Source organism: Enterobacter cloacae complex sp. HYC003_NIDB (assembly GCF_056673375.1).
In genome coordinates this window covers 173,015-403,700 of sequence record NZ_CP114220.1, presented here as the reverse complement: position 1 = coordinate 403,700, position 230,686 = coordinate 173,015, and the positions used below count along the sequence as shown (strand labels likewise).

At 57.0% G+C, this 230,686-nt stretch carries 198 protein-coding genes, 2 tRNA genes, 3 rRNA genes and 1 pseudogene (2 of these 204 cut by a window edge); 92 read left to right on the top strand and 112 right to left on the bottom strand.

Annotated elements, in window-relative coordinates:
- From argD to ppiA, 4 genes are all read right to left on the bottom strand, one after another.
- Nucleotides 1-1,138 carry the 5' portion of a bifunctional acetylornithine/succinyldiaminopimelate transaminase gene (argD, locus tag O1722_RS01805; RefSeq protein WP_023295528.1) on the bottom strand. Its footprint begins 83 nt before the window's first position, so only the first 1,138 of its 1,221 coding nucleotides appear in the window; its start codon is at nt 1,136-1,138; its stop codon lies beyond the left edge, outside the window.
- 87 nt (nt 1,139-1,225) lie between these two features.
- Complete coding sequence (gene pabA / locus O1722_RS01800) at nt 1,226-1,789, bottom strand: aminodeoxychorismate synthase component 2 (RefSeq protein ID WP_033488050.1); 564 nt, start codon at nt 1,787-1,789, stop codon at nt 1,226-1,228.
- Between the two features lie 30 nt (nt 1,790-1,819).
- Complete coding sequence (locus tag O1722_RS01795; RefSeq protein WP_033488051.1) at nt 1,820-2,404, bottom strand: putative adenosine monophosphate-protein transferase Fic; 585 nt, start codon at nt 2,402-2,404, stop codon at nt 1,820-1,822.
- Nucleotides 2,405-2,509: 105 nt separating this feature from the next.
- On the bottom strand, nt 2,510-3,082 hold the full coding sequence (gene ppiA, locus O1722_RS01790; RefSeq protein ID WP_000920483.1) for a peptidylprolyl isomerase A: 573 nt from the start codon (nt 3,080-3,082) through the stop codon (nt 2,510-2,512).
- 278 nt (nt 3,083-3,360) lie between these two features.
- Between ppiA and tsgA the strand changes: the two genes are divergently transcribed.
- The 5 genes from tsgA (at nt 3,361) to O1722_RS01765 (ending at nt 9,493) form a co-directional block, all read left to right on the top strand.
- Complete coding sequence (gene tsgA, locus O1722_RS01785; protein ID WP_058686516.1) at nt 3,361-4,545, top strand: MFS transporter TsgA; 1,185 nt, start codon at nt 3,361-3,363, stop codon at nt 4,543-4,545.
- A gap of 260 nt (nt 4,546-4,805) precedes the next feature.
- Nucleotides 4,806-7,349 carry a nitrite reductase large subunit NirB gene (gene nirB / locus O1722_RS01780; protein ID WP_032104008.1) on the top strand — a complete coding sequence of 848 codons (2,544 nt, stop codon included), beginning with the start codon at nt 4,806-4,808 and terminating at the stop codon, nt 7,347-7,349.
- Nucleotides 7,346-7,672 carry a nitrite reductase small subunit NirD gene (nirD, locus tag O1722_RS01775; RefSeq protein WP_015571429.1) on the top strand — a complete coding sequence of 109 codons (327 nt, stop codon included), beginning with the start codon at nt 7,346-7,348 and terminating at the stop codon, nt 7,670-7,672. The genes nirB and nirD overlap by 4 nt, the downstream gene beginning before the upstream one ends.
- Before the next feature lie 134 nt (nt 7,673-7,806).
- Complete coding sequence (gene cysG / locus O1722_RS01770) at nt 7,807-9,180, top strand: siroheme synthase CysG (RefSeq protein WP_033488053.1); 1,374 nt, start codon at nt 7,807-7,809, stop codon at nt 9,178-9,180.
- 142 nt (nt 9,181-9,322) lie between these two features.
- A complete protein-coding gene (locus O1722_RS01765; RefSeq protein WP_008503029.1) occupies nt 9,323-9,493 on the top strand; it encodes a YhfL family protein in 171 nt (56 codons plus the stop codon).
- Between the two features lie 137 nt (nt 9,494-9,630).
- Here O1722_RS01765 and trpS read toward each other — a convergent pair whose 3' ends face one another.
- From trpS to O1722_RS01705, 12 genes are all read right to left on the bottom strand, one after another.
- Nucleotides 9,631-10,635, bottom strand: a complete 1,005-nt coding sequence (gene trpS, locus O1722_RS01760; RefSeq protein ID WP_015571430.1) for a tryptophan--tRNA ligase — start codon at nt 10,633-10,635, stop codon at nt 9,631-9,633.
- The gene (gene gph, locus O1722_RS01755; protein ID WP_017384158.1) at nt 10,628-11,389 is read right to left on the bottom strand and encodes a phosphoglycolate phosphatase; all 762 of its coding nucleotides are present in this window, start codon (nt 11,387-11,389) and stop codon (nt 10,628-10,630) included. The genes trpS and gph overlap by 8 nt, the downstream gene beginning before the upstream one ends.
- Complete coding sequence (rpe, locus tag O1722_RS01750; protein ID WP_003861634.1) at nt 11,382-12,059, bottom strand: ribulose-phosphate 3-epimerase; 678 nt, start codon at nt 12,057-12,059, stop codon at nt 11,382-11,384. Before rpe ends, gph begins: the two co-directional genes overlap by 8 nt.
- Before the next feature lie 39 nt (nt 12,060-12,098).
- On the bottom strand, nt 12,099-12,911 hold the full coding sequence (gene dam / locus O1722_RS01745; RefSeq protein WP_033488054.1) for an adenine-specific DNA-methyltransferase: 813 nt from the start codon (nt 12,909-12,911) through the stop codon (nt 12,099-12,101).
- 67 nt (nt 12,912-12,978) lie between these two features.
- The gene (damX, locus tag O1722_RS01740; RefSeq protein WP_033488055.1) at nt 12,979-14,253 is read right to left on the bottom strand and encodes a cell division protein DamX; all 1,275 of its coding nucleotides are present in this window, start codon (nt 14,251-14,253) and stop codon (nt 12,979-12,981) included.
- Nucleotides 14,254-14,345: 92 nt separating this feature from the next.
- Nucleotides 14,346-15,434, bottom strand: a complete 1,089-nt coding sequence (aroB, locus tag O1722_RS01735; RefSeq protein WP_033488056.1) for a 3-dehydroquinate synthase — start codon at nt 15,432-15,434, stop codon at nt 14,346-14,348.
- Nucleotides 15,435-15,491: 57 nt separating this feature from the next.
- Nucleotides 15,492-16,013, bottom strand: coding sequence for a shikimate kinase AroK (gene aroK / locus O1722_RS01730; protein ID WP_003861630.1), 522 nt, complete (start codon nt 16,011-16,013; stop codon nt 15,492-15,494).
- A 286-nt stretch (nt 16,014-16,299) separates the two neighbouring features.
- Entirely contained in the window at nt 16,300-17,538 is a 1,239-nt protein-coding gene (hofQ, locus tag O1722_RS01725; protein ID WP_023295533.1) for a DNA uptake porin HofQ, read from the bottom strand.
- A complete protein-coding gene (locus tag O1722_RS01720) occupies nt 17,450-17,854 on the bottom strand; it encodes a HofP DNA utilization family protein (protein WP_033488057.1) in 405 nt (134 codons plus the stop codon). The genes hofQ and O1722_RS01720 overlap by 89 nt, the downstream gene beginning before the upstream one ends.
- Nucleotides 17,844-18,296, bottom strand: coding sequence for a HofO family protein (locus O1722_RS01715; RefSeq protein WP_033488058.1), 453 nt, complete (start codon nt 18,294-18,296; stop codon nt 17,844-17,846). The genes O1722_RS01720 and O1722_RS01715 overlap by 11 nt, the downstream gene beginning before the upstream one ends.
- Nucleotides 18,297-18,299: 3 nt before the next feature.
- Nucleotides 18,300-18,791 (bottom strand): PilN domain-containing protein, encoded by a 492-nt coding sequence (locus O1722_RS01710; RefSeq protein ID WP_033488059.1) that lies wholly within the window; start codon nt 18,789-18,791, stop codon nt 18,300-18,302.
- Entirely contained in the window at nt 18,791-19,564 is a 774-nt protein-coding gene (locus tag O1722_RS01705) for a type IV pilus biogenesis protein PilM (RefSeq protein WP_033488060.1), read from the bottom strand. The genes O1722_RS01710 and O1722_RS01705 overlap by 1 nt, the downstream gene beginning before the upstream one ends.
- Before the next feature lie 120 nt (nt 19,565-19,684).
- On the opposite strand from O1722_RS01705, the gene mrcA reads away from it, so the two are divergent.
- Complete coding sequence (gene mrcA / locus O1722_RS01700; protein WP_017693864.1) at nt 19,685-22,237, top strand: peptidoglycan glycosyltransferase/peptidoglycan DD-transpeptidase MrcA; 2,553 nt, start codon at nt 19,685-19,687, stop codon at nt 22,235-22,237.
- A gap of 94 nt (nt 22,238-22,331) precedes the next feature.
- Here mrcA and nudE read toward each other — a convergent pair whose 3' ends face one another.
- Entirely contained in the window at nt 22,332-22,892 is a 561-nt protein-coding gene (gene nudE / locus O1722_RS01695) for an ADP compounds hydrolase NudE (RefSeq protein ID WP_003861622.1), read from the bottom strand.
- 327 nt (nt 22,893-23,219) lie between these two features.
- On the opposite strand from nudE, the gene O1722_RS01690 reads away from it, so the two are divergent.
- The 5 genes from O1722_RS01690 to pckA all read left to right on the top strand — a co-directional run bounded on the left by O1722_RS01690 (nt 23,220) and on the right by pckA (nt 29,409).
- On the top strand, nt 23,220-25,358 hold the full coding sequence (locus O1722_RS01690; RefSeq protein WP_017384151.1) for an intracellular growth attenuator family protein: 2,139 nt from the start codon (nt 23,220-23,222) through the stop codon (nt 25,356-25,358).
- A gap of 64 nt (nt 25,359-25,422) precedes the next feature.
- Complete coding sequence (gene yrfG / locus O1722_RS01685; protein ID WP_000550486.1) at nt 25,423-26,106, top strand: GMP/IMP nucleotidase; 684 nt, start codon at nt 25,423-25,425, stop codon at nt 26,104-26,106.
- Nucleotides 26,103-26,504 (top strand): ribosome-associated heat shock protein Hsp15, encoded by a 402-nt coding sequence (hslR, locus tag O1722_RS01680; protein WP_003861618.1) that lies wholly within the window; start codon nt 26,103-26,105, stop codon nt 26,502-26,504. Before yrfG ends, hslR begins: the two co-directional genes overlap by 4 nt.
- Before the next feature lie 24 nt (nt 26,505-26,528).
- Complete coding sequence (gene hslO / locus O1722_RS01675; protein WP_023304550.1) at nt 26,529-27,407, top strand: Hsp33 family molecular chaperone HslO; 879 nt, start codon at nt 26,529-26,531, stop codon at nt 27,405-27,407.
- Nucleotides 27,408-27,792: 385 nt separating this feature from the next.
- Nucleotides 27,793-29,409 (top strand): phosphoenolpyruvate carboxykinase (ATP), encoded by a 1,617-nt coding sequence (gene pckA, locus O1722_RS01670; RefSeq protein ID WP_017693860.1) that lies wholly within the window; start codon nt 27,793-27,795, stop codon nt 29,407-29,409.
- Nucleotides 29,410-29,501: 92 nt separating this feature from the next.
- On the opposite strand, the gene envZ is transcribed toward pckA, so the two are convergent.
- Nucleotides 29,502-30,848: a two-component system sensor histidine kinase EnvZ gene (gene envZ, locus O1722_RS01665; RefSeq protein WP_003861615.1), complete on the bottom strand. Its 1,347-nt coding sequence runs from the start codon at nt 30,846-30,848 to the stop codon at nt 29,502-29,504.
- The gene (gene ompR / locus O1722_RS01660) at nt 30,845-31,564 is read right to left on the bottom strand and encodes an osmolarity response regulator transcription factor OmpR (RefSeq protein WP_001157751.1); all 720 of its coding nucleotides are present in this window, start codon (nt 31,562-31,564) and stop codon (nt 30,845-30,847) included. Before ompR ends, envZ begins: the two co-directional genes overlap by 4 nt.
- 228 nt (nt 31,565-31,792) lie before the next feature.
- Here ompR and greB point away from each other — a divergent pair, with 228 nt between their 5' ends.
- The 5 genes from greB (at nt 31,793) to feoC (ending at nt 37,828) form a co-directional block, all read left to right on the top strand.
- Nucleotides 31,793-32,266 carry a transcription elongation factor GreB gene (gene greB / locus O1722_RS01655; RefSeq protein WP_017384149.1) on the top strand — a complete coding sequence of 158 codons (474 nt, stop codon included), beginning with the start codon at nt 31,793-31,795 and terminating at the stop codon, nt 32,264-32,266.
- Between the two features lie 87 nt (nt 32,267-32,353).
- Nucleotides 32,354-34,684: a Tex family protein gene (locus O1722_RS01650; RefSeq protein ID WP_015571440.1), complete on the top strand. Its 2,331-nt coding sequence runs from the start codon at nt 32,354-32,356 to the stop codon at nt 34,682-34,684.
- A gap of 319 nt (nt 34,685-35,003) precedes the next feature.
- Complete coding sequence (gene feoA / locus O1722_RS01645) at nt 35,004-35,231, top strand: ferrous iron transporter A (RefSeq protein ID WP_015571441.1); 228 nt, start codon at nt 35,004-35,006, stop codon at nt 35,229-35,231.
- A 30-nt stretch (nt 35,232-35,261) separates the two neighbouring features.
- Entirely contained in the window at nt 35,262-37,580 is a 2,319-nt protein-coding gene (gene feoB / locus O1722_RS01640; RefSeq protein ID WP_033488061.1) for a Fe(2+) transporter permease subunit FeoB, read from the top strand.
- An 11-nt stretch (nt 37,581-37,591) separates the two neighbouring features.
- Nucleotides 37,592-37,828 (top strand): [Fe-S]-dependent transcriptional repressor FeoC, encoded by a 237-nt coding sequence (gene feoC, locus O1722_RS01635; RefSeq protein WP_017384148.1) that lies wholly within the window; start codon nt 37,592-37,594, stop codon nt 37,826-37,828.
- Here feoC and bioH read toward each other — a convergent pair.
- Nucleotides 37,803-38,585: a pimeloyl-ACP methyl ester esterase BioH gene (gene bioH / locus O1722_RS01630; RefSeq protein ID WP_033488062.1), complete on the bottom strand. Its 783-nt coding sequence runs from the start codon at nt 38,583-38,585 to the stop codon at nt 37,803-37,805. The two genes, feoC and bioH, sit on opposite strands and share 26 nt — an antisense overlap.
- A 36-nt stretch (nt 38,586-38,621) precedes the next feature.
- Between bioH and gntX the strand changes: the two genes are divergently transcribed.
- The 3 genes from gntX (at nt 38,622) to gntT (ending at nt 41,561) form a co-directional block, all read left to right on the top strand.
- A complete protein-coding gene (gntX, locus tag O1722_RS01625; RefSeq protein ID WP_033488063.1) occupies nt 38,622-39,302 on the top strand; it encodes a DNA utilization protein GntX in 681 nt (226 codons plus the stop codon).
- 61 nt (nt 39,303-39,363) lie between these two features.
- The gene (gene nfuA / locus O1722_RS01620; protein ID WP_003861601.1) at nt 39,364-39,939 is read left to right on the top strand and encodes a Fe-S biogenesis protein NfuA; all 576 of its coding nucleotides are present in this window, start codon (nt 39,364-39,366) and stop codon (nt 39,937-39,939) included.
- Nucleotides 39,940-40,244: 305 nt separating this feature from the next.
- Complete coding sequence (gene gntT / locus O1722_RS01615; RefSeq protein ID WP_017384145.1) at nt 40,245-41,561, top strand: gluconate transporter; 1,317 nt, start codon at nt 40,245-40,247, stop codon at nt 41,559-41,561.
- A gap of 111 nt (nt 41,562-41,672) precedes the next feature.
- Here gntT and malQ read toward each other — a convergent pair whose 3' ends face one another.
- Both malQ and malP read right to left on the bottom strand, forming a co-directional pair.
- Nucleotides 41,673-43,751 carry a 4-alpha-glucanotransferase gene (gene malQ / locus O1722_RS01610; protein WP_033488064.1) on the bottom strand — a complete coding sequence of 693 codons (2,079 nt, stop codon included), beginning with the start codon at nt 43,749-43,751 and terminating at the stop codon, nt 41,673-41,675.
- A 9-nt stretch (nt 43,752-43,760) separates the two neighbouring features.
- Nucleotides 43,761-46,154, bottom strand: coding sequence for a maltodextrin phosphorylase (malP, locus tag O1722_RS01605; RefSeq protein ID WP_033488065.1), 2,394 nt, complete (start codon nt 46,152-46,154; stop codon nt 43,761-43,763).
- 572 nt (nt 46,155-46,726) lie between these two features.
- Between malP and malT the strand changes: the two genes are divergently transcribed.
- Nucleotides 46,727-49,432: an HTH-type transcriptional regulator MalT gene (gene malT, locus O1722_RS01600; RefSeq protein WP_100151293.1), complete on the top strand. Its 2,706-nt coding sequence runs from the start codon at nt 46,727-46,729 to the stop codon at nt 49,430-49,432.
- 98 nt (nt 49,433-49,530) lie between these two features.
- On the opposite strand, the gene O1722_RS01595 is transcribed toward malT, so the two are convergent.
- The 3 genes from O1722_RS01595 to glpE are packed head-to-tail and all read right to left on the bottom strand — an operon-like array spanning nt 49,531 to nt 51,516.
- A complete protein-coding gene (locus O1722_RS01595; protein WP_017384141.1) occupies nt 49,531-50,289 on the bottom strand; it encodes a DeoR/GlpR family transcriptional regulator in 759 nt (252 codons plus the stop codon).
- 16 nt (nt 50,290-50,305) lie between these two features.
- Nucleotides 50,306-51,136, bottom strand: a complete 831-nt coding sequence (glpG, locus tag O1722_RS01590; RefSeq protein WP_015571451.1) for a rhomboid family intramembrane serine protease GlpG — start codon at nt 51,134-51,136, stop codon at nt 50,306-50,308.
- Between the two features lie 47 nt (nt 51,137-51,183).
- On the bottom strand, nt 51,184-51,516 hold the full coding sequence (glpE, locus tag O1722_RS01585) for a thiosulfate sulfurtransferase GlpE (protein ID WP_015571452.1): 333 nt from the start codon (nt 51,514-51,516) through the stop codon (nt 51,184-51,186).
- Between the two features lie 285 nt (nt 51,517-51,801).
- Between glpE and glpD the strand changes: the two genes are divergently transcribed.
- Nucleotides 51,802-53,310 carry a glycerol-3-phosphate dehydrogenase gene (gene glpD, locus O1722_RS01580; protein ID WP_015571453.1) on the top strand — a complete coding sequence of 503 codons (1,509 nt, stop codon included), beginning with the start codon at nt 51,802-51,804 and terminating at the stop codon, nt 53,308-53,310.
- 88 nt (nt 53,311-53,398) lie between these two features.
- On the opposite strand, the gene glgP is transcribed toward glpD, so the two are convergent.
- The 6 genes from glgP to asd all read right to left on the bottom strand — a co-directional run bounded on the left by glgP (nt 53,399) and on the right by asd (nt 64,110).
- Nucleotides 53,399-55,846 carry a glycogen phosphorylase gene (glgP, locus tag O1722_RS01575; protein WP_032103634.1) on the bottom strand — a complete coding sequence of 816 codons (2,448 nt, stop codon included), beginning with the start codon at nt 55,844-55,846 and terminating at the stop codon, nt 53,399-53,401.
- Between the two features lie 18 nt (nt 55,847-55,864).
- Nucleotides 55,865-57,298, bottom strand: coding sequence for a glycogen synthase GlgA (glgA, locus tag O1722_RS01570; RefSeq protein WP_479954416.1), 1,434 nt, complete (start codon nt 57,296-57,298; stop codon nt 55,865-55,867).
- The gene (gene glgC / locus O1722_RS01565; protein WP_017384139.1) at nt 57,298-58,593 is read right to left on the bottom strand and encodes a glucose-1-phosphate adenylyltransferase; all 1,296 of its coding nucleotides are present in this window, start codon (nt 58,591-58,593) and stop codon (nt 57,298-57,300) included. The genes glgA and glgC overlap by 1 nt, the downstream gene beginning before the upstream one ends.
- Nucleotides 58,594-58,610: 17 nt before the next feature.
- Nucleotides 58,611-60,584, bottom strand: coding sequence for a glycogen debranching protein GlgX (gene glgX, locus O1722_RS01560; RefSeq protein WP_033488066.1), 1,974 nt, complete (start codon nt 60,582-60,584; stop codon nt 58,611-58,613).
- On the bottom strand, nt 60,581-62,767 hold the full coding sequence (gene glgB / locus O1722_RS01555) for a 1,4-alpha-glucan branching enzyme (RefSeq protein WP_033488067.1): 2,187 nt from the start codon (nt 62,765-62,767) through the stop codon (nt 60,581-60,583). The genes glgX and glgB overlap by 4 nt, the downstream gene beginning before the upstream one ends.
- A 239-nt stretch (nt 62,768-63,006) precedes the next feature.
- Nucleotides 63,007-64,110: an aspartate-semialdehyde dehydrogenase gene (gene asd, locus O1722_RS01550; RefSeq protein WP_003861575.1), complete on the bottom strand. Its 1,104-nt coding sequence runs from the start codon at nt 64,108-64,110 to the stop codon at nt 63,007-63,009.
- Between the two features lie 178 nt (nt 64,111-64,288).
- Here asd and yhgN point away from each other — a divergent pair, with 178 nt between their 5' ends.
- Nucleotides 64,289-64,882, top strand: a complete 594-nt coding sequence (gene yhgN / locus O1722_RS01545) for an NAAT family transporter YhgN (protein WP_003861574.1) — start codon at nt 64,289-64,291, stop codon at nt 64,880-64,882.
- A 186-nt stretch (nt 64,883-65,068) separates the two neighbouring features.
- Here the strand turns inward: yhgN and O1722_RS01540 are convergent, their stop codons facing one another.
- The 6 genes from O1722_RS01540 to O1722_RS01515 form a co-directional block, all read right to left on the bottom strand.
- Entirely contained in the window at nt 65,069-65,515 is a 447-nt protein-coding gene (locus O1722_RS01540; RefSeq protein ID WP_033488068.1) for a hypothetical protein, read from the bottom strand.
- 365 nt (nt 65,516-65,880) lie between these two features.
- On the bottom strand, nt 65,881-67,221 hold the full coding sequence (gene gntU / locus O1722_RS01535) for a gluconate transporter (protein WP_100151294.1): 1,341 nt from the start codon (nt 67,219-67,221) through the stop codon (nt 65,881-65,883).
- Between the two features lie 3 nt (nt 67,222-67,224).
- Nucleotides 67,225-67,752 (bottom strand): gluconokinase, encoded by a 528-nt coding sequence (gene gntK / locus O1722_RS01530; protein WP_003861569.1) that lies wholly within the window; start codon nt 67,750-67,752, stop codon nt 67,225-67,227.
- Nucleotides 67,753-67,878: 126 nt separating this feature from the next.
- Entirely contained in the window at nt 67,879-68,874 is a 996-nt protein-coding gene (gene gntR / locus O1722_RS01525) for a gluconate operon transcriptional repressor GntR (protein ID WP_033488070.1), read from the bottom strand.
- Between the two features lie 91 nt (nt 68,875-68,965).
- A complete protein-coding gene (locus O1722_RS01520) occupies nt 68,966-69,661 on the bottom strand; it encodes a pirin family protein (protein WP_003861565.1) in 696 nt (231 codons plus the stop codon).
- Nucleotides 69,662-69,784: 123 nt separating this feature from the next.
- A complete protein-coding gene (locus O1722_RS01515; RefSeq protein ID WP_032655374.1) occupies nt 69,785-70,822 on the bottom strand; it encodes an oxidoreductase in 1,038 nt (345 codons plus the stop codon).
- Between the two features lie 310 nt (nt 70,823-71,132).
- Between O1722_RS01515 and yhhY the strand changes: the two genes are divergently transcribed.
- Nucleotides 71,133-71,621 carry an N-acetyltransferase gene (yhhY, locus tag O1722_RS01510; RefSeq protein WP_015571463.1) on the top strand — a complete coding sequence of 163 codons (489 nt, stop codon included), beginning with the start codon at nt 71,133-71,135 and terminating at the stop codon, nt 71,619-71,621.
- Between the two features lie 87 nt (nt 71,622-71,708).
- On the opposite strand, the gene ggt is transcribed toward yhhY, so the two are convergent.
- The gene (gene ggt / locus O1722_RS01505; protein WP_072134592.1) at nt 71,709-73,454 is read right to left on the bottom strand and encodes a gamma-glutamyltransferase; all 1,746 of its coding nucleotides are present in this window, start codon (nt 73,452-73,454) and stop codon (nt 71,709-71,711) included.
- A gap of 122 nt (nt 73,455-73,576) precedes the next feature.
- Between ggt and O1722_RS01500 the strand changes: the two genes are divergently transcribed.
- Nucleotides 73,577-73,948: a DUF2756 family protein gene (locus O1722_RS01500; RefSeq protein WP_017384131.1), complete on the top strand. Its 372-nt coding sequence runs from the start codon at nt 73,577-73,579 to the stop codon at nt 73,946-73,948.
- Here the strand turns inward: O1722_RS01500 and ugpQ are convergent.
- The 10 genes from ugpQ to livK form a co-directional block, all read right to left on the bottom strand.
- Nucleotides 73,938-74,678, bottom strand: a complete 741-nt coding sequence (gene ugpQ / locus O1722_RS01495) for a glycerophosphodiester phosphodiesterase (RefSeq protein ID WP_033488071.1) — start codon at nt 74,676-74,678, stop codon at nt 73,938-73,940. The two genes, O1722_RS01500 and ugpQ, sit on opposite strands and share 11 nt — an antisense overlap.
- On the bottom strand, nt 74,675-75,745 hold the full coding sequence (locus O1722_RS01490) for a sn-glycerol-3-phosphate import ATP-binding protein UgpC (protein ID WP_033488072.1): 1,071 nt from the start codon (nt 75,743-75,745) through the stop codon (nt 74,675-74,677). The genes ugpQ and O1722_RS01490 overlap by 4 nt, the downstream gene beginning before the upstream one ends.
- Before the next feature lies 1 nt (nt 75,746).
- Nucleotides 75,747-76,592 (bottom strand): sn-glycerol-3-phosphate ABC transporter permease UgpE, encoded by an 846-nt coding sequence (gene ugpE, locus O1722_RS01485; RefSeq protein WP_033488073.1) that lies wholly within the window; start codon nt 76,590-76,592, stop codon nt 75,747-75,749.
- Nucleotides 76,589-77,476 (bottom strand): sn-glycerol-3-phosphate ABC transporter permease UgpA, encoded by an 888-nt coding sequence (gene ugpA / locus O1722_RS01480; protein WP_003861551.1) that lies wholly within the window; start codon nt 77,474-77,476, stop codon nt 76,589-76,591. The genes ugpE and ugpA overlap by 4 nt, the downstream gene beginning before the upstream one ends.
- Before the next feature lie 153 nt (nt 77,477-77,629).
- On the bottom strand, nt 77,630-78,946 hold the full coding sequence (ugpB, locus tag O1722_RS01475; protein WP_023295545.1) for a sn-glycerol-3-phosphate ABC transporter substrate-binding protein UgpB: 1,317 nt from the start codon (nt 78,944-78,946) through the stop codon (nt 77,630-77,632).
- A gap of 260 nt (nt 78,947-79,206) precedes the next feature.
- On the bottom strand, nt 79,207-79,920 hold the full coding sequence (gene livF / locus O1722_RS01470; RefSeq protein ID WP_033488074.1) for a high-affinity branched-chain amino acid ABC transporter ATP-binding protein LivF: 714 nt from the start codon (nt 79,918-79,920) through the stop codon (nt 79,207-79,209).
- A gap of 1 nt (nt 79,921) precedes the next feature.
- Nucleotides 79,922-80,686: a high-affinity branched-chain amino acid ABC transporter ATP-binding protein LivG gene (gene livG / locus O1722_RS01465; protein ID WP_003861544.1), complete on the bottom strand. Its 765-nt coding sequence runs from the start codon at nt 80,684-80,686 to the stop codon at nt 79,922-79,924.
- On the bottom strand, nt 80,683-81,960 hold the full coding sequence (locus O1722_RS01460; RefSeq protein WP_003861542.1) for a high-affinity branched-chain amino acid ABC transporter permease LivM: 1,278 nt from the start codon (nt 81,958-81,960) through the stop codon (nt 80,683-80,685). Before O1722_RS01460 ends, livG begins: the two co-directional genes overlap by 4 nt.
- Nucleotides 81,957-82,883, bottom strand: coding sequence for a high-affinity branched-chain amino acid ABC transporter permease LivH (gene livH, locus O1722_RS01455; RefSeq protein WP_015571470.1), 927 nt, complete (start codon nt 82,881-82,883; stop codon nt 81,957-81,959). Before livH ends, O1722_RS01460 begins: the two co-directional genes overlap by 4 nt.
- A gap of 46 nt (nt 82,884-82,929) precedes the next feature.
- Entirely contained in the window at nt 82,930-84,039 is a 1,110-nt protein-coding gene (gene livK, locus O1722_RS01450) for a high-affinity branched-chain amino acid ABC transporter substrate-binding protein LivK (RefSeq protein ID WP_023295547.1), read from the bottom strand.
- A gap of 424 nt (nt 84,040-84,463) precedes the next feature.
- Here livK and panM point away from each other — a divergent pair, with 424 nt between their 5' ends.
- Entirely contained in the window at nt 84,464-84,847 is a 384-nt protein-coding gene (gene panM, locus O1722_RS01445; protein ID WP_015571473.1) for an aspartate 1-decarboxylase autocleavage activator PanM, read from the top strand.
- Between the two features lie 162 nt (nt 84,848-85,009).
- Here the strand turns inward: panM and livJ are convergent, their stop codons facing one another.
- The 6 genes from livJ to ftsY all read right to left on the bottom strand — a co-directional run bounded on the left by livJ (nt 85,010) and on the right by ftsY (nt 91,994).
- Nucleotides 85,010-86,110, bottom strand: coding sequence for a branched chain amino acid ABC transporter substrate-binding protein LivJ (gene livJ, locus O1722_RS01440; protein WP_015571474.1), 1,101 nt, complete (start codon nt 86,108-86,110; stop codon nt 85,010-85,012).
- A gap of 197 nt (nt 86,111-86,307) precedes the next feature.
- Nucleotides 86,308-87,573 carry a 4-aminobutyrate--2-oxoglutarate transaminase gene (locus tag O1722_RS01435; protein WP_017384127.1) on the bottom strand — a complete coding sequence of 422 codons (1,266 nt, stop codon included), beginning with the start codon at nt 87,571-87,573 and terminating at the stop codon, nt 86,308-86,310.
- A gap of 136 nt (nt 87,574-87,709) precedes the next feature.
- A complete protein-coding gene (gene rpoH / locus O1722_RS01430; protein WP_000159624.1) occupies nt 87,710-88,567 on the bottom strand; it encodes an RNA polymerase sigma factor RpoH in 858 nt (285 codons plus the stop codon).
- Between the two features lie 250 nt (nt 88,568-88,817).
- On the bottom strand, nt 88,818-89,873 hold the full coding sequence (gene ftsX, locus O1722_RS01425) for a permease-like cell division protein FtsX (RefSeq protein WP_017384126.1): 1,056 nt from the start codon (nt 89,871-89,873) through the stop codon (nt 88,818-88,820).
- Nucleotides 89,866-90,531, bottom strand: a complete 666-nt coding sequence (gene ftsE / locus O1722_RS01420) for a cell division ATP-binding protein FtsE (protein WP_006812284.1) — start codon at nt 90,529-90,531, stop codon at nt 89,866-89,868. Before ftsE ends, ftsX begins: the two co-directional genes overlap by 8 nt.
- Nucleotides 90,532-90,533: 2 nt before the next feature.
- Entirely contained in the window at nt 90,534-91,994 is a 1,461-nt protein-coding gene (gene ftsY, locus O1722_RS01415) for a signal recognition particle-docking protein FtsY (protein ID WP_015571476.1), read from the bottom strand.
- Between the two features lie 127 nt (nt 91,995-92,121).
- Here ftsY and rsmD point away from each other — a divergent pair, with 127 nt between their 5' ends.
- Nucleotides 92,122-92,724 carry a 16S rRNA (guanine(966)-N(2))-methyltransferase gene (gene rsmD, locus O1722_RS01410; protein ID WP_015571477.1) on the top strand — a complete coding sequence of 201 codons (603 nt, stop codon included), beginning with the start codon at nt 92,122-92,124 and terminating at the stop codon, nt 92,722-92,724.
- Nucleotides 92,708-92,989: a DUF1145 family protein gene (locus O1722_RS01405; RefSeq protein ID WP_033488075.1), complete on the top strand. Its 282-nt coding sequence runs from the start codon at nt 92,708-92,710 to the stop codon at nt 92,987-92,989. The genes rsmD and O1722_RS01405 overlap by 17 nt, the downstream gene beginning before the upstream one ends.
- An 83-nt stretch (nt 92,990-93,072) precedes the next feature.
- On the opposite strand, the gene O1722_RS01400 is transcribed toward O1722_RS01405, so the two are convergent.
- Nucleotides 93,073-93,432: a DUF2500 domain-containing protein gene (locus O1722_RS01400; protein WP_017384123.1), complete on the bottom strand. Its 360-nt coding sequence runs from the start codon at nt 93,430-93,432 to the stop codon at nt 93,073-93,075.
- Between the two features lie 129 nt (nt 93,433-93,561).
- Here O1722_RS01400 and O1722_RS01395 point away from each other — a divergent pair, with 129 nt between their 5' ends.
- Nucleotides 93,562-94,188, top strand: a complete 627-nt coding sequence (locus O1722_RS01395) for a lysoplasmalogenase (protein ID WP_003861515.1) — start codon at nt 93,562-93,564, stop codon at nt 94,186-94,188.
- Nucleotides 94,189-94,264: 76 nt separating this feature from the next.
- On the top strand, nt 94,265-96,436 hold the full coding sequence (gene zntA, locus O1722_RS01390; protein WP_033488076.1) for a Zn(II)/Cd(II)/Pb(II) translocating P-type ATPase ZntA: 2,172 nt from the start codon (nt 94,265-94,267) through the stop codon (nt 96,434-96,436).
- Nucleotides 96,437-96,535: 99 nt separating this feature from the next.
- On the opposite strand, the gene O1722_RS01385 is transcribed toward zntA, so the two are convergent.
- The 4 genes from O1722_RS01385 to tusA all read right to left on the bottom strand — a co-directional run bounded on the left by O1722_RS01385 (nt 96,536) and on the right by tusA (nt 99,802).
- Nucleotides 96,536-97,822, bottom strand: a complete 1,287-nt coding sequence (locus tag O1722_RS01385; protein WP_033488077.1) for a TRAP transporter large permease — start codon at nt 97,820-97,822, stop codon at nt 96,536-96,538.
- 10 nt (nt 97,823-97,832) lie between these two features.
- Nucleotides 97,833-98,342, bottom strand: a complete 510-nt coding sequence (locus O1722_RS01380) for a TRAP transporter small permease (protein ID WP_015571482.1) — start codon at nt 98,340-98,342, stop codon at nt 97,833-97,835.
- Nucleotides 98,343-98,354: 12 nt separating this feature from the next.
- Complete coding sequence (locus O1722_RS01375) at nt 98,355-99,326, bottom strand: TRAP transporter substrate-binding protein (RefSeq protein ID WP_015571483.1); 972 nt, start codon at nt 99,324-99,326, stop codon at nt 98,355-98,357.
- A gap of 233 nt (nt 99,327-99,559) precedes the next feature.
- Nucleotides 99,560-99,802, bottom strand: coding sequence for a sulfurtransferase TusA (gene tusA / locus O1722_RS01370; protein ID WP_017693840.1), 243 nt, complete (start codon nt 99,800-99,802; stop codon nt 99,560-99,562).
- Between the two features lie 169 nt (nt 99,803-99,971).
- Here tusA and O1722_RS01365 point away from each other — a divergent pair, with 169 nt between their 5' ends.
- The 20 genes from O1722_RS01365 to acpT all read left to right on the top strand — a co-directional run bounded on the left by O1722_RS01365 (nt 99,972) and on the right by acpT (nt 116,623).
- On the top strand, nt 99,972-100,637 hold the full coding sequence (locus O1722_RS01365; protein ID WP_003861274.1) for a 7-cyano-7-deazaguanine/7-aminomethyl-7-deazaguanine transporter: 666 nt from the start codon (nt 99,972-99,974) through the stop codon (nt 100,635-100,637).
- Between the two features lie 72 nt (nt 100,638-100,709).
- Nucleotides 100,710-101,267 carry a DcrB family lipoprotein gene (locus O1722_RS01360; protein ID WP_003861272.1) on the top strand — a complete coding sequence of 186 codons (558 nt, stop codon included), beginning with the start codon at nt 100,710-100,712 and terminating at the stop codon, nt 101,265-101,267.
- A gap of 135 nt (nt 101,268-101,402) precedes the next feature.
- Nucleotides 101,403-102,452, top strand: coding sequence for an AI-2E family transporter (locus tag O1722_RS01355; protein ID WP_003861270.1), 1,050 nt, complete (start codon nt 101,403-101,405; stop codon nt 102,450-102,452).
- Nucleotides 102,453-102,577: 125 nt separating this feature from the next.
- Entirely contained in the window at nt 102,578-103,300 is a 723-nt protein-coding gene (locus O1722_RS01350; RefSeq protein ID WP_015571484.1) for a beta-ketoacyl synthase chain length factor, read from the top strand.
- Complete coding sequence (locus tag O1722_RS01345) at nt 103,297-104,112, top strand: lysophospholipid acyltransferase family protein (RefSeq protein ID WP_023304568.1); 816 nt, start codon at nt 103,297-103,299, stop codon at nt 104,110-104,112. The genes O1722_RS01350 and O1722_RS01345 overlap by 4 nt, the downstream gene beginning before the upstream one ends.
- The gene (locus tag O1722_RS01340; RefSeq protein WP_003861263.1) at nt 104,093-104,350 is read left to right on the top strand and encodes a phosphopantetheine-binding protein; all 258 of its coding nucleotides are present in this window, start codon (nt 104,093-104,095) and stop codon (nt 104,348-104,350) included. Before O1722_RS01345 ends, O1722_RS01340 begins: the two co-directional genes overlap by 20 nt.
- An 11-nt stretch (nt 104,351-104,361) precedes the next feature.
- On the top strand, nt 104,362-104,613 hold the full coding sequence (locus O1722_RS01335; protein ID WP_003861262.1) for an acyl carrier protein: 252 nt from the start codon (nt 104,362-104,364) through the stop codon (nt 104,611-104,613).
- Nucleotides 104,585-105,184, top strand: coding sequence for a COG4648 family protein (locus O1722_RS01330; RefSeq protein WP_045907611.1), 600 nt, complete (start codon nt 104,585-104,587; stop codon nt 105,182-105,184). The genes O1722_RS01335 and O1722_RS01330 overlap by 29 nt, the downstream gene beginning before the upstream one ends.
- Nucleotides 105,177-106,523 carry a class I adenylate-forming enzyme family protein gene (locus O1722_RS01325; protein ID WP_033488079.1) on the top strand — a complete coding sequence of 449 codons (1,347 nt, stop codon included), beginning with the start codon at nt 105,177-105,179 and terminating at the stop codon, nt 106,521-106,523. Before O1722_RS01330 ends, O1722_RS01325 begins: the two co-directional genes overlap by 8 nt.
- Entirely contained in the window at nt 106,510-106,860 is a 351-nt protein-coding gene (locus O1722_RS01320; RefSeq protein ID WP_033488080.1) for an ApeI family dehydratase, read from the top strand. Before O1722_RS01325 ends, O1722_RS01320 begins: the two co-directional genes overlap by 14 nt.
- Nucleotides 106,851-108,542: a glycosyltransferase family 2 protein gene (locus O1722_RS01315; protein WP_033488081.1), complete on the top strand. Its 1,692-nt coding sequence runs from the start codon at nt 106,851-106,853 to the stop codon at nt 108,540-108,542. The genes O1722_RS01320 and O1722_RS01315 overlap by 10 nt, the downstream gene beginning before the upstream one ends.
- Before the next feature lie 3 nt (nt 108,543-108,545).
- Nucleotides 108,546-108,968, top strand: a complete 423-nt coding sequence (locus tag O1722_RS01310) for an acyl-CoA thioesterase (RefSeq protein WP_033488082.1) — start codon at nt 108,546-108,548, stop codon at nt 108,966-108,968.
- Entirely contained in the window at nt 108,965-109,570 is a 606-nt protein-coding gene (locus O1722_RS01305) for an outer membrane lipoprotein carrier protein LolA (protein WP_023295558.1), read from the top strand. Before O1722_RS01310 ends, O1722_RS01305 begins: the two co-directional genes overlap by 4 nt.
- Entirely contained in the window at nt 109,539-111,860 is a 2,322-nt protein-coding gene (locus tag O1722_RS01300; RefSeq protein ID WP_033488083.1) for an MMPL family transporter, read from the top strand. Before O1722_RS01305 ends, O1722_RS01300 begins: the two co-directional genes overlap by 32 nt.
- Nucleotides 111,857-112,435, top strand: a complete 579-nt coding sequence (locus tag O1722_RS01295; protein WP_033488084.1) for a DUF3261 domain-containing protein — start codon at nt 111,857-111,859, stop codon at nt 112,433-112,435. Before O1722_RS01300 ends, O1722_RS01295 begins: the two co-directional genes overlap by 4 nt.
- Before the next feature lies 1 nt (nt 112,436).
- Nucleotides 112,437-113,603 (top strand): beta-ketoacyl-[acyl-carrier-protein] synthase family protein, encoded by a 1,167-nt coding sequence (locus O1722_RS01290; RefSeq protein ID WP_033488085.1) that lies wholly within the window; start codon nt 112,437-112,439, stop codon nt 113,601-113,603.
- Nucleotides 113,603-114,076: a hotdog family protein gene (locus O1722_RS01285; RefSeq protein ID WP_072202447.1), complete on the top strand. Its 474-nt coding sequence runs from the start codon at nt 113,603-113,605 to the stop codon at nt 114,074-114,076. Before O1722_RS01290 ends, O1722_RS01285 begins: the two co-directional genes overlap by 1 nt.
- Nucleotides 114,070-114,801 (top strand): 3-ketoacyl-ACP reductase FabG2, encoded by a 732-nt coding sequence (locus O1722_RS01280; protein ID WP_032655429.1) that lies wholly within the window; start codon nt 114,070-114,072, stop codon nt 114,799-114,801. The genes O1722_RS01285 and O1722_RS01280 overlap by 7 nt, the downstream gene beginning before the upstream one ends.
- Nucleotides 114,798-116,027, top strand: coding sequence for a beta-ketoacyl-ACP synthase (locus O1722_RS01275; RefSeq protein ID WP_017384107.1), 1,230 nt, complete (start codon nt 114,798-114,800; stop codon nt 116,025-116,027). Before O1722_RS01280 ends, O1722_RS01275 begins: the two co-directional genes overlap by 4 nt.
- Before the next feature lie 2 nt (nt 116,028-116,029).
- The gene (gene acpT, locus O1722_RS01270; RefSeq protein ID WP_017384106.1) at nt 116,030-116,623 is read left to right on the top strand and encodes a 4'-phosphopantetheinyl transferase AcpT; all 594 of its coding nucleotides are present in this window, start codon (nt 116,030-116,032) and stop codon (nt 116,621-116,623) included.
- On the opposite strand, the gene arnF is transcribed toward acpT, so the two are convergent.
- From arnF to O1722_RS01230, 8 genes are all read right to left on the bottom strand, one after another.
- Nucleotides 116,595-116,978 (bottom strand): 4-amino-4-deoxy-L-arabinose-phosphoundecaprenol flippase subunit ArnF, encoded by a 384-nt coding sequence (gene arnF, locus O1722_RS01265; RefSeq protein WP_017693827.1) that lies wholly within the window; start codon nt 116,976-116,978, stop codon nt 116,595-116,597. The genes acpT and arnF overlap by 29 nt on opposite strands.
- A complete protein-coding gene (arnE, locus tag O1722_RS01260; RefSeq protein WP_015571497.1) occupies nt 116,975-117,298 on the bottom strand; it encodes a 4-amino-4-deoxy-L-arabinose-phosphoundecaprenol flippase subunit ArnE in 324 nt (107 codons plus the stop codon). Before arnE ends, arnF begins: the two co-directional genes overlap by 4 nt.
- Nucleotides 117,298-118,941 (bottom strand): lipid IV(A) 4-amino-4-deoxy-L-arabinosyltransferase, encoded by a 1,644-nt coding sequence (gene arnT, locus O1722_RS01255; RefSeq protein ID WP_015571498.1) that lies wholly within the window; start codon nt 118,939-118,941, stop codon nt 117,298-117,300. The genes arnE and arnT overlap by 1 nt, the downstream gene beginning before the upstream one ends.
- The gene (arnD, locus tag O1722_RS01250; protein WP_032104187.1) at nt 118,938-119,840 is read right to left on the bottom strand and encodes a 4-deoxy-4-formamido-L-arabinose-phosphoundecaprenol deformylase; all 903 of its coding nucleotides are present in this window, start codon (nt 119,838-119,840) and stop codon (nt 118,938-118,940) included. The genes arnT and arnD overlap by 4 nt, the downstream gene beginning before the upstream one ends.
- On the bottom strand, nt 119,837-121,819 hold the full coding sequence (arnA, locus tag O1722_RS01245) for a bifunctional UDP-4-amino-4-deoxy-L-arabinose formyltransferase/UDP-glucuronic acid oxidase ArnA (RefSeq protein ID WP_033488086.1): 1,983 nt from the start codon (nt 121,817-121,819) through the stop codon (nt 119,837-119,839). Before arnA ends, arnD begins: the two co-directional genes overlap by 4 nt.
- The gene (gene arnC / locus O1722_RS01240) at nt 121,816-122,799 is read right to left on the bottom strand and encodes an undecaprenyl-phosphate 4-deoxy-4-formamido-L-arabinose transferase (protein ID WP_017384101.1); all 984 of its coding nucleotides are present in this window, start codon (nt 122,797-122,799) and stop codon (nt 121,816-121,818) included. The genes arnA and arnC overlap by 4 nt, the downstream gene beginning before the upstream one ends.
- Before the next feature lies 1 nt (nt 122,800).
- A complete protein-coding gene (arnB, locus tag O1722_RS01235; protein WP_033488087.1) occupies nt 122,801-123,940 on the bottom strand; it encodes a UDP-4-amino-4-deoxy-L-arabinose aminotransferase in 1,140 nt (379 codons plus the stop codon).
- A gap of 324 nt (nt 123,941-124,264) precedes the next feature.
- Nucleotides 124,265-124,771: a phenolic acid decarboxylase gene (locus tag O1722_RS01230; protein ID WP_017384099.1), complete on the bottom strand. Its 507-nt coding sequence runs from the start codon at nt 124,769-124,771 to the stop codon at nt 124,265-124,267.
- Nucleotides 124,772-124,870: 99 nt separating this feature from the next.
- On the opposite strand from O1722_RS01230, the gene O1722_RS01225 reads away from it, so the two are divergent.
- The 3 genes from O1722_RS01225 (at nt 124,871) to O1722_RS01215 (ending at nt 127,348) form a co-directional block, all read left to right on the top strand.
- Nucleotides 124,871-125,752: a LysR family transcriptional regulator gene (locus O1722_RS01225; protein ID WP_032669019.1), complete on the top strand. Its 882-nt coding sequence runs from the start codon at nt 124,871-124,873 to the stop codon at nt 125,750-125,752.
- A gap of 32 nt (nt 125,753-125,784) precedes the next feature.
- Complete coding sequence (locus tag O1722_RS01220; RefSeq protein ID WP_032649780.1) at nt 125,785-126,579, top strand: SDR family NAD(P)-dependent oxidoreductase; 795 nt, start codon at nt 125,785-125,787, stop codon at nt 126,577-126,579.
- Between the two features lie 106 nt (nt 126,580-126,685).
- Nucleotides 126,686-127,348 carry an HAD family hydrolase gene (locus O1722_RS01215; RefSeq protein ID WP_003861228.1) on the top strand — a complete coding sequence of 221 codons (663 nt, stop codon included), beginning with the start codon at nt 126,686-126,688 and terminating at the stop codon, nt 127,346-127,348.
- A 60-nt stretch (nt 127,349-127,408) separates the two neighbouring features.
- On the opposite strand, the gene O1722_RS01210 is transcribed toward O1722_RS01215, so the two are convergent.
- Nucleotides 127,409-128,434, bottom strand: coding sequence for a TerC/Alx family metal homeostasis membrane protein (locus tag O1722_RS01210; RefSeq protein WP_015571505.1), 1,026 nt, complete (start codon nt 128,432-128,434; stop codon nt 127,409-127,411).
- A 328-nt stretch (nt 128,435-128,762) separates the two neighbouring features.
- Between O1722_RS01210 and O1722_RS01205 the strand changes: the two genes are divergently transcribed.
- Nucleotides 128,763-130,097 carry an MFS transporter gene (locus O1722_RS01205; RefSeq protein WP_033488088.1) on the top strand — a complete coding sequence of 445 codons (1,335 nt, stop codon included), beginning with the start codon at nt 128,763-128,765 and terminating at the stop codon, nt 130,095-130,097.
- Nucleotides 130,098-130,133: 36 nt separating this feature from the next.
- On the opposite strand, the gene O1722_RS01200 is transcribed toward O1722_RS01205, so the two are convergent.
- Nucleotides 130,134-130,871 (bottom strand): IclR family transcriptional regulator, encoded by a 738-nt coding sequence (locus O1722_RS01200; RefSeq protein WP_032674096.1) that lies wholly within the window; start codon nt 130,869-130,871, stop codon nt 130,134-130,136.
- Nucleotides 130,872-131,040: 169 nt separating this feature from the next.
- Between O1722_RS01200 and O1722_RS01195 the strand changes: the two genes are divergently transcribed.
- Together O1722_RS01195 and O1722_RS01190 are read left to right on the top strand one after the other, a co-directional pair.
- The gene (locus tag O1722_RS01195; RefSeq protein WP_022649701.1) at nt 131,041-131,733 is read left to right on the top strand and encodes an RraA family protein; all 693 of its coding nucleotides are present in this window, start codon (nt 131,041-131,043) and stop codon (nt 131,731-131,733) included.
- Complete coding sequence (locus O1722_RS01190) at nt 131,733-132,677, top strand: hydroxyacid dehydrogenase (RefSeq protein ID WP_033488089.1); 945 nt, start codon at nt 131,733-131,735, stop codon at nt 132,675-132,677. The genes O1722_RS01195 and O1722_RS01190 overlap by 1 nt, the downstream gene beginning before the upstream one ends.
- A 30-nt stretch (nt 132,678-132,707) precedes the next feature.
- Here the strand turns inward: O1722_RS01190 and O1722_RS01185 are convergent, their stop codons facing one another.
- A complete protein-coding gene (locus O1722_RS01185) occupies nt 132,708-133,904 on the bottom strand; it encodes a BaiN/RdsA family NAD(P)/FAD-dependent oxidoreductase (protein WP_058686512.1) in 1,197 nt (398 codons plus the stop codon).
- A gap of 228 nt (nt 133,905-134,132) precedes the next feature.
- On the opposite strand from O1722_RS01185, the gene pitA reads away from it, so the two are divergent.
- The 3 genes from pitA (at nt 134,133) to O1722_RS01170 (ending at nt 136,582) form a co-directional block, all read left to right on the top strand.
- Nucleotides 134,133-135,632 carry an inorganic phosphate transporter PitA gene (pitA, locus tag O1722_RS01180; protein ID WP_003861225.1) on the top strand — a complete coding sequence of 500 codons (1,500 nt, stop codon included), beginning with the start codon at nt 134,133-134,135 and terminating at the stop codon, nt 135,630-135,632.
- Between the two features lie 175 nt (nt 135,633-135,807).
- The gene (locus tag O1722_RS01175) at nt 135,808-136,197 is read left to right on the top strand and encodes a polymorphic toxin type 44 domain-containing protein (RefSeq protein WP_033488096.1); all 390 of its coding nucleotides are present in this window, start codon (nt 135,808-135,810) and stop codon (nt 136,195-136,197) included.
- Nucleotides 136,175-136,582 (top strand): hypothetical protein, encoded by a 408-nt coding sequence (locus tag O1722_RS01170; RefSeq protein WP_033488097.1) that lies wholly within the window; start codon nt 136,175-136,177, stop codon nt 136,580-136,582. The genes O1722_RS01175 and O1722_RS01170 overlap by 23 nt, the downstream gene beginning before the upstream one ends.
- A gap of 43 nt (nt 136,583-136,625) precedes the next feature.
- On the opposite strand, the gene uspB is transcribed toward O1722_RS01170, so the two are convergent.
- Nucleotides 136,626-136,961 carry a universal stress protein UspB gene (uspB, locus tag O1722_RS01165; protein WP_003861224.1) on the bottom strand — a complete coding sequence of 112 codons (336 nt, stop codon included), beginning with the start codon at nt 136,959-136,961 and terminating at the stop codon, nt 136,626-136,628.
- A 283-nt stretch (nt 136,962-137,244) separates the two neighbouring features.
- Between uspB and uspA the strand changes: the two genes are divergently transcribed.
- Entirely contained in the window at nt 137,245-137,682 is a 438-nt protein-coding gene (uspA, locus tag O1722_RS01160) for a universal stress protein UspA (protein WP_003861223.1), read from the top strand.
- A gap of 91 nt (nt 137,683-137,773) precedes the next feature.
- Here uspA and rsmJ read toward each other — a convergent pair whose 3' ends face one another.
- Nucleotides 137,774-138,526 carry a 16S rRNA (guanine(1516)-N(2))-methyltransferase RsmJ gene (gene rsmJ / locus O1722_RS01155; protein WP_017693818.1) on the bottom strand — a complete coding sequence of 251 codons (753 nt, stop codon included), beginning with the start codon at nt 138,524-138,526 and terminating at the stop codon, nt 137,774-137,776.
- A gap of 7 nt (nt 138,527-138,533) precedes the next feature.
- Entirely contained in the window at nt 138,534-140,576 is a 2,043-nt protein-coding gene (gene prlC / locus O1722_RS01150) for an oligopeptidase A (protein ID WP_033488098.1), read from the bottom strand.
- Nucleotides 140,577-140,784: 208 nt separating this feature from the next.
- Between prlC and O1722_RS01145 the strand changes: the two genes are divergently transcribed.
- The 4 genes from O1722_RS01145 (at nt 140,785) to O1722_RS01130 (ending at nt 145,400) form a co-directional block, all read left to right on the top strand.
- Entirely contained in the window at nt 140,785-141,627 is an 843-nt protein-coding gene (locus O1722_RS01145) for a 23S rRNA (adenine(2030)-N(6))-methyltransferase RlmJ (protein WP_033488099.1), read from the top strand.
- A gap of 70 nt (nt 141,628-141,697) precedes the next feature.
- Nucleotides 141,698-143,050 (top strand): glutathione-disulfide reductase, encoded by a 1,353-nt coding sequence (gene gorA / locus O1722_RS01140; RefSeq protein ID WP_017384179.1) that lies wholly within the window; start codon nt 141,698-141,700, stop codon nt 143,048-143,050.
- A gap of 171 nt (nt 143,051-143,221) precedes the next feature.
- Complete coding sequence (locus O1722_RS01135; protein WP_003861213.1) at nt 143,222-143,509, top strand: hypothetical protein; 288 nt, start codon at nt 143,222-143,224, stop codon at nt 143,507-143,509.
- A gap of 241 nt (nt 143,510-143,750) precedes the next feature.
- Nucleotides 143,751-145,400 carry an alpha,alpha-trehalase gene (locus O1722_RS01130; RefSeq protein WP_015571511.1) on the top strand — a complete coding sequence of 550 codons (1,650 nt, stop codon included), beginning with the start codon at nt 143,751-143,753 and terminating at the stop codon, nt 145,398-145,400.
- 57 nt (nt 145,401-145,457) lie between these two features.
- On the opposite strand, the gene O1722_RS01125 is transcribed toward O1722_RS01130, so the two are convergent.
- Complete coding sequence (locus O1722_RS01125; RefSeq protein WP_017384180.1) at nt 145,458-147,044, bottom strand: STY4199 family HEPN domain-containing protein; 1,587 nt, start codon at nt 147,042-147,044, stop codon at nt 145,458-145,460.
- A 146-nt stretch (nt 147,045-147,190) separates the two neighbouring features.
- Between O1722_RS01125 and O1722_RS01120 the strand changes: the two genes are divergently transcribed.
- Nucleotides 147,191-147,724, top strand: coding sequence for a GNAT family N-acetyltransferase (locus tag O1722_RS01120; protein WP_017693814.1), 534 nt, complete (start codon nt 147,191-147,193; stop codon nt 147,722-147,724).
- Nucleotides 147,725-147,801: 77 nt separating this feature from the next.
- Complete coding sequence (locus O1722_RS01115) at nt 147,802-148,140, top strand: lysozyme (RefSeq protein WP_015571514.1); 339 nt, start codon at nt 147,802-147,804, stop codon at nt 148,138-148,140.
- Here the strand turns inward: O1722_RS01115 and O1722_RS01110 are convergent.
- Nucleotides 148,119-148,721, bottom strand: coding sequence for a response regulator transcription factor (locus tag O1722_RS01110; protein WP_032104620.1), 603 nt, complete (start codon nt 148,719-148,721; stop codon nt 148,119-148,121). The two genes, O1722_RS01115 and O1722_RS01110, sit on opposite strands and share 22 nt — an antisense overlap.
- Before the next feature lie 174 nt (nt 148,722-148,895).
- Nucleotides 148,896-149,654 (bottom strand): SDR family NAD(P)-dependent oxidoreductase, encoded by a 759-nt coding sequence (locus O1722_RS01105; protein ID WP_032104619.1) that lies wholly within the window; start codon nt 149,652-149,654, stop codon nt 148,896-148,898.
- Nucleotides 149,655-149,773: 119 nt separating this feature from the next.
- On the opposite strand from O1722_RS01105, the gene O1722_RS01100 reads away from it, so the two are divergent.
- From O1722_RS01100 to O1722_RS01090, 3 genes are all read left to right on the top strand, one after another.
- Nucleotides 149,774-150,673 (top strand): LysR family transcriptional regulator, encoded by a 900-nt coding sequence (locus tag O1722_RS01100; RefSeq protein ID WP_033488100.1) that lies wholly within the window; start codon nt 149,774-149,776, stop codon nt 150,671-150,673.
- Nucleotides 150,674-150,723: 50 nt separating this feature from the next.
- Nucleotides 150,724-151,749, top strand: a complete 1,026-nt coding sequence (yhjD, locus tag O1722_RS01095; RefSeq protein WP_023295574.1) for an inner membrane protein YhjD — start codon at nt 150,724-150,726, stop codon at nt 151,747-151,749.
- 260 nt (nt 151,750-152,009) lie between these two features.
- Nucleotides 152,010-153,332 (top strand): MFS transporter, encoded by a 1,323-nt coding sequence (locus tag O1722_RS01090; RefSeq protein WP_033488101.1) that lies wholly within the window; start codon nt 152,010-152,012, stop codon nt 153,330-153,332.
- Nucleotides 153,333-153,842: 510 nt separating this feature from the next.
- On the opposite strand, the gene O1722_RS01085 is transcribed toward O1722_RS01090, so the two are convergent.
- Nucleotides 153,843-155,885 carry an AsmA family protein gene (locus O1722_RS01085; protein WP_015571520.1) on the bottom strand — a complete coding sequence of 681 codons (2,043 nt, stop codon included), beginning with the start codon at nt 155,883-155,885 and terminating at the stop codon, nt 153,843-153,845.
- A 65-nt stretch (nt 155,886-155,950) separates the two neighbouring features.
- A complete protein-coding gene (gene pdeH, locus O1722_RS01080; RefSeq protein WP_015571521.1) occupies nt 155,951-156,724 on the bottom strand; it encodes a cyclic-guanylate-specific phosphodiesterase in 774 nt (257 codons plus the stop codon).
- A gap of 230 nt (nt 156,725-156,954) precedes the next feature.
- Between pdeH and kdgK the strand changes: the two genes are divergently transcribed.
- Nucleotides 156,955-157,884 (top strand): 2-dehydro-3-deoxygluconokinase, encoded by a 930-nt coding sequence (gene kdgK / locus O1722_RS01075; protein WP_017384186.1) that lies wholly within the window; start codon nt 156,955-156,957, stop codon nt 157,882-157,884.
- A gap of 62 nt (nt 157,885-157,946) precedes the next feature.
- On the opposite strand, the gene O1722_RS01070 is transcribed toward kdgK, so the two are convergent.
- From O1722_RS01070 to bcsR, 9 genes are all read right to left on the bottom strand, one after another.
- A complete protein-coding gene (locus tag O1722_RS01070) occupies nt 157,947-159,437 on the bottom strand; it encodes a M16 family metallopeptidase (protein WP_033488102.1) in 1,491 nt (496 codons plus the stop codon).
- A gap of 222 nt (nt 159,438-159,659) precedes the next feature.
- Nucleotides 159,660-160,946, bottom strand: coding sequence for a C4-dicarboxylate transporter DctC (gene dctA, locus O1722_RS01065; RefSeq protein WP_015571524.1), 1,287 nt, complete (start codon nt 160,944-160,946; stop codon nt 159,660-159,662).
- 159 nt (nt 160,947-161,105) lie between these two features.
- Nucleotides 161,106-163,112 carry a biofilm formation regulator HmsP gene (gene hmsP, locus O1722_RS01060; protein ID WP_017693810.1) on the bottom strand — a complete coding sequence of 669 codons (2,007 nt, stop codon included), beginning with the start codon at nt 163,110-163,112 and terminating at the stop codon, nt 161,106-161,108.
- A 120-nt stretch (nt 163,113-163,232) separates the two neighbouring features.
- Entirely contained in the window at nt 163,233-166,715 is a 3,483-nt protein-coding gene (bcsC, locus tag O1722_RS01055) for a cellulose synthase complex outer membrane protein BcsC (RefSeq protein ID WP_033488103.1), read from the bottom strand.
- Nucleotides 166,697-167,803 (bottom strand): cellulose synthase complex periplasmic endoglucanase BcsZ, encoded by a 1,107-nt coding sequence (gene bcsZ, locus O1722_RS01050; RefSeq protein ID WP_033488104.1) that lies wholly within the window; start codon nt 167,801-167,803, stop codon nt 166,697-166,699. Before bcsZ ends, bcsC begins: the two co-directional genes overlap by 19 nt.
- A 6-nt stretch (nt 167,804-167,809) precedes the next feature.
- On the bottom strand, nt 167,810-170,233 hold the full coding sequence (gene bcsB, locus O1722_RS01045; protein WP_071964000.1) for a cellulose biosynthesis cyclic di-GMP-binding regulatory protein BcsB: 2,424 nt from the start codon (nt 170,231-170,233) through the stop codon (nt 167,810-167,812).
- Between the two features lie 10 nt (nt 170,234-170,243).
- A complete protein-coding gene (bcsA, locus tag O1722_RS01040) occupies nt 170,244-172,859 on the bottom strand; it encodes a UDP-forming cellulose synthase catalytic subunit (RefSeq protein WP_023295581.1) in 2,616 nt (871 codons plus the stop codon).
- Complete coding sequence (gene bcsQ / locus O1722_RS01035) at nt 172,856-173,608, bottom strand: cellulose biosynthesis protein BcsQ (RefSeq protein ID WP_003861177.1); 753 nt, start codon at nt 173,606-173,608, stop codon at nt 172,856-172,858. Before bcsQ ends, bcsA begins: the two co-directional genes overlap by 4 nt.
- A gap of 11 nt (nt 173,609-173,619) precedes the next feature.
- Nucleotides 173,620-173,808: a cellulose biosynthesis protein BcsR gene (bcsR, locus tag O1722_RS01030; RefSeq protein WP_003861175.1), complete on the bottom strand. Its 189-nt coding sequence runs from the start codon at nt 173,806-173,808 to the stop codon at nt 173,620-173,622.
- A gap of 173 nt (nt 173,809-173,981) precedes the next feature.
- On the opposite strand from bcsR, the gene bcsE reads away from it, so the two are divergent.
- From bcsE to bcsG, 3 genes are read left to right on the top strand one after another with little or no spacing between them, the layout of a single operon-like run.
- Nucleotides 173,982-175,544, top strand: coding sequence for a cellulose biosynthesis c-di-GMP-binding protein BcsE (gene bcsE, locus O1722_RS01025; RefSeq protein ID WP_032669013.1), 1,563 nt, complete (start codon nt 173,982-173,984; stop codon nt 175,542-175,544).
- Nucleotides 175,541-175,735 carry a cellulose biosynthesis protein BcsF gene (gene bcsF / locus O1722_RS01020; RefSeq protein ID WP_017384193.1) on the top strand — a complete coding sequence of 65 codons (195 nt, stop codon included), beginning with the start codon at nt 175,541-175,543 and terminating at the stop codon, nt 175,733-175,735. Before bcsE ends, bcsF begins: the two co-directional genes overlap by 4 nt.
- Nucleotides 175,728-177,407, top strand: a complete 1,680-nt coding sequence (gene bcsG, locus O1722_RS01015) for a cellulose biosynthesis protein BcsG (protein ID WP_032672219.1) — start codon at nt 175,728-175,730, stop codon at nt 177,405-177,407. The genes bcsF and bcsG overlap by 8 nt, the downstream gene beginning before the upstream one ends.
- Before the next feature lie 35 nt (nt 177,408-177,442).
- Here bcsG and birA read toward each other — a convergent pair whose 3' ends face one another.
- The 11 genes from birA to pepQ form a co-directional block, all read right to left on the bottom strand.
- Nucleotides 177,443-178,405 carry a bifunctional biotin--[acetyl-CoA-carboxylase] ligase/biotin operon repressor BirA gene (gene birA, locus O1722_RS01010; RefSeq protein ID WP_017384195.1) on the bottom strand — a complete coding sequence of 321 codons (963 nt, stop codon included), beginning with the start codon at nt 178,403-178,405 and terminating at the stop codon, nt 177,443-177,445.
- Nucleotides 178,402-179,430 carry a UDP-N-acetylmuramate dehydrogenase gene (gene murB / locus O1722_RS01005; protein WP_033488106.1) on the bottom strand — a complete coding sequence of 343 codons (1,029 nt, stop codon included), beginning with the start codon at nt 179,428-179,430 and terminating at the stop codon, nt 178,402-178,404. The genes birA and murB overlap by 4 nt, the downstream gene beginning before the upstream one ends.
- A gap of 134 nt (nt 179,431-179,564) precedes the next feature.
- A 5S ribosomal RNA gene (gene rrf / locus O1722_RS01000) occupies nt 179,565-179,680 on the bottom strand.
- Nucleotides 179,681-179,752: 72 nt separating this feature from the next.
- Nucleotides 179,753-182,657, bottom strand: a 23S ribosomal RNA gene (locus O1722_RS00995).
- A 170-nt stretch (nt 182,658-182,827) separates the two neighbouring features.
- Nucleotides 182,828-182,903: transfer RNA gene (locus tag O1722_RS00990), tRNA-Ala, on the bottom strand.
- A 38-nt stretch (nt 182,904-182,941) separates the two neighbouring features.
- Nucleotides 182,942-183,018 (bottom strand) — tRNA-Ile (locus O1722_RS00985).
- 70 nt (nt 183,019-183,088) lie between these two features.
- A 16S ribosomal RNA gene (locus O1722_RS00980) occupies nt 183,089-184,630 on the bottom strand.
- The 16S, 23S and 5S rRNA genes sit together here with 2 tRNA genes alongside, the layout of an rRNA operon.
- 355 nt (nt 184,631-184,985) lie before the next feature.
- Nucleotides 184,986-185,531 carry a menaquinone-dependent protoporphyrinogen IX dehydrogenase gene (hemG, locus tag O1722_RS00975; RefSeq protein WP_017382603.1) on the bottom strand — a complete coding sequence of 182 codons (546 nt, stop codon included), beginning with the start codon at nt 185,529-185,531 and terminating at the stop codon, nt 184,986-184,988.
- Between the two features lie 10 nt (nt 185,532-185,541).
- Entirely contained in the window at nt 185,542-186,993 is a 1,452-nt protein-coding gene (gene trkH, locus O1722_RS00970) for a Trk system potassium transporter TrkH (protein ID WP_006808591.1), read from the bottom strand.
- A 41-nt stretch (nt 186,994-187,034) separates the two neighbouring features.
- On the bottom strand, nt 187,035-187,649 hold the full coding sequence (locus O1722_RS00965) for an IMPACT family protein (protein WP_015572737.1): 615 nt from the start codon (nt 187,647-187,649) through the stop codon (nt 187,035-187,037).
- Nucleotides 187,649-188,980 (bottom strand): Xaa-Pro dipeptidase, encoded by a 1,332-nt coding sequence (gene pepQ, locus O1722_RS00960; RefSeq protein ID WP_017382602.1) that lies wholly within the window; start codon nt 188,978-188,980, stop codon nt 187,649-187,651. The genes O1722_RS00965 and pepQ overlap by 1 nt, the downstream gene beginning before the upstream one ends.
- A gap of 190 nt (nt 188,981-189,170) precedes the next feature.
- Between pepQ and fadB the strand changes: the two genes are divergently transcribed.
- Complete coding sequence (gene fadB, locus O1722_RS00955; RefSeq protein WP_033488038.1) at nt 189,171-191,360, top strand: fatty acid oxidation complex subunit alpha FadB; 2,190 nt, start codon at nt 189,171-189,173, stop codon at nt 191,358-191,360.
- 9 nt (nt 191,361-191,369) lie between these two features.
- Complete coding sequence (fadA, locus tag O1722_RS00950; RefSeq protein WP_000416981.1) at nt 191,370-192,533, top strand: acetyl-CoA C-acyltransferase FadA; 1,164 nt, start codon at nt 191,370-191,372, stop codon at nt 192,531-192,533.
- A 142-nt stretch (nt 192,534-192,675) separates the two neighbouring features.
- Here fadA and glyS read toward each other — a convergent pair whose 3' ends face one another.
- The 3 genes from glyS to O1722_RS00935 form a co-directional block, all read right to left on the bottom strand.
- Nucleotides 192,676-194,745 carry a glycine--tRNA ligase subunit beta gene (glyS, locus tag O1722_RS00945; RefSeq protein WP_006808596.1) on the bottom strand — a complete coding sequence of 690 codons (2,070 nt, stop codon included), beginning with the start codon at nt 194,743-194,745 and terminating at the stop codon, nt 192,676-192,678.
- A gap of 9 nt (nt 194,746-194,754) precedes the next feature.
- Entirely contained in the window at nt 194,755-195,666 is a 912-nt protein-coding gene (glyQ, locus tag O1722_RS00940) for a glycine--tRNA ligase subunit alpha (RefSeq protein ID WP_003860141.1), read from the bottom strand.
- Between the two features lie 160 nt (nt 195,667-195,826).
- A complete protein-coding gene (locus O1722_RS00935; RefSeq protein ID WP_017693801.1) occupies nt 195,827-196,132 on the bottom strand; it encodes a YsaB family lipoprotein in 306 nt (101 codons plus the stop codon).
- A gap of 184 nt (nt 196,133-196,316) precedes the next feature.
- Here O1722_RS00935 and O1722_RS00930 point away from each other — a divergent pair, with 184 nt between their 5' ends.
- Nucleotides 196,317-197,312, top strand: a complete 996-nt coding sequence (locus O1722_RS00930; RefSeq protein WP_033488036.1) for an acyltransferase — start codon at nt 196,317-196,319, stop codon at nt 197,310-197,312.
- 52 nt (nt 197,313-197,364) lie between these two features.
- Here the strand turns inward: O1722_RS00930 and xylB are convergent, their stop codons facing one another.
- Together xylB and xylA are read right to left on the bottom strand one after the other, a co-directional pair.
- Nucleotides 197,365-198,819, bottom strand: a complete 1,455-nt coding sequence (gene xylB / locus O1722_RS00925; protein ID WP_032669007.1) for a xylulokinase — start codon at nt 198,817-198,819, stop codon at nt 197,365-197,367.
- A 59-nt stretch (nt 198,820-198,878) separates the two neighbouring features.
- Entirely contained in the window at nt 198,879-200,201 is a 1,323-nt protein-coding gene (xylA, locus tag O1722_RS00920) for a xylose isomerase (protein WP_026080557.1), read from the bottom strand.
- Nucleotides 200,202-200,572: 371 nt separating this feature from the next.
- On the opposite strand from xylA, the gene xylF reads away from it, so the two are divergent.
- The 4 genes from xylF (at nt 200,573) to xylR (ending at nt 205,550) form a co-directional block, all read left to right on the top strand.
- The gene (gene xylF / locus O1722_RS00915; protein ID WP_006808602.1) at nt 200,573-201,565 is read left to right on the top strand and encodes a D-xylose ABC transporter substrate-binding protein; all 993 of its coding nucleotides are present in this window, start codon (nt 200,573-200,575) and stop codon (nt 201,563-201,565) included.
- Between the two features lie 72 nt (nt 201,566-201,637).
- Nucleotides 201,638-203,179, top strand: coding sequence for a xylose ABC transporter ATP-binding protein (locus tag O1722_RS00910; RefSeq protein ID WP_033488035.1), 1,542 nt, complete (start codon nt 201,638-201,640; stop codon nt 203,177-203,179).
- On the top strand, nt 203,157-204,338 hold the full coding sequence (gene xylH, locus O1722_RS00905; protein WP_003860151.1) for a xylose ABC transporter permease XylH: 1,182 nt from the start codon (nt 203,157-203,159) through the stop codon (nt 204,336-204,338). The genes O1722_RS00910 and xylH overlap by 23 nt, the downstream gene beginning before the upstream one ends.
- Nucleotides 204,339-204,371: 33 nt before the next feature.
- The gene (gene xylR / locus O1722_RS00900) at nt 204,372-205,550 is read left to right on the top strand and encodes a D-xylose utilization transcriptional activator XylR (protein ID WP_032620462.1); all 1,179 of its coding nucleotides are present in this window, start codon (nt 204,372-204,374) and stop codon (nt 205,548-205,550) included.
- Nucleotides 205,551-205,585: 35 nt separating this feature from the next.
- Here xylR and O1722_RS00895 read toward each other — a convergent pair whose 3' ends face one another.
- Nucleotides 205,586-206,410 carry a protein bax gene (locus tag O1722_RS00895; protein WP_071964006.1) on the bottom strand — a complete coding sequence of 275 codons (825 nt, stop codon included), beginning with the start codon at nt 206,408-206,410 and terminating at the stop codon, nt 205,586-205,588.
- 314 nt (nt 206,411-206,724) lie between these two features.
- On the opposite strand from O1722_RS00895, the gene O1722_RS00890 reads away from it, so the two are divergent.
- Entirely contained in the window at nt 206,725-208,755 is a 2,031-nt protein-coding gene (locus tag O1722_RS00890) for an alpha-amylase (protein WP_033488034.1), read from the top strand.
- 624 nt (nt 208,756-209,379) lie between these two features.
- Complete coding sequence (avtA, locus tag O1722_RS00885; RefSeq protein ID WP_015572749.1) at nt 209,380-210,633, top strand: valine--pyruvate transaminase; 1,254 nt, start codon at nt 209,380-209,382, stop codon at nt 210,631-210,633.
- A gap of 7 nt (nt 210,634-210,640) precedes the next feature.
- Here avtA and O1722_RS00880 read toward each other — a convergent pair whose 3' ends face one another.
- Both O1722_RS00880 and yiaJ read right to left on the bottom strand, forming a co-directional pair.
- Nucleotides 210,641-211,096: a 4Fe-4S dicluster domain-containing protein gene (locus tag O1722_RS00880; protein WP_023295598.1), complete on the bottom strand. Its 456-nt coding sequence runs from the start codon at nt 211,094-211,096 to the stop codon at nt 210,641-210,643.
- Nucleotides 211,097-211,099: 3 nt separating this feature from the next.
- Nucleotides 211,100-211,918 (bottom strand): IclR family transcriptional regulator YiaJ, encoded by an 819-nt coding sequence (gene yiaJ, locus O1722_RS00875; protein ID WP_479954412.1) that lies wholly within the window; start codon nt 211,916-211,918, stop codon nt 211,100-211,102.
- A 224-nt stretch (nt 211,919-212,142) separates the two neighbouring features.
- Here yiaJ and yiaK point away from each other — a divergent pair, with 224 nt between their 5' ends.
- From yiaK to araD, 8 genes are all read left to right on the top strand, one after another.
- Nucleotides 212,143-213,141, top strand: coding sequence for a 3-dehydro-L-gulonate 2-dehydrogenase (gene yiaK / locus O1722_RS00870; RefSeq protein ID WP_015572752.1), 999 nt, complete (start codon nt 212,143-212,145; stop codon nt 213,139-213,141).
- A gap of 10 nt (nt 213,142-213,151) precedes the next feature.
- Entirely contained in the window at nt 213,152-213,619 is a 468-nt protein-coding gene (locus O1722_RS00865; protein ID WP_015572753.1) for a YhcH/YjgK/YiaL family protein, read from the top strand.
- A 26-nt stretch (nt 213,620-213,645) separates the two neighbouring features.
- Entirely contained in the window at nt 213,646-214,572 is a 927-nt protein-coding gene (locus O1722_RS00860) for a DUF4862 family protein (protein ID WP_015572754.1), read from the top strand.
- Between the two features lie 45 nt (nt 214,573-214,617).
- The gene (locus tag O1722_RS00855) at nt 214,618-215,937 is read left to right on the top strand and encodes an MFS transporter (protein WP_017693796.1); all 1,320 of its coding nucleotides are present in this window, start codon (nt 214,618-214,620) and stop codon (nt 215,935-215,937) included.
- 76 nt (nt 215,938-216,013) lie between these two features.
- Nucleotides 216,014-217,519: an FGGY-family carbohydrate kinase gene (locus O1722_RS00850; protein WP_033488033.1), complete on the top strand. Its 1,506-nt coding sequence runs from the start codon at nt 216,014-216,016 to the stop codon at nt 217,517-217,519.
- On the top strand, nt 217,516-218,169 hold the full coding sequence (gene ulaD / locus O1722_RS00845) for a 3-keto-L-gulonate-6-phosphate decarboxylase UlaD (RefSeq protein ID WP_023295601.1): 654 nt from the start codon (nt 217,516-217,518) through the stop codon (nt 218,167-218,169). The genes O1722_RS00850 and ulaD overlap by 4 nt, the downstream gene beginning before the upstream one ends.
- Before the next feature lie 2 nt (nt 218,170-218,171).
- Nucleotides 218,172-219,032, top strand: a complete 861-nt coding sequence (locus tag O1722_RS00840) for an L-ribulose-5-phosphate 3-epimerase (RefSeq protein ID WP_033488032.1) — start codon at nt 218,172-218,174, stop codon at nt 219,030-219,032.
- Nucleotides 219,026-219,721 (top strand): L-ribulose-5-phosphate 4-epimerase, encoded by a 696-nt coding sequence (araD, locus tag O1722_RS00835; protein ID WP_015572759.1) that lies wholly within the window; start codon nt 219,026-219,028, stop codon nt 219,719-219,721. The genes O1722_RS00840 and araD overlap by 7 nt, the downstream gene beginning before the upstream one ends.
- Here araD and O1722_RS00830 read toward each other — a convergent pair whose 3' ends face one another.
- Nucleotides 219,722-220,540, bottom strand: coding sequence for an AraC family transcriptional regulator (locus O1722_RS00830; RefSeq protein WP_033488031.1), 819 nt, complete (start codon nt 220,538-220,540; stop codon nt 219,722-219,724). It lies immediately after the preceding gene.
- Between the two features lie 225 nt (nt 220,541-220,765).
- Here O1722_RS00830 and O1722_RS00825 point away from each other — a divergent pair, with 225 nt between their 5' ends.
- Together O1722_RS00825 and O1722_RS00820 are read left to right on the top strand one after the other, a co-directional pair.
- Nucleotides 220,766-222,166, top strand: coding sequence for an MFS transporter (locus O1722_RS00825; RefSeq protein WP_033488030.1), 1,401 nt, complete (start codon nt 220,766-220,768; stop codon nt 222,164-222,166).
- A gap of 10 nt (nt 222,167-222,176) precedes the next feature.
- On the top strand, nt 222,177-224,126 hold the full coding sequence (locus tag O1722_RS00820) for a glycoside hydrolase family 127 protein (protein ID WP_033488029.1): 1,950 nt from the start codon (nt 222,177-222,179) through the stop codon (nt 224,124-224,126).
- Between the two features lie 55 nt (nt 224,127-224,181).
- Here O1722_RS00820 and O1722_RS00815 read toward each other — a convergent pair whose 3' ends face one another.
- The 3 genes and pseudogenes from O1722_RS00815 to aldB all read right to left on the bottom strand — a co-directional run bounded on the left by O1722_RS00815 (nt 224,182) and on the right by aldB (nt 226,573).
- Complete coding sequence (locus O1722_RS00815) at nt 224,182-224,586, bottom strand: type II toxin-antitoxin system HicB family antitoxin (RefSeq protein WP_023295606.1); 405 nt, start codon at nt 224,584-224,586, stop codon at nt 224,182-224,184.
- 14 nt (nt 224,587-224,600) lie between these two features.
- A complete protein-coding gene (locus O1722_RS00810; protein ID WP_071788668.1) occupies nt 224,601-224,786 on the bottom strand; it encodes a type II toxin-antitoxin system HicA family toxin in 186 nt (61 codons plus the stop codon).
- 249 nt (nt 224,787-225,035) lie between these two features.
- A pseudogene (aldB, locus tag O1722_RS00805) lies at nt 225,036-226,573 on the bottom strand (aldehyde dehydrogenase AldB).
- A 166-nt stretch (nt 226,574-226,739) separates the two neighbouring features.
- Between aldB and O1722_RS00800 the strand changes: the two are divergent.
- A complete protein-coding gene (locus O1722_RS00800) occupies nt 226,740-227,624 on the top strand; it encodes an ROK family protein (RefSeq protein WP_003860164.1) in 885 nt (294 codons plus the stop codon).
- A gap of 3 nt (nt 227,625-227,627) precedes the next feature.
- Here the strand turns inward: O1722_RS00800 and selB are convergent, their stop codons facing one another.
- Both selB and selA read right to left on the bottom strand, forming a co-directional pair.
- Nucleotides 227,628-229,466, bottom strand: a complete 1,839-nt coding sequence (gene selB, locus O1722_RS00795; protein ID WP_058686522.1) for a selenocysteine-specific translation elongation factor — start codon at nt 229,464-229,466, stop codon at nt 227,628-227,630.
- Nucleotides 229,463-230,686, bottom strand: partial view of an L-seryl-tRNA(Sec) selenium transferase gene (gene selA, locus O1722_RS00790; protein ID WP_033488025.1) — the 3' portion only. Its footprint extends 162 nt past the window's final position; only the last 1,224 of its 1,386 coding nucleotides appear in the window; its start codon lies off the right edge, out of view — the gene reads right to left on this strand; it ends in the stop codon at nt 229,463-229,465. The genes selB and selA overlap by 4 nt, the downstream gene beginning before the upstream one ends.

Below are 230,686 nucleotides of genomic sequence, written 5' to 3'. Positions count from 1 at the left end.
GCGCAAAGCGCATCACGTCCGGCCCGGCGTTGAGCACCATGACGCCTTCGTGCGCGGCGGCGTGCAGGAAATCGCGCGCGCGGCCTTTGTACTGCGGCTTCAGTTCGGCGCCGATCAGCAGCCCCATCCCGCGGATGTCGCTGAAGACATCAAACTGTTGGTCAATCTGCTGGAGATGTTTCACAAACAGGTCGCGTTTCGCATTCACGCCATTCAGGACGTCCGGCGTATTAATGATGTCGAACGCCGCACCCGCCACGGCGCACGCCAGCGGATTACCGCCGTAGGTGGAGCCGTGTGAGCCCACATGAAATGCGGAAGCGATATCCTGGGTGGTGAGCACCGCACTGACCGGGAAACCGCCGCCGAGCGCTTTCGCGCTGGTCAGAATATCCGGCGTTACGCCGTAGTGCATATAAGCAAACAGGTCTCCGGTACGCCCCATCCCACACTGCACTTCATCAAACACCAGCAGCGCCTGGTGCTCGTCGCACAGCTCGCGCAGCCCTTGCAGAAATTCCGGGGTGGCCGCCGTGACGCCGCCTTCCCCCTGAATGGGCTCGACCACCACGGCACAGGTGTGATCGTCCATCACCGCTTTAACGGCGTGGAGATCGTTAAACGGCACGTGGATGATATCCGCAGGTTTCGGACCAAAGCCGTCGGAATACTTCGGCTGGCCGCCAACGGAAACGGTAAAGAAGGAGCGTCCGTGGAAGGCGTTATGGAAGGCGATGATTTTGGTTTTGTACGGGCTATGACGCGTGGTTGCGTAGTAGCGCGCCAGCTTAAAGGCGGTTTCGTTGGCTTCGGTGCCGGAGTTCATAAACAGCACGCGTTCGGCGAAGGTGGCATCGATGATCTTACGCCCCAGACGCAGCGCCGGTTCGTTGGTGAACACGTTGCTCGTGTGCCACAGCGTTTCGCCCTGCGTTTTCAGCGCGTCCACCAGCGCAGGATGGCAATGGCCCAGCGCCGTCACCGCAATACCGCCTGCGAAATCAACATACTCGTTGCCCTGCTGATCCCAGACGCGGCTGCCTCTCCCTTTCACCGGGATAAACTCAGCCGGTGCATAAATCGGCAGGATCACTTCATCGAATGTCGCGCGGGTAATTGCTGGTTGTTCAGTTGCCATGTCATGACCATCCATTTTTATGTCACATTGATTGTGAAAATATAATCACAAAATATGCATAAAAAATCACAACAAGGCAACAGATATTCAGCGATTAAGGAAATTGGCCAGCAGCGCGTGCCCCTGTTCGCTGAGAATGCTTTCCGGGTGGAACTGCACGCCTTCCAGATCGTACTCACGGTGACGAATGCCCATGATCTCCTGCGTCTCGCTCCAGGCGGTGACCTCAAAGCAGGCCGGCAGGGTCGGCGGATCAATGATCAGAGAATGGTAGCGCGTCACGGTTAACGGATTGTTTAGCCCCAGAAATACGCCGGTACCGGTGTGCGTGACCGGAGAGGTTTTGCCGTGCATGACTTTCGCGGCACGGACAATGGAGGCGCCAAAGACCTGCGCAATGGCCTGATGACCCAGGCAGACGCCCAGAATCGGCAGTTTGCCCGCATAATGGCGGATCGCCTCCAGCGAGATACCGGACTCCGAAGGGGTACACGGCCCCGGCGAAATCACGATTTTCTGGGGTGCCAGCGCGTCAATGTCAGCCAGCGCGATCTCATCGTTACGGCGGACAACCACCTCTGCCCCCAGCTCACAAAAATACTGGTAAAGGTTCCAGGTAAAGGAATCGTAGTTATCAATCAGCAGAATCATGGCGGCTCCTGAAAAAATGGCCGCCCTATTTTACGCAGATTCCCGCGCTTCGCTCACAACTTTGGCAAAGATGGCGTTCAGGGCTGTCAAATCCCCCATTGCCCCGCTCTGATTGGCGGCTGCCCAGTCGTTCGGGTCGATCCCCTGCCAGTTCAGCACATAGCCCGCATGAATAGCCAGTTGTTCAAAGAAGATCCGCTGGGCCACGCCATTACCGCTCATAAACGGATGTAGCATGTTGATTTCACAGTAGTAATGACTGATTCTGTCTGTAAGCTCTTCTTTCTGAAGGCCCACCAGATATTTATCACTTTCCAGCGAAGCCATCAGCTCATTACCCACTTTCTCGATGTACTCGAAATGGCAAAAAGGAATGTCGCCCTTAGAAATATCGGCGGTGCGCAGCTCGCCCGCGCCTTTCATTTCGTTGCGGAATAAATGGCGGTGAATAAGACACAGATGGGGTAAACCCGGTGCGGAAGGCCCCAGTTCCAGCGTCTCGATATCGGGTTCAGCGGGACCCTTACCTTTTTCAAGGAGGCAGCTGGCCTGAAAATTGACCTTACGTTGTTGCTCCCAGAGACGGGATTTTTGCTTGTCGGTGAGTTTTTTCACTACGCCTCCCTGAATAGTCCGTTTGCCACAAGTATAAGCAGCAAAACGCGCTTTCGCAGGGAGGGTGGAAAGACACGGGCAAGATGTGCCCGTGTGGGGGAACGATTACGGTAGCACTTTCGCGGAGAGAATGACGACTGGCTTAGACGGCACATTCTGGTATGGACCGACATCGTGAGTCTGAACCTGAGAGATCTTATCCGCAACGTCCATGCCTTTCACCACTTTGCCAAACACCGCGTAGCCAAAGTCGCGCTGACCGTGGTCCAGGAAGGCGTTATCAGCCACGTTGAGGAAGAACTGGCTGGTGGCGCTGTCTTTGTCCGCCGTACGCGCCATGGAGATGGTGCCGCGCTTGTTCAGCAGGCCGTTGTCTGCTTCATTTTTGATGGGCGGGTTGGGCTGTTTCTGCTGCATCTGCTCGTTAAAACCGCCACCCTGAATCATAAAGCCCGGGATCACGCGGTGGAACGTGGTGTTGTTATAAAAACCACTGTTCACGTAGTCGAGGAAGTTTTTCACCGAAACAGGGGCTTTCTGGCTATCCAGCTCCAGCTCAATATTCCCCGCAGAGGTAGTCAGCAGGACGTGGGGGTCTCCTTTGGCTGCCAGCGCAGCAGGGGAAACGGCAGAAAGAGCAAACACAGCTGCGACAGCCGCCAGTGTTGATTTGAGCATGAGAATTCCTTAACAAAGCGCAGTATAAAAAGCGAATGGCTTGATTCTAAAGAGCAGTATGAACCCAGACCAGTCTTTTACCTAATTTTACCAAATTGAAACAATTATTACCGCGCAAACGATTGTTCACCCCACAACGTAATGTGATCTGCATCACGTTAAAACCTGCAATTGTGCTCAAAATTTTCTGAAAAGATTTAATTAGATCACTTTCGCGACTAAAATCTGCCCGCTCAAACGCAGTCATTGCGTTTTTCTTTACTTTTAACAGGCCAGACATGACTAACAGCAATCGCATCAAGCTCACATGGATCAGCTTCTTCTCTTACGCCCTGACCGGCGCGTTGGTGATCGTCACCGGGATGGTGATGGGAAATATCGCAGACTACTTCCAGCTGCCCGTTTCCAGCATGAGTAACACCTTCACCTTCCTGAACGCGGGGATCCTGATCTCTATTTTCCTTAATGCCTGGCTGATGGAAATCGTGCCGCTGAAAACGCAGCTGCGTTTCGGCTTCGTGCTGATGGTTGCCGCCGTGGCGGGCCTGATGCTGAGCCACAGCATCGCCCTCTTCTCTGCCGCCATGTTCGTGCTGGGCCTGGTGAGCGGGATCACCATGTCGATCGGTACGTTCCTGGTTACGCACATGTATGAAGGCCGCCAGCGCGGCGCGCGTCTGCTGTTCACCGACTCCTTCTTCAGCATGGCCGGGATGATTTTCCCGATGGTCGCCGCGTATCTTCTGGCGCGCAGCATTGAGTGGTACTGGGTGTACGCCTGCATTGGTCTGGTTTATGTCGCGATCTTTGTTCTCACCTTCGGCTGCGAGTTCCCGGTGCTGGGCAAAAAAGCGCAGACTACGTCCGAGCCGGTTGCGAAAGAAAAATGGGGTATCGGCGTACTGTTCCTCTCCATCGCCGCGCTGTGTTACATCCTCGGCCAGCTGGGCTTTATCTCCTGGGTTCCTGAATACGCGAAAGGTCTGGGCATGAGCCTGAACGATGCGGGTAAACTGGTGAGCGATTTCTGGATGTCTTACATGTTCGGCATGTGGGCGTTTAGCTTTATCCTGCGCTTCTTCGACCTGCAACGGATCCTGACCGTTCTGGCGGGTCTGGCAACCGTGCTGATGTATCTGTTCATCAACGGTTCCCCCGAGCATATGCCGTGGTTCATCCTGACCCTGGGCTTCTTCTCCAGCGCGATTTATACCTCGATCATCACCCTTGGTTCTCTTCAGACCAAAGTGGCCTCACCGAAGCTGGTGAACTTCGTGCTGACCTGCGGCACCATCGGCACCATGCTGACCTTCGTGGTCACGGGCCCGATTGTTGCGCACAGCGGCCCGCTGGCGGCGCTGCATACCGCTAACGGTCTGTACGCCGTGGTGTTCATCATGTGCTTCGTGCTGGGCTTTGTGACCCGTCACCGTCAACACAACCCGGCAACAGCTACCCACTAATCGCCATAACCCCTTTGCGTACTGCAAAGGGGTTTTCCCCTACTTACCCGCCCTGCCCGCCGATGGGTAAAAAACCCCACTACATTTGTGCAAAAAATAAGCAAGCACAAAAATCAAACAATATCCGTCACTTATAAAAATCCTGACAAATCATAGATATACCCACTAAGGGGTAGGTGAAGGCGTATTTGATTTGCATCAATAAGTGCCCCTGCTGAATCGTTAAGGTAGGCAGTAATAGAAAAGAAATCGAGGCAAAAATGAGCAAAGTCAGACTCGCTATCATCGGTAACGGCATGGTCGGCCACCGCTTTATTGAGGATCTTCTCGATAAAGCCGATGCTGAGCAGTTCGATATTACCGTGTTCTGTGAAGAACCCCGCAAGGCGTACGACCGTGTGCACTTGTCTTCCTACTTCTCTCACCATACCGCCGAAGAGCTCTCTCTGGTGCGTGAAGGGTTCTACGAGAAACATGGCGTAAAAGTGCTGGTGGGCGAACGCGCTATCACCATCAACCGTCAGGAGAAAGTGATCCACTCCAGCGCCGGACGTACGGTTTTTTACGATAAGCTGATCATGGCGACGGGCTCGTATCCGTGGATCCCGCCTATTAAAGGGTCGGAAACCCAGGATTGCTTCGTTTACCGTACCATTGAAGACCTCAACGCCATTGAATCCTGCGCACGTCGAAGCAAACGCGGCGCGGTTGTCGGCGGTGGTCTGCTGGGTCTGGAAGCGGCAGGCGCACTGAAAAACCTCGGCGTTGAAACCCACGTCATCGAATTTGCCCCGATGCTGATGGCGGAACAACTGGACCATATGGGTGGCGACCAGCTACGCCGTAAAATCGAAAGCATGGGCGTGAAGGTTCACACCAGCAAGAACACCAAAGAGATCGTGCAGGAAGGCACCGAAGCGCGTAAAACCATGCGCTTTGCCGACGGCAGCGAGCTGGAAGTGGATTTCATCGTCTTCTCCACCGGTATTCGCCCGCGCGACAAGCTGGCCACCCAGTGCGGTCTGGCCGTTGCGCAACGCGGCGGGATCATGATCAACGATACCTGCCAGACCTCGGATCCGGATATCTACGCCATCGGCGAATGCGCCAGCTGGAATAACCGCGTATACGGTCTGGTTGCACCAGGGTACAAAATGGCGCAGGTCGCCGTTGACCATATCCTCGGCAGCGAAAACGCCTTCACCGGCGCAGACATGAGCGCCAAGCTGAAACTGCTGGGCGTGGACGTGGGCGGTATTGGTGATGCGCATGGCCGCACCCCGAACTCCCGCAGCTATGTTTATCTGGACGAAAGCAAAGAAGTCTACAAACGTCTCATCGTCAGCCCGGACAACAAAACCCTGCTCGGGGCGGTGCTGGTGGGTGATACCAGCGACTTCGGTAACCTGCTCCAGCTGGTGCTGAACGCCATTGAGCTGCCGGAGAACCCGGACGCGCTAATCCTCCCGGCGCACGCCTCCAGCGGTAAGCCGTCCATCGGCGTGGATAAACTGCCGGACAGCGCGCAGATTTGCTCCTGCTTCGACGTGACCAAAGGCATGCTGATCTCCGCCATTAACAAAGGCTGCCACACCGTTGCGGCGCTGAAGGCGGAAACCAAAGCCGGGACCGGCTGCGGCGGCTGTATTCCTCTGGTCACTCAGGTGCTGAACGCCGAGCTGGCAAAACAGGGCATTGAAGTGAACAACAACCTGTGCGAGCACTTCGCTTACTCTCGCCAGGAGCTGTATCACTTAATCCGCGTGGAAGGCATTAAGTCCTTCGACGAACTGCTGGAGAAACACGGCCAGGGCTATGGCTGTGAAGTATGTAAGCCTACCGTCGGTTCCCTGCTGGCGTCCTGCTGGAACGAATATGTGCTCAAACCAGAACACACTCCGCTTCAGGACACCAACGATAACTTCCTGGCCAATATTCAGAAAGACGGGACTTACTCGGTGATCCCGCGTTCTGCCGGAGGGGAGATTACCCCGGAAGGGCTGGTCGCCGTGGGCCGTATCGCCCGTGAGTTTAACCTGTACACCAAAATCACCGGCTCCCAGCGTATCGGCCTGTTCGGTGCGCAGAAAGATGACCTGCCGGAAATCTGGCGTCAGCTGATTGAAGCGGGCTTTGAAACCGGTCACGCGTACGCCAAGGCGCTGCGCATGGCGAAAACCTGCGTGGGCAGCACCTGGTGCCGCTACGGCGTGGGCGACAGCGTGGGCTTCGGCGTAGAGCTGGAAAATCGCTACAAAGGCATCCGTACGCCGCACAAAATGAAGTTCGGCGTGTCAGGATGTACCCGTGAATGTGCGGAAGCCCAGGGGAAAGACGTGGGTATCATCGCCACCGAGAAAGGCTGGAACCTGTACGTGTGCGGTAACGGCGGGATGAAACCTCGCCACGCGGATCTGCTGGCCGCCGATCTCGATCGCGATACGCTGATCAAATACCTCGACCGCTTCATGATGTTCTACATTCGTACCGCCGATAAGCTGACCCGTACCGCGTCCTGGCTGGATAATCTCGAAGGCGGCATCGACTACCTGAAGTCGGTCATTATCGACGACAAGCTGGGTCTGAATGAACAGCTGGAATCCGAGATGACTCGCCTGCGCGAGGCGGTGATCTGCGAGTGGACCGAAACCGTGAACACGCCAGCGGCGCAGACGCGCTTCAAACACTTTATCAACAGCACCCAGCGCGACCCGAACGTGCAGGTGGTGCCGGAGCGCGAACAGCACCGTCCAGCGACCCCGTATGAACGTATTCCGGTGATGCTGGTGGAGGAAAACGCATGAGCCAGTGGGTAAACATCTGCAACATTAACGACATTCTGCCAGCAACCGGCGTCTGTGCCCTGCTGGGCAACGAGCAGGTGGCGATTTTCCGCCCTCGCCACGATGAACAGGTCTATGCCATCAGCAATATCGACCCGTTCTTCGAGGCCAGCGTGCTCTCCCGCGGTCTGATTGCGGAGCACCAGGGCGAGCTGTGGGTTGCCAGCCCGCTGAAAAAGCAGCGCTTCCGCTTAACCGACGGACTCTGCATGGAAGATGAAAGCTTCTCGGTCAAACACTACGACGTCCGCGTGAAGGACGGCGAGGTGCAGCTGAAAGCGTAACCCCTCGCCTTTTCAATAGGAAAGGCTTATGACCCCTTATGGGTAACGGCAGGAAAAACCGTATGTTCTGTACGATTCCTGCTGTTATCCTGACGTCAATTCTTCCCCCGCCATGAATGCTGTGAGGTAACGTCGTGGATCACCTGCCGATTTTTTGTCAATTACGCAACCGCGACTGCCTGCTCGTGGGCGGCGGCGATGTGGCTGAACGCAAGGCACGCCTGCTGTTAGAGGCGGGTGCCCGGCTGACCGTCAACGCCCTCACCTTTGCCCCACAGTTTGACGTCTGGGCGCAGGAAGGGATGCTCACCCAGGTGCAGGGCGAATTTGATGAATCCCTTCTGGATACCTGCTGGCTGACCATCGCCGCAACGGATAACGATGACGTTAACCAGCGCGTCAGCGACGCCTGCGAAGCGCGCCGCATCTTCTGTAACGTTGTGGATGCGCCGAAAGAGGCGAGCTTTATCATGCCGTCGATTATTGACCGTTCACCGCTGATGATTGCGGTGTCGTCCGGCGGGCGCTCGCCCGTTCTTGCCCGTCTGCTGCGGGAAAAACTGGAAGCCGTGCTGCCGCAGCATCTTGGTCAGATTGCCCACTACGCCGGGGAGCTGCGTTCCCGCGTGAAGCAAACCTTCGCAACCGTGGGCGAACGCCGTCGCTTCTGGGAGAAGTTCTTTGTCAACGACAGGCTGGCGCAGTCCCTTGCCAATCAGGACACCAAAGCCGTTGAAGAGACGACCGAACAGCTCCTGAGCGAGCCGCTGGACCATCGCGGTGAAGTGGTGCTGGTGGGCGCAGGTCCCGGCGATGCGGGCCTGCTGACGCTGAAGGGTCTCCAGCAGATCCAGCAGGCGGACATCGTGGTGTATGACCGTCTGGTCTCTGATGACATCATGAATCTGGTGCGCCGGGATGCTGACCGCGTGTTCGTAGGCAAACGGGCAGGTTATCACTGCGTGCCGCAGGAGGAGATCAATCAGATCCTGCTGCGGGAAGCGCAAAAAGGAAAGCGCGTGGTGCGCCTGAAGGGTGGCGATCCGTTTATCTTTGGTCGTGGCGGCGAAGAGCTGGAAACCCTGTGCAACGCGGGTATTCCGTTCTCCGTGGTGCCGGGCATTACGGCGGCGTCCGGCTGTTCTGCCTATTCCGGCATTCCGTTAACCCATCGCGACTATGCCCAGAGCGTGCGCCTGGTGACGGGCCACCTGAAAACCGGCAGCGAACTGGACTGGCATAATCTGGCCGCTGAAAAGCAGACGCTGGTGTTCTATATGGGGCTAAATCAGGCAGCCACGATCCAGGCGAAACTGCTGGAGCACGGCATGGAAGCAGATATGCCGGTCGCGCTGGTGGAAAACGGCACCGCCATTACGCAGCGCGTGGTCGATGGCGTGCTGACGCAGCTGGGCGAGCTGGCGCAGCAGGTTGAAAGCCCGGCGCTGATCGTGGTGGGTCGCGTGGTAGCCCTGCGCGAAAAACTGAACTGGTTCTCCAGCCACTAACGCATAATCTCTCCCGGGAGTAGTCTTTAAGCGGACTACTCCCTTCTTACCTCAGTCGATAACATACCGCCCGCATAATGGAACTTTTCCATTTATTCCCTCGTGTTACATCCAATTTTCGATTTATTGACAAGGAATGCGTATGTTCAAACTGGCAAAAGCTGCCGTTCTGGTCGGCCTGTTATCAACTCTGACGGCCTGCACCGGTCACGTTCAAAATACTAAAAATAATTGCAGCTACGATTACCTGCTTCACCCGGCGATCTCCATTTCGAAGATCATCGGCGGTTGCGGCCCGGCGGCACAGCAGTAAGCGTTTTTCAGGCGTAAAAAAACCGGGGATGTCCCGGTTTTTTTGTTTCGTCAGTTTTGTCGGGTGGCGGCTCCGCCTTACCCGACCTGCACGGTCCCGTAGGCCGGGTAAGCGTAAGCGCCACCCGACAAAGCGGCTTAAGGTTTCGCCACAAACCCAATCGCGTCGTACACCGCTTTCAGAGTTTCGGAGGCGCGCGCGCTGGCTTTTTCCGCGCCCTCTTTCATCACTTTTTGCAGGAAAGCTTCGTCGTTACGGTAACGGTGATAGCGCTCCTGCAACTCGGTCAGCATGCCGGAAACGGCGTCTGCCACTTCGCCTTTCAGGTGGCCGTACATCTTGCCTTCAAAGTGTTTTTCCAGCTCAGGGATGCTCTGTCCGGTCACACCGGAGAGAATGTCCAGCAGGTTAGACACGCCCGCTTTGTTCTGCACGTCGTAGCGCACCACTGGCGGCTCGTCGGAGTCGGTCACCGCACGCTTGAGCTTTTTCACCACCGATTTCGGATCTTCCAGCAGGCCGATAACGTTGTTGCGGTTATCGTCAGACTTGGACATCTTTTTGGTCGGCTCCAGCAGCGACATCACGCGCGCACCGGATTTCGGAATAAACGGCTCAGGCACTTTGAACACGTCACCGTAAAGCGCATTGAAGCGCTGGGCAATATCGCGGCTCAGCTCCAGGTGCTGCTTCTGGTCTTCACCCACCGGCACCTGGTTGGTCTGGTACAGCAGAATGTCGGCCGCCATCAGCACCGGATAGTCAAACAGACCGGCGTTGATGTTTTCAGAGTAGCGGGCAGACTTATCCTTGAACTGGGTCATGCGGCTCAGCTCGCCGAAATAGGTGTAGCAGTTCAGCGCCCAGCCCAGCTGCGCGTGCTCTGGCACGTGAGACTGAACGAAAATGGTGCTCTTCTCTGGATCGATACCGCACGCCAGGTACAGCGCCAGCGTATCAAGTGTTGCTTTGCGCAGCTTCTCGGGATCCTGACGCGCGGTGATAGCATGCAAATCCACGATGCAGTAAATGCAGTGGTAGTCATCCTGCATGCTCACCCACTGACGTAACGCACCCATGTAGTTACCAATGGTCAGTTCACCTGAAGGCTGTGCGCCACTAAAAACGATGGGCTTAGTCATTATTCAATTCCTGATGTTCACTGTGCGAGAGCCCGAGTGCGGGCAACAAATCTTTGAAGTGGTCGAACACAACGTCCGGCTCACTCAGCGTAATGGCTTCACCGTAGTTGTAGCCGTAGGTCAACCCAACCGACGGGCAACCTGCCGCTCTGGCAGCCAGAATATCATTGCGGGAATCCCCGACAAAGAGCAGCTCCGCAGGCGCTAAGGATAATTTTCCTGCCACCAGCAATAGCGGTTCCGGATGCGGCTTTTTATTCTGCACGTCATCGCCGCCCACAATTACGGAGAAGTATTTCGCGATATCCAGCGCTTCCAGCAGAGGCGCAACGAACGGTGTCGGCTTGTTAGTCACCAGTCCCAGCGGGATGCCTTTGGCATGTAGCGCGCTCAGCGTTTCAGCGACATCCGGGAACAGGAAGCTGCCCTCTTCGACGGTCTCTTCGTAGAAACGGTCGAACAGTTTGCGCAGAATACGCTGCTGCTCATCCTGGGGAATATCCGCGTGGTCAACACTCGGTTTACCTTGCGCGGAACGCTGAGAGGCACGCTCCTGACGAGCCCAGGTCAGCGCGCGCTCCATCAGCACGTCTGCACCGTTACCAATCCACGTCACCACGCGCTCTTCGCCTGCAACGGGGAGTTCAAGGGCATATAGCGCCTGATCGACGGCGCGGGTTAATCCTGGCGCGCTGTCGACCAGCGTGCCGTCGAGGTCAAATGCTACACCCCGAATAGCCTGCAATTTATCCATGACTTACCTTCGCCAGTTCACGGCGCATTTCATCAATGACTTTTTTGTAATCCGGTTGATCGAAGATGGCGGAGCCTGCGACGAACATATCCGCTCCTGCCGCCGCAATCTCACCGATGTTATTGACCTTAACGCCGCCGTCCACTTCCAGACGAATATCATAGCCAGACTCATCAATACGGCGGCGCACTTCACGCAGTTTGTCGAGGGTCTGAGGGATAAATGACTGACCACCAAAGCCTGGGTTGACGGACATCAGCAGGATCACGTCCAGCTTGTCCATCACGTAGTCGAGATAGCTCAGCGGGGTCGCCGGGTTAAAGACCAGTCCCGCCTTACAGCCGTTCTCTTTGATCAGCTGTAGCGTGCGGTCAACGTGTTCGGAGGCTTCCGGGTGGAAAGTGATGATGCTGGCACCCGCCGCGGCGAAATCAGGCACGATGCGGTCAACCGGTTTCACCATCAGATGCACGTCAATGGGCGCGGTGATCCCGTAGTTACGCAGTGCTTTAAGCACCATCGGACCGATGGTCAGGTTGGGAACGTAGTGGTTATCCATAACGTCGAAATGGACGACATCCGCGCCAGCCGCGAGAGCTTTGGCAGTGTCTTCACCCAGGCGGGCAAAATCGGCCGACAGAATTGAGGGGGCAATCAAAAACTGTTTCATCCGCATCTCCTTGAAATGTGTTTACCGGCGGGCAAAGGCTCAGGGTCGATAAAGCGCCAGAAGTTCGTCCACCTTTTTACGTGTGCCGCCGTTGCTGCTAATGCTACGCCGCACTTTTACCTGAAAATGCTTCGCGGCTTTGTACCATTCGCGCGTATCAGGCGTGTCGTGATTCGAAATTAACACCGGAATTCTTTTGCTGACCAGCTTTTCCGCCATCTCAGCCAGACGAGCCTGCTCGGCCGGGCTGAAGCTATTAGTGTGGTAGGCGGTGAAATTTGCCGTGGCAGACAGCGGCGCGTAAGGCGGGTCGCAGTAGACCACCGAGTTTACGCCAGCCAGCTCCATGCACTCCTCATAGGAGAGACAGTGGAATTCTGCATTCTGCGCTTTTTCAGCAAAGTGGTACAACTCATCCTGCGGGAAGTAAGGGCGCTTGTAGCGACCAAACGGCACGTTAAATTCACCACGCAGATTATACCGGCACAGGCCGTTGTAGCCATGGCGGTTGAGGTAGAGGAACAACAGTGCGCGACGGAACGGATCCTGGCTTTGATTAAACTCAGCGCGGAACTGATAGTAGACGTCCGGGTTGTTGTTCTCTGGCGTAAACAGCTTCCGCGCCTCTTCCACATACTCATCGGTACGCAGTTTGACGATGTTATAGAGGCTGATAAGGTCGCTGTTGATATCCGCCAGGATATAACGAGAAAAATCGGTATTCAGGAACACCGATCCAGCACCCACGAAGGGCTCGATAAGACACTCGCCTTTCGGCAGGTGCTTTTTAATATCGTCGAGCAGGGGGTATTTCCCCCCTGCCCATTTCAGAAAAGCGCGATTTTTTTTCATGCTGACTAACTGATTACACCTTCTCCGGCTGTGGAGAAAGCTCCGACAGCATCCTGCGCTTTAAACATTACTTCAGATCGGCCTGCACCTGATGAATCGGCTTCGCCCACGGGTTTTTCGCCTGCACGTCGGCTGGCAGCGTGGAAACGGCACGTTTTGCTTCATCTTTGGAAGCATAAATACCACTCACCAGCACATACCACGGTTGACCGTTACGGGTCGTCTGATAAACCACGTAGTTTTTCAGATTCGATTTCTTCGCCCAGGCGTTGAGGTTGTCATAGTTAGACGAACTGCTCAGCTGAAGGGTGTAGTTGCTGGAAGAGGCCGACTGCAAAGAACCCACGTTGCCCGTCGTTTTACCTGATGCAGCGCCCGTTTTGGCTGCGGGAGCCGCAGGTGTTGTTGCAGCAGGCGCGGTTGTGGTCGCCGTTGCTTTCGGTGCAGTGGTTGCCGCAGGCGTTGGCGCTTTAACCGGCTGAGTCGCCGCAGGTTTTGTCTGCGCTGGCGCTTTTGCCACGGTTTGCGGTTTCGTCTCACGCTTCGGCTCAATCACAGCCTGCTTACGCTCCTGGCGTGGCGCAGTCTGCGTCTGGCGCGGTTTGGTTTCCGTTGTCGCCGTTTGCTGCTGGGCATTGCTGCCATGAACTGGCGCAACGGTGGCTGGTTCAGTTGGCAGCGTGGAGTTCACCACGGCAGCGTTAACCTGCTCCTGATTCTGCGGCTGCATCAGCGCGTTATTCAGATCGCCCTGAACTTCAACACGCTGCTGGCCTTCAGGCGTCGCAGGCGCCTGGCCCTGAGTCGGGGTCGCAGAGACAGGCGGCAGAGAGATATCCTGGCCAGCGCTGGTGTTACCTGCGGTCTGCTCTGCGGAAGTGGTGCCCGGCGCAGGCTGAGCGCCATTCGCCTGGTTGCTCGCATCGTTACCAGACAGGTCGATGCTCTTCTCGGCAGACGCCGTCTGCTCGGTAGAATTGGTAGAAGGTGCTTTTAGCGCGGACCCAATGCCGACAATCAGCAAGACCAGCACCAGAACGCCAAGGCCCATCATGATGTACTGACGGGAGGCCGGTTTTGCCGCTACCGCTTTTTTACGTTTGCGCGGACGACGTTCAACAGGCTGTTCATCCATTAACTCTTCTTCGGATTCATACTCCTCGTCTTCTCGCTCATTTCGCGCGTTACGGCTACGCGAAGGGCGACGATCGTCTGCATCCAGTTCGACATCGTCAAAATTGATCTGCGGCTCGTTATCACGTTCTGAAGATTGACGAGAACGACCAGTACGACGATCGCTGGGATCGGGTTTCAGCTCGTCTTCTGGTTTGAATTCATCCATTTAACACCCCACTCAAAGGCTTCTGCCAACGACTCTGCATTTACCTGAAGCTAAAACGACCACCTGTTACAGCGGTCTGACCTTTCTAGTTGTTACGCCTGCTGACAATCAGCAATAGCGCCAAGTACGACTTCGCGCGGCACTCCGCCGCGCACTTCACTTTTCCCTATTGCAAGCGGGAGTACCAGACGCATCTCACCTGCCAATACTTTTTTATCGCGCATCATGTGGGGAAGGTACGCCTGCGCAGACATTTCCTGCGGACCACTCACCGGCAAGCCAGCACGTTTAAGCAACGCGATGATACGTGCTGTCTCTTCCGGCCTGAACTGCCCCAGACGTTCAGAGGCTCGCGCCGCCATAACCATTCCGGCAGCGACAGCTTCACCGTGAAGCCAGTTACCGTAGCCCATTTCGGCTTCGATCGCATGACCAAACGTATGCCCCAGATTCAGTAAAGCACGTAAGCCGGTTTCACGCTCATCTGCGGCAACGACTTCTGCTTTCAGCTCACAACAACGGCGAATACAGTAGGCCATTGCCTGCCCGTCAAGGCGCAGCAGCGCATCCATATTCTCTTCCAGCCAGGTGAAGAATTCCCCGTCAAGAATAATGCCGTATTTGATCACTTCTGCAAGGCCGGACGCCAGTTCGCGCGCTGGCAAGGTTTTCAGACAGTCGAGATCCACTACCACCGAGGCAGGCTGGTAGAACGCGCCAATCATGTTTTTGCCGAGCGGATGGTTAACCGCCGTTTTACCGCCCACAGAAGAATCGACCTGTGAGAGCAACGTGGTTGGAATTTGAATAAAGCGCACGCCGCGCTGATAGCTGGCGGCTGCAAAACCGGTCAGATCGCCCACAACGCCGCCGCCCAGGGCAAGCAGTGTTGTATCACGACCATGCGGTTTTTGCAGAAGTGCGGTAAAGACGGTATCCAGTACCGTCAGGCTTTTGTACTGCTCGCCATCGGGCAGAATCACACTGTCGACCTTCACGCCCGCCTGCTCAAGCAGGTGACGTACACGGTCGAGATAAAGCGGAGCCAGCGTCTCGTTGGTGACCAGCATCGCCTGATCACCCGCTTTCAGTGGTAAGAAGGAAGCTGGGTCGTTAAACAAACCAGCCGCGATGGTGATAGGGTAACTACGTTCCCCGAGAGTAACTGTAATCCTCTCCATGACGCGACATCCACCTTAAATGCTTTTACCCGCAGGCGAGTGTATATAAAGCCAGAATCAGTTGCTTTCCAGCATATGAATAATCTGGTTTGCAACCACTTTAGCGCTTTGATCGTCAGTACGAATGGTCACATCAGCAATCTCTTCGTACAGAGGATTGCGTTCATCGGCCAAAGCTTCCAGAACTTCACGTGGCGGTGTTTCAACCTGCAACAACGGGCGCTTTTTATCACGCTGCGTGCGTGCCAGCTGTTTTTCGATGGTCGTCTCAAGATAGACCACTACGCCACGGGCGGAGAGACGGTTGCGGGTTTCGCGAGATTTTACAGAGCCGCCGCCAGTTGCCAGCACAATGCCCTGTTTTTCCGTGAGTTCGTTGATCACTTTTTCTTCTCGGTCACGGAAACCTTCTTCGCCTTCTACGTCGAAGACCCAGCCCACATCCGCTCCGGTTCGTTTCTCAATCTCTTGATCAGAATCGTAAAATTCCATATTGAGTTGTTGAGCTAACTGACGCCCAATAGTGCTTTTGCCGGCACCCATAGGCCCAACCAGAAAGATATTGCGTTTCTCTGCCATTTTTTCGGTACTACTAAGACTATTCGTTAATGGTAATCCCCGCTGCGCAGACACCCGGCGTAGCAGGACATGAACTGAAACCTCATTTGCAATAGAGCGAGAGTCAGACGAAAAATTATCTCAATACTCCGGCTTGTTTGGCAACTGATTAAATCACCGTTCCCGGCGCATAAGGAAATAAGACGTAAGTCCAACTCAAATCGGTACTCCTTGTATGCTAATTCATGCCCCACGTCAAACATCTGCAACAAACTGAATGCAAAATCATTGCGGGGATCGTTACCCATTACTGAATACTGACCAGACGTGGCGTGATAAACACCACTAACTCGCGCCGTTCATTATCTTTTCCGTCATGGCGGAACAGCTGACCCAGCCACGGAATGTTGCCCAGCACGGGCACGCTGTCGCGTCCGGTTTTATTCTTTTGCGAAAAGATCCCGCCCAGCGCGAGCGTTTCCCCACTTTTTACCTCAACCTGCGTTTCGATCTCCTGCTTATCGATCGCCAGCGTTTCGCCGTCTGCCTGTTGCAGCACCTGGCCGGGCATATTTTCACTGATATGCAGTTTCAGGCGCACGCGACCACCCGGCAGGACCACCGGCGTGACCTCCATGCCTAATACCGCCTCTTTAAATTCAACGGATGTCGCCCCGCTCTCGCCGCTGGAAACCTGATACGGAATTTCGCTGCCCTGCTTGATGCTGGCCGGCTGCATGTGTGACGCCAGCAGCCGCGGGCTGGCGATGATATCCACCTGCTGCTTTTGCTCAAGCGCCGACAACTCAAGATCCAGCATCCTGCCGTTGATGCGCCCGATGTTAAACCCTGCGTGGGTGGTTGCACTGGCCACCGACAGGTCCGCCCCCAGCGTCGTGACCTGACCCACCTTACCGGCCTCCGTTGCGTCAGCGAGGTTCCATTTCACCCCCAGTTCACGCAGGCTTTTTTCACTGATGGTCACAATCTGCGCCGCCAGTTCCACCTGCTCGACGGGCAGATCCATCTGCACAGCCCAGCGCTGGAGCATATCCACCACCGTCTGGTTATCCCTGACCAGAAAACGGTTGGTGCGCTTGTCGACGGAGAGACTGCCTTTCGGGCTTAAGAGCTTTTCTGCCGCTTTTTGCAATTCGGCCGCATCCGCATAAGCAAACGGAATGCTGTGAGAGTGCAGCGGGGCGTCAAGCAGACGCTGGGCCCGCTCCTGCTCTTTACGCGTCTGTTGCTCCCGTTGCCAGGCCGCCGTATGCACATAAAAAATGCCGCCCTCTTCCCTCAATACCAGCCCGGCGCTGTTCACTACCGTCTGAAGCGCCTGTCTCCAGGGCACCCGCGTTAAATTCAGCGAAAGCGAACCGCTGACATCCGGCGACACCACCAGATTGCGATCCTCCTGCGCCACCAGCGCCTGTAATATCTGCACCACCGGGACATCATCCACCAGCAGGGTGACTGGTTTTGGCGTCGCGGCCCACAGGGGCTGGCTGAGTGCCGCCAGTAACAGCCCTATCCTTATCTTCACTTTTTTTCGTTCCTTCTCGTTGCCATGTCCATCGCTTCGGCTCGCACATGTCGCCGACATCAACGGTCAGTTGTAGTTTATCTATCGCGCTCACCCGCCAGCCTGTCGGTAACCGCACCTGCGTTTTTACCCGGTACCAGCGTTTCTGCCCGTCCTGCATAAGGCCGATATCCCTGCTGCCGCTGACTACCCCCTGATACCGCCACTGGCTGAGCTGCCCGGCTGCGCAACGCTCTTCCGGCACAGAGAAGGGATCCCGCATCCCGGTCAGGAAAAGCGGAGAAAGCAGGATCAGCAAACGGGCTTTACTGCGCATGACCGATCTCCAGTTGCAGGCTGAGGCGTAACTGTTTGCCCTGTGGGGTGATGGAAAACGCACTCACCCGCGCGTTCTCAAGCGCCAGCCGGGAAAAGAGCGCCGGGACCGCGCCCCAGGAGGCATCCAGCGCCAGCTCTCCCCCACTCTGCTGCGGCTTCCAGTACACCAGCCTTGCGCCCTCATGCTGAAAAGCCAGGGGAGAAAAGAGCCGCGAGGGCATCACTTGCGTAACCACTGCTCTCCGTCCGGCCTCTGGCCACAGCGAGGCGTTGATTCGCTTCGCACTGATGGCCTGCGCCTGAATATCGGCGTAACGCAGAGCAGCGGGCCTGAGCAGCAGTCCCCAAATTGCCCACGCAACAAGCCCCGATGCGATCAACCAGCAAAGGACGCGCCGGGAAGGACGTGCATCAGTCCAGCGTTGATACCAGATACCCACGGGCTACCTCCGGCTATGTAGTTGAAAAGAGAACATCCATCGCCCCTGGCTATCCTGTTGCATTTCGCCTGCCGGTCCGGGGTTAAATCCCTTCACCCCTTTCAGGGCATCGGTCATGGCGGAGAGCGCTGGCAGTGAGGTGGTATAGCCGGTCAGGGTCAGCGAGGGTGGCTGATAACGCAGCGCCGTCAGCCACGCCTGCCGGGGCATTGCGCTGGCAAGGGACTCCAGCGCCGGTTGCCAGGCCGGATCAGACGGCGGCGAAGGGGTTTTCTGTCCCGCTGACTGCGGCTGACGGGCTCTCAATACTTTCTGCACCGCACGTGTCCCGGCCAGTTCGCTCTGCAACGCCTGTAACGCGAGAGTCTGCGTCGCCCGCAGGCTGATACTCCCCGCCAGCATCACCAGCCATGAGCCAGCAAACAGCAGCCCCCAGAAACGCAGGCGCTGATTACGTTGCTGCCGACGCCAGGGTAAAAGATTGGGCATGCTCATTACGGCGCCTCGCTCATGGCCAGCGCCAGGGCGACGGTGTAATCAGCACCGCATTCCGGCAACGGCGGCTGGCACAGCGTCACCGCTTCCCAGGGATCGCGGGCAGCATCAAACACGGCGATATCAGAAGGAGAAAGCGCAAGCAGCGCCGCCAGTTCATTCACCGTCGCCGCTTCTGTGGTGTAGCGCCGCCCCCACTGGTGACGCATCGCCCATAGCCACTGGTGTTGATCTCTCCAGGCGACGCACCGGGCGGGGGCAACAGCAGAGAGAAGATTAGCCAGCGCGCCGGCATCCGGGGCGATTGCTGCCAGACGCAAACGCAGCGCGTTCGCCAGCGTCAACAGGGTATCGACCTCTCTGTTTTGCGCTGCGGTAACCTGAAAAGTGTTGCTGAACGTATCCTGCGCGTAGTCAAAACAGAGCGTATCGGCGGGCATCTCCAGCTCACGCGCTAATGCGGCGCCTACCCAGGTGAGCTGTTCGCTGTCACGCAAGGTAACGGATGGACGGGGCAACGCGCGTTGCAGAACGCGCGTCGCCGGAAATGAGAGAAATACCCGATGCGAGTGCGGCAATGTTTTCCGCCAGCCACGTAATGCGTTAACCAGCTGTTCTGGCTTAAGTATTTTGCCTTCCCCGATAACGCTGTCCGACAGCGGCACCGCCCACCAGCGCCGTAAACGCCATCCGGCCCGCTCTCTGGTCAGCGCTACCGCAACCACCTTATCCTGTTGAATATGAACGCCTGTTTGCCACGTTTTAAAAGCCATGCTTCACGATCTCCTTATCGCCCGTCGGAGTGACGGCTATATCAATGAATCAGGCTTGCCTTTATACTACCGCGCGATTGTTTAGAAACTGCCCAGGCTAAACCAAATGGGAAATCTCCGGTGAAGTTCGTAAAGTATTTATTGATCCTTGCAGTCTGTTGCATTCTGCTGGGAGCAGGCTCGATTATTGGTTTGTACAAATATGTCGAGCCGCAACTCCCTGATGTCGCCACGCTTCGTGATGTGCGGCTTCAGATCCCTATGCAGGTCTATAGCGCTGATGGTGAACTGATGGCGCAATACGGCGAGAAACGTCGTATCCCTCTGACCTTAAATCAAATTCCACCCGTGATGGTGAAGGCTTTTATCGCCACCGAGGACAGCCGTTTTTACGAGCACCACGGTGTCGATCCGGTCGGTATTTTCCGTGCGGCAAGCGTGGCGCTGTTCTCCGGTCATGCCTCTCAGGGCGCAAGTACCATTACCCAGCAGCTGGCGCGTAACTTCTTCCTCAGCCCGGAAAAGACGCTGATGCGTAAGATCAAAGAGGTGTTCCTCGCGATCCGCATTGAGCAACTGCTGAGCAAAGACGAGATCCTTGAGCTTTACCTCAACAAGATCTATCTGGGCTACCGCGCCTATGGCGTAGGGGCTGCGGCTCAGGTCTATTTTGGTAAGCCGATCGATCAGCTCACGCTGAGCGAAATGGCGACCATTGCCGGCCTGCCAAAAGCGCCATCCACGTTTAACCCGCTCTACTCGCTGGACCGCGCCACCGCGCGCCGTAACGTGGTGCTGTCGCGTATGTTGAGCGAAGGCTATATCAGCCAGTCTGAGTACGATAAGGCGCGCAGCGACGTTATTGACGCCAATTACCATGCGCCGGAAATTGCTTTCTCTGCACCGTATCTCACTGAAATGGTTCGCCAGGAGATGGTGAGTCGCTACGGTGATAAAGCGTATGAAGATGGTTATCGCGTCTATACCACCGTGACCCGCAAGGTGCAGCAGGCTGCCCAGCAGGCGGTGCGTAATAACGTGATGGATTACGATATGCGTCACGGCTATCGCGGCCCGTCCAACGTGCTGTGGAAAGTGGGTGAAGGCGCATGGGACAGTAAAAAAATCACGGATTCCCTGAAAGCGCTGCCGACCTATGGCCCGCTGCGTCCGGCGGTCGTCACCCAGGCCGATCCACAGGAAGCAGTGGCGATGATGGCCGATGGCACATCCGTTTCGCTGCGCATGGAGGGTGTCCGCTGGGCGCGTCCATACCGCTCTGACACCCTTCAGGGGCCTACGCCACGTAAAGTGACCGATGTCGTACAAACCGGACAACAAATCTGGGTGCGTCAGGTCGGCGATGCCTGGTGGCTGGCGCAGGTGCCGGACGTAAACTCTGCGCTGGTCTCCATCAATCCGCAGAACGGCGCCGTGATGGCGCTGGTTGGCGGGTTCGATTTCAACCAGAGCAAATTTAACCGCGCGACCCAGGCGCTGCGTCAGGTTGGTTCGAACATCAAACCGTTCCTGTATACCGCGGCGATGGATAAGGGGCTGACTCTCGCCAGCATTCTCAACGACGTGCCAATTTCCCGCTGGGATGCCGGTGCGGGCTCTGACTGGCAGCCGAAGAACTCTCCGGCGCAATACGCTGGCCCTATCCGTCTGCGCCAGGGCCTTGGCCAGTCGAAGAACGTGGTCATGGTTCGCGCGATGCGTGCGATGGGCGTGGATTATGCGGCAGAGTATCTGCAACGCTTTGGCTTCCCGGCGCAAAACATCGTTCATACTGAATCTCTGGCGCTCGGCTCCGCGTCCTTTACGCCGCTCCAGGTTGCGCGAGGCTACTCGGTGATGGCGAACGGCGGCTTCCTGGTCGATCCGTATTTCATCAGCAAAATCGAGAACGATCAGGGCGGCGTACTGTTTGAAGCGAAACCGAAAATTGCCTGCCCTGAATGCGATATTCCGGTGATTTACGGCGACACGCCAAAATCCAATGTCCTGGAAAACAAGGATATGGAAGATGTGGCGATCTCTCAGGAACGTCAGAATCTGGCGGTGCCGCAGCCGCAGCTGGAACAGGCCAATCAGGCGCTGGTCGCCCAGAGTGGCGCGCAGGAGTATGCCCCGCACGTGATCAGCACGCCGCTGTCGTTCCTGATTAAGAGCGCACTGAACACCAACATCTTTGGTGAACCGGGCTGGCAAGGCACCGGCTGGCGAGCGGGCCGCGATTTGCAGCGCCACGACATCGGCGGCAAAACCGGGACAACCAACAGTTCAAAAGATGCCTGGTTCTCAGGTTATGGCCCGGGGGTTGTCACCTCCGTCTGGATTGGTTTTGACGATCACCGCCGCGATCTGGGGCGCACGACCGCCTCTGGCGCGATTAAAGATCAGATTTCCGGTTACGAAGGCGGCGCGAAGAGTGCGCAACCTGCCTGGGATGCATACATGAAGGCCGTTCTCGAGGGCGTACCAGAGCAGCCGCTAACGCCTCCGCCGGGCGTGGTGACGGTGAATATCGACCGCAGTACCGGACAGCTCGCGAATGGCGGTAACAGCCGTGCCGAGTATTTCATCGAGGGCACTCAGCCAACCACGCAGGCAGTGCATGAGGTGGGTACGGAATTGATTGATAACGGCGAAACGCACGAGCTGTTCTGACGCCAACAAAAAAGCCGGGTGGCGACTACGCCTGACCCGGCCTACAACGTCAATGCAAAACGGCAACCTTCGGTTGCCGTTTTTAATGGTGGCGCTACAAACGTCCCTGTCCCTTCAGCCACTCCCGCACCAGGAACAGTGCGCTCACGTTGCGCGCCTCGTTAAAGTCAGGATCTTCCAGCAAATCCATCAGATGAGCCAGCGGCCAGCGAACCTGCGGTAGCGGTTCCGGCTCGTCTCCTTCCAGCGATTCAGGATAGAGATCTTCCGCGACAACGATGTTCATTTTGCTGGAGAAATAGGACGGTGCCATGCTCAGCTTTTTCAGGAACGTCAGCTCTTTCGCGCCAAAACCGACCTCTTCTTTCAGCTCCCGGTTTGCCGCTTCAAACACCGTTTCGCCCGGGTCGATCAGTCCTTTGGAGAAGCCCAGTTCGTAGGATTCTGTGCCCACGGCGTATTCACGAATGAGGATCAGGTGCTCGTCGACGATGGGCACAATCATCACCGCTTCACGCGAGGAGGGGCGCATACGCTCATAAACACGACGCACACCGTTGCTGAACTCCAGATCCACGCTTTCGACATTAAACAGACGCGATTTCGCGACGGTTTCAACATTCAGAATGGTGGGCTTTTGTAAGGGTTTGGTCATCTTGACGGGTCTTTGCTGGGTGAACTGGCTTTATTGTGCGATACGCCGCACGGTTTCGGCAATGTCAATTGCTCTTTATTTACATTTATGCAACGTAACTGTAGGCGATTCTCATTTCAAAACAAATGTCAAGAGGTTGAAATGTTTCCAGGAATTTGCTGATATCGCGCCGGAACAGGCTTTGTTATCATTACCGGTCACTGGGATGCGCGTCAACATGCTCAAGTTAGACTCCATACTTGCCGATAGCCGACCACAGAATCTCATTCATTGTACAAAAGGTGCGACTGACAACACCTGTAAGAAGATAAGTAAGATGGGGAAAGCATGAGCACCATTTTGATTTTTCTCGCTGCTGTGCTGGCCTGCGCGTCGATTGCGGTGTGGGTATTCAGGCGCCGCGTACATCGCCGTTATCGGCTGCCCTTTTTGAACGCGTTTGCCGGGGCAAACACGCGCAAGCTTTCGCCAGAGGAACGCAGCACCGTTGAGCAGTATCTCGACACGCTGAACCGATCCCGGCTTTCGCCTGGCCCTACCGGTGCCAGCGCCGCCCCCGTATCGCTCAACCTGAACGCCCAAAGTGACACCGTTCTGTGCGTAACGCGCTCCATTACCCGCTACGGTATTACAACCGACGATCCCAACAAGTGGCGTTACTATCTCGACTCTGTTGAAGTGCACCTGCCTCCCTTCTGGGAGCAGTATATTAACGACGAAAACAGCGTCGAGCTCATCCATACCGATACGCTGCCGCTGGTTATCTCCCTCAATGGTCATACTCTGAGCGAATATGTTCAGGAAGCGCCACGCTTTGCGCTGGAACGCGCAAGCGGAACGCAGGCCTCTATTCGCGGTGAAGAGACTGAGCAGATCGAACTGCTGAACATCCGCCAGGAGACGCATGAAGAGTACGTCCTGAGCCGCCCGGATGGCATTCGCGAAGCGGTGTTGATTGTCGCCTCGTTCCTGCTCTTTTTCATCTGCCTGCTGACGCCGGACGTGTTTGTTCCGTGGCTCGCGGGTGGCGCAGTACTGCTTCTGGCCGCCGGGCTGTGGGGCATATTTGCTCCGCCGGCAAAAACGTCATTACGCGAAATTCACTGCCTGCGCGGAACCCCAAAACGCTGGGGACTGTTCGGTGAGAACGATCAGGAACATATCAACAATATCTCGCTCGGGATCATCGATCTTATCTATCCGCGCCACTGGCAGCCGTGGATAGCGCAGGACCTTGGCCACAAAACGGATATTGATATCTATCTCGACCGCCACGTTGTACGCCAGGGGCGCTACTTATCCCTGCACGACGAAGTGAAAAACTTCCCGCTTCAGCACTGGCTCCGCAGCGCGGTGATTGCCGGTGGTGCCGCGTTAATCTTCGTCATGCTGCTGCTCTTCGTGCCGCTGGATATGCCGATTAAATTTACCCTGTCGTGGATCAAAGGGGCGCAAACTGTGGAAGCCACCAGCGTACAGCAGCTCGAAGAAGCGGGTGTACGCGTGGGAGATACGTTGCGCCTCAAAGGCACCGGGATGTGTAATATCCACACGCCGGGCGCCTGGAACACGCGCCAGAACTCGCCGTTCGCGCCGTTCGACTGCTCTCAGATCATCTGGAATGACGCCTCTCCGCTGCCGCTGCCGGAATCAGATGTGGTCAACAAGGCCACTGCGCTCACCCAGACGATTAATCGCCAGCTCCATCCAAAACCGGATGATGATTCTCGCGTCAGCCCTGCCCTGCGTTCGGCTATTCAGAAGTCGGGCATGGTACTGCTGGATGACTTTGGCGAAATCGTCCTGAAAACAGAGGATCTCTGTTCCGCCCAGGATGACTGTATCCGGCTCAAGAACGCGCTGGTCAATCTCGGCAACAGCAAAGACTGGGACGCGCTGGTGAAACGGGCCGAAGCGGGACGCCTGGACGGTGTGAACGTGCTTCTGCGTCCGGTCAGCGCCGAGTCGCTGGATAACCTGGTGGCGACCTCTACCGCCCCCTTCGTGATGCGTGAAACCACCCGTGCCGCCCAGGCGCTTAACAGCCCGGCGCCCGGCGGTTTTGTGATTGCCAGCGATGAAGGCAGCGACCTGGTAGATCAACCTTATCCGCAGGTTTCGCTGTATGACTATCCTGCCCAGGAGCAGTGGAGCGAATTCCAGCGTCTGGCGCAGATGCTGATGCAGACGCCATTCAGCGCGGAAGGGATCGTCACCACCCTCTTTACCGACGCCAACGGCACGCGTCATATTGGCCTGCACCGTATGCCGGATAGCGCTGGCCTGTGGCGCTATATAGGGACATCCCTGCTGCTGATTGCAATGCTGGCGTGCATTGTCTGGAACGGTTATCAGGCCGTACGCCGCTATCAGCGTTCCCGCACGCGGCTGGCAGAAATCCAGGCCTACTACGAAAATTGCCTGAACCCGAAACTGATCTCCTCTTCCGAGAGCCTGATCGGATAACGTCCCTGCGCGACAAGTTGTGCTACCCTGTCGCGCACGTTTCTTCTGGCTGGAGTTCCCCCTTATGCATCTTAATATCGACTGGCAGGCGGTCGATACCGTCCTGCTTGATATGGACGGCACGCTGCTTGATCTCGCCTTTGATAACTATTTCTGGCAAAAGCTGGTCCCGGAAACATACGGTGAACAGCAGGGGATCTCCCCGGCGGAAGCGCAGGAATTCATTCGTTCGCAATATAGCGCGGTGCAGCATACGCTAAACTGGTACTGTCTTGACTACTGGAGCGAGCGACTCGGTTTGGATATTTGTGCCATGACCACCGCCCAGGGCGCACGCGCTGTACTGCGCGACGATACGGTCCCGTTCCTGGATGCGCTGAAAGCCTGCGGTAAGCGCCGCATTTTGCTGACGAATGCGCATCCCCATAACCTGGCCGTGAAGCTGGAACATACCGGTCTTGCTTCACACCTTGATTTATTGCTTTCCACCCACACATTTGGTTATCCGAAAGAGGATCAGCGGTTGTGGCATGCCGTGGTGGAAGAGACCGGTTTACAGCCTGAACGCACGCTGTTTATTGACGACAGCGAGCCGATTCTGGATTCTGCGGCCGCTTTTGGCATTCGCTATTGTCTGGGCGTGACCAATCCGGATTCCGGCCTGGCTGAAAAAAGCTATCTGCGACATCCGGGGCTGAACGACTATCGCCGGATGATCCCCTCACTCACCGTGAAGGAGACGCCATGAAAGAAAAACCCTCTGATGGGGTAAGACTGGATAAATGGCTGTGGGCCGCCCGTTTTTACAAAACGCGCGCCCTTGCCCGTGAAATGGTTGATGGCGGAAAGGTGCATTACAACGGTCAGCGCAGCAAACCGAGCAAGCTGGTTGAACTGAATGCCACGCTAACGCTTCGCCAGGGCAACGATGAGAAAACGGTGGTGGTGAAAGCCATTACCGAGCAGCGGCGGCCCGCAACCGAAGCCGTTTTGCTGTATGAAGAGACGGCCGAAAGCATAGAGAAGCGCGAGAAAACCGCGCTGGCGCGCAAGATGAATGCGCTGACCATGCCTCACCCGGACCGGCGACCGGATAAAAAAGAGCGCCGCGATCTGATGAAATTTAAACACGGTGAGAGCGAGTAACCCTCACCTGCACGAGAGATGAAAATGGCCCAACACGACCAATTACACCGCTATCTGTTTGAACAATTCGCCGTGCGCGGCGAGCTGGTCACCGTATCCGAAACCTGGAAACAGATTCTGGAAAACCACAACTACCCGCTGCCGGTGAAAACCCTGTTGGGCGAACTGCTGGTTGCCACCAGCCTGCTGACCGCCACGCTGAAGTTCGCTGGCGATATTACCGTTCAGTTGCAGGGTGATGGCCCGATGTCGCTGGCGGTGATCAACGGCAATAACCAGCAGCAGATGCGCGGCGTGGCGCGCGTTCAGGGCGATATCCCTGAAAATGCGGATCTGAAAACGCTGGTCGGAAATGGCTACCTGGTTATCACGATCTCGCCTGAAGAGGGTGAGCGCTATCAGGGCGTTGTCGGTCTGGAAGGCGACACGCTTGCCGCCTGCCTGGAAGATTACTTCATGCGTTCCGAACAGCTGCCAACCCGCCTGTTCATCCGCACCGGTGAAGTGGATGGTCAGCCTGCTGCCGGTGGTATGCTGCTTCAGGTTCTGCCTGCGCAGGATGCGCAGACCAATGATTTCGAGCATCTGGCAACGTTGACGGAAACCATCAAAGCGGAAGAGTTGTTCACCCTGTCGGCGACCGACGTGCTGTGGCGTCTGTACCACGAAGAAGAAGTGACGGTTTACGATCCGCAGGATGTGGAATTTAAGTGCACCTGCTCTCGCGAGCGTTGTGCTGGCGCCCTGAAAACGCTGCCGGATGAAGAGATCGACAGCATCATGGCGGAAGACGGTGAGATCGATATGCACTGTGATTACTGCGGTACGCACTACGTGTTCAATTCCATGGATATCGCGGAGATCCGCAATAACGCCTCTCCAGCGGACCCGCAGGTTCACTAAACCTCTTTCCCCTCACCCTAACCCTAACCCTCTCCCCAACGGGGAGAGGGAACTTGAACACCCTCACCCCTTTGGGTGAGGGGTAAAAAACGCCACCCAAGCTGAATCGTTTTCCCAATGTAACCCTTACGTAATTTTCTTACATGTATGCGATTACATTCACATTCTTCTGGATAAATTCACCAGAGATTAACCTTTTAAGAACATTTTCCCCATCCAAAAAGCGATTCCTGCGATAATCTGCCCGCCCTGTGACTGGAGTCGCAGCGTTTTCCGTTAGTAAGGGTTTTGACCAGATACGTAAATCTATGAGCCCCGTCGCGGTTAACATCCCCAGAAAAACCCTACAATTTCAGGCAGTACATATTGGCTAAGGAGCAGTGATATGCGTGTTAATGGTTTAACCCCGCAAGATCTCAAGGCTTATGGTATTCACGACGTCCAGGAAGTGGTCTACAACCCCGATTACGATACGCTGTATCAGGAAGAGCTCAATCCGGCACTGGAAGGATACGAGCGCGGTGTGTTGACGAACCTGGGTGCTATCGCCGTCGATACGGGTATTTTTACCGGTCGTTCGCCTAAAGATAAGTATATCGTCCGAGACGACACCACCCGCGATACGCTGTGGTGGGCTGATAAGGGCAAAGGGAAGAACGATAACAAACCGCTCTCCCCGGAAACCTGGCAGCATCTGAAAGGACTTGTCACCCATCAGCTTTCCGGCAAGCGTCTGTTTATTATTGATGCGTTCTGCGGCGCTAACGCCGACACCCGTCTCTCCGTACGGTTCATTACTGAAGTGGCCTGGCAGGCGCATTTCGTGAAGAACATGTTCATTCGTCCGACTGATGAAGAACTGCAAGACTTCACCCCTGACTTTATCGTGATGAACGGCGCGAAATGCACCAACCCGCAGTGGAAAGAGCAGGGTCTGAACTCCGAAAACTTCATCGCCTTCAACCTGACCGAGCGTATCCAGCTGATCGGCGGTACCTGGTACGGCGGCGAAATGAAGAAAGGGATGTTCTCGGTCATGAACTACCTGCTGCCGCTGCGCGGTATCGCCTCCATGCACTGCTCGGCGAACGTCGGGGAAAAAGGCGATGTAGCAGTGTTCTTCGGCCTTTCCGGCACCGGTAAAACAACGCTGTCCACCGATCCAAAACGTCGTCTGATTGGCGACGATGAACACGGCTGGGATGATGACGGCGTGTTTAACTTTGAAGGCGGCTGCTACGCGAAGACCATTCGCCTGTCGGAAGAGGCAGAGCCGGATATCTACCACGCGATTCGCCGCGATGCGCTGCTGGAAAACGTCACCGTGCGTGCCGATGGTTCTATCGACTTCGACGATGCCTCGAAAACGGAAAACACCCGCGTCTCTTACCCGATCTACCACATCGAGAACATCGTCAAGCCGGTATCGAAGGCGGGTCATGCCACGAAGGTGATTTTCCTGACCGCGGATGCGTTCGGCGTGCTGCCACCGGTTTCCCGCCTGACCGCCAGCCAGACGCAGTACCATTTCCTCTCCGGCTTTACCGCTAAACTGGCGGGTACCGAGCGCGGTGTGACCGAGCCAACCCCAACCTTCTCCGCCTGCTTCGGCGCGGCGTTCCTGTCGCTGCACCCAACGCAGTACGCGGAAGTGCTGGTGAAACGCATGCAGGCATCCGGCGCCCAGGCGTACCTGGTGAACACCGGCTGGAACGGTACGGGCAAACGTATCTCCATCAAAGATACACGCGCCATCATCGACGCGATTCTGGATGGTTCGCTGGATAACGCTGAGACCTTTACGCTGCCGATGTTCGATCTGGCGATCCCAACAGAGCTGCCGGGCGTGGATACGCGTATCCTGGATCCGCGTAACACCTACGGTTCACCGGAACAGTGGCGTGAGAAGGCTGAATCGCTGGCGAAACTGTTTATCGAAAACTTCGAGAAGTATACCGACACCCCGGCCGGTGCTGCGCTGGTGAGTGCGGGACCAAGGTAAAAGCAAAAAGGCAACGAAAGTTGCCTTTTTTAATGTTTTCTCCCTCTCCCCGTGGGAGAGGGCCGGGGTGAGGGCATCAGGCCCCCCCTTTTTTAACTCTCTTTCACCTGCCCCCGTAAAACCGGCACCGGTAACCACGCACGAATGCTCAAACCGCCCCGCTCGCTGGTGCCAATTTCCAGCAGTCCGTTATGGTTATCAACAATACGCTGCACAATCGCCAGGCCTAAGCCGGTTCCGCTGGTGCTGCGCGCGCTGTCGCCGCGCACGAACGGCTGGAACAGGTGCTTACGCTGCTCAGGCTTGATGCCCGGGCCATCGTCTTCCACCTGGAACCAGGCGCGGTTGAGTTCCGTACCGCTGCTGACTTTGATCCAGCCGTTGCCGTACCGCGCCGCGTTAACCACCATATTCGCCACCGCGCGTTTAATGGAGAGCGGATGCATACGTACCTGAATCTCACCTGCCTGAAGGTCGGTCGCAATTTCACGTTCGTAGCCGCTTTCGGCGGCAACCACTTCGCCCAGAACCGCGTTCAGATCCGCCATCTCCATCGGCATCTCCTGCCCGGTGCGCAGGTAGTCGATAAACTGCTCGATGATGGCGTTACACTCTTCGATATCCTTGTTGATGGACTCTGCAAGATAACCATCCTGCTCGCCCATCATCTCTGTTGCCAGCCGGATACGCGTCAGCGGGGTGCGAAGGTCATGGCTGACCCCCGCCATCAGCAGCGTACGGTCGTCCGCCAGCTGTTTAACGCCTGCCGCCATGTGGTTAAACGCACGCGTTACCGAGCGCACTTCCGATGCGCCATACTCACGCAGCGGCGGTGGGATAATACCTTTACCGACCTGCAATGCCGCATGCTCCAGATCGACCAGCGGTCGGTTCTGGATACGAATAAACAGCCATGCGCCGCCGATGGCCAGCAGCATGATCGCCAGGGTGTATCGGAACAGCGGCGAGAAGTCGCCCTGATGAATCTCGGTGAGCGGAACGCGCACCCAGATGTTGGGTGACAGCCAGGTTTTCAGCCAGACAACCGGCGAGCTTTTATTGACCTCAACGCGCACTTCCGTCGGGCCGCCAAGCTGCTGCGCCATCTGCTGGCTAAGGAATTCATAGTGCTGCGCCCAGCGCAGGCCGGCATCTTCCGCCGCTTCGTTCGAGTAGAGAGAAATGCCCAGCTCACGGTAGATTTCCCGACGGAACGCCGGGGGAACAACCAACTGCGTGCCGTCCTCCAGTTGCAGTTTGTCGGTCATCAGCATACGCACTTCGTATGCCAGCACCTTATTAAACTGCTGAAGGCTCGGCAGGATTGCAAAGTTCAGCACCACCAGGTAAGTCGTCACCAGGCTGACAAACAGCAGGGTGACGATCAATAACAGCGTGCGGGCAAACGAACTTCGCGGCGAGAAGCGCATTCGCCTCATGCTTTAGAGCCGTCCGGGACAAACACGTAGCCCAGACCCCACACGGTCTGTATATAACGAGGATGCGCCGGATCTTCTTCCACCATACGGCGCAGACGAGAGATCTGCACGTCGATAGAACGCTCCATCGCGGAGTATTCACGACCACGCGCCAGGTTCATCAGCTTGTCACGGGAGAGCGGCTCACGCGGGTGACTGACCAGCGCTTTCAGCACCGCGAACTCACCGCTGGTGAGCGGCATTGGCTCATCTTCACGGAACATTTCACGGGTGCCGAGGTTCAGCTTGAACTTACCGAATGCAATGACGGCCTCTTCCTGAGATGGCGCGCCCGGCAGCTCGTTCGCCTGACGACGCAGCACGGCGCGAATACGCGCCAGCAGTTCACGCGGGTTGAACGGCTTTGGAATGTAGTCATCAGCGCCGATCTCAAGGCCGACAATGCGGTCAACTTCTTCACCCTTCGCCGTCACCATGATGATCGGCATCGGGTTGCTCTGGCTGCGCAGACGGCGGCAAATAGAGAGCCCGTCTTCGCCAGGCAGCATCAGGTCCAACACCATCAGGTGGAAGGATTCACGCGTCAGCAGACGATCCATCTGTTCCGCGTTCGCGACGCTACGAACCTGGAAGCCCTGCTCGGTCAGATAACGTTCCAGCAGCGCACGCAGGCGCATGTCGTCATCTACGACCAGAATTTTGTAGTTCTCTTGCATTGTGTGTACTCCCAAAGGTTCGGATAAGCCTGGAACAGCGTATTCTAAAAAAGTGCACGGGTTCGACCAGCAAATTCTGGTATAAATTCTAGACGAAATTGTTACAAAGCATATTTAACAGCAGCTTATCTGTTCATTTCATCACATAAATCATTATTAATCTTGTCTGTTACACTGTGCGCTACGTATTGTGCGCAAAGACAGTTAACCGGCATTAAAGGCTGCACCATGAAAACGCCTCTGATCACCCGTGAAGGGTACGAGAAACTCAAAAAAGAGATGGATTACCTGTGGCGCGAAGAGCGTCCGGAAGTGACCAAAAAAGTCACCTGGGCAGCAAGCCTGGGCGACCGCAGCGAGAATGCGGACTACCAGTACAATAAAAAGCGGCTGCGCGAAATCGATCGCCGGGTACGCTACCTGACGAAGTGCCTCGAGAATCTCAAAATTGTCGATTACTCCCCGCAGCAGGAAGGTAAAGTCTTCTTCGGCGCGTGGGTCGAAATTGAAAACGACAGCGGCGACACCCTGCGTTTTCGTATCGTCGGCTACGATGAAATTTTCGGTCGTAAGGATTACATTTCTATCGACTCACCCATGGCCCGCGCCCTGCTGAAAAAAGAGGTAGGCGATTTAGCCGTTGTCCAGACGCCTGCGGGTGAAGCAAGCTGGTACGTCAACGAAATCGAGTATGTTAAATAGTCCGAGAGCGCCCTCCCCGGCTGGCATTTTTTGGTGTCAGCCCGTATAACTATCCCCCTGATTTTCGATCCACAAGATGAACTGACCATGATGAAAGAGTCGCTCTGCCGCATTATTGCGGGTGAACTTCAGGCCAGAGCCGAACAGGTAGAAGCTGCCGTTCGCCTGCTTGATGAAGGGAACACCGTGCCGTTTATTGCACGTTATCGTAAGGAAGTCACCGGCGGTCTGGATGACACGCAGCTGCGAAACCTGGAGACCCGTCTGGGCTATCTTCGCGAGCTGGAAGACCGACGTCAGGCGATCCTCAAATCTATCGGCGAGCAGGGCAAGCTGACCAGTGACCTGGAAAAAGCCATTAACGGTACCCTGAGTAAAACCGAGCTCGAAGACCTCTATCTGCCGTACAAACCGAAGCGCCGCACGCGCGGGCAGATTGCGATCGAAGCCGGCCTTGAGCCACTGGCCGATCTGCTGTGGAACGAACCGTCCCACGATCCGGAAACCGAAGCCGCCAAATTTATCGACGCCGATAAAGGCGTAGCAGACACCAAAGCCGCGCTGGACGGCGCGCGCTACATTCTGATGGAGCGCTTCGCCGAAGACGCGGCGCTGCTGGCCAAAGTGCGTGATTACCTGTGGAAGAACGCGCATATCGTCTCCACCGTGGTGTCCGGCAAAGAGGAAGAAGGCGCGAAATTCCGCGACTACTTTGATCACCACGAACCCATTTCTACCGCGCCGTCTCACCGCGCGCTGGCGATGTTCCGCGGCCGTAACGAAGGCGTGCTGCAACTCTCCCTGAATGCCGATCCACAGTTTGACGAGCCGCCAAAAGAGAGCCACTGCGAGCAGATCATTATCGACCATCTGGGCCTGCGCCTGAACAACGCCCCGGCGGACAGCTGGCGCAAAGGCGTGGTGAGCTGGACCTGGCGCATCAAGGTGCTGATGCACCTCGAAACCGAGCTGATGGGCACCGTGCGCGAGCGCGCCGAAGACGAAGCGATCAACGTCTTCGCCCGTAACCTGCACGACCTGCTGATGGCGGCGCCAGCTGGCCTGCGCGCCACCATGGGTCTCGATCCGGGTCTGCGTACCGGCGTGAAGGTGGCCGTGGTTGACGGCACCGGCAAGCTGGTTGCCACCGACACCATTTACCCGCACACCGGTCAGGCAGCGAAAGCGGCTGTCGTCGTCGCCGCGCTGTGCGAGAAGTACAACGTTGAGCTGGTTGCCATCGGTAACGGTACGGCGTCCCGAGAAACTGAACGTTTCTATCTCGACGTGCAGAAGCAGTTCCCGAAAGTGACGGCGCAGAAAGTGATCGTCAGTGAAGCGGGGGCATCTGTCTATTCCGCCTCGGAACTGGCAGCGCAGGAGTTCCCGGATCTGGACGTTTCCCTGCGCGGTGCGGTCTCTATCGCCCGTCGTTTGCAGGATCCGCTGGCGGAGCTGGTGAAGATTGACCCGAAATCCATCGGCGTGGGCCAGTATCAGCACGACGTGAGCCAGACGCAGCTGGCGCGTAAGCTGGATGCGGTAGTGGAAGACTGTGTTAACGCCGTCGGCGTGGACCTGAACACCGCTTCCGTGCCCCTGCTGACCCGCGTGGCGGGCCTGACCCGTATGATGGCGCAGAATATCGTCGCCTGGCGTGATGAAAACGGTCAGTTCCAGAACCGCCAGCAGCTGCTGAAGGTGAGCCGTCTGGGGCCAAAAGCATTTGAGCAGTGCGCGGGCTTCCTGCGCATCAATCACGGCGATAACCCGCTGGATGCCTCTACCGTTCACCCGGAAGCCTATCCGGTTGTCGAGCGTATCCTGGCCGCCACCCGGCAGGCGCTGAAAGACTTGATGGGCGACAGCAGCGCGCTGCGTAACCTGAAAGCGGTGGATTTCACCGACGAACAGTTCGGCGTGCCGACGGTCACCGACATCATCAAAGAGCTGGAAAAACCGGGCCGCGATCCGCGTCCTGAGTTTAAAACCGCGACCTTTGCTGAGGGCGTAGAAACCATGAACGACCTGCTGCCGGGCATGGTGCTGGAGGGGGCGGTAACCAACGTCACCAACTTTGGCGCGTTTGTGGATATCGGCGTGCATCAGGATGGTCTGGTGCATATCTCTTCCCTCGCCGACAAGTTCGTTGAAGATCCGCACACCGTGGTCAAAGCGGGCGACATCGTGAAGGTGAAAGTGCTCGAAGTGGATCTCCAGCGCAAGCGTATTGCCCTGACCATGCGTCTGGACGAGCAGCCGGGCGACACTAACGCGCGCCGTGGCGGTAATGGCGGTGGCCGTGAACAGCAGCGTCCGGCAGCGAAAGCCGCGAAGCCACGCGGACGTGACGCACAGCCAGCGGGCAACAGCGCGATGATGGATGCGCTGGCAGCGGCGATGGGTAAGAAACGCTAATGCTGTAAATGCCCGGTGGCGCGACGCTTACCGGGCCTACGGTTTTGTAGGCCGGGCAAACGCAGTGCCGCCCGGCAAGCAGGCCGCAGGGAATTAAAATAAATATGTTGTATCCATATTTAAACCACGAATTATCACCTCATTAACAAATAGCCCTCTTTTTATTTTCACCTCAATTTCGAAAATATTGAGCAAGGTCAAGCAGACCGCAAATTAATACGATTAACAACATCCCGTCACATTTTTATTATTGCTGATAAAAACTATTCTCATTATCATCGCAGTGTAGATTATTTAACCTATCGTGGAATCAGGCGCTATGCAATTCACTCCAGACAGTGCGTGGAAAATTATCGGTTTTACCCGTGAGATAAGCCCGGCCTATCGGCAGAAGCTCCTGTCACTGGGCATGCTACCCGGCTCATCATTCCAGGTTGTGCGCGTTGCACCGTTGGGCGATCCAGTTCATATCGAAACCCGACGCGTTAATCTGGTTCTGCGTAAAAAAGATCTCGCATTAATTGAAATTGAATCTTTATCCCGTTAACAAGCCAGCGGTTTCAGTGAGTCTACTACAATGAAAAAATTAACTATTGGCTTAATTGGCAATCCTAATTCCGGCAAGACAACCTTATTTAATCAGTTAACTGGCGCACGCCAGCGTGTGGGAAATTGGGCAGGCGTGACGGTTGAACGCAAAGAAGGCCAGTTCACCACGACAGATAATCAGGTCACGCTGGTTGATTTACCGGGGACCTATTCCCTCACCACGATTTCATCCCAGACCTCTCTCGATGAGCAAATTGCCTGCCACTATATTCTGAGCGGCGACGCGGATCTGCTTATCAACGTGGTGGATGCCTCTAACCTCGAACGAAATCTGTATCTCACGTTACAGCTGCTGGAGCTGGGTATTCCCTGCATCGTGGCGCTTAACATGCTCGACATCGCGGAGAAGCAAAAGCTGCGCATCGACGTCGATGCCCTCTCCGCCCGTCTGGGCTGCCCGGTGGTTCCGCTGGTTTCCACCCGCGCTCGCGGCATTGACGCCCTGAAGCTGGCGATTGACCGCCACACGGGCAATGCCGACGTCGAACTGGTGCACTACGCCCAGCCGCTGCTGCGCGAAGCCGGGCAGCTGGCGCAGGAGATGGATAACAGCATGCCCGCCAGACAACGTCTGTGGCTTGGCCTGCAAATGCTGGAAGGCGATATCTACAGCCGCGCCTACGCAGGCGATGCGGCGGATAAGCTGGATGTCGCACAGGCTCGCCTTAGCGACGAGCTGGATGACCCGGCCCTGCACATTGCGGATGCGCGCTATCAGGCCATCGCCGCTATCTGTGACGTGGTCAGCAATGCATTAACCGCTGAACCCAGCCGCTTCACCGCCGCCGTGGATAAAATTGTGCTCAACCGCTTCCTCGGTTTACCGATCTTTTTACTGGTGATGTATGTGATGTTCCTGCTCGCCATTAACATCGGCGGTGCATTACAACCTATCTTTGATGGCGGCTCTGTCGCTATCTTCGTGCACGGTATTCAGTGGCTGGGCTACACCCTCCACTTCCCGGAATGGTTGACCATCTTCCTTGCGCAGGGGATCGGCGGCGGGATCAATACCGTCCTGCCGCTGGTGCCGCAGATCGGCATGATGTACCTGTTCCTCTCCTTCCTTGAGGATTCCGGTTACATGGCGCGCGCCGCCTTCGTGATGGACCGCCTGATGCAGGCGCTGGGGCTGCCGGGCAAATCCTTCGTGCCGCTGATTGTCGGCTTTGGCTGTAACGTGCCGTCAGTCATGGGCGCGCGTACGCTGGATGCCCCGCGCGAACGCCTGATGACCATCATGATGGCGCCGTTCATGTCCTGCGGCGCGCGGCTGGCGATCTTCACGGTCTTTGCCGCGGCGTTCTTTGGTCAGGAAGGAGCGCTGGCCGTCTTCTCCCTGTATGTGCTGGGTATCGTGATGGCTATTCTCACCGGCCTGATGCTGAAGCACACCATCATGCGTGGCGAAGCGTCGCCGTTCGTGATGGAACTGCCGGTTTATCACGTTCCGCATCTGAAAAGCCTGATTATTCAGACATGGCAGCGCCTGAAGGGCTTCGTTCTGCGCGCCGGTAAGGTGATTGTGGTGGTCAGCATTTTCCTGAGCGCCCTGAACAGCTTCACTCTGAGCGGCCAGGCCGCGGACAACATTAATGACTCTGCCCTGGCCTCCGTCAGCCGGATCATTACGCCGGTCTTCAAACCGATTGGCGTTCAGGAAGACAACTGGCAGGCAACCGTGGGCCTGTTCACCGGCGCGATGGCAAAAGAGGTGGTTGTCGGTACCCTGAACACGCTTTACACCGCGGAAAACATCCAGGAAGAGGAGTTTAATCCGGCAGCGTTCAACCTCGGCGATGAACTGCTTGGCGCGGTGGAAGAAACCTGGCAGAGCCTGAAAGACACCTTCAGCCTGAGCGTACTGGCGAACCCGATTGAAGCCAGCAAAGGCGACGGCGAAATGGCGACCGGAGCAATGGGCGTGATGGGCCAGAAATTTGGCAGCGCGTCGGCGGCCTACAGCTACCTGATCTTCGTCCTGCTCTATATTCCGTGCATCTCGGTCATGGGCGCCATTGCCCGTGAGTCCAGCCGCGGCTGGATGGGCTTCTCCATTCTGTGGGGGCTGAACATTGCCTACTCGCTGGCGACCGTGTTTTATCAGGCCGTCAATTACAGCCAGCATCCGCGCTACAGCCTGGTCTGTATCCTCGCGGTGATCCTGTTTAACGTGATGGTGATTGGCCTGCTACGCCGGGCGCGTAGCCGCGTTGACGTTAACCTGCTGGCAACGCGCAAAACCCCGACGACCTGCTGTAGCAGCCCTGCGGGCGACTGTCACTAAGGGGAAGAAAGATGGCATCGTTGATTCAGGTTCGTGACTTACTGGCGTTACAGGGGCGAATGGAGGCGAAGCAGCTCAGCCTCAGCCTGCATACGCCGCAGCCGATGATCGATGCCATGCTGGAAAGGCTGGAGGCCATGGGGAAAGCCGTGCGCATTCAGGAAGAGCCGGACGGTTGTCTGTCCGGCAGTTGTAAGAGTTGTCCTGAAGGTAAAGCCTGTCTCAGGGAGTGGTGGACGCTTCGCTGATAAAACCGGACAGCGCCGAACAAAACTCAGCAGGATGAGAGATGAACGGCGCATGTGCCGCTTTGGCAACCACCATTGATTTACTCTCCGGCCACAGCGCATCCAGCAGCGGAACCACCTTGCGCGGAACCAGTCCATCCAGATAGCCATAAATACGCAGATGCGGCACCGTTAACGACGCCAGCGGCTCGCGCAGATCGGCCGTTTTCAGGATTTCCAGCCCTCCGTTCAGCACCTCAACCTCCGGCATCGGCAGAGAAAGCACCGTCTGCTTCAGCGTCCGCGCATCCTGACGGGCGGTTTCTGTTCCCATCGTCTGTAATGCCAGGAAACGCTCCACTGTCCGCTGGAAGTCTTCGCTCAGCTGATGCTGGAACCCGGCCAGCACCTCAGGTTTGATGCCCGGCCACGCCTCGCGGGCGCTGAAACAGGGTGATGAGGCCACGGTCACCAGCGCCTGGACCCGTTCAGGATGGCGCAGCGCAATCTGGCTTGCCACCAGCCCGCCCAGGCTCCAGCCGAGCCAGACGGCTTTTTGCGGCGCCGCTTCCAGAACCTGCTCCGCCATGTCGCCGAGCGTCATCGCGCCGTAGCCGTGGCTGCGGCCATAGCCCGGTAGATCCACCAGGTGTACCGTGAATTGCGAGGCCAGTTCCTCACTTATGCAACGCCACACTTCGGCGTTCAGTCCCCATCCGTGCAGCAGCACAAGATGACAATTTCCCGTCCCAACGGTCTGCCACCACAGCGTCTTCATCAGTTAACGTTCTCTTTTTTCACATGGAGGTTGCGTATGCTAACAGTGCCCGGCTTGTGCTGGCTATGCCGAATGCCACTTGCGATGAGCGCGTGGGGCGTCTGTTCCGTTTGCACGCGAGCGCTGGGTTACCTGAAGGGCTGTCCGCAATGCGGCTTGCCTGCCGTAAGCCAGACGCTCCCCTGCGGCCGTTGCCTGAAAAAAGCGCCGCCGTGGAGCGCGCTGGTGGCGGTGGATGATTACGTTTTGCCGCTGAGTCGTCTGGTTCATCAGTTTAAGTTTTCCAGCCAGACTGCACTGGCGCAGCCCCTGGCACGCCTGTTGTTACTGGCGGTATTACAGGCGCGAAGAACGCGCGGGCTGCCGCCGGTCGACACGCTTGTGAACGTGCCACTGTTTCAGCGTCGGCACTGGCGGCGGGGATACAATCAGAGCGACCTGCTGTGCCGTCCGCTCGCCCACTGGCTGGGTTGCCGGTACCCAGCCTCTACGCTGAAACGTACTCATGCCACTGCCGTTCAGCACCGGCTCAACGCCCGGTCGCGCAAAAGGAACCTGAAAAACGCCTTTCGCCTTGAATTGCCGGTCAACGGCCTCCATATCGCGATTGTGGATGATGTCGTCACCACGGGCAGTACCGTGGCTGAACTTTCCCGACTGCTTTTGCAAAGCGGCGCCGCGTCAGTTCAGGTATGGTGTCTGTGCCGTACCTTGTAGCCCTTCTTCAATGGGCGTATGATTATACCCAGGTAATTTAGTCAACTATTAGGCCAAAGCTATGATCCGTATTTCCGATTCTGCACAAGCGCACTTTGCCAAACTGCTGGCAAATCAGGAAGAAGGGACGCAGATCCGCGTGTTTGTGATCAATCCAGGCACTCCGAATGCAGAATGTGGTGTCTCTTATTGTCCTCCGGATGCTGTGGAAGCAACTGACACTGCCCTTAAATTTGAACAGCTCACCGCGTACGTTGATGAGCTGAGCGCGCCGTATCTTGAAGATGCGGAGATTGATTTCGTCACTGACCAACTGGGTTCTCAGCTGACGCTGAAGGCGCCAAACGCGAAGATGCGTAAAGTTTCTGACGATGCCCCGCTGATGGAGCGTGTGGAATATCTGCTGCAATCGCAGATCAACCCGCAGCTGGCCGGCCACGGGGGACGTGTTTCCCTGATGGAAATCACCGAAGATGGTCTGGCGATCCTGCAATTCGGCGGCGGCTGTAACGGCTGCTCCATGGTTGATGTAACCCTGAAAGAAGGGATCGAGAAGCAGCTGCTGAACGAATTTCCGGAACTGAAAGGCGTGCGCGATCTGACCGAGCACCAGCGCGGCGAGCACTCTTACTACTGATTCAGTCCCCGTCTGTATTGCCCGGTGGCGCTGCGCTTACCGGGCCTACTTTTTCTTGCCTCCCCCTCTGTATGTTGACCTGCGTCTCATAATTCAAATTTTGCCTCCCTGGGTGATTCTCAATCACCGCATGTTACCCGTATCATTCTCGTGGGCACTCAACACCCTTATAACAGCCGACTAAACTTAACGTTTTCGCAGGCATCAGTATGAGTGCCGTTAACACTCTGTTCCCAGTTGGGACAACCGGAATTTGTCGTTGAAACAATGACGTTACCCATAACAATTCAAAGGCCAGGTCAATCATGCCATTAGTCATCGTCGCTATCGGTGTTGTGTTATTACTGCTCTTGATGATCCGCTTCAAAATGAACGGATTTATCGCTCTGGTTCTGGTGGCACTTGCAGTCGGTCTGATGCAGGGAATGCCGCTGGTTAAAGTTATCAGCTCCATTAAAGCCGGTGTCGGCGGTACGCTCGGCAGCCTGGCGCTGATCATGGGCTTCGGCGCCATGCTCGGTAAAATGCTCGCGGACTGCGGTGGCGCACAGCGTATTGCCACCACGCTGATCGACAAATTTGGTAAGAAGAACATTCAATGGGCGGTGGTGTTAACCGGTTTTACCGTCGGTTTCGCGCTGTTCTATGAAGTGGGCTTCGTGCTGATGCTGCCGCTGGTGTTCACCATCGCCGCTGCCGCCAACATCCCGCTGCTGTTCGTGGGTGTGCCGATGGCTGCGGCGCTGTCCGTCACCCACGGTTTCCTGCCGCCGCATCCGGGCCCAACGGCTATCGCCACCATCTTCCATGCCGATATGGGTAAAACCCTGCTGTTTGGTACGATTCTGGCGATCCCGACGGTGATTCTGGCAGGCCCGGTGTATGCGCGCTTCCTGAAAGGCATTGATAAGCCTATCCCGGAAGGGCTGTACAGCGCCAAAACCTTTACTGAAGAAGAGATGCCAGGCTTTGGCGTCAGCGTCTGGACCTCACTGGTACCGGTGATCCTGATGGCGATGCGTGCCATAGCAGAGATGGTTCTGCCGAAAGGTCACGCGTTCCTGTCCGTTGCGGAGTTCCTGGGCGACCCGGTGATGGCGACGCTGATTGCGGTCCTGATCGCCATGTTCACCTTCGGTCTTAACCGTGGCCGTTCCATGGATCAGATCAACGACACGCTGACTTCTTCCATCAAAATCATTGCCATGATGCTGCTGATCATCGGCGGTGGCGGCGCGTTCAAGCAGGTGCTGGTCGACAGCGGCGTGGATAAATACATCGCGGCCATGATGCATGAAACCAACGTCTCCCCGCTGCTGATGGCATGGTCTATTGCCGCGGTGTTGCGTATCGCGCTGGGCTCTGCGACCGTTGCGGCGATTACCGCGGGCGGTATCGTTGCGCCGCTGATTGCGACCACGGGCGTCAGCCCTGAGCTGATGGTTATCGCGGTTGGTTCCGGGAGCGTGATTTTCTCCCACGTGAACGATCCGGGCTTCTGGCTGTTCAAGGAGTACTTCAACCTGACCATCGGTGAAACCATCAAGTCCTGGTCCGCGCTGGAAACCATTATTTCGGTGTGCGGTCTGGTCGGGGTGCTGCTGTTGAATATGGTGGTTTGATGTATTAAGTCGGGTGGCGGCTATGCCTTACCCGACCTACTTAATGCACGTAGGCCCGGTAAGCGTTAGCGCCACCGGGCAATAAAAAACCCGCCACTGGCGGGTTTTTTATCACTTCTTCGCGGCTGCTTTTCGCCGTTTATCCAAATCCTTAATCAACCTGTTCACCCCGTCATCGGCAAACATCGCTTCAAGCGTTGTGGACAGCTTGCGGCGCCAGTTTTTGTACTGATAGCTGGTGCCGGGGATGTTTACCGGCTCCGCCATATCAATCCAGTCTTCCGGTTGCAGACCGAGCAACGCGCTGTTGCTGTCGGCAATATAGCGCTGTAAGCCACGGTTAAGCGTTGGCGTCATCGACATCAGCGACGCCTTATGCCCGGCGCGCTTCGGCAGACAGCCATGCTTATGCAGCGCATCCAGCAACCCCTGCTTCGCCAGCTCGCGATCCTGATACAGCCCACGCAGAACCTCTTCATCCGGGTAGAGACCCAGCGTTTTGCCGAGCGTTAGGTCGCCGCTTTCCCAGTAGCCTCTGAGCGTAGGAAGATCATGCGTCGTCGCGACTGCCATTGACTGTTCAGGGTACGCTTTCGGCGCGCGGAAGGTTTTCTCATGGTCGTTTTCAAAATAGAGCACTTTGTAGGAGTAAACCCCGCTGTCGCGGAGCTTGCTGACAATTTCCACCGGCACGGTACCGAGATCTTCGCCAATCACCATGCACTGATGACGTTTACTCTCCAGCGCGAGAATTGAGAGCAGGTCGTCCACCGGATACTGCACGTACGCCCCGTGGTCAGCCGTTTCACCGTACGGGATCCACCACAGGCGCAGCACGGACATCACGTGGTCGATACGCAACGCGCCGCAGTTCTGCATGTTAGCGCGCAGCAGGTCGATAAACGGCTCGTAGGCACGCGCCGTCATCACGTGCGGATCCATCGGCGGTAAGCCCCAGTTCTGACCGAGCGGGCCCAGAATATCCGGCGGCGCCCCCACAGAAGCTTTCAGGCAGTAAAGTTCACGGTCACACCAGGTTTCCGCCCCGCCTTCCGCCACGCCGACAGCCAGATCGCGATACAACCCGATCGGCATGTTATAGCCCTGGCTCACCTGCCAGCAGGCGGCAAACTGGCTGTACGCCAGCCACTGCAACCAGAGATAGAAATCCACCTCGTCGGCATGCGTCTCACAGAATGCCTTCACTTCCGGGGTATCAACGGACTGATAGGCTTCCGGCCACACCGGCCAGCCCCAGCGCATCTCGTCCTCCTGAACCTGATACGCATGCAGCGCATCAAACGCTGCCTGCCAGTAAAGGCTCTCACCTTCCTGCATCACAAACTGGCGGAAGGCTGCCATGTGCTCGTCGTCACGCTTCGCAAAGCCCTTCCAGGCCAGACGCAGAGCCGCCATTTTCAGCGCGGTAACGGAGGCGTAATCAACCCAGTCCGCATCGCGGGCCTGTTTCAGCAGCTGTTGCGTGGTCTCAAGCTTCCACCACGCCTGCGCCTCTTTGCTGTTTTTGAAATCGTCTAACGCGTTAACGTCGATGTAAATCACGTTCAGCCAGCGACGGGAAGACGGGCTGTACGGGCTGGCGCTTTCCGGATTCGCCGGATAGAGGGCGTGGATCGGGTTGAGGCCGATGAACGCGCCGCCGCGCTCACCAACAGATGCCAGCATCTTTTTCAGGTCGCCGAAATCGCCAATGCCCCAGTTGCTGTCCGAACGCAGGGTATAGAGCTGCACGCAGGCGCCCCACAGCTTTTTGCCTTCACGCAGCGCCTGCGGCTCATAGCAGCGCTTTGGCGCCACAATCACTCGACAGTGAAAACGCTGGTCGTCCCGGGTCAGCGTAAGCGTGTGGTAGCCCTCCGGCAGCTTCGCCGGAAGGTTAAGGGTTTTGCCGCCGGTGACATGGCCTTTGTGCTGATGCCCCTCTTCGGTGGTGAGCAGCCAGCTGAACTCGCCGCGCCCTTCCACCGCCAGCGGCATCTTTTTGCCCGCGGTAAAGACCTTGACGTTCGGCACCGGCGCACCCGACGCTTTCGCGTCGGTTTTGTGCATGGCATCCAGCAAACGTCTTTTGGTGTCCGCACCAATAGACTGCGGTTTGCCGTGCGCATTGATGTAACTGAGGCTAATTCCCGCCGCCTGCGCGGCACTGTCCAGACGTTTACTCTCCATCGCGCTTCCTTAGCGTTTTGCCTGCCAGATACGAGCCTGATAATCACGGATTGAGCGGTCAGAGCTGAACATACCGCAGCGCGCGGTGTTCAGGATACACGCGCGGGTCCAGGCATCCTGGTCGCGATACAGCACGTCGACCTGCTTCTGCGCTTCAACGTAAGCCGAGAAGTCAGCCATCACCAGGTACGGGTCGCCGCCCTGTTTGTCCATGCTGTGCAGCATCTGGTCAAACGCGTGCTTGTCGCCGTCGCTGTACTTCCCGCTTTCCAGCTCTTTGAGCACCGCATCCAGCACTTTATCTTTTTTACGCCATTTCACCGGGTCGTACCCTTTGGCTTTGATGGCTTTCACTTCTTCAACAGTATGGCCGAAGATAAAGATGTTCTCTTCGCCGACCTTCTCGGCGATTTCGACGTTCGCACCGTCCAGCGTGCCGACGGTCAGCGCGCCGTTCAGGGCCAGCTTCATGTTGCCGGTACCGGACGCTTCTTTACCGGCGGTAGAGATCTGCTCGGAAATATCCGCCGCCGGGATCAGCATTTCAGCCGCAGAAACGCAGTAGTCCGGCAGGAACACCACCTTCAGCTTGTCGCCCACTTTCGGATCGCTGTTGATCGCCGCCGCCACTTTATTAATGGCAAGGATAATGTTTTTCGCCAGGTAGTAGCCCGGCGCCGCTTTCGCACCGAACAGGAACACGCGCGGGACGCGGTCGGCCTGCGGGTTCTCGCGGATCTCTTTGTACAGCGCCAGAATGTGCAGCAGGTTCAGGTGCTGACGTTTGTACTCGTGCAGTCGTTTGATCTGGATATCGAAAATCGCATTCGGGTTGATCTCAATTCCGGTGCGCATTTTCACAAACTCGGCCAGACGAACCTTGTTCTCCAGCTTAATGGCGCGGTACTGCTCGCGGAACTTCGCGTTGTCGGCCTGTTTTTCCAGGTTGATGAGCTGGTCCAGGTCGTTGGCCCACTCTTTCTTCAGGGACTTGTCCAGCAGGCCGGCCAGCAGCGGGTTGCACTGCTTAATCCAGCGACGCGGCGTGATGCCGTTGGTCACGTTATGGAATTTGGTCGGCCACAGCTGGTGGTATTCCGGGAAGAGATCTTTCACCACCAGATCCGAGTGCAGCGCGGCAACGCCGTTCACCGCAAAGCCGCTGACCACGCACATGTTCGCCATGCGCACCTGCTTGTCGTGCACAACGGCCAGCTTCGCCCAGACGGCCTTATCGCCCGGCCAGGTTTTCTCCACCAGCGTTTTGAACTGGTCGTTAATCTTGTTGATGATCTGCATATGGCGCGGCAGCAGCGTTTTCACCAGCTTCTCATCCCAGCACTCGAGCGCTTCCGGCATCAGGGTGTGGTTGGTGTAGGCGAAGGTGCGGCTGGTGATGGCCCAGGCGTCGTCCCAGCTCAGCTGATGCTCGTCGATCAGCACGCGCAGCAGTTCCGGGATGGCAATGGTCGGATGCGTGTCGTTAAGCTGAATAACTTCGAAGTCCGGCAGCTGAGCCAGCTTGCGGCCCGCCAGGTGGTGGCGACGCAGAATATCCGCCACGGAACAGGCGCACTGGAAGTACTGCTGCATCAGACGCAGCTTTTTACCCGCCAGATGATTATCGTTCGGGTAGAGGACTTTGGTCAGCTTCTCGGCGTCGATCCCCTGCTGCTCGGCGCGCAGGAAATCACCGTCGTTGAATTTGGTCAGGTTAAACGGATGCGCGTGCTTCGCCTGCCACAGGCGCAGCGGCTGCGCCACGCCGTTACGGTAGCCGAGTACCGGCAGGTCCCAGGCTTCACCGGTAATGGTGAACGCCGGTTCCCAGAGTCCCTGCTTCGTGACTTTCCCGCCAATCCCGACCTGCACATCCAGCTGCGCGTTGTGGCGGAACCACGGATAGGTATTGCGGTGCCAGTCGTCTGGCGCTTCCATCTGATGGCCGTCGGCAAATGACTGACGAAACAGGCCGTACTGATAGTTCAGGCCATAGCCAATCGCCGACTGGCCCACGGTTGCCATGGAATCCAGGAAGCAGGCTGCCAGACGTCCCAGACCGCCGTTACCCAGCGCCGGATCAATCTCTTCTTCCAGCAGATCGGTCAGGTTGATGTCGTGTTCTTTCAGCACGTCACCGACCTCCTGATACCAGCCAAGGTTCAGCAGATTGTTACCCGTCAGACGGCCAATCAGGAACTCCATTGAAATGTAGTTGACGTGACGCTGGCCTTTCACGGGCTTCGTCACAGGCTGAGCGTCCAGCTGCTCTGCGAGCGCCCCGCTCACCGCCTGCCACCACTGGTGAGGCGTCATTTCGTTTGCAGCATGAAGACCAAAACGCTGCCACTGACGCGTCAGGGCAGCCTGAAATTGAGCTTTGTTGAAAGTAGGCTGTGACATAGGGAATCGGCATCCTGTAGAGAGTAAAAACATTTAACGCTAGTGTGCCTGGCTCATTGTGCCTCTTCCTCCTCCTGTCGGGGATTAGACAGGGAGGAGTAGCGGGGATGAGCATAAAAGTGTGATCGAGGCCACTGTGTGAGTGTGCGCTTCGCGGAAAAAGCGATCCCGGAAGAGCGTCAAAGAAATGAAATGCAGTTTCGGAGGAAATTAATCATCGCTGAAATGATTACTTACGTAGAATAATATTTCCGCGCGTCGGGATTATTCAGCACCCCTATTAAGCCGATGCAACTTTCCCCGAAGTTAATTAACTTCAGCGTCATTATCTCTTTCTGAAACCAGTTTCAGCGCAACCGCGACTTATGCACACAAGCCAGAAGCAGCGCGGCATCCAGCCATTTACGGAAAGTTCAATCAGTGATGAGAATGTTTTGTGACAGAGTGCAAATTCAGAGCCTCCAAACCCAGACATAACTTGCAATAGTTCCTCTATTGGCCGAACTTATAGATATTAATTACGAAGCGCAAAAAAAATAAATTCTCTCGTTCCCCACAGTGAAGTGAAAACTATGTTGATTCCGTCCAAATTAAGTCGCCCGGTTCGTCTTGACCATACTGTGGTCCGCGAGCGCCTGCTGGCTAAACTTTCCGGTGCGCATAATTTCCGACTGGCGCTGGTTACGAGTCCTGCGGGTTATGGAAAAACAACGCTCATTTCGCAATGGGCGGCAGGTAAAAGCGATCTTGGCTGGTACTCCCTGGATGAAGGGGATAACCAGCAGGAGCGTTTTGCCAGCTATTTAATTGCCGCGATTCAGCAGGCAACCAACGGACACTGCGTCACCAGCGAGGTGATGGTGCAAAAGCGCCAGTACGCCAGCCTGTCCTCTCTTTTCTCCCAGCTGTTTATAGAGCTGGCCGAATGGCATCGCCCGCTGTATGTGGTGATTGATGATTATCATCTGATCACCAACCCGGTTATTCACGAGTCCATGCGTTTCTTCCTGCGCCATCAGCCGGAAAACCTGACGCTGGTTGTCCTGTCGCGTAACCTTCCGCAGTTGGGCATTGCCAACCTGCGCGTGCGCGATCAGCTGCTGGAAATCGGCAGTCAGCAGCTGGCCTTTACCCATCAGGAAGCGAAGCAGTTCTTTGACTGCCGCCTGACGTCTCCGATTGAGGCGTCGGAAAGCAGCCGCCTGTGCGATGACGTTGCCGGCTGGGCCACGGCGCTTCAGCTGATTGCCCTCTCCGCGCGGCAAAACAACAGCCCGACGCATCAGTCCGCACGCCGCCTGGCGGGCATCAACGCCAGCCACCTGTCGGATTATCTGGTGGATGAGGTACTCGACAGCGTTGACCTCTCCACCCGCCATTTCCTGCTGAAAAGCTCCCTGCTGCGTTCCATGAACGATGCGCTGATTGTACGCGTCACCGGCATTGAAAACGGGCAGCTTCAGCTCGAAGAGATTGAACGTCAGGGTCTGTTCCTGACGCGCATGGACGATCCCGGCGAATGGTTTAGCTACCATCCGCTGTTTGGCAGCTTCCTGCGCCAGCGTTGCCAGTGGGAACTGGCCGCAGAGCTGCCTGACATTCACCGCGCCGCCGCCGAAAGCTGGATGGCGCAAGGTTTTCCGAGCGAGGCTATCCACCATGCGCTGGCCGCCGGGGATGCCGGTATGCTGCGCGATATTCTGCTCAACCACGCGTGGGGACTGTTCAACCACAGTGAACTGACGCTGCTGGAAGAGTCGTTAAAAGCGCTGCCGTGGGAAAGCCTGCTGGAGAATCCGCGTCTGGTGCTGCTCCAGGCCTGGCTGATGCAGAGCCAGCATCGCTACAGCGAAGTGAACACCCTGCTGGCGCGCGCCGAGCAGGAGATGGAAAGCGAGATGGATACCACCCTGCATGGCGAATTTAACGCCCTGCGTGCGCAGGTGGCGATTAACGACGGTGACCCTGAGGAAGCCGAACGGCTGGCGATGGTCGCGCTGGATGAGCTGCCGCTGGCGAATTTTTACAGCCGTATTGTGGCCACCTCGGTACACGGCGAAGTGCTGCACTGTAAGGGCGATCTCACGCGTTCGCTTTCACTCATGCAGCAAACCGAACAGATGGCGCGCCGCCACGATGTCTGGCATTACGCCCTCTGGAACCTGATCCAGCAAAGCGAGATTTTATTTGCTCAGGGATTCCTGCAAGCCGCCTGGGAAAACCAGGAGAAAGCGTTCCAGCTGATCCGTGAACAGCATCTGGAACAGCTGCCGATGCACGAGTTCCTGTTGCGTATTCGCGCTCAGCTGCTGTGGGCATGGTCGCGTCTGGATGAAGCAGAAAGCTGCGCCCGCCAGGGTCTGAATGTCCTTTCGAGCTTCCAGCCGCAGCAGCAGCTCCAGTGTCTGGCTCTGCTGGTGCAGTGCTCGCTGGCGCGCGGCGACCTGGATAATGCCCGCAACCATCTTAACCGCCTGGAAAACCTGCTCGGCAACGGGCAGTACCATAGCGACTGGGTGTCCAACGCCGATAAGGTGCGGGTGATTTACTGGCAGATGACCGGCGATAAAAAGTCCGCCGCCAACTGGCTGCGTCATACGCCCAAACCGGAATTTGCCAATAACCACTTCCTGCAAAGCCAGTGGCGCAACATCGCTCGCGTGCAGATCCTGCTGGGTGACTTTGAGCCTGCCGAGATTGTGCTGGAAGAGTTAAACGAAAACGCCCGCAGCCTGCGCCTGATGAGCGATTTAAACCGCAACCTGCTGCTGTTAAACCAGCTTTACTGGCAGGCGGGACGTAAAAACGATGCCCAGCGCGTACTGCTGGAAGCGTTGCAGCTGGCGAACCGCACCGGGTTTATCAGCCACTTTGTGATTGAGGGTGAAGTGATGGCCCAGCAGCTGCGCCAGCTGATTCAGCTCAACACACTGCCAGAACTCGATCAGCATCGCGCCCAGCGCATTCTGCGCGAGATTAACCAGCACCACCGCCACAAGTTTGCGCACTTCGATGAGAACTTTGTTGAACGTCTGCTGAACCATCCGGAAGTGCCGGAGCTTATCCGCACCAGCCCGCTCACCCAGCGTGAATGGCAGGTGCTGGGGCTGATCTATTCCGGCTACAGCAACGAGCAGATTGCCGGTGAGCTGGCGGTGGCGGCGACCACCATCAAAACGCACATTCGCAATCTGTATCAGAAGCTGGGCGTAGCGCACCGACAGGATGCAGTGCAGCATGCACAGCAGCTGTTGAAGATGATGGGATATGGAGTGTAGATCCTCTGCGGTCTGATGCCCTCACCCCGGCCCTCTCCCACAGGGAGAGGGAGAAAATTTTGTAGGTCGGGTAAGCGCAGCGCCATCCGACACAATTGCTAGCACAATTCCAGCTGCAAATTGTTATCCTTAATTACCTGCATCACGCCCGCCGGCGGCATTACGTCGGTGTAAACCGCATCCACCATGCTGATACTGCCCATGTTGACCATCGCGTTACGGCCAAATTTGGAGTGGTCCACCACCAGCATCACGTGACGTGAGTTTTCAATGATCGCGCGCTTGGTGCGCACCTCGTGGTAATCAAACTCCAGCAGCGAGCCGTCGCTGTCGATGCCGCTGATCCCCAGAATGCCGAAGTCGAGGCGGAACTGAGAGATAAAATCGAGCGTCGCTTCGCCGATAATGCCCCCGTCGCGGCTGCGCAGTTCGCCGCCCGCGAGGATGATGCGGAAATCGTCTTTCTGCATCAACGTGTTGGCCACGTTCAGGTTGTTGGTCACCACGCGCAGGTTCTCGTGGTTCAGCAGCGCATGGGCGACCGCTTCCGGCGTGGTGCCGATATCAATAAACAGCGTCGCGCCGTTCGGGATCTGGCTCGCCACTTTACGGGCGATACGCTCTTTCTCTGCCGTTTGCGTCGCCTTACGGTCATGCCATGAGGTGTTCACCGAGCTGGACGGCAGCGCGGCGCCGCCGTGGTGACGCAGAATACGGTTCTGATCGGCCAGGTCGTTGAGGTCACGACGGATGGTTTGCGGGCTGACGGCAAACTGCTCCACCAGCTCTTCAGTACTGACGTATCCCTGTTTTTTTACCAGTTCGATAATGGCGTCATGACGTTGTGTTTGTTTCATGAAATATCCCTGGGTATTATGTTCGTTTTCGCGCATGGAGCGTATCGGCCAGCGCCATCGCCAGCCCAACCGCCAGGCCGGTAACGTGCGCACCATTGGCGATAGACATACCAAACAGATCAAACCATCCGGCAATAAGCCATATTAACGCAAAGGTTATTAATCCACGTTGTAAATAGATGCCGCTATCCGGGTCGCGCTCGCCTCTGAGCCAGGCGTAACCCATCAGGGCGTACACCACGCCGGATAACCCGCCAAACCATGGACCGCTGAATTTGTGCTGCACGTAGCCGCTTAACAGGGCGCTGATAAGGGTGATCACAATCAGCTTGCCGCTGCCGAGCCGCTTCTCCACCGCCCCGCCGAGATACCACCACCACAGCAGGTTAAAGAGGATATGCATCACCGAGAAGTGCATCAGCGCATGCGTGAAGTAGCGCCAGACGTCAAATTGCAGGGAGGGATCGTACGGCCATGCGAGGGCAATCATCACGCTCTGGTCGCCCACCACGCTCATAATAATGAAGACGATGATGCAGGCTGCCATCAAAAGCAGCGTAAACGGCCCTGCGCGCTCGCGGAGGGTGGCGAGAAACGGAAAACGTTGATAGTGCAGGCCACTGCCGGTCTGGCCGGATTGCCAGCTTGCCGCCAGATAACGCGGGTCGCCCGGGTTTTCCAGAAAACGCGCCAGCTCGTCATTCACGCGGCCGGCCTGGCTTTCGTCTGCCAGCCAGACATCCGTCTGTGTATGCTGCTGAATAGTCAGGATAATGCCCTGCGTCGCCATATAGTCGACAAACGCCTGGGCGACGCGCGGGTTGCTAAAAGAGGTGATCATCAACATGGGCAGCGGTCGCTTATTTCCACACAAAAGGGGACAGTATAGCGGGATCAGCGCTCAAACGCGTATTCAACTTCTGCCGGGAAATGACGATGCCAGGCATCGAAGCCGCCATCGACGCTGTACACCGCGTCGTAACCCTGCTGGAGCAGATACTGCGCCGCGCCTTTACTACTGTTGCCGTGATAGCACATCACCATCACCGGGGTATCGAAGTCGTTATCGCGCATAAACGCGCCCAGCGTGTCGTTGGTGAGATGGAACGCGCCCGGCGTGTGGCCCATCGCAAAGCTCTGCGGATCGCGGATATCCACCAGCACCGCTTGTCCCTGGTGCATCTTCTGATGGGCTTCTTCTACGTTAATACATTCAAACTGATCCATGGTGTTCTCATCTTATATTCAGGTGTGGTGCGGTTTTCCCCTCACCTTACCCTCTCCCTCCGGGAGAGGGAAACGGATCCCCCTCTCCCCGTGGGAGAGGGCTGGGGTGAGGGCATCAGACCGCACTATTTTACCCCGTAGTGTACGTCCTGGCGGCGGGTAAACGCCATTATGTTATCCATATCACTCTAAATTGTTTTTTTGATGTTACCAAAAGCGCGTTCCTTTGCTATTATGAGCGATATCGAACATTTTTGAGCTTTAACGAAAGTGCATGAGGGTGTTATGGAAACCAAAGATCTGATTGTGATAGGCGGTGGCATCAACGGTGCCGGTATTGCGGTTGATGCCGCAGGACGCGGTTTATCCGTGCTGATGCTGGAAGCTAACGATCTCGCCTGTGCGACGTCGTCCGCCAGCTCCAAGCTGATCCACGGTGGCCTGCGCTACCTGGAACACTACGAATTTCGCCTGGTCAGCGAAGCGCTGGCTGAACGCGAAGTACTGCTGAAAATGGCTCCGCATCTGGCGATCCCGATGCGTTTCCGTCTGCCTCATCGCCCGCATCTGCGTCCGGCGTGGATGATCCGCATTGGTCTGTTTATGTACGATCATCTGGGTAAACGCACCAGCCTGCCGGGTTCGACTGGTTTGCGTTTTGGCTCAGAGTCGGTCCTTAAGCCTGAAATCGTGCGCGGTTTCGAATATTCCGACTGCTGGGTGGACGATGCGCGTCTGGTGCTGGCTAACGCGCAGATGGTCGAGAAGAAAGGCGGCGAGGTGAAAACCCGTACCCGCGCGACCGCCGCACGCCGCGAAAACGGCCTGTGGATTGTGGAAGCGGAAGACGTGGATACCGGCGAGAAGTTCAGCTGGAAAGCGCGCGGCCTGGTGAACGCTACCGGCCCGTGGGTAAAACAGTTCTTCGATGACGGTATGCACCTGCCTTCTCCGTACGGCATCCGCCTGATCAAGGGCAGCCACATTGTGGTGCCGCGCGTGCATACCCAGAAACAGGCTTATATCCTGCAAAATGAAGACAAGCGCATTGTGTTTGTGATCCCGTGGATGGACGAGTTCTCCATCATCGGCACCACCGACGTAGAGTACAAAGGCGATCCGAAAAACGTTGAGATCGACGAGAGTGAAGTCAGCTATCTGTTGAAAGTGTACAACGCGCACTTTAAGAAACAGCTGGCGCGCGATGACGTGGTCTGGACCTACTCCGGCGTGCGTCCGCTGTGTGATGACGAGTCTGACTCACCGCAGGCCATCACCCGTGACTATACGCTTGATATTCATGACGTGGACGGTCAGGCGCCCCTGCTGTCGGTATTTGGCGGTAAGCTCACCACCTACCGTAAACTGGCGGAGCACGCGCTGGAGAAACTGGCGCCGTATTACAAAGGCATCGGCCCGGCGTGGACGAAAGGCGCCGTGCTGCCTGGCGGCGATATCGGCGATAACCGCGACGATTACGCCGCGAAGCTGCGTCGCCGCTTCCCGTTCATTACCGAAGGAATGGCGCGCCACTATGCCCGCACCTACGGCAGCAACACCGAACTGTTCCTCGGCGAGGCGAAAGAGATTGCCGATCTGGGCGAGCATTTTGGCCATGAGCTGTACGAAGCGGAACTGCGCTACCTGGTGGAACACGAGTGGGTGCGCCGTCTGGACGATGCTATCTGGCGTCGTACTAAAGAAGGGATGTGGCTGAATGCCGAGCAGCAGTCTCGCGTGGCGCAATGGTTGCAACAGCATGCGGGAAAGCGTGAATTGTCGTTGGCGTCGTAATTGAAAAAAAGCCGGGTGGCGGCTCCGCCTTACCCGGCCTACTCGATCCCGTAGGCCCGGTAAGCGCAGCGCCACCGGGCTTTTTTTTTTACAACCGCACCGGATCAATATGCCAGATATTCTCGGCATACTCTTTGATGGTCCTGTCCGACGAGAAGTATCCCATGTTGGCGATGTTATGCATCGCGGCGCTGGTCCACTTCTCCTGCTGACGGTACAGTTCGTCCACCTTATCCTGACAATCCACGTAGCTGCGGTAATCCGCCAGCACCTGATAGTGATCGCCAAAGTTAATCAGCGAGTCCACCAGATCGCGATAGCGTCCGGGCTCCTCAGGGTTAAACACGCCGGTGGCGATTTGCGTCAGCACCTGGCGTAACTCTTCATCCTCTTCATAATACTCACGCGGCGAGTAGCCCTGCTTGCGCAGCGCCTCCACCTCTTCCGCCGTATTCCCGAAAATAAAGATATTCTCCGCGCCCACATGCTCCAGCATTTCGACATTTGCGCCGTCCAGCGTGCCGATAGTCAGCGCGCCGTTCAGGGCAAACTTCATGTTACTGGTGCCGGATGCTTCCGTCCCCGCCGTGGAAATCTGCTCAGAGAGATCCGCCGCCGGAATAATCAGCTGCGCCAGGCTTACGCTGTAGTTCGGGATAAACACGACCTTCAGCTTATCGCCAATGTCCGGATCGTGGTTCACCACCTTCGCCACATCGTTGATGAGATGAATGATGTGCTTCGCCATGTAGTACGCGGACGCCGCCTTACCGGCAAAGATTTTCACGCGCGGCACCCACTCCGCCGTCGGGTCAGCCTTAATGCGGTTGTAGTGGGTAATAACGTGCAGGACATTCATCAGCTGACGCTTGTACTCGTGGATACGTTTGATTTGCACGTCGAACAGCGCTTTCGGGTTCGCCACCACGTTCAGATGCATCGCCAGCCAGACCGCCAGACGCTTCTTGTTCAGCAGCTTGGCTTCCCGTACCGCTTTATTCACCGTCGGGAAATCAATGTGCTGCTCCAGCTCGCTCAGCTGGCTCAAATCGGTGCGCCAGGTGCGGCCAATGTTCTCATCCAGAACATCGGAGAGCGGCTGGTTCGCCAGCGCCAGCCAGCGGCGCGGGGTGACGCCGTTGGTCACGTTGCAGAAACGCGTCGGGAAGATCTTCGCAAAGTCCGCAAACAGGGACTGCACCATCAGGTTCGAGTGCAGCTCTGACACGCCGTTCACCTTGTGGCTGATCACCACCGCCAGCCAGGCCATGCGTACGCGACGCCCGTTGGATTCATCAATGATCGAGGCGCGGCTCAGCAGACCGGTATCGTTCGGGTACTGCTCCTGCAAGGTCTTGAGGAAGTAGTCGTTGATCTCGAAGATGATTTGCAGATGGCGCGGCAGAATTTTGCCGAGCATATCCACCGGCCACGTCTCCAGCGCTTCACTCATCAGCGTATGGTTGGTGTACGAGAACACCTGGCAGGTTACTTCAAACGCGTCATCCCAGCTGAACTTATGCTCGTCAATCAGCAGGCGCATCAGCTCAGGGATCGACAGCACCGGATGGGTATCGTTGAGGTGAATGGCGGTTTTTTCCGCCAGATTCGCATAGGTTTTGTGCAGCTGATAGTGACGGCTAAGGATATCCTGAATCGTTGCCGAGACGAGGAAATACTCCTGACGCAGGCGCAGCTCGCGGCCTGAGTAGGTCGAGTCATCCGGATACAGGACGCGTGACACATTCTCGGAGTGGTTTTTATCTTCCACCGCCGCGAAGTAGTCACCCTGGTTGAATTTACCCAGGTTGATCTCGCTACTGGCCTGCGCGTTCCACAGGCGCAGCGTATTGGTCGCATCGGTGTCGTAGCCGGGGATGATCTGGTCATAGGCCACGGCGAGGATCTCCTCGGTTTCCACCCAGCGGGATTTTTTCCCTTCCTGCTGAATACGCCCGCCAAAACGCACCTTGTAGCGCGTGTTGTGGCGCTTGAACTCCCACGGGTTACCGTACTCCAGCCAGTAGTCTGGAGACTCTTTCTGACGACCATCCACGATGTTCTGCTTGAACATACCGTAGTCGTAGCGAATACCGTAGCCGCGCCCGGGCAGCGCCAGCGTCGCCAGTGAATCGAGGAAACAGGCGGCAAGACGCCCGAGACCACCGTTACCCAGCCCCGGGTCGTTCTCTTCGTCAATCAGCTCTTCTAAATCCAGCCCCATCTCTTCCAGTGCGTTTTTGACGTCGTCATAAATCCCGAGCGATAACAGCGCATTGGAGAGGGTGCGACCAATCAGAAACTCCATCGACAGGTAATACACCTGTCGCGTCTCCTGCGAAAGCTGGGCGCGGTTGGAGCGCAGCCAGCGTTCGACCATACGGTCACGCACCGCAAACAGCGTGGCGTTCAGCCACTCATGTTTGTTGGCAATAACGGGATCTTTCCCAATGGTAAACATCAGCTTATAGGCGATGGAGTGTTTCAACGCCTCAACGCTGAGCGTGGGGGAAGAGTAGCTAAATGGAGCATTCATATCAGTAACTTCGCCTCGTTACATCAAGCGTTGATAAAGGTCGCGGTAGGACTGCGCCGCAACGTGCCAGCCAAAGTCCATGGACATCGCCTGACGTTGTACGTAACGCCACAGGGATGGACGGGACCACAAGACGAAAGCACGCCGGATCGCCCGAAGCAGCGACCAGGCATTACTGTCCTCGAAAACAAACCCGCTGGCGATACCGTCCGCCAGGTTTTCCAGGGAGCTGTCAGACACCGTATCCGCCAGCCCGCCCGTGCGGCGTACCAGCGGCAACGTGCCGTATTTCAGACCATAGAGCTGCGTCAGGCCGCAGGGCTCGAAGCGGCTCGGCACCAGAATCACGTCCGCGCCGCCCATGATGCGGTGCGAGAACGCTTCGTGATAGCCAATCTGCACGCCCACCTGCCCCGGATGTTCCGCCGCGGCCGCAAGGAAACCTTCCTGCAATACCGGGTCGCCCGCGCCGAGCAGCGCCAGCTGGCCGCCCTGCTCCAGTAATCCCGGCAGCGCTTCCAGCACCAGATCCAGCCCTTTCTGGCTGGTCAGGCGGCTGACCACCGCAAACAGCGGCACCTTGTCGTTGACCTTCAGCCCCATCGCAATCTGTAGCTGGCGCTTGTTCTCCGCTTTGTCCTCCACGGAGTCGCGACCATAGCGCGCCGCCAGCAGGAGGTCCGTTTCCGGATTCCAGATCTGTTCATCCACGCCGTTCAGAATGCCCGACAGGCGACCTTCACGGTGGCGCTGTTGCAGTAGCCCTTCCATACCGTAACCGAACTCCGGCTGGGTAATTTGCCGCGCGTAGGTTGGGCTGACCGCCGTGATGTGGTCGGCGTAGTACAGACCGGCCTTCAGGAACGAAATCTGTCCGTTAAACTCCAGTCCGTGCATGTTAAAGAACGACCATGGCAGATCGATGTCATTCATATGATGCGCGTAATACATGCCCTGATACGCCAGGTTGTGCACCGTAAACACCGATTTGGCCGGGTGCCCCTTCGCCGCCAGATACGCAGGAGCCAGCCCCGCATGCCAGTCATGCGCGTGCACCACGTTCGGACGCCAGAACGGATCCAGTCCGACAGCCATTTCCGCCCCCACCCAGCCGAGCAGGGCAAAGCGCATCACGTTATCGGTATAGGCGTACAGGTTGGTATCGTGATACGGGCTGCCGGGTCGATCGTATAAATGCGGGGCATCAATCAGGTAAATCCCTACGCCATTGTAATGTCCAAACAGCAGGGTGATACGTCCCGCGAAGGTCTCGCGACGGGTAACAACCTTTGCATCGGGAATACCGCGCCGGATATCCGGAAAAGCGGGCAACAACACGCGGGTATCCACCCCTCCGGCGATTTGCGCCGCTGGTAATGCACCAAGAACATCCGCCAGGCCGCCCGTTTTTAACAACGGGAACATCTCAGAACATACGTGTAAAACCTGCATCATCGCTCCTGTTTGATTTGCAGCTTCCGCAACATTTCCCGTGTTACTAACACGATCCCCTCTTCCGAACGGTAGAAACGACGCGCATCTTCTTCCGCGTTTTCCCCAATCACCATCCCTTCGGGAATGATGCAGGCACGATCGATAACGCAGCGACGCAGACGACATGAGCGTCCTACCCAGACATCCGGCAGCAGAACTGCCGAATCGATATTACAGAATGAGTTTATACGCACGCGCGGGAACAGCACGGACTGCACCACCACCGAACCGGAGATAATGCAACCGCCAGAGACCAGCGAGTTGAGCGTCATGCCGTGGCTGCCGGAGCGATCCTGAACGAACTTCGCCGGCGGCAACGATTCCATATGCGTGCGAATCGGCCAGTTCTGGTCGTACATATCCAGCTCAGGCGTGACGGACGCCAGATCGAGGTTGGCTTTCCAGTACGCTTCCAGCGTTCCCACATCGCGCCAGTAAGGCTCCGCATTCGGATCGGACTGCACGCAGGACAGCGGGAAGGGATGTGCATACGCCATGCCAGCTTTGGTAATTTTCGGGATGATGTCTTTACCGAAGTCGTGGCTGGAGTTTTCGTCTTTGTCGTCCTCTTCCAGCAGTTCATAAAGATAATCGGCATCAAAGACATAGATCCCCATGCTGGCGAGCGATTTGGTGTCGTCGCCCGGCATGGTTGGCGGGTTCGCCGGTTTTTCGACAAAGTCGATAATCTTGTCATCGCCATCTACATGCATCACGCCAAACGCGGTTGCTTCCGCAACAGGCACTGGCAGACACGCCACGGTGCAGCGCGCCCCTTTTTCGACGTGGTCGATCAGCATGTGGGAGTAATCTTGCTTGTAGATGTGGTCCCCGGCGAGGATAACGATGTATTCCGCGCTGTAGCGACGAATGATGTCGAGGTTCTGGGTCACGGCATCCGCCGTGCCGCGGTACCAGTTCTCCCCATGAACGCGCTGCTGCGCCGGGAGCAGATCGACAAATTCGTTCATCTCTTCGCTGAAGAATGACCAGCCGCGCTGAATGTGCTGCACCAGCGTGTGCGACTGATACTGGGTAATGACGCCAATACGGCGAATGCCTGAGTTCAGGCAGTTGGAAAGTGCAAAATCGATAATACGGAACTTACCACCAAAGTGAACGGCCGGTTTGGCGCGCTTGATGGTCAAATCTTTCAGACGGGTACCACGCCCGCCCGCGAGTATCAGGGCAACTGTTTTTAATGGTAGCTGGCGCGCCAACATTAACGGATCGTTCTTCTCTAATCTAACCATGACTAACTCCTTTTTTATCATCTTTGGAATACGCACACTCCGTGCGCAGGCCCGTGCCAGACAGCCATAACAACCGGATTATCCGCTCCGGCAAAGGGAGGAATGGCTCGCCATTCCCCGTCAGGTAAAACAATCTCTGCGACGTCATCCGTCGCGTTCAGCGTCACCAGCCACGCATCCGAAAGCAGGATTTGCAGACAGGGTATGCCGTGTTGCCACTCTTGCGCGCTTAACGGTTGCGCGTCTTTATTCAGCCAGCGAACGTTTCCGTCGCCCTCTTCCCACCAGCGGTCGGCGGTGAGCGCGGGGATGCGCTGGCGAAGATGGATCAGCGCCGCGGTGAAATGGGTCAGCCCGCTGTTCGCTTCTCCCCAGTCGAGCCAGGTCAGGGTGTTGTCCTGGCAATAGGCGTTGTTGTTGCCGTGCTGGCTGTGGCCGTGCTCATCGCCCGCCAGCAGCATCGGCGTGCCCTGCGACAACAAAAGCGTCGTCAGCAGCGCATGAACGCTGGCGCGTCGCCGCTCGATCACATCCAGACTTCCACCTAACCCTTCTATACCATGGTTGAAGCTATGGTTATTGTTAGTCCCATCGCGATTCTCCTCGCCGTTTGCCTCATTGTGTTTCTGATTGAAACAAACGCAGTCGCGCAGCGTAAAACCGTCGTGTGCCGTCAGCAGGTTAATGGTGGCCGACGGACGTTTGCCGTCACGCTTGAAGAGATCGCTGGAGCCGGCAAAGCGACCGGCAAACTCCCCCAGCGACAGATCGCGCGTCAGCCAGAAGCGGCGGATGGCATCGCGGAAGTGGTCGTTCCACTCGGCAAACAGCGGCGGGAAATTCCCCACCTGATAACCGCCCTCTCCGATATCCCAGGGCTCCGCGATCAGCTTAACCTTTGAAAGCACCGGGCAGTTTTTGATGGCCTCAAACAGCGGCGCCTGCTGGCTGAACGCCGGGGTGCGCCCCATCACCGGCGCCAGGTCGAAGCGAAAACCGTCCACGTGGAACGTCTCAACCCAGTATTTCAGGCACTCGTACGCGTAATGCGTAACGGCCGGATGACTGAGGTTGAGGGTGTTACCGCACCCGGTCCAGTTCTCGTAATCGCCGTCGTCCCTGATCCAATAATAGCTACGGTTATCGATTCCGCGCTGTGAGAGCGTCGAGCCGTCAAGATCGCTTTCCGCACTGTGGTTCAGCACCACGTCCAGAATGACCTCGATACCCGCCGCGTGAAGCGCCTTCACCGCATCGCGAAACTCATCCCGTGCCTTCTCCGGCTGCACCGCGTAGCGCGGGTCGAGGGCGAACATCGCCAGCGGGTTGTAGCCCCAGTAGTTGCTTAACCCAAGACGCTGTAGCCGCGGCTCGCTGGCGAAATGCGCCACGGGCAACAGCTCCAGCGCGGTGATCCCTAAGTGCTTCAGGTACGCGACCATCGTCGGATGCCCAAGCGCTTTGTAGGTGCCGCGCATCTCTTTAGGGATCGACGGATGCAGATATGTCAGCCCTTTGACGTGGGCTTCATAAATAACGGTGTTACCCCACGGCGTGCGCGGCGGGGCATCGTCTTCCCAGTCATAGAGATCGTGCACCACCACGCTTTTGGGCGCGATGGGCGCGCTGTCGCGGTGGTCAGGTTCGCCGTAGCCAACGTGGAACAGCGAGTCATCTTTAAACTCACCGTCCACGCGGTGCGCGCACGGGTCAATCAGCAGCTTCGCCGGGTTAAACCAGTTCCCCTGAGAGGGCTCCCAGGGGCCGTGTACGCGAAAACCGTAGTGCATCCCCGGCCGTCCTCCGGCCAGGTAGCCATGCCAGGTATCCCCCGTGCGCGCCGGTAAATCGTAACGGTGCTCGTTACCTTCCCCGTCAAACACACAGAGTTCCACCCGCTCCGCATGGGCGGAAAAGAGCGTGAAGTTCACCCCCTTTCCGTCAAAACTCGCCCCGAGCGGTTCGGGTTTACCTGCCGTAAGCTGCGTCATTCACCCTCCCGCACCAGCCAGATTGTGCCAAGCGGCGGCAGCGTCAGGCTCAGGGAGTTCGGACGGCCGTGGCTTTCAATGGCATCGCTCTGCACCAGGCCACCGTTACCCGCGTTGCTGCCGTGGTAGTGCATGGAGTCGGTATTGAGAATTTCGCGCCATTTGCCCGGCTGGTTAATGCCGAAGCGGTAGTGTTCGCGCGGCACCGGCGTGAAGTTGCTGGCGACAATGATCTCGTTACCCGCCTTGTCGCGGCGCACAAAGACAAACACCGAGCGCTCGTGGTCGTCCACCACCAGCCACTCAAAGCCGTACGGATCGAAGTCCAGCTCGTGCAGCGCTTTGTGGTGGCGATAGGTCAGGTTCAGGTCACGGACCAGACGCTGTACGCCGTGGTGCCAGTTGTCCGCGCCTTCCAGCAGATGCCAGTCAAGGCTGGTATCGTGGTTCCATTCGCGCCCCTGCGCAAATTCGTTGCCCATAAACAGCAGTTTTTTGCCCGGGAAAGCAAACAGCCAGCCGTAGTAAGCGCGCAGGTTGGCAAACTTCTGCCACGCGTCCCCCGGCATGCGGTCGAGAATGGATTTCTTGCCGTGCACCACTTCATCGTGCGACAGCGGCAGCATGAAGTTTTCGGTGTAGTTGTAGAGCAGCCCGAAGGTGAGCTTATCGTGGTGATACTGACGATAAACCGGGTCGAGCTTCATGTAGTCGAGCGTGTCGTGCATCCAGCCGAGGTTCCATTTGTACCAGAAGCCCAGACCACCCATTGCCGGTGGACGGGAAACGCCCGGGAAGTCGGTGGACTCTTCTGCCATGGTCACGGCGCCTTCCACCTGCTCGCCGATAATGCGGTTGGTGTTGCGCAGAAACTCAATCGCTTCGAGGTTTTCACGGCCACCATACTCGTTCGGGATCCACTCCCCCTCTTTGCGGCTGTAGTCGCGGTAGATCATCGACGCCACCGCATCCACGCGCAGGGCATCAATGCCGAAGCGTTCGATCCAGTACAGCGCGTTCCCGACCAGGTAGTTCGATACTTCACGGCGACCGTAGTTGTAGATCAGCGTGTTCCAGTCCTGGTGATAGCCTTCGCGCGGGTCGCTGTGCTCGTACAGCTTTGTGCCGTCGAACTCTGCCAGCGCAAAATCATCCGACGGGAAGTGGCCCGGCACCCAGTCGAGGATCACGTTCAGCCCGGCGGCGTGCGCGGCATCGATGAAATAGCGGAAGTCATCGCGCGTGCCGAAGCGGCGCGTGGGCGCATACAGCCCGGTTGGCTGATAGCCCCAGCTGCCGTCAAATGGGTGTTCGTTGATCGGCAGCAGCTCCAGATGGGTAAAGCCCATCCATTTGGCGTACGGCACCAGCTGGTCCGCCAGCTCGCGATAGCTCAGCCAGAAGTTGTTATCGGTGTGGCGACGCCACGAGCCGAGATGCACTTCATAGACGGAGATTGGCGCATCAAAGCGGTTGGCCTGCTTGCGCTCCTCACTCTGGACAACCTTCTCCGGCAGGCCGCAAATCAGCGAGGCGGTATTCGGGCGTAGTTCTGCCTCAAAGGCGTACGGGTCGGATTTAATGCGCAGCTTGCCGTTGGCATCGATCATCTCGAATTTGTAGAGCTGACCGTTGTGCGCGCCGGGGATAAACAGCTCCCAGATGCCGGTTTCCCGGCGCAGGCGCATGGGGTGACGACGACCGTCCCAGTAGTTGAACTGCCCGACGACGGAGACGCGCTGGGCGTTTGGCGCCCATACGGCAAAACGCGTGCCGGTGATACCGTCCATGGTATCCGCATGGGCACCCAGCGTTTCGTAGGGGCGTAAATGGGTCCCTTCGGACAGCAGCCAGGCGTCCATCTCTTTTAAGAGCGGGCCGAAGCTATAGGGATCGTCAATCAGGTTTTGCTGACCGTGCCAGATAACGGCAAGCTGATAACGAAAAGGATTTTTACGGCGGGGCATGACGCCCGAGAAGAAGCCACGCGAGTCGAGGCATTCCAGATTACCCACCTTGCGGCCGGTTTTGGGTTCGATAACCCACACTTCTGTTGCATCCGGTAACAGCGCCCGAACTTCCAGTCCGGCCTCTGTACGGTGCATCCCTAGCACAGAAAAGGGGTCGGCAAAGTGACCCGCAATAAGCGCATTAATCACGTCTCTCGAAATACGATCGGACATGGTGTTCATCCTGTTTTTTTATGTCGCCCTTTTTACGCGCTCCGGGACGACTTTTAATGTGACCTAAACGGTGCAGTTAATCCTCTCTGCTCCGCCCTACCCTCAGGTGAGAAATAAATCTTCCTTAAAGCATAGCCAACGTCGTGGGTCCTCCTGATAAAAAATAAGACATCTGCGTTTTACTCCATGTAGTACGCAAAAAAAGGGGGTGACAATCACCCCCCGTGTTTAACAAATTATTACGCCAGCTGGCGCAGCATGCGGCGCAGCGGCTCGGCTGCACCCCACAGCAGCTGATCGCCAACGGTGAACGCGGAGAGGTACTCCGGCCCCATGTTCAGCTTGCGCAGACGACCAACCGGGGTGGTCAGCGTGCCGGTAACGGCTGCCGGGGTCAGTTCTCGCATGGTGATATCGCGATCGTTTGGCACCACTTTCGCCCACGGGTTGTGTGCGGCCAGCAGCTCTTCCACGGTCGGAATAGACACATCTTTTTTCAGTTTAATGGTAAAGGCCTGGCTGTGGCAGCGCAGCGCGCCGATACGCACGCACAGACCGTCAACCGGAATGGTGTTCGCGGTGCCGAGGATTTTGTTGGTCTCAGCCTGGCCCTTCCACTCTTCGCGGGTCTGGCCGTTATCCAGCTGTTTGTCGATCCACGGGATCAGGCCACCGGCCAGCGGTACGCCAAAGTTATCCACCGGCAGCTCGCCGCTGCGGGTGAGCTGAGTGACTTTACGCTCGATGTCGAGGATGGCGGACGCCGGGTCTGCCAGCTCGGCAGCGACGCTCTGGTGCAGCTGGCCCATCTGGGTCAGCAGCTCACGCATATGACGCGCGCCGCCGCCGGACGCCGCCTGGTAGGTCGCCACGGAGACCCACTCCACCAGATCCTGTGCGAACAGGCCGCCGAGGGACATCAGCATCAGGCTGACGGTGCAGTTACCGCCAACAAAGGTTTTCACGCCGTTGTTCAGGCCGTCGGTGATGACGCCCTGGTTAACCGGGTCAAGAATAATGATGGCATCGTCTTTCATGCGAAGCGAAGAGGCCGCATCAATCCAGTAGCCCTGCCAGCCGCTTTCACGCAGCTTCGGATAGATTTCGTTGGTATAATCGCCGCCCTGGCAGGTCACAATAATGTCGAGTGCCTTCAGCGCTTCCAGATCGTAAGCATCCTGCAACGTGCCTGTGGTACCCCCAAAGGACGGTGCAGCCTGGCCGAGCTGGGAAGTGGAGAAGAAGACCGGGCGGATGGCGTCGAAATCGCGCTCTTCAACCATGCGTTGCATGAGTACAGAGCCGACCATACCGCGCCAGCCGATAAAACCAACGTTTTTCATAGCATTTTTTTCCTGCAAGGGGTGTGTGCTGATTGTGCAAGCCAGTATTGAACTGGGATATGCTTCACATTACAAAATGCTGCCAAAGTCGCAAGCGAAATTAATCGATGATTGCCCGGCAATCAGAAAAAGTGCTAATCATCGCAATGACCACAATAAGTATCAGGGATAATTTAAGATGAGTGAAATCATTTCCGCAGCGGTTTTATTGATCCTGATTATGGATCCGCTCGGTAATCTGCCGATCTTCATGTCAGTGCTGAAGCATACCGAGCCGAAGCGCCGCCGGGCGATCATGATCCGCGAGCTGCTCATCGCCCTGCTGGTGATGTTTATCTTCCTGTTCGCCGGTGAAAAAATCCTCGCTTTCCTGAACTTACGCGCCGAAACGGTCTCCATTTCCGGCGGGATCATTTTGTTCCTGATTGCTATTAAGATGATTTTCCCGAGCGCGGAGGGCAGCAGCAGCGGCCTGCCTGCGGGTGAAGAGCCGTTTATCGTGCCGCTGGCAATTCCGCTGGTCGCCGGGCCAACGATTCTGGCGACGCTGATGCTGCTGTCGCATCAGTATCCGAATCAGATGAGCCATCTGGTGATTGCCCTGCTGATCGCCTGGGGCGGGACGTTTATTATCCTGTTGCAGTCGTCGCTGTTCCTGCGCCTGCTGGGTGAGAAAGGGGTAAACGCCCTGGAGCGCCTGATGGGGCTGATTCTGGTGATGATGGCGACGCAGATGTTCCTGGACGGGATCCGGGCGTGGATGAAAGGGTAGGTAAAAGCAAAACGGCAATTTTGATTGCCGTTTTTAGTGTTTGCCCCCTCTCCCTGTGGGAGAGGGCCGGGGTGAGGGCATCAGGCCGCAGAGGTCTTATTTTGTCGGGTGGCGGCTTCGCCTTACCCGACCTACAACAAACTCTGGTCCCGTAGGCCGGGTAAGCGTAAGCGCCACCCGGTTTTTTTACAGCGGCATGATGCCTTCCTTTGTGAGCAACCAGCGCGGCGCTTTCAGCGTATCACTGTAAAACCCCACTAAATCCTGCAACAAATCTCCTGCGACTCTTTCATCGCTTTCTGACAGCGAATGCGCTAACAGCATTTGCGTTAACAGCTGGCAATATCGCCCTAACTGATCCACTTCCGGTTCGAAGACCGGCACGTCCAGCGGCAGGTCATCTACCGTCAGGCTGGCTTTTAAATATTCCGGAACAGGTTCAAGCAGCGTAGGCTGAAGCAGTGCGAGGCAGGCTGAGAGCCGTCCGCACAGCGCCATCTTCTGGGTTGGATCGTCACATTCAACCAGCACGTCGACAAACCGCGAGCAATTATCTGCCAGTTCGGTGAAATCAGTGGTGTGATCAAATGGGGTAGTAAATAAAGTGTGAGAAAAGTTAGGGGTAGTAGTCATAAGACAGCCTCTGATGAGTAATGTGTATCCACCACTGGAGAGGCTAATCTCACGGGTGGTGGAACCAGACAGGGTTAGCCTTACCGGCCTCATCAGCTACCGGCGCGTCTTGCGACGCCCCCGCCTGGCCCACCATTGGAGTGTAGCCAAGCGCACGACACGATAACACTCGTGTCGCTGATGAGGTAGTTCAGGAGGCTAATCCTGACGCCTGATTTTGCAGGCGCGGCAAGAAGATACTGCGTTGGGGGCGGGGTGACAAGAGAGGCTCTGGAAGGTGGCTCGCAAAACGAAATTTTATTTTAGGGTGTGGCCTGATGCCCTCACCCCAGCCCTCTCCCACGGGGAGAGGGAGAAAACAGGGATTAGCTCAGCAGCGTAAACGCAATCATCCCGACAACCGCACCCGTCGTGCCGAGGATGGTTTCCATCAGCGTCCAGGTTTTCAGGGTTTGCGCTTCGGTTGCGCCGGTAAATTTACCGAACAGCCAGAAGCCCGCGTCGTTCACGTGAGAAACCACAATCGAGCCACCCGCGATACTGATAGAGAGCGCCGCCATCTGCGCACCGGAGTAGTTCAGCTGTTCAATCACCGGCATCACCAGACCCACGGCGGTTAAGCACGCTACGGTCGCGGAGCCCTGAATGATACGTACCGCCGCGGCCAGCACGAAACAGGTGACTGCAATCGGCAGCCCCATCCCGGTCAGCGCTTCGCCCAGCGCCGGACCAACGCCGGAATCCACCAGCACCTGCTTAAACACGCCGCCCGCCCCGATCACCAGCAGGATAATCCCCGCCGGTTGCAGCGCGGCACCACAGATCTCCATCACGCGGTCTTTCGGCATGCCCTGACGCATCGCCAGGCCGTAAATTGCTACCAGACACGCCACCAGGATCGCGGTGAACGGATGACCAATAAATTCGAACCATTCGTAAGCGGTTGACCCCACCGGCACAAAGCGCGCAGCGATGGTTTTCAGGCCCACCAGCACCAGCGGCAGCAGGATCAGCGACAGGCTGAAGCCGAAGGACGGCATTTTTCCCTCGCCCAGGTGCGGCTCGGAGATGTCATCCGGAATGTGCAGCTCAACGTAACGGCTGATGAAGTTGCCCCACAGCGGACCGGCGATAATCATCCCCGGAATTGCCGCGCACAGGCCAATCAGGATCATCCAGCCAAAGTCAGCATGCATCTGGGAGGCCAGCAGCATCGGCGCAGGCCCCGGCAGCAGGAACGCCGCCGCCGCCGCCACGCCCGCAAACAGCGGAATGACCAGCTTCACGAGGTTGGTACCAGTATGCCGCGCCATGGAGAACGCCACGCTAATCAGGAGCACAACGGCCACTTCAAAGAACAGCGGCAGCGCGCAAATCAGACCGGCCAGACCAATCGCGTAGTGCGCACGGCTGTGCCCGAAGGATTTCAGCATCTTGACCGCAATCTGATCGACCGCGCCCGTCTCGTGCAAAATCTTGCCAAACTTCGCGCCCAGCGCCACCACAATGGCCAGGAAGCCGAGCGTGCCGCCCATCCCTTTTTCCATCGTCGCCGCGATTTTGTCGAGCGGCATGCCGGAAAAGAGACCGGCACCAATAGAAACCACCATCAAAGCCACAAAGGCGTGCATACGCGCCTTCATCACTAAAAACAGCAGCAGCAATACGGAGCCCACTGCTGTCAAAACTAGCGTTAATGTACTCAAAACTTACTGCCTTTTATTAATAACCTCGATGGTGCTGGCAACAACACCTTCCAGCGGCTGATCGATATCAACCACTAAGACATCCTGTTCGTCAGCTCCCGGCTCCTGCAACGCTTCGAACTGCGTTACCAGCATCTGGGTTTTGAAGAAGTGGCCTTTACGCGCCTTCAGGCGGCTTTCAATCACCCCGAAATCACCTTTCAGGTAGATGAAAGAGAGGTTCGGGTTGCCGTCGCGCAACAGGTCGCGATAGGTTTTTTTCAGTGCGGAACAGACGATCAGGGAGACTTTATTGGTGCGCTGCATCGCGAACGCGGCGTCATTCAGCGCCTGCAACCATGGTTTGCGGTCGTCGTCGTTCAGCGGCTCGCCGGAAGCCATTTTCATGATGTTGCTGCGCGGATGGAGGAAGTCACCATCAAGAAACGCAGCCTGGAGTTGATGCGCCACTTCGCTCGCCACGGCAGATTTACCGCTACCGGACACGCCCATCAGGACGTAAACGTGGTGATCGTGATTAGTCGTGCTCAAAGGGTGTCCCTCAGTCAATTGTTACGGGTAACAGTTATCGGTAACATTGTCCTGCCGGGGCATAAGAGAAGCAATATCCAAACGTGCGCGAAGTGAATAAGTGTGAGCTACTTCAAATTTGTCGGATTAAATAGATCCACCCGGTGACAAGGTGAAACCTAAATCTAACATTTTCGGGGTAACTGACTCACCACGAATGCGCGCCAGCAGGCGCTCTGCGCCAATGCGGCCCATGCGTTCACGCGGGGTCAGGACGCTCGCCAGACGCGGCTCCATCACCTGGCCAATGTCGTGGCCGTGGAAGCCGGCAATCGCCATATCATCCGGGATTTTTAAACCCAGACGCTGGCACTCAAACGCGGCGCCGACCGCAAGGTCATCGTTGGTGCAGAAAATACCGTCCAGTTGCGGATACTCGCGTCGCGCCTGACGCATCAGCTCAATACCCGACGTGTAAGAAGAAGATTGCTCCACCATCACGCTGTACGGGGTTAAACCGGCGTCGAGCATCGCCTGCTCGTATCCCTTCTGTTTGATGATAGTACGTTCATCCAGACGCGCACCCAGATAGGCCACATGGCGATGACCGCGGGCGATGATCGCCGCCGTCATCTGACGCGCCGCTTCAAAGTTATCGAACCCCACGGCGATGTCGAGGCACGGCGACTGGCTGTCCATCAGTTCCACCACCGGAATGCCTGCCACTTCAATCATTTTCAGCGTGCGCGGGGTGTGAGTACGTTCCGTTAAAATCAGGCCGTCGATGTTCCAGGAAAGCATCGATTCAAGACGTTCCTCTTCCAGTTCCGGCTTGTACCCGTAGTGGGCGAGCATGGTCTGATAGCCAAACGCATCGGTGACGCTTTCAATGCCACGCAGCACTTCGGCGAATACCTGGTTGGTTAAGGAAGGAAGCAGGACGCCCACCGCACGGCTGGTTGCATTGGAGAGAATATCGGGCGCGCGGTTGGGGATATAACTCAGTTCATCAAGGGCGGCGGCAATCTTGCCACGCAACGCCACGGAAACCTGTTCCGGGTTACGTAAAAAACGGCTGACCGTCATTTTGGTCACACCGACGCGATCGGCGACATCCTGAAGTACGGGGCGTTTCTTTTTCATCGTCCTGAGAAATCTTGAAGTGAGAGATTTGCTCAGTTTATCACGGACAAAGCTCAACCTTCCCCGTTTAAAGGGAAGGTTGAGAAATTATTTAGACCGGCGGCAGGTCAAACAGCAGAATTTCACTTTCGCTGTCGGCATGCACGGAGAGCGCCTGCTCATCCCAGACTGCCAGGCCATCGGCGGTTGTCGCTTTGGTGCCGTTGATGGACACTTCACCTTTCACCACCTGGATCCACACGCGGCGGTTAGCGGCAATCTGGTGTACAGACTGTTCATCTTTCGCCAGCGCCCAGCGGTACAGCTCCATATCCTGATGCACTTTCAGGGAGCCTTCACGCGCATCCGGGGACAGCACCAGCTGTTTGCCCTGTTTCGCGTCGAAGCGGCGCTGCTCGTAGCGTGGCGTGATGCCGGTCTCTTCTGGAATGATCCAGATTTGATACAGGTGCAGTTTTTCCGTTTTGCTCGGGTTGTACTCAGAGTGACGCACCCCGGTACCCGCGCTCATAATCTGGAACTCGCCCGCCGGAACCTGCTCTTTGTTGCCCATGCTGTCCTGGTGCTCAACCGCCCCTTCCAGCACATAGGTCAGGATTTCCATGTCTTTGTGCGGGTGGGTACCGAAGCCCTGGCCTGCATCAATCACGTCGTCGTTAATCACGCGCAGTGCGGAGAAGCCCATAAAGTTCGGGTCGTAGTAGTCGGCAAACGAGAATGAATGCCATGAGTCCAGCCAGCCATGATTCGCGTGACCACGTTCGTTTGCTTTGCGTAAGTAGATCATTGTTTTCACCCTCAGTTCGTTTCGATGGAGTAAGTGTGGACGCAAACGCCCTGGGATCATAGAGGGTGAAAATTGACTCCTCTGTTCAAAAATTTAGAACAAGCGAAGAGGAGCCATTTTTGCTTATCTGGCGAGGGTTACCGTGGCAGGAGAAGCCTGTTCGAAGGCCCGTTCGAGGATTTCCAGGTTGGTCAGAACGTCAGATTCCTTGACATAATTCGGCGCGCCGGTGGCGAGGGTGTCATACAGCGCATCGTAGACGCGTCCATAGTCGCCCGTTTCCGGCTTTAGCTCTTCCCTGACCGTCAGGCCCTCGTCGTTCACGTACTCCAGCACGCCCACGGAATCATCTGCCGCAAAGCCCGGTTCACCCGGCATGATATTGGCCTTCAGGCTGGTCTCCTGTTGGTCAATACCGTACTTAATAAAGGAGCCTTTCTTGCCGTGAACGATAAATTTCGGGTAGTCGATTTTCACCAGATGGCTGGTTTTTACGATGGCTTTCAGGTCGCCGTAGAACAGCTGCGCTTCAAAGGTATCGTCCGGGTTGGCCTTATTGCGCAGGCTGCGGATGTCATACGCCACGTGGTCCGGGCGGCCAAACAAGGAGATGATCTGGTCCATGGTGTGCACACCGAGACCGTAGAAAGATCCGTCCTGCGGCAGTCCGGGCTGGGTTTCCGCCACCGGGCGGTAGTAATCGAAGTGGCTTTCGATTTCCACGATCTCGCCGAGTTTGCCGCTTTCAATTGCCTTTTTTGCCGTCAGGAAGCAGCTGTCAAAGCGACGGTTCTGGTACGGCGTGACGGTCAGCCCTTTGCTTTTCGCCAGCGCGAACAGCTCCTTCGCTTCGGCGATGGTCGGGGTGAACGGCTTTTCCACCAGCACGTTTTTACCTGCTTCCAGCGCGCGTTTCGCGTAGTCAAAGTGGCTGTCGGCGTGGGTACAGACCACCACCAGCTTCACCTGCGGGTCGTTAAGCACCTCATCAAGATCGCTGGTGAAATGAATATGGGAATACTGCGGAGACTGCTCTTCTGGCTTCGCGCGGCGGCGATAGATATGGGCCACGTGCCAGGTCTCTTTTCGGTTAAGAACATACGGAAGGTGGTAACGCGTGGTGCTTTTGCCAAATCCAATAAATGCACAATGTAGTGTCATGGCTCAGTCCTTTTGGAAGGTTACTGAGTTTTACCATAGCGCATGTTTTGCCCTCACCCCAGTCCTCTCCCACAGGGAGAGGGAGAAAAAGGGCAAAAAAAAGCCAGCGAGAAGCTGGCTAAAGTAATACTGGAAGCAATGTGAGCAATGTCGTGCTTTCAGGTTCCCGTAGGAGGTCTTCCTGAATGCAGAGCAATAATAATCATTCTCATTCGCACTTGTCCAACACTTTTTGCAAAAAATAGCGATTGACTCAACTTTTAAAGTCACTGATGTTGGAGGGGACTTTTAACTGACTGAGGAACAAGGAATGAGTGAGATAGTGATACGCCACGCTGAACCGAAAGATTACGACGCCATTCGTCAGATCCACGCCCAGCCGGAGGTGTACCACAACACGCTACAGGTTCCTCATCCTTCAATGGAAATGTGGCAAATGCGGCTAGGCGAACAGCCGGGCATTAAACAGCTGGTTGCCTGCATTGATGATATCGTGGTCGGCCACCTCACCATTGATGTCGCCCAGCGACCACGCCGCAGCCACGTTGCAGATTTCGGTATCTGCGTTGGCGCGCAGTGGCATAACCGCGGCGTGGCCAGCGCGCTGATTCGCACCATGATCGATATGTGCGACAACTGGCTGCGCGTCGACCGCATCGAGTTAACGGTGTTTGTGGATAACGAACCGGCAATCGCGGTGTACAAAAAGCACGGGTTTGAGATTGAAGGCACCGGCAGGCGCTACGCCCTGCGCAACGGCGAGTATGTGGATGCGTATTATATGGCGCGTATGAAGTAGTTTGTTGCCGGGTGACGGCTTCGCCTTACCCGGCCTACGTTCGTGCCGTTGTAGGCCCGGTAAGCGCAGCGCCACCGGGCAAAAAAATCAATACCCCGCCGTTAAATCATCCACCGAACGCGGGTCCGATGCGCCAAATAGCGCCCCGTCCGGCCCGACCATAATGCTCTGGGTGCTGCCCATCGCCTCCTTCACCGCCACCTTCTGCCCGCGCTGCTCAAGCAGCTTGAGGGTGTCCGGGCTAAAGCCCTTCTCCACGCGCAGCTCGTCCGGCAGCCACTGGTGGTGGAAACGCGGCGCATTGGTCGCTTCGGCGACGTTCATCCCAAAGTCGATACTGTTCACCACCATTTGCAGCACGGTTGTGATAATCCGGCTCCCGCCAGGGCTGCCGGTCACCAGCCAGGTTTTGCCGTCTTTCACCACGATGGTGGGCGACATGGACGACAGCGGGCGCTTCTTCGGCCCGACCGCATTCGCATCGCCGCCGACCAGGCCGTAGACGTTCGGCACGCCCGGTTTGGCAGAGAAGTCATCCATCTCGTTGTTCAGCAAAATACCGCTGTTGCCCGCCACAATCCCGGTGCCGAAAGTGGTGTTAAGCGTGTAGGTCACCGCCACCGCGTTACCGTCTTTATCTACCACCGAGAAGTGGGTGGTCTGGTTACTTTCATACGGCGCCAGCTTGCCGGGGCGGATCTCGCTCGACGGCTTAGCCTTATTGATGTCGATCTCGTCGGCAATCGATTTGGCATAGGCTTTGTTGGTCAGCGCCTGCCACGGCACCTTCACGAAGTCCGGATCGCCAAGGTATTCCGAGCGGTCAGCGTAGGCACGCTTCTCCGCCTCCGCCATCACCTGCATGGCATCGGCACTACCGAAGCCGAACTTGTGCATATCGAAGTTTTCCAGAATATTGAGGATCTGCACGATGTGAATGCCCCCGGAGGACGGCGGCGGCATGGAGAAGACCTCGTAGCCGCGATAGGTGCCGCTGATCGGCTCGCGCTCCACCGCCTTATATTCCGCCAGATCCGCTTTGGTGATCAGCCCGCCGTTCTTCTGCATCTCATCGGCAATCTGATCGGCAATCGGCCCCTTATAGAAGGCGTCCGGACCGTTTTCGGCAATCAGTTCGAGACTTTTTGCGAGGTTCTTCTGCACCAGCTTATCGCCCTTTTTCAGCGGCTCGCCGTCTTTCCAGAAGATAGCCTTGCTGTTCTCATGATTGGGAATAACTTCGCTGCCGTAGGTTTTGAGGTCGTCCGCCAGCGCGTCGTTGACGACGAAGCCGTCGCGCGCCAGCTTGATGGCAGGCTGCACCACTTTATTCAGCGGCAGCGTGCCGTATTTTTCCAGCGCCAGCGAGAAGCCCGCAACGGTGCCCGGCGTGCCGGAGGCAAGGTGCGAGGTCAGAGACTTTTTACTGTCCGGATTGCCCTGATCGTCGAGGAACATATCGCGGGAGGCCTGGTTCGGCGCCATCTCACGGAAGTCGATGGCCGTGGTTTTACCGTCTTTGGTGCGCAGCATCATAAACCCGCCGCCGCCCAGGTTCCCCGCCTGTGGATGCGTCACCGCCAGCGCATATCCCACCGCGACCGCCGCATCCACCGCGTTACCGCCCTGCTTAAGAATATCGACGCCCACCTGCGTTGCCAGCGCGTCAACCGAGGCCACCATGCCGTGCGTCGCCCGCACGGGGTGAAAAACATCCTCCTCCACGCCGTAAGAGACCGGAGGAGCGGCGGGCGGGTTGGCCGCCACGGTAAATGTGCCGCCTGCCATCAGCGCAGCGATGGCGACCCAGCGCAAAAAGGTTGGTTTCATCATTATTGTTCTCCAGGTGAAGGGGCCCATATTCCCCGCTTAAGCCTGGTTCACAACTCTTAAAAAATCATCGTTATGCCGGAATCAGGGTAAACTTAAGAGAAGCCTCAAAGGAGGAGATAACCATGAAACGATTACTGATCCTGACCGCGCTGCTTCCGTTCGCCGCGCTCGCACAGCCAATCAACACCCTGAACAACCCGAACCAGCCGGGCTACGTCATTCCGAGCCAGCAGCGTATGCAGACGGAGATGATGAGCCAGCAACAGCAGCAGAAAGGGATGCTCAATCAGCAGTTAAAAACGCAGACCCAGGTGCAGCAGCAGCACCTGCAAAACCAGATGAATACCAACACCCAGCGCGTGCAGCAGGGCCAGATGCGGGAGCAGCCGCTGCCAAACTCAAACGGTGGGATGTTAGGGGGCGGGGTGTCGCAAAGCAGCGGTCAGCAGCACATGCTGCCGACCCAGCAGAACGGCAGTATGCTTAATAAATAAAGTTCGGCCCAATCTGGTCAATCGCATCGGTACAGATGCTGTCCACGCCCCAGCGCAGCAGCTCGGCTGCACGCTGGGGTTTATTGACGGTATACACCAGGATATGCAGACCGGCCTCCTTCAACAGCGTCACGCGCGCTTCATCCAGCAGCTTATGGTTGAGGTGGATCGACACGCAGCCTAAGAAGGTCGTCAGCGCGCGCCAGTCTTCTCGCCACTCATCCAGCAGCAGCCCGCGCGGCAACTCCGGTACGGCAGCCTGTGCGGCTTCCAGCGCGTCGATGTCAAACGACGACAACAGCGGCGGGGTCATCCCTTCCCACAGTTCGCGCGCGGCGAGGGCAATCACTTTACCCGTCAGCGGCCCGGTGCCGGTGGTCGGTTTGATTTCGATGTTGGCCATCATGCCGTGTTGACGACAGCGGTCCGCCACTTCCGCCAGCAGCGGCAGCGGTTCGCCTTTAAATTCGCCGCTGTACCAGCTTCCGGCGTCCACCTTCAGCAGGTCACGCCACGGCAGTTCACCTGCCACGCCCCAGCCGTTGCTGGTGCGTTCGAGATTGTCGTCGTGCAGCAGGAAAATTTCGCCGTCATTCGACAGCTTCGCGTCGAATTCGATCATCGTGTGGCCGTAGCGCGCGCCAACGTCAATTGCCGCCAGGGTGTTTTCCGGCGCCAGCTTACCGCCGCCCCGGTGGGCGACGATGTGGGGGTAAGGCCAGTTGCTCATACTCGTTGTCCTGTTTCACCGTCAAATAAGTGCAGGTGATTTTCCGGCATATGCAGCCACAGCGTGCTGCCTGCCTTCGGGCGCTCCTGATGCGGCAGGCGCACCACCAGCTTTTGCTCGCCCCAGCGCCCGTGCGCCAGGTTGTCTGCGCCCAGCATCTCCAGCGTATCTATCACCAGCGGCACGCCGCCGTCCGCCTGAGACGTCAAACCAATATGCTCCGGGCGGATACCGAGCGTCATCTTACGCCCGGCGTAGCCACGATAGTACCAGTTGATCGGCAACGCCATCCCGCTTTCCAGCTCGAAGTGGGTTCCCGCCGCATTGATCCGCCCGTCCAGCAGGTTCATCGCCGGGCTGCCGATAAAGCTCGCCACAAAACGGCTGGCCGGTTTTTCGTAGACCTCCACCGGGGTGCCAATCTGCTCGGCGATGCCTTTGTTCATCACCATCACGCGCTGGGCGAGGGTCATGGCTTCAACCTGATCGTGAGTCACATAGAGGGACGTGGTTTTCAGGCGGCGATGCAGCTGCTGTAGCTCAAGGCGCATCTGCACGCGCAGTTTGGCGTCGAGGTTTGACAGCGGTTCGTCGAACAGGAATACCGCCGGGTCGCGCACGATGGCGCGCCCCATCGCCACGCGCTGACGCTGGCCGCCGGAGAGCTCGCGCGGGCGGCGCTTAAGCAGGCCGTCAAGTTCCAGAATGCGCGCGGCTTCTTTTACGCGCTCGTCGATATGACCTTTGCCCATACCGCGAATTTTCAGCCCCCAGGCCATGTTCTCTTCCACGCTCATGTGCGGATAGAGGGCATAGTTCTGGAACACCATCGCGATGCCGCGATCTTTGGGCTCCATCTCGGTGACGCGCTGGCGGTCAATCCAGATATCCCCGGACGTTACGCGCTCCAGCCCGGCCACCATACGCAGCAGGGTGGATTTTCCGCAGCCGGACGGGCCGACCATCACGATAAATTCCCCGTCCGCCACGTCGAGCGTCAGCGGCTGAATGACCTGGGTTTTACCGTCCCAGCTTTTGGTAACTGCCTGTAATTTTAAACCTGCCATCTTATTTCTCGCTATCGACCAGGCCGCGGACAAACGCGCGCTGCATGGCTAAAACAATGACTACGGGTGGGATAAGGGTGAGCAGCATCGCCGCCATCACCTGGTTCCAGAGGGTGGTGCCTTCGCCGGTGGCGATCATGCCTTTGATGCCTGCCACGGCGGTGCCGAGGTTGACGTCCTGAACGATCAGCAACGGCCACAGATACTGGTTCCAGCCGTAGATAAAGGTGATCACAAACAGCGCCGCGAGGTTGGTTTTCGACAGCGGCAGCACGATGTCGCGGAAGAAGCGCATCGGCGAGGCCCCGTCGATGCGCGCGGCTTCAATCAGCTCATCCGGCAGGGTCATAAAGAACTGGCGGAACAGGAAGGTGGCGGTCGCCGAGGCCATCAGCGGCAGGGTTAAGCCCGCGTAGCTGTCGAGCATCTTCAGGTTGGCGATCACCTCCACCGTCGGGAAGATACGCACCTCTACCGGCAGCATCAGGGTGATGAAAATCATCCAGAAAAACAGGTTACGCAGCGGAAAGCGGAACCAGACGATGGCGAACGCTGAGAGCATCGACACCGTAATTTTGCCGACGGTGATGCCAAACGCCATGATGAAGCTGTTGAGCATCATCAGCCAGAACGGCGCGCTGTTGGCGCCCACGCCCTGGGTCCAGATGGTCTTCATGTTTTCGAAAAGGTGTCCGCCCGGGATCAGCGTCATCGGCGTGTCGAACACCGCTTTAGTGTCCAGCGTGGCGGCGACGAAGGCCACGTACAGTGGGAACAGGATGACGATAATCCCTAAAATCAGCATGGTATGGCTGAAAATCGTCAGCCCGCGACGGATCTCAATCATTGGTAGCGCACCTTACTTTCGACATAGCGGAACTGCACCACCGTGAGGATGATGACGAGGAACATCAGCACCACCGACTGCGCGGCAGACGCTGAGAGATCAAGTCCGGCAAAGCCTTCGCGGTAGATCTTGTAAATCAGCGTGGTGGTCGCCTGCACCGGGCCGCCCGCGGTGGCGGCGTCAATCACCGGGAAGGTATCGAAGAAGGCGTACACGAGGTTAACCACCAGCAGAAAGAAACTCACCGGGGCGATCAGCGGCAGCGACAGCCGGAAGAAGCGGCGCACCGGCCCTGCGCCGTCGATGGCGGCGGCCTCCACCAGCGAACGCGGGATAGACTGTAGCGCGGCAAAGAAAAACAGGAAGTTATAGCTGATCTGCTTCCACACCGAGGCGAACACCACCAGGAACATCGCCTGACCGCTGTTCTGAGCGTGGTTCCAGTCGTAGCCAAACTCGCCCAGGAAGTGGGTAATCAGCCCGCGCCCTGGGTTAAACAGGAAGATCCACAGCACGGCGGCCACGGCAGGAGCCACGGCGTAGGGCAGCAGCATCAGGGTCTGATACAGACGGCTGCCGCGCACCACGTAATCCACCAGCGCGGCGAAAAACAGCGACGCGACAAGACCGCTCACGGTGACCAGCGCACTGAATTTGATCGTCGTCCAGAAGGAGTCCAGGTAGTAGCTGTCGTGGAACAGCGCGGTAAAGTTGTCCAGCCCGACAAACTGGCTGGAAAGCCCGAACGGATCCACGCTTTGTACCGAGTACCACAGCGCTTCGCCCGCAGGCCAGATAAAGAAGATAACGGTGATGACCAGCTGCGGTGCGACCAACAGGTACGGCAGCCAGCGGGAACGGAACACCGGACGGGATGAGGACATTGAGATTAGGTTCCTGAACATTGCCGGGTGGCGGCTACGCCTTACCCGGCCTACAAATATTTCTCCCTCTCCCCGTGGGAGAGGGTTGGGGTGAGGGCATCAGCCCGCACGATCCCCGTAGGCCCGGTAAGCGCAGCGCCACCGGGCATTTTTTTACGATTTGGTCGACTGCTCAAAGCGGCGCAGCAGCTGATTTCCGCGCTCTACCGCAGAGTCCAGCGCCTGCTGTGGGGTTTTCTTACCGGTCCACACGCTTTCCAGCTCTTCATCGACGATGGTGCGGATCTGCGGCATGTTGCCCAGACGCAGGCCTTTGGTGAACGGCAACGGCGGCTTGTTCAGCATCTGGCGCGTCGCGATGTCTGCGCCTGGGTTTTTGCTATAGAAGCCCTGCTCGCGGGTCAGGTCGTACGCGGCTTTGGTGATCGGCAGATAGCCGGTCTTCTGGTGCCACTCGGCGGCGTTTTCCGGCTTCGCCAGGAAGTCGAGGAACTCGGCCACGCCTTTGTAGGTGCCGTTGTCTTTACCCTGCATCACCCACAGGCTCGCCCCGCCGATGATAGCGTTTTGCGGCGCGCCTTTAACGTCAGCGTCGTACGGCATCATGCCCACGCCGTAGTTGAATTTGGCATAGTGACGTATATCCGCCAGCGAGCCGGACGAGGCGGTGGTAATGGCACAGTCGCCGTTGTAGAACTTCTCGGTGGATTCGTCTTTACGCCCGAAGTAGCTGAAGTCGCCCTTCTTGTTGAGTGCTTCCAGCAGCGCGATGTGCTTCACCTGCTCCGGCTTGTTGAACTCCAGCACCGCGTCGGTACCGTCGAAGCCGTTATTTTGGGTGGCAACCGGCAGCCCGTGCCAGGCGCTGAAGTTTTCAATCTGGATCCAGCCCTGCCAGCCGCTGGCGTAGCCGCACTTCATCCCCGCCGCTTTCAGCTTCGCGGTGTACTCCGCCAGATCCTGCCAGGTTTTTGGCGGCTGCTCCGGATCTAAACCGGCTTTTTTGAAGGCGTCTTTGTTGTAATACAGCACCGGCGTGGAGCTGTTAAACGGCTGGGACAGCAGATGGCCGGTTTTGGAATCGGTGTAGTAACCCGCTACGGTCGGTACGAACTGGGATTCGTCAAAGTTAATGCCCGCCTCTTTGAACACCTCGTACACCGGCTTGATGGCTTTGGAGGCCATCATTGTCGCGGTGCCCACTTCATAAACCTGTAACAGCGCAGGCGCGTTACCGGTACGGAAGGCGGCGATGCCCGCGCTCAGGCTCTGCTCGTAGTTGCCTTTGTACACCGGCACAATTTTGTAATCCGGGTGGGTGTCGTTGAAACGCTGCGCCAGGGAGTCAACCTCTTTACCCAACTCCCCTTCCATGGAATGCCAGAACGGAATGGTGGTCACAGCCATTGCGTTCGTCGCAAAAGCCAGACCCAGTGCCAGACCCAAAGCTGTGTGTCGTAACGATGTCATTGTCATCTCTCTTATTGTGCCGGATGCGCGATATCACGCGTTTTATGCTCGCGAGGTAACATGACATGCTCGAATGACAGAAAAATAACTGTTTGTTTACAGATAAGTGACAGCCAGGCGTCAGGGGGATGATGGTTGTGTGAAGGGGGATTGGGTGCGGTCTGGTGCCCTCACCCCGGCCCTCTCCCACGGGGAGAGGGAGAAAAGCGATCGGTTCCCTCTCCCTTGAGGGAGAGGGTTAGGGTGAGGGGGAAATGCGATTAACCGCCTAAATACGCACTCCGCACCGCCTCGTTCGCCAGCAGCGCGTCACCGGTATCGGAGAGCACCACGCGCCCGTTCTCCAGCACGTAGCCACGGTCGGCGAGCTTCAACGCCTGGTTGGCGTTCTGCTCGACGAGGAAGATGGTCATCCCCTCTTTGCGCAACTGCTCGATGGTATCGAAGATCTGCTGGATAATGATCGGCGCCAGGCCAAGCGACGGCTCGTCCAGCAGCAGCAGGCGCGGCTGGCTCATCAGCGCGCGGCCAATCACCAGCATCTGCTGCTCGCCGCCGGACATGGTGCCCGCTCGCTGAATACGACGCTCCCACAGGCGCGGGAAGAGTTCGTACACCCACTTGATGCGGGTCTGGAATTCATCCCGATGGGCGAAGAAACCGCCCATCGCCAGGTTCTCTTCCACCGTCATGCGGGAGAATACGCGGCGCCCTTCCGGGACAATCGCCACCGCTTCACGCATGATCTTAGCCGTCTGCCAGTCGGTAATATCTTTGCCGTCAAACACAATCCGCCCGCTGGTGGCGCGCGGGTCGCCGCACAGGGTGCCGAGCAGCGTGGTTTTACCCGCGCCGTTGGCGCCAATCAGGGTGACGATTTCGCCCTGATTGATGTGCAGGCTGACGTCATGCAGCGCCTGGATCTTGCCGTAGTGAGCGTTGACCTTGTCGAACGTTAACATCGATTTTTCCATCTTATGCCTCACCAAGGTATGCGCGGATCACGTCCGGGTTGTTGCGGATCTCTTCCGGCGTGCCGTTCGCCAGCGGCGTGCCCTGGTTTACCACGTAGATACGGTCCGAAATGCCCATCACCAGCTTCATGTCATGCTCAATCAGCAGAATGGTGGTGTCGTGATGATCGCGCAGCTCGGCAATCAGCTCGTCCAGCTCTTTGGTCTCTTTCGGATTGAGACCTGCCGCTGGTTCGTCGAGCATCAGGATCTCCGGCTGGGTCACCATACAGCGCACGATCTCAAGGCGACGCTGATCCCCGTAAGCGAGGTTGCTCGCCTGACGGTTAGCGTGCTGGAGCAGGCCGATACGGTCGAGCCAGGTCGCGGCGCGGTCGAGCGCCTCCTCCTGCGTGCGGCGAAAGGCCGGGGTTTTCAGCAGGCCGGAGAACAGCCCGGTTTTCAGCTGCTGATGCTGTGCCACCAGCAGGTTCTCAATCACCGTCATCTCGCGGAACAGACGCACGTGCTGGAAGGTACGCACCACGCCCATGCGGGCAATCTGCTGGCCCGGCAGCCCTTCAAGGTGCTGGTCGCGCAGCATGATGGTGCCGCCCGTCGGCTTGTAGAAGCCGGTCAAACAGTTAAAGACCGTGGTTTTTCCCGCGCCGTTCGGGCCAATCAGGGAGACAATCTCTTTCTTGTGCAGATCCAGATTCACATTGTTGACCGCCAGCAGGCCGCCAAAGCGCATCATCAGGCCGTTAACGGATAATAAAGGCTTCATGCCTGCTCTCCTTTCGCCTGTGTGCGTTTCAGCTTCAGCTGTGGACGGGTCATCGGCAGCAGACCCTGCGGACGCCAGATCATCATCAGCACCATCAAACCACCCAGCATTAACATGCTGTATTCGTTAAAGTCGCGCATCAGCTCGCGGGAGACCACCAGCAGGATAGCCGCGAGGATCACGGCGAACTGCGAGCCCATTCCACCGAGCACCACAATCGCCAGCACAAAGGCGGATTCGGCAAAGGTGAACGATTCAGGGCTGACGAAGCCCTGACGTGCGGCAAACAGCGTCCCGGCGAAACCGGCAAACGCGGCGCTGATGGTAAATGCGGTCAGCTTGATGCGGGTCGGGTTCAGGCCCAGGGAGCGGCAGGCGATCTCATCTTCGCGCAGCGCTTCCCACGCGCGGCCCAGCGGCATGCGCAGCAGACGGTTGATCACGAACAGGGTAATCACCACCAGCAGCAGCGCCACCAGATAGAGCCAGATCACGCGGTCGGACGGATCGTACTTGATGCCAAAGAAATTGCTGAAGGTATCCCAGCCGCCTTCACGGGCGGTACGGCTGAACTCCAGGCCGAAGAAGGTCGGTTTCGGGATCTGGCTGATGCCGTTCGGACCGCCGGTCACTTCGGTATTGTTGAGCAGCAGAATACGGACGATTTCGCCGAAGCCTAAGGTCACAATCGCCAGATAGTCACCGCGCAGGCGCAGCACCGGGAAGCCGAGCAGGAAGCCCGCCGCGGCAGAGACCAGCCCCGCCAGCGGCAGACAGGTCCAGAAGCCGAGGCCGTAATAGTGGTTCAGCAGCGCGAAGGTGTACGCGCCGATGGCGTAGAACCCGCCGTAGCCCAGCACCAGCAGGCCAGACAGCCCCACCACCACGTTCAGACCCAGCCCCAGAATCACGTAGATCATGGTCAGGGTGGCAATATCCACCGTCCCGCGCGATACCATAAACGGCCACGCCACGGCAGCCACCAGCAGCGCCACCAGGAACAGCTTCTGTTTCACCGTTGTACCGTCGATCGCCGGCAGGACGAATTTCGGCCCGGAGACGTTTTTCAGCGTCTTCTGGAACAGCGGACGCAACAGCTGGAACAAGAACACCACCGCGGTGCCGATAAACACCCACTGCCAGCGGATGTCGGGAGCGGTATCCACCACCAGCTTCGTGCCGTCCAGTCCTAACTGGACGCCCATAAAGACGCCCGCCAGGACGAAGAACATGGCGGCAGAGAGCAGCGCCATCGCAAAATGCATCGGTTTCATACTTTCTCTACCTCCGGACGGCCCAGAATACCGGTAGGCATTACCAGCAGAACCAGAATCAGCAGGGCAAACGACACCACATCTTTATATTCGGTGCTCAGGTACGCCGAGGAGAGCGCTTCGGCCACGCCCAGGATCAGGCCGCCGATCATCGCGCCCGGAATGCTGCCGATGCCGCCCAGTACCGCCGCGGTGAAGGCTTTCATCCCGGCCATAAAGCCGATGTACGGGTTGATTACGCCGTAGAACTGGCCGAGCAACACGCCAGCCACCGCCGCCATCGCTGCGCCGATCACGAAGGTCAGGGCAATCACGCGGTCGGTGTTAATCCCGAGCAAGCTCGCCATCTTCAGATCTTCCGCGCAGGCGCGGCAGGCGCGTCCCATGCGGGAGTAGCGGATGAACAGGGTCAGGGCCAGCATGGCAATAAAGGTCACAACCCAGATAACCAGCTGCATGGTGGTGATGGTGGCAGAGAAGTTTTCGCTGGCCCCTACAATCCACTGGCCGTTAAACAGGCTTGGCAGCGCCACGTCGCGTGAACCTTCGGTCAGGCTGACGTAGTTTTGCAGGAAAATGGACATACCGATGGCGGAGATCAGCGCGATCAGGCGTTTGGAGCTGCGCACCGGCCGGTAGGCCACCCGTTCAATACTCCAGCCGTAGGCGCTGGCGATCACAATCGCGCCGACAAACCCGGCGGCCACCAGCAGCCAGCTGCTGTCGATGCCCATCATCATCAGCGCGGCGATAATCATAAAGGAGACGTAGCTACCGATCATGTACACCTCGCCGTGGGCGAAGTTGATCATGCCGATAATGCCGTAAACCATCGTGTAGCCGATGGCGATCAGCGCGTAGGTGCTTCCCAGCGTGACGCCGTTAAACATCTGCTGCAAGAAGTAGAGAAACTGCTCGGACATAAGAAAACCTTTTTATACCCGCCCGGTGAGCCGGGCGGTGGGATGATTATTTGGCGACCGAGGAAGACCCGTCGGCGTGCCACTTAAAGACACCAAACTCAAATCCCTTCAGATCGCCTTTCTCATCCCAGTTCAGCGGCCCAATCACGGTGTTCGCCCCGTGTGCTTTTAAATCTTTCACCAGATCCAGCGGCTCTTTACTGCCGGTACGGTCCAGCGCGGTGGCCAGAGACTGCACGGCCGCGTAGGTGATCCAGACGTACGGACCGCTCGGATCTTTCTTCTGCGCCTTGAGCGCATCCACGATAGCCTTATTCGCCGGATCCTGGTCATAGCGTTTTGGCATCGTCACCAGCATGCCTTCGGCAGAATCGCCCGCGATGTTGGACAGGGAGGCATTACCGACGCCCTCAGGCCCCATAAACTGGGTTTTCAGGCCGGTGGCGCGCGCCTGGCGCAGCATCTGCCCCATTTCCGGGTAGTAGCCGCCGTAGTAAACAAAGTCGATGTTCTCTTTTTGCAGGCGGGCGATCAGCGCGGAGAAGTCTTTCTCACCGGCGGTAATGCCGTCGAAGAAGACGATATTCGCCCCGCCTTTTTTCAGGCCGTCCTGTACGGAACGCGCCAGGCCTTCGCCATACTGCTGCTTATCATGAATGATGGCGATACGCTGCGGCTTAACGGTTTCGAGGATGTATTTGGCGGCGGTTGGCCCCTGAGAGGAGTCCAGACCGGCGGTACGCATGATGTGCTGGTAGCCGCGCTGGGTCAGTTCCGGGTTGGTGGCACCCGGGGTGATCATCAGAATGCCTTCGTCTTCGTAGATATCAGACGCAGGCTGCGTGGAGGAAGAACACAGGTGCCCGATGACGTACTGGATACCGTCGTTAACGATTTTGTTGGCGACCGCGACGGCCTGTTTAGGATCGCAGGCGTCGTCATACTCCACGCCTACCAGCTTGTCGCCTTTGATGCCGCCTTTGGCGTTGATATCTTTGATGGCCTGACGCGCGCCGTTGAACTCCATGTCACCCCACTGGGCAACAGGGCCGGACATCGCCCCCACTACCGCAACTTTAATGTCGTCTGCCATAGCGGCATGCGAGATCGACAGTGCGACCATCCCCGCGATTAACGTCTTCGCGTTCCTTTTCATCTCTGAATCCCCATTCGTGATGTCATGTTTATATTTTGTTTTATTATGGTTAAAAAGCATTCTGTACTTTTTATGAACAACGCTATTTTTACCAGTGCCTTTAATGGTTTAGCGCAGTTTTTTGTCAAAAACCAGACTAAAATCTCTATTTTTCAGGCGATTAAGCAAAGATAATATTCTGAAATCAGGCGGAGATAAACAAATAAAAGCGCGGTTTGCAGCATAAAATAACGGTACAAAGCGCCGAATAAATCACTGCCCTTCAGGTTAAAATTCTGCTTATTTTTCGATCCATGTGTTTTCAAACTGCCCATCGCGCTGCCAAAAAACTAATCACCTGGTAAATGGGAAGAAAAAGAGAAAGCGCCTGAGCAAATAAATTGAGTACACTGGCCCTACTCTTTTTGATTTGGACAAGCAGCTAATGAAACTGACTATCGTGCGTCTGGTGACCTTTAGCGACCAGGATCGTATCGACCTGGGCAAGATCTGGCCGGAATATTCCCCTTCATCGCTGGCCGTCGATGAAAACCACCGCATCTATGCCGCGCGTTTTAATGAACGTCTGCTGGCCGCCGTCCGCGTAACGCTGAGCGGCACGGAAGGGGCGCTGGACTCCCTGCGCGTGCGCGACGTGACCCGTCGTCGCGGGGTCGGGCAGTATTTGATTGAAGAGGTGATCCGCGAAAACCCGAGCGTAACCTCCTGGTGGATGGCCGACGTGGGCGTAGAGGATCGCGGCGTGATGGCGGCGTTTATGCAGGCGTTAGGGTTTACGGCGCAGGCGAACGGGTGGGAGAAGCGCTAAAAGAAAGCCGGGTGGCGGCTGCGAGGTGCTCATTGTAGGCCCGGCAAGCGAAGCGCCACCGGGCAAAAGAGGGCTGAGCGGGCTGATGCCCTCACCCCGGCCCTCTCCCACGGGGAGAGGGAGAAAACATTAAAAAAGGCAACTTGCGTTGCCTTTTTACGTTTATTTTGCGTCAGTCGCCGTGCCGTTGGCATGCCAGTCAAACACGCCGAACTCGAAGCCCTTCAAATCGCCCTTCTCATCCCAGGACAGCGGCCCCATCACGGTTTCCACCGAGTTCGCTTTCAGCCAGGTGGCAATCTCCGCCGGATCGGCTGACTGGTTCAGGCCCGCTTGCAGAGACTGCAACGCTGCGTAGGTGGTCCAGACGAACGCACCGCTTGGATCCTGTTTCTTCGCCTTGATGGCATCGACAACAGGTTTGTTCGCAGGCACCTGGTCGTAGTTCTTCGGTTTGGTCACCAGCAGCCCTTCAGCGGATTCACCCGCGATATTAGACAGGGAAACGTTCGCGACACCTTCTGGCCCCATGAACTGCGTCTTCAGACCCGCCGCACGCGCCTGGCGCAGGATCTGCCCCATTTCCGGGTGGTAGCCGCCGTAGTAAACGAAATCGATATTTTCTTTCTTCAGACGCGCGACCAGGGTCGAGAAGTCTTTCTCACCGGCGGTGATACCGTCAAAGAACACCACGTTGGCGTTCGCTTTTTTCAGGTTATCCTGCACCGCACGGGCCAGGCCTTCGCCGTACTGCTGTTTGTCATGAACAATCGCGATGCGCTGCGGCTTCACTTTTTCCACGATGTATTTCGCGGCGGTTGGCCCCTGATCGGAGTCCAGACCGGTGGTACGCAGGATCAGCTTATAGCCGCGCGCGGTCAGCTCTGGCGCCGTCGCGGCCGGCGTGATCATCAGAATGCCTTCGTCTTCGTAGATGTCAGACGCGGGCTGGGTGGAAGAGGAGCACAGGTGACCGATAACGTATTTGATCCCGTCGTTTACCACTTTGTTCGCCACCGCGACCGCCTGTTTCGGGTCACAGGCATCGTCATATTTTACGATTTGCAGCTTTTCGCCCTTGATGCCGCCCTTAGCATTAATGTCTGCAACCGCCTGTTCCGCGCCGGTAAATTCCTGGTCGCCGTACTGTGCTACCGGACCGGACATCGCGCCCACCACGGCCACTTTAATATCGGCCTGCGCCATAGTGCTGAATGCCAACGCGATACATCCTGCCAGTAACGCTTTACCCTTCATGTTCATCCTGAGATTCCCCATTATTATGGTTATAACGATTGTTGTGATGTTGTTGTGTAGCGCTTTATTTCAGTTATAGGCGTGCTGCTCGCGCTTTTTCAGCATACTCTGCTAAAACATACCCCATTTTTATGATTTTGGAATAGCTAATTTGAAATGAAAATATGATAAGCCCGACCGTTATTTCAGCCGGGCTTTTGGCTTTATCGTGTCAGCGAGGCGGAAATAATATCCAGCGCTTTACGGAACTGCGCTTCGGGGATGGTGAGCGGGTAGAGGAAGCGAATAACGTTGCCGTAAACGCCGCAGCTCAAAAGCAGCAGCCCTTCGTTCAACGCGCGCTCCTGAACCTGACGGGTAAATTCGGGCGACGGCTGTCCGGTTTGCGGATCGGTAAATTCTACCGCCACCATCGAGCCCTGCCCACGGATATCGGCGATATACGGACAGCCATCCTTCGCTTTATTCAGCACCTCGACCAGATGATGCCCGAGATGCGCCGCGCGGGTGCAGAGATCGTCCTCGTCAATCACATCCAGCACCGCATGGGCCGCCGCAATCGCCAGCGGGTTACCCGCGTAGGTTCCGCCCAGCCCGCCCGGGGCGGGCGCATCCATCACCTCCGCCCGGCCAGAGACGGCAGAGAGCGGCATCCCGCCCGCCAGGCTTTTCGCCATGGTGATCAGATCGGGCTTCACGCAGTGGTTTTCCATGGAGAACAGCTTGCCGGTACGGGCGAAGCCGGTTTGCACTTCGTCGGCAATCAGTAAAATCCCGTGGGTATCGCACAGGGCACGCAGCGCCTGCATAAAATCAGCGGGCGCGACGTTGAACCCGCCCTCGCCCTGAACCGGTTCAATAATGATTGCCGCCACCTGATCGGGCGCGATATCGGCTTTGAAGATGCGCTCCAGGCTTTTTAGCGCTTCGGCGGTACTAACCCCGTGCAGGCTGTTGGGGAATTGCGCGTGGTACACCGAGCCGGGGAACGGGCCGAAGCCGAGCTTATAGGGCGCCACTTTGCCGGTCATCGCCATGGTCATAAAGGTACGGCCGTGGAACGCGCCGCCGAAGGTGATAAGGCCGGGACGTCTGGTGTACGCGCGGGCGATTTTCACCGCGTTTTCGACCGCTTCCGCCCCCGTTGAGAAGAAGGCGGTTTTGGCTGGCCCCTCTATGGGTACGCGCTGGTTGATGCGCTCGGCAAGCGCCACATAACCTTCATAGGGGACGATTTGATAAGCGGTATGGGTAAAGGCGTGAAGCTGTTTTTCGATGGCGGCGATAACTTTAGGATGGCGATGCCCGGTATTCAGCACGGCGATCCCGGCGGCAAAATCAATATACTCGTTACCTTCCACGTCCCACACCGTGGCGTTTTCGGCTTTATCGGCATAGAAGTTACACATGACGCCGATACCGCGCGGCGTCGCCTGTAAACGCCGGTCGTTCAGTTCGTTATTTTTCACCCTGTCACCCTCTGAAAGTCGCCTGCTTAGCGCATCAGTAAGTGTTTGCCAGGGGGAAGAAATTCGCCAGAGCGGGCGCTAAAAAAACAAAACCCCCGAATTTGCATTCGAGGGTTCTCGGTGTACTTCGCGGAAATTACGCTTCGATAGCGGCGCGAAGTTTTTTCATGGCGTTTTTCTCAAGCTGACGCACACGTTCAGCAGAGACGCCGTAGCGGTCGGCCAGTTCCTGCAACGTGGACTTGTTATCTTCGTCCAGCCAGCGGGCACGAATAATATCCTGGCTACGCTCGTCGAGGCCTTCCATCGCGAAGGTCAGCTTGTTCGCCGCCTGGTCTTCCCAGTTATCCTCTTCAATGCCGTCAGCAAAGTTAGAGGTTTTATCCTGTAGATACAGAACCGGGGCCATCGGCTGGCTGTCGGACGCGTCATCGTCGGCAGACATATCAAACGTCATGTCCTGCGCGGCCATACGGGATTCCATCTCGCGGACGTCTTTGCTGGAAACGCCCAGCTCGCGCGCCACCATTTCCACTTCATCCTGATTGAACCAGCCCAGACGCTGCTTGGTTTTACGCAGGTTGAAGAACAGTTTGCGCTGCGCTTTCGTCGTGGCGACTTTCACAATACGCCAGTTACGCAGGACGTATTCGTGAATTTCCGCTTTGATCCAGTGCACGGCGAAGGAGACGAGTCGCACACCCACTTCCGGGTTAAAGCGACGTACCGCCTTCATCAGGCCAATGTTACCTTCCTGAATCAGGTCCGCCTGCGGCAGGCCGTAGCCCGCATAATTACGAGCAACGTGAACAACAAAGCGCAGGTGAGACAGGATCAGCGTTTTAGCTGCTTCCAGATCGCCCTGGTAATGCAGCTTTTCAGCAAGCTCCTTTTCTTCCTCAGCCGTTAACATCGGCCAGGTGTTCGCAGCCCGGATGTAAGATTCCAGGTTACCAACAGGGGCTAAAGCTAAAGTTTGCATTTCTTTGGTCATTCATTCCTCTCAATGTTTCTTCTGGTCCAGGTTGTCCCCGTCAGGCAACAACCATGCCAAAGCGTTTGAGCAACGAGATTAGCATTCACTCTTTTATCAGACAGTGATTTTATCCACAAGTTCCAGGTGCAACAGTGAATAAATTACGCACAAAATGTGACATGAAGATGATTACAGGGGAAGTGACAACAGGGACGCTTTCCCTGCAAGCGAACATCTCGGTGCAGGGAAAGATTATATCACGCTTTTATTAGTCGGGAGTAAAGTGGCGTAAATGTTGAACCGTTGCCAGCCATGCCGCCACCCAGCCGATCATGGAGCACACCAGCAGCAACAGCAGGCACTCATCGAACCCTAAGCCACTGATATCAAACTTAGTTCCGAAAACCTGCGCCACTTCAGTCACGGCAGACGACAGCCGCATCACCAAAATTTCTGACAATATCAATGAAAGAAATGCACCAGAAAAACCTAATAACGCGCCGCCGTAAAGGAATGGGCGGAGGATGAAACCATCCGTTGCGCCAATCAGTTTCTGCACGTTGATGGTATCGCGACGGGCGAAGATGCTCAGGCGCACGCTATTACCGATGACGAGGAACACCGCCGCCACCATCAGCACGCCGATCATCGCCGACACGCGTCCTACCAGCCCGGTCAGGGCGGCAAGACGGGCAAACCAGCTGTCGTCCATGCGCACTTCATCAATCCCGTTAATGCGGGTAATGCGGTCGCGCAGGGTGTTGAGCGAATCCGTGCCCTGGAAATCGAGTTTCGGGATCACCACCGCCACCGCGGGCAGCGGGTTCTCTTCAAGCATATCCAGCGCGCCGCCGAATCCGGACCAGTTGCGGAACTCACCCAGCGCTTCATCGCGGGAAAGATAGTTCACCTTCTCCACGCCCTGCTCGGCCTGAATCTGCCCCACCACCTGAGCCGCCGCGTTATCGTCGAGGGCTTTATCCAGATAAACGGTGATCTGCGGCGACGGATAGTACTGGGACGCCGCCTGGTTTACGTTTTTGTAAACCATGTAGCAGACGCTGGGCAGCGTCAGGGAGATGGCAATCACCATCACCGTCAGGAACGTCGCCAGCGGTTTGCTTTTCAGATCCTGCAACGCGCCCTGGAAGGCGTACCGCACCTGCTCGTTAAAGACGTTGGTTTTGCGGGAGTTCGGTTTCGGTGCCGCTTTGGCACGCTTAGGCGCATTGCGATTGCCGTCCCCGCCGCCCTGAGGCTTGCGGAAACGGTCAAACCGGTTGCTGAACTGCCGAATCTGGTTCATTGCATCACGCTTATTCACCGTGGCCTCCGTGCAAATGCCCGTCGCTCAGGGTCAGCATGCGGTACGAACGGCGGGAGATCAGCCCCATGTCGTGCGTCGCCATCAGTACCGTGACCCCCACGCGGTTAAATTCCTCAAACAGACGCAGGATCCCTTCAGAGAGGGCATCGTCCAGGTTACCGGTCGGTTCATCCGCCAGCAAAACGGCAGGCTTGTTCACTACCGCGCGGGCGATACCCACGCGCTGCTGCTCACCGCCGGAGAGCTGGATCGGGAAGTTCTTCGCTTTGTCCAGCAGCCCGACCTTATCCAGCGCCGCCGAAACGCGACGGCGGATATCATCGTAACTGGCGCCAGCAATAATCAGCGGGATCGCGACGTTATCGAAAACCGTGCGATCCATCAGCAGGTGGTGATCCTGGAAAATCATGCCAATCTGACGACGCAGGAACGGCACTTCACGGTTCTTAAGACGGCTAATTTCATGGCCGCTGAACCAGATTTTCCCGGCGCTTGGCCGCTCGATCCCACAGATCAGCTTGAGCAGGGTACTTTTCCCCGCGCCGGAATGGCCGGTCAGGAATGCCATCTCGCCTGGCTGGAGGTGGAATGTCACCCCCTGTAGCGCTTGTCTCCCGCCGAGATAGGCCTTGCTGACGTGTTCAAAGCGAATCATTGTTAGTCCTCTCGGGCAAATAGTGCCTCAATAAAGTCGTCCGCTTTAAACGGACGTAAATCCTCAATACGCTCGCCCACACCGATGTAACGGATAGGAATGCCGAACTGGTCGGCCACGGAGAAGATCACCCCGCCTTTCGCGGTCCCGTCCAGCTTGGTCAGCGCGATCCCGGTCAGTCCTACCGCTTCATGGAACAGTTTCGCCTGGCTGATGGCGTTCTGTCCGGTGCTGGCGTCGATAGTCAGCATAATTTCATGCGGTGCATCTTCGTCCAGCTTCTTCATGACGCGAACGATTTTCTTCAGCTCTTCCATCAGGTGCGATTTGTTCTGCAAACGCCCTGCGGTATCCGCAATCAGCACGTCCACGTTACGCGACTTCGCCGCCTGGATGGCATCGAAAATCACGGACGCGGAATCCGCGCCGGTGTGCTGAGCAATAACCGGAATATTGTTGCGCTGGCCCCACACCTGAAGCTGTTCCACCGCTGCCGCACGGAAGGTATCGCCCGCCGCCAGCATCACCGATTTGCCCTGCTGCTCAAACTGGCGCGCCAGCTTGCCGATGGTGGTGGTTTTGCCCACGCCGTTGACGCCAACCATCAGGATAACAAACGGCATTTTGCCTTCAATATTAAGCGGTTCGTCAACTTTTGCGAGAATTTCACCCATCTCGTCTTTCAGCAGGCCGTACAGCGCCTCGGCGTCACGCAGCTGTTTGCGGCTCGCCCCTTCGGTCAGGTTGGCGATGATCTTCCGGGTGGTTTCCACGCCCACGTCCGCAATCAGCAGCTGCTCTTCCAGCTCCTCAAACAGATCGTCGTCGATCTTTTTGCCGCGGAACAGACTGATAAATCCGGAACCTAAATTTTCTTTGGTTTTGAGCAGGCTGCGCTTCAGGCGCGCGAAGAAACCTTCTTTGGTCGGTTTTTCTTGCTCCTGAACGATCTCTTCTTCGGCCTGCGCTTCCACCGGCACGACGATGACCGCTTCTTCAGCCGCTTCCGCCGCCAGCGCCTGGGCTTCCAGCTCTTCGTCGGTCAGCTCTGGCTCAAGGGCCGCTTCTTCTTCCACCGCCTCAACAATTTCAACGGTTTCCGCTTCGGCCTGCCACTCTTCGGCAGAAACCTCTTCAGCTTTCACCTCTTCCGGCAGCGGCAGCTCTTCGTGTTCGATAGTGGCCTGCGGCGCTTCGTTAAGGGTTTCTACGATAACCGGCTCTGGTTTTTCGCTCTCCTGAACCTGTTCAGTAACCTCAACCACCTCTTCGGCAAAGGATTCAATCTCTTCTTTGCTGTGGGCTGGCTCTTCCGCTTCGACAACCGCAGCGGTTTCGACAGGCGTTTCAGGCTGTGACGGCTCTTCTACAACCTGCTGTTCTTCGGTTTTCTGTTCTGTTTCTTGCTCTTTTTCACCGAAACCCAACCAGGAAAAGAAGCCACGTTTTTTTTGTTTTGCCATCTGCGACTACACTCCTCGCGGCGCTATATACAGGGAAGCTAAAAAAATGATGAAATAGTCTAACACTTTACTTAATTGACATCACCGCCCGCAATCGCAGGGCAATGGTTAACAGAGCTTTCCTGAGATGAAGAAACCCACCCGCGCCCCGGCCGGTCAAATTCGCATTATCGGCGGTCAGTGGCGAGGCCGGAAATTACCGGTGCCGGACAGCCCCGGTTTACGCCCCACCACGGACCGCGTTCGCGAGACGCTGTTTAACTGGCTCGCCCCGTCTATGGTAGACGCCAACTGCCTGGACTGCTTCGCCGGAAGCGGTGCATTGGGGCTGGAAGCGCTGTCGCGTTATGCCGCCAGCGCCACGCTGCTGGAGATGGAGCGCGGCGTCGCGCAGACATTGCAGCAAAATCTGGCTACGCTGAAGGCAACCAACGCGAAAGTGGTGAATACCAACACGCTGAGCTTCCTCGCCCAACAGGGGACGCCGTTCAACGTGGTGTTTGTTGACCCGCCGTTCCGTAAAGGGCTGCTGGAAGAGACATTATCGTTGCTGGAAAAAAATGGCTGGCTGGCAGACGACGCGCTGATTTACGTTGAAAGCGAAGTGGAAAATGGCCTGCCGCCCGTTCCCGTTCACTGGGATCTGCACCGCGAGAAGGTCGCCGGCCAGGTGGCTTATCGTCTGTATCACCGTCAGGCACAAGGAGGATCCGATGCCAGTACTGATTAACGTAGGGCGCGTGCTGATGCTGGGCGTCTGGGCATTTTTGATTTTGAATCTGGTGCACCCGTTCCCGCGTCCGCTGAATATCTTTATTAACGTGGCGCTGATTTTTACCGCTTTCATGCATGCCTTGCAGATGGTGATGCTGAAAAACGGTCTGCCGAAAGATGGCCCACCGATGACCGGCTGGCAGCAGCTGCGGGTGTTTATTTTCGGCGTGTTTGAGCTGCTGGTGTGGATGAAGAAGTTTAAGGCGCTGGTGAAGAAGTAGGCCCCTCACCCTAACCCTCTCCCAAGGGGAGAGGGGACGATTACACCCTCTCCCCTTGGGAGAGGGCCGGGGTGAGGGGAAAACTACAGCTCCGGTTCAAATCCTTCAAACCGCGACCCTTTGTAACTCAGCGTGCCTTTCTCCCCCACCGTCAGCTGGTGGTACTGCTGCGCCTCCAGGCGGAAGGTCATCTCCAGCCCGCCGGTTTCCGGCTTAAAGCTCGCTTCATAGCGCATCGTTGTGCCCGCTGGCGTCACCTGCTGCTGGCGGGAGCGGCGGTCGTTAAGCGGCTTCTCACGCTTGTTCGTCACCACCACGCGCTTTTGCATCAGCGGCGCGGCGTCATTGTCGGCCTTCTCACGGCGCTGCTGCACGAAGCGAAACGAGGCGGCAATGACGATAATCGCCACCACGATAATGAAAAACAGCGGCATCTTGCTCATTGAAAAATCCCATCAGATTATGCGGAATTCAGGATACCTCGCCTGCCCCGGCATTGCCAAACGCCCGCTCGCGTCACTACACTGGATCAGGAACTGATCATTCAGCCTCAACAGTTACAGGGAGTTAATATGCTTTGGTCATTTATCGCTGTCTGTTTTTCCGCATGGCTATACGTCGATGCGTCCTACCGTGGCCCAGCCTGGCAGCGCTGGTTGTTTAAACCCGTCACGCTATTACTCCTGCTGTTGCTTGCCTGGCAGGCCCCGATGTTTAACGCCGTTAGCTATCTTGTCCTCGCGGGGCTGTGTGCTTCCCTGATTGGCGATGCCTTAACCCTGCTGCCGCGCCAGCGCCTGCTGTACGCCGTGGGGGCGTTCTTCCTGTCGCATCTGCTCTATACCATCTACTTTGCCAGCCAGATGACGCTCTCCTTCTTCTGGCCGCTGCCGCTGGTGCTGCTGGTGATTGGCGCCCTGCTGATCGCGGTGATCTGGTCGCGTCTGGAAGAGATGCGTCTCCCGGTCTGTACGTTTATCGCCATGACGCTGGTGATGGTGTGGCTGGCGGGCGAGCTGTGGTTCTTCCGTCCGACCGCTCCGGCAATGTCTGCGTTCTTTGGTGCCGCACTGTTGCTGTTGGGTAATATCGTCTGGCTGGGCAGCCACTATCGCCGCCGCTTCCGTGCGGATAATGCGATTTCCGCCGCCTGTTACTTTGCCGGACACTTCCTGATTGTGCGTTCGCTGTATATCTAAATAACGCTTGACTCTGGAGTCGACTCCAGAGTGTATGCTGCGGTTAATGAGAAAATTATCATTACCGGAGACTGCCATGTCGACTCCAGAAATACCTAAAAAAGTTCCCCAATTCTCGGCACTTAAGCTCAGCCCGGTTCCGCCAAAAGAGGACTGCTGCTGCGAGGGCGCGTGCGAAACCCGGACCGAAGCGCTGCCTGAAAACGGCAATCACTATAGCTGGGTGGTCAACGGCATGGACTGCGCGGCCTGCGCCCGCAAAGTGGAAAATGCGGTGAAGCAGGTGCCGGGTGTGAAACACGTTCAGGTGCTGTTCGCTACCGAAAAGCTGCTGGTCAGCGCCGAAAACGACGTCAGCAGACAGGTTGAAGCCGCCGTCAGCAAAGCGGGTTATACCCTGCGCAGCGAAACGGCGCCCGCAGAAAAAACGTCCCCGCTAAAAGAAAATCTGCCGCTCATTACCCTCATCATCATGATGGCCCTGAGCTGGGGGCTGGAGCAAATCAACCACCCGTTCGGCAACCTGGCGTTTATCGCCACCACGCTGGTTGGCCTGTTCCCGATTGCGCGTCAGGCGCTGCGTCTGATGAGAAGCGGCAGCTGGTTTGCCATCGAAACGCTGATGAGCGTGGCGGCTATCGGGGCGCTGTTTATTGGCGCGACGGCGGAAGCGGCGATGGTGCTGCTGCTGTTCTTAATTGGCGAACGCCTTGAGGGCTGGGCGGCGAGCCGGGCGCGTAAAGGGGTGAGCGCGCTGATGGCGCTGAAGCCGGAAACCGCCACGCGGGTTATTCGTGGTCAGCGTGAAACGGTCGCCATCAATACCCTGCGCCCGGGCGACGTGATTGAAGTGCCCGCAGGCGGACGTCTGCCAGCCGATGGGGCCCTCATTACCGCCACCGCGAGCTTTGACGAAAGCGCCCTGACCGGGGAATCCATCCCGGTAGCGCGCGCGGCAGGTGAAAAGGTGCCTGCGGGCGCCACCAGCGTCGACCGACTGGTGCTGCTGACGGTCCTTTCCGAACCGGGCGACAGCGCCATCGACCGCATCCTCAGGCTGATAGAAGAAGCCGAGGAGCGCCGCGCGCCGGTAGAACGCTTTATCGATCGCTTCAGCCGGATTTACACCCCCGCCATCATGCTGGTGGCGCTGCTGGTCACCGTCGTCCCGCCGCTGTTCTTCGGCGCGCCGTGGGAGGGCTGGATTTACAAAGGGCTGACGCTGCTGCTGATCGGCTGTCCGTGTGCGCTGGTGATCTCCACCCCGGCGGCGATTACCTCAGGGCTGGCGGCGGCGGCACGTCGCGGGGCGCTGATTAAGGGCGGCGCGGCGCTGGAACAGCTGAGCCAGATTCAGCACATCGCCTTCGATAAAACCGGCACGCTGACCGTCGGCAAGCCGCAGGTGACCGGCGTGTATCCGCAGGACATCAGTGAAGACGAGTTGCTTATACTGGCCGCCGCCGTTGAACAGGGCTCCACCCACCCTCTGGCGCAGGCGATTGTGCGTGAAGCGAAGGGGCGCGGGCTGAACATCCCTCCGGCAACGGCCCAGCGAGCGCTGGTCGGGTCGGGGATTGAGGCTGTGGTCGAAGGCAAAAAAGTGCTGATCGCCGCGGCAGGCGCGTTCCCGAATCCACAGGTTGAGACATTAGAGCAGGCCGGGCAGACGGTCGTTGCCGTGATGCAGGACGGTGTACCGATGGGCATGCTGGCGCTGCGCGACACCCTGCGTGACGATGCGAAAGACGCCGTCGACGCGCTGCACAGGCTGGGGGTACAGGGCGTGATCCTGACCGGTGATAACCCGCGCGCGGCGGCGGCGATTGCCGGCGAGCTGGGGCTGGAGTTTAAGGCCGGATTGTTGCCTGCGGATAAAGTCAGCGCGGTAACCGAGCTGAACGGTCATGCCCCGCTGGCGATGGTCGGGGACGGGATAAACGATGCCCCGGCAATGAAGGCTTCCACCATCGGCATTGCGATGGGCAGCGGCACCGATGTGGCGCTGGAGACGGCGGATGCGGCGCTGACCCACAACCGCCTGACCGGGCTGGCGCAGATGATAGATCTTGCGCGAGCGACGCGGGCCAATATTCGGCAGAACATCAGCATTGCGCTGGGTCTGAAGGGGATTTTCCTGGTCACCACGCTGCTCGGCATGACCGGACTGTGGCTGGCGGTACTGGCGGATACGGGGGCGACGGTGCTGGTGACGGCGAACGCGTTGCGGCTGTTGCGCCGTCGGTAAAAATGCCCGGTGGCGGCTACGCCTTACCGGGCCTACAACATCTCCGAACCGTAACCGTAGGCCGGGTAAGGCGTAGCCGCCACCCGGCATAAAACGGCGTCACTGCATCCCTAGCACCCCCGGCAACCACAATGATATCGCCGGGATGTACGTCACCATCCCCAGCACCACCAGCAACATACCGTAAAACGGCAGCATCGCCCGCACCACGTGCTCGATCTTCTGCTTACTCACCGCGCTCGCCACGAACAGCACCGACCCGACCGGCGGCGTGATCAGCCCAATCCCCAGGTTCACCATCATGATCATCCCGAAATGTACCGGGTCGATCCCCAGCGAGTTGGTCACCGGCAGCAGCACCGGGGTCAGAATCAGGATGATCGGCGCCATGTCCATCAGCGTGCCAATCAGCAGCAGCATGATATTGAGGTACATGAGGATCACGTATTTGTTATCGGACAACGACGTGAAGAATTCGGTGATGCGCATCGGCAGCTGCATGTAGGTCATCACCGCGCCAAACGCCGCGGCAAAGCCAATCAAAATCATCACGATGGTGACGGTTTTCACCGTGCGGCACATCAGCTTCGGCAGTTCGCTCCACCTGTAGTCGCGGTAGATGAACATGGTGACGAAGAATGCCCAAAGACAGGCCACGGCGGCAGATTCGGTCGCCGTGAATATCCCGGACAAGATCCCGCCGAGGATAATCACCACCGTCATCAGCCCCCACAGAGCATCGAGCATGATTTTCAGCGCCTGCCTGAACGGGATTTTGTCCCCTTTCGGATAGCCGCGCTTGCGGGCGAAGCACAGGCAGAGCACCATCAGGCTCACGCCCAGCAGCAGGCCCGGCAGCACGCCCGCGATAAACAGCGTGGCGATGGAGACCGTTCCCCCTGCCGCCAGGGAGTAAATCACCGAGTTGTGGCTGGGCGGGATCAGGATCGCCTGCACCGACCCGCTGGCCGTCACCGCCGCCGCGTATTCGCGCGGATAGCCCTTCTTCTCCATCTCCGGGATCATCACGCTACCGATAGACGCCGTATCCGCCACCGACGAGCCGGAAATCGCGCCGAAGAACGTTGATGCCACGATGTTCACCAGCGACAGCCCGCCGCGAATAAAGCCGACAAAAACGTACGCGAAGTTGACCAGCCGTCGGGCAATGCCCCCTTCCGCCATGATCGCCCCGGCAAGAATGAAGAACGGGATCGCCAGCAGGGTAAATTTATTCACCCCGCTGGTGATCTGGATCATCAGCGCCTCCAGCGGCAGGTCAATCCACAGCGCGCCCGCCACGGCGCTTAAGCCGACGGCGAAGGCCACCGGCATCCCCAGCGCCAGCAAAATGGCGAGGGTGAATAACAAAACAAACGCATCCATTGTTCACCCCTTAACTGTGATTGCCGATCAGCACGACCGGACGGTTTTCCTGCGAGCCAAACAGCAGGCGTTCAAGCACAAACAGGATCAAAATGGCCGACCCGACAGGTAGCGGCAGATAGCTTTCGCCGGAGGTCAGAAGCGGAAACTCCGCCACCGGCTGCTCCCACAGCTCGACGCACAGCCAGTAGCTGTACCAGCACATCAGGCCTGAAATCAGCAGCATCAGCAGATCCACCATCCGCGCGCACACTCTTTGCAGCGACGCGGGCAGGCGGTCGGTGAGCATGTTGACCGCAATATGCGACCCGGCGCGGTAGCTCACCGCCGCGCCGATAAAGGTAAACGTCACCATGCAGATAATGGCGATCGGCTCCGGCCAGGATTCGCCGCGATTGAGCACATAGCGTGAAAAAATGCCGATGGGTATGACAATCGTCATCACCAACAGCGAAATACCCGCCACCGCCATGGCGAACAGATACAGACGGTCCATCCACTTCAGGTAGAGTTCGGACATACGTACTCCGGTTTACTGGACGTCAGCGATGGCTTTCATCAGATCCTGATGCTTATCGCCATACTGCGCGCGCACCGGCTCTGTCGCCTTGATAAACACCGTTTTATCGATGTCGTGGAACTGCACGCCGCCGGCCTTCATTTTCGCCAGCGCCTGGTCGTTATACGCATTCCACAGCTTGCGCTGCTCGAACTGCGCTTCGCGGGCCAGCACCAGGATCTTTTGCTGTTCGTCAGCGCTGAGCTTGTCCCATTTCACTTTGGAATAGAGCAGCATTTCCGGGGTGATGAAGTGGCCGCTCAGCGTGTAGTTTTTGGCGACCGGCATATAGTTGTGGGCGATAAAGGTTGGCGGGTTGTTCTCCGCGCCGTCGATCACCCCGGTCTGCATGCCGCTGTAAACCTCGCTGACGCCCATCGCCACCGAGTTCGCCCCCATCGCTTTCAGCGTGGCCAGCGCCACCGGGCTGCCCTGCACGCGGATTTTCTTCCCTTTCAGATCGTCCGGTTTGACGATCGGCTCTTTGGTGATCAGGTTACGGGTGCCGGAATCCATCCAGCCAAGGAAGACCAGACGCGATTTCGGGTTGGCGGTGAGTTTGTCGCCGATCTGCTTGCCGATATCCCCGTCGATCACCTTGTGCATGTGGTCTTCATCGCGGAATACGTAGGGCAGCGTAAACACTTCGATATCCGGCAGAATGGCAGCCACCGGCGCCATAGAGACGCGGATCATGTCGATCGCCCCCATCTGCGCCTGCTCAATCATCTGCTTTTCATCCCCCAGCACGCCGCCGGGGAAGACCTTAATCTCCAGCTTGCCATCGGTTTGTTGTTTGAGTTTTTCACCCATGTGCTGAACCGCCACCACGTTCGGGTAGCCTTCGGGATGCACATCGGCGGCTTTGATGGTCTGGGCAGAAACGGTGCAGGCAAAAGCAGACAGGCACAGCGCGGCCAGTAACGGCTTGAGGGTCGTTTTCATTGAGTCAACTCCAGGGTAGTGAGATAAGCGTTAAAACGGTGTTTTAGTTTTTGACGCTTAAAAATTAGACTACGGCTGGAAAAGGGAGAGTGAAGCGCCTCACAAAAGCGCGAAATTTTGAAACGATGGTTCGAAATTGTGATGAGTACTTGTCGGGTGGCGGCTGCGCCTTACCCGACCTACTACACCCGTAGGCCCGTGCAAGCGAAGCGCCGCCGGGCGTCAGGCCGCACTTACCCCTTACGAATCAAATACCGGTACGGCAAGGTCTCGGTTTGCTGCGCCACCAGTTCATGTTCCATAAAGGTACAAAAGCCGGGGATATCACGGGTGGTAGCCGGGTCGTCGGCGACGATCAGCAGCGTTTCGCCGGTCTGCATGTTGCGCACGGTTTTGCGCACCATCATTACCGGCTCCGGGCAGCGGAGGCCCTGAGCATCAAGCGTGTGGTCTGGGCTGGAAAACAGGTCGGTCATTTTCTTCTCGTTCAGGTAAAAACGGCTGTAGTTTACGCCCCGCTATCGCCAATGCAAACCAGGTTAACGATTGCGTGAAAATTAGCCATTGCAAAGTGTCGTCAAAGCAGTATCATGCGGCGGCTTTATTGGGTTCCCTCACCCCAAATATTAATCAAAAAGGTACAATATGAACTCCTTTACACAATCGCAGCGCGTCAAGGCGTTGTTCTGGCTTTCGCTATTTCATCTGCTGGTGATCATCTCCAGTAACTATCTGGTACAGCTCCCCATCTCCATTTTTGGTTTCCATACCACCTGGGGCGCGTTCAGTTTCCCGTTTATTTTCCTCGCGACGGATTTAACCGTGCGTATTTTTGGCGCACCGCTGGCGCGGCGGATTATTTTTGCGGTGATGATCCCGGCACTGTTTGTCTCCTACGCCATCTCCTCGCTGTTTTACATGGGCAGCTGGCAGGGCTTCGAAGCGCTGACGCACTTCAACCTGTTCGTCGCGCGTATTGCCACCGCCAGCTTTATGGCTTATGCCCTGGGGCAGATCCTCGATGTCCACGTGTTTAACCGCCTGCGTCAAAACCATCGCTGGTGGATGGCACCAACGGCCTCCACGCTGTTCGGTAACGTGAGCGATACGCTGGCCTTCTTCTTCATCGCCTTCTGGCGCAGCCCGGACGCCTTCATGGCAGAACACTGGATGGAAATCGCTCTGGTGGACTACGCCTTTAAGGTGCTTATCAGCCTGGTTTTCTTCCTGCCGATGTACGGCGTGCTGTTGAATATGCTGCTGAAAAGGCTGGCAGATAAATCTGAAATCTCCGCATTGCAGGCAGGTTAAGGGTTCGCTTTATCAGTTGTGATAAGATGAACGAATGAGCCGTTATGGCCGTTTATCGAAAGGAAGAAGTCAATGCGCAATCTGGTTAAATATGTCGGGATTGGCCTGCTGGTTGTTGGCCTTGCAGCCTGTGATAACAGCGACACCAAAACGCCTGCTCAGGGCGCGTCAGCAGAAAGCAACGCCACCGGTCAGCCGGTGAGCCTGATGGATGGCAAACTCAGTTTCTCTCTGCCTGCGGACATGACCGACCAGAGCGGTAAGCTGGGTACCCAGGCGAACAATATGCACGTCTATTCCGATGCCACCGGCCAAAAAGCGGTGATTGTGATCGTCGGTGACGATACCAGCGAAGATCTTGGCGTGCTGGCCAAACGCCTGGAAGATCAGCAGCGCAGCCGCGACCCGCAGCTTCAGGTGGTCACCAACAAGTCTGTTGAACTGAAAGGCCACACGCTGCAACAGCTGGACAGCATCATCTCTGCCAAAGGCCAGACCGCCTACTCCTCCGTGGTGCTCGGCAAGGTGGACAATAAACTGCTGACCATGCAGATCACCCTGCCGGCAGACAATCAGCAGAAAGCGCAGACCGCCGCTGAAAACATCATTAACACCCTCGTGATCCAGTAATCGTTCACCAGGATGCCGTGGCCTCCGTCGCTTGCGCCGGGGGCCATTTTTTTGCCACGACTTTCAGACTAACACGCCAGACGAAGCCCATCCGGCGCACTACAATTAACACGCCCCCCGGAAAAAGGAATTCTTATGACTGCCAGCCCGCCCGACAAAGCCGGACTTCATATTTTATTAAAACTTGCCTGCCTGGTGGTTATCCTTGCGGGTATCCACGCGGCGGCGGATATCATTGTTCAGCTTCTGCTGGCGCTGTTTTTCGCCATTGTGCTCAACCCGCTGGTGACATGGTTTTTACGCCGGGGCATCAGCCGCCCGGTCGCGATTACCATTGTGGTGATGGTGATGCTGGTTGTCCTGACGGCGCTGTTCGGCGTGCTCGCCGCCTCGCTGAGCGAATTTTCCACCATGCTGCCGCAGTACAATAAAGAGCTGACGCGCAAGCTGGTCGATCTTCAGCGCATGTTGCCGTTCGTGAATCTGCATATCTCACCGGAACGGATGCTGCGTCGGATGGATTCCGAGAAGGTGATGACCTACGCCACCACGTTGATGACCGGGCTTTCCGGGGCAATGGCCAGCATTCTGCTGCTGGTGATGACGGTGGTATTTATGCTGTTCGAAGTGCGCCACGTGCCGTATAAACTGCGTTTTGCCCTGAACAATCCTCAGATCCACATTGCCGGCTTGCACCGTGCGCTGAAGGGCGTATCCAAATATCTGGCGCTGAAAACGCTGTTAAGCCTGTGGACCGGCGTGATCGTCTGGCTGGGGCTGGTACTGCTGGACGTGCAGTTCGCGCTGATGTGGGGCGTGCTGGCCTTTTTACTGAACTACGTACCCAATATCGGCGCGGTGCTTTCCGCCGTTCCGCCGATGATCCAGGCGTTCCTGTTTAACGGTTTTTACGAGTGCATGCTGGTAGGGGCGCTGTTCCTTGTCGTGCATATGGTGCTGGGTAACATTCTCGAGCCGCGCATGATGGGCCACCGTCTGGGCATGTCGACGATGGTGGTGTTTTTATCGTTACTGATCTGGGGATGGCTGCTGGGTCCGGTGGGCATGCTGCTCTCCGTGCCGCTCACCAGCGTCTGTAAAATCTGGATGGAAACCACGAAAGGAGGCAGTAAACTCGCCATTCTTCTGGGTCCGGGTCGGCCAAAAAGCCGTTTGCCGGGATAACCGGGTGGAAAGGGTCAAAAGTGACGTTTATTCGCCAGCGCGACGACAACATTGTACGATGTGCGCAGCAAATCGCGCTGGCGAAGAAAAAGTCACAGAAACAGGTTTATCGCGGACGCGCGTAGATGAAATTTACACTTACCCTTATCGACTGGCAGGCAAGAGCGCCAGGACTCAGCGATGCCGACGAATGGCAGGCATGGTCACGCCGGTCTGACGCCATCGATCCCGCTGCACCGCTGGCGAAACTGACCGATCTGCCGATGATGACCGCCCGCCGCCTGAATTCAGGCAGCAGGCTGGCCGTCGATCTTGGCCTGATGATGCTGCGCAAACACCGCATCGATGCCGTCGTCTACAGTAGCCGTCATGGGGAGCTGGAGCGCAATTTCCGTATTCTCCAGGCCCTGGCGGCAGAACAGCCCGTTTCCCCCACCGATTTTGCCATGTCGGTACACAACTCGGCGGTCGGCAATCTCACTATCGCCGCGCGTCAGCCTGTTGTCTCTTCGTCGGTTTCCGCCGGTATGGATACCTTCCAGCAGAGCTTGTGCGACGTGCTGAGCCTGCTGCATGCGGGCTACTCCCGCGTGTTGCTGGTGGATTTCGACGGTCTGCTGCCTGATTTTTATCACGCCGGGCTGCCGCCGCAGATGCCCGTCTGGCCCTACGCGCTGGCGCTGGTGATTGAGGCGGGAAATACGCTCAGCTGTGAAACGCACGTCAACCGCGCGCCTGAAGAGCCCGCGCTGCCGCAAAGCCTCCAGTTCCTGCGCCATTACCTGCGGGACGAGCGCCAGTTTACCCTGCCGGGCGAGCGCCTGCTGTGGCAATGGACGCGCCAATGAGAGGGTTACGTTCCCGCCTCGATCGGATATGGCGGATGCTGATGACCGGATTGTGCTTCGTCCTGTTCGGCCTCGGCGGGCTGACGCTGTCGCTGGTGTGGTTTAACCTGCTGCTGATTTTCCAGCGCGACCGCACTCAACGTCGCCGCCTGGCACGCCGCACTATTTCTGCCAGTTTTCGCCTGTTCCTCGCGGTGGTACGCGGTGCAGGGGTACTGGATTACCGTTTCAACAACCTGGACGTTCTGCGCGCCGAGCGGGGCTGTCTGGTGATTGCGAATCATCCCTCGCTGCTGGACTACGTTCTGCTGGCGTCGGTGATGAACGAAACCGACTGTCTGGTGAAAAGCGCGTTGCTGCGTAACCCGTTCGTCAGCGGCGTGATCCGCGCGGCTGACTATCTGATTAACAGCGAAGCCGACACGCTGCTTGCCGCAAGCCAGCAGCGTCTGGCCCAGGGCGATACCCTGCTTATCTTCCCTGAAGGCACCCGCACCCGGGTGGGGGAAGCCATGACCCTGCAACGTGGGGCGGCGAATATCGCCGTTCGCTGCAACAGCGCCGTGCGCGTGGTGGTGATCCACTGTAGCGAACGGATGCTTGATAAACAGAGCAGCTGGTATAACGTGCCCCCCAACAAACCTGTTTTCACCGTGGATGTTCGCGAACGCATCAACATTCATGATTTTTATGATGCGAGTCAGCACGAACCCGCGCTGGCAGCAAGGCAGTTAAACCGGCATATGCAGCATCAGTTAACAACCGGTCTTCAATCTTTGTCAGGAACGAAAGATGCAAGCGCTCTATCTTGAAATTAAGAATCTCATTATCTCTACGCTGAATCTGGAAGAACTTACCCCAGAGGATATTGATACAGACGCCGCGCTCTTTGGCGACGGCCTCGGTCTGGACTCAATCGACGCCCTTGAGCTAGGGCTGGCGGTAAAAAATCAGTACGGCGTAGTGCTTTCTGCCGAAAGTGACGAGATGCGTCAGCACTTCTATTCCGTTGCCACGCTCGCGGCTTTTATCCATCAACAACGCGCCTGAGAATGACCGCTATGACAGAACAACAAACGATTTATCAGGAAGTCTCTGCGCTTCTTATTACGCTGTTTGAAATCGCCCCGGAGGATATTACCCCTGAGGCACGTCTTTACGAGGATCTGGATCTCGACAGCATTGATGCCGTCGATATGGTGGTGCACCTGCAAAAGAAAACGGGCCATAAAATCAAGCCCGAAACCTTCAAAGCGGTGCGCACGGTGCAGGACGTCGTGGACGTTGTGGAACAGCTTCAGCGCGACGCGTAACGTGCGTTCGATTCCAGTTCTTCCCGCCCTGACGGGGCTGATGCTGCTGGCATGGCCGTTTTTGATCGGCTTCGGGCTGGCGAATAATAGCCTGCACGGGATACTGCCCGTGATGGCGCTGGTGCTGCTGTTGCGCGTCTGCCAGGCCCGTCGGCAGGGCGGCCCCCTGCGTTATCTGTTCGTGAGCGTGGCGCTGGCTGGCATAGCGCTTTGCGCGGCGAGCTACGTCCTGCACGCGCACCAGTGGGTGCTGTTATATCCGGTGGTGGTGAATCTGGTGATGCTGGTGGTGTTTGGCGGTTCGCTGTGGACGGCAATGCCTGTCGTTGAACGGCTGGCGCGCCTGCGTGAACCGGATCTCTCCCCCGTCGGGGTACGTTACACGCGCCGGGTTACCCAGGTCTGGTGCGGCTTTTTTATTATCAACGGGGCGATCGCGCTGTTTACCGTATTACACGCCGATATCCGTCTGTGGACGCTGTGGAATGGGATGATTGCCTATCTCCTGATGGGCACGCTGATGGCTGGCGAGTGGCTGGTGCGACAACGGGTGATTAAAAACGATGCTTAACCCTCTTCCGCTTAGCCAGTGGCTCAGTGCGCCCCGCCCTGACGACTCCCCTGTCGCCTGGCAGGACGACCGCCTCTGGACGCTTGGCGATCTGCGCCACGACGTCACTCAGCTGGTCGACACGCTGCGTCGTGAAGATGGCGAACGCTGGGCGTTGTGCATCGAAAACGGTTATCTGTTTATTGTCGCGCTGCTGGCGACGCTGCATGCGGGTAAAACGCCGGTCCTCCCCGGGCACAGCCGGGCGGCGCAGCTTAACGAACAGCGGGCGCTGTTCAGCGGCGTCCTGAGCGACACCACGCTCGATTTTCAGGGGCGACAGCTGCGGGTGGCTTCCGCGCAGCGGGCAGGCCATCCCTTTTCACCGCTGCCTGCCATCGGTGAGATGCGCACGATCGAGCTTTACACCTCCGGCTCGACCGGCACGCCGCAGCGGGTAAGTAAGCCGGTGGTCAGCCTTGATCGTGAGGCTCGTCTGCTGGCGGCGCATTTTGGCGAGCGTCTGGCGGGCTGTCACGTCGTGGCTTCCGTGGTGCTGCACCACCTGTATGGCCTGACGTTTCGTGTTGTCTTACCCATGGCGCTCGGCCTGCCGCTGCATGCCAGCCTGCTCAACTATGCCGAGCAGCTCTCTGCCCTTCCCGACGATAAACGCTACCTTTTCATCAGCAGTCCGGCGTTTCTCAAGCGGCTGGACGCGTCGCTGACGCCGCCCCCCGTCAACCTGCTCGTCTCCGCCGGCGGCGCGCTGCCCTGGCAGGAGGTCGCCGCGGTTCAGGCCTGGCTCAACGTCTGGCCGGATGAAATATACGGCAGCACGGAAACGGGCGTAATGGCCTGGCGCTACCGTCAGGAGGAAAGCACGCGCTGGCAGCCTTTTCCCGGCGTGGCGTTTCACGGCGATCGCGTGACGTCGCCGCTGATCCCCGAGGCGGAGGGAATCGTGCTGGATGATATCCTGCACTTCACGGCTGACGGGCAGTTCAGCCTCGTCGGGCGTCGTGGTCGGGTGGTCAAAATTGAAGATAAGCGCATTTCACTCGATGACATTGAGCACCGCCTGCTGGCGCTGGACGGCATCCGCGAGGCCGCCGCGCTGACGGTGACGCGCGGCGGGCGTCAGGGCATTGGCGTATTGCTGGTGCTGAATGAAGCGGTGCGTCAGCAACACGAACAGAGCAAAACAGCGCAGGAGCTCGCCTGGCGACGCGCCCTTCGCCCCTGGCTTGAACCGGTTGCCGTACCGCGCTACTGGCGGATCGTTGATGAAATCCCGGTCAACAGCATGAACAAGCGCGTGACTGCGCAGCTACAGGAGTTGTTTCATGAAGATCCCTGAAATCGGGCGCCTCCAGCCCGATCCACAGCATCTGGAGATAACCTTTTATCTTGATCCTGACCTGCTCTGGTTTAAGGGACATTTCGCCGTACAGCCGCTGCTGCCGGGCGTGGCGCAGCTGGACTGGGTGATGCATTACGCCGCCGCGCTGGCGTCGGGCTACCGTTTTCACAGTATTCAGAACGTGAAGTTCGCCGCCCCGCTGTTGCCGGAGAACACGGTCACGCTGCTCCTTGCCTGGCAGCCTGAACGCCAGTTGCTGACCTTTAGCTACCAGCGCCATGCGGGTAACCAGCGCCACACCGCCAGCAGCGGGAAGATTCGCTTATGTCAGTAACCTTCCGTCCCTGCGTGCTGATCCCCTGCTACAACCACGGGGCGATGATGGCTTCGGTGCTGGCGCGCCTGGCACCTTTCGATCTGCCCTGTCTGGTGGTGGACGACGGCAGCGATGAAACCACGCGCCGCACGCTTGAAGCGCTGGCGGCGGATCGTCCGCAGATGACACTGCTGCGGCTGGCCGAAAACAGCGGCAAAGGCGCGGCGGTGATGCAGGGGCTGAAAGCCTGCGCCGATCGCGGCTTCACCCACGCCGTTCAGGTGGACGCTGACGGCCAGCACGCTATCGAGGACATTCCCAAACTGCTGGCGCTGGCCGGGCGTCATCCCGATGCGCTCATTTCCGGGCAGCCCGTTTACGATGACTCAATCCCCCGTTCGCGCCTGTACGGGCGCTGGATAACGCACGTCTGGGTCTGGATTGAAACCCTCTCCCTGCAACTGAAAGACAGTATGTGCGGGTTTCGCGTTTACCCGATAGCCCCGGTTCTGCGCCTTGCAGCAACCACGCCACTCGGCAGGCGAATGGATTTTGATACCGAAGTGATGGTGCGCCTCTACTGGCAGGGCAACACCAGCTATTTTCTGCCCACCCGCGTGACCTATCCGCCGGACGGGGTATCCCATTTCGATGCCCTGAAAGACAACGTGCGCATCTCGTTGATGCATACCCGTCTGTTTCTCGGCATGCTGCCGCGCATTCCTTCCCTGCTGATGCGTCGCCGCTCACAGCACTGGGCGCAGCAGCAGGAGGTAAGAGGATTATGGGGCATGCGCCTGATGCTGCGCGTCTGGCAGTTGCTGGGGCGTAAGGCGTTTACCGCCCTGCTGTGGCCGGTTACCGCCGTCTACTGGCTGACCGCCCGCGCTGCGCGTCAGGCGTCGCAGCAGTGGCTGACGCGGGTTAAAACGGTGATGGCACAGCGGCAAATGCCGCAACCCGCGCGGCTTAACAGTTTTTTCCACTTCCTGCGCTTCGGTCATGCCATGCTGAACAAAGTGGCCAGCTGGCGCGGCGAAATGAAACTCCATCGCGATCTGGTCTTTGCGCCAGGCGCGCAGGAGGCGCTGGGGCTCGACGATCCTCAGGGCAAACTGCTGCTCGCGTCACATCTTGGCGATGTGGAAGCCTGTCGGGCGCTGGCCCAGCGCGAAGGGGCGAAAACCATCAACGCGCTGGTCTTCAGCGACAACGCCAGACGCTTTAAGCAGGTGATGGAGGAGATGGCACCGCAGGCGGGCATTCACCTGATGCCGGTCACCGACATTGGCCCGGAGACTGCGATCCTCATTAAAGAGAAGCTGGATCGCGGCGAATGGGTGGCGATCGTGGGCGATCGCATCGCCGTCACCCCGCAGCGCGGCGGTAGCTGGCGGGTGATATGGAGCGAATTTATGGGCCAGCCCGCGCCGTTCCCGCAGGGGCCGTTTATCCTGGCGTCCATTTTGCGCTGCCCGGTGGTGCTGATTTTTGCCCTCTGTCAGCAGGGAAAGCTGACTCTGCACTGCGAGCCGTTTGCCGACCCGCTGCTGCTGCCACGCGGCGAACGCCAGCAGGCGCTACAGCAGACCGTCGACCGCTATGCGCAGCGGCTGGAGCATTACGCGCTCTTGTCGCCGCTCGACTGGTTTAATTTTTTCGATTTCTGGCAGCTGCCAGAGGTCAACGAGAAGGAGTAAAGGGTGCTGACCGATCCCCGCTTTACGGCTGAAGTTGAAATCACCGTTCCGTTCCACGATGTCGATATGATGGGCGTGGTGTGGCACGGCAACTACTTCCGCTACTTTGAGATTGCCCGCGAAGCGCTGCTCAACCAGTTTGATTACGGCTACCGCCAGATGAAAGCGTCCGGCTACATCTGGCCGGTGGTGGATACCCGGGTGAAATACCGCGACGCGGTGACCTTCGAGCAGCGCATTCGCGTCCGCGCCCACATTGAAGAGGTTGAAAACCGTCTGCGCATCGCCTATCAAATCTTCGACGCGCAAACCGGGAAACGCACCACCACCGGCTACACCATTCAGGTGGCGGTGGAAGAAGCAAGCCGGGAGATGTGCTTTGTCAGCCCGGCCATTCTGTTCGAACGCATGGGGATCGCGCCATGAAATGGATAACGCTACTCGCGCTGCTGGTAAGCCCGCTGGTGAACGCGATCACGCTGGATGAACTGCAACAGCGGTTTGCGGAGCAACCAGTGGTACGCGCACACTTCGAACAGATCCGCACGATCAAGGATATGCCTCAGCCCCTGCGCTCGCAGGGGGAGATGCTGATCGCCCGTGACAATGGCCTGCTGTGGGATCAAAAAGCGCCGTTCCCGATGACGCTGCTGCTGGATGACAAACGGATGGTGCAGATCGTCAACGGTCAGTCGCCGCAGACCATTACCGCCGACACTAACCCGCAGATGTTCCAGTTCAACCATCTGCTGCGGGCGCTGTTCCAGGCCGACCGCAAGGTGCTGGAAGAGAACTTCCGCGTCGATTTCAAAGATCTGGGTGAAGGCCGCTGGTCACTGGTGCTGACGCCCGTCACCACGCCGCTGGACAAGATTTTCTCCACCCTTGATTTGAAGGGCGCGATCTATCTGGAATCCATTCGCCTGAACGATAAGCAGGGCGACACGACGGATATCGCCCTCTCCCGCCACCAACTGACGCCCGCCCGCCTGACCGATGCAGAACGCCAGCGCTTTGCCGCACCGTAACGCCCTGCGCCCGGCGCTGCTGTGGGCCGCGGTATGCCTGATCCTGCTGGGCGTGCTGCTGTCGCTGCTGCCCGGCGCGCGGCTGAACAGCAGCGTGCTCGCCATGCTGCCGAAACAGACGCTCGGCGCGATCCCTCCCGCTCTCAACGACGGATTTATGCAGCGCCTCGACCGCCAGCTCATCTGGCTGGTCAGCCCCGGCAAACAGCCGGACCCGCGCGTGGCGCAGCAGTGGTTAACCCTGCTGCAACGCAGCCAGGCGCTGAGTGTCGTAAAAGGTCCGCTGGATGCCGCCGGGCAACAGGCCTGGGGAGATTTCTTCTGGCAACACCGCAATGGCCTGGTCGATCCGGCCACCCGCGCCCGCCTGCAAAACGGCGGTCAAGCACAGGCCCAGTGGATCCTGTCCCAGCTCTACTCCGCCTTTTCCGGCGTGAGCGGCAAGGAGCTGCAAAACGATCCGCTGATGCTGATGCGCGGCGCGCAGCTCGCACTGGCGAAAAACAGCCAGAAGATGCAGCTGATGGACGGCTGGCTGGTGACAAAAGACGCGGCCGGGAACTACTGGTATCTGCTGCACGGCGAGCTGGCGGGCTCGTCGTTTGATATGCAGCAAACCCACCAGCTGGTGACCACCCTTAACGCGTTGCAGCAGACGCTGAAAAGCCAGTATCCACAGGCGCAGCTGCTCTCGCGCGGGACGGTGTTCTACAGCGATTACGCCAGCCAGCAGGCTAAAAAGGATATTTCCACGCTTGGCGTCGCCACGGTGCTCGGGGTGATCCTGCTGATTGTGTCGGTGTTTCGCTCCGTGCGTCCGCTGCTGCTGAGCCTGCTCTCCATTGCCATCGGCGCGCTGGCGGGGACGGTCGTGACGCTGCTGCTGTTCGGTGAACTGCACCTGATGACGCTGGTGATGAGCATGAGCATCATCGGCATCTCGGCGGACTATACGATTTACTACCTCACGGAGCGGATGGTGCACGGCGCGGAACACTCGCCCTGGCAAAGCCTGGCGAAAGTACGTAACGCGCTGCTGCTGGCGCTGCTGACCACCGTCGTGGCGTATCTCTTCATGATGCTGGCCCCCTTCCCCGGCATTCGTCAGATGGCGGTGTTCGCCGCCGCAGGGTTGAGCGCCTCGTGCCTGACGGTAATGTTCTGGCATCCGTGGCTGTGCCGGGGCATGCCGGTCCGCCCGGTCCCCCTGAGAGGGATGATGCAGCGCTGGCTGAACGCCTGGCGCGACGGTAAAGCCCTCTCTGTCGGGCTGCCGGTAGCGCTGGCGCTGCTCTCCGCCATCGGGATCGCCAGCCTGCGGGTGGATGACGATATCGCCCGGCTTCAGGCGCTGCCGCAGGACATTCTGGCGCAGGAAAAAACCATCACCGCCCTGACCGGGCAAAATGTCGATCAGAAGTGGTTCGTGGTGTACGGCGCGTCGGCTCAGGAAACGCTGGAGCGGCTGGAGGCGTTTACCCCGGCGCTGGCGCAGGCGCAAAAAGCCGGTAAATTAACCCGCTGGCGCACCCTGCCGCTGAACTCGCTGGCGCGGCAGAACAGCGATCTGCATCTTCTACGTAACGCCGCACCGACGGTGATGAAAATGCTGCAAAGCACGGGGCTGAACGCCGTCCCACCGAACCTGAACGCCATGCCTGTCAGCGTGGAAGCGTGGCTCGCCAGCCCGGCCAGCGAGGGCTGGCGTTTGCTGTGGCTGACGCTGCCGGACGGCAAAAGCGGTGTGCTGGTCCCGGTCGATGGCGTCAGAAACAGCGCCGCGCTCGGTGAGCTGGCCGCCCGCCATCCCGGGGTCGTCTGGGTTGACCGTAAGGCCAGCTTCGACAGCCTGTTTGCGCTCTACCGCTCGCTGCTGACGGGGCTGCTGGGCGTGGCGCTGGCGGTGATTGCCTGCGGCGCGATGCTACGCCTCGGCTGGCGAAAAGGGCTGGTGGCGCTGGTGCCGTCCGTGCTGTCGCTGGGCGGCGGGCTGGCGGCGCTGGCCGTGACGGGCCATCCGGTGAACCTGTTTTCCTTGCTGGCGCTGGTGCTGGTCCTCGGCATTGGCATTAACTACACGCTGTTTTTCAGCAACCCGCGCGGCACGCCGCTGACCTCCATGCTGGCGATTACCCTCGCCATGATGACTACCCTGCTGACGCTGGGGATGCTGGTGTTCAGCACCACTCAGGCCATCAGCAGCTTTGGCATTGTGCTGGTGAGCGGTATCTTCACCGCGTTCCTGCTCGCCCCGCTGGCGATGCCGTCTAACAAAGAGAACTTACCATGACCCGTTTCATTCGCCTGGCGGCAGTGATGATGGCCCTGTTGCTGGCGGGGTGTAGCCATACAACGAACCGCGATGACGCGCGCCCTCAGGCCTGGCTCCAGCCCGGCACCCGCGTCACGCTGCCCCCGCCGGGCATCACGCCTGCCATCCGCGCGCAGCAGTTGCTTACCGGCAGTTTTAAAGGCCAGACCCCGTCGCTGCTGGTGATGCTGAACGCCGACGGAGATAAAGTGACGCTTGCCGGCCTCTCTTCCGTCGGGATCCGCCTGTTCCTCGCCACCTACGACGACACCGGGATCCACACCGAGCAGTCGGTTGTGATGCCGCAGTTGCCGCCCGCCAGCCAGGTGCTGGCCGACGTGATGCTGAGCCACTGGCCGCTCAGCGCCTGGCAGCCGCAGTTGCCGAAAGGCTGGACGCTGAACGATACTGACACCAGACGCGAACTGCGCAACCCCGAGGGCAAACTGGTCACGGAAATTGTCTACCTGAACCGTAACGGCAGGCGCGATCCGATTAGCATTGTGCAGCACGCTTTTCACTACCACATCACCATTCAATATCTGGGTGACTGAGATGATTTACCTTTCTGCCGTTGGCATGGTCAACGCGCTCGGCAACTCGGCTGATGAAATAGCGGCGAACCTGATCGCTGGTATGGCCCCCGGGATGCGCCAGCGTGCGGGCTGGCTACAGGGCTTACCCGAGGCCGTGTTGGGGGGCGTGGAGGGTGAACTTCCCTCTCTCCCCGAGTCTTTTTCTGCGCATCGCAGCCGCAACAACCAGCTGCTGCTGGCGGCGCTGGCGCAAATCCGGCCCGCCGTCGATGCGGCCATTGCGCGCGTGGGGCGCGACCGCGTGGCGGTTGTTCTGGGCACCAGCACCTCCGGGCTGGACGAGGGTGATGAGTACGTGCGCCGCGCGCAGAACGGCGAGAGCAGCCCGCAGTGGCAATATCCGCAGCAGGAGCTGGGCGATCCGTCGCGCTTTCTCGCCCGCTGGCTTGCGCTGGACGGCCCGGCGTATACCATCTCAACCGCCTGCTCCTCCAGCGCGCGGGCGATCGTCAGCGGTCGTCGCCTGATTGACGCCGGGCTAGTAGACATCGCCATCGTCGGTGGGGCCGACAGCCTGAGCCGCATGCCGGTCAACGGCTTCAACAGCCTGGAGTCCTTCTCCCCAACCCTGTGCGAACCGTTTGGCCGCCACCGTCGGGGGATCACCATTGGCGAAGCGGCGGCACTGATGGTGCTGACCCGCGAGCCGGGCGAGGTTGCGCTCCTGGGCGCGGGGGAATCCAGCGATGCGTACCATATTTCCGCCCCGCATCCGCAGGGCGAAGGGGCGATCCGCGCCATCAACCAGGCGCTGAACGAGGCGGGCATGACGGCGGCGGACGTCGGCTATATCAACCTGCACGGCACCGCCACGCCGCTGAACGATCGCATTGAGGCGCAGGTGATCCACGATCTCTTTGGCGACCGCGTGCCGTGCAGCTCCACGAAACATCTTACCGGCCACACGCTGGGCGCAGCGGGGATCACCGAGGCCGCCCTGAGCTGGCTGATCCTGACCCGAGACCTGCCGCTGCCGCCGCAGGATTTTTCCCGCTACGCGCCAGACGACACCCTGCCCGCCTTCGGCCTGCTGCACCAGAGCGCACCGCTGAATAAACCGGCGATCCTGTCAAACTCCTTTGCGTTTGGCGGCAACAACGCCAGCCTTCTGCTGGGGAGGGTATGATGCGCTACTTACCTCCCGGGGATTATCTTCCTCACGACACGCCGATGCTGCTGCTTGAGAGTGTGGAAAACGTCACCGATGACCGCGCCGTTTGCAGCGTGACGGTGAACGATCGGGGCGTTCTGGCTCCGTTCCTGGACGCGGACGGCAACCTGCCTGGCTGGTTTGCGCTGGAGCTGATGGCCCAGACCGTGGGCGTCTGGTCTGAATGGCACCGGATGCAAAAAGGGCTGCCGCACTGTGCGCTGGGCATGGTGCTGGGCGCGCGCGAGCTGGTGTGCGACGCCGGGCATTTTGCCGCAGGCAGCACGCTGATCATCACCATCGAACGTCTGATGCAGGATGAACGCTTTGGCAGCTTCGAGTGCGCCATTCATGCGGATAGTGTCTCCCTCGCCACGGGCCGCGTGAACACCTTCCAGCCGAGCGAAGAAGAATTAACATCACTTTTCAATCAGGGAACGCCATCATGAGATCCGTACTGGTCACAGGTGCCAGCAAAGGCATTGGCCGCGCTATCGCCCTTCAGCTTGCGGCGGACGGTTTCACCGTGGGCGTGCATTACCACCGCGATGCCGCTGGCGCACAGGAGACACTCGATGCGATTGTTCAGGCAGGCGGCGCGGGCCGTTTACTCACCTTCGACGTGGGCAACCGCGAGCAGTGCCGCACGGTGCTGGAACAGGAGATCGCTGACCACGGCGCGTGGTATGGCGTGGTCAGTAACGCCGGTATTACCCGCGACGGTGCTTTTCCGGCGCTCAGCGACGATGACTGGGACAGCGTGATCCACACCAATCTCGACAGTTTTTATAACGTCATTCATCCCTGCATTATGCCGATGATCGGCACCCGCAAGGGCGGGCGGATCATCACCCTGTCGTCGGTGTCAGGCATTATGGGCAACCGTGGGCAGGTGAACTACAGCGCGGCGAAAGCCGGGATCATCGGCGCCACCAAAGCGCTCGCCACCGAGCTGGCAAAACGCAAAATCACCGTCAACTGCATCGCGCCGGGGCTGATCGATACCGGCATGATCGAGATGGACGAAGCCGCGCTGCACACGGCGATGTCGATGATCCCGATGCAGCGTATGGGCCAGGCCGAGGAGGTCGCCGGGCTGGCGAGTTACCTGATGTCGGATAAAGCAGGCTATGTGACGCGTCAGGTGATTTCGATTAACGGAGGCATGCTATGACCCGCCGGGTAGTGATTACGGGCATGGGCGGCGTCACCGCGTTCGGCGAGGACTGGCCGACCATCTCGCGCCGTCTGCGCGAGTATGAAAATGCGGTGCGAACCATGACGGAGTGGCAGGCGTATGACGGCCTGCAAACTCTGCTCGCCGCGCCGATTGAAGACTTCACTCTCCCCGCTCACTATACCCGTAAGCGCATTCGCGCCATGGGCCGGGTGTCGCTGCTCTCTACCCGCGCCACCGAGCTGGCGCTGGAGCAGGCGGGACTGATCGACGACGCGGTGCTGACCAACGGTCAGACCGGCATCGCCTACGGCTCGTCGACCGGCAGCACCGGGCCGGTCAGCGAGTTTGCCTCTATGCTCACCGAAAAGCACACCCACAACATCACCGGCACCACCTACGTGCAGATGATGCCGCACACCACGGCGGTGAATACCGGGCTGTTCTTTGGCCTGCGCGGACGGGTGATCCCCACCTCGAGCGCCTGTACCTCTGGCAGCCAGGCGATTGGCTACGCCTGGGAAGCGATTCGTCACGGCTACCAGACGGTGATGGTGGCAGGCGGCGCGGAAGAGCTGTGCCCGTCGGAAGCGGCGGTTTTCGATACCCTGTTTGCCACCAGCCAGCGTAACGACGCGCCAAAAACCACGCCGTCGCCGTTTGACGTTCAGCGCGATGGCCTGGTGATTGGCGAAGGGGCGGGCACGCTGGTGCTGGAAGCGCTGGATCACGCCAGAGCGCGCGGGGCGACAATCTATGGCGAGATCGTGGGCTTTGCCACTAACTGCGATGCGGCGCACATCACCCAGCCCCAGCGTGAAACCATGCAGGTGTGTATGGCGCAGTCGCTGGCGATGGCGGGCCTTGGCCCTCAGGAGATTGGTTATATTTCTGCCCACGGCACGGCAACCGATCGCGGGGACATCGCCGAGAGTCAGGCGACCGCCGCCATTTTCGGCGACAGCGTGCCCATCTCATCCTTAAAGAGTTATTTCGGCCATACCCTGGGCGCCTGCGGCGCGCTGGAAGCCTTGCTGAGTCTGCACATGATGCGGGAGGGCTGGTTCACGCCAACGCTCAATTTAAGACAACCGGATGAGCAATGCGGCGCTTTAGATTATATTATGGGGGAAACCCGCCCGATTGATTGCGAATTTATTCAGAGCAATAACTTTGCCTTTGGCGGCATCAATACCTCGATAATCATTAAACGCTGGGCGTAACTATGTACCAGTTTGTACTGGGAAAGATCTCCACCCTTAGCGCGGACCCGCTGGCGTCAACGCTCGCAGACATGGCACCTCAGGGTGCACGACACGCTTCCTGGCTTGCAGGCCGGACGCTGCTCGCCAGAACCTTATCCCCCTCACCGCTTCCCGAGATAATTTACGGCGAGCAGGGAAAACCGGCCTTCGCTAACGGCCATCCTCTGTGGTTTAACCTGAGCCACAGCGGGGACGACATTGCCCTGCTGATGAGCGATGAAGGTGAAGTGGGCTGCGATATCGAAGTGATCCGCCCGCGGGAGAACTGGCAGGCGCTGGCGAATGCCGTTTTCAGCCTCACCGAACATGACGAGCTGGAACGTGAAGCGCCGGAAGAGCAGCTTTCCGCATTCTGGCGCATCTGGACGCGCAAAGAGGCGATCGTCAAACAGCGTGGCGGCAGCGCGTGGCAGATTGTCAGTATTGACAGCACCGCCCAGCCTCTCCCGGTCAGTCAGCTACGCTTCGGCTCGCTGAGCCTGGCGGTCTGTACCCCTACGCCTTTCACCTTAACGGCGGAAGCGGTTACTTACTCCGGTATTTCTGCGGCATAAAAATGACCAACACACCGAGTATAATCAAGCCGACGCCCGCCAGCCCGCGCCAGGAAAAGTATTCTCCCCAGCCGGGCAGTAAAATTGCAGCACTCCACACCAGGATGTAACTGAGGCTCAGCAAGGCATACGCTTTGCTGAGCGCCATACGATGCAATGCCAGATACCAGCAGCCCATTGAGGCGCAATAGCCTGTCAGCCCCAGCATCAGCGCGCCCGTACCGGGGGCTATATGCCAGAGGGCTGCCCAGAAAGCGTCGCTCATCGGGGGCAGCGTCACCATTGCATGACGCAGCAGCAGCTGCGCCACGCTGACTAACACTACGCTGCATAACGCCCAACACGCACCGTTCACAGGCTTCCTCCCAGCAAAATAACCCCGACGATAATCAACCCGACGCCCAGCCAGTGACGTAGCGGGACAGGCTCATGCCAGACGATTTTTGCCGCCAGCGTTACCCAGACAAAGTTAAGGCTCAGCATGGGGTACGCCACCCCGACGGGTAGATGCTGCAATACCACCAGCCAGGCAACCATCCCGCCACCCAGCATCAGCAGGGCCAGCCCAAGCCACAGGGCGACCTGCTGACCGCCGCCTGCCCGGGTCGCCTGTTTCTGGCACAGTTGACCTGCGCAGCTCAACAGGCTTGCCAGCACCAGCCAGATCCAGGCCATCACTGCGGCAGATATTGCAGGTAAGCCAGACGCCCCTGAATCGTCAGGTTGTCCGGTTTTGGCAGCCCGGCGCGGGCCAGGTCGTCGTTTTTCGACAGCAGGATCACCAGCGACACCGGTCCCTGCTGACGATGCGCTTCAAGCCAGTGCGCGATATCATCTTTGCTCACAAAACGCCCCTTAGCGTCCGGATAATCCAGGCCGTATTTCAGCTCACCGCTCTGCCCATACAAAATGATGTCATTACGCTGAAGCTCCCACGCCAGCCCGGAGGCTATACCAACGTTGTTCGCCAGGACGAATTTACTCATCTGCAATGGCTCGCGAACGGAATCCACCAGCGACTGCGGCTGTTTGGAATCCACTACCCGGTCCGGGATCGCAAAACCCACCAGCAGGGCCAGCCCGGCAGGGCAAAGCGCCGCCAGCCACCAGCGCTGCGGATTTTTAAGGGTAAACCAGCCCACCGAGGCCCAGACCAGAAACGCCACCACGGCACAGAAGACTTTGTACAATTCGACCGGTGTCCAGACCGGATGTTTAGCAAGCCCCCATGGCGATACCACCAGCGCCGCCAGCATGCCAAGCACGCCAAACGCGATATTGATCCCACCGTTAATACGTAACGCTTTTTCGGCGACGGTGCAGGCGTAGCGCGCCATCAGGATCGCCAGCGGCGCAAAGCACGGCAGGATATAGGTCGGCAGCTTGCCTTTGGCGATGCTGAAGAACAGCAGCGGCATCACTATCCAGCCCAGCAGATAAAGCCCCGCCCTCTCGTTTTCTCTGTCTCGCCATCCCAGGCGCAGCGAGCCCGGCAGCATCGCCAGCCACGGCAGACTTCCCGCGATGAGGAACGGCAGATAGTACCAGAACGGCGCTTTATGCTGGGCATCGCTCCGGGCAAAGCGCTGGATATGCTCCACCCAGAAGAAGTAACGCCAGAAATCGGGTTCACGCTGAGCGATTGCCAGCCCCCAGGGCAGGACGATAAGTACGCAGCTGAGGATCGCCAGCCAGCCGAAAACCAGCACCTCCTTCCAGCGTCGTTGCGCAATCACCCACGGCAGCACGCCAATCACCGGTACCGCCAGCGCCAGGAAGCCTTTGGTCATGACGCCCATGCCGCAGGCCAGCCCCAGCAGAATGTAGCCCCCCGCTTTTCCGGCTATCGTTTTCGCCTGCGAAGCCAGCCAGAAGCTGCACATAGCCGCCACCAGCCAGAGGGTGATAATGGGATCCAGCACGGCGTAGGTGCCGATGCCATAGACCAGGAACAGGGTTAAGAAGATCAGGCCGGAGAAGATCGCCACCCGCTTATCCTGCCAGAGACGCCAGGCCAGCCAGATCACCAGCAGCGCCGTCAGCCCGGTGCAGAATATCGCCCCCGCGCGAACGGCAAAATTGGTGTGTCCAAATAGCCATTGCCCGATGCTGTTCACCCAGTAACCGGCAATGGGTTTTTCAAAGTAACGCAGCCCGAGGAAATGCGGGACCACCCAATCGCCGGAGGCCAGCATTTCGCGGCTGATTTCCGCATAGCGCGTCTCATCTGGCTGCCATAACAGGCGAAGGTTGACCGGAAGGAGGTAGTAAACGACAAACAGGGCGAGAAGCGTCAGGCCATAGCGGGCTGTTTTCATAGTGCCGGGCTCACGGTTTGTTGATAGCCAAGCCAGCCTTCCCGGCCAGCCATTTCACGACGGACGATTTTTCCCAGGGGCAGCGTGCCAGGATCGTCCGGCAACAGCTGGCTTAACGGGCAGAACTGAATGCCCTCCTGCGCCGCCAGCGCAAGCAACGCGTCAAAATCCTGCTGATACGCAATGCCTTCCACTTCGGCATGGATGGTATAAACCGGCGTACCGGCATCGCGGTGCATCGCATCCAGAATGTAACGGTTGAACCTGTCGGCACTCACCTCGCGCCCGACCACTTCATCCCACGTCGGAAGAGTGACCGGAATCTGCACCGTGCCGGTTCGGTTTTCCCCCAGCAGCGGTAAAAACGGTCCGGTGCCCCGGCAATCGCTGTTGTAGCGAAAGGCAAAGTGTTCTTTGGCCTTCACCACGCGCTGGTCGGCCCGCCATCCCGCCACGGCGGAACAGCGCACAGGCTGGCCGGTAATGGCTTCCAGCTCCAGCACGCCGCGCTCAACCTCACGCGCCAGGCGGGGGATATCCCACACGCCCGCCCAGGCCTGCCAGGCATGGTGATCCCAGGCGTGCAGCCCCACTTCATGATGCTGCGCGGCCTTGCAGATGATCGCTTCATTTTCCGCGCCGATGCGCCTGCCGGGCCATGCGGTTCCGGCCAGCAGGATATCCCAGCCGTAGAGCGATGCCGCGCGCGAGCGCAGCATTTTGAACAGAAAGGCCGGTTTAACCAGGCGCCACAGGTGACGCCCCATGTTGTCTGGCCCGACGCTGAAGAAAATGCTGGCACGCACGTCGTGCTTGCTCAGCAACTCCAGCAGCCGCGGCACACCCTCGCGCGTGCCGCGAAAGGTGTCGACGTCAATGCGTAAACCGACCTTTTTCATGATGCCTGTTCCGACAGCTCCACGGTGCGCAGGAAGAAGTCGAGCGTTTCATCAATGGTCTGCTCCATCTTCACCGTCGGCGTCCAGTTCAGGCAGCGCTTCGCATTGCGGATGCTCGGCTTGCGGTGCTCAACGTCCTGATAACCCTTGCCGTAGTAGCTGCTGCTCTCCACTTCGCGGAAACCGGCAAACGGCGGGAACTGGCTGCGCAGCGGGTGACGTTCAAAGCTTGCCAGCAGCATTTCCGCCAGCTCGCGGATGCTCGCTTCGTTGTCCGGGTTACCGATGTTGATGATCTCTCCGTTACAGCGGCCGTCTTTGTTTTCGATGATGCGGAACAGCGCTTCAATACCGTCGCTGATATCGGTGAAGCAACGTTTCTGTTTGCCACCTTCAATCAGCTTAATGGGCGAACCTTCCACCAGGTTGAGGATCAGCTGGGTGATGGCGCGGGAGCTGCCGATACGCGCGGCGTTCAGGTTGTCCAGGCGCGGCCCCATCCAGTTAAACGGACGGAACAGGGTAAAGCGTAGCCCCTCTTTCTCGCCGTAGGCCCAAATCACGCGATCCAGCAGCTGCTTGGAGACGGAGTAGATCCAGCGCTGCTTGTTAATCGGCCCGACCACCAGACTGGAGGTGTCTTCATCGAAGTTATTGTCGGTACACATGCCGTACACTTCCGACGTCGACGGGAAGATGATGCGCTTATCGTATTTCACGCAGTCGCGGATAATCTTCAGGTTCTCTTCGAAATCGAGTTCGAACACGCGCAGCGGGTTACGGGTGTATTCAATCGGGGTGGCAATCGCCACCAGCGGCAGCACCACGTCACATTTTTTGATGTGGTACTCGATCCATTCGGAATGGATGCTGATGTCCCCTTCAACGAAGTGGAAACGGGGATTAGTGAGGAATCGACCGATCGCATCGGATCCGATATCGAGACCGTAGATCTCGTAATTGTCGTCTTCCAGCAGCCGTTCGGTCAGATGGTTACCGATAAACCCGTTTACGCCGAGGATTAAGACGCGTGTGCGGCGTTTGATCGCCACCACCGGCGCGCTGGTGATCAGCGCCCCCGCCACCAGCCCCAGAGACTGCGCCAGCTGCGCCCCCTGCACGTACAGCCCGTTATCCGTTTGTCCGGTGACGATCTCCAGCGCCTGCTCGCCGCAGCTCACAATCAGCGGAGAGACGGAGACGACGGTGCCCGGTTTTGCCGCCGGAATGTCCTCACGCACGCGGGATTTCCAGACGATAAATTTACTGACCCCGGCGAAGCTGTACGCGCCCGGCCACGGGTCGGTCACGGCGCGCACTAGGTTATGCAGCTGACGCGCCGGTTTCGCCCAGTCCAGTCGCCCGTCCTCCGGCGTGCGGCGACCAAAACTGCTTGCCTTGCTTTCGTCCTGCGCGGTTTCGGTAAAAGTCCCCTGACGGATCGTCGGCAGCGCGTCGCGAAGCAGGCTTTGCGCGGCGATGCAGAGCTTGTGGTGCAGCTCCAGCGCCGTTTCATCAGCGCCAATGCCCACTTTCAGCTGTGCCACGATACCGCCCGCATCGGCACGGCGTACCATTTTGTGCAGCGTTACGCCGGTTTCCATTTCACCGTTAACCAGCGCCCAGTTCAGCGGCGCACGGCCACGGTAGGCAGGCAGCAGCGAGCCGTGCAGGTTAAATGCGCCTTTTGTCGCCACGCTCAGGATGTCGTCGCAAAGCAGATTGCGGTAGTAGAAAGAGAAAATCACGTCCGGCGCAAGCTTCTGAATACGATCCACCCACAGCGGATGGTTCACATCGTCCGGGGCGTAAACCGGAATACCGTGTTCAGCCGCAATACGCGCCACCGAGCCGAAGAAGTGGTTTTCCCCGGCAACATCCGGATGGGTGAAGATGGCGGTAATGTCGAAGCCTGCGTCCAGCAAGGCTTGCGTGCCCGTGCAACCCATATCGTGATAGGCAAAGACGACGGTTTTCATGGGTGGTTTTCCTCTTGAGATGCCAGGTGCTCCTGACGGACAACACGTTGAATAAAATAGCGCGGACGCGCGCGAACATCGTTGTAAATACGGCCAATGTACTCACCCAGCAGACCCATACCGATGAACTGGGCGCCAATGAACGTGAACAGCACGGCAAACAGCATAAAGACCCCTTCCGCCGCCCACTGGGGACCAAAGACCAGCCGCAGAACGACCAGCAGAACGGAAAGCGCAAACCCGGCCAGCGCGATAACGCTGCCGAACACGCTCAACAGGCGCAGTGGCGTGGTGGTCAGGCAGGTGATCAGGTCGTACATCAGGTTGATGAGACGCATGAAGCTGTACTTTGACTCCCCGTGCTCGCGCTCGGCGTGCAGCACCGGGATCTCCGTCGCTTTACGGGCAAAGGTGTTCGCCAGAATCGGAATGAAGGTGCTGCGCTCGTGGCAGTGCAGCATGGCGTCGACGATGTGGCGGCGATAGGCGCGCAGCATGCAGCCGTAGTCGCCCATCGCTTTACCGGTGGTGCGCTGGATCAGACGGTTGATGGTGCGAGACGCCAGCTTACGGAACAGGCTGTCCTGGCGGTTTTGCCGCACGGTGCCGACCACGTCGTAGCCTTCGTCGGCTTTGGCGACCAGACGCGGGATCTCTTCAGGCGGGTTTTGCAGATCAGCATCCAGGGTAATCACCAGATCTCCCGTAACGTGGCTGAACCCGGCCATAATTGCCGAGTGCTGGCCGTAGTTACGGTTGAGCAGTACGGCAACAATGTGGCTGCCCTCCGCCTGCGCGGCGTCGGTCAGCATCCGCGCGGAATTGTCGCTGCTGCCGTCGTCCACCAGCAGAATTTCATAAGCTTTGCCGAGCGTCTCGCAGGCGGCAGTCGTGCGGCGGATCAGTTCCGGCAGGCTCTCCTGCTCGTTATAGACCGGGATCACCACGGAAACTTTTTGTACAGGCGGCGCACTGAACATATCAATGTCCTGCAAGCTGATGGAGCGCGGTAATGACGCGGGTTGTGTCGTCATGGGTCATGTCCGGGAAAAGAGGGAGAGAACAAATACGCGCGCTGTTCCATTCAGAGTTCGGAAGCGACACATCAGGGAAACGCTCGCGGTAGTATTTTTGCGTATGTGCCGCACGGAAATGCAGGCCCGTACCGATGCCCTGCTCCTTCAGCGCGGTCATCAGGGCATCACGCGAGAGGCCGCACCGGGCCTCATCCACGCGAATGATAAACAGGTGCCAGGCGTGCAGATGCGGCCAGGACGGAATGCGCAGCGGCTGGAAAGGGGTATCCGAGAGTTCAAGCAGGTAGCGGTCGGCAATGTCGCGACGGCGCCTGTTGGCTTCGCCCAGCTTGCCGAGCTGCACCAGCGCCAGCGCGGCGTTGATATCCGCGAGGTTGTATTTAAAACCCGGGGTGATGACCTCGGCCTGCGGCGCGCGGCCATGGGTCTGGCGGTCATAGGCATCAACGCCCAGACCGTGGAACTTCAGGCTACGGATGTTTTGCGCCAGCTGCTCGTCATCCGTCACCACCAGCCCACCTTCGGCGCAGGTCATGTTTTTGATGGCGTGGAAGGAGAATATTGCGGTGCCCCGCCAGCCTACATGACGGCTGTGGTAGTACGTTCCGGCGGCATGGGCCGCGTCTTCAATGACAGGAATACCGTGACGTTCACCGACGGCGCGGATGGCGTCAATATCGCACGGCGCGCCCGCATAATGAACCGGCACAATGGCTTTGGTGCGAGGCGTAACGGCGGCGTCGACCGCTTCAGGCGTCACCATCAGCGTGTCTCTGTCGACGTCGATCATCACCGGTATGGCACCCAGCAGCACGATCATATTCAGCGTCGATACCCAGGTCAGGGAGGGCGTAATCACCTCATCGCCGGGACCAATCCCCATCGCCATCAGGGTGACGTGCATCCCCGCCGTGGCAGAGGAGACGGCAATCGCATGACGGTTTCCCGTCAGCGTACAGAACGCCTCTTCAAGCATCTGATTTTTCGGCCCGGTGGTGATCCAGCCGGAGGTTACTACCTCCTGTACCGCGGCGATTTCCTCCGCGCCCATTGAGGGCCGGGAAAAAGGCAAAAAATCACGCATTATTAATTTCCTTGAGTTATGCATGGCAACTTTTTGATATTAACCAAATGCCGATGCGTTTATTTCAACGAACCATAAACTCATCTCAAGGTAACGTTCATTTCTTAGGGAAAAATTAAGATGGTGATAAAAAGGAGGGGTGAATTGATATAAATTCATTATTAAACAATGGGTTAAGTAATTATAAATTATTTATTATGTGATTCCGCTCACCGTATTAAAGTCAATTATCTAAACCAAACATCAACAAATAAAAAAATCCCCGACCATTTCCAATAAATATGAAATAAGTCGGGAACTTTTCTTTTTAGTTAATTGTCGCGCTTATTTTAAATTATCAGGAAAGTTTTTTGGCAACTCGCTGGCCGCGCACGCAATAACGCTATCGTCATTCGCACCGCAGTCGCGCACGAAGGTGATGGTGGCAAATTCATCAATCACTTCGGTTGGATACGCTGGCCCGGCATCACGGTAGCTATTCATCAGTGGAATGTGATCGTTCTGGAAGCAGACGGTTTTCTCCGGATTATTCATGACCCAGCGCGGGAAGAAGATGGTGCCGTGGAACAGGCTGTCGCCCAGGTTCACGATCAGGCTCACGTCGGTACCGGTTGGCTCCGTCCAGGAAATTTTATAGATGCTCTCCCCAACACGAACAATGTAGGCCTGCTGATCTTTCACCCAACGGTTGCCCACCAGACCGCTGTGAATACGGTAGTCCAGGGTGTTTTCGTTTTTAACGTAAATTTCGTAGTTCCAGCCATTATCGTAGGTATATACCAGATGTTTGCCGACGAAGCCGCTTAAATCATGTTTATCGAAGGTGCTCATACGATGTCTCCTTTGTTTTGATGAGACGATCGTACCCCTTCAAAAAATGAATGAATAACGCTATGTTTGAATCAAATTCATCCAAAATTTAGATTAATTATGCACAAGACGACGCTCGAACAGTGGGCCTTGCTGGAGAGAGTCATCGAGGCTGGCAGCTTCGCTAAGGCGGCGGAAGAAACCCACCGCAGCCAGTCCTCGGTCAGCTATAACCTGTCGCTGTTGCAGGAGCGGCTGGGCGTGGCGCTCCTGATGACAGAGGGACGGCGTGCCGTGCTGACACCGGCGGGTGAGCTGTTGCTGAATCAGGTTAAACCGCTGCTGAAAGCCTTCGCCTATGTTGAAACGCGCGCTGCGACCCTGCGCAGCGGGATGCGAACCCGTATCGACCTGATGGTAGACAGTATTTTTCCGCGCAGCCGGCTGTTCGCGATTTTGCGCCAGTTTCAGCAGCTGTACCCGCAAACGCAGGTGCGGCTTACCGAGGTGCTGGAAAACAGCCGCGCGGATGCGCTCAATGATGAAGCCGACGTGATGGTCTTAACCCGCCGCCAGGACATTACCGGCCTGGGCGAATGGCTGATGAATATCGATTTTGTTGCCGTCGCGCATCACGCTCACCCGCTGTTTGCGCTGGATACACCGCTTAACGACGAGATGCTACGACCGTGGCCGCGCATTCAGATCGCAGACAGCCAGCCCACCGCTCACCCCATCGGGGAGTCGTGGACCTTCTCCACCATCGATGCCGCGATCGAAGCGGTGATGTATCAGGTTGGATACGGCTGGTTACCGGAAGAACGCATTCAGACCCCGCTCCAGCAGGGCATCCTTAAAACGCTGCCGCTCAGCCACGGCGTACGTCGCGCCACGCCGCTGCACCTCATCGTCAAACGCTCCCTCAGCCCGCTGGACGAGCAGGTTGAGACGCTGTTGCGCCTTTTTAAACAGGAGCCATCATCGTCAAGTGCTACGCTTTAAGTTTTGAACCATAAGATGACAAGGAGCGAATGATGAAAATTGATTTAACGGGGAAAGTAGCGCTGGTGACCGCGTCCACCGGCGGTATTGGGTTTGCCATCGCCCGCGGGCTGGCGGAGAGCGGTGCGGAAGTGATCGTGAACGGGCGCAGCGTCGACTCGGTGAACAAAGGCATTCAGGCGCTACAGCAGGTGGTGCCGGGCGTACAGGTCCGTGCCGCCATCGCCGATCTGAGCTCGCAGGAGGGCGTTGACGAACTGCTCAGGGTTGCCACGCACGTCGATATTCTGGTGAATAACGCCGGGATCTATGGCCAGCAGGATTTTTATTCCACCGACGACGAGACCTGGGAACGCTACTGGCAGACCAACGTGATGTCCGGCGTGCGCCTCTCCCGTGCCCTGCTGCCAGGCATGGTACAAAAGGGCTGGGGTCGGGTAGTGTTTATCTCGTCAGAATCGGCCTGCAATATTCCTGCGGATATGATCCACTATGGCGTGACAAAAACCGCCCAGCTCTCGCTGGCGCGCGGTCTGGCGAAGTTCGTGGCAGGCAGCGGCGTGACGGTGAACAGCGTGCTGCCGGGCCCGACAATGTCGGACGGTTTTGCCGCGATGATGAAAGACGAGATCGAAAGAACCGGTAAATCGCTGGAACAGCTGGCGAAAGAGTTCGTGATGGCAAATCGCCCCAGCTCGGTGATCCAGCGCGCCGCCACGGTGGAAGAAGTGGCAAATATGGTGGTATATGTCTGTTCCATGCAGGCCTCCGCGACTTCCGGCGCGGCGCTGCGCGTTGACGGCGGCGTGGTGGATGACATTGTTTGACCCGTCAGGCCACAGGTTCAGGAAAAAATGCGACCTGATATAAGGACTGTGAAGGTAAAGCAGGTAAACTAGTGAACAGAATGTGTATTTCAGCTAAGACGTATTTATGACCAATATGATTGCCGACGAAGCCGTGGCGAAGTCCAGCGTGCTCTCTGTCTTTGACTTTGATGGTACGTTGACGCACCACGACAGTTTTATCCCGTTCCTGCGCTTTGCCTTTGGCAAGCGCTACTTTGCTGGCCGACTGGTGCGCATGGCCCTGCCTACGCTGCACTGTGTGCGCCGCAAGCTGACGCGAGATGAGCTGAAAGAGGTGTTGATCAAAACCTTCCTGACGGGGGTGGATGAGCACTGGTTACGTCAGCAGGCGGAAGCCTTCTGTGAAAAATACTGGAACAAGCTGATGCGCCCGGAAGGTGTGCTGGCCGTCGCCAACGAGGTCAATTCCGGTGCGGAAGTGACGATTTGCTCTGCTTCCCCGGCGCTGGTATTGCAGCCGTGGGCCGATAAGCTCGGCATTAAGCTGATTGGCACGCAGCTGGAAGTGAAAGACGGCAAGCTGACCGGGCGGATCACCGGCCACAACTGCCGTTGTGCCCAGAAGGTGGCGAGGCTGGAGAAGGTGTATGGGGATTTGAACGCGTATCACCTGCGCGCCTGGGGCGACACGCGTGGCGACCACGAGTTGCTGGCGGCGGCGCAGGATCCGCACTGGCGGCATTTTCATCATCCGAGCAAGCGCCGAAATTCACCAATTAAGGGTTAGGTGCGGCCCGGTGCCCTCACCCCGGCCCTCTCCCACAGGGAGAGGGAGAAAAGCGGTACATCAGGCCTCACGTTTTCCCGGGAACATCACGCTCGCAATAATCCCCAGCGCCAGTACCCCCAGCACCACAAACAGGCTTGCCGTGGCGCCGATGTTATAACCGTGATGCCAGAAGTGGTCGGTCGCATTCAGCCCCAGCTTGAACGCCACGAAGAACAGCAGTAACACCACCGCTTTCTCCAGATGCACCAGATACTGCTTCAGCGCTTCCAGCACGAAGTAGAGGGTACGCAGGCCGAGGATCGCGAACATCATTGCGCTGTAGATGATCAGCGGCTCACGGCTGACGGCGATGATTGCGGGTACGGAATCGAAGGCGAACATCACGTCGGACAGCTCCACCACCGCGACGCAGAGCAGCAGCGGCGTCGCGTAGCGCTTCGCCTTCTTCACGCGGCCTACCATCACATCCTTGTTTTCAGGTTTCTCCAGTTCGGCATCCACCTCTTTCTGGGTCAGGATAAACGCATGGCTGCTGATTTTTGGCCACACCGGGTAGAAGCGTTTCACCAGGCGGTACGCCAGATGGTTGGAGTAATCTTCTACTTCATCGCTCTCTTCATTGCGTTTCAGCATCATCACCGCCGTCCAGCCGACGACCAGCGCAAAAATGACCTCAACATACGGTCCCAGGCTCAGCAGGCTGGTGCCAATGGCAACAAAAATACCGCGGAACACAATCGCCCCGAGTACGCCCCAGTAGAGCACGCGGTGACGATATCTATCCGGCACGCCAAACCAGGCGAAGATCGCCATCATCACAAACAGGTTGTCGACGGAGAGCACCTCTTCCAGCGCATAGCCGGTCAGGAACAGACTGGCCATCTCCGCGCCGTGGTGCACGTATAAGAATCCGGCGAAGGCCATCGCCATCATGACCCAGAAGATGGACCACATGACCGCGCTTTTCAGCGAGATCGGTTTATCGTGACGGTGCATGAAGAGGTCGATAAACATCGCCCCAACGGCCATCACCACGAAGACAACAACGGTTTCCGTCGGGAAACCGAGATGAGCAGCAGACATAGACAACCCTTTTAAGAAAACAAACCACAACACCATGCAGGCTGGCGTAAACCAGAAGTGAGAATGGGGGGACGTGTTATTCGCCTATACCCCACAAAACCGCAGCTCTGTGGCTGCGCAAGGTGTGTACTTTACCTCACAACGGGGGGTGGCGCATCTGTCGTTTCGGCTCATGACGTAAAGCCCGTTAACTGTGAGTCACGTCTTATTTACATCATTTAAACCTTCCATTAACTGGATAAAAAGAAGGCGCCGACGCTATAGTGGTTTTGTTTAATAAAACCGAGTTGTACCTGATAAAACAAAGAACAGACCCTGCGAGGAAAACATGACAGAACATATTCGTAATGGCGCTGCCGCCACTGAGGACATAGAAAGAGAGACTATGCGCAAGGTGATCTGGCGTATCCTCCCGTTTCTGATAGTCAGTTATCTGGTCTCTATTATCGATCGCGGCAATATCGGCATGGCTTCGCTACAGATGAATGAGGATCTCGGTCTCAGCAAAGCGGCGTTTGGCTTCGCCAGTAGCCTCTATTTCGTGGCGTATTTTCTGTTTGAAGTTCCAAGCAATCTGGCAATGCAGAAAGTTGGCGCACGTCTGTGGATCCCCCGCATTATGATCAGCTGGGGGGTGGTGTCCATGTGTATGGCACTGGTACAAAACACGACGTCGCTTTATATCGTGCGTTTTCTGCTGGGTGCTGCTGAGGCGGGCTTCTTCCCCGGCGTCGTACTCTTTCTGACCTGGTGGATCCCTTCCCGCTACCGTGCGCGAATTATCGCGTCCTTTATGGTCGCGATCCCGCTGGCCAATTTTATCGGCTCGCCGCTGTCCGGATTGATTCTGTCGCTGGATGGATGGCTGGGTCTGCGCGGCTGGCATCTGCTGTTTATCATTGAAGGTTTACCCGCCGTCCTGCTGGGTATTGCCGCCTGGTTTGTTCTTCGCGATCGTCCGCACCAGGCTAACTGGCTTAACGCGGAACAGAAAAAGTGGCTGGAAACGACGCTTGAAACCGAGCGTCAACAGCAAAAAAATATCGGACACCAGACGACATGGCAGCTGCTCAGGCATCGTCAAATCTGGCTGCTGGCGCTGATTTACGCAGGCGCGTCATCAGCGGGCACCACCATCAGCGTCTGGTCACCGCAGCTGCTGAAATCGTTCCACCTTGATAATCTGGAGACGGGTCTGTTCAATGCCATTCCTTACGGTCTGGCATCCGTACTGATGATTGTGTGGGGACGCAGTTCTGACCGAACCAATGAACGCCGCTGGCATACCGCTCTGACCCTTTTCATGATTGCCGCAGGTGTATTTGCCGCCTTTGTCAGCGTCTCTCTTTCCGCCACCATTGTTATCCTGAGCATCATGCTGATAGGGGCGTATTCAATGAAGGGGCCTTTCTGGGCGCTGGCGTCAGGCTGGATGAGCAGCACGTCGGCGGCTGCGGGGCTGGCTGCAATTGGCGCCATCGCTAACCTTATCGGCGGCGCGGTGATGGTCAACGCTTACGGTGTTATCAACGAACGGACGGGTAGCCACACGCTGGCCATGCTTCCTCTGGCGGCGTTATGCGTCGCGGGGGGTATCGCGGTGTTGGTGATGGGACGCCAGGCCCGCAGTGCTCCGTTGCATGAAAAGCAGATCACCCATTAGACACAACTAAAGCGGGACGCACGTCCCGCTTTATACTTAGAGACTCTCTTCCGCAGTATCCTGCGTTTCCCCATAAAACTGCTGGCAGAAAGGCTTACTGGCCCCCATTTTCTGCGACAGGCGGCTGGCGGTGGCATGCATTAGCTGGCTGATCCCCTGTTCACGGCGATCTTCAGTCAGTCTGGAGATGGGCCCGGTCAACGCCAGCGCCGCAATCAGCTTGTCATTGACGCCGAAGACGGGCATCGCGAACGCCGCGGTATGCGGGTCACGGGCGCCTGCGGTATAAAGTGGAACAGCGGGCTCCCCCTCTGGCAGCGCGTCATTAAGGCCCCAGTGGCGAAGCACTTTACTGATGGCAGAATCGTCCAGCGGAAACTGAGTACCCGGCAGATTGCTGTGACGCAACCCGTGCGATGCTTCTGCCCGGAACAGGCACAGACGTTGCCCGCCTTCTAACACATACCAGCTGGCGCTCTCCTGAGAGGCCTGTGATAACGCCTGAAGCTCAGGCTGCACCACCCGGGAAAGATGGAAAGATTGTTCGTAAAGTTTGCCAAGGTAAAGCAGACGTGGGCCAAGCGCATAATTGCCGTCATCATGCCTGACGACATAGTTCATTCGCTCAAGCGAATTCATTAACCGGTAAACCGTGGTTTTGTGATAACCCGATAGCTGCGCCAGCGCGGTCAGCGTCAGGCTCTCATCGCCGGGACGGAAGCAATCCAGTAAAGCCAGCGCCTTTTCGACCGCTACAACGCCTTCGTTACCCATCATCATCTCCTTTTCTGCTCGGCAGTGAGTGTACCTCAATTTTTGTGAGTCACTTCGTGTTTACATCACAAACGCCATCGCAGATCTGGCTAAAGGGAAAGCAACACCGCTATAGTTGTTTTGTATTGTACACCTGCATTGTACACAGTAAAACAATATGGAGGCATATATGTCCGTTTCTGAAAAATCATTGATTAATCGTCAGGTCGAACGCGTATCGGCTGAACAGGTTCACCAGGCTGCCGAATATCAGGCCGCCATTCTGGCGGATGTTGCCGGTCGCCGCGGTACATTGCATGGTCGTATCAAACCGCTCGCGCCTCACATGGCCGTTGCGGGCCCGGCAGTCACCGTGGAGGTGCGCCCGGGAGATAATCTGGCCATCCATGCCGCAATGGCCGTAGCACAGCCTGGCGATGTGTTGGTTGTTGACGGGAAAGGCGACCTGACCTGTGCGCTGCTCGGTGAGATTATGGCGACGCAGGCCCAGGCAAGCGGTATTGCGGGCATCATCATTGACGGGGCGGTACGTGATGCCGATACCCTGAGTAAAGGGCACTACCCCGTCTTCGCCGCCGGTCTTAACCCCTGTGGCCCGACAAAATCAATTCCTGGCCGGGTTAATCACCCCATCTCAATCGCTGGCGCAACGGTACGAGCCGGGGATCTGGTGGTCGCGGATATCGACGGCGTGGTGGTGATCCCGCGTGATGAAGTACAGGCCGTTATCGCCATGGCCAAAGGGAAACTCGAAACAGAGACCCGTCGTCTTGCTGCTATTCGTGAGGGTGATTTACGTCCACACTGGCTTAACGACGCGCTGCGTAAGGCGGGCATGTTATCTGACGGGGAGACATTGTAATGGAAGGCAAACGCGTTGTACTGGTCACGGGATGCGACCTGGCGGACCAGGCTGTCAACATGCTGCGAGACTTTGACGTGGTGTATGCCGGTCATCAGCCCACTGAAGATCAGCTGGTTACGCTGTGCGAACGGCACAATCCTGTGGCCATCCTGGTGCGTTACGGCAAAATAACCGCAAGGATCATGGATGCAGCCCCTGCATTACAGGTTATATCGAAACACGGAAGCGGCATTGACGTGATAGACCAGCCAGCGGCAGCGGCGCGTAATATCGCCGTTCGTTCTGCCCCTGGCGCCAATGCGGCAGCGGTTGCAGAACATACCTGGGCATTGATTCTTGCCTGTGCCAAATCCGTGGTCACCCTTGATAAACGCCTGCGTGACGGGCACTGGGATAAAGCCACGCACAAATCGATCGAGCTGGAAGGCAGGACGCTGGGGCTTATCGGTCTGGGGGCGATTGGCTCGCGGGTTGCGCTGGTGGGGCAGGCATTCGGCATGCAGGTTGTGGCGTATGATCCTTACGCTAAAACGATGCCTTCTGGTTGTGAACGGGCAAACACCTTACCCGACCTTTTATCCCGTGCCGATGTTATCTCCCTGCATTGCCCGCTCACTGACGACAACAGAGGAATGATCAACGCAGACACGCTCGCGCACTGTAAACGTAACGCGATTCTGGTGAACACGGCGCGCGGCGGGTTAATTAACGATGAAGCCCTGTTACACGCGCTAAAGGATGGTACCTTGCACAGCGCGGCACTCGACAGCTTTACCAGCGAGCCGCTGACCGCCCCGAACCTGTGGCAGACCGTCGATAACGTCATCATTTCGCCGCATATTGGCGGCGTCAGCGCAGCGTCATACATCAAGATGGGAACCGTGGCCGCCAGCAATATTCTGGAGGTTGTACGCCTGACTGACGACGCCGTCAGCCCCTAAAATGCAATGATGAATGACCGCGCCCGCTTGTCATTTACCCTCAGCGAGTGCCTGCGCGCATGCCCAGGCACTGGCCCACGCCCACTGGAAGTTATACCCGCCGAGCCAGCCGGTCACGTCCATCACTTCACCAATGAAATAAAGACCCGGCACGTTGCGGGCTTCCATCGTGCGGGATGAGAGTTCGTTTGTATCCACGCCGCCCAGCGTCACTTCCGCCGTGCGGTAGCCTTCGGTGCCGTTTGGCTGTACGCGCCAGTTCGTCAGCGTCTCCACCAGCGCTTCCTGCTCGCGGCTGTTGAGCTGCTTGAGCGCGACATCCGGAATTTGCCCTAACACCTGCAAGCACTCCACGAGACGCTTCGGCAGCTGCATCGCCAGGGTATTTTTCAGGCTTTGATTCGGGTGCGCAGCGCGTTGCTCGTTAAGGAAGGCGTCCAGATCGCAGTCCGGCACCAGATTTACGGAGACAAACTCCCCCGGCTGCCAGTAGCTGGAGATCTGCAATACCGCCGGTCCCGAGAGTCCGCGATGGGTAAAGAGCAGATTTTCGCGGAACACCGTGCCGTCTTCGGCCGTAATGACCGACGGCACAGACACGCCGGAGAGCGTCTGAAGCTGTTCCAGCAGGGGCTTATGCAGCGTGAACGGTACCAGCCCGGCGCGGGTGGGCAGTACCTTCAGGCCAAACTGCTCGGCAATTTTATAGCCGAACGGTGAAGCGCCCAGCCCCGGCATCGAGAGGCCCCCGCTGGCGATCACCAGGTTATCGGCGCTGACGGTTTCACCGTTGAGTTGCAGCGTGTAGCCCTCCTCGTCACGGGCGACGTCCAGCACTTCGGTGCGCAGGCGCATAACTACGCCGCCATTCTCGCACTCGGCCACCAGCATATCGACAATTTGCTGCGCGGAGTCGTCGCAGAACAGCTGCCCCAGCGTCTTCTCATGCCACGCGATACCGTGTTTACCCACCAGCTCGATAAAATCCCACTGGGTGTAGCGCGCCAGCGCAGATTTGCAAAAATGACGGTTTTGGCTCAAATAGGCCGCAGGCTCGACATAAAGATTAGTAAAGTTGCATCGCCCGCCGCCAGACATCAGGATCTTGCGGCCAGGCTTTTTTCCGTTATCCAGCAGCAGCACGCGACGACCCGCTTGTCCGGCCATCGCCGCACAAAACATACCCGCCGCACCGGCGCCAATTACTACGGCATCAAACCTTTCCACGTCAAAATCCTCTTCGTTAACTGCCGCGGATTGTAAAGTTTCCTCAGTGGTCGCACCAGCGTAAAAAGATATTACAAAGCCATTTCATTGATATTTAAAGATTATCCTTTCAGGCACATTTCTCAAATCAGGTGGTATGTCAAAAAAAGTCTATATTTCACTTTGCCCGTTGCGCATTTGTCCTGGATAATGCGCCGCGTTCATGTCCTCAAAATGGCGTAACGTCCTATGCTACATTTGTTTGCCGGCCTGGATTTACATACCGGGCTTTTATTATTGCTTGCTCTGGTTTTTGTGCTGTTTTACGAAGCGATCAACGGCTTCCACGACACTGCAAACGCAGTAGCAACGGTTATCTACACTCGCGCAATGCGATCGCAGCTTGCGGTCGTGATGGCGGCGGTATTTAACTTTTTTGGTGTCCTCCTGGGCGGACTGAGCGTTGCGTATGCCATTGTGCATATGCTGCCAACGGATCTGCTGCTTAACGTGAGTTCCGGTCATGGCCTGGCCATGGTGTTCTCAATGCTGCTTGCTGCGATTATCTGGAACCTCGGTACCTGGTATTTCGGCCTGCCGGCATCCAGCTCTCACACCCTCATCGGCGCGATTATCGGTATCGGGTTAACCAATGCCCTGATGACCGGGACCTCCGTCGTTGATGCGCTGAACATCCCGAAAGTTCTCGGCATTTTCGGCTCTCTGATCATCTCCCCTATCGTCGGTCTGGTGGTGGCGGGTGGCTTGATTTTCATCCTGCGTCGCTACTGGAGCAACACGAAAAAACGTGCGCGTATCCATCTGACGCCAGCAGAGCGTGAGAAGAAAGACGGCAAGAAAAAGCCGCCGTTCTGGACGCGTATCGCGCTGATCATTTCCGCTATTGGCGTCGCCTTCTCTCATGGCGCGAACGATGGTCAGAAAGGTATCGGCCTGGTGATGCTGGTTCTGATTGGCGTCGCACCGGCGGGCTTCGTGGTTAACATGAACGCCTCCGGTTACGAAATCACCCGTACCCGTGATGCGGTGAACAACGTTGAGACTTACTTCCAGCAGCATCCTGATTTGCTGAAGAAAGCGACCGGCGTGGACCAGCTGATTCCTTCTCCGGAGTCAGGCGCAACGACGGCACCGGGCGAGTTCCATTGCCATCCGGCAAACGCGATTAACGCGCTGGAACGTGCGAAAGGCATGCTGGCCGATATCGAAAGTTATGACAAACTGGCTGTTGAACAGCGTGGTCAACTGCGTCGCATCATGCTCTGTATCTCCGACGTGACCGATAAAGTCGCGAAGCTGCCAGAGGTTAATGCTGACGACCAACGTCTGCTGAAGAAACTGAAAGGCGATATGCTCAACACCATTGAGTACGCGCCAATCTGGATCATCATGGCGGTCGCGCTGGCGCTGGGTATCGGTACGATGATTGGCTGGCGTCGTGTGGCGACCACCATCGGTGAAAAGATCGGTAAGAAAGGCATGACCTATGCGCAGGGTATGTCCGCGCAGATGACGGCAGCGGTATCTATCGGTCTGGCGAGCTACACCGGTATGCCAGTCTCCACCACCCACGTACTCTCTTCGTCCGTGGCAGGTACCATGATTGTTGACGGCGGCGGTTTGCAGCGTAAAACCGTGACCAACATTCTGATGGCCTGGGTGTTCACCCTCCCGGCGTCCATCCTGCTGTCTGGCGGTCTGTACTGGATTTCGCTGAAGCTGATTTAATCGGCTGAAGGCGACAAAAAAGCGGGTCAGGAAACTGGCCCGCTTTTTTTATGGCTGCTATTTGCCATGAAGTATTTGATAACATGAGGATTTCCTGAACATTTTTTGTTCAATTTTAACACACAGAAAAAACTATCATGGCGGCCAGAAGAAAAATCCAGACAAAGGAGAATGTATGGCTTCTGTCCCTCTCTCAGGACCGGGTTCAATCGTTATAGCGAACAATATGCGCGAGGCTCGCCTTAACGGAATGTCACGCAATATGGCCACGCCCTCAACGTATTATTGGTTCTACCAAAAAGTCCGAAATGGCGGTCCCTGGGATTATAAAAAATTCGACCCTTATTTTGCTGCATTTGGTAACTTCAACTTCGGAGCCGCAGGTACTGCGGCAGGTATCCCTGCAAACATCCTTCTTATGGGCGCAGGCTGGGCTCAAGGCCGGGCAGGTACCTCAAAACCGGAATGGGGAAAATGGTACGAAAAGCCTCCTTACGGAGACGACCCAACGGACCAACGCAACATCAGAGAAGGAATAGAATATGCCATTCAAAACGGCTATTAAATGGATTCATCGCCTTGTTACCGTTTCGCTTCTGGTTCTGGTCATTGGATTTCTCTGGTTAAACCATCAACCCAATCAGCGCAATAGCGATGAGCTACAGCGCGTTTATCAATTATCCGATAGCGTCTGGCTCTATATGACCGTGAACAATCAGGGTGGCACAACCGTACCACCAATTTACCGATACTATCTCTCTGGAGCGCTCGCAGGGAAAGACACTGACATTATCCATCAGCTGGCTATGAAGTATCCGGTCATCGAAGGTACAGGCACGATAACCTCAGCCAGTATTGATACAAGCGGGGAAGTGAAAATTGCCTATAGCGGAAAGGTTATTTCGATTGAGAACAATGTCTCCAGTCTCCGGTTCTCAGTTAAGCCCTGAGCCAGAGGAAAGAAGGCGGGGCTTTCCCCGCCTGCTGTGGTACTCAGTGCCAAATCATCAATGCAATCATACTCACCACAACCAGACCACACAGGGCGCTGGTCAAAATGAACTGACGACGCAGGCGCTCGCAGCGACGGATAAACTCTTCATCGTGGTGATCGCGGTAGCGTTGGTAGTAGATATACCCCACCAGACGCATCTGCTTGCTGGGCTGTCCGTGCGAGGTGAAGAACCCTCCACCGTCCACATACTGATAAAGCAACGGATCGCAACCACGAAGTACCACTAACAGCGCACGTAACGATGAGAAGTAGCGCGCCATATTCACTATGCAAACCACGCATAACGCCCAAAACAATGCGACGGTGCTAATCATACATCCTCCCCGGCGTCCGCCCACGAAGCAAGGCTCCTGAGCTACCGCACCCCAATGCCCTGACAGACAGTTCAGTGAAAGAATGACCAAAAGTCGATCCGGTTCGCGTTTTAATATCCGAACGGCTCATTAAATAGTGTAGGAGATCCGTTAATTTTTTTGCCACAAGGTTAATCGTTATCAACACCAAAGCTTGAAAAATATGTTTAACTGGGCCGTAATGAAAGCATCAGACGACGGCTTTCCCATTTAGTCATCGATAACTTAAGGAAGGAGTAACACTATGGCTTACAAACACATTCTCATCGCGGTAGACCTCTCCCCGGAGAGTAAAGTGCTGGTTGATAAAGCAGTATCCATGGCACGTCCCTACAACGCGAAAGTTTCGCTGATTCACGTTGATGTGAATTACTCCGACCTCTACACCGGTCTGATCGACGTGAATCTCGGCGATATGCAGAAACGCATCTCCGAAGAGACTCACCACGCGCTGAGCGAGCTTTCTACCAACGCGGGCTATCCAATCACTGAAACCTTAAGCGGTAGCGGCGATCTGGGCCAGGTGCTGGTTGATGCGATTAAGAAATACGATATGGACCTGGTGGTATGCGGTCATCACCAGGACTTCTGGAGCAAGCTGATGTCTTCCGCGCGCCAGCTGATTAACACCGTACACGTGGATATGCTGATTGTTCCACTGCGTGACGAAGAAGACGAGTAAGTGCAAAAAAGCCCGGTGGCGCTAACGCTTACCGGGCCTACAAGCGGCACTGAATGTAGGCCGGGTAAGGCGAAGCCGCCACCCGGCTTTTTTATTCTGGCGTTCCCGAATAAATATCAAATCGGTGTCCTTTGGTGGTCACCGCGTTAGTGGTCGCAACGTCCGCCAGCGGCGGCGCATAGTCCGGCCGCTTCACCACCACCCGCTTCGTCGCCAGCTGACGAGCCGGCTCCAGCAGGCCATCGGCATCTAAATCTGGCCCCACCAGAGACTGAAACACCCGCATCTCTTTCTTCACCAGCGCGCTTTTCTGCTTATGCGGGAACATGGGGTCGAGATAGACCACCTGCGGGCGCGGGGTGATATCGGTCAGCGCCGTCAGGCTGGAGGCATGAATAAGTTGCAAACGTTCCTGTAACCACGGGCCGATTTCCGGGTCCGCGTAGCCCCGCGTCAGCCCGTCGTCGAGCAGCGCGGCGACAACCGGATTACGCTCCAGCATCCGCACCCGACAGCCGACAGACGCCAGCACAAAGGCATCGCGCCCCAGCCCCGCCGTGGCATCCACCACGTCCGGCAGATAGCTGCCTTTAATGCCGACCGCTTTGGCCACCGCTTCACCGCGACCGCCGCCAAACTTACGCCGGTGCGCCATCGCGCCGCCGACAAAATCGACAAAAATCCCGCCAAGCTTTGGCTCATCGAGCTTGCGCAGCTCCAGATGTTCCGGCGTCATCACCAGCGCCATCAGGTTGTCTTCATCATGTTCCAGCCCCCAGCGGGCCGCCAGAACAGATAAGGCGCCGTCCCCGGCGCCTGTTTCATCTACTAAGCAGATCTTCACGTAGCAATCAGCCTTTGATTCCGTAATGCTCCAGCATCGCATCCAGCTGCGGCTCGCGGCCACGGAAGCGTTTGAACAGCTCCATAGGCTCTTCTGAACCGCCGCGCGTCAGGATGTTATCAAGGAACGACTGACCGGTTTCGCGGTTGAAAATCCCCTCTTCTTCGAAGCGCGAGAAGGCATCTGCCGCCAGCACGTCGGCCCACAGGTAGCTGTAGTAGCCTGCGGCGTACCCGCCTGCGAAGATATGGCTGAACGCGTGCGGGAAGCGTCCCCAGGTCGGGCCTGGAATAACCGCGACCTGCTTTTTAATCTCAGCCAGGGTTTCGAGGATTTTCGCCCCCTGCTCCGGGCTGAACTCGGCGTGCAGGCGGAAGTCGAACAGGCCGAACTCCAGCTGACGCAGGATGAACATCGCCGCCTGGTAGTTTTTCGCCGCCAGCATTTTATCCAGCAGTTCTTTCGGCAGCGGTTCGCCCGTTTCGTAATGGCCGGAGATAAATGCCAGCGCGTCCGGCTCCCAGCACCAGTTTTCCATAAACTGGCTTGGCAGCTCGACCGCATCCCATGGCACACCGCTGATACCGGCGACGCCAGCGGTTTCGATGCGGGTCAGCATGTGGTGCAGGCCGTGACCGAACTCGTGGAACAGGGTGATCACTTCATCGTGGGTAAACAGCGCAGGTTTGCCGCTCACCGGGCGGTTGAAGTTACAGGTCAGGTAGGCGACCGGTTTTTGCAGGGAACCATCCGCTTTACGCATCTGGCCCACGCAGTCGTCCATCCACGCCCCGCCACGTTTGTTTTCTCGCGCGTAAAGATCCAGATAGAAGCTGCCGCGCAGCTCGTTTTTCTCGTCATACAGCTCGAAGAAGCGCACGTCCGGATGCCAGACGTCGATGTCGGTACGCTCTTTCGCGGTAATGCCGTAGATGCGTTTCACCACCTCGAACAGGCCGTTAACGGCTTTGTTTTCCGGGAAGTACGGACGCAGCTGTTCGTCGCTGATGCTGTAGAGATGCTGTTTCTGTTTTTCGCTGTAGTACGCGATATCCCACGGCTGAAGCTCGTCCACGCCGAACTCCGCTTTCGCAAAGGCGCGCAGCTGAGCCAGTTCTTTTTCACCCTGAGGACGGGCGCGTTTCGCCAGATCGGTCAGGAAGTCGAGCACCTGCTGTGGGTTCTCAGCCATTTTGGTGGCGAGGGATTTATCCGCGTAGCTGCCGAAGCCCAGCAGCTGTGCCAGCTCGTGGCGCAGAGCGAGGATCTCCGCCATCACCGGGCTGTTGTCCCACTTACCGGCATTCGGCCCCTGATCGGAGGCGCGGGTGCTGTAGGCGCGGTACATCTCTTCGCGCAGGGCCTGGTTGTCGCAGTAGGTCATCACCGGCAGATAGCTTGGGATATCCAGCGTTAACAGGAAGCCTTCCTGCTCTTTCGCTTCGGCCTGGGCTTTTGCCGCCGCCAGCGCGCTTTCCGGCATACCCGCCAGTTCAGATTCATCGGTAATCAGCTTCGTCCAGCCCATGGTGGCGTCGAGGACGTTGTTGCTGTACTGGTTGCCCAGCTCGGACAGGCGCGCGGCGATTTCGCCGTAGCGAACCTGTTTTTCTTTTGGCAGGCCAATCCCGGACAGTTCGAAATCACGCAGGGCGTTATCGACCGATTTTTTCTGCGCCGTGTTCAGTTCGGCATAGTGGTCGCCGTCGCGCAGGTCGCGGTAGGCTTTGTAGAGCCCCTCATGCTGACCGACCCAGGTGCTGTACTCAGAGAGCAGCGGCAGGGTCTGTTCGTAGGCTTCACGCAGCTCCGGGCTGTTTTTCACCGAGTTCAGGTGACTCACCGGGGAGAAAATACGCCCCAGCACGTCGTCCACTTCGGCCAGCGGCTGACACAGATTTTCCCAGGTGTACGGCGCGCCCTGCGCGACCACGCTTTCTACCGCCGCACGGCAGTTGTTCAGCGACTGGGTAACGGCCGGAACCACATGCTCAGGGAGGATTTTAGAAAACGGTGGCAACGAAAAAGGCGTCAGTAATGGATTGGTCATAAACGCTGTCCTGTTGAAATAGATGAATGAAGCGCGCATCCGGCGCTGTGCATATTGTTTTCAGTAATGGGGTTAAGTGTAGAGGATTTCAATGCCGAAGGTTGTCGAAAAACGCCCGGTGGCGCTGCGCTTACCGGGCCTGCGGGTAATCTGTGCCGTTCTGCTGTAAACTGTGGCAAATCGTCAATTCAGCGGAATATCATTACCCATGCTCAGTTATCGCCACAGCTTCCACGCAGGCAACCACGCCGACGTCCTCAAACATACCGTTCAGAGCCTGATCATCGAATCGCTTAAAGAAAAGGATAAACCGTTCCTTTATCTGGACACCCACGCGGGCGCGGGCCGTTATCAGCTGAGCGGCGAGCATGCAGAGCGTACCGGTGAATATCTGGAAGGGATTGCGCGTATCTGGCAGCAGGACGATCTGCCTGCCGAGCTGGAGCCGTACATTGGCGTGGTGAATCACTTCAACCGCAACGGCCAGCTGCGTTACTACCCGGGTTCACCACTGATTGCCCGCCAGCTGCTGCGTGAGCAGGACAGCCTTCAGCTGACAGAGCTGCACCCGAGCGACTTCCCGCTGCTGCGTTCTGAGTTTCAGAAAGATAACCGCGCCCGCGTGGACAAAGCCGATGGCTACCAGCAGCTGAAAGCCAAACTGCCGCCGGTTTCCCGTCGCGGCCTGGTGCTGATCGACCCACCGTACGAAATCAAAACCGACTATCAGGCGGTGGTGACCGGCATTAACGAAGGTTACAAACGCTTTGCGACCGGCACCTATGCCCTGTGGTATCCGGTAGTGCTGCGCGCGCAAATTAAACGCATGATCAAAGACCTCGAAGCGACCGACATTCGTAAAATCCTGCAAATTGAGCTGGCGGTGCGCCCTGACAGCGACCAGCGCGGCATGACCGCGTCCGGCATGATCGTCATTAACCCGCCGTGGAAGCTCGAAGCACAGATGAACAACGTGCTGCCGTGGCTGCACAAAACGCTGGTGCCAGCCGGTACGGGTCACGCCACCGTGAGCTGGATCGTGCCGGAGTAATCGCAGCCATCGGTGGAAACTATTGATTTCAGGTATACAATCGCGGCAATTCACGATTAAGGACAACGCTATGACTAAGCATTATGACTACATCGCAATCGGCGGCGGCAGCGGCGGCATCGCCTCCATCAACCGTGCGGCCATGTACGGCCAAAAGTGTGCGCTGATTGAAGCCAAAGAACTCGGCGGCACCTGCGTGAACGTGGGTTGTGTACCGAAGAAAGTGATGTGGCATGCCGCGCAAATCCGTGAAGCTATCCATATGTATGGTCCGGACTACGGCTTTGATACCACCATCAACCACTTCGACTGGGATAAACTGATCGCCAGCCGTACCGCCTACATCGACCGTATTCACACCTCGTACGATAACGTGCTGGGCAAGAATAACGTCGACGTGATCCGCGGCTTCGCCCGTTTCGTGGATGCGAAGACGATCGAAGTGAACGGCGAGACGATCACCGCCGATCACATCCTGATCGCCACCGGCGGCCGTCCGAGCCACCCGAACATTCCGGGCGCGGAATACGGTATCGACTCCGACGGTTTCTTCGAGCTGCCTGCTCTGCCAGAACGCGTTGCCATTGTGGGCGCAGGTTACATCGCGGTTGAGCTGGCCGGCGTGATTAACGGCCTGGGAGCGGAAGCGCACCTGTTCGTGCGTAAACACGCGCCGCTACGCAGCTTTGACCCGCTGATCGTCGACACGCTGGTCGAGGTGATGAACGCCGAAGGCCCAACCCTGCACACCAACGCCGTGCCAAAAGCGGTGGTGAAAAATGCGGACGGTAGCCTGACTCTGGAGCTGGAAGATGGCCGCAGCCAGACCGTTGATTGCCTGATCTGGGCGATTGGTCGTGAACCGGCCACCGACAACTTCAACCTGGCCGCAACCGGGGTGAAAACCAATGAAAAAGGCTACATTGTCGTTGATAAATTCCAGAACACCAGCGTACCGGGCATTTATGCCGTCGGTGATAACACCGGCGCCGTAGAGCTGACGCCGGTTGCCGTGGCGGCGGGGCGTCGTCTTTCCGAGCGTCTGTTTAATAACAAGCCGGACGAACATCTGGACTACAGCAACATCCCGACCGTGGTCTTCAGCCACCCGCCAATCGGTACCGTCGGCTTAACCGAGCCGCAGGCGCGTGAGCAGTACGGCGATGACCAGGTGAAAGTGTATAAATCGGCGTTTACCGCGATGTATACCGCGGTCACCTCGCACCGTCAGCCATGCCGCATGAAGCTGGTGTGCGTGGGCCCGGAGGAGAAGATCGTCGGCATCCACGGCATTGGTTTCGGCATGGACGAGATCCTGCAAGGCTTCGCGGTGGCGCTGAAGATGGGCGCAACGAAGAAAGACTTCGATAACACCGTGGCGATCCACCCGACTGCGGCGGAAGAGTTTGTGACTATGCGCTGATCCGTCTGATCCGCAACAAAACCGGCCAGCTGGCCGGTTTTTTTATGCCCTGGGCAGGTAAACCCAACGGGTGTACAAACGGTAACAAAATAACCCGGTACCCGCGGTGGAATTAACTAATCTTAGAAAGCGCTACGCGTTCGCCTGTTACTACGGAAAAAGATTAGAGATATGAAAATGCACGTAAAGATCACCGCAAAACTGATGGCCAAAATGCACCTTGTTCTCGCGCTGGTTTGGGCGATACTGACTATTCCTACCCTGCTGTGGTGGAAAAACAGCATTCTGTGGGTGTCGTTAATGAGCATTTACGCCATCGTGATTTCCCATCTGGCTGCGTACAGCGCCGCCCATGCGGAAAAAGCGGCCAGCAAAGCGATGGATAAAAGCGAAGGCGCCAGCCAGAAAGCCAATCAAACCGCCAACAGCCTTCAGGGCAATGCGCGTCAGGCGCATTAATCCCTGCGTATATGCAGAATACCGAATGCTCTGAATTTTATTCCTGCTCTGTTTCCAAAGATTCTGATTTAATAATTTCATAATCAAAGGGATATCTGATTTTCAGCGTGTTTAAATCCATTTTGAAAGCGTGATCTACCGCACACTTCGCACCGCATTAACCGAAGCGAATGTCTACGCTTTAAAGATAGCCGGGAAAAACCCGTATTGGTTACGACAAAAACCGGAGGTCCTGAACACCATGTTCAACCAGAAACTACAGACTGCCGAGGATATCGAGTTCGAGATTGCAGAAGAGCTGCGCTACGAAACCGATCCCTGTGAGTTAAAACTGGATGAGATGATCGAGGCAGAGCCGGAACCGGAAATGATTGAAGGACTGCCGGCGTCCGATGCCCTTACGCCCGCAGACCGCTACCTTGAACTGTTTGAACACGTCCAGTCGTCGCGGCTGTTTGCGGACAGCAAAACCTTTCCCGACTGCGCGCCGAAGATGGATCCGCTGGATATTTTGATCCGCTATCGCAAGGTGCGTCGTCACCGTGATTTTGACCTGGCGCGCTTTGTGGAGAATCACTTCTGGCTGCCGGAGGACTACAGCAAAGAGTACGTCTCTGACCCCGGCCTGTCCCTGAAAGAACATATTGATAATCTGTGGCCGGTGCTGACGCGCGAACCGCAGGATCACATCCCGTGGTCGTCGCTGCTGGCGCTGCCGCAGGCCTATATTGTGCCCGGCGGGCGATTCAGTGAGACCTACTACTGGGACTCTTACTTCTCCATGTTGGGGCTTGCTGAAAGCGGTCGTAACGATCTGCTGAAATGTATGGCCGATAACTTCGCCTGGCTGATAGAGCGCTACGGCCATATCCCGAACGGCAACCGTACCTACTATCTCAGCCGCTCCCAGCCGCCCGTTTTTGCCCTGATGGTGGAGCTGTTTGAAGAGGACGGCGTGCGCGGGGCGAAGCGCTATCTTGAGCATCTTAAGATGGAGTACGCCTTCTGGATGGACGGGGCGGAATCGCTGCTGCTCAATCAGGCCTATCGCAGTGCGGTTCGCATGCCGGATGGCTCATTGCTCAACCGCTACTGGGACGATCGCGACACGCCGCGAGATGAATCGTGGATTGAGGACGTGGAAACCGCCCGTCATTCCGGTCGTCCGCCGAACGAGGTGTATCGCGACCTGCGCGCCGGGGCAGCCTCAGGATGGGATTACTCATCCCGCTGGCTGCGCGATCCTGCGCGGCTGGCCAGCATCCGCACGACACAATTTATCCCCATTGATTTGAACGCATTCCTGTTCAAACTGGAGAGCGCTATCGCCAATATCTCCGCGTCGAAAGGGGATAAAGAGACGGCTGATCTGTTCCGCCAGAAAGCCAGCGACCGGCGCGCGGCGGTGAACCGCTATCTGTGGGACGAAGAGAACGGCTGTTATCGTGATTACGACTGGCGGCGTGAAGCCCTGGCGCTGTTCTCTGCGGCCAGCATTGTGCCGCTCTATGTGGGCATGGCGACGCATGAGCAGGCTGAACGGCTGTCCGATGCCGTTAAAGCCCGTCTGCTCACGCCGGGCGGTATTCTCGCCACCGAATATGAAACCGGGGAGCAGTGGGATAAGCCGAACGGCTGGGCGCCGCTCCAGTGGATGGCGATCCAGGGGTTCAAGCAGTACGGCAACGACTCGCTGGGAGATGAGATCGCCTGGAGCTGGCTGCACACGGTGAACCATTACTACAAAACCCATCATAAGCTGATTGAGAAGTACCACATCGCCAGCAGCACGCCACGCGAAGGTGGCGGGGGTGAGTATCCGTTGCAGGATGGCTTCGGCTGGACGAATGGCGTGGTGCGGCGGTTGATAGGGCTGTATGGGGAGCCCTGAGCCTCACCCCTCACCCTGCCCCTCTCCCCTGAGGGGCAGGGTGAGGGGGAAAAATAATCAGCGGATCACTTCATAAATGGCAGTCTGGATGGACTGCCATTTTTTTGTGCTGGCATCGGGCTGCGTCTTCGCGCGGCGCGTTGCCATATCGGCGTCGTGCTGCTGGCGTTTCACCACCGCGGGAACGGTACAGAATGCTTTCAGGTACTGCTTACGCATAGGCGTCAGCGATTCGCCGTTCGCCATCGCATGGCTAAGCGTATTAATAAAGCGTCGGCAGGGCTTTTGCTCTGTCATTTGCAGGCGGTAGCGCAACATTACTTCCAGTACATCGTCGTAGCCTGCCGACAACGCCTCCTCCGTCCATGACATTTTCCAGTCCATCCCGCCCTGCAAAAACAGGAGCGCCACGCGGGTGTCATTGCGATTGATGGCCGAGCGGAAATTATTCTCATCCCAGGTAACACCCATGCGGGTTAACGTCTCGCGTGAGGAAGGCGTTTCGCGCATCTCCTGCACCTGCGCGGGAGATGCCGTACTGGCCACAGCCGGCTGCGGTTTACTGCTGGTCACCAGCCAGAATCCCCCCACGACAATCGCGATAACCATCACGCCAACCGCTCCCCACAGCACGCCGGAAATCAGCTGTTCGCGCTGCTCTGGCGTACGCGCGGCGCGCTGAGTCGGTTTTTCTATACTGTCGCGCACTTCAAAAAGATCGCCGCCTGTGGTGCGGTCCATTTTTTGCGCCTTTTCCCAGAACGCGTGCAGCTCGCTTTCGTCCACCGCCATCAGCGCCGCCGGGTTAACGCGTGTCCGCCCTTCCTCAAACGCGCGCTGAACGGAGCGGGTGATCTGCGTGTAATAGCAGTCGAGCAGCTGGATTTGCGCCCCGCTTAACGGCTGCTGCACGGTGATGCTGTTGCGGATTTGTCGAATATCTTCGAGGAAGGTTTGCAGGGTTTTGCGGGGCTCTACCAGCAGCGTCAGCATGTCCGGAGCGTTAAACAGCGGCGCGTAGTAGCGGCTAAATTCTTTTTTATCCACCAGCAGCTGGGCCAGTTCGCTGAACAACATGCCGCTCAGAACATCATTAATCTCACCGTTTTTCAGCCAGCGACGCACGCGTTCAGCGTTAAACAAGGTCTTAAGATGATTATTCAGCCGCACCGGATCGGGCCACGCCTGCTGTATCAGCCCTTTAATCATCAGCTCAATGGCACGCACCTGTTTCTGCGCCTGAAGCTGGCTCTCCTTCTCTGGCACCCTCCCGGTATCGTAGGTCAGGAGGGGCTGTTGCAGACGCAGATATTCAAGGGAGGTGACGAAGCGCATCGCCGCAATCAGCTGATTTTCGCTGACATCCTGCCCGCTTTCATACTGGGGAACACGCTGCTGAAGCAAGCGTAATTGCAGCGTAAAGGCCGTCATTTCCGCATCATTCAGATTCAGCTTCCTGGCTACGGCGCCCCACCCGCCCAGCCCCAGGCGGGCACTATCCAGTTGCTCCAGAAACCAGCGTGGATCTTTTCCTTCAGAAACATGTACATTCAACAGAAGTAAAATTTCAACAGACGCCTGACGGATCGCCGCCAGACAGTGTTCAAACTGTTCGCGGGTATGATGCGATGAGCTAATCATCATTGTTTTCCTTGAGAGACAATGAGTACCGCTAAAGCGGCATTAAAAGTCGTTTTTCTTTTTATTTATATGAGGTTAAACATACCTGACTTTCTGTTGAAATAAAGTGACAACCTTATAATCATTTGCAATGCCTCCGGAGGATCGTCATGCCCGCCTTAACCACCGCGCGTCTCACCTGCTCGCCGCTGCAAGAGCAAGACTGGCCCTTTTTTCTGTCGCTACAGCAAAATCCTGAGGTGATGCGTTTTGTCGCCCCTGCGCGTAGCGAGGCGGACATTCGGGAAGCCTTTGAGTCTCGTCTGTTGCCGTGGACGCCGGGCAGCTCGCACTGGCTCTGCCTTGTGGTGCGTGAGACGGCCAGCCAGACGCCGCTGGGCGTAACCGGCTATGTGCACCGGGAAGCAGATTGTGCTGAAGTCGGTTTTCTCTTTGCGCCCTCTGCGCAGGGGAAAGGTTACGGCTTTGAATCTCTGCGGGCTGTGTGTGATTTCGCGCTGACTCAGGGTAATATCCGTCGGCTCACCGCCACCGTGACGGCGGGAAATATCGCCTCAAGGCGACTGCTGGAAAAAACAGGTTTTCAACTGGAAGGTGAGTTGCGTGAGAGTTATTTCCTTTCAGGGCAATGGCATAACGACTGGCTATTCGGTTTACTGAAAAAGGAATTCCCGTTCAGTTAAACCTGATTAACAGCCATTTGGCGGATATTTCCCCGGCGGCGTTTCCTCTATAGTCGTGCCACTAAGAGGAAACGCTTATGACGGGTTATGCAATGCAGATATCTTCTGCTGCAATCGCATTAATTAAAAAACAACAGGGTCTTTCCCTGGAGAAATACCGTGACGAAAAGGGTATATGGGTTATTGGTTATGGTCACGTGATTCGCCAGTGGGAAAAATTTAACAGTCTCATCACGCCGATTGAGGCGGAGAATTTGCTTTTTAATGATATTCAATTATGTGAGGCGCTGCTGCGGGAAATGAACAAACGCCCATTAACCCAACAGCAGCATGACGCCCTGATATTAACCCTCTTCAGTTTTGGGGAAGAGTCCCCTCTGCCTGAGAAGATCCTTCAGGCCGTCGCCCGGGTGTAGTACATCGCGGCCTGCGTCCGGTTTTTGACATCAAGACGACGGAAAAGCGTCTCAAGATGGGCTTTTACCGTTGCCGCACTGATATTGAGATTACGACCAATCTCTTTATTGGACTCTCCGGCCGCCAGTAACTTCAATACCTCACGCTGGCGCTCGCTTAACACTGCCAGTTCATCCTGAGAGGAGTGCTGCTTCAGCCACTCGCCGGGAAAACAGACCATTCCACGCGATACGGAATCCAGCACTGCGGAAAAGCGTTCGGGATTCGCATTGCGGGGAACTATCGCCACCACGTTGCGCTGAAACATTTGCTCAACCCAACGTCGCTCTTTTTTCGTTAACACCAACACCACGCGCGACGCTGGAAAACGATCCATAATCTCTTCCAGTAAAGCCACACCATTATCACGAATTAAATACCCATCTATCATGACGATAGCGGAGGGTGACGCGGATAATTGCGCCCATAATTCATCAGTCTGACGAGCCCCTGTCATCTCTATTTTCGGAATTAACTTCTGCAAACTGTACATCGCTCCATGAATAAATAATGACTGCCTGTCAAACATGATTACTCGCATCGTTTTACTCCTCTGAGAATAGCGAAGGGGGATTCTACAGAGGCATTTTTTAAGAAAAAACTCAATGAATGGAGAGGTTACAAATCACCCAGCTCTCTTTATATCTTCCAGCATTTAGACATACCTGTTTTAAGGATTTCCTTAAGAGGGTTCCCTCCCCCTTAAGACTGAACATTACAGGAACATACCGCCTGAAACTTCAATACGTTGCGCATTCATCCAGCCCAGTTTGTCACTGAGCAACGCCGCAATGGCGTCACCAATATCATCGGGCAGGCCCACGCGTCCCAGCGCTGTCTGCGAGGCCAGCAGCTGGTTAAGCTCCGCATTATCCCGCACGCGTCCGCCCCCAAAGTCGGTTTCAATCGCGCCGGGCGCGATGATATTGACGGAAATTCCGCGCGCACCAAGTTCTTTTGCCTGATAGCGGGTCAGCACTTCCATCGCCCCTTTCATTGCCGCGTAGGTGCCTGAACCGGGCTGAGTAAAACGGGCCAGTCCGCTGGAGACGTTCAGGATCCGCCCTCCGTCTTTTATGAGCGGCAGCAGCTGTTGCGTGAGGAAAAACGGCCCTTTGAAGTGAATGTTCAGCGCATCATCAAACTGCGCCTCGGTCGTCTCGGTATAGGGTGCGTATAACCCTGTACCTGCGTTGTTCACTAAATAGTCAAAGGTGTCACGTTGCCAGACGTGTTTGAGGGTATCCTTCACCTGCTGAGCAAAGCGCGAAAAGCTTACCGTATCGCCGACGTTAAGCTGCAATGCTGCCGCTTTTCCACCTGTTCCCTCGATTTCGCGCACAACTTCCTGCGCCTCCTGCTGGCTGTTGTTCCAGGTCAGGATGATCCCTGTCCCTTCCGCGGCCAGCTTCAAAACGGCATTTTTCCCCAGGCCGCGGCTACCGCCCGTCACTAAAGCAATACGTTCACTCATAATTCACCTCGTTTCGGCTGTGATGAAGATTGAGAAAGAGCTTATTAGATGGTAGAAAATCAATAAATAGTGCCGTCAGCGCTTCACTGTTTCATTCATAACAACATTGACCAACATCTATGGATAAAATACACGCAATGCAGCTTTTCCTTCGGGTCGCGGAACTGGAAAGTTTTTCCCGCGCGGCGGAGACGTTAAGCCTGCCGAAGGGGAGCGTATCGCGACAGATCCAGGCACTGGAAAACGCACTGGGCACGCAGCTGCTGCACCGCACTACCCGCCGCGTCAGCCTGACGCAGGACGGCATGGTTTATTACGAGCGCGCTAAAGATCTGCTGATGAATCTGGACGAACTGGACGGCATGTTCCTGCACGACCCTTCAACCATCAGCGGTCGGCTACGTGTGGATATGCCCGTTGCCATTGCGCGAAATGTAGTCATTCCGAAACTGCCTGCATTTTTACAACAGTTTCCCGGCATTGAGCTGGAGCTGAGTAGCAGCGATCGTCTGGTCGATGTCATCCGCGAAGGATTTGACTGTGTGGTTCGCGTGGGAAACTTAAAGGACTCCGGGCTTATCGCCCGCCCGCTTGGGAAACTCTCGGTGATTAACTGCGCCAGCCCGGATTATCTGACGCGATTCGGCTACCCTGAGACGCTGGACGATTTGGCTTCGCATGCCCTCATCCACTACTCCGCCACGCTGGGCACGCGTCCGCAGGGTTTTGAGTATTACAACGGCAGCGCGACCCAGTGGGTAAAAACGGGAGGCGTATTGACGGTTAACAGCACTGAAACCTATCAGGCCGCCTGTATCGCCGGGCTTGGCATTATTCAGGTTCCGCGCGTCGGGGTGCGTGATGCCCTGCGCACGAAAAAACTCGTTGAGATCCTGCCGCAATACCGGGCTGAACCGATGCCCGTCTCCCTCATTTATCCCCACCGCCATAACCTCTCCCGCCGGGTGCATGTGTTTATGGAGTGGCTTACCGAACTCACAAAAGGTTACGTCGACTAGTCACAAGCTATAATTCAGTAACATCCAGCTCAACGAAAAGGAAAATGCGCGTGACGCCGGAAAATAACCCGCAACGACCGACTCAACATTTAGATTATGAACCCATCAAAAAGATGGATAACGAGCCTGAAGCGCCGAAAGAGCCTGGAACGGCCAGCAAAGCGCTGGGCACCGTGACCGGCATAGCCGAAAAAATTCAGCAGATACCCGCGATTGCTCACCTGATACGCGCCGCTGAGCGCTTTAACGACCGCATGGGAAATCAGTTTGGCGCGGCGATTACCTATTTCTCGTTCCTGTCGATGATCCCCATCCTGATGGTGTCATTTGCCGCCGCCGGTTTTGTGCTGGCGTCTCACCCGACGCTGTTGCAGGACATTTTCAATAAGATTCTGACCAACGTCAGCGACCAGACGCTCGCCGCAACGCTCAAAAGCACCATCAACACCGCCGTGCAGCAGCGTACCACCGTGGGTATCGTCGGGTTGCTGATTGCGCTCTATTCCGGGGTGAACTGGATGGGCAACCTGCGTGAGGCTATTCGCGCCCAGTCGCGTGACGTCTGGGAGCGTAGACCGCAGGATCAGGAGAAGATATGGGTGAAGTATTTGCGCGACTTTATTTCTCTGATTGGGCTGCTGGTGGCGCTGGTCATTACGCTCTCCATCACCTCGGTCGCCGGTTCCGCGCAGCAGATGATTATCTCCGCGCTGTACCTGGATTACATTGAATGGCTGAAACCGGCCTGGCGCGGCATTGGGCTGGCCATTTCTATCTTTGCTAACTACCTTCTGTTCTTCTGGATCTTCTGGCGTTTGCCCCGCCATCGTCCGCGCAAGAAGGCGCTGATGCGCGGGACATTGATTGCCGCCATTGGTTTTGAGGTGATCAAGATTGTGATGACCTATACGCTGCCGTCCCTGGTGAAGTCTCCCTCCGGCGCGGCCTTTGGTTCGGTGCTGGGGCTGATGGCTTTCTTCTATTTCTTCGCTCGCCTGACGCTGTTCTGCGCCGCGTGGATCGCCACGGCAGAGTATAAAGATGACCCGCGCATGCCGGGTAAAACCCACCGCTGATATCATGTCGGGCTGATATTTCAGCCCGATTCGCCATTTCAGCATATAAATCCAGGCCGTAACTTTTATTTAACGCAAAACCAGTTTTAATGACTGATATTTAAAAAGTGTGAAGCATTTCATAGAAGTGTTTTCGCTGGTCTGAAAATTATCCGCTTTTTGTTGCTTTTATGACCGCGCCACGCCTTTGTTACAGATTGAAATGTCGCTTTTGCTATGCCTAATATGGCCCTTCGTTCGTCCAAAAATAAGAAAATATTATGCAAGCAACAGCCACCACACTTAACGAAGGGGCGGAACACGTTCCGGTCAACTCGCGCAATAAAGTCGTCGTCGCATCGCTGATTGGCACCGCCATTGAGTTCTTCGACTTTTATATTTACGCCACCGCTGCGGTCATTGTCTTTCCGCATATTTTCTTCCCTCAGGGCGACCCGACGGCAGCCACGCTACAGTCTTTAGCCACCTTTTCTATCGCCTTCGTTGCGCGTCCGATTGGTTCAGCGGTCTTTGGGCATTTTGGCGATCGCGTCGGCCGTAAAGTGACGCTGGTTGCCTCGCTGCTGACGATGGGGATCTCCACCGTCGCCATCGGCCTGCTGCCGACCTATGAAACTATCGGCATTCTGGCGCCTGTGCTGCTGGCGCTGGCGCGCTTTGGGCAGGGTCTGGGGCTGGGCGGGGAATGGGGCGGCGCGGCACTGCTGGCGACCGAGAACGCCCCGGCGCGCAAACGAGCCCTGTATGGCTCTTTCCCGCAGCTGGGCGCACCGATTGGGTTCTTCTTTGCTAACGGCACCTTCCTGCTCCTCTCCTGGCTGCTGACTGATGAACAGTTCATGAACTGGGGCTGGCGTATTCCATTCGTCTTCTCTGCCGTGCTGGTGCTGATTGGCCTGTACGTTCGCGTGTCGCTGCACGAGACGCCGGTCTTCGCTAAAGTCGCCGCGGCGAAAAAGCAGGTTAAAGTTCCGCTGGGGACGCTGCTGACCAAACACCTCCGCGTGACCGTGCTGGGCACGTTCATCATGCTGGCGACCTACACGCTGTTCTACATCATGACCGTTTACTCCATGACCTTCAGTACCGCCGCCGCGCCGGTCGGCCTGGGCCTGCCGCGTAACGAAGTGCTGTGGATGCTGATGATGGCGGTCATCGGATTTGGCGTGATGGTGCCCATCGCGGGCCTGCTGGCGGATAAATTTGGCCGTCGTTCAAGCATGATCGTCATCACCTCGCTGATTATTCTGTTCGCGCTGTTTGTCTTCCCGCCGCTGCTGGGTTCAGGTAGCCCTGCGCTGGTGATGGCGTATCTGCTGATTGGCCTGAGCCTGATGGGGCTGACTTTTGGCCCAATGGGCGCGCTGCTGCCGGAGCTGTTCCCGACTGAAGTGCGTTACACCGGCGCGTCGTTCTCCTATAACGTTTCGTCGATTCTGGGCGCCTCGGTGGCTCCGTATATCGCCACATGGCTTCAGGCGAACTATGGCCTGTTCTATGTGGGTGTCTATCTGGCGGCAATGGCAGCGCTGACGCTGATTGCGCTGCTGCTGACGCACGAGACGAAGCATCAGGCGCTGTAAGTGAATGCCGGGTGGCGGCTACGCCTTACCCGGCCTACGATTCAGCCCTCACCCACAGGGCTGAGGGCTCCCCACAAAATAATGCCTGCACAGACGGCCCCCTCTCCCTTGAGGGAGAGGGCTGGGGTGAGGGGGAACATACGGCTCAGGTGGTCATTCCGTTCACTTTATGTTCCTTGCTACCCTGTCACGACATGAGCGGTGAACGTGCCAGGGTGGCTCAGTCGCCACCACCCTGGCGACCCGGGCTTCCGGCGGAAAATCGCCGCTTCGCGGTGCCTTCGGCTTATTCCTTCCGGCTTATCGGGGACGGGCGGAGGTAACATCCCTGTAAAGTCCGCCCTCTCGGCGCATCCCTGCGCCTCGCCCCGGCCTACAGGAAACGCCTCAGCGATTTACAGCCGGACCGAGGCATCGCTGAAAGCCCTCAGTTATTCTGAGGCAACGTTATAGCTTTTGCTTTCAAATTACTGGAGCCCCCTCTCCCCACAGGGAGAGGGAGAAACGGGACTACTTCTTCATCTGCGACAAAATCGTCCGACACTGATTCGCTTCGCCTTCTGACGGCGAAATCAACGCCAGCAGCGCCGCCGCAGGGGTGACCAGCGTAGCGAGCGCGGCGGCGACCGCACCACGCGCAATCAACGGCCCGGCCTTCACGCCCGCCTGAGGATCTTTGAAGGTCCCGCGAACGTACAGCGGCGAGCGCAGGGTGATGATACGAATGCCTTTACTTTCCGGATCGATGGTTAAATCCAGCTGCTCGGACGCCATGCTGGCGGTACCGGTGACGTTGATAACCGCGTTTTCCGTGTCGAAAGCGAAGATCTGCGGACGCGCCACGCCGTTGACCAGATCCAGATTTGCCGCCGCGCAGTTAACGCGTACTTCGTCGTCACCGAAGATTTGCCCGATGATAAAGTTCCCGACGTTCAGCCCCAGGATCTCCATCAGGTTACGGCTCACCAGCCCGTCGTTCATCAGCAGCTTCAGGTTGCCGTTTCCGCTACCCAGCAGCGCCGCTACCGAGTTACCCGTGCCGCGAATATCCGCGTCGCCGTTCATCTCACCGAGGGTTTTCTGCATCAGCTCCACGTCCGGCATCAGCTCTTTCAGCTTCAGCCGACGCGCCTGGATCTCCGCCCTTCCCTGCATTGGCTTTTTATCCCCCTCCAGGTGGATATTCGATGAGATGGTTCCCCCGGCCATGCCAAACTTCAGCGGTTGCAGGCGCAGGTCGGCGTTTTTCAGGATGATATGGGTCGAGAGGTTGCTCAGCGGCAGCGTGCTGCCATGCTCAATTTTACGTCCTTTGAAGCGCACATCCGCATCCATCACGTCCCATTTGTCGGTTTCGAAGCGGTCATAGGGCAGCACTTTACCCGCAGGCTGAACGTCCTTTTTAACCTCTTTAGACTTCGTGCCTTTGCCCGAATCTACGCCAATCAGCGGACCAAGATCGGCCAGACGCAGCTGGCGGGATTCAACGTCCCCCTCCAGTTTCGGGCGCGGTTTACCGGTGGTGTAGGTCAGCGTGCCGTGGATATCGCTGTCGCCGATGCGGCCGTTGAATCCCCGGTAGTCAAAGACGGACGATTTTTCGGTGTTGATTTTGGCAACCAGGCGCCCGTCCGTTTCAAACGGCGGGGTATCCGGCAGCAGCACGCCGGTCAAATCGTACAGTTCACCCAGCGAATCCCCGGCAAACTTAAGCTGGAGGTCGACGCCGCCCATGTTCATCGGGTCGTTAACCGTGCCCACGAACGCCACGCGGGTGTTGCCCGAGCGGAAATCCGCCTGCACCGGGAACGGCGTGCCCTCACTCCTGAGCGCCAGCATGCCGCCGATTTTGCCTTTACCGGTCAGCGGCTGGCCGTTGTAGCGCCCTTTCGCCGTCAGGCCGAAGACGTAATCGCCCGCTTTGCTGTCATCGCCTTTGGCTTTACTGCCCGTCACTTCGCTAAACGGCAGAGGCTTACCCAGCGGATCGACGAGGATCTCCACGTCAGCCTTACTCACCTTATCGTCAATGGCGATCCTCCCCCGATCGAACAGAATATTGTCGAGGCGGAAAGACCACGAAGAGGGCTGCGCATTCTGATCTTTATCGCCGCTGCTGGCGAGATCGAACGTCCAGTTGTTGTTTTTCTCTGACAGGCGAATTAGCCGCGCGTCGGGCTGCTGAAGTTTGATCCACGGCAGATACACCGTTTTGGTTAACAGGGCTAACGGCGCCAGCGTGGCTTCCACGCGCGGCAGGTGGATCATGGTCACTTCGGGGATGTCCGGCGGGTTGCCGAGAATGATGTCGTCGGCGTGAACGTGCGGCCATGGCACCCAGCTTCGCCAGCCGGTTTCCTCTTTCTGGCGCTCCCACACGACACCCAAATCGCCACGTATTGCAAAGGGGCGGTTTAGCTCGGTTGAGACTTTCTGGTTGATGGTCGGTTTGAGCCGGTTCCAGTCAAACGTGGCGATAATGATGATTAAGACCACGATCAGCAACAAGAAAATCCCTGCTGTCCAGGAAATCACCCTGGTTGTTTTTGTCATTGTTGTCCCCTTTCCTGATGAACTTGCCTCTAAAACTATAGTTCAGACAAAGGGAAGCGGGCAGATCAGAGGGTAGTTATCACCTTTTCCAGGGTATCCATGGGGACAGGACGAGAGAGGAAATAACCCTGTGCCGCCGCTGCCGGGGAATTTTGCACGTCGCGCCACTCCTCCAGCGTCTCTACGCCTTCCACAATGACGCCCTGGCAATAGCGGTTCATCAGTTGCAGGAGCATCGTAAACAGGTTCCGTCCCTCCGGCGTCTGGCGCAGCATGATAAACAGATCGCGGGCCACTTTGATGTAGTCATAACGCACTTCGCTCAGGGCGGAGAAGTTGGCCATACCGGTACCGAAATCATCCAGCCACAGCGGGCCAAACTCACACATCGAGGCAAACGAGGAGTCCTGTGGCAGCTGAACATGTTCCACCAGCTCGAAGCGCATCCACGGCAAGGTGGCAATCAGCGCCTGCAATGTCGCGTTCTGACGTAACGCCATCAGGGTTGGGCCATCCACGTTCACCGACGCCAGAATACCGTGCTGCTCGAAGAACGCCTGCTTCGTCGCCAGCATTCTCAGCTGCTCTTCCAGCACGTCGATACGCTGACGCACGGCAACCTCCGCAAAATAGCGGTCCGGTGCAATACGCTGTGAAGGATTCGATGGATGAGTGACGACCGTTAACACCTCAATCGCCATTAACCGACCGTCGGTACGGTAGATGGGCTGATAGGTGTACGCTCGCTCACATTGCAGCCAGTAGCGATGCTCCTGCAAGTTCTCAATACTTGCCTCAGGCGTAGTGCTCAGCCGCTGGATAACCTGCTCTGACTTCATTTCGGATGTCCTGTTGTATGGGATAGCCTTTCTGGACTCGTCACTGAGTTATCGGCCCGCCAGGTGAGAACTTTATGTTCAATTCACCGGGAAAATGAAATTAAGATGACAGAAATATGCCGGAATACGCGCTGGCTCAAAAAAAATAATGGAACGTCGTTTTAATATAGTTGACCATAAAAAACACACAGCGCACACTACCCTTAATTACTTTGTTCAGGTTCACGACTATGTCTAAAAAAATTGCCGTGATTGGCGAATGCATGATTGAGCTGTCCCAGAAAGGCGCGGAAGTCAGCCGCGGTTTTGGTGGCGATACATTGAACACCTCCGTTTACATTGCCCGTCAGGTCGCCCCCGACGCGCTGAGCGTGAGCTACGTTACCGCGCTGGGAACGGACAGCTTCAGCCAGCAGATGCTGGAAGCCTGGCAGGGTGAAAACGTTGGGACCTCGCTGATCCAGCGAATGGAAAACCGCCTGCCGGGTTTGTACTACATCGAAACCGACAGCACCGGCGAGCGCACCTTCTATTACTGGCGTAATGAAGCGGCCGCCAAATTCTGGCTGGAAAGCGAGGCCGCCGCTGCCATTTGCGAAGAACTGGCGACCTTCGATTATCTCTACCTGAGCGGGATCAGCCTGGCGATCCTGAGCCAGGAGAGCCGTGAAAAGCTGCTGTCACTGCTGCGCGAATGCCGGGCCAATGGCGGTAAGGTGATTTTCGATAACAACTACCGTCCGCGTTTGTGGGCCAGCCGCGAAGAGACGCAGCAGGTCTACCAGCAGATGCTCGAATGCACCGATATCGCCTTCCTGACGCTGGATGATGAAGATGCTCTGTGGGGCGAAAAACCGGTTGATGAGGTCATTGCCCGGACGCAGGCTGCCGGGGTCAGCGAAGTGGTGATCAAGCGCGGGGCGGAGTCTTGCCTGGTGGCGGTTGCGGGTGAAGCCGTGACAGAGGTGCCGGCGGTGAAGCTGGCGAAAGAGAAGGTAATCGATACCACGGCGGCGGGAGATTCTTTCAGCGCGGGGTATCTGGCGGTACGTCTGACGGGGGGAACGCCGGAAGCGGCGGCGCAGCGCGGTCACTTGACGGCCAGCACGGTGATTCAGTATCGCGGAGCGATTATTCCGCGCGAGGCGATGCCTGCTTAAGGACTGTGCGGGCTGATGCCCGCACCCTAACCCTCTCCCTCAGGGCTGAGGGAACGCAGAGCTTACTGGCCCTGCGGAATATCGCTCGCATCCTGGTGTAAATCATCGGCTGCCGTTTGCGCTGGCTGCGGCGGCGTCGCCATGATGGCGCTCCAGGTGGCCTTCAACTCTTTCATGTCATATTCCGGCTCACCTTTCGGCTGCAACAGAATCAACGCCATATCCTGCGACAGCTGCTGACGCAGATCCTGATTCAGCATCTCCACGGTCAGACCGTTCAGGAAGTCCTGACGCAGTTTCTGATACTGCTCCGGCGCGATATCCACCACCTGATTCTGCAAGGAGCGAATGCGCTGGCTGATTAAGATATCGGTATCGGCGCGGGCATAGGTGGCGAACAGTTTCTGCAATTCGAGGGATTTCTGCGCCACCAGCGCGTTAAACTCCTCTTCAGACAGGCCCTGTTTCCGCACTTTAGCCAGCTCTTTCGCCACCACGCCGAGATTGGCATTCAGCTTATCGCCCGGCGATTCCACGTTAATGGCGCACTGGGCGCGCTGGAACAGCACTCGGCAGTCAAAGCCCAGGCCAATATCTTTCACGTTGTTCTTGCTGAGCGTCTGCTGAACGTGCCAGAACAGCGCTTCACGCGCGAGATCCGCACGCCAGTAACGCAACAGCGCAGAAGACTCGCGGATCGGCTGCCAGGCCGTATCCCACATCATTGAAAGACGATCCTGACGCACGGTATCCGTCATGATGCTGACCGTCTCAGGACGCAGCGGGGACAAGGTAGGAACAGGGGCGGGCGTTTCACGCTTCCCTTTCAGATCGCCAAATGCTTTGTTGATCTGTTCTATCACCGCACGGCTGTCCACGTTGCCCACCACAATCAGGGTCATGGCATCCGGGGTGTACCACTGCTGGTAGAAAGATTTCACCTGCGCGGCATCAACCGGCTGTTTCAGCGGCTCTGCCGGGTCGTGGCCAAGCAGCGTTGACCCTTTCAGGCGGTAGCGCCACCAGCCTTCTTTGGTATCCGTCGGCCAGGTCGCCACCATGTCGCTGTTGCTCAACGCATAGTTAACGGTCTCAGGCGTAATCGCCAGTTTGCCGGTGGCATCCGAAAGGTAGGTCAGCGCTTCTTTAAGCAGATCGTTACGGTTGTTGGGCAGGCTCAGGTTAAACATGGTGTAGTCATAGGAGACCACAGCCGGGGGCAGCGGGCGTTTCGGATCGATGGCCTGTTGCCATAAAGAACGCACCTGAACCGCCTGCAAACTGCCGCTCTGGGTGAGCGCCAGTCGAGGAATAAAGTGGCTTAAGCCGGTCTGCTGGGTGCTTTCAGTGAGGGAGCCGGTATTCACAGAAAGACGGATTTCAATGCGATCGCTCGGACGTTGCGGAGTGGATAATACCTGCCACTGGAAACCGTTCGCCAGTGTTCCCTGTTGCCAGGCCGGGTCTGGCTGGAGCGCATCTGCCTGCACATAACTGGCTGCTGCCATCATCAGCAAACCGCCGGTTAAGAGTCGAATTTTTGTGCCCTGCATGTGAACCCCTGATCAACATTCCTGGTTAAAGAGAGTGTCTCGCGACGTGAGCACTCAAAGATGACGATGAAAACCTTCCGATTAGACAGCGTGTTCGGCTAAACGTCACGGGCGGAAGTGAAATATACCCAAAAAAAATCTTGTCGAATTATGACAGGTATGAACGGTTATTATGCGCAGGTGCCCGCATCCCCACAAGGGAATACGGGCATTTATGAGGGATTAAGAGGATAAACCGGGGGTTTTGTCCTCAGATGTGCGGTTATTCAGCGTATCGTTAAGCTTCTTGTGATCCAGCTCTTTCACCCACTTCGCCACCACAATCGTCGCCACGCCATTGCCGACCAGGTTGGTTAACGCACGGGCTTCAGACATAAAGCGGTCAATACCGAGGATCAGGGCCAGGCCCGCCACCGGCAGATGGCCCACCGCCGAAATGGTGGCCGCCAGCACGATAAATCCGCTGCCCGTTACGCCCGCCGCCCCTTTTGAAGAGAGCAGAAGCACCACCAGCAGCGTAATCTGATGGAAGATATCCATGTGGCTGTTAGTGGCCTGGGCAATAAAGACCGCCGCCATCGTCAGGTATATCGAGGTGCCGTCCAGGTTAAAGGAGTAGCCCGTAGGAATAACCAGCCCCACCACTGACTTACGGCAGCCCAGCTTTTCCATTTTATCGAGCATACGCGGCAGCGCGGACTCCGAAGAGGATGTGCCGAGGACAATCAGCAGCTCTTCACGAATGTAACGGATAAATTTGAAGATGCTGAAGCCGGTCGCACGGGCGATGGAGCCGAGCACCACCACCACAAACAGAATACAGGTGATGTAGAAACAGACGATCAGCTGGCCAAGCTGTACCAGCGTGCCGACGCCATATTTCCCGATGGTGAAGGCCATCGCGCCAAAGGCGCCAATCGGGGCCAGACGCATGATCATGTTGATGATGCCGAAGATCACCTGCGAGAAGCTTTCAATGACGTTAAAAATCAGCTGGCCTTTGCTGCCAAGACGGTGCAGGGCAAAGCCAAAAAGCACGGCAAACAGCAGCACCTGGAGGATGTTTCCGCTGGCGAACGCGCCAATCACGCTGCTCGGGATCACGTCCAGCAGGAAGGCAACAATCCCCTGATCTTTCGCCTGTTCAGCGTAAACCGCCACCGCTTTCGCATCCAGCGTGGCCGGGTCGACGTTCATGCCCGCGCCAGGCTGTACCACGTTGACAATTATCAGACCGATAATCAGCGCGATGGTACTGACAATCTCGAAGTACAGCAGGGCAACCGCCCCCGTACGCCCGACCGCCTTCATGCTTTCCATGCCAGCGATACCGGTCACCACGGTACAGAAAATGACCGGCGCGATGATCATTTTGATGAGCTTAACGAACGCGTCGCCAAGCGGTTTCATCTGCGCGCCCAGCTCCGGATAGTAGTGACCGAGCAGAATACCGATGGCGATGGCTGTCAGGACCTGGAAGTAAAGACTTTTGAAGAGTGAGGTTTTCATAGGGTGTCCCTGGAAAGAAAAACTACAGGCTTTGTAAGGTTATGGTTAACCTGCGGCTTTAAAATAACACCCACATAACAGGACAGAAATAAACGGGGTTCAAATTTGAAACACAAATGTTAAGAACTTTGAGCTGGCTCGCACAAGCCAGCAACAAAATTACACTTTTGCGTTATTGCCAGCGTCGGCGAGATAGCGTTTCTCAAAGATATCCGTCGGTACGGCGCGGTCAAACAGGAAGCCCTGTCCGCTCTCCACGCCCGCCGCAGCCAGCCACTCACGCTGGGCGTCGGTTTCAATACCCTCGGCAATGACGTGCAGATTCAGGCTGTGCGCCATCTGAATAATGGCCTGTACCAGGCTGCAATCCTCCGGCAGCCCTTCCACAAAGGTTTTGTCGATTTTCAGGACGTCCACCGGCAACGTTTTCATGTGCTGGAGCTGACGCAGGCCGGAATACCCCATACCAAAATCGTCCAGCGCAATGCGGATCCCGGCATTACGCAGTGGTTTCAGAATGGCGACAGCATCGTCAGGATTGTCGATACAACGGCTCTCGGTGACTTCCAGGATCAACGTGTGGGGCTGAATGCGGTAGCGGTGGATCAACTCGAGCATCTCCGGCACCATGGTCGGGTGCATCAGCTGTAGCGCAGAGAGATTCACCGACAGCGGCAGCGTGATGCCCCGTTGTTGCCAGGCCGCAAGCTGGCGGCAGGACTCTTCCAGCACCCAGTAGCCGACGGTGACCATCAGGCCGCAGGACTCGATACGTTCGATCATCCCCTCAGGCAGCTCCCACGTGCCGTCCGGCTGTTGCATACGCAGCAACGCTTCGGCGCTGGTCACTTCACCCGTGCGCAAATTGACCTGCGGCTGTAGCCAGAGCGCAAACTGGCGATTGTCCATCGCCGTCAGAATGTCGCTCTCTTCCGTCAGGCGCTGCTGGGCTTTTTCCATCTGCTCCGGATCAAAGAACTGGATCTGGTTTTTGCCTTTCCGGCGCGCGGTGAACGCGGCCGAGAAGGCCCGACGATAAAGCTGCTCGGCGGTCAGCCCCCCGTAGTACATCGCAATACCGATGCTGGCGCTCGGGCGAAGCTGGATACCCTGAATGGGCAGCCGCTCATTAATGACAGTGAGTACTTGCTGACCTAGCGTAATGGCGTGCCACGGCTCTTTAACACCGTGCGCGATCACCACCAGGTCATAACCGCTGACCTGGGTGAGCACCATGCGCGGCGCCAGAACGGATTTCACCTTTTCCACCAGCGTCAGCAACAGCATCTCGCGCTGGCTCTCTTTCAGCACGCCCGCCGTGTCCTGCAAGGTTTCGCAGGCAATCACCATCAGCGCGGTGGTCTGCTGGCGGGCAACGGTCTGCTCCAGCAAGGCCATTAAAAACGCTTTGTTTGGCAGATCGGATACCGGAAAACGGGTGGCGTTGCTACTGAGCTCTTCCTGCTGACGCAGGACACGCTGCTGGTTGATATTGTAACTCCGGACCAGCATGCCAATTTCATCGTCGTGATGCAGGCGCGGCAAGGGAAGCTGATGCCCCATGTGCTCCTGTGGAGAGAGGTCGTTCAGCTCCCGGGCTATGCGGCGCAACGGATGCACAATTAACCGGTTGATACACCACGTCAGCGCCACGCTCAGCATTAGTGTCAAAAGTAAGTAAGTAGTCACTAACGTAGCAACCCAACTCATGACGAATTTATACATGCGGTACGAGTCGGCCTGTAGCACCAGGTAGGCCAGCGGCTGCGGGTTAGCCGGTCTTTCCAGGGAATAGAGAGGCAGGGAAATTTGCACCGGCAGTTCAAACAGGCGCATCACCATCATCGGGACGGGACGCTCCGGGATAAAACTCATCCGCAGCGCCTGGAACTGGTTCGGCAGCACGACATCCGCGCGGCTCACGATACCGGCGGGCTGAATGCGCTTCAGGATGGATTCCGCCTCGGGGATATCCCCTTTCAGGATCGAGGCTGACAGGGGTTCCCGCACCGAGCGGGCAATACTTTCCAGTTGCGAAGCCGTGTTATAGCGATTCTGCTGTACGGAGTGAAACAGCAAAATGACGCAGAAGATGAAGACAAACAGCATTGTGACGGCAGACACCATCGCCATCTGTTTGATCGTTAAGGAACGGCTGACACGCAAAATGACTCTCCACAAAACTCGAAGCGCAGGGCGCACCAGGGTGTAAACCTGGTGCGCCCGAGTATACCCGATAGCTGCACTTTTAAGAGAGACTTACAATTAGATTAAGAAAAAATCCGATCACCAGTCTGCATAAGGCACCAGCGGTTCCGGTGGTAAGTCCATATCACCCTGCCAGCCCGCGGCAGAATACCGAACGTAGAGCAGCGCATGGCTCGGGGTATAGTCTTTTGCTTCCTGAATATCGACGCCCAGACCGACAAACCAGTTGGACGTCACGCGGCGTTCAACAATCGCCCTTGCGGTATAACCCGTCCCTGACGAGCTACTTCCGGTTTCCATCACACCTTTATCGGTATAACGGCCTGGCTCATTGTCCGGGATCAGCCCCTGTAACGGATAACGCATCACATCTTTTGTTTTTGAATGAGACCAGGAGACGGAGCCGCCCAGCTCCCATGACCAGTTCTCTGTGCGTTTACGCCAGTTCACCGGTAAGGCGAACGACACATACTCCTGGGGACTGTAGTAACCGCCCTGGCCCAGCGAATAGCCACTTAAATCCTTATCGTAATGCCAGAGCATGTTGGACACGCCCACCGTCAGGCGTTCGTTGTTCTGATTGATGAGCTTGTAGTAATAGCCGGTCATCCAGCGGACGCGCCAGTTATCTTCGACATTCTTCCCGGTGAGGCTGTCGGCACTCAGGCTTGACCAGATCCCGTTAGCTTCGCCTTTGTCGTAGCTCATGCTCACGCCGCCACCGGTGGCACGCACGCCGCCCCAGGTGGTGTCGGTATTGGGATCTTTTTGCCCGGCGAAGGCCAGCACCGAGCTGGAAATCGGACGGCGATGGGCGTTCAGGGTGTAGCCAATCGGCCCTAAATCGTTGCTATAGCTCAGGCTGCCCACCACATCGACCACGTCGAAGCCCATCGGCGTTGTACCGATATCCCACGCCCAGGTTTTGTTCTGCCAGCCGACGGCCACGCTGGCGCCGTTGGCCGACTGGTTCGTGCTGCCGTGACATGGCGTTTCGGCACAGGTACCCCATGTCGGATCGTAGGTTCCGTTATCGGTGGCAAAGGAACCGGCGTTCATATTGACCAGATCGCTACGGAAGAACATACGTCCATCCGACAGCGGCGCATCAACCTGGAGCATGGTGGTGTGCGCTTTCAGGTCGGAATAGCCCCCCGTGCCGCTGGACCCCCAGTAGTCGTGTTGCAGCGTGACGTTCAGATCCTGCTGACGATAAAGATCGCCTGCATCGCTGCGCACGCCGCGCTTCAGCCAGTCATCTTTCTCATCATTACGCGTGAGCCGCGTAAAGCTGTCGTTATCGGTCGGACGGGTCGTTGTGATGCCCGATGAGACCATCGCATCTTTCCAGGTGTCCAGCGCCTGCTGAGGCTGACCATTTTGTGCCTGGAAACGGGCGGCATCGCGCATCACCAGCGCACTTTCCATCGAAGGCGGCTGCGATTTGGCCTGCGGAAGAATGGCGTTGAAGGTCTTTTCTGCCGCGGCATGATCACCCAGGCCAGCCTGCGCCATGGCAAGCCGGCGCTGCATATTGATGGAGAGCGGTTCGCCGTTCTGTGCCGCGGGCAGTTTCGCCAGCGCCGCGCGCGCCGCGTCCTTGTTACCCTGGGCAAGAGAGACCTCGGTCAGGCCGAGGATCGCGTCTTCGTTCTGCGGTTCGCGTTGCAGGACGGTGTTGTAGGCGGTTTTCGCGGCCTCATGATCGCCACGCTGTTCAGCCCAGTCCGCCAGCGTCAGGTCAATACGGGTGGACGGAGGCTGCTGGCGAAGCAACGTTTCCGCCTCCTGCTCTTTTCCACTGTCGCGCAGGCGGTTGGCGGTTTCCAGCACCTGGTTACTTTGCAGGCGGTCCGCCAGCGCCTGAATGTTGCCGTTCCACTTGTCGCGCGGCAGCGTGTTCAGATGCGCCAGCGCCGCCCGGTCCTGATCGTTACCGGACAGGTACAGCCCGCTGGCGTAAACCTGATCCGGATCGCCCGGTTTCTGGCTTGCCAGCTGACGCATCAGGTTATCCGCCTGGCTGCGCTGACCCGCGCTATACAGATCGCGTGACAGTCGGTAGGTGATCCACACGTCGCCCGGGGAAAGCGCAAGGCGTCGGCGCTGAAGTTCTGCGGCCTGCGCATATTTCCCCTCGCTTTCCAGCTGTTCGGCCTGGGCTGACAACTGCTCGTTCGTCAGGCTACGTTCAATATCATCAATGCTGCGGCGCTGGCTGGCAGAGAGCGACTGAATAAACTGCGTCGCCTTCTCCGGAGACTGCGCGCGATAAATATTGGCGAGACCGCGTACCGCGTTGCTGTTGCCGCTGTCCATCCGCAACGTCTGGCGGTAATAGCGCTCGGCCGCGTCGTTATCTTTGCGCGCCGCCGCCGCATCACCGAGGCCCAGAACCGCGTAGCTGTCGGTATTGTCGATATTGCGCGCCTGCTGGTAATAGCGTTCGGCCTGGGCCGTATTGTTGGCTTTCAGGGCGTTATCCCCCTGCTGGATCAGCAGCCAGTATCGGTTGACCTTCAGCAGGCTGTCCCATTTGCCCCGGTTATCGCTCTGCGGATCGAGGGCGATCGCCTTTTCAAACTGCGCAACCGCACGCGCGCGATCGCCTTTCTGAGAATAGGCCTGCCCCAGCGCGCCTACGGCTTCACTGTCGGCGTGGTTGGCGCTGACTGCTTTTTGCAACTCCGTTATCGCTTTACTGCCCTGCCCGGCATCCACTGCGGCTAACCCTTCGGCTTTGGCGCGGAACGCCGGATCGGCGAGCTGTTTTTGCTGCGCTTCAAGCTGGGCGCGCGCCGCCGTCACGTTATCGCCATCGCTGAACACGCTCAGGTATTGTTGCAGCGCGGTAACGCTGGCGCTGCTGGCCGGCTGATCTTTGATCTGCTGGTACCACATGTCCGACGCCTGACTGCGGCCATTGTTCGATTTGGCCATCTCCTGTAACACCGCAAACCCTTCATCACGCCGTCCGCTCTGGAACAAAAGCTGTGCCAGCGAGGACTGTAGCGGGACGTTGCCCGGACTGCTGGCGTTTATTTTCTTAAGCTGATTAATGGCCAGGTTGCGGCGGGCTGGCTCTTTCGCCACCACGTTCCAGTACTCCGTCGCGATGTCGCCACTGGGCGGCTTACCGTCAAACAGTTTGTCATACGCGGCAATGGCTTCCTGGGTGTGCCCGGTGGTGGCAAGCAGGCGAGCCTGCTGGAGGGCCTGGCGACCATCCGGCGTGGAGAGCAGCATGGTAGTACGGGAGGACTGATAGGCACTGGAATCGGGCGCCATTCCTTTCAGGCGATCCAGCTCTTTTTGCGCGCCCGCCGTATCGCCCTGTCGTAACAGGTAGCGGAAGCGCGCGGCAATCACGTCCGGGTTGTTGGGGTCGATCAGCTCAAGGCGATAGAGCGACTGGCGCACTAAATCCTCACGCTGGGTGGATTCCCCCAGACGGACCTGTTCCAGCAGCTGTCTCTGCTGCGGGGAGTTGGCGGCCTGGGCCAGGGGCATTAGCGCCAGGCCAAGCGATAAGGTGAGTAGATTCAGTGTGAACGTGCGCATTCCTGGCCCCAGTCCGGTAGTAATTCACCTTGCACGGTGAAACGAAAACGATGCTGATCCCACCCTTGTCCAAAGAGGGTCAGAACGTAGCTGTAATAAGCATTGTTATCGGGAAAACGATCGGCGACGTGCTGGCGTTGCACCGCTTGCGCGTCCCGGTTTTGTAAAAACGGAAGGAGGGAGGCAGAAAACCCTACCGGCCCATCTCCGGTGCGTTTCCCGGTCACGACGTCCACTTTCTCCGGCGGCAAGCCTTGTTTGATTGTGGTGGTCGCCATGGGCTTGAAACGCGTCAGTAGCCGGGCTTTCTGCGGATCGTTATCGTTCATCATCCCTACCCACAGATAGACGCGAATCGCATCGTAGCTGCCGATCAGGGATGCATCCTGCGACAGCTGCCAGCCGCCCTTTTTCTGGTATTTCACCCAGTTCGGGGAAAATCCTTTAGGCGCGGTCTCCAGCAGCAGACGCAGGTTGGTTTCACGGAGCGTCGTCCACGGCGCGCCAAAACGGGTGAAATAGCTCGCAAGCTGCGGCGGCAGGTAGCTGGGGTTGAAGCGCCAGACGCTCTCTTCGGCAAAACCGACTTTACCCGGCAGCAGCATAGAACCCAGCCCCGGCACCTTCACCACTTCCTCACTGGCAATGCGCGTCAACAGCGCCTTACCCGTGCGCGTGTAATCGGGATTTTTCCACAGCCGCCCGGCTTCCAGCAGCGACCAGGCAATCCAGATATCGGCATCAGACGCGGAGTTAGGGTCGATAACCGCCCAGGTTTCGTCGTCCTTTTTCCCCCACAGCCAGGCCGGGAGATGTTGGGTTAAATCTCCCTCGGCAAGGTTATCGCGCGTCCATGCCAGCAGCAGATCGAACGCCTTGCGATCGTTTGCCGCGAGGGCAAAGAACAGTCCGTAGCTTTGCCCTTCGGAGGTGGTGATTTTGCGCGCGTCACTGGGATCAATGACGCGTCCACTTTCGCTCATATAATCCTGCTTGAACGTCTCCCAGGCAGGCCAGCGACAGGCGGCGTGAAGATTCGCCGCCGCCAGCATCAACGCTGCGACTACACACCCGCGAAAGATTTTCATCACCGCTTACTCATGGTCCGGGTTAAGACGACGACGGCTGATGATTCGCAGCAGACGCCACAGTACCCACGCCAGCAGTACAACGCTGAGCGCAGCCAGCACGGCCAGCAGCACCGGGTGGTTAGACAGGGCGTACCACAGGCGTTCGAACCACGGCAGATGACCGACGTAGTAGACATCCCCCACGCGCAGGCTGTTTACCCCCGACTCACGGATCACCGAGACGGAACCGAACATTGCCGCCCGTTTACCGCTGTCGTTCATGGCCGTGTTGAGTAGCTCATACCCGCGCGGGCTGTCCGCCAGCAGGGCGATAACGCTGCGCTGGTCGTTATACGGCGACTGGAAGCCGACAATCGCGGCCATCGGACCCGTTGAGCTTACGGTCGTCCTGATATTGGCCTGACGATCGCCGCTGTCCGGCATGATGCTCGGGAACTCGGTCTGACGCAGCGGCGTGTTAACCCATGACTGAGCCGCCTGCACCAGCAGATCGACGCGCTTCTCGTCTTTCAGCTTGTCCGGAATGTTGCCGATGACCATGATATCGGCATCTTTGTTCTGGATCTGGCTCCCGTCATCCGTCACCGTCACGTTGATCGCCGGCAAGCCGGTTTGCGCCCCGACGGTGCCCATGGTGTCCAGCAGCGTGGTAACCTGGCCTTCGTTGGCCGCTTTTGGCATCACGACAATCGATTCAGAGAGGTCTGCCATGCGGCTGAACGGGAAGCTGGCGTTAGCAAAGGCACGCAGATCCGGCATCGCAATAAAGTGGTAATACTTCGAGAAGTCGATCGTGGAATCATCGCCAATCACCACGTGGTTTTGCACCGGCTGGAAGGTAATACAGTTTTCCACCGATCCACCCGGCATGGGGTTCATATACTGGAAGTTAAACCGCAGCTGGTTCACCGCACCGAGCTTCAGCGCCGGGATCGACACATCGGTTTTGCCATCCAGCAGCCCCTGTAATACAGGCAGACGAAGCATCAACCGGTTTGTCTCCTGGCTGCTGGTCAGGCTGAACGATTGCAGGAACTGGTTGTTGAGGCTGATATCCATGCGCGAGCTGTCTTTGGTCGCCGGCGCGGTGTAACGGTAGTTCAGATTGATATCAATGCCGTTGGTGCGCAGCAGATAGAGATCCGGCGGCAGGTTCAGCGACAGGCTGACAGGAGAAGGTTCAAGCCCGGTTGACTGCAATTGCTCTTCATAGGTTTTCAGTTCGCCAAAGGTGATGGCCCGGTCGGTACGTACCCAGTTCGGCGCATCATAAGGCTTACGTGCCAGCAGCGGTTTCACCTCGTCCACCACAACGCTGTTACCGCGGAACAGGATATTCCCCTGCGCAATGCCTTTCGCCGCCTGCACCAGATCTTTGTCATCACGGCCGAAGATCACCAACAGCTTCACGTACGGATTGTCCGGATGGCTGATCATCTCGATGGTGGGCGCTTTCACCTCCGGATGGTCACGCAGCAAAGCCGGACGTTTGGTGTTGGTGGCAAACACGATCGCGTTTTTGTCCGGCATTTTGTCGTACATGACCGGGAAACTTTGACCACGCCAGCCGGAGCGGGAACCAAACCAGGATGCCACGATAGAGGCCGCCAGCTGTTCGGTCACATCGGGAGAGCCGGCAAAGACCATCGGCAGGTTCAGCGGACGGTTATCACGCGGGTCGAAGAACGGCACCGGGAAGGCGGAGAGATCGTTTTTCAACGCCAGCGGCTGATAGGTCATCTGAAGCGAAGAGTTACGCCCGACATCCAGCCACAGGGTGCTGCTGGCCGGGTTTTCACAGACATCGCGGTAGTGGCCGACAAACTCCAGACGCACGCGGTTAAAGTCGGTGATAAACAGCGGATTAATCGGCACCTGAGCCAGGGTTTTCTTACCCAGTTGCTCTTTGGTGACGGGCAGGACGTCCATCAGCTCGTCATTCAGATAGACCTTAAGCTGGGACTGCACCGGCAGCAGCGACGGCGATGGGGTGTATTCCAGGTTGAGCATCGCTTTCGACACGACTTCATCGCTGCGCATACCGAATTCGATACCGCCATTTGGGTTGATGCCGCGCAGAACCATGCTGCCCGGAGGAGGCGCGATCTGGGCAAACGTCAGCTTAACGTCACGCGACGGCGTATTTTCGGCAACCACCGGCGCACTGGCTCCCGGCACGCCAGGCATGACCTGCCCAACCACCGGGTTGTCGGCGGGCAGCGTATTCCCCGTCGTCGGCTGATTCGGGACGACGTTTTCCGTCTGCCCCGGCGCGGCCGTCACAACCGGATCGGTCGCTTGCGCGACGACAGGCACCGTTGGCGCGGGCGTGGCCGCTGCGTTATCAGGCGCTGCGTTAGCCACTGTTGCAGGGAGCGCACTCATCCCCATTGCCACTGCACATAACCAGGAAAGTTTTGTTTTCATCGCGTTATCATCATTGTTGAGCCATAACCGGGTCCGCCTGCTTCGCTTCATCTCGCTCAGGTCGACGCGGAATGAACGACACGACCCAGGAAACCAGTGAAGTAAGTGACCGGAAAATTAATTTCACCGACGACGGGGCAAATTCTGCAAGGTGACGATAGCCACGGAACCCCAGCTTAAGAATATCCAGCAGGCTTTCCAGAGGCTTATCCTCAGGGAAGCTGTCCTGCCAGAGAGCCCACGTATCCGCGCGGGCAAACGTACACTGCACAAAATCAATGTGTTGCTTTTTGGTCAGCGGCATCAGTTGCAGACCCACTTCATTTCCTCTCACACGCACCACCTGCGTCGGGAAGACATACTCCTGCTGGCCGCGCTTAAGCAGTAGGTTGACCTTCTGCCCCTCCAGCACCTTCGCCTGACCGTTGATCTTGATACCCAGACCGCCATCCGAAAAGTCATGTACGGTACAGGAGAAGAGATGTCCATCGTCGCGGGCAATGGCCGCTGGCATGCTGATTTCGACGCGATGCGCGCGGCGAACCTGTTTGCTCTCCACCGATACCGCCACCGCGCCACCGAGGATAATCAGGTTATAAAACACCCACGCCATACTCACGAAGACCGTCAGAATTTCGTTTTCCGGGCCGTAGAAGTAGCGCCAGATCCCAACAATCACGCCCACAATATTCAGCAGCACCAGGAAGATATAGGGCCGGGAGATCACCCAGTCGACATATTCCTCTTCCACCAGCCCGCCCTTCGCGGTGACGTTGAATTTCCCTTTATGCGGGTTAATCAGCGCCACCATGGTTGGCGGCGCGATGTACCAGGCCAGCACCGTTTCGTAAATTTCACTCCAGAAGGAGTGGCGATATTTCCCCTGAATCTTCGAGTTCGTCAGGCTGGCGTGGATCATGTGCGGCAGAACGAACAAGGCAATCATCAGCGCAGGCGCATAGATGATGTAAGCGTGAAGGAGCAGGAACGCCAGCGGCGCAGTGAGGAAGATAAGCCGTGGAATACCGGACAGGAAGTGGAACATGGCGTTGACGTAGCACAGCCGTTGCGCCAGCTTCAGCCCTTTACCCATCAGCGGGTTATCGAGCCTGAAAATTTGCACCATGCCGCGGGCCCAGCGAATACGCTGGCCGATGTGCGCCGACAGGGATTCCGTGGCCAGCCCCGCCGCCTGAGGAATACGCATGTAGGCGGAGGTATAGCCAAGACGGTGCAGACGCAGCGAGGTGTGCGCATCTTCCGTGACCGTCTCGACGGCGATCCCGCCAATTTCATCCAGCGGTTTCCGGCGGATCACCGCACAGGAGCCGCAGAAAAACGTGGCGTCCCACATGTCGTTCCCGTCCTGCACGAGTCCATAGAACAGCGTGCCCTCGTTCGGGGTTTTACGAAAACGGCCGAGGTTACGTTCAAACGGGTCCGGCGAGAAGAAGTGGTGCGGCGTCTGCATCATCGCCAGCTCTTTCTCCTTCAGGAACCAGCCCATGGTCATTTGCAGGAACGAGCGCGTTGGCACGTGGTCGCAGTCGAAAATAGAGACGAACTCCCCTTTGGCATATTTCAGCGCATTGTTGATGTTACCGGCTTTCGCGTGTTCATGCGTGGTACGGGCGATGTACTCTACCCCCACTTCGTCCGCGAACTGGCGGAACTCGGCACGGCCACCGTCATCGAGGATCCAGATTTTGATTTTATCCTTCGGCCAGTCGATACCCAGCGCGGCGTAAATGGTGTTTTTTACCACCGACAGATCTTCGTTGTAGGTCGGCACGAAGAGGTCAACCGTAGGCCACTGGGTCGTGTCTTTTGGCAGCGGCACCGGCTGTCGATTCAGCGGCCAGATAACCTGGAAGTAACCCAGCACCAGCACGATCCAGGCGTAAGTCTCAGCAAACAGCAGCACTAAGCCGCACACCAGGCTGACCGGATCGTCCCAGTTCAGCGTTGAGGTATATCGCCACCAGATGTAGCGGCAGGAAACGGTCAGCGATAGCACAATCAGCATCAGGGCAGAAAAACGCCCTGGTATGCGCCGCACCAGCAGCGCCACGCCCCACAGCAGGATCAGGAAGGTGAACTGCGCCAGCGGGTTGAAGGGCTGGGTAATACAGACCAGCGCAAGAATCAGCGAGAACACCACAACCACGCCGAGAATAAAACGCCGCAAGCCCGGGTGTAGGTGCCCGAGCTCTTTGTGGTTATCTAAATGACCCGTTTTGTCGCCCACCCGGTCAGGTAGCCGGTCAAGCCACTGGTGGTAGTGTTCACGCAGGTTCTGCACACGATCGAAGCTGCGCCAGCGGGACGTTTTTTTCTCCGCGCCCGTTGAGGTCGTTAGTAGCCAGATGGACTGAATAGCGTAGCGCGCGGGATCCAGCGGACGCGGCTTGTCAGGGTTGATATGCGGATAGAGTTCACCGTGGCGCGCACGAATGCGTTGCCAGCGGGGATGTTCGAGGGGGATGAACATCCACGCCAGAATCATCCACAAACAGCCCAGCGCAGCGCTCAGCGACGAGGCGCCGTGATGACGGTAATGGCGGTAGCGTTCACTTAAGCGCGAACTGACCGGCGGAATGAGCAGCCAGTTAGTCAGGCGGCTCATACTGAACTCCCGGCAGGCTCCGGCCGTTTAGCAAAGTGCAGCAGACACCAGTTGGCCAGCGTCAGGATCTCTTCCGCCGCCAGTGAATCGCTACGGTACTCCCCGAGAGGTTGTTTGGACGCGAGGCACTCCGCCATCGCTTCGTCACGATGGATCACCATCGGCAACAGGCGGCGCTGACTCTGGAGCCAGACCTGGTAGAGATCGTCCTGGATCTGGCTGCCAATGCGCAGATCGTTGATCAGAATATGGGCATTGGCAGGCATCGGCTGCTGATGCAGACGGATATGACAATTCGCATCTACGTTCGCGATGGAGAGCACATGGTCGCACTGCGCCAGCAGCTGGCGGGTCAGCGACGCGGCACCGTGCGGCAGGTCCAGCAGGATCCACTGATAGTGCCCGCTCTCTTTCAGGCTCTGCAATGCGGTGATGAAGCGAGAGAACAGGCGCTGGTACGCGGCTTCATTCCCGCGCTCGGTTTCGGTCAATTGACCAAAGGGAAGCAAATCGAGCTGGGAGGTATAACGCAAACCCGCATCCCGCCAGTCTTTATCGTCCAGAAGCGCGCGTCCCCAGCCGTTTGCATGCGTAAAGTCGACATTGAATGACATGCGCAGCAAATTATCGGAACAGGCATCAATGACCAGTACCGATTCACCTAATACCTGCAATGACCACGCCAGCGCCGCGGTAACGGAAGTTGTACCCACCCCACCACGGACGCCCTGTAATCCTAGTACAGCCATCAATGGCTTCCTTATTGTTGTTGGGCAAACTCAGCTAATAACGGCCAACGTTTAATAGCCGCCGCCAACTGTTCACGCTGGGAAATATCGGTGTAATCTATTTCAGGCAAAGAAAAAGCCTGCGTGAGTGCCAAAAAATCGTTCTGGAATGTGTAACCCAGACTTGAGTCGACTGGGGTTGCGGGTTCGTTATTTTGCATTCTTTTTTCATCCCTTTGAGTAAAATCATAAGATTCAGATGCAGCGAGGCGTCCTGCCATTAAATTTCATTTACATGCTAAATCTGATGTTCTTTAATTTCAATGTTAGGTTTATTTCTACGCTTTCGCTAGTAAACTGAGAGACATAGAAATTCGACGAAAAGAGGGACACCGTGGACTCCATATTTTCTATTGGCATCCAGTCATTATGGGACGAATTGCGCCACATGCCAGTCGGAGGAGTCTGGTGGGTTAATACGGATCGTAATGAAGATGCCATCAGTCTGGTAAACCAGACGATAGCGGCGCAGGGGAAGGATTCCCGCGTGGCCGTCATTACGATGGGCGAAGAGCCGAAGTCAATCATCAGGCTCGACAGTGACCGTGGGCCCCAGACAGTACGATTATTTTCCATGCCTGCGGAGGCTGACAGTCTATACTTTTTACCCCGCGATATTCAGTGTTCTATTGTTCCTGAGCACTATTTACTGATTCTAAAATGCTCTAATGATGGCCTGCAAAATATACCGTCTGAAAAGCTGCTGAAATGGCTGGGAAGAATCAACAGATGGGCAAAAAATCAAAATTGCACCTTATTGGTTGTTAACCCAGGCAGTAATAATGACAAGCTTTTTTCACTTTTAATGAGTGAATACCGTTCTCTCTATGGCCTGGCCAGTATTCGTGTCCAGACCGACAGCCATCTTTACGACGTGGCTTTCTGGTGCAATGAAAAAGGGGTGAGCTCCCGACAACAACTTACACTCAAACAAGTCGGGGATGAGTGGCATCTTGCTCAACAGGAAGAGACGGTAGTTCAGCCACGCAGTGATGAAAAACGTGTTCTGAGCCATATTGCGGTACTGGAAGGTGCGCCTGCACTGTCTGAGCACTGGTCACTGTTCGATACCAATGAAGCCTTATTTGATGAGGCGCGCACCACGCAGGCGGCGACTATTATCTTCTCGTTGATCCAGAATAACCAAATCGAAACGCTGGCAAGGCACATTCACACATTACGTCGCCAGCGCGGCAGCGCGTTAAAAATTGTAGTGCGTGAAAATAATACCAGCCTGCGCGCCACCGATGAGCGCTTATTACTGGGCTGCGGCGCGAATATGGTCATTCCGTGGAATGCTCCCCTGTCGCGCTGTCTGACGCTGATCGAAAGCATCCAGGGCCAGCAGTTTAATCGACATGTTCCGGAAGATATCAGCACCCTGCTTTCAATGACGCAGCCGATGAAACTGCGCGGCTACCAGAAATGGGACACCTTCTGCGATGCGGTGGGCAACATGATGAGCAATACGCTGTTACCGGCAGACGGAAAAGGGGTGATGGTTGCCCTGCGCCCCGTGCCGGGTATTCGCGTTGAGCAGGCGCTCACTCTGTGCCGCCCTAACCGTATCGGGGACATCATGACCATTGGCGATAACCGCCTGGTGCTGTTCCTCTCCTTCTGCCGGGTGAACGATCTGGATACTGCACTTAACCATATCTTCCCGCTTCCTACCGCGGATATCTTCTCGAACCGTATGGTCTGGTTTGAAGATAACCTGATCGCGGCTGAGCTTGTCCAGATGCGTGCCCTGCCACCTGAAAAGTGGGCCAAACCGTTGCCTGTCACAAGCGGCGCCAAACCGGTTCTGAACGCGAAACATGACGGGCATGTCTGGCGACGGGTACCCGAGCCGCTACGCTTACTGGATGAGAACAAGGAGAGCGCGCCATTATGAATATCAGCGATATCATCCAACTGGTTGTTCTGTGCGCGCTGATTTTTTTGCCGCTTGGCTACTATGCACGCCATTCCCTGCGCCGTATTCGCGATACGATCAGATTACTGTTCGTCAAACCTCGCTATATTAAACCCGCCGGAACACTGACTCGCGCTCCGAACGTCAAGGCAAACCGAAAACATGACTAATTCTACCTATACCTCTTCGGCGCCCTCGCCACTCTGGCAATACTGGCGCGGCCTGTCCGGCTGGAATTTCTACTTTCTGGTGAAGTTTGGTCTGCTGTGGGCAGGCTATCTTAATTTCCACCCTCTGCTTAACCTGGTGTTTATGGCATTCCTGCTGATGCCAATCCCGAACCTCAGGCTGCACCGTATACGTCACTGGGTCGCTATCCCCATCGGTTTCGCCCTGTTCTGGCATGATACCTGGCTGCCCGGCCCTGAAAGCATCATGAGCCAGGGCTCCCAGGTCGCAGGTTTCAGTGCGGACTATATGCTCGATCTGGTTGAGCGCTTTATTAACTGGCAGATGATTGGCGCGGTATTTGTCCTGCTGGTCGCCTGGCTGTTCCTGTCTCAGTGGATCCGGGTGACGGTGTTTGTCGTCGCGATTATGATCTGGCTTAACGTCCTGACGCTGACGGGCCCGAGCTTCTCGCTGTGGCCAGCCGGTCAGCCGACGACAACCGTGACCACCACGGGCGGTTCCGCCGCCGCGACCGTTGCGACAGCAGGGGATACGCCTGTGGTTGGGGATATTCCTGCGCAGACTGCACCGCCGACATCCACTAACCTGAACGCGTGGCTCTCCAGTTTTTACGCTGCGGAAGATAAGCGTCAGACGAAATTCCCGGACGCGCTGCCTGCCGATGCTCAGCCGTTTGAGCTGCTGGTCATTAACATCTGTTCTCTGTCCTGGGCTGACGTTGACGCGGCTGGTTTGATGTCGCACCCGCTGTGGTCGCATTTCGATATTCAGTTTAAGGACTTCAACTCGGCCACGTCGTACAGCGGCCCGGCGGCTATCCGCCTGCTGCGCGCCAGCTGCGGACAGCCTTCGCATAAGAACCTCTACCAGCCGGCAGCTAACCAGTGTTATCTGTTTGATAACCTCGCAAAACTGGGCTTTACCCAGCACCTGATGATGGGCCATAACGGTCAGTTCGGTAACTTCCTGAAAGAAGTGCGTGAACAGGGTGGCATGCAGGCCCCGCTGATGGACCAGAAAGGGCTGCCGGTAACGTTGCTGGGCTTTGATGGCTCGCCGGTGTATGACGATACCGCCGTGCTTCAGCGCTGGTTAGATACCGTCGGCAAAGAGGAAGGGACACGTAGTGCGACGTTCTATAACACGCTGCCGCTGCACGACGGGAACCATTATCCCGGCGTGAGTAAAACGGCCGATTATAAGGCCCGTGCTCAGAAGTTCTTTGACGAGCTGAACGCGTTCTTCAACGAGCTGGAAAAATCAGGTCGCAAAGTGATGGTGGTGGTGGTACCAGAACACGGAGGGGCGCTGAAAGGCGACAGGATGCAGGTGTCTGGTCTGCGCGATATCCCAAGCCCGTCCATCACTAACGTTCCGGCCGGGATTAAGTTCTTTGGCATGAAGGCGCCGCATCAGGGAGCGCCCATTGAAATCACCCAGCCAAGCAGCTATCTGGCTATCTCGGAACTGGTTGCTCGCGCTGTAGACGGTAAGCTGTTTGTGGAAGATAGCGTGAACTGGGATCAGCTCACCAGCGGGCTGCCGCAGACGGCGGAGGTATCGGAAAACGCCAATGCGGTGGTGATCCAGTATCAGAATAAGCCTTATGTCCGACTGAATGCCGGGGATTGGGTGCCGTATCCGCAGTGATGACCTGCTACACCCTCTCCCCTGTGGGGAGAGGGTTACTCCGCACTTCGTAACGAAATTTCACCGCCCACCCAGGGCTTAATCACGCCATCCTGTTCAAGAAGCAACGCGCCCTGCGCGTCAATGCCGCGTGATGTGCCGTAAATCTCTTTATCCCCAATCAGCAGCTTCACCGGTCGGTTAATAAAGTTATCCAGCTTTTCCCAGCGGGACAGGAATGGCGCTAACCCCTCTTGTTCAAAGAGCGTCAGCGAACTACGCAACTCATTGATCATGCGGACGGCAAGCGTATTGCGATCGATGGTGATCCCCGCTTCCTGCAAGTTGGTCCAGGCCTGGTTCACGACATCGTTCTGCACGTTTCGCATCACCATGTTCAGTCCCGCCCCAATGACGATCTGTGCGGCATCGCCTGTTTTTCCCGTCAGTTCAACCAGGATCCCCGCCAGCTTTCGATCGTTGAGATACAGATCGTTGGGCCATTTTACCCGCACCTGATCGGCACCCAGATCGTGCAGCACCTCTGCCATCACAATGCCGATGACCAGGCTCAGCCCGATGGCCGCAGCTGGCCCCTGTTCAAGCCGCCAGTACATGGAAAGGTAGAGGTTGGCGCCAAATGGTGAGAACCACTTACGCCCCCGGCGGCCACGTCCTGCCTGTTGGTACTCGGCAACGCAGGCATCACCGGATTTCAGCTCGCTCAGGCGATCCAGCAGATACTGGTTCGTCGAATCAATGACCGGCAATACCGCGACGTTACCGTGCCCAATCTGGCTGCGGATGACCTCTTCATTCAGTAACTGGATCGGTTCCGGCAGGCTGTAGCCTTTTCCCGGCACCGTAAACACATCCACGCCCCAGTCGCGGAGCGTTTGAATATGCTTATTGATCGCAGCACGGCTCATGCCCAGCTGTTCGCCCAGCTGCTCGCCAGAATGAAACTCGCCATCGGCAAGGATACCGATGAGAGTTAACGGAATAGTATTGTCCTTCACGCAATGGTCTCCACGGCATTCACTTCGCCCGTTCGGCCAATAAAGCGAACTTCAGGCTCCAGCCAGACGTTGAATTTTTCGCCCACGCGCTGGCGAACATGACGCGCCAGGTTGACGATATCCTCACTTGTCGCGTTGGACTGGTTGATTAGTACCAGCGCCTGCTGACGATGAACAGCAGCGCCACCAAGAGTCGTACCTTTTAATTCACACTGATCGATAAGCCAGCCTGCGGCCAGCTTCACGCTACCATCCGCCTGAGGATAATGCGGGGCCGTTGGCCAGCCGGCGAGAAACGCTTTTGCATTTTCGCTGCTGATCACCGGGTTTTTGAAGAAACTACCCGCATTTCCGTTTACTTTCGGGTCCGGGAGCTTGGTCATTCGCATGTGGCATACGGAATCAAATACCTCACGCGGTGTTACAGTAGCCGGGTCGAGACGGGTCAGATCGCCGTAAGTCAGAACAGGTTTCCAGGCTTTCGCCAGGCGCAGGCCAACGGCCACAATGACGAAACGATCCTGATAGTCGTGCTTGAAAATGCTGTCGCGATAGCCAAAGCGGCACTGCTCTGCGGTCAGGCGCTTCGCCGTTCCGGTCGCGAGTTCGATGCAGTCGACATATTCGCAGACGTGTTTCAGTTCGATGCCGTAGGCACCGATGTTTTGAATAGGAGATGATCCTGCACAGCCCGGGATCAGAGCCAGGTTTTCCAGCCCTGGCATCCCTTTTTCAAGGGTATATTGCACCAGATGGTGCCAGTTCTCGCCAGCACCCACGTGTAAATGCCAGCTGTCAGCGCTCTCTTTACGCTCAATCCCCATGATGCGATTGACGATTACCGTCCCCGCAAAATCATCGAGAAACAGGACATTACTTCCTTCGCCCAGAATAAGTACGGGTTCACCGTTTTCTGTTGCGTTTTGCCATGCATTCAGCAACTGCTGAGCACTGTCGGCACGTACAATTTGATTAGCATTCCGTTGAATACCAAAGGTATTCCAGGGCTTAAGGGAGTGATTCATAGACGCTATCCTGATGCAAAAACCGGGATAGTTTACCGTATATATGGGGGGATAGGTGATTTGTTTATGGAAAGGAAGCAGGTGCAGAAACGCAAAAAGGCCATCCTTCCGGATGGCCTCTTCACTTGTTTGATGCCTGGCAGTTCCCTACTCTCACATGGGGAGACCCCACACTACCATCGGCGCTACGGCGTTTCACTTCTGAGTTCGGCATGGGGTCAGGTGGGACCACCGCGCTACAGCCGCCAGGCAAATTCTGTTTAATCTGTATCAGGCTGAAATTTGATTGTCTGTCTCTTCGCCAAAACACCTTCGGCGTTGTAAGGTTAAGCCTCACGGTTCATTAGTATCGGTTAGCTCAACGCATCGCTGCGCTTACACACCCGACCTATCAACGTCGTCGTCTTCAACGTTCCTTCAGGAGACTTAAAGTCTCAGGGAGAACTCATCTCGGGGCAAGTTTCGTGCTTAGATGCTTTCAGCACTTATCTCTTCCGCATTTAGCTACCGGGCAGTGCCATTGGCATGACAACCCGAACACCAGTGATGCGTCCACTCCGGTCCTCTCGTACTAGGAGCAGCCCCCCTCAATTCTCCAGCGCCCACGGCAGATAGGGACCGAACTGTCTCACGACGTTCTAAACCCAGCTCGCGTACCACTTTAAATGGCGAACAGCCATACCCTTGGGACCTACTTCAGCCCCAGGATGTGATGAGCCGACATCGAGGTGCCAAACACCGCCGTCGATATGAACTCTTGGGCGGTATCAGCCTGTTATCCCCGGAGTACCTTTTATCCGTTGAGCGATGGCCCTTCCATTCAGAACCACCGGATCACTATGACCTGCTTTCGCACCTGCTCGCGCCGTCACGCTCGCAGTCAAGCTGGCTTATGCCATTGCACTAACCTCCTGATGTCCGACCAGGATTAGCCAACCTTCGTGCTCCTCCGTTACTCTTTGGGAGGAGACCGCCCCAGTCAAACTACCCACCAGACACTGTCCGCAACCCGGGTGACGGGTCTACGTTAGAACACCAGCCATTAAAGGGTGGTATTTCAAGGTTGGCTCCACGCAGACTGGCGTCCACGCTTCAAAGCCTCCCACCTATCCTACACATCAAGGACCAGTGTTCAGTGTCAAGCTATAGTAAAGGTTCACGGGGTCTTTCCGTCTTGCCGCGGGTACACTGCATCTTCACAGCGAGTTCAATTTCACTGAGTCTCGGATGGAGACAGCCTGGCCATCATTACGCCATTCGTGCAGGTCGGAACTTACCCGACAAGGAATTTCGCTACCTTAGGACCGTTATAGTTACGGCCGCCGTTTACCGGGGCTTCGATCAAGAGCTTCGCGTTGCCGCTAACCCCATCAATTAACCTTCCGGCACCGGGCAGGCGTCACACCGTATACGTCCACTTTCGTGTTTGCACAGTGCTGTGTTTTTAATAAACAGTTGCAGCCAGCTGGTATCTTCGACTGATTTCAGCTCCGCCCGCAGGGGCTTCACCTACATATCAGCGTGCCTTCTCCCGAAGTTACGGCACCATTTTGCCTAGTTCCTTCACCCGAGTTCTCTCAAGCGCCTTGGTATTCTCTACCTGACCACCTGTGTCGGTTTGGGGTACGATTTCGTGTTACCTGATGCTTAGAGGCTTTTCCTGGAAGCAGGGCATTTATCACTTCAGCACCGTAGTGCCTCGTCATCACACCTCAGCGTTAATAAGGTACCGGATTTACCTGGAACCTCCGCCTACATGCTTAAACCGGGACAACCGTCGCCCGGCTGACATAGCCTTCTCCGTCCCCCCTTCGCAGTAACACCAAGTACAGGAATATTAACCTGTTTCCCATCGACTACGCCTTTCGGCCTCGCCTTAGGGGTCGACTCACCCTGCCCCGATTAACGTTGGACAGGAACCCTTGGTCTTCCGGCGAGCGGGCTTTTCACCCGCTTTATCGTTACTTATGTCAGCATTCGCACTTCTGATACCTCCAGCATGCCTCACAGCACACCTTCAACGGCTTACAGAACGCTCCCCTACCCAACAACACATAGTGTCGCTGCCGCAGCTTCGGTGCATGGTTTAGCCCCGTTACATCTTCCGCGCAGGCCGACTCGACCAGTGAGCTATTACGCTTTCTTTAAATGATGGCTGCTTCTAAGCCAACATCCTGGCTGTCTGTGCCTTCCCACATCGTTTCCCACTTAACCATGACTTTGGGACCTTAGCTGGCGGTCTGGGTTGTTTCCCTCTTCACGACGGACGTTAGCACCCGCCGTGTGTCTCCCGTGATAACATTCTTCGGTATTCGTAGTTTGCATCGGGTTGGTAAGCCGGGATGGCCCCCTAGCCGAAACAGTGCTCTACCCCCGAAGATGAGTTCACGAGGCGCTACCTAAATAGCTTTCGGGGAGAACCAGCTATCTCCCGGTTTGATTGGCCTTTCACCCCCAGCCACAGGTCATCCGCTAATTTTTCAACATTAGTCGGTTCGGTCCTCCAGTTAGTGTTACCCAACCTTCAACCTGCCCATGGCTAGATCACCGGGTTTCGGGTCTATACCCTGCAACTTAACGCCCAGTTAAGACTCGGTTTCCCTTCGGCTCCCCTATACGGTTAACCTTGCTACAGAATATAAGTCGCTGACCCATTATACAAAAGGTACGCAGTCACCCCATAAAGAGGATCCCACTGCTTGTACGTACACGGTTTCAGGTTCTTTTTCACTCCCCTCGCCGGGGTTCTTTTCGCCTTTCCCTCACGGTACTGGTTCACTATCGGTCAGTCAGGAGTATTTAGCCTTGGAGGATGGTCCCCCCATATTCAGACAGGATACCACGTGTCCCGCCCTACTCTTCGAGTTCACAGCATGTGCATTTTCGTGTACGGGACTATCACCCTGTACCGTCGGACTTTCCAGACCGTTCCACTAACACACAAGCTGATTCAGACTCCGGGCTGCTCCCCGTTCGCTCGCCGCTACTGGGGGAATCTCGGTTGATTTCTTTTCCTCGGGGTACTTAGATGTTTCAGTTCCCCCGGTTCGCCTCGTTAACCTATGTATTCAGTTAACGATAGTGCAACGGATTGCACTGGGTTTCCCCATTCGGACATCGCCGGGTCAAAGGTTCATATCACCTCGCCGGCGCTTTTCGCAGATTAGCACGTCCTTCATCGCCTCTGACTGCCAGGGCATCCACCGTGTACGCTTAGTCGCTTAACCTCACAACCCGAAGATGTTTCACTTCTGATTGCGAAAATTTGAGAGACTCGAACACACATGAGCTGTGTGTCGTTTCAATTTTCAGCTTGATCCAGATTTTTAAAGAGCAAAACTTCGCAGTGCACCTTTTCAGGTTCACTCTGAAGTTTTCTTGTGTTCGCAGTAAAAGATGGTGGAGCTATGCGGGATCGAACCGCAGACCTCCTGCGTGCAAGGCAGGCGCTCTCCCAGCTGAGCTATAGCCCCATCGTATAAACAACCTCTTCAAATTTGCTTCGCAAATTTGGTAGGCCTGAGTGGACTTGAACCACCGACCTCACCCTTATCAGGGGTGCGCTCTAACCACCTGAGCTACAAGCCTGTAGAGGTTTTTTACTGCTGTTTTTCATCAGACAATCTGTGTGAGCACTGCAAAGGCAGGTTCTTTAAGGTAAGGAGGTGATCCAACCGCAGGTTCCCCTACGGTTACCTTGTTACGACTTCACCCCAGTCATGAATCACAAAGTGGTAAGCGCCCTCCCGAAGGTTAAGCTACCTACTTCTTTTGCAACCCACTCCCATGGTGTGACGGGCGGTGTGTACAAGGCCCGGGAACGTATTCACCGTGGCATTCTGATCCACGATTACTAGCGATTCCGACTTCATGGAGTCGAGTTGCAGACTCCAATCCGGACTACGACGCACTTTATGAGGTCCGCTTGCTCTCGCGAGGTCGCTTCTCTTTGTATGCGCCATTGTAGCACGTGTGTAGCCCTACTCGTAAGGGCCATGATGACTTGACGTCATCCCCACCTTCCTCCAGTTTATCACTGGCAGTCTCCTTTGAGTTCCCGGCCGGACCGCTGGCAACAAAGGATAAGGGTTGCGCTCGTTGCGGGACTTAACCCAACATTTCACAACACGAGCTGACGACAGCCATGCAGCACCTGTCTCAGAGTTCCCGAAGGCACCAATCCATCTCTGGAAAGTTCTCTGGATGTCAAGAGTAGGTAAGGTTCTTCGCGTTGCATCGAATTAAACCACATGCTCCACCGCTTGTGCGGGCCCCCGTCAATTCATTTGAGTTTTAACCTTGCGGCCGTACTCCCCAGGCGGTCGACTTAACGCGTTAGCTCCGGAAGCCACGCCTCAAGGGCACAACCTCCAAGTCGACATCGTTTACGGCGTGGACTACCAGGGTATCTAATCCTGTTTGCTCCCCACGCTTTCGCACCTGAGCGTCAGTCTTTGTCCAGGGGGCCGCCTTCGCCACCGGTATTCCTCCAGATCTCTACGCATTTCACCGCTACACCTGGAATTCTACCCCCCTCTACAAGACTCTAGCCTGCCAGTTTCGAATGCAGTTCCCAGGTTGAGCCCGGGGATTTCACATCCGACTTGACAGACCGCCTGCGTGCGCTTTACGCCCAGTAATTCCGATTAACGCTTGCACCCTCCGTATTACCGCGGCTGCTGGCACGGAGTTAGCCGGTGCTTCTTCTGCGGGTAACGTCAATCGACAAGGTTATTAACCTTATCGCCTTCCTCCCCGCTGAAAGTACTTTACAACCCGAAGGCCTTCTTCATACACGCGGCATGGCTGCATCAGGCTTGCGCCCATTGTGCAATATTCCCCACTGCTGCCTCCCGTAGGAGTCTGGACCGTGTCTCAGTTCCAGTGTGGCTGGTCATCCTCTCAGACCAGCTAGGGATCGTCGCCTAGGTGAGCCGTTACCCCACCTACTAGCTAATCCCATCTGGGCACATCCGATGGCAAGAGGCCCGAAGGTCCCCCTCTTTGGTCTTGCGACGTTATGCGGTATTAGCTACCGTTTCCAGTAGTTATCCCCCTCCATCAGGCAGTTTCCCAGACATTACTCACCCGTCCGCCACTCGTCAGCAAAGCAGCAAGCTGCTTCCTGTTACCGTTCGACTTGCATGTGTTAGGCCTGCCGCCAGCGTTCAATCTGAGCCATGATCAAACTCTTCAATTTAAAAGTTTGATGCTCAATGAATTAAACTTCGTAATGAATTACGTGTTCACTCGTTGAGACTTGGTATTCATTTAGTGTCCGAGGACATTAAGAATCCATGTCACTTTGAGTGCCCACACAGATTGTCTGATAAATTGTTAAAGAGCAGTGCCGCTTCGTTTTCGCTGCGGCGCGGGGTGTGCATATTACGCTTTCCCGCTTCAGAGTCAAGCGTTTGTTTTGCTTTTCTCTGCTGACCCGGCGGCTTGCGTGCCGTTGTTCCGTGTCAGTGGAGGCGCATTATAGGGAGTTCTTCTGAAGTGACAAGCACTAAATACAAAAAAAATTTCGTTCGCTCACTTTTCAAACTCAACGCTTATTTATCCCGCGCATCGTCCGTTAAACGCGCAATTTCACGGGCAAAACTGGCGACCTGGGCCCAGTCGGTATAAACCACTTCTTTACGCGTATCCGTTTCCCCGCCCGTCATTTTCATGATCAGGCGGATCATAAAGCGGTCATACCAGCGGTAACGCGGGTAACGCAGCGCGCCAGCAAAGACAGAACAGATATCGGGCTGCCATGGCGAACTTAGCAAAAACTTGCGCGTATAGCTGTTGGTCTGCGGCGTACGCTTCTCCGCTTTACGGGCAACCAGGTTGACCGAGTAAAACGCGCCAGGCAGTTGAGCGAGCTCCGCCGTATGCTTTTTCACAAAGCGATCCAGCGCCGGATGGAAATGGCCGTAACGAATTGAAGCGCCAATGACCACGCGGTCGTAATCCTGCCAGGCAATCTGCTCTGTGCGATTCAGGTTCACCACATCAGAATAAATGCCCAGCTCTTTGAGTTCGGAAGCCAGATATGAAGCAATCTCACGCGTTTGTCCGTCACGCGTTGAGAAAAGAATTAACGTTTTCACCAATGTCTCCTTACTCACGCCAGAATGTTGGGGTAAACAGCACCAGCAGCGTAAAGACCTCAAGACGCCCAAACAGCATATTGGCGATTAAGATCCACTTCGCCACCGGGTTCATACTGGCGAAGTTATCCGCCACGACGCCCAGCCCCGGCCCCAGGTTGTTTAACGTTGCCACCACAGAGGCGAAGGCAGAGAAATCATCCACGCCCGTGGCGATAATCGCCAGCATACTGACAATAAAGACCAGCGCATAAGCGGAGAAGAATCCCCACACCGCTTCGAGGATGCGCTCCGGCAGCGCGCGGTTCCCCAGCTTAATACTGTAAACCGCATTCGGGTGGACCAGACGTTTCAGCTCACGGTTCCCCTGCTTGAACAGCAGCAGAATGCGGATCACCTTCAGACCGCCGCCCGTTGACCCGGCGCAACCGCCGATAAACGCAGAGCACAACAGCAGCACCGGCAGGAACAGTGGCCAACGCGCAATACTGTCCGTGGTGAAACCAGCGGTTGTCGCCATCGATACCACCTGGAAGAAGGCCTGGTTCAGGGTCGTGACCGCCGAGTTATAAACATCGTGGAACCACAGTACCAGGGTACAGATAACCACCAGGGTCAGCTGGACGCCAATAAACATCCGGAATTCCGGGTCGCGCCAGTACACCTTCAGGCTCCTTCCGCTAAGCAACGAGAAGTGTAGACCGTAGTTACAGCCTGAGATCAGCAAAAAGATGGCAATGATGGTATTGATTGTCGGGCTGTCGAAGTAGCCGACGCTGGCATCGTGGGTGGAGAACCCGCCGATAGCAATAGTCGCAAAGCTATGCCCAATGGCATCAAACGCAGGCATCCCGGCAAACCACAGCGCCAGCGCGCAGGCCACCGTCAGCAGGACATAGATAAGCCACAGGGTTTTCGCCGTCTCCGCAATACGCGGGCGCATCTTGTTATCTTTCAGCGGGCCGGGCATCTCCGCCCGGTAAAGCTGCATCCCCCCGACGCCCAGAATGGGCAGGATAGCTACCGCCAGGACGATGATCCCCATACCGCCGAACCACTGGAGCATCTGCCGGTAAAAGAGAATCGCATGCGGGAGCGAATCCAGCCCCACAAGCGTGGTGGCGCCGGTGGTCGTTAATCCGGAGAACGATTCAAAAAACGCATCCGTGACGGTGAGATTCGGTTGTTCGGAGAAGATAAACGGCAGCGCACCCACGCTTCCCAGTACCGTCCAGAACAGGACCACAATCAGAAACCCCTCCCGGGATTTCAGTTCACCTTTCTCACGGCGGTTTGGCCACCACAGCAGGGAGCCAATCGTCAGCGCGACAAAAAAGGTTTGCGTAAATGCACGCCCCGCGCCGTCCCGGTAGATGAGCGCCACCAGTCCGGGAATGATCATTGTCCCGGAGAAAAGTATGACCAGCAATCCAACGATTCGGGTAATGGCACGAAAATGCATCTCTGCCGCTTCCTTAGGTATTCAAAATTGTGAGGTGGGGATTATTCTTCAATCGGCAGTAATTGCAATGAACCGCGACTAAAATCAGCGAGTTTTGCTGAAAAAGCAGCCAGTTCCGCCTGAGGAAGCGCCACGCGTAATTGCACCATTGCCTGATAATCACTGTGTGCGATGACACCGTTAAACTGTTTAAGCAGTGCTTCGATACCCGATAGCTGGGCGTAATCGCATAACAAAGTATATTCCGTAAGTGGCGTTTTGCGGGTTGTTATCAGCAGATTAAGCGCCTGCTGGACACCACCTCCGTAGGCTTTAACCAGCCCTCCGGTGCCTAACAAAATGCCCCCGTAGTAGCGGACAACAACGGCGGTGATTTCACCCACGCCGCTGCCCATTAACTGGGATAGCATCGGTTTTCCGGCCGTACCCGCCGGTTCACCGTCGTCAGAAAACCCGAGCTGCTGTGAGTCGTCTGGCGGCCCTGCGACCCACGCCACACAGTGATGGCGGGCATCGGGGTGCTGCGCGCGGACGGACTCGACGAACGCCTTCGCCGCCTCCACGCCGTCGGTATGCGCCAGCAGCGTGATAAAGCGGCTTTTCTTGATTTCCTCAACAAAGGTGACCGGCTCGGCCGGTATCAGCCAGCTTTCCATCAGGCCAGCTTCAGATCTCGCGTCATGTTCTCAATGCTGTTCTCGTGAATAACCACGTTATCCTCGATACGAATGCCGCCATACGGCTTCAGCGCTTCAATTTTCTCCCAGTTGAAGTGCTTACTGAATTGCCCTTCGCGCCACGGTGCCAGCAGGGATTCAATAAAGTAGATGCCCGGCTCGATGGTCAATACCATACGCGGCGCCAGAACGCGGGTGCAGCGCAGATAAGGATATTTAGACGGTGCCGCCAGGTGCGTACCGGTATCATCCTGCATAAAGCCCGCGACGTCATGAACCTGCAAACCCAGCGGGTGACCGATACCATGCGGCATAAATGGCCCGGTCAGATCGTTCTCAACCATCGCCTCTTCGCTCATGTCTTTGACAATCTGATGCTTACGCAGCAGTTTAGCGATGCGCTGATGGAACTGGATGTGATAATCCACGTAGCTGGTTCCGGCCTTCATGGTGCCAATCAGCGCCAGCTGTTCGTCGTTCACGTCTTTGATCAATTGCGCAAAATCGGTGTCCGCATTCGCCGCCCAGGTACGGGTCAGGTCTGCCGCATAACCATTGTACTCAGCCCCCGCGTCCAGCAGGAAGCTGCGCATCTCAGCCGGAACCTGATGATCCAGTTTGGTGTAGTGCAGAACCGAGGCATGTTCATTCAGCGCCACGATGTTGCTGTACGGCACGTCGGTATCGCGGTGGCCGGTCGCCGTCAGGTAGGCCTGATTAATATCGAACTCGCTCATACCGGACTGGAACGCTTCGTGCGCCGCACGGTGGCCATTCACCGCCGTTTTTTGCGCTTCACGCATGCAGTAAAGTTCGTAGTCGGTCTTGTAGGCGCGATAGTAGTGCAGATAATCCAGCACGCCTTTCGGGTTGAGTTTATCTGCCGGAATATCCAGACCCAGCGCACGCTCAGGAACCGGACCAATGTAGCCGATGTTGCCGCGCGCCGCTGGCAGCTGGCTGCCAATGCCGTCTGCTTTTGGCAGCGCAATCACGTCAATTTCTTCGGTCCAGAATGAGGTCGGCAGCGGCTCCACGTTGTGCCAGTAATCGACCGGCAGGTAGAACCACAGTTTCGGCTTGTTCACGCCATCCACCAGCAGCCAGCAATTTGGAACCTGCGTGACAGGCACCCAGGCTTTAAACTGCGGGTTAACCTTGAAGGGATAAGCATGGTCATCAAGAAAAGTATTCATCAGCTCGCCGGAGTGGATCAGCAGGGCATCCAGCTTGAAGCGGGCCAGTACATCGCGGGTACGTTCCTGTAGGGTAACGATATGATTTTTATAAAGCGAAGCCAGTGAGTCCATCATTCTTCCTTTCGTTTTTTTGACCTCAAGTCATCGCATCTTAGCACACCTCACTGCGGCTGCGTGATTTCCACCGACCGTGATCAGCGCAGCAATTTCTTAATGACTAATTTGCATTTTATTAACATAAATTCCACACTCCGTTTCATCTGGTATGACCAGATCCAATTGCTGGATTCAGGAGACCGACATGCTCTACAAAGGCGACACCCTGTACGTAGACTGGCTGGAAGATGGCATTGCCGAACTGGTGTTCGATGCCCCCGGCTCAGTGAACAAGCTTGATACCGCGACGGTGGCCAGTCTTGGCCAGGCGCTGGATGTACTTGAAAAGCAATCAGATTTGAAAGGGCTGCTGCTGCGCTCCAACAAAGCGGCCTTTATCGTTGGCGCGGATATCACCGAATTCCTGTCGCTGTTCCTGGTGCCCGAAGAACAGCTGAGCCAGTGGCTGCACTTTGCCAACAGCGTTTTTAATCGTCTGGAAGATCTGCCTGTCCCGACCCTTTCCGCCGTTAACGGCTACGCGCTGGGCGGTGGCTGCGAGTGCGTGCTGGCGACCGACTACCGTCTGGCGACGCCGGACCTGCGCATCGGCCTGCCGGAAACCAAGCTGGGCATCATGCCGGGCTTTGGTGGTTCCGTGCGTATGCCGCGCATGCTGGGTGCCGACAGCGCGCTGGAGATCATTGCCGCGGGTAAAGATGTCGGCGCAGAACAGGCGCAGAAAATCGGCCTGGTGGACGGCGTGGTTAAGCCTGAAAAACTGATTGAGGGTGCTATCGCCATTCTGCGTCAGGCGATTAACGGCGATCTCGACTGGAAAGCCAAACGTCAGCCAAAGCTGGAGCCATTAAAGCTCAGCAAAATTGAAGCCACCATGAGCTTCACCATCGCCAAAGGCATGGTGATGCAGACGGCGGGTAAACACTACCCGGCGCCGATCACGGCGGTGAAAACCATTGAAGCGGCAGCCCGTCTGGGCCGTGATGACGCTCTGAAGCTTGAAAACCAGAGCTTTGTCCCGCTGGCGCACACCAACGAAGCCCGCGCGCTGGTTGGTATCTTCCTTAACGATCAGTTCGTGAAGGGCAAAGCCAAACAACTCACCAAAAACGTTGAAACGCCAAAACACGCGGCGGTACTCGGCGCGGGCATTATGGGGGGCGGCATCGCCTATCAGTCTGCCTGGAAAGGCGTGCCGGTGGTGATGAAGGACATCAACGAGAAATCCCTGACGCTGGGCATGACCGAAGCGGCCAAGCTGCTGAATAAACAGCTTGAGCGCGGCAAAATTGATGGTCTGAAGCTTGCAGGCGTGATCTCCACCATCCAGCCAGTGCTGGAATACAGCGGTTTCGACCGTGTGGACGTGGTGGTTGAAGCGGTCGTCGAGAACCCGAAAGTGAAAAAAGCGGTGCTGGCCGAAACCGAAGACAAGGTGCGTCCGGAAACCGTGCTGGCCTCTAACACCTCCACCATTCCTATCAGCGAACTGGCGAGCGTGCTGAAGCGTCCGGAAAACTTCTGCGGGATGCACTTCTTTAACCCGGTGCACCGCATGCCGCTGGTCGAAGTGATCCGAGGGGAAAAAACCTCCGACGAAACCATCGCCAAAGTGGTGGCGTGGGCGAGCAAGATGGGCAAAACGCCGATCGTGGTTAACGACTGCCCGGGCTTCTTCGTTAACCGCGTGCTGTTCCCGTACTTCGCCGGTTTCAGCCAGCTGCTGCGCGACGGCGCAGACTTCCGCAAAATCGACAAAGTGATGGAAAAACAGTTCGGCTGGCCGATGGGCCCGGCGTATCTGCTGGACGTTGTCGGCATCGACACTGCCCATCACGCGCAGACGGTGATGGCGGCGGGCTTCCCGCAGCGCATGCAGAAAGATTATCGCGACGCCATTGACGCCCTGTTCGACGCCAACCGCTTCGGGCAGAAAAACGGTCTGGGCTTCTGGCGCTATAAAGAAGACAGCAAAGGCAAACCGAAGAAAGAAGAAGATCCGGCGGTGGATGGCCTGCTGGCCGACGTCAGTCAGCCAAAACGCGACTTCACCGACGATGAGATCATCGCACGGATGATGATCCCAATGGTCAACGAAGTGGTGCGCTGCCTCGAAGAAGGCATTATCGCCAGCCCGGCAGAAGCGGATATGGCGCTGGTGTACGGCCTCGGCTTCCCTCCTTTCCACGGAGGCGCGTTCCGCTGGCTGGATACGCTCGGCAGCGCCCGCTATCTCGATATGGCTCAGCAGTACCAGCACCTCGGCCCGCTTTATGAGGTGCCGGAAGGGCTGCGTAACAAAGCGCGCCATAACGAACCCTACTACCCAGCAGTTGAGCCAGCCCGTCCGGTTGGCGAACTGAAAACGGCTTAAGGAGTCACAATGGAAAAGGTTGTCATTGTTGATGCGATTCGCACCCCGATGGGCCGTTCAAAAGGCGGTGCATTCCGTAACGTGCGCGCGGAAGATCTCTCCGCGCATCTGATGCGTAGCCTGCTGGCGCGTAACCCGGCGCTGGACCCAGCAGCGCTGGACGATATCTACTGGGGCTGCGTGCAGCAGACGCTGGAGCAGGGCTTCAACATTGCCCGTAACGCGTCCCTGCTGGCGGAGATCCCGCATTCGGTTCCGGCCGTCACCGTCAACCGTCTTTGCGGTTCGTCGATGCAGGCGCTGCACGACGCGGCGCGGATGATCATGACTGGCGATGCGCAGGCCTGTCTGGTGGGCGGCGTGGAGCACATGGGCCACGTGCCAATGAGCCACGGGGTCGATTTCCATCCTGGCATGAGCCGCAACGTGGCGAAAGCCGCCGGTATGATGGGCCTGACCGCCGAGATGCTCTCCCGTCTGCACGGCATCAGCCGTGAGATGCAGGATGCGTTTGCCGCACGCTCGCATGCCCGCGCCTGGGCCGCCACGCAGTCTGGTGCCTTTAAGAATGAGATCATCCCAACCGGCGGTCACGACGCAGACGGCGTACTGAAGCAGTTCAGCTACGACGAAGTTATCCGCCCGGAAACCACGGTCGAAGCGCTTTCTACCCTGCGTCCGGCGTTTGATCCGGTCACCGGTACGGTAACGGCGGGCACCTCGTCTGCCCTGTCCGACGGTGCCGCCGCGATGCTGGTAATGAGCGAAAGCCGCGCCCGCGAATTAGGCCTGACGCCACGCGCCCGCGTGCGTTCGATGGCGGTCGTGGGCTGCGATCCTTCCATCATGGGCTACGGCCCGGTTCCGGCATCAAAACTGGCGCTGAAAAAAGCGGGGCTGAGCGCAAGTGATATCGACCTCTTTGAGATGAACGAAGCGTTCGCCGCGCAGATCCTGCCGTGCATTAAAGATCTGGGGCTGATGGATCAGATCGACGAGAAGATTAACCTCAACGGCGGCGCGATCGCCCTCGGTCACCCGCTGGGCTGCTCCGGGGCGCGTATCAGTACCACGCTGATTAACCTGATGGAACGCAAAGATGCCCAGTTCGGACTGGCAACGATGTGTATTGGGTTGGGTCAGGGTATCGCGACGGTGTTTGAGAGGGTGTAAAGAAAAAGTATCTCAAAGTAACGTAGGCCCGATAAGCATCGCGCCATCGGGCTTTTGCCGGGAGGCGCTACGCTTTCCCGGCCTACGAAGAGAAAAAGTTTAGTTGCCGTTCTTCCCGCCTGTCAGGGGCGGGTTTTTTACGTTATTGCAGCAGCGAAATATCCGCCACGCGCAGGAATAGCTCACGCAGTTTCTCAAGCATCGAGAGACGGTTAATCCGCAGCTCTTTATCTTCCACGTTCACCATCACCTTCTCGAAGAAGGCGTCGATGACGTCACGCAGCTCTGCCAGCTCCACCAGCGCTTCCTGGTAGCGACCTTCCGCGAAATACGGCTCCAGCTTGTCGCGCAGCACCACAACCTGCATCGCCAGAGAAATCTCTTCCGGCTCTTTCAGGGTTGCAGCGTTGACGCGCTCGTTCAGCGTTTCGTCGGATTTCGCGAGGATGTTGGATACACGCTTGTTGGCCGCGGCCAGCGCAGACGCAGCTTCCAGCGTACGGAAGTGGGATACCGCTTTCATACGCGCATCGAAATCTGCCGGACGGGTCGGACGACGCGCCAGCACCGCCTGAATGGTATCAACGGAGTAACCTTCGTCCTGATACCACGCGCGGAAACGACCGAGCATAAAGTCGATAACATCATCCACAACCTTCGCGTTGGTCAGCTTATCGCCGTACAGACGTACCGCTTCTTCGGTCAGCGTTTGCAGATCGAGGTTAAGGTTCTTCTCTACGATGATTCGCAGCACGCCCAGCGCAGCACGACGCAGCGCGAACGGGTCTTTATCGCCTTTCGGATGCTGACCGATACCGAAGATACCCGCCAGGGTGTCCATCTTATCGGCAATCGCCACGGCGCAGGCAACCGGGTTAGACGGCAGATCGTCACCGGCAAAGCGCGGCTGATACTGCTCGTTCAGGGCTACCGCCACGTCTTCCGCTTCGCCATCGTGACGCGCGTAGTGCATACCCATCACGCCCTGAGTGTCGGTAAATTCGAACACCATGTTGGTCATCAGGTCGCACTTGGAGAGCAGGCCCGCACGGGTAGCGTGGTTAACGTCGGCGCCAATTTCACGGGCAATCCAGCCGGACAGCTCCGCGATACGGTCGGTCTTGTCGCGTAGCGTACCCAGTTGCTGCTGGAACAGTACGGTTTGCAGACGCGGCAGGTTGTCTTCCAGACGTTTTTTACGGTCGGTATTGAAGAAGAACTCGGCATCCGCCAGACGCGGACGCACCACTTTCTCGTTACCGGAGATAATCTGGCTCGGATCTTTCGATTCGATGTTCGCCACGAAGATGAAGTTTGGCAGCAGCTTGCCGTCGTTGGCGTAAACCGGGAAGTACTTCTGGTCACCCTTCATGGTGTAAACCAGCGCTTCTGCCGGAACGGCCAGGAATTTCTCTTCGAATTTCGCGGTCAGTACAACTGGCCATTCGACCAGCGAGGTCACCTCTTCCAGCAGGCTGTCGCTCAGATCGGCATTACCGCCAATTTTGCGCGCCGCGTCTTCTGCGTCCGCTTTGATTTTGGCTTTACGCTGTTCGTAGTCAGCAATGACCTTGCCGCGCTCCAGCAGGATCTGCGGGTACTGGTCAGCATTGTCGATAGTGAACTCCGGCTCGCCCATAAAGCGATGGCCGCGGATCACGCGATCGGACGCCACGCCCAGAATGGTCGCCGGGATAACGGTATCGCCCAGCAGCAGGGTCACGGTGTGAACCGGACGCACAAAGTGTACGTCGGACGCGCCCCAGCGCATCAGCTTAGGAATCGGCAATTTTGCCAGCGAGGTCGCGATCATGTCAGGCAGCAGCGCTTCGGCGCTTTCGCCTTTCACATGGGCACGGTACAGCAGCCATTCACCTTTGTCGGTGGTCAGACGCTCAGCCTGATCAACGGTGATGCCGCAGCCGCGCGCCCAGCCTTCTGCCGCTTTGCTCGGCTTGCCTTCCGCGTCGAACGCCTGAGCAATGGCCGGGCCACGTTTTTCAACTTCGCGATCCGGCTGGGACGCCGCCAGGTTTGCCACTTTCAGCGCCAGACGACGCGGCGCAGCAAACCACTCAATTTTACCGTGCGCCAGGCCAGCGTTATCCAGCTCAGCAGTGACGTTCGCAGCGAAAGATTCAGCCAGGCTGCGCAGGGCTTTTGGTGGCAGCTCTTCAGTGCCGATTTCCACCAGGAAAGTTTTCTCAGACATGGCCGCCTCTTATTTGTTTCGGTTGCACATCGGGAAGCCAAGGGCTTCACGGGACGCGTAGTAAGCTTCTGCAACGGCTTTGGTCAGGGTACGAATACGCAGAATGTAGCGCTGACGTTCAGTCACGGAGATCGCTTTGCGGGCATCCAGCAGGTTGAAGCTGTGGGCAGCCTTCAGAATACGCTCGTAGGCAGGCAGCGGCAGCGGAGTCTCCAGCGCCAGCAGCTGCTGGGCTTCTTTCTCGTACTGCTCGAAGCAGGTGAACAGGAAGTCCACGTCCGCGTATTCGAAGTTATAGGTGGATTGCTCCACTTCGTTCTGATGGAACACGTCGCCGTAGGTGGTTTTACCCAGCGGGCCGTCGCTCCAGACCAGGTCGTAAACGCTGTCTACGCCCTGAATGTACATGGCCAGACGTTCCAGACCATAGGTGATTTCGCCGGTAATCGGTTTACATTCCAGACCGCCAACCTGCTGGAAGTAAGTGAACTGGGTCACTTCCATGCCGTTCAGCCACACTTCCCAACCCAGACCCCAGGCACCCAGCGTTGGGTTTTCCCAGTTATCTTCCACGAAACGAATGTCGTGAATGGTTGGATCCATACCCAGCTCTTTCAGTGACCCGAGGTACAGTTCCTGAATGTTGTCGGGTGATGGCTTAATCACCACCTGGAACTGATAGTAGTGCTGCAAACGGTTCGGGTTTTCGCCGTAACGGCCATCGGTCGGACGACGGGATGGCTGCACATAGGCGGTCGCCATTGGCTCTGGCCCTAACGCGCGCAGGCTGGTCATCGGGTGTGAGGTGCCTGCGCCAACTTCCATGTCCAAAGGTTGAACAATGGTGCAGCCCTGACGAGCCCAGTAATCCTGTAAGGTCAGGATCAGGCCCTGGAAGGTCTTGGTATCAAACTTTTGCATAGTATTTCGTGCTGGATACGTGTGGTTTTAAATGGAAGGGATCAGTATACCCGCTGGCTGCAAGATATACAGTACGAAACGGGGTTGTTTAGGGAAAATTGGGGAATAAGCCCTACAGCCAGAACCTGCGAAGGCTCTGGTTGCTGCTTATACGAGCAATTTAACGCATTGAGAGATGTAAAAACTGGCCGTCTGCATCAAAAGAGCAGACAAAGCCCTCTTTACGCGCCGTATAGCCTTTCAGTTCGTAGCTGCCCTGAAAGCGCTCGAAGCCGTTTATATGAATTTTCTGTGCTTCGGAATTATAGCGGTGAGCCGCCTGATCCCTGCACAGCTGTTCCATATTCAGGGAACGCTCCGGGCTCATTTTCCCCTGCTGCGCTTTTTGGACAGGTATCTCCTCAGAAGCACTGCATCCTGTTAATAAGAGCAGCAGAAAGAGTGACACCCCACGCTTCATCATCATTTTTATTACCGCCCTGGTCAGTGGCTGTTATTTTTAGTAGCAACACGTTTATAGATTAAAGTCCGTCATTCTGCGAATCTCGCCAGCTCCCTACAAGTTAGCCTGGCTAAACTCAGAATTTTCCAAGGGAAAAGTTTTACACAATCGCAGTCACACTTTTTTTATCAGGAATACAGAGGAACTGATGCAGTCAAAAATTAACTGGATTGATAACCTGCGGGGAATAGCCTGTCTGATGGTGGTGATGATCCACACAACGACCTGGTATGTCACGAACGCGCACAGTATCAGCCCTGTTAACTGGGATGTCGCCAATATTCTGAACTCGGCCTCCCGCGTGAGCGTCCCGCTGTTCTTTATGATTTCCGGTTTTCTCTTTTTTGGCGAGCGTAGCGCGCAGCCAAGACATTTCATCCGTATTGTCTCCTGTCTGCTGTTTTACAGCGCCATTTCGCTGCTCTATATCATCCTGTTCACTTCAATTAACGCTGAACGTTCCCTGCTCAATTTGTTGCAAAAACCGGTGTTCTATCATCTGTGGTTTTTCTTCGCGATAATCGTTATCTATCTGGTGTCACCGTTAATTCAGGTAAAAAACGTCAGCGGTAAAATGCTGCTGGCCTTGATGGTAATAATCGGGATCGTGGCCAACCCGAATACCGTTTCACAGAAAATTGATGGCTTTGAATGGCTGCCCGTTAACCTTTATATCACCGGGGATACGTTTTATTACGTGCTGTACGGCATGCTGGGGCGCGCCATTGGCATGATGGAGACGCAAAAGCGAGGAATAAACTGGCTATGCGCGGCCACGTTTCTCGTCGGTGTGTTTATTATCTCTCGCGGGACGCTGCATGAGCTGCAATGGCGCGGCAACTTTGCCGATACCTGGTATCTCTACTGCGGGCCGATGGTCTTTATCTGCGCGATCTCTCTGCTGACGCTGGTTAAAAACACCCTGAATGCCCGCCCGCTTCCGGTGCTGGGGTTTATCTCTCGCCACTCGCTGGGCATTTACGGTTTTCACGCGCTGGTGATCCACGCCCTGCGCACCCGCGGCGTTGAGCTTAAAAGCTGGCCGGTGCTGGATATTGTCTGGATATTTACCGTTACGCTGGTTGTCAGCCTGCTGCTGTCAATGTTGCTGCAAAGAATCGATACGCGCAGGTTTGTAAGCTAACCCGGTTGAAGGCTGGTAGGCCGGGTAAGCGTTAGCGCCACCCGGCTCCTGTTTATGACATTAGCGGCAAAAGCTGCTGATAGATTTTGCGGAACACGTCTCGTCTTTCAGCATAGCGAGCATGATTTTTCGCATCAGGACGATGCTGCCGTTCAAGCGGCAGCTGGGGCAAAAGCTGGTGCAGTGGTTTATCCGGGTTCAGCGCAATTTGCGCCAGCCGTGCCGCACCGAGCGCCGGGCCGACATCGCCTCCCGTACGATAGTCCAGCTGCAACCCGCTGATATCGGAAAGCATTTGCCGCCAGTAGCTGCTTCGTGCACCGCCGCCAATTAACGTAATGCTGGATGGCGTCAGTCCACAGTCATGCACGACATCCATTCCGTCCGCCAGAGCATAGCCAACGCCTTCAAGCACCGCGCGCGCAAGCTCTGCCGGGCCGTGCTGATGGGTAAGACCGAAGAACACCCCTTTCGCTTCCGGGTTGTTATGCGGCGTCCGCTCGCCGGAAAGGTACGGTAAAAACCAAACCGCACCGGCATTATCATCTGCCTGCTGTGCCGCTGTGATAAGCGCCGGGACGTCCGCCATTCCGGTTAGCTTTGCCGCCCAGTCGAGGCAGGAAGCCGCGCTCAGCATCACCGACATCAAATGCCATTTACCCGGCAACGCGTGGCAGAAGCTGTGTACGGCGCTTCCAGGGTTGCTACGATACCCGTCACTGACGGCAAAATAGACGCCGGAGGTACCGAGTGAGAGCATGGCCTGCCCTGCCTCGACCATCCCCACGCCGACCGCACCCGCCGCATTATCGCCGCCGCCGGCAACGACAGGTACGGCTGGCATGTTCCAGCGTTCAGCAACAGAAGGCTGTAAAGCTCCCGTGATTTCACTGCCTTCAAACAGCGCAGGCATATGGTCGCGCGTCAGCTGGCAGGCATCCAGCATCGCCTCGCTCCAGTCCCGTTTCGCCACGTCGAGCCACATCGTGCCCGCGGCGTCAGACATGTCGCTGGCAAAATCCCCCGTCATGCGAAAACGCAGGTAGTCTTTCGGCAACAGAACCTTCGCCACCTGACGAAAAATCTCAGGCTCATGGCGCTGCACCCACAGGAGTTTTGGCGCGGTAAAACCGGGCATCATCAGGTTGCCCGTAATTTCACGGGATGCAGGCACACGCTCCTCAAGGATCGCGCACTCTTCCGCACAGCGGCCATCGTTCCAGAGAATAGCCGGGCGCAGAACGCGATGCTGACTATCCAGCAACGTTGCGCCATGCATTTGCCCGGCAATGCCCAGCGCTTTCACGTCGCGCAGGCTATGCTGCTCGCCTAAGGCTTTCATCGCACGCTCTGTCGCCTGCCACCACTGCTCCGGATCTTGTTCCGACCAAAGCGGATACGGACGTGAAACCTGCAACTTTTCAGTCTGCGTGGCTAATACATCGCCCTGCTCGCTTAACAGGATGGCTTTCACCCCCGACGTGCCAAGATCGATCCCGATATACATGTGGTGGCTCCTTTGACGAAAATGCCCGGTGGCGCTGCGCTTACCGGGCCTGGATGCTGTTATTTATCGAACAGGTAGTGATTGACCAGGTTTTCCAGCAGCTCCTGATGGCCACTCTGATGCTGCGGCGCAAGCTGATGCTGTTCAGCGTACTTCGCGATCTCCGCAAGCGATAACTGACCTTTCAAAATTTGCTGGCCCAGCTCACTGTTCCAGCCGCTGTAGCGCTTCGCCACGCGCTTATCCAGCTCACCGTCTTCAATCATACGGGCCGCCACTTTCAGCGCCAGCGCCATGGTGTCCATCGCGCCAATATGCCCGTAGAACAGATCGTATTTGTCGGTGCTCTGGCGACGCACTTTGGCGTCGAAGTTCAGGCCGCCGGTGGTGAAACCGCCCGCTTTGATGATCTCGTACATCACCAGCGCATTCTCTTCCACGCTGTTCGGGAACTGGTCGGTATCCCAGCCCAGCTGTGGATCACCACGGTTAGCATCGACAGAGCCGAAGATGCCCAGCGCAATCGCAGAGGCAATTTCGTGATGGAACGAGTGGCCCGCCAGGGTAGCGTGGTTAGCCTCAATATTCACTTTGATCTCTTTTTCCAGACCAAACTGCTTCAGGAAGCCATACACGGTGGCGACATCATAATCATACTGATGCTTGGTTGGCTCCTGTGGTTTTGGCTCAATCAGCAGCGTGCCGCGGAAACCGATTTTGTGTTTGTGGTCCACAACCATCTGCATAAAGCGACCAATCTGCTCACGCTCCTGTCGCAGGTCGGTATTCAGCAGCGTTTCATAGCCTTCACGCCCACCCCAGAGTACATAGTTCTCACCGCCCAGCTGATGCGTGGCGTTCATCGCGGTCACGACCTGGGTTGCCGCCCAGCTGAAGACTTCCGGGTCCGGGTTGGTTGCCGCACCCGCGCCATAGCGAGGATTGGTAAAGCAGTTAGCCGTACCCCAGAGCAGCTTGACGCCGCTTTGCTGCTGTTTTTCAGCCAGTACGTCGACCATCTGCGCGAAATTGTTCAGATACTCTTTCAGCGATGCCCCTTCCGGCGACACGTCCACATCGTGGAAACAGTAGTACGGCACGTTCAGCTTATGGAAGAACTCGAACGCGACGTCGGCTTTACGCTTCGCCAGCTCAATGGCCTCGCCCGGCTGTTGCCATGGACGGTCAAAAGAGCCCACGCCGAACATATCGGCACCGTTCCAGCAGAAGGTGTGCCAGTAGCAGGCGGCAAAGCGCAAGTGATCTTCCATGCGCTTACCCAGCACCAGCTCATCCGGGTTGTAGTGACGAAATGCTAAAGGATTGGTCGTTTTCGTGCCTTCGAAACGAACGCGATCGAGTTGGTCGAAATAAGCTTGCATATTGAGCTCCATAATCAGGGTATGCGGCGTGGTCTTGCTTCTGGAGTAATAGTGAATAGACATTGGAGGTTGCTCAATTACGTTATTTCACACTGCTATTGAGATAATGCGCAATTGTGCGCTGGCTCGCAAAATAATGCGCAGACAAACTATTTTTCGGCGCGCATTCCAGAATCAAATGTAATTAATAGGTTACGCTTTTTAAAATCCGATCGCGGTCATAAATTCAGAAATAAACCAAATATCGTAATGAGAAGATAAAAATCTGTAATTGCCAGCAGGCCTTTCCACGTTAAAAATTTGCTGCGTCTCAGCAGTGAACGTTTCTTTTATCTCAGCTACACATACCCCTACAAAAAGGCCTAATAATTATGAAGATAAAGAACCTGACCCTAACGCTCTGCACTACTCTCCTGCTTGCAAGCTTTGCCGGACACGCCAAAGAGGTCAAAATCGGCATGGCGATTGATGACTTACGCCTGGAGCGCTGGCAAAAAGATCGCGATATCTTTGTTAAAAAAGCGGAATCTCTCGGCGCGGAGGTGTTCGTTCAGTCCGCTAACGGCAACGAAGAGACGCAAATGTCGCAAATCGAGAATATGATCAACCGTGGCGTCGATGTGCTGGTCATTATCCCGTATAACGGCCAGGTATTAAGCAACGTGGTGAAAGAAGCGAAACAGGAAGGGATAAAAGTCCTGGCTTATGACCGCATGATTAATAATGCCGATATTGATTATTATATTTCGTTCGACAATGAAAAGGTGGGCGAATTACAGGCTAAAAGCCTGGTCGCAAAAGTGCCACAAGGGAATTATTTCCTGATGGGCGGCTCGCCCGTGGATAACAACGCCAAACTGTTCCGCCAGGGACAAATGAAAGTGCTGAAGCCGTATATCGACGAGGGCAAAATTAAAGTCGTCGGCGACCAGTGGGCTGACGGCTGGTTACCGGAAAACGCGCTGAAAATTATGGAAAACGCGTTGACCGCAAATAACAACAAAATCGATGCGGTGGTGGCCTCTAACGATGCCACTGCGGGTGGCGCCATTCAGGCGCTGAGCGCGCAGGGACTGGCCGGGAAAGTCGCTATTTCCGGACAGGACGCCGACCTTGCGGGTGTAAAACGCATCATCGCGGGTACCCAGACCATGACGGTGTATAAGCCCATTACCGAGCTTGCCAATACGGCCGCCGAAATTGCCGTTGAGCTGGGCAATGGCCAGCAACCTAAAGCAGACGCGACGTTAAATAACGGCCTGAAAGACGTACCTGCTCGCCTGCTTACCCCTATCGAAGTCAACAAAGAGAATATTGACGCCACCGTGGTGAAAGACGGTTTCCATAAGAAGAGTGAACTGTAATCCAGCGCAGCCCCTGCCCGGCAGGGGCGCATTGACCTGCCCTGTTCATCTGTTGGGCTATGCGGAGCAGTTATGTCTTATTTACTTGAAATGAAAAGCATCACCAAAGCCTTCGGGGCGGTGAAAGCAGTCGATAACGTAAGCCTGCGGCTGAATCCCGGCGAAGTGATGTCGCTGTGCGGCGAAAATGGCTCGGGAAAATCCACGCTGATGAAAGTGTTGTGCGGGATCTACCCGCACGGCAGCTACGAGGGCGAAATCGTTTTTGCCGGTGAGGTGCTCCAGGCCACGCACATTCGCGATACCGAACGTAAAGGCATCGCTATCATTCACCAGGAGCTGGCGCTGGTGAAGCACCTTACCGTGCTGGAAAATATCTTTCTCGGTGCCGAACTCTCACGCCACGGCGTACTGGATTACGACACCATGACGCTGCGCTGCGAAAAACTGCTGGCTCAGGTGAGCCTGGCTATCTCACCGGATACGCGCGTGGGCGACTTAGGTTTAGGCCAGCAGCAGCTGGTCGAGATCGCCAAGGCGCTGAACAAACAGGTGCGCCTGCTGATCCTCGACGAACCAACCGCCTCACTCACCGAACAGGAAACCGCCGTACTGCTCAATATCATCCGCGATCTGCAAAACCACGGTATCGCCTGCATCTATATTTCGCACAAGCTCAATGAGGTGAAAGCCATTTCCGACACCATCTGCGTCATCCGCGACGGGCAGCACATCGGCACGCGTGAAGCAGAAGGCATGAGCGAGGATGACATCATCACCATGATGGTGGGTCGCGAACTCACCGCGCTGTATCCCAACAAACCGCACACCATCGGCGAAGAGCTCCTGCGCGTGGAAAACCTGACGGCGTGGCATCCCGTTAACCGCCATATCAAGCGCGTGGATAACCTCTCCTTCTCGCTGCACCGCGGCGAAATTCTCGGCATTGCGGGTTTAGTGGGTGCGGGAAGAACCGAGGCCGTGCAGTGTCTCTTTGGCGTCTGGCCGGGGCGCTGGGAAGGCAAAATTTATATCGACGGTCAGCCGGTAAAAATCGACAACTGCCAGCAGGCTATTGCTAAGGGCATTGCCATGGTGCCAGAAGACCGCAAAAAAGACGGCATCGTGCCGGTAATGGCGGTGGGAAAAAATATCACGCTGGCGGCGCTCAGCCAGTTTTCCGGCGCGCTGAGCAGCCTGGATGATGCCGCAGAACAGCAGTGTATTCTCCAGTCGCTTGCCCGGCTTAGGGTGAAAACCTCCTCGCCGGAGCTGGCGATAGGACGCCTGAGCGGCGGCAACCAGCAGAAAGCGATTCTGGCGCGCTGCCTGCTGCTTAATCCGCGCATTTTAATTCTGGACGAACCCACCCGCGGGATCGATATCGGCGCGAAGTATGAAATCTACAAGCTGATCAACCAGCTTGTGCAGCAAGGGATTGCCGTCATTGTTATCTCGTCCGAATTGCCTGAAGTGCTGGGGCTGAGCGACCGCGTGCTGGTCATGCATGAAGGGAAACTCAAAGCCAACCTGAACAACCAGAACCTGACGCAAGAGCAGGTGATGGAAGCTGCCTTAAGGAGCGAACGCCATGTCGAAAAGCAACCCGTCTGATATCAAAGTCGCTGTTCCGACGCCCGGTGCGTTCGCAGGACTTAAATCGCTGAATCTGCAAGTTTTTGTAATGATTGCCGCCATTATCGTGATCATGTTGTTCTTTACCTGGATGACCGATGGCTCCTATTTGAGCGCACGTAACGTCTCTAACCTGCTGCGTCAGACCGCCATCACCGGGATCCTGGCGGTGGGGATGGTCTTTGTGATTATCTCAGCGGAAATTGACCTGTCGGTAGGGTCGATGATGGGTCTGCTCGGCGGCGTGGCGGCAATTTTTGACGTCTGGCTCGGCTGGCCGCTGCCGCTGACGATTGCGGTCACGCTGGTGCTGGGTCTGCTGCTGGGGGCGTGGAATGGCTGGTGGGTGGCCTACCGTAAAGTCCCGTCGTTTATCGTCACCTTAGCGGGGATGCTGGCCTTCCGCGGCATTCTGATTGGGATCACCAACGGCACCACCGTCTCCCCGACCAGCGCCTCGATGTCCCAGATTGGCCAAAGCTACCTCTCTGATGGCGTCGGTTTTACGATCGGCGTGGTTGGGCTGATGGCGTTTGTCGCGTGGCAATGGCGGGGACGTATGCGTCGCCAGGCGCTGGGGCTGGCCTCGCCTGCCTCAACCTCGGTTGTCGGCCGTCAGGCGCTTACTGCGGTGATTGTGCTGGGGGCCATCTGGCTGTTAAACGATTATCGCGGCGTCCCAACGCCCGTTCTGCTGCTGGCGCTGTTGCTGTTAGGTGGGATGTTTATGGCCACACGTACCGCATTCGGTCGCCGTATTTATGCCATCGGCGGCAATCTGGAAGCCGCGCGTTTATCTGGTATCAACGTAGAACGCACCAAACTCGCCGTCTTTGCCATCAACGGCCTGATGGTGGCCATCGCGGGGCTGATCCTCAGTTCGCGACTGGGGGCGGGCTCCCCGTCTGCGGGTAATATTGCCGAGCTGGACGCCATCGCCGCCTGCGTGATTGGCGGGACCAGCCTCGCCGGGGGCATTGGCAGCGTGGCGGGAGCGGTGATGGGCGCATTTATTATGGCTTCGCTGGATAACGGGATGAGTATGATGGACGTGCCGACGTTTTGGCAGTATATCGTCAAGGGTGCCATTCTTTTGCTGGCAGTCTGGATGGACTCTGCCACCAAGCGGCGCGCCTGATAACACTATCGTGACTAATTTGGGAAATGAGCCATGTTTGAAAAGCGTCACCGCATTACGTTGTTATTCAATGCCAACAAAGCCTATGACCGGCAGGTGGTTGAAGGGGTTGGCGAATATTTGCAGGCGTCGCAATCCGAATGGGATATTTTCATCGAAGAAGATTTTCGTACCCGTCTGGAGAACATCAAAGACTGGCTGGGAGACGGGGTCATCGCTGACTTTGACGACCCCGTGATTGAACAGTTGCTGAGTGGCGTCGACGTGCCTATCGTGGGCGTTGGCGGCTCTTACCATACACCGGAACATTACCCCCCCGTTCACTATATCGCCACGGATAACCATGCTCTGGTCGAGACCGCCTTCCTCCATTTAAAGGAGAAAGGCGTACATCGTTTTGCGTTTTACGGATTGCCCGCCACCAGCGGAAAGCGCTGGGCGATGGAGCGTGAATATGCCTTCTGCCAGCTGGTTGCCCAGGAGAAATATCGCGGCGTCGTTTATCAGGGGCTGGAAACCGCGCCAGAAAACTGGCAGCACGCACAAAATCGCCTGGCTGACTGGCTGCAAACTCTGCCACCCCAGACAGGGATTATCGCCGTGACGGACGCCCGCGCCCGCCACGTATTACAGGTGTGCGAACATTTGCATATTCCGGTGCCTGAAAAGCTGTGCGTGATTGGTATTGATAACGAAGAGCTTACGCGCTATCTGTCGCGCGTGGCGCTCTCATCCGTGGCTCAGGGTACCCGTCAGATGGGCTATCAGGCCGCAAAGCTGCTGCACAGACTGTTAGCCAACGAATCCCTGCCGCTCCAGCGTCTGCTGGTTCCGCCCGTTCGCGTGGTCGAGCGTCGCTCAACTGACTACCGCTCCTTAAACGATCCGGCCGTGATTCAGGCGATGCACTACATTCGCAATCATGCCTGCAAAGGGATTAAGGTCGATCAGGTGCTCGATTCGGTCGGCATTTCACGTTCGAATCTGGAGAAGCGGTTCAAAGAGGAAGTCGGTGAGACGATTCACGCCGTGATCCATGCGGAAAAGCTGGAGAAAGCGCGCAGTCTGCTGATCTCCACCTCGCTGTCGATCAACGAGATTTCACAGATGTGCGGCTATCCGTCGCTTCAGTATTTCTATTCGGTGTTCAGAAAAGAGTATGACACCACGCCGAAGGAGTACCGGGAACGGTACAGTGAAGTCCTGCTCTAGAAAAAAGAACGCCTTCCAGTGGAAGGCGTTTTTCATTACATATGTGCGGCAATCAGACGCTGGTTATCCTGGTACATGGAGAACAGGTAATTGTTATAACGCTGTCCCTGAGTGGAATAACCTTTCAGCTTGTGGATCATCGCCGTAGCCGTTACTTCCTGATCCGCCTTACGCAGCTGAGCGCGTGACTTACGGAACGAGGAGTAGGCCGGGTGGGTGTTCAGGTTCACCACATAGGCATTCACGGAATCTTTCACCGATTCAAACTGTGAATAGCCTTTCACCTTGCCGGGTGCATTAGTACAACGACCTTTTGCGCATTTCATGCCAAACAGATTGTTGTTGTTGCGCGCCAGCTTCGAGGTGCCCCAACCGCTTTCGGCGGCGGCCATTGTCGCGACCATACTGCCTGGAATAATGTCCACACGCTCTAACAGAGTGTTCCACGGCACACGACGCGTGTTCCCGCTCCACTTCACTTTATAGCGTTTGGCGATGTCTTTCAGGCGAGTGCGCTCAGACGGCGACCAGCGGCTATCGTACTGTTTGGAGATCAGCCAGTTACGATCCGCAGTAATCGCGGCATTTTGACTTTTAATGTAAGGCATTACCGTCCGGAGAAACGCTTTTTTCCTTGGTGTCCCGGAAGGGTATTTTCGCAAATCAGGAAGTGAACTACTCTTTGCACTATTGCGAGAATACTCTTGTTTACTGCTAACCTTACTGCTTGTCGTCTTTAAGACGTGGGCTTTCTTACTCGTTGTATCCGCGTGCGTCTTTGCAAGCACCTCACCTGAAAATGCCATGGTGAGTAACATGAGTATCGCGGCCCCATATCGTCGAATGGGAGTCGATATCATTAGGTCTCCTGGTCGGATATAAACATTCCAACACCTTATTTTCTTCAAAAATTTGAGAGCGGAATCTCAAATCATACCAAAAATAGTCCTCAAGAGCACGTATACAAATAGTCCAATTCCGAAACTATGTCATCCGGAACATGCTCATTAAATCACCAGCACTGGAAAAATGTGCGCGATATCGCAGATAACTGCCTAATTTTGCGCGGGATCACTCATCCCTTCGCGTCCTCCTGGCAGAAAGCCTCAGAGGAGGAGTTTTTCCCCTGAGCCGAGTGGCACACTGGTCAAAAATGCCGCGACAGGAAAATGGAATGAAACGCACTGCATTAGCTGTTCTGATGTTACCCGCATTCGCGCATGCCGACTGGTCATCGCCGGGATTTAACGCGTTTAGCGCTGAAGGTACCGGCGTCTTTACCAGCCAGGCAACGCTTGCGAAGGGTACCCGCCCGCTGACGTTGAGTCTTGATAACGCGTGCTGGCAGCCGACAGGTGCCATTAAACTCAACGAGATGCTGTCGCTCAAACCCTGCGAAGGGACCCCACCGCAGTGGCGGTTATTCCGTGACGGCGTTTATCAGATGCGTATTGATACGCGCTCGGGAACGCCGACGCTGATGTTGACGGTACAAAGTGCGGCGCCACAGCCTGTCGCAAACGTTATCCGCCAGTGCCCGAAGTGGGACGGCAAACCGCTCACGATCGATGTCGTTAACACCTTTCCGGAAGGCACGGTGGTGCGTGATTTTTACAGCAAACAGACCGCGACCGTTCAAAACGGCAAAGTAATTCTTCAGCCAGCCGCCAACAGCAATGGCCTGCTGCTGCTTGAGCGCGCCGAGACGGACAAACCCGCGCCATTCAGCTGGCAAAACGCCACCGTCTATTTCGTGCTGACCGATCGCTTCGTAAATGGCGACCCCACCAACGACAACAGCTATGGCCGCCATAAAGACGGTATGCAGGAGATTGGTACTTTCCACGGCGGCGATCTGAAAGGGCTTACCAGCAAACTGGATTACCTTCAGCAACTGGGCGTGAATGCGCTCTGGATAAGCTCACCGCTGGAGCAAATCCACGGCTGGGTTGGCGGCGGCACCAAAGGGGATTTCCCCCACTACGCCTATCACGGCTATTACACTCAGGACTGGACGAAACTCGACGCCAACATGGGCAGCGAAGATGATTTACGCCAGCTTGTCGACGACGCGCACAGGCGCGGTATCCGCGTCCTGTTTGACATTGTCATGAACCACGCGGGTTATGCGACGCTTGCAGATATGCAGGAGTATCAGTTTGGCGCGCTCTATTTGCAGGGCGATGAGCTGAAAAAAACCCTCGGCGAGCGCTGGACTGACTGGAAGCCAGGCGCCGGTCAAAGCTGGCACAGCTTCAACGATTACATCAACTTCAGTGACAAAGCCGCATGGGAAAAATGGTGGGGTAAAAAATGGATCCGTACCGATATCGGTGATTATGACAACCCGGGCTTTGACGATCTGACCATGTCGCTGGCCTTCCTGCCGGATCTGAAAACGGAATCTAAGATCCCGTCAGGTTTGCCGAACTTTTATCAACACAAGCCCGACACCAACGCGAAAGTGATGACGAATTTCACGCCGCGAGATTACCTGACCCACTGGCTCAGCCAGTGGGTACGTGACTACGGCATCGACGGCTTCCGGGTCGATACCGCTAAGCACGTTGAGCCTGAAGCCTGGCAGCAACTGAAAAACCAGGCCAGCCAGGCGCTGGCCGCGTGGAAAGCCGCCAACCCGGACAAAAAACTCGACAATGCGCCATTCTGGATGACCGGTGAATCCTGGGGCCACGGCGTGATGCAGAGCGATTATTACCGCCACGGCTTCGATGCGATGATCAACTTTGACTATCAGGAGCAGGCGGCGAAAGCGGTGGACTGTCTGGCCGATATGGATTTGACCTGGCAGCAAATGGCAGAAAAGCTGCAAAGTTTTAATGTGCTGAGCTATCTCTCCTCCCATGATACGCGTCTGTTCCGTGAAGGGGGCCAGCGCGCCGCTGAGTTACTGCTGCTGGCACCGGGAAGCGTCCAGATCTATTACGGCGATGAATCAGAGCGTCCATTCGGCCCGACGGGCTCCGATCCGCTACAGGGAACCCGTTCGGATATGAACTGGCAGGACGTCACGGGTAAACAGGCGTTAACTGTCGCCCACTGGCAGCTTCTGGGGCAGTTCCGCGCCCGTCATCCGGCGGTGGGTGAAGGCAAGCAAACAACGCTGTCAATGAAAGAGGGCTACGGCTTTGTGCGCGAGCACAAGGGCGATAAGGTGATGGTGGTGTGGGCGGGTAATCAATAGACCCCCTCACCCTAACCCTCTCCCCAGGGGCTGAGGGATCCCCAGTAATTTGAAAGCAAAAGCTATAACGTTGCCTCAGAATAACTGAGGGCTTTCAGCGATGCCTCGGTCCGGCTGTAAATCGCTGAGGCGTTTCCTGTAGGCCGGGGCGAGGCGCAGGGATGCGCTGAGAGGGCGGGCTTTACAGGGATGTTACCTCCGCCCGTCCCCGATAAGCCGGAAGGAATAAGCCGAAGGCACCGCGAAGCGGCGATTTACCGCCGGAAGCCCGGGTCGCCAGGGTGGTGGCGACTGAGCCACCCTGGCACGTTCACCGGTTATGTCGTGACAGAGTAGCAAGGAACATAACGTGAACGGAATGACCACCAGAGCCGTATGTTCCCCCTCACCCCAGCCCTCTCCCTCAAGGGAGAGGGGGCCGTCTGTGCAGGCATTATTTTGTGGGGAACTCTCAGCCCCAGGGGGAGAGGGCCGGTGTGAGGGGCATTCACCAGAACAATTCACCACACAAATACAAACCTACCACATAAAACAACAAATCCGACCACATTCGCCGATTTGCACCAACACGGTGCTGGCGTTATGGTTACTGCCTTTCATATTAAGCCCGACAGATCACCTGCTATGACGTTTTCACTATTCGGCGACAAATTTACCCGCCATTCAGGCATTACCCGCCTGATGGAGGACCTCAACGACGGGCTGCGCACCCCAGGCGCTATCATGCTTGGTGGCGGAAACCCGGCTCAAATTCCGGAGATGAACACCTACTTCCAGACGCTGCTGGCAGAGATGCTGGAAAACGGTAAAGCAACCGATGCGCTATGTAATTACGACGGCCCTCAGGGTAAAACAGAACTACTGACGCTTCTGGCGGCAATGCTGCGGGAAGCGCTGGGTTGGGATATCGAACCACAGAATATTGCACTGACAAACGGCAGTCAGAGCGCGTTTTTCTACTTATTCAATCTGTTCGCCGGACGCCGCGCCGACGGCACCACGAAAAAAGTGCTGTTCCCGCTGGCACCGGAGTATATCGGCTATGCCGATGCCGGCCTCGAAGAAGACCTGTTTGTTTCCGCACGTCCGAATATCGAGTTGCTGCCAGAGGGCCAGTTCAAATATCACGTCGATTTTGAACATCTGCATATCGGTGAAGAGACGGGCATGATCTGCGTATCACGTCCCACCAACCCGACGGGCAACGTGATCACCGACGACGAGCTGATGAAGCTGGATGCGCTGGCGAATCAGCACGGCATCCCGCTGGTGATCGATAACGCCTATGGCGTACCGTTCCCGGGGATCATCTTCAGCGAAGCGCGTCCGCTATGGAACCCGAACATCATCCTCTGCATGAGCCTCTCCAAGCTGGGCCTGCCGGGCAGCCGTTGCGGCATTATCATTGCTAACGAGAAAATCATCACCGCCATTACCAATATGAACGGCATTATCAGCCTTTCCCCTGGCGGCATCGGCCCGGCGATGATGTGCGAGATGATCAGGCGTAACGACCTGCTGCGCCTGTCGAATGAGGTGATTAAGCCGTTTTACTCTCAGCGCGTTCAGGAAACCATCGCCATCCTTCGCCGCTACTTACCGGAAGAACGCTGCCTGATCCATAAACCGGAAGGGGCAATTTTCCTGTGGCTGTGGTTTAAGGATCTGCCCATTACGACAGAGCTGCTTTATCAGCGTCTGAAAAAACGTGGCGTACTGATGGTGCCAGGGGATTACTTCTTCCCGGGGCTGGATAAGCCGTGGCCGCACACGCACCAGTGCATGCGCATGAACTACGTCCCGGACCCGGAAAAAATCGAAGCGGGTGTGAAAATTCTCGCCGAAGAGATTGAGAACGCCTGGCGCGAGGCCGGTTAATAAAACCTCAGGCCAGATTACGCAGCCGTTCCGCGCGTAATCTGGCGGGGTCTATGCAGCGCAGCGCGTGGGTGGGACAGGCTTCGACGCAGGCGGGGCCGCCCTCGCGATGCGCGCACAAATCACATTTCAGCGCCTGAACGCGATCTTCCACGACCCGAACCTGCATTGCCCCGAACGGGCACGCCACCATACAGCTTTTGCAGCCGATACAGCGAGCCTGCTCAACGAGCCAGGCTCCCGCAGCACGGTGAATGGCCCCCGTCGGGCAGACATTCGCGCAGGGCGCATCTTCACACTGGTGGCAGCCCACGGCCGTGGTGAAGGTACCCCCCTTAACCACGCGGATCCGTGACGTAAGCGCTTCTGGCGTGGCGCTGCTTTGATGCGACATCATGCACGCCACCTCACAGGTGCGGCACCCGATACATTTTTCTGGATCCGTCAGAATAAATCGGTTCATCAGTTACGCCTCGCGCACGTTAAACCCCAGTTCTTTCGAGATAGCTTCCGCCGTGTCACGCAGCGGTTTTAGCAAGTTTTTCTCACCCACCTGCTTCATGCGCGACGTCGGCAGCGAAATGGAGATGGCATAGGGCACGCGCCCGTGAATATCAAAGACCGGCACGGCGATACATGACACCCCCAGCTCGTTCTCTTCTTTATCCATCGCCATACTGTGATCGCGAATTTCCGCCAGCTCATCATACATCGCGCTCAGTTCGGTGATGGTGTTGCGGGTCAAAGGTTGGATCTGTTCCTGGTGGCTTTCCCAGTAGCTCGCCACGTAATCCTGATGACCAAACGCCATATAGATTTTGCCCATCGCAGAACAATAGAGCGGCATATGCTGGCCGATATATGCGCGCGTGCGCAGCATACCGGTTGTCGGCTCAAGCTTATAAATCAGGATCGCGTGATCATCTTCACGGCTGGAGAAGTTGACCGTTTCGCCGGTGGCAATGTTCAGCGCCTCGAGGTGCGGCGCCGCCACGTGAATAATATTGAGCGATGAAAGCGCCTTTTGCCCGACGGCGATAAATTTGGTGGTCAGACGATAACTCCCTGCCGCCGGCGCCGGCGTCACGTACCCGCACGACTGCAACCCCTGCAATAACCGGTGCACGGTGCTTTTATTCAGCCCCGCCAGTTCTGATAAATGCGCAAGCGGACACCCGTTCGGATAGTTACTGAGGATTTCAATCAGCATCAGGCCGCGAAACAAGCTCTGGCTACCTGCTGGCCTCTCTTTTTCTTGCGTCATTTCGCTCTCTTTTATGCTCATCAAATGGCTCCTGTTTATCGCGCCCTGATGGTAGCGCAAAGTGTGGTTTAGTTCACGATCTCAACAGAAAAAACACAACCATTTGATTTTAATCGATTTTGAAAAACGTGAATGTCGTTGATCTGACAAAATTTGATCGTTATATTTGAAATCAGATTTCGTATAGTGAAATTTAGCGATAAAAAAGCACTCGCACTTGCCCCTAAAAAAACAGGAGAACAGGGATGAAAGTGACCTTCGAAGAGTTGAAAGCGGCGTTCAATCGGGTTCTGCTCGATCGCGGTGTAAAAGCGGATACCGCAGACGCCTGCGCCGAGATGTTCGCCCGCACCACGGAGTCCGGCGTTTATTCACATGGCGTCAACCGCTTCCCGCGATTTATTCAGCAGCTTGACGCAGGCGACATCATCCCTGACGCCCAGCCGAAACGCGTAACGACATTAGGCGCCATCGAACAGTGGGATGCCCAGCGTTCCATCGGCAACCTGACGGCGAAGAAGATGATGGACCGTGCTACCGAGCTGGCGTCCGATCACGGGATCGGCCTGGTGGCGCTGCGTAACGCTAACCACTGGATGCGCGGCGGCAGCTACGGCTGGCAGGCGGCGGAGAAAGGCTATATCGGCATCTGCTGGACCAACTCTATTGCCGTGATGCCCGCGTGGGGATCAAAAGAATGCTGCATCGGCACAAACCCGCTGATCGTAGCTATCCCGTCGAATCCAATCACCATGGTCGATATGTCGATGTCGATGTTCTCCTACGGCATGCTGGAGGTGAATCGCCTGGCCGGACGCGAATTACCGGTCGACGGCGGCTTTGACGATGAAGGCAATCTGACCAGAGAGCCGGGCGTGATTGAGAAAAACCGTCGCATTCTGCCCATGGGCTACTGGAAAGGTTCCGGCTTGTCGATTGTGCTCGACATGATCGCCACCCTGCTCTCTGACGGCGCGTCCGTCGCGGAAGTGACCCAGGACAACAGCGACGAATACGGCGTATCGCAGATCTTTATCGCCATCGAAGTGGATCGCCTGATCGACGGTCCAACCCGCGATGCCAAACTACAGCGCATCATGGACTTCATCACCACCGCAGAACGCGCTGATGAAAATGTCGCCGTCCGTCTGCCAGGCCATGAGTTCACACGCCTGCTGGAGGAGAATCGCCGCAACGGCATCACGGTTGACGACAGCGTGTGGGCGAAAATCCAGTCTCTGTAAGGAGTGGGTCATGATATTCGGACATATTGCACAGCCAAATCCATGTCGCCTGCCGCTGGCGATAGAAAAGGCGCTTAATTTTCTGCGTACCACGGATTTCACCACCCTGGCGCCGGGCGTGATCGAAATTGAAGGCCGCAACATTTTTGCCCAGGTTCTCGACCTCACCACAAAGGAACAGCACGAGAACCGCCCTGAAGTCCATCGCCGCTATCTGGATATCCAGTTTCTGGCCTGGGGCGAAGAAAAAATCGGTATTGCTATTGATACCGGGAATAACAAAATCAGCGAATCATTGCTGGAGCAACGGGATATTATTTTTTATCACGACAGCGAACATGAGTCATTTATCGAAATGATACCTGGCAGTTACGCCATATTTTTCCCGCAGGATGTTCATCGTCCTGCCTGTATTAAAAACAAGGGATCTGCAATTCGTAAAATTGTGGTGAAAGTGGCCATCAGCGAATTAGATTAATTTTCTGATAAATACAGGAATGCGAAATGACCAACACCGGTTTTATTATTGGTGCGTACCCCTGTGCACCCTCATTTCACCAGAAAGGGGAGCAGGAAGAATACGCCTTCTGGCGGGAACTTTCCGACACGCCAAATATTCGCGGGCTGGAACAACCTTGCCTTGAAAATCTCCATCCGTTTGGTGATGAATGGCTGTTTCGTCATACGCCGGGCGACTGGCAGATCGTTGTCACAGCCGTTATGGAAACCATGCGCCGCCGCGGCAGCAACGGCGCGTTTGGCCTGGCGTCCGCGGACGAAGAACAGCGTAAAGCGTGCATTGAATATTACCGCCATCTGCATCAAAAGATTGATGCCGTTAACACCCGCTTTCCCGGGAAAGTGATCGCTCTGGAAATGCAGGCCGCACCGCAGGCGGGTAATGATTCTGTCGAGCAAGCGACAGAAGCATTCTCCCGCTCGGTACGGGAAATCGCGAGCTGGGACTGGGGCTGCGATCTGGTGCTGGAACACTGTGATGCGATGAATGGCCCGGCGCCGCGTAAAGGGTTCTTGCCCTTAGAGCAGGTGCTGGAGGTAGTGAAAGAGACCGATATCAGCGTCTGTATCAACTGGGCACGTTCGGCCATCGAAGGTCGCAACACCGCCCTTCCGCTGGAACATGTTCAGGCGGCACTCGCTGCCGGGAAGCTGGGGGCGCTGATGTTTTCGGGCACGACCCCTCACGGTGAGTATGGAGAATGGCAGGATCTGCACGCGCCGTTTTCTTCGTTCTGCGCCGACAGTCTCATGTCCACTGAACATGTAAAAACGCTGTTTACTGCGGCGAGCGCCGCAACATTGAAATTCTCCGGTATTAAATTACTGGAAATAAATGCTAATGCTGACGTCAGCCATCGCATCGCTATTTTGCGCGACGGCATTAGCGCTATGAATAAAGCGTCACAATAAAAATAAAGAATACATTTTCCGGTTACCTTCACTGAGATATTAACTATGAATATTTCTTCAAATGCTCTACACGCGGACATTCCGCGCCAGCGCTGGCTAAGGATCATTCCCCCTATTCTTATCGCCTGCATTATTTCCTATATGGACCGCGTAAATATAGCTTTTGCGATGCCCGGCGGTATGGATGAAGAGCTGGGCATTTCCGCCACGATGGCGGGCCTGGCGGGGGGGATCTTTTTTATCGGCTATTTGTTCCTGCAAGTTCCCGGCGGCAAAATTGCCGTGCACGGCAGCGGTAAGAAGTTTATCGGCTGGTCGCTGGTTGCCTGGGCGGTGATCTCGGTTCTGACCGGGCTTGTGACCAACCAGTATCAGCTGCTGGTGCTGCGCTTCTTACTCGGCGTGGCGGAAGGTGGGATGCTGCCCGTTGTGCTCACGATGATCAGTAACTGGTTCCCGGATGCCGAGCGCGGCCGCGCCAACGCGATTGTGATCATGTTCGTGCCCATCGCCGGGATCATCACCGCCCCGCTGTCGGGCTGGATTATTACCGCTCTCGACTGGCGCTGGCTGTTCATTATTGAAGGTCTGATGTCCGTTGTTGTGCTGGTGCTGTGGGCGTTCACCGTCTACGACCGGCCGCAGGAAGCACGCTGGATCTCTGAGGCCGAGAAAAACTACCTGGTACAAACGCTGGCGGCAGAGCAGCAGGCCATTGCGGGTAAAGAGGTGAAAAACGCCTCGCTCAGCGCGGTGCTGTCTGACAAAACCATGTGGCAGCTGATCGCCCTCAACTTCTTCTACCAGACTGGCATTTACGGTTACACCCTCTGGCTGCCCACCATTCTGAAGGAGCTGACGCACACCAGCATCGGCCAGGTGGGAATGCTCGCCATTCTGCCTTACATCGGCGCCATTGCCGGCATGTTCCTGTTCTCTACGCTCTCTGACCGCACCGGCAAGCGCAAGCTGTTTGTCTCCCTGCCATTGATTGGCTTTGCGCTCTGCATGTTCCTCTCCGTGGCGCTGAAAGAGCACACCTGGCTGGCCTATGCCGCGCTGGTGGGCTGTGGCTTCTTCCTGCAATCCGCAGCGGGGGTGTTCTGGACCATACCGGCGCGTCTGTTCAGCGCTGAGATGGCGGGTGGCGCTCGCGGCGTGATTAATGCCCTGGGCAACCTCGGCGGGTTCTGCGGTCCTTATGCGGTAGGCGTACTGATCACCCTGTACAGCAAAGACGCAGGCGTTTACTGCCTGGCAGTTTCGCTGGCGCTGGCATCGCTGCTAGCCCTGCTGTTACCGGCGAAATGCGATGCCGGAGCAGAGCCCAACCCCACGGTGACTCCACATAAACGTGCGGCCTGAGGCCCTCACCTGACCCACTAAACCAAACCGTAGGCCGGGTAAGCGAAGCGCCACCCGGCAATTAAGCGAGAAGAAGATGAGTGAAAAAGAGCCCTTCTGGCTGGGTATCGATTGTGGCGGTACTTATCTGAAAGCCGGTTTATACAACAGCCAGGGCAAAGAAGTCTGTATTGAACGCCGCTCAGTGGCCACGCTCAGCCCACGCGCCGGCTACGCCGAGCGGGATATGCACCAGCTCTGGCAGCACTGCCACAAAACCGTCGCCCTGCTGCTCAAAAATTCAGGCGCTGACGGCGGTCAGATCAAAGGCGTTGGCATTTCAGCCCAGGGCAAGGGGCTGTTTCTGCTCGATAAACAGGATCGCCCCCTGGGTGACGCCATACTCTCCTCCGATCGCCGTGCGCTGGAGATCGTACAACGCTGGCAGCAGGACGGTATACCCGAAAAGCTCTATCCGCATACTCGCCAGACGCTGTGGACGGGGCATCCGGCCTCACTCCTGCGCTGGGTTAAAGAGAACGAGCCTCAGCGGTATCAGCAAATTGGCAGCGTGATGATGGCGCACGATTACCTGCGCTGGTGTCTGACCGGGGTCAAAGGCTGCGAAGAGAGCAACATCTCGGAATCCAATCTCTACAACATGAATACCGGGCAGTACGATCCGCAGCTCACGCGCTGGCTCGGCATCAGCGACATTGACGGTGCCCTGCCGCCTATTATCGGTTCAGCAGAAATTTGCGGGGAAATCACCGCTCAGGCAGCCGCACTGACCGGTCTCACGGCGGGTACTCCCGTCGTTGGTGGACTGTTTGATGTGGTTTCCACCGCGATCTGCGCCGGGCTGCATGACGAACATACGCTGAATGCCGTAATGGGGACCTGGGCCGTAACCAGTGGGATTGCCCACGGCATCCGCGACAACGAGCCTTTCCCCTACGTCTATGGCCGCTACGTCCATCCGCAGCAGTTCATCGTTCATGAAGCCAGCCCCACGTCGTCCGGCAACCTGGAATGGCTGACGGCCCAATGGGGCGATATGTCATTCGATGAGATTAACCACGCCGTGGCCAGCCTGCCAAAAGCTGAAAGCGATGTGTTCTTCCTGCCTTTCCTCTACGGCAGCAACGCCGGGCTGGAGATGACCAGCGGCTTCTATGGCTTGCAGGCGCTGCATACCCGCGCGCACCTCCTCCAGGCGGTTTATGAAGGGGTGGTATTCAGCCACATGACCCACCTCAACCGTATGCTCGAACGCTTTCCCCACGTGCAGGCCCTGCGCGTGACGGGCGGCCCCACCCATTCGGACGTGTGGATGCAGATGCTCGCGGACGTCAGCGGCCTGGCGATTGAACTCCCGCAGGTGGAAGAGACCGGCTGTTCCGGTGCGGCGCTGGCCGCGCTCGTCGGTACAGGCCTCTATCCCGATTTTTACGCCGCTCAGCGCGCCCTCAGGCATGACATCCGGATGATTGAACCTGACATGCGTGCCCATGCCGCCTACCAGCGCAAATATCACCGTTACCAGCTACTGATTTCAGCATTACAGGGCTATCACGCCCGTGTTAAGGAGTACGACCTATGAGCCGACCATTATTGCAGCTGGCGCTCGACCACACCTCGCTTCAGGCCGCGCAGCGCGATGTCGCGACGCTTTCCGATCACGTCGACATCGTCGAAGCCGGCACCATTCTATGCCTGACCGAAGGGCTAAACGCCGTTCGCGCCCTGCGTGCGCAGTGTCCGGATAAAATTATCGTGGCGGACTGGAAAGTCGCCGATGCCGGAGAAACGCTGGCTGAGCAGGCGTTTGGCGCAGGCGCAAACTGGATGACCATCATCTGTGCCGCCCCGCTGGCCACCGTTGAACGTGGCCACGAGGTCGCACTGCGCTGCGGCGGCGAGATCCAGATGGAGCTGTTTGGCAACTGGACGCTGGACGACGCGCGCGCGTGGCATCGCATCGGGGTGAAGCAGGCGATTTACCACCGCGGGCGCGACGCACAGGCCAGCGGCCAGCAGTGGGGTGAGGCGGATCTCAGCAAAATGAAGGCGCTGTCCGATATCGGTTTGCAGCTTTCTATAACTGGCGGTATCACCCCCGCTGACCTGTCGCTGTTTAAGCAGATCAACGTCAAAGCCTTCATTGCCGGGCGCGCGCTGGCAGGCGCCGATAATCCGCCGCAGGTGGCACAGGCATTCCATTCGCAAATCCGCGACATCTGGGGAGAGTAACCATGCGTCAGCATCCGTTAGGCATTTACGAAAAAGCGCTGCCAAAAGATCTCTCCTGGCCGGAGCGCCTGGTTCTGGCAAAAAGCTGCGGCTTCGATTTTGTGGAGATGTCGGTGGATGAGACCGACGAGCGTTTATCGCGCCTTGAATGGAGTACCACGCAGCGCGCCTCTCTTGTGGAAGCGATGCTGGAGACCGGCGTGGCCATCCCGTCGATGTGCTTATCTGCCCATCGTCGCTTCCCGTTTGGCAGCCGCGATGAAATCGTGCGCGAACGCGCCCGCGAGATCATGACCAAAGCCATCCGGCTGGCCCGTGATTTGGGTATTCGCACCATCCAGCTTGCGGGTTATGACGTGTACTACGAGGAGCACGACGAGGGCACGCAACAGCGCTTTGCCGAAGGGCTGGCGTGGGCCGTAGAGCAGGCTGCCGCCGCGCAGGTAATGCTGGCGGTAGAGATCATGGACACTGCGTTTATGAACTCCATCAGCAAGTGGAAAAAGTGGGACGACATCCTCGCCTCGCCGTGGTTCAGCGTTTACCCGGACGTCGGCAACCTGAGCGCGTGGGGCAACGACGTCACCGCCGAGCTGACGCTGGGCATTGACCGCATCGCCGCTATCCACCTGAAAGATACCCGGCCCGTTACCGAGCAAAGCCCCGGACAGTTCCGCGACGTGCCGTTTGGCGAGGGCTGCGTCGATTTCGTTGGCGTGTTTAACACGCTGAATCAACTTAATTATCGCGGCGCATTTCTGATTGAAATGTGGACCGAGAAAGCCAAAGAGCCGGTGCTGGAGATCATCCAGGCGCGCCGCTGGATTGAAGCCCGAATGCAGGAAGGAGGCATGACATGTTAGAACAACTCAAAGCCGAGGTGCTGGCGGCAAATCTCGCCCTGCCCGCCCACCAGCTGGTGACGTTCACCTGGGGCAACGTCAGCGCGGTTGACCGTGCCAGCGGCATGATGGTGATCAAACCATCCGGCGTGGAGTACGACGTGATGAACGCAGAAGATATGGTGGTGGTAAATATCGCCACGGGTAAAGTGGTCGAGGGGAGTAAAAAGCCCTCCTCCGACACCCCGACCCATCTCGCGCTGTATCGTCGTTACCCGGAAATTGGCGGCATTGTGCATACCCATTCCCGCCACGCCACCATCTGGTCGCAGGCGGGGCAAGATTTACCCGCGTGGGGAACGACGCACGCGGACTATTTTTACGGTGCGATCCCCTGCACGCGGCTGATGACCACGGCTGAAATCGCGGGTGAATATGAATACCAGACGGGGGAAGTCATTATCAAAACCTTCGAGGAGCGCGACATAAGCCCGATGCAGGTCCCGGCGGTGCTGGTTCATTCTCACGGCCCGTTTGCCTGGGGCAAAGACGCTGCCGATGCGGTACACAATGCCGTGGTGCTGGAAGAGTGCGCCTATATGGGGCTTTTCTCGCGCCAGCTTGCACCTCAGCTTCCGGTTATGCAGCAGGAATTGCTGGATAAGCATTACCTGCGCAAGCATGGCGCAAATGCCTATTACGGCCAGTGATCATCCGGAATTAATATGCTCTTTACAGTACCGCCGTTTCCAGACGGCGGGCGTTAACCCGGTATGTTTTGAGAATATTTGCCGGAAATAACCCACGTCATTAAAACCACACCGGGCGGCCACTTCAGTTAATGAGGCCGCATCGTTCAGCAGCAGTTTTTCAGCGGCCCTGACGCGCTGGCGGTGAATTGCCTCCGTCAGGGTTAAATGAAACGTCCGACGAAATACCCGCCCCAGGTAATCTGCGTTGCAGTGCAGCTCTTTTGCCAGCTGCGAAGTGGACAGGGGCAAATGAAAGTGCGTGCGGATAAGCTGCTTGGCCTTCCATGCCATTGCCGCGCCCGCATCATCCGCTTTATCTTCATATCCCGGCGAGAGCGATATCTGCTGCAAAATTAACAGCAAAATTATCTCCAGCGCCTGGCTACGCTGTAATTTTTCCTGCTCGCTTAAAAACTGACGGAATAACGCAATAACATATTGCGGATCCCGCACGCTACAGTGTTGCTCAATCGACAGCGGCGTCGCGCCTGGCAACACCGGCAAGCGTTCATCCACCTCAAAATGCAGCCAGTAAAATTTGAGATCGCCCGGAAAATCTTCCACGCCGACATGCCGCCGCTTCGGCCAAAGTAATAAACTCTCGCCAGTGTTTACCTCAAACAGCGTATTTTCCTCCTGGATCGTTAATGTCCCTTTTTCGACAAAAATTATCTCCCACGAAGATAATTTTCGTGCGGGATGACGGCCCACGCCCCGGGAGATAAATAACCCGCCATTTTGAACTCTAATCGGAAGTGCTATGGATAATTCAAGCATGGATATTCATTTTTCCGCTTTTTTGGTGGCTAATATTGTCTTTATCCCTTGATTATTAATAAATATCAGCAGAACGGCTCGATCAAACTCACAGTTTTACCATCAGGTCGGAATCGTCACCTTTTTATACTTTTCCCTTCCCTTGTTGGTCTGCCCGTTGAATGCAGAATAAATGGGGTACCTTGCACAAATACGATAAAAAATCGTTTATCGAGGAGTTACCCCATGACTTCCACACCGATTACAGACGCAGAAGTTGCAAAACAGGCAGCCGATGACCGGCTGTCAGTCCGCGAGAAAATTGGCTACGGCCTGGGCGACGCGGGCGGCACGGTAATTACCTGCCTGATCATGAACTTTCTGACCTTTTTCTATACCGATGTATTTGGCCTGACGCCCGCGCTGGTGGGCACGCTGTTTATTGCCCTTCGGGTATTTGACGCGATTTCCGATCCGGTGATGGGCGTGATTGCCGACCGCACGCAGAGCCGCTGGGGGCGTTTTCGTCCCTGGCAGCTGTGGGTCGCGCTTCCCATCGGGATCGTCGGCGTGCTGACCTTCACCGTCCCGGACGCCAGCATGGGCGTGAAAATCGCCTGGGCGTTCGGCACCTATCTGTTGCTTTCAGTGGGCTATACCGCCATCAACGTGCCATATTGCGCGCTGATCAACACCATGACCACCCGCCACAACGAGGTTATATCCTGCCAGTCCTGGCGCTTCGTACTGTGCGGCGTGGCGGGCTTTCTGGTCTCCGTTGGTCTGCCGTGGCTGGTGTCAGAGCTGGGACAGGGCAATACCGCCCGGGGTTATCAGCTGGGCGTCGGCGTGCTGTGCACCATCGCCGTGGTGATGTTCCTGTGCTGCTTCTTCTGGGTGCGCGAGCGCGTCCCGCTTGCGCTGATGGGTAAATTCACCCTGCGCGAGCACCTGGCGGGCCTGCGGAAAAACGATCAGCTGCTGCTGATGCTGGTGATGTCGTTTCTGCTGATCAACGTCTTCAACATTCGCGGCGGCGGATACATGTACTTCATCACCTACGTGCTTCAGGGCAGCACGGCGTACACCTCGCTGTTTTTCACCATGGTGACCTTTGCCGCTATTCTGGGCGCGGTGATCGTCAGTCCGCTGTCGCGGCGGATTGATACCGTCAAACTCTACTACTACACCAACCTGATACTCGCTGCGCTTGCGGTGGGAATGTGGTTCCTGCCGGGTGGCCCGGCGCACCAGACGCTCTGGCTGATCGTGATTTTAAGTAACGGCGTGATCCTGGGCTTCACCCTGCCGCTGCACTTCTCGCTGATGGCCTTTGCCGATGACTACGGCGAATGGAAAACCGGCGTGCGCTCATCGGGGATGAACTTCGCCTTCAATCTGTTTTTCATCAAGCTCGCGTGGGCATCCAGCGCTGGGGTCATCAGCCTGGTGTTTATTGCCGTGGCCTATCAGCCAGGCGCAGGTAACCAGACACCCGCCTCATTGCAGGGCATCACCGTCATGGAGACGCTGCTTCCTGCCCTTTTCCACCTGCTGCTGGCGGTCGCTATCCGCTGGTGCAGGCTTAACAATCCCGTGATGTCGCGCATTGCCACCGATTTGCGCCAGCGTCATGTACAGTCCTGAGGAGAACGATATGACCATAATGGAAGCCGACCTGCATCAGCTGAAAATCAACGACCCGTTTCTTGGTCAGTACCAACGGCTGGTCCGCGATGTGGTGATCCCCTACCAGTGGGATGCGCTTAACGATCGCGTGGCGGAGGCCGAACCCAGCCACGCCATCGCCAACTTCCGCATTGCGGCCGGTCTGGAACAGGGGGAGTTCTACGGGATGGTCTTTCAGGACAGCGACGTGGCGAAATGGCTCGAAGCCGTGGCGTGGTCGCTGTGCCAGAAGCCGGATGCTGAACTGGAAAAAACCGCCGACGAGGTGATCGAGCTGGTCGCAGCGGCGCAGTGCGAAGATGGCTATCTCAATACCTATTTCACGGTGAAAGCACCGGCCGAGCGCTGGACCAATCTGGCCGAATGCCACGAACTGTACTGCGCCGGACATATGATTGAAGCGGGCGTGGCGTATTTCCAGGGAACCGGAAAACGCCGCCTGCTGGACGTGGTGTGCAGGCTGGCGGATCATATCGACAGCGTGTTTGGCCCGGGCGAAAACCAGCTGCACGGTTACCCTGGCCACCCGGAAATCGAGCTGGCGCTGATGCGGCTGTACGACGTCACGCAGGAGCAACGCTATCTCAATCTGGTGAAATACTTTATTGAGGAACGCGGCGCGCAGCCTCACTTCTACGATATCGAATACGAGAAGCGCGGCAGAACGTCATACTGGAACACCTATGGCCCGGCGTGGATGGTCAAGGACAAAGCCTACAGCCAGGCGCATCTGCCCCTTGCGGAACAACAAACGGCCATCGGCCACGCCGTGCGTTTTGTCTATCTGATGGCGGGCATGGCACATCTGGCGCGCCTGAGCAGCGACGAGGGGAAACGTCAGGATTGCCTGCGGCTGTGGAACAACATGGCACAGCGCCAGCTGTACATAACCGGCGGGATTGGCTCCCAAAGCAGCGGCGAGGCGTTCAGCAGCGATTACGATCTGCCCAACGATACGGTCTACGCCGAAAGCTGCGCCTCCATCGGCCTGATGATGTTTGCCCGCCGGATGCTGGAGATGGAGGCGGACGGCCACTACGCCGACGTGATGGAGCGCGCGCTGTACAACACGGTGCTGGGCGGCATGGCGCTGGACGGTAAGCATTTCTTTTATGTGAATCCGCTGGAAGTGCACCCGAAAACCCTGGCCTTTAACCATATCTATGACCACGTCAAACCGGTGCGCCAGCGCTGGTTCGGCTGCGCCTGTTGCCCGCCGAATATTGCGCGCGTGCTGACCTCGCTGGGGCACTACATTTATACCGTTCGCCCGGACGCGCTGTTGATCAACCTGTACGTGGGGAACGACGTCGCCATTCCGGTTGGGGATAACATCCTCCAGCTGCGGATTAGCGGGAACTATCCGTGGCATGAGCAGGTGAAAATCGAGATTACCTCACCAGTTCCGGTGACTCACACGCTGGCCCTGAGGCTGCCGGACTGGTGTGCGGAACCGGCTGTTTCGCTCAATGGTCAGGCCATTACAGGCGAGGTCTCCCGTGGATACTTATACCTCAACCGCAACTGGCAGGAAGGCGACACGCTGACGCTGACGTTACCGATGCCGGTCCGCCGCGTGTACGGCAACCCGCAGGTGCGCCAGCAGGCGGGGAAAGTCGCATTGCAGCGTGGACCGCTGATTTACTGCCTGGAAGAAGCCGATAACGGCGCAAATCTGCATAACCTTTCTTTGCCCCAGGACAGCGCGTTTCGGGTCTTCGAAGGCAAAGGCATTTTCGCGCACAAGATGCTGATACAGGCGGAAGGGATCGGGTGTCAGGCGAAGGACACTGATGCCCTGTGGCAGTACGACCACTCGCCGGTAGAACGTCAGCCCCGGACGCTGACCTTTATTCCGTGGTTCAGCTGGGCAAACCGGGGAGAAGGGGAAATGCGGATATGGGTGGATGAAAGCTGAATAACTGCGGCCTGTTGCCCTCACCCCAGCCCTCTCCCACGGGAGAGGGTTAATGCTACGGCAGCACGCGACGTGCTGCCTCGGCCAGAAATGCGCTTCGATTGCCGAATTGAGGATGCTCGCTGACAAAGGAATCAATCTTCACCAGCAAACGTCGAGGCATTGTGATGTTGATGCGTTCGGCTCTGCCGTCGAATTGCTTCATATTAATATCCACCAGCAACCATTGCCCGCCTGTGAAGTCGTCAGGTTGATTTTCAAGGTGCACTTCGACACTACCCGGGAGAGGCAATGCTTCATCCATTTCAAACAGCGCTTCGAAGTGCGCCGTGAGCGCATCACGTGCATCCTGAAAAGCGTCATCAAGTGAATCCCCCGCAAAAAAACATCCCGGAACGTCGGGGAAGAAACCGCTGGCGCTACCGTCGGAATCAGAATGAATGTAAGCCGGATAAAACATAACTACTCCTGATATCAGTGTTTAATGCCCGCCTGTCGCCAGATCTGTGCGAGAGTGCCCGGTTTAATGTCCTTTTTAGGATGCGGAACGGTTACCAACCCTTTTTGCACTGGATGGCGAAACTGATGATGGCTTCCCTTCGTTCTTACACATTTCCAGCCATGGCTAACCAGAACAGCAATGATATCCGCACTTTTCACATCCCAACCCTTCCCTGATTATACACATGATACACACCACCACTACTGGATTGAATGACATTAGCGCATTAAAAAAGGCAGTGCAGCCAGGCTTTGTCGAAACAGGAAGAGGCGTCGAGAAAAGAAGAAGGAGGCATGTCATGTTGCAGATAAAAATGCGGACACTCTCGTAGGCCGGGTAAGGCGAAGCCACCACCCGGCTTTAACCCGGCTCAGGTCACCCTACCCGGGACGACCTGAGCCCGGAGATTAAAACAGCCCCAGCGGTTTATCGGAGTAGCTGACTAACAGACATTTCGTTTGCTGGTAGTGCTCCAGCATCATCTTATGGGTTTCACGCCCGATGCCCGACTGCTTGTAGCCGCCAAACGCCGCATGAGCCGGATAGGCGTGATAGCAGTTTGTCCATACGCGTCCGGCCTGAATGCCGCGGCCCATTTTATAGGCCAGATTACCGTTACGACTCCAGACGCCCGCCCCCAGGCCATACTGCGTGTCGTTGGCGAGCTCCAGCGCCTCGTCCATGGTTTTAAACGTGGTGACGGCCAGCACCGGTCCAAAAATTTCCTCCTGGAAAACGCGCATGTTGTTCTTACCGAACAGGATGGTCGGCTCAAGGTAGTAACCCTCCTGCAAATCGCCGCCCAGCACCTTACGACGACCGCCGGTCAACACATCGGCCCCCTCTTTTTTACCGATATCAATATAGTTGAGGATGGTTTCCAGCTGGCCATGCGATACCTGCGCTCCCATCTGGGTGACGTTATCCAGCGGATTACCGCTGCGAATCGACTCCACGCGCCGGATCGCCCGCTCCATAAAGCGCTCATAAATGGATTCCTGCACCAGCGCGCGGCTCGGACAGGTGCAGACTTCACCCTGGTTGAACGCGAACAGGGCAAACCCTTCCAGCGCTTTGTCGAAGAAGGCGTCCTCTTCCTCCATCACGTCGGCAAAGAAGATGTTCGGCGATTTCCCGCCCAGCTCCAGGGTGACCGGAATGATGTTCTGGGTCGCGTACTGCATGATCTGCTGACCCACTTCCGTTGAGCCGGTAAACGCCACTTTAGCAATACGCTTTGAAGTAGCCAGATATTCGCCGATCTCTCCCCCGGCCCCGTTGACCACGTTAATGACCCCCGGCGGCAACAGGTCGCCAATCACCTCCATCAGCAGCAGTACCGAAAGCGGCGTTAAGCGTGCAGGTTTCAGCACCACGCAGTTACCCGCCGCCAGCGCGGGCGCCATTTTCCAGCTCGCCATCAGCAGCGGGAAGTTCCACGGAATAATTTGCCCCACCACGCCGAGCGGCTCGTGGAAGTGATACGCCACGGTATCTTTGTCAACTTCACTTATTCCCCCCTCCTGGGCACGAATGCAGGACGCAAAATAGCGGAAATGGTCAATCGCCAGCGGCACGTCCGCCGCCATGGTTTCCCGGATCGGCTTGCCGTTGTCCCACGTTTCCGCGGTCGCCAGCAGCTCCAGATTCTGCTCCATCCGATCGGCGATTTTGAACAAAATGGCCGCTCTGTCCTGAACGGACGTTTGTCCCCACTTATCTTTCGCCTTATGCGCCGCATCCAGCGCTAAATCGATATCCCGCTTGCCCGAACTGGCAATTTCACACAGCGGCTGGCCGGTAACGGGCGTCAGTTGGAATAGTACTCACCGTCGACGGGCGCCACCCAGTCGCCGCCGATAAAGTTGTCATAGCGGGGCTTCAGCTTAAGAGGAAAACCATACTCGCCTGGCTGGATACGCGATGAGGGAGGATTGTTTGTCATGACCGTCTCCTTGCAGTAGGTGTACAACAAGGGTAGTTCCGGCTGGTGATTTTCTCGCCAGTCGGTAACGGGTTTACGAGCCGTATCACGGATTACCGTACTTTACGTTTCGTTTCTGCCGCCGGAGCCATACTTAATAGCTCAGGGGCTCATGAGGAACAATGCAATGCAGCTATTTATCGGCTTTGACGTGGGCGGAACCCACATCAAACACGGCGTGATCAACGAAAACGGCGAAGAACTGACATCCGATGAATATGATACGCCTGACGATGAAAGCACCTTCAAACAGAAGTGGAAAGCGGTGGTGGATAAGTACCGCCAGGAGCATGAGATCGTCGGCATCGGCGTGAGTTTTCCGGGCCACATCAATCACCATACCGGCGAAGCGGCCAAGGCCGGGGCGCTGGATTACCTTGACGGTGAAAACCTGTGCGAGCTTTTCGCACAGCTGACCGATCTCCCCGTAACAACCGAAAATGACGCCAACTGCGCGGCGCTGGGCGAACGCTGGCAGGGCGCCGGTAAGGATTATGAGCATTTTGTCTGCATCACCATCGGCACCGGCATCGGCGGCGGTATCGTCATGGAGGGCGATCTCTACCGTGGGTCGCACTACCGGGCGGGTGAGTTTGGCGTGCTGCCCGTTGGCAACAACGGCGAGCCGATGCACGAAGTGGCGTCCGCCAGCGGCCTGATGAAAGCCTGCCGCCGCGCGCTGGCCGTGTCGGAAGATGAGATGCCTGATGGTGAGGAGCTGTTTAAACGCATGGACAGCGACGTGCATCTGCGTGAGGCCATAGAAGAGTGGGCGCATTTCCTCTCGCGGGGCATCTACAGCGTGATCTCCATGTTTGATCCGCAGGCGGTGCTGATTGGCGGCGGCATTAGCGAGCAGGAGAAAATCTATCTCCTGCTGGATAAATACCTACAGCGATTCGAGGAGTGGGAAGCGCTCCGGGTGCCCATCCTTCCCTGCGAGCTGGGTAACCAGGCGGGAAGGCTGGGCGCGGTCTGGCTGGCTAAGCAGAAGCAGGCGCGCAGCGCTTAACGCTTACGGAAATAACTGCGCGTCGCGTAGCACATGGTCATTGCCACGACGACGCGTAAACCCGATGCGGTTGAAATACTCCAGGATCTGAATCGCCAGTTTGCGTCCCACGTTCAGCCGATCGCGGAAGTCTGCGGCGCAGGTTGATCCGCGCGCCTGATCCAGCTCCCGGATCAGGTTCGCAAATGCCACGATCCGATCGTTGCGGTAATAACGATCTTTCACGATCGCCACAATCATCCCCTGCTGCGCCGCATGGCGCAGTACCTGACGCATCAGCTGCTCATCGGTATTGGTTTCACGCGCCAGATCGCGCACCCACCACGGTTCATCGCCAAACAGCGCCGCCACTTTTTGCCAGACCGCGTCCTGCTCAGCGGTAAAACCGGCCTTGTGTTCCGGCAGGTGCAGCCAGCCGTGATGACTTGCAATCACGCCGCTTTCACGCATGTTTTCAATCAGCAACAGCACCAGCGCGTCGTCTTCCATGGGCAACGCCATGCGCCGCAGACGTTCACGGCCCGGGCCGGGCTCATCCTGATGCTGTTCATGGTAGGTCGCCAGCGTGCTCAGCACTTTGCGCTGCCAGCGCGCCGCCACCGGCGCGTTCAGCAGGCTGTTGCCGGCCTGAATAAAACCTGGCTCCTGCGTCAGAAGACGCAATCCTTCGCTGCTGAGCTGGCGCGCCCAGGCGAACGCCGCCAGATCCACCGCACCACGCTCAAGGTGGATATCTAACGCAGACTTATCATCGCGGGCCTGGGCCAGTGCGGCCAGCCACTGTAAATACTCGGGCTTACGCTTGCCGCGACGGGGCGGATCCAGCATGACCACGCACGCGCCCGCCAGCGTTTCCCGCGCCGAAATATCGCGCAGAACCAGGCGGTCGTTATCCGCCAGCCAGAGCGGGGAGTCGAACACCAGTTCGGCGAGATCGTTTTCCAGCAGCGACACGCGTCCGGTGATGTGGCTGGCCGCGTGGTGGATATGCAGCGGCTGCCACTGGGTCAGCGGGGTATGGGTCTGGAGAGAAACGATGATCCGTTCAGAAGGCTCCGGCGGCGCGTCGGCCAGCAGCCAGTCGCCGCGGTTAAGCTGGTCTTTTTCGGCATCACCGGCAATATTCAGCGCGATACGCTGCCCGGCGTGGGCCTGTTCCACCGGCTGGTTTTGCGCGTGAAGCCCGCGCACGCGCATCGGTTTGTTCACGCCCGTCAGCCACAGGGTATCGCCCACGTTCACTTCGCCGCTCAGCGCGGTGCCGGTCACCACCAGCCCAGCCCCTTTCACGGTAAATGCCCTGTCGATCGCCAGACGGAAGCGGTGATGGCTGGCATGTTCACGAGACGGGATCTGCTGCAAATGGTCGCGAAGAGCGTCGATACCGCGGCCTTCTGTCGCCACGGTGACAAACAGTGACGCATCCTTAAAACCGTATTCACTCAGCGCCGCCAGCACCTCTTCACGCACCTCGTCGATACGCGCCTCATCCACACGGTCCGCTTTGGTGAGGGCGACGGTCAACTGCGGGTTTCCCGTCAGCTGGAGGATCGCCAGATGCTCGCGCGTTTGCGCCATCACCCCGTCATCGCACGCGACCACCAGCAGGGCGTGATCGATCCCGCCCACGCCCGCGAGCATATTGGAAAGAAACTTCTCGTGGCCGGGCACGTCGATAAAGCCCAGCACGCGACCGTCGGGCTGCGGCCAGTAGGCGTAACCCAGGTCAATGGTCATGCCGCGCTTTTTCTCTTCCGGCAGGCGATCGGCATTCACGCCCGTAATGGCCTGCAATAACGTGGTTTTGCCGTGGTCAACATGACCGGCGGTGGCAATAATCATTTCAACATCATCTCCAGAAACCGCACTTCATCTTCCAGACAGCGTAAATCCAGCCACATGCGACCCTCACCGATCCGGCCAATCACCGGCGTCGGTAATGCGCGCCAGCGCGCCGACAGCGCCTCAAGCTGGCTTCCGCGTCCGTCGCGCGGGGTGAACGTCAGCGCTTCGCTCGGTAACCTGTCCACCGGCAGCGAGCCGCTGCCAATTTGCGACAGGCAAGGCTCGATACGAACGTCAAACTCAGGGTAATGAGGAGCAACCTGCGGCAGTAGCGCTTCCGCCTGCGCGCGAATGGAGGCCGCATCACGGCTCAGCAAACGCAACGTGGGCAGGCGGTCAGCCAGTTTCTCCGGGTGGAGATAGAGCCGCAGCGTGGCTTCCAGCGCGGCCAGCGTCATTTTATCGGCACGCAGGGCGCGCTTCAGCGGGTGCTGCTGTAGCTGCGCAATCAGCTCGCGCCTGCCGACGATAATCCCCGCCTGCGGCCCGCCCAGCAATTTATCACCGGAGAAACTGACCAGGCTTACGCCCGCGGCAACCATTTCCTGCACCATGGGCTCTTTCGGCAGACCGTACTGGCGCATATCCACCAGCGACCCGCTGCCGAGATCGGCAATCACCGGCACGTTTAGCTCGCGCCCAATGGCGGCCAGTTCGGCCTCTTCCACCGTTTTGGTGAAACCCTCAATGTGGTAATTGCTGGTATGCACTTTCATCAGCAGGGCGGTGTTTTCATTCACCGCCGCGCGATAATCTTTTGCATGGGTACGGTTAGTTGTGCCCACTTCATGCAGCGTGCAGCCCGCCTGGCGCATGACGTCCGGAATACGAAACGCCCCGCCGATCTCCACCAGCTCGCCGCGAGAGACGACAACCTCTTTTCCGCTCGCGGTGGCCGCCAGCATTAACAGCACCGCCGCCGCGTTGTTATTCACAATGCAGGCATCTTCCGCGCCGGTGATCTGGCAGAGAAGATCCGCCAGTGCGCGATCGCGATGCCCACGCCCGGCGCCGTCCAGATCGTACTCCAGCGTCACCGGCGAGCGCATGGCACGGGTGACGGCCTCTGTTGCCTCTTCTGCCTGCTGTGCCCGGCCCAGATTGGTGTGCAGAACCGTGCCCGTCAGGTTAATAACCGGGCGCAACGCGCTTTGCCCGTGCTTGCTCAGCCTGCGTTCAACTTCCTGCTCCCACGCCTCGCACCAGCCGGGTAGCGC

Bases quoted from the DNA above. Each gene is read 5' to 3' on its own strand.
- pabA (WP_033488050.1), bottom strand. From the start codon at position 1,789: ATGATTCTGCTGATTGATAACTACGATTCCTTTACCTGGAACCTTTAC.
- ppiA (WP_000920483.1), bottom strand. From the start codon at position 3,082: ATGCTCAAATCAACACTGGCGGCTGTCGCAGCTGTGTTTGCTCTTTCT.
- tsgA (WP_058686516.1), top strand. From the start codon at position 3,361: ATGACTAACAGCAATCGCATCAAGCTCACATGGATCAGCTTCTTCTCT.
- nirB (WP_032104008.1), top strand. From the start codon at position 4,806: ATGAGCAAAGTCAGACTCGCTATCATCGGTAACGGCATGGTCGGCCAC.
- nirD (WP_015571429.1), top strand. From the start codon at position 7,346: ATGAGCCAGTGGGTAAACATCTGCAACATTAACGACATTCTGCCAGCA.
- O1722_RS01765 (WP_008503029.1), top strand. From the start codon at position 9,323: ATGTTCAAACTGGCAAAAGCTGCCGTTCTGGTCGGCCTGTTATCAACT.
- trpS (WP_015571430.1), bottom strand. From the start codon at position 10,635: ATGACTAAGCCCATCGTTTTTAGTGGCGCACAGCCTTCAGGTGAACTG.
- gph (WP_017384158.1), bottom strand. From the start codon at position 11,389: ATGGATAAATTGCAGGCTATTCGGGGTGTAGCATTTGACCTCGACGGC.
- rpe (WP_003861634.1), bottom strand. From the start codon at position 12,059: ATGAAACAGTTTTTGATTGCCCCCTCAATTCTGTCGGCCGATTTTGCC.
- dam (WP_033488054.1), bottom strand. From the start codon at position 12,911: ATGAAAAAAAATCGCGCTTTTCTGAAATGGGCAGGGGGGAAATACCCC.
- damX (WP_033488055.1), bottom strand. From the start codon at position 14,253: ATGGATGAATTCAAACCAGAAGACGAGCTGAAACCCGATCCCAGCGAT.
- aroB (WP_033488056.1), bottom strand. From the start codon at position 15,434: ATGGAGAGGATTACAGTTACTCTCGGGGAACGTAGTTACCCTATCACC.
- aroK (WP_003861630.1), bottom strand. From the start codon at position 16,013: ATGGCAGAGAAACGCAATATCTTTCTGGTTGGGCCTATGGGTGCCGGC.
- O1722_RS01720 (WP_033488057.1), bottom strand. From the start codon at position 17,854: ATGCGCAGTAAAGCCCGTTTGCTGATCCTGCTTTCTCCGCTTTTCCTG.
- O1722_RS01710 (WP_033488059.1), bottom strand. From the start codon at position 18,791: ATGAGCATGCCCAATCTTTTACCCTGGCGTCGGCAGCAACGTAATCAG.
- O1722_RS01705 (WP_033488060.1), bottom strand. From the start codon at position 19,564: ATGGCTTTTAAAACGTGGCAAACAGGCGTTCATATTCAACAGGATAAG.
- nudE (WP_003861622.1), bottom strand. From the start codon at position 22,892: ATGACCAAACCCTTACAAAAGCCCACCATTCTGAATGTTGAAACCGTC.
- O1722_RS01690 (WP_017384151.1), top strand. From the start codon at position 23,220: ATGAGCACCATTTTGATTTTTCTCGCTGCTGTGCTGGCCTGCGCGTCG.
- yrfG (WP_000550486.1), top strand. From the start codon at position 25,423: ATGCATCTTAATATCGACTGGCAGGCGGTCGATACCGTCCTGCTTGAT.
- hslR (WP_003861618.1), top strand. From the start codon at position 26,103: ATGAAAGAAAAACCCTCTGATGGGGTAAGACTGGATAAATGGCTGTGG.
- hslO (WP_023304550.1), top strand. From the start codon at position 26,529: ATGGCCCAACACGACCAATTACACCGCTATCTGTTTGAACAATTCGCC.
- pckA (WP_017693860.1), top strand. From the start codon at position 27,793: ATGCGTGTTAATGGTTTAACCCCGCAAGATCTCAAGGCTTATGGTATT.
- envZ (WP_003861615.1), bottom strand. From the start codon at position 30,848: ATGAGGCGAATGCGCTTCTCGCCGCGAAGTTCGTTTGCCCGCACGCTG.
- ompR (WP_001157751.1), bottom strand. From the start codon at position 31,564: ATGCAAGAGAACTACAAAATTCTGGTCGTAGATGACGACATGCGCCTG.
- greB (WP_017384149.1), top strand. From the start codon at position 31,793: ATGAAAACGCCTCTGATCACCCGTGAAGGGTACGAGAAACTCAAAAAA.
- O1722_RS01650 (WP_015571440.1), top strand. From the start codon at position 32,354: ATGATGAAAGAGTCGCTCTGCCGCATTATTGCGGGTGAACTTCAGGCC.
- feoA (WP_015571441.1), top strand. From the start codon at position 35,004: ATGCAATTCACTCCAGACAGTGCGTGGAAAATTATCGGTTTTACCCGT.
- feoB (WP_033488061.1), top strand. From the start codon at position 35,262: ATGAAAAAATTAACTATTGGCTTAATTGGCAATCCTAATTCCGGCAAG.
- feoC (WP_017384148.1), top strand. From the start codon at position 37,592: ATGGCATCGTTGATTCAGGTTCGTGACTTACTGGCGTTACAGGGGCGA.
- bioH (WP_033488062.1), bottom strand. From the start codon at position 38,585: ATGAAGACGCTGTGGTGGCAGACCGTTGGGACGGGAAATTGTCATCTT.
- gntX (WP_033488063.1), top strand. From the start codon at position 38,622: ATGCTAACAGTGCCCGGCTTGTGCTGGCTATGCCGAATGCCACTTGCG.
- nfuA (WP_003861601.1), top strand. From the start codon at position 39,364: ATGATCCGTATTTCCGATTCTGCACAAGCGCACTTTGCCAAACTGCTG.
- gntT (WP_017384145.1), top strand. From the start codon at position 40,245: ATGCCATTAGTCATCGTCGCTATCGGTGTTGTGTTATTACTGCTCTTG.
- malQ (WP_033488064.1), bottom strand. From the start codon at position 43,751: ATGGAGAGTAAACGTCTGGACAGTGCCGCGCAGGCGGCGGGAATTAGC.
- malP (WP_033488065.1), bottom strand. From the start codon at position 46,154: ATGTCACAGCCTACTTTCAACAAAGCTCAATTTCAGGCTGCCCTGACG.
- malT (WP_100151293.1), top strand. From the start codon at position 46,727: ATGTTGATTCCGTCCAAATTAAGTCGCCCGGTTCGTCTTGACCATACT.
- O1722_RS01595 (WP_017384141.1), bottom strand. From the start codon at position 50,289: ATGAAACAAACACAACGTCATGACGCCATTATCGAACTGGTAAAAAAA.
- glpG (WP_015571451.1), bottom strand. From the start codon at position 51,136: ATGTTGATGATCACCTCTTTTAGCAACCCGCGCGTCGCCCAGGCGTTT.
- glpE (WP_015571452.1), bottom strand. From the start codon at position 51,516: ATGGATCAGTTTGAATGTATTAACGTAGAAGAAGCCCATCAGAAGATG.
- glpD (WP_015571453.1), top strand. From the start codon at position 51,802: ATGGAAACCAAAGATCTGATTGTGATAGGCGGTGGCATCAACGGTGCC.
- glgP (WP_032103634.1), bottom strand. From the start codon at position 55,846: ATGAATGCTCCATTTAGCTACTCTTCCCCCACGCTCAGCGTTGAGGCG.
- glgA (WP_479954416.1), bottom strand. From the start codon at position 57,298: ATGCAGGTTTTACACGTATGTTCTGAGATGTTCCCGTTGTTAAAAACG.
- glgC (WP_017384139.1), bottom strand. From the start codon at position 58,593: ATGGTTAGATTAGAGAAGAACGATCCGTTAATGTTGGCGCGCCAGCTA.
- glgX (WP_033488066.1), bottom strand. From the start codon at position 60,584: ATGACGCAGCTTACGGCAGGTAAACCCGAACCGCTCGGGGCGAGTTTT.
- glgB (WP_033488067.1), bottom strand. From the start codon at position 62,767: ATGTCCGATCGTATTTCGAGAGACGTGATTAATGCGCTTATTGCGGGT.
- asd (WP_003861575.1), bottom strand. From the start codon at position 64,110: ATGAAAAACGTTGGTTTTATCGGCTGGCGCGGTATGGTCGGCTCTGTA.
- yhgN (WP_003861574.1), top strand. From the start codon at position 64,289: ATGAGTGAAATCATTTCCGCAGCGGTTTTATTGATCCTGATTATGGAT.
- O1722_RS01540 (WP_033488068.1), bottom strand. From the start codon at position 65,515: ATGACTACTACCCCTAACTTTTCTCACACTTTATTTACTACCCCATTT.
- gntR (WP_033488070.1), bottom strand. From the start codon at position 68,874: ATGAAAAAGAAACGCCCCGTACTTCAGGATGTCGCCGATCGCGTCGGT.
- O1722_RS01520 (WP_003861565.1), bottom strand. From the start codon at position 69,661: ATGATCTACTTACGCAAAGCAAACGAACGTGGTCACGCGAATCATGGC.
- O1722_RS01515 (WP_032655374.1), bottom strand. From the start codon at position 70,822: ATGACACTACATTGTGCATTTATTGGATTTGGCAAAAGCACCACGCGT.
- yhhY (WP_015571463.1), top strand. From the start codon at position 71,133: ATGAGTGAGATAGTGATACGCCACGCTGAACCGAAAGATTACGACGCC.
- ggt (WP_072134592.1), bottom strand. From the start codon at position 73,454: ATGATGAAACCAACCTTTTTGCGCTGGGTCGCCATCGCTGCGCTGATG.
- O1722_RS01500 (WP_017384131.1), top strand. From the start codon at position 73,577: ATGAAACGATTACTGATCCTGACCGCGCTGCTTCCGTTCGCCGCGCTC.
- ugpQ (WP_033488071.1), bottom strand. From the start codon at position 74,678: ATGAGCAACTGGCCTTACCCCCACATCGTCGCCCACCGGGGCGGCGGT.
- O1722_RS01490 (WP_033488072.1), bottom strand. From the start codon at position 75,745: ATGGCAGGTTTAAAATTACAGGCAGTTACCAAAAGCTGGGACGGTAAA.
- ugpE (WP_033488073.1), bottom strand. From the start codon at position 76,592: ATGATTGAGATCCGTCGCGGGCTGACGATTTTCAGCCATACCATGCTG.
- ugpA (WP_003861551.1), bottom strand. From the start codon at position 77,476: ATGTCCTCATCCCGTCCGGTGTTCCGTTCCCGCTGGCTGCCGTACCTG.
- ugpB (WP_023295545.1), bottom strand. From the start codon at position 78,946: ATGACATCGTTACGACACACAGCTTTGGGTCTGGCACTGGGTCTGGCT.
- livF (WP_033488074.1), bottom strand. From the start codon at position 79,920: ATGGAAAAATCGATGTTAACGTTCGACAAGGTCAACGCTCACTACGGC.
- livG (WP_003861544.1), bottom strand. From the start codon at position 80,686: ATGAAGCCTTTATTATCCGTTAACGGCCTGATGATGCGCTTTGGCGGC.
- O1722_RS01460 (WP_003861542.1), bottom strand. From the start codon at position 81,960: ATGAAACCGATGCATTTTGCGATGGCGCTGCTCTCTGCCGCCATGTTC.
- livH (WP_015571470.1), bottom strand. From the start codon at position 82,883: ATGTCCGAGCAGTTTCTCTACTTCTTGCAGCAGATGTTTAACGGCGTC.
- livK (WP_023295547.1), bottom strand. From the start codon at position 84,039: ATGAAAAGGAACGCGAAGACGTTAATCGCGGGGATGGTCGCACTGTCG.
- panM (WP_015571473.1), top strand. From the start codon at position 84,464: ATGAAACTGACTATCGTGCGTCTGGTGACCTTTAGCGACCAGGATCGT.
- livJ (WP_015571474.1), bottom strand. From the start codon at position 86,110: ATGAACATGAAGGGTAAAGCGTTACTGGCAGGATGTATCGCGTTGGCA.
- rpoH (WP_000159624.1), bottom strand. From the start codon at position 88,567: ATGACCAAAGAAATGCAAACTTTAGCTTTAGCCCCTGTTGGTAACCTG.
- ftsE (WP_006812284.1), bottom strand. From the start codon at position 90,531: ATGATTCGCTTTGAACACGTCAGCAAGGCCTATCTCGGCGGGAGACAA.
- ftsY (WP_015571476.1), bottom strand. From the start codon at position 91,994: ATGGCAAAACAAAAAAAACGTGGCTTCTTTTCCTGGTTGGGTTTCGGT.
- rsmD (WP_015571477.1), top strand. From the start codon at position 92,122: ATGAAGAAACCCACCCGCGCCCCGGCCGGTCAAATTCGCATTATCGGC.
- O1722_RS01405 (WP_033488075.1), top strand. From the start codon at position 92,708: ATGCCAGTACTGATTAACGTAGGGCGCGTGCTGATGCTGGGCGTCTGG.
- O1722_RS01400 (WP_017384123.1), bottom strand. From the start codon at position 93,432: ATGAGCAAGATGCCGCTGTTTTTCATTATCGTGGTGGCGATTATCGTC.
- O1722_RS01395 (WP_003861515.1), top strand. From the start codon at position 93,562: ATGCTTTGGTCATTTATCGCTGTCTGTTTTTCCGCATGGCTATACGTC.
- zntA (WP_033488076.1), top strand. From the start codon at position 94,265: ATGTCGACTCCAGAAATACCTAAAAAAGTTCCCCAATTCTCGGCACTT.
- O1722_RS01385 (WP_033488077.1), bottom strand. From the start codon at position 97,822: ATGGATGCGTTTGTTTTGTTATTCACCCTCGCCATTTTGCTGGCGCTG.
- O1722_RS01380 (WP_015571482.1), bottom strand. From the start codon at position 98,342: ATGTCCGAACTCTACCTGAAGTGGATGGACCGTCTGTATCTGTTCGCC.
- O1722_RS01375 (WP_015571483.1), bottom strand. From the start codon at position 99,326: ATGAAAACGACCCTCAAGCCGTTACTGGCCGCGCTGTGCCTGTCTGCT.
- tusA (WP_017693840.1), bottom strand. From the start codon at position 99,802: ATGACCGACCTGTTTTCCAGCCCAGACCACACGCTTGATGCTCAGGGC.
- O1722_RS01365 (WP_003861274.1), top strand. From the start codon at position 99,972: ATGAACTCCTTTACACAATCGCAGCGCGTCAAGGCGTTGTTCTGGCTT.
- O1722_RS01360 (WP_003861272.1), top strand. From the start codon at position 100,710: ATGCGCAATCTGGTTAAATATGTCGGGATTGGCCTGCTGGTTGTTGGC.
- O1722_RS01355 (WP_003861270.1), top strand. From the start codon at position 101,403: ATGACTGCCAGCCCGCCCGACAAAGCCGGACTTCATATTTTATTAAAA.
- O1722_RS01350 (WP_015571484.1), top strand. From the start codon at position 102,578: ATGAAATTTACACTTACCCTTATCGACTGGCAGGCAAGAGCGCCAGGA.
- O1722_RS01345 (WP_023304568.1), top strand. From the start codon at position 103,297: ATGAGAGGGTTACGTTCCCGCCTCGATCGGATATGGCGGATGCTGATG.
- O1722_RS01340 (WP_003861263.1), top strand. From the start codon at position 104,093: ATGCAAGCGCTCTATCTTGAAATTAAGAATCTCATTATCTCTACGCTG.
- O1722_RS01335 (WP_003861262.1), top strand. From the start codon at position 104,362: ATGACAGAACAACAAACGATTTATCAGGAAGTCTCTGCGCTTCTTATT.
- O1722_RS01325 (WP_033488079.1), top strand. From the start codon at position 105,177: ATGCTTAACCCTCTTCCGCTTAGCCAGTGGCTCAGTGCGCCCCGCCCT.
- O1722_RS01320 (WP_033488080.1), top strand. From the start codon at position 106,510: ATGAAGATCCCTGAAATCGGGCGCCTCCAGCCCGATCCACAGCATCTG.
- O1722_RS01315 (WP_033488081.1), top strand. From the start codon at position 106,851: ATGTCAGTAACCTTCCGTCCCTGCGTGCTGATCCCCTGCTACAACCAC.
- O1722_RS01305 (WP_023295558.1), top strand. From the start codon at position 108,965: ATGAAATGGATAACGCTACTCGCGCTGCTGGTAAGCCCGCTGGTGAAC.
- O1722_RS01300 (WP_033488083.1), top strand. From the start codon at position 109,539: ATGCAGAACGCCAGCGCTTTGCCGCACCGTAACGCCCTGCGCCCGGCG.
- O1722_RS01295 (WP_033488084.1), top strand. From the start codon at position 111,857: ATGACCCGTTTCATTCGCCTGGCGGCAGTGATGATGGCCCTGTTGCTG.
- O1722_RS01290 (WP_033488085.1), top strand. From the start codon at position 112,437: ATGATTTACCTTTCTGCCGTTGGCATGGTCAACGCGCTCGGCAACTCG.
- O1722_RS01285 (WP_072202447.1), top strand. From the start codon at position 113,603: ATGCGCTACTTACCTCCCGGGGATTATCTTCCTCACGACACGCCGATG.
- O1722_RS01275 (WP_017384107.1), top strand. From the start codon at position 114,798: ATGACCCGCCGGGTAGTGATTACGGGCATGGGCGGCGTCACCGCGTTC.
- acpT (WP_017384106.1), top strand. From the start codon at position 116,030: ATGTACCAGTTTGTACTGGGAAAGATCTCCACCCTTAGCGCGGACCCG.
- arnE (WP_015571497.1), bottom strand. From the start codon at position 117,298: ATGGCCTGGATCTGGCTGGTGCTGGCAAGCCTGTTGAGCTGCGCAGGT.
- arnT (WP_015571498.1), bottom strand. From the start codon at position 118,941: ATGAAAACAGCCCGCTATGGCCTGACGCTTCTCGCCCTGTTTGTCGTT.
- arnD (WP_032104187.1), bottom strand. From the start codon at position 119,840: ATGAAAAAGGTCGGTTTACGCATTGACGTCGACACCTTTCGCGGCACG.
- arnA (WP_033488086.1), bottom strand. From the start codon at position 121,819: ATGAAAACCGTCGTCTTTGCCTATCACGATATGGGTTGCACGGGCACG.
- arnC (WP_017384101.1), bottom strand. From the start codon at position 122,799: ATGTTCAGTGCGCCGCCTGTACAAAAAGTTTCCGTGGTGATCCCGGTC.
- arnB (WP_033488087.1), bottom strand. From the start codon at position 123,940: ATGCGTGATTTTTTGCCTTTTTCCCGGCCCTCAATGGGCGCGGAGGAA.
- O1722_RS01230 (WP_017384099.1), bottom strand. From the start codon at position 124,771: ATGAGCACCTTCGATAAACATGATTTAAGCGGCTTCGTCGGCAAACAT.
- O1722_RS01225 (WP_032669019.1), top strand. From the start codon at position 124,871: ATGCACAAGACGACGCTCGAACAGTGGGCCTTGCTGGAGAGAGTCATC.
- O1722_RS01220 (WP_032649780.1), top strand. From the start codon at position 125,785: ATGAAAATTGATTTAACGGGGAAAGTAGCGCTGGTGACCGCGTCCACC.
- O1722_RS01215 (WP_003861228.1), top strand. From the start codon at position 126,686: ATGACCAATATGATTGCCGACGAAGCCGTGGCGAAGTCCAGCGTGCTC.
- O1722_RS01210 (WP_015571505.1), bottom strand. From the start codon at position 128,434: ATGTCTGCTGCTCATCTCGGTTTCCCGACGGAAACCGTTGTTGTCTTC.
- O1722_RS01205 (WP_033488088.1), top strand. From the start codon at position 128,763: ATGACAGAACATATTCGTAATGGCGCTGCCGCCACTGAGGACATAGAA.
- O1722_RS01200 (WP_032674096.1), bottom strand. From the start codon at position 130,871: ATGGGTAACGAAGGCGTTGTAGCGGTCGAAAAGGCGCTGGCTTTACTG.
- O1722_RS01195 (WP_022649701.1), top strand. From the start codon at position 131,041: ATGTCCGTTTCTGAAAAATCATTGATTAATCGTCAGGTCGAACGCGTA.
- O1722_RS01190 (WP_033488089.1), top strand. From the start codon at position 131,733: ATGGAAGGCAAACGCGTTGTACTGGTCACGGGATGCGACCTGGCGGAC.
- pitA (WP_003861225.1), top strand. From the start codon at position 134,133: ATGCTACATTTGTTTGCCGGCCTGGATTTACATACCGGGCTTTTATTA.
- O1722_RS01175 (WP_033488096.1), top strand. From the start codon at position 135,808: ATGGCTTCTGTCCCTCTCTCAGGACCGGGTTCAATCGTTATAGCGAAC.
- O1722_RS01170 (WP_033488097.1), top strand. From the start codon at position 136,175: ATGCCATTCAAAACGGCTATTAAATGGATTCATCGCCTTGTTACCGTT.
- uspB (WP_003861224.1), bottom strand. From the start codon at position 136,961: ATGATTAGCACCGTCGCATTGTTTTGGGCGTTATGCGTGGTTTGCATA.
- uspA (WP_003861223.1), top strand. From the start codon at position 137,245: ATGGCTTACAAACACATTCTCATCGCGGTAGACCTCTCCCCGGAGAGT.
- prlC (WP_033488098.1), bottom strand. From the start codon at position 140,576: ATGACCAATCCATTACTGACGCCTTTTTCGTTGCCACCGTTTTCTAAA.
- O1722_RS01145 (WP_033488099.1), top strand. From the start codon at position 140,785: ATGCTCAGTTATCGCCACAGCTTCCACGCAGGCAACCACGCCGACGTC.
- gorA (WP_017384179.1), top strand. From the start codon at position 141,698: ATGACTAAGCATTATGACTACATCGCAATCGGCGGCGGCAGCGGCGGC.
- O1722_RS01135 (WP_003861213.1), top strand. From the start codon at position 143,222: ATGAAAATGCACGTAAAGATCACCGCAAAACTGATGGCCAAAATGCAC.
- O1722_RS01130 (WP_015571511.1), top strand. From the start codon at position 143,751: ATGTTCAACCAGAAACTACAGACTGCCGAGGATATCGAGTTCGAGATT.
- O1722_RS01125 (WP_017384180.1), bottom strand. From the start codon at position 147,044: ATGATGATTAGCTCATCGCATCATACCCGCGAACAGTTTGAACACTGT.
- O1722_RS01120 (WP_017693814.1), top strand. From the start codon at position 147,191: ATGCCCGCCTTAACCACCGCGCGTCTCACCTGCTCGCCGCTGCAAGAG.
- O1722_RS01115 (WP_015571514.1), top strand. From the start codon at position 147,802: ATGACGGGTTATGCAATGCAGATATCTTCTGCTGCAATCGCATTAATT.
- O1722_RS01110 (WP_032104620.1), bottom strand. From the start codon at position 148,721: ATGCGAGTAATCATGTTTGACAGGCAGTCATTATTTATTCATGGAGCG.
- O1722_RS01105 (WP_032104619.1), bottom strand. From the start codon at position 149,654: ATGAGTGAACGTATTGCTTTAGTGACGGGCGGTAGCCGCGGCCTGGGG.
- O1722_RS01100 (WP_033488100.1), top strand. From the start codon at position 149,774: ATGGATAAAATACACGCAATGCAGCTTTTCCTTCGGGTCGCGGAACTG.
- O1722_RS01090 (WP_033488101.1), top strand. From the start codon at position 152,010: ATGCAAGCAACAGCCACCACACTTAACGAAGGGGCGGAACACGTTCCG.
- O1722_RS01085 (WP_015571520.1), bottom strand. From the start codon at position 155,885: ATGACAAAAACAACCAGGGTGATTTCCTGGACAGCAGGGATTTTCTTG.
- pdeH (WP_015571521.1), bottom strand. From the start codon at position 156,724: ATGAAGTCAGAGCAGGTTATCCAGCGGCTGAGCACTACGCCTGAGGCA.
- kdgK (WP_017384186.1), top strand. From the start codon at position 156,955: ATGTCTAAAAAAATTGCCGTGATTGGCGAATGCATGATTGAGCTGTCC.
- O1722_RS01070 (WP_033488102.1), bottom strand. From the start codon at position 159,437: ATGCAGGGCACAAAAATTCGACTCTTAACCGGCGGTTTGCTGATGATG.
- dctA (WP_015571524.1), bottom strand. From the start codon at position 160,946: ATGAAAACCTCACTCTTCAAAAGTCTTTACTTCCAGGTCCTGACAGCC.
- bcsC (WP_033488103.1), bottom strand. From the start codon at position 166,715: ATGCGCACGTTCACACTGAATCTACTCACCTTATCGCTTGGCCTGGCG.
- bcsZ (WP_033488104.1), bottom strand. From the start codon at position 167,803: ATGAAAATCTTTCGCGGGTGTGTAGTCGCAGCGTTGATGCTGGCGGCG.
- bcsB (WP_071964000.1), bottom strand. From the start codon at position 170,233: ATGAAAACAAAACTTTCCTGGTTATGTGCAGTGGCAATGGGGATGAGT.
- bcsA (WP_023295581.1), bottom strand. From the start codon at position 172,859: ATGAGCCGCCTGACTAACTGGCTGCTCATTCCGCCGGTCAGTTCGCGC.
- bcsQ (WP_003861177.1), bottom strand. From the start codon at position 173,608: ATGGCTGTACTAGGATTACAGGGCGTCCGTGGTGGGGTGGGTACAACT.
- bcsR (WP_003861175.1), bottom strand. From the start codon at position 173,808: ATGCAAAATAACGAACCCGCAACCCCAGTCGACTCAAGTCTGGGTTAC.
- bcsF (WP_017384193.1), top strand. From the start codon at position 175,541: ATGAATATCAGCGATATCATCCAACTGGTTGTTCTGTGCGCGCTGATT.
- bcsG (WP_032672219.1), top strand. From the start codon at position 175,728: ATGACTAATTCTACCTATACCTCTTCGGCGCCCTCGCCACTCTGGCAA.
- murB (WP_033488106.1), bottom strand. From the start codon at position 179,430: ATGAATCACTCCCTTAAGCCCTGGAATACCTTTGGTATTCAACGGAAT.
- trkH (WP_006808591.1), bottom strand. From the start codon at position 186,993: ATGCATTTTCGTGCCATTACCCGAATCGTTGGATTGCTGGTCATACTT.
- O1722_RS00965 (WP_015572737.1), bottom strand. From the start codon at position 187,649: ATGGAAAGCTGGCTGATACCGGCCGAGCCGGTCACCTTTGTTGAGGAA.
- pepQ (WP_017382602.1), bottom strand. From the start codon at position 188,980: ATGGACTCACTGGCTTCGCTTTATAAAAATCATATCGTTACCCTACAG.
- fadB (WP_033488038.1), top strand. From the start codon at position 189,171: ATGCTCTACAAAGGCGACACCCTGTACGTAGACTGGCTGGAAGATGGC.
- fadA (WP_000416981.1), top strand. From the start codon at position 191,370: ATGGAAAAGGTTGTCATTGTTGATGCGATTCGCACCCCGATGGGCCGT.
- glyS (WP_006808596.1), bottom strand. From the start codon at position 194,745: ATGTCTGAGAAAACTTTCCTGGTGGAAATCGGCACTGAAGAGCTGCCA.
- glyQ (WP_003860141.1), bottom strand. From the start codon at position 195,666: ATGCAAAAGTTTGATACCAAGACCTTCCAGGGCCTGATCCTGACCTTA.
- O1722_RS00935 (WP_017693801.1), bottom strand. From the start codon at position 196,132: ATGATGATGAAGCGTGGGGTGTCACTCTTTCTGCTGCTCTTATTAACA.
- O1722_RS00930 (WP_033488036.1), top strand. From the start codon at position 196,317: ATGCAGTCAAAAATTAACTGGATTGATAACCTGCGGGGAATAGCCTGT.
- xylB (WP_032669007.1), bottom strand. From the start codon at position 198,819: ATGTATATCGGGATCGATCTTGGCACGTCGGGGGTGAAAGCCATCCTG.
- xylA (WP_026080557.1), bottom strand. From the start codon at position 200,201: ATGCAAGCTTATTTCGACCAACTCGATCGCGTTCGTTTCGAAGGCACG.
- xylF (WP_006808602.1), top strand. From the start codon at position 200,573: ATGAAGATAAAGAACCTGACCCTAACGCTCTGCACTACTCTCCTGCTT.
- O1722_RS00910 (WP_033488035.1), top strand. From the start codon at position 201,638: ATGTCTTATTTACTTGAAATGAAAAGCATCACCAAAGCCTTCGGGGCG.
- xylH (WP_003860151.1), top strand. From the start codon at position 203,157: ATGTCGAAAAGCAACCCGTCTGATATCAAAGTCGCTGTTCCGACGCCC.
- xylR (WP_032620462.1), top strand. From the start codon at position 204,372: ATGTTTGAAAAGCGTCACCGCATTACGTTGTTATTCAATGCCAACAAA.
- O1722_RS00895 (WP_071964006.1), bottom strand. From the start codon at position 206,410: ATGATATCGACTCCCATTCGACGATATGGGGCCGCGATACTCATGTTA.
- O1722_RS00890 (WP_033488034.1), top strand. From the start codon at position 206,725: ATGAAACGCACTGCATTAGCTGTTCTGATGTTACCCGCATTCGCGCAT.
- avtA (WP_015572749.1), top strand. From the start codon at position 209,380: ATGACGTTTTCACTATTCGGCGACAAATTTACCCGCCATTCAGGCATT.
- O1722_RS00880 (WP_023295598.1), bottom strand. From the start codon at position 211,096: ATGAACCGATTTATTCTGACGGATCCAGAAAAATGTATCGGGTGCCGC.
- yiaJ (WP_479954412.1), bottom strand. From the start codon at position 211,918: ATGAGCATAAAAGAGAGCGAAATGACGCAAGAAAAAGAGAGGCCAGCA.
- yiaK (WP_015572752.1), top strand. From the start codon at position 212,143: ATGAAAGTGACCTTCGAAGAGTTGAAAGCGGCGTTCAATCGGGTTCTG.
- O1722_RS00865 (WP_015572753.1), top strand. From the start codon at position 213,152: ATGATATTCGGACATATTGCACAGCCAAATCCATGTCGCCTGCCGCTG.
- O1722_RS00860 (WP_015572754.1), top strand. From the start codon at position 213,646: ATGACCAACACCGGTTTTATTATTGGTGCGTACCCCTGTGCACCCTCA.
- O1722_RS00855 (WP_017693796.1), top strand. From the start codon at position 214,618: ATGAATATTTCTTCAAATGCTCTACACGCGGACATTCCGCGCCAGCGC.
- O1722_RS00850 (WP_033488033.1), top strand. From the start codon at position 216,014: ATGAGTGAAAAAGAGCCCTTCTGGCTGGGTATCGATTGTGGCGGTACT.
- ulaD (WP_023295601.1), top strand. From the start codon at position 217,516: ATGAGCCGACCATTATTGCAGCTGGCGCTCGACCACACCTCGCTTCAG.
- O1722_RS00840 (WP_033488032.1), top strand. From the start codon at position 218,172: ATGCGTCAGCATCCGTTAGGCATTTACGAAAAAGCGCTGCCAAAAGAT.
- araD (WP_015572759.1), top strand. From the start codon at position 219,026: ATGTTAGAACAACTCAAAGCCGAGGTGCTGGCGGCAAATCTCGCCCTG.
- O1722_RS00830 (WP_033488031.1), bottom strand. From the start codon at position 220,540: ATGCTTGAATTATCCATAGCACTTCCGATTAGAGTTCAAAATGGCGGG.
- O1722_RS00825 (WP_033488030.1), top strand. From the start codon at position 220,766: ATGACTTCCACACCGATTACAGACGCAGAAGTTGCAAAACAGGCAGCC.
- O1722_RS00820 (WP_033488029.1), top strand. From the start codon at position 222,177: ATGACCATAATGGAAGCCGACCTGCATCAGCTGAAAATCAACGACCCG.
- O1722_RS00815 (WP_023295606.1), bottom strand. From the start codon at position 224,586: ATGTTTTATCCGGCTTACATTCATTCTGATTCCGACGGTAGCGCCAGC.
- O1722_RS00800 (WP_003860164.1), top strand. From the start codon at position 226,740: ATGCAGCTATTTATCGGCTTTGACGTGGGCGGAACCCACATCAAACAC.
- selB (WP_058686522.1), bottom strand. From the start codon at position 229,466: ATGATTATTGCCACCGCCGGTCATGTTGACCACGGCAAAACCACGTTA.